This is a genomic window from Synechococcus sp. BIOS-E4-1, assembly GCF_014279995.1.
Lineage (GTDB): Bacteria > Cyanobacteriota > Cyanobacteriia > PCC-6307 > Cyanobiaceae > Synechococcus_C.
In genome coordinates this window covers 2,139,513-2,356,774 of sequence record NZ_CP047935.1, presented here as the reverse complement: position 1 = coordinate 2,356,774, position 217,262 = coordinate 2,139,513, and the positions used below count along the sequence as shown (strand labels likewise).

The following is a 217,262-nucleotide window of genomic DNA, read 5'->3' as shown; positions in this document are numbered from 1 at the left end:
TTCGCGAGCTACAACCTGTGGCTGCCTTGGAGGGACAGCGGTCTGCACCTCGCCCGTCAGTTTGTGGATTACGAACCGGGAATTCACTGGAGTCAATGCCAGATGCAGTCGGGCAGCACCTCCATCAACACGATCCGGGTCTACAACCCGATCAAGCAGGGTCGTGACCATGATCAGGACGGGGTGTTCATCCGCCGCTGGTGTCCTGAATTGGCTGATGTTCCCACGGTGCATCTTCACGAACCCTGGGCGTTCAACGGTGTCATGCCGATTGTGAATTGTGCTGATTCGGCCAGGCAGGCCAAGGAGCGGATCTTCGCGATCAGGCGTTCAGCTGGATTTGATCGTCATGCTGATGCCATTCAGCGGCGACATGGCTCCAGGCGGGCTGGTCTGCCGGCATCCTCCCGACGACGCGCACGTCGTCGCCTGAGTGATCCATCCGTTCAGCAACTGGCCTTCGATCTCTAGCTGCGCTGCAGCAGCAGCCGGCGAATGACTCGCTGGGCGATATCGCCATATCCCATCTCTCCAGAGAGGATCTGGGCGATTCGTCGGGGAGCCGTCGGCCGTTTGATCCCCAGCTGATAGCCCACACCGGGGAAGCGGTAAAACACCTGCGCGATTCGACGACCCCAGGCCATGGAGTCGCCCCAGCGCTGTCGCATCGCCCTGGAGTAGCCCCGTAGGGATTGCTCTTCGCCGTTCAGCCAGAGGTCCAGGTGCTTCGCGGCTTCACAGCCGCTCATCAGAGCTGGTCGTAATCCTTCAGCAAGGAAGGGGTCGCAGAGCGATGCGGCATCGCCCACGGCCACCACTCCGTCGGCATGAAGCGTGCTGTGCCCGTTCCAGACCCTCAGGCTGGCCTGCTGCCGAAGACCTGCATCGGCAGAAAAGCCGAGATCAGGCAGTAGTGCATTCAGGATCGTCTCCGAATCGGTGACGTCACGACCGATGAAGGTGCCAACTCCCACATTGATCCCGTCTGCCAGTGGGAAAGCCCAGGCAAAACCGTGGTGCACCAGGCCGAATTCAAAGCGCGCCGTACCAGGAGCGAGTGTTCCGAGACCTTCCAGGCGAACTGAAAGCGTGCTCGCCATATGCAGGGAGCTTGGGCCGATGCCGACCTTTTGCGGCCAGGGGGACCCTGATCCATCGGCGATCACCACCGCTCTGGCTCGAACAGGTTCTCTCTGTTCCCCTGTCAGCGTCCAGCACTCTCCGGTGCGTTCGAGTGCCATCACGCGAAACGGCCGCTGAACGCTGGCACCGGCACCCACAGCCTGCTCAAGCAGTAGGGAATCAAGATGCTCACGTCTGACGATCCAGAACGGTGCTTCCCCAGGTAGTTCGGCCACAACCGGATCCTCGAGACACCAGCTGAAGTCGACCTGGCGGATCACATCATCAACCGCTGGGCTGAGGTCGAAAGGGAACCAGCTCTGTACAGAGGAGGCCATGCCTCCACCGCAGGGCTTGATCTGAGCCACGGTCTCCGCTTCGAGAATGGTGACTGAATGTCCTGCGTGAGCGAGGTGAAAAGCAGCTGATGTGCCGGCAGCTCCGGCCCCGATCACGGCAACGTCGGTTTCAATCACACCTTGAGGATGTCGGCCTCCTTGTCGGCCAGGTGCTTCTCCAGTTGCGCGATGAACTTCTCGAGCGTTTTCTGGATGCTCTCCTGTTCGTCACGGCTTTGATCCTCGGAAAATTCACCCTCCTTTTCCTGTTTCTTGATCTTGTCGATGGCATCGCGGCGGATGTTGCGCAGGGCCACCTTGCCTTCCTCGGCGTATTTGGAGGCGAGCTTGCAGAACTCCTTGCGCCGCTCCTCAGTGAGGGGTGGCACGTTGATGCGGATGATCTTGCCGTCGTTGTTTGGGGTGAAGCCCAGTTCACTCATCGCGATTGCCTTCTCGATCCCCGCCAGTGAGCTGATGTCGAACGGCTGGATCTGGATGGTCTGTGAGTCAGGTGTTGTCAGCGTGGCCAACGATTTCAGGGGTGTTTCAGCGCCGTAGTACTCCACTGAGATGCGATCCAGCAGAGACGAGTTGGCCCGCCCTGTTCGGATGGTGTTGAACATGCGCTGGGTGGATTCCACCGACTTCTGCATGCTCGCTTCGAGGTCTTGCTTCGACATAACGCTTGTCAGTTGTTGATCCGGGAACCGATCGGCTCTCCAGCCACGGCTTTGCCGATGTTGCCAGGTTCGAACAGATTGAAAACAACAATCGGAATGTTGTTGTCTTTGCAAAGGGCGATGGCCGTGCTGTCCATCACGGCCAGTTCACCGCTCAGAACCTGTTGGTAGGTGAGGTGTTCCTGCTTCACGGCATCGGCGTGCACGGCGGGATCCTTGTCGTAGACCCCATCCACCTTGGTGGCCTTGAACACCACATCCGCATTGATTTCGGCGGCCCGTAGGGCTGCCGTGGTGTCGGTGGTGAAGAAGGGGTTACCGCAACCGGCTCCGAAGACCACGACACGGCCTTTTTCGAGATGGCGGATGGCTTTGCGGCGGATGTAGGGCTCGGCCACTTCCTGCATGCCGATGGCGGTTTGTACTCGGGTTGGTACACCTGCTCTTTCCAGTCCGTCCTGGAGTGTGATCGCATTCATCACAGTGGCCAGCATGCCGACGTAGTCGGCGGTGGCTCGATCCATTCCAGCGGCTGATCCTTTCAGGCCTCGAAAGATGTTCCCGCCGCCCACAACAATTGCCAGCTGTGTGCCGCCCTCAATCACTTTGGCGACGTCTTCAGCGATGGACTGCACGATGGCGGGATCGATTCCATAGCCCTGATCTCCCATCAGTGCCTCTCCACTGAGTTTCAGGAGTGCACGCGCGTAGGCCATTCATCCACCTGATCCAGCTGACAGTAGCAAGCAGGATCAGACGGTCCTGCTACTGGCGCACACGCGCTGGAACCGCTTGGATGGGCCAACGTCAATGCCCCCATGCCTGATGAGATCGGTGGACGCAGTTCGGTGATGGCACGCCTCACCCTCTCCGCACTGCACCGTGCCAGTCAGGATCCATCCTGCTGGCGGGATCCCGTGGTTCATCGTGCTCTGCTGGTCAGCGGTCTGTCGGTGCTGACCGCTGCATCGGGCTTGATCAGACGCGATCTGGCCCAGGACTGAGGTTCAGTATTCGATGCCTGCCTGAGCCTTGACACCCTGCTCTCTGAACGGGTGTTTGCTCAGGGTCATTTCCGTGACCAAATCAGCCGCTTCGATCAATGCTGCCGGTGCTCCTCGACCGGTGACGGCCACATGGCCAAGTTCAGGCCGCTCTCTGAGACCAGCGATCACCGTTTCCGGATCGATGTAGCCCAGTTTCATCGCCACGTTGAGTTCATCGAGCAGAACCAGCTTGATCTGTTCGTCACGCAGATGGCCTAGAGCGGTTTGCCAGGCCTCTGTGACCAGTTGCTGATCACGTTTGCGGTCCTGGGTTTCCCACGTGAATCCCTCCCCCAGGGCGTGCCAGCAGATCTGGTCGCCGAAGGCCTTTAACGCTCTGGCTTCACCCGGCTCCCAACCACCTTTGATGAATTGCACAACAGCCACCCGTTCACCGTGGCCGAGGGTGCGAAGCACCAGTCCTAGGCCTGCCGTGGTCTTGCCTTTGCCGTGTCCGGTGAACACCAGGATCAGTCCCTTTTCCTTGTTGCGCTCCTCGACCCGCTGGCGTTGCACCTGCTGGCGTCGTTCCATGCGCTTTCGGTAACCGGCATCGTCCCGCTCCGGTGCAAGGTTGCCACCCATTCCCAGTTCAGCGGCCGTCTGATCGAGATTGTTGTTGCTCATAAAGAAGTTGCGTCGAGGCTGGGGCGAGCAGCGGTGATCCGTTGCAGGGCCTGCCCTGCCAGCAACTCCTGCTTCACCGCCGTGAAACCGAGTTGCTGCAGCTGAGAGGGCAGGTCGTCCTCCAGCATGGACATGGCCGTATCGGTTTCAAACAAGGCGCAGAACAGTTGTTGCGGCAGTCGCAGCCAAGGTCCGGCGGGGTGCAGGTCCACAATCACCAACCAGCCACCCGGTTTCAGCAGGCGCAAACTCTGACGCAGCACCAGCTCTCGCTCGCGGCGAGGAAATTCATGCAGCGCCACACTCAGCTGAATGGCAAGAAAGCTTTCGTCCTGTAGCGGTGGTTCCTCCGCTAATCCCTCCACCCGTTTGAGGCCTGGGTGTCTTCGGGCGGCCAGCGCCAGGGCGAGCGGAGAGAGATCAAGCCCTGAGACACGGAAGCCCGCGGCCAGCCAGGGTGCTGCAGCTTCGCCGCTGCCGCAGCAGAGATCCAGCACAGCTGCACCGGGCTCAATCCTGGGTTGCAGGGCTTCCAGCCCCAGGCTGCGGAGTTTCTCTACTCCACCCACGCTCAGCGATGAGATCGCCGTGACCGTGTCGTAAATCCAGCGGTAGCGGTAGGCCAGGGGCCGCAGAAACGAGGTCATCAGGATCAGGGAAGGATGCGAGGGACGTCATCCAGCCTGTTTATCCTGCCGCTGATAGACAGCGGTCTGAGGAACCGAAAGCCGGCAGTCAGCTGAGGGAGCGATCCGCTTCGTTGAACACAACGCAACCGCTGTGATCAGCTGCATAACCATTGGATTCACTGGTGTCTCACGACGCATGTTGTCGGGCCAGGGCCGCATCCACCGCTTGCTGTTGATCGCGTCGGGTAATCCAGTGGTGATAAGTGCGGGTGTGAATCGCCACGGAGTGACCCATCATTCTTGCAGAAACCGTGTCAGGCAGACCGATGTGGATGGTTCTCACCGCCCAGGCATGACGAAGGTCATAAGGGGTGAGCGGAAGGTCGTAGCGGCGAAACTGCTCGGTGACGCGTCGTCCCACCTGCTGCAGGGTGGTTCTGCTCAGATCGGTGTTGATCATCGGCAGAGCATGCGGCTCTCGCCCAAGTTTCAACAGGTCAAACCGCTCGACCCATTCCGGACTGAAAGGCCACACCTGATGTTCACCCGTTTTGGTGGTGGGCAGTACCCGGATCACACGATCTCCTTCAGCGCACAGAGCGGAGAGGTCGCTGAAGAACACTTCATGGTTGCGAAGGCCATAGGTGGCCATCAGGCCATAGGCCAGTCGCCAGCGTGGATTGGGAATCTGCAGAATGCTCTCGAGAATCTGTTGGTCGCTGGGGAGCTGGCGGAACCTCGCTCGATGTAAGCCATAGCCCGCTGCCTCTGCTCGCCAGTGCTCAGGCAGTTCCAGTTCCAGATGCCTGGCCAGGCCGCCCAGGGCGGTGCTGCATTGCTGGCGACTGCGGCTTCCATCGGGGTAGCTGTGCAGGGTCTGAAGCAGCAGTTCTGCAGCGATTGGGCCCTTGTCCTGGCCGGCAAGTGTGCGCAGTCGACGTAGGTAGGGGTTGTAGGCCCCTGTCCATGTGGTTCGACTGCCGGAAGGGGATCGGCGACGCCGTGGATCGGCAAAAAAGGCTTGCTCGAAGCCCATGAGTTGTTGGTCCAGTAGAGCCCGTGCTCGACCCGATGAGCCGGATGTGGTCGTCTTCTGCGCTGGTGCCTCGATCCATTGCTCCCATCGAAACTGGTCGCGTTTGAGCTGAGCATCGATGACCCGTGCGATCTGCTCGGCTTCGCGCAGGCCATCCCTGTCATTCTCAAGGCCAAGGCTGAGACGTTGCACTGATCGCTGGCCTGGTTGCTGACGCCCAGGCAACAAGCCACGCAGGTTTAACCGACGACCGCGACATTCGATACGTAGGCCGATGCCGATCGAGGCCAGCGCTGCATTCGAATTTCGCCTGATCTCTTCAAGCGGCTCGCTACGAGTCATCCTTTCCTTCAGGACATCGTCAAGATGCCGTTAACGGGGGTTACTCTCAACCCCTGCAATCCTTTCCAGACATGGCTCGGGTCGGTGTCGTACTGCTCAATCTGGGTGGCCCTGAGCGGATTCAGGACGTAGGTCCTTTCCTTTTCAATCTCTTCGCTGACCCGGAGATCATCCGGCTGCCGATTCCCGCTCTGCAGAAACCTTTGGCCTGGCTGATCAGCACCTTGCGCAGCGGCAAGTCACAGAGCGCCTACCGCTCCATCGGTGGAGGCTCTCCACTGCGGCGGATTACCGAGCAGCAGGCCAGAGAGTTGCAGAGCCTGCTGCGTCAACGGGGTATCGAGGCCACCAGCTACGTGGCCATGCGCTACTGGCATCCCTTCACGGAGTCCGCCGTTGCAGACATCAAGGCTGACGGCATGGATCAGGTGGTTGTGCTGCCGCTCTACCCGCACTTCTCCATCAGCACCAGTGGGTCGAGTTTCCGTGAGCTGCAGCGGCTGCGTCAGGGAGACGGTGTCTTCGAGAAACTGCCGATCCGCTGCATCCGCAGCTGGTTTGATCACCCTAGCTACGTCACAGCGATGGCTGAGCTGATCGCTGAGGAAGTTCGTAACAGTGATGACCCTCACCAGGCTCATGTGTTCTTCAGCGCCCACGGTGTCCCGAAGAGTTACGTCGAAGAAGCCGGTGATCCTTATCAACAGGAAATCGAGGCTTGCACCGCTCTGATCATGAAGAAGCTTCAAGAGCTTCTGGGCCATGACAATCCCCATACCCTCGCTTATCAAAGCCGAGTGGGTCCTGTTGAGTGGCTGAAGCCCTACACCGAAGAGGCTCTGGAAGAGCTGGGCAAAGCCAAGACCAATGATCTGGTTGTGGTGCCGATCAGTTTTGTCAGTGAGCACATCGAAACGCTTGAGGAAATTGACATCGAGTACCGAGAACTCGCCACCGAGTCAGGTGTGGTGAATTTCCGGCGCGTTCGGGCCCTCGACACCTACCCCCCCTTCATCGAGGGACTGGCTGATCTTGTGGTGACCAGCCTTGAAGGGCCTGAAGTCAGCCTTGATGCGGCAGCTGAACTGCCAACCAAGGTGAAGCTCTACCCCCAGGAGAAATGGGAGTGGGGTTGGAACAACAGTTCCGAAGTCTGGAACGGGCGACTGGCCATGCTGGGCTTCTCCGCGTTTCTTCTCGAAATCATCAGTGGCCAGGGTCCACTGCATGCACTGGGACTGCTCTGAGCGCCGGCAAACCGGCAGGTCGGCCCTTAATCTTGAGGTTCAGTTCCCCGTGAAGACACAGTGACGCTGATCTCCGCTCCCACGGCCGACACAGCGTCCAGCCGAGATGGAAGCCGCCGGATGAGCGGAGCTCAGGCCTTGATGGATGCGCTGCGTCGTCACGGAGTGGACACGATCTTTGGCTATCCGGGCGGCGCCATTCTTCCGATCTATGACGCCCTGCACATTGCGGAGAGCGAGGGTTGGTTGCGCCACTTCCTCGTTCGTCATGAACAAGGCGGAACCCACGCAGCCGATGCCTATGCCCGAGCCACCGGCCGTGTGGGGGTGTGCTTCGGCACGTCCGGCCCTGGAGCCACCAACCTCGTCACGGGTATTGCGACCGCCCAGATGGATTCCGTGCCGATGGTGGTCATCACCGGCCAGGTTCCGAGGACGGCGATTGGGACCGATGCCTTCCAGGAGACCGACATCTTCGGCATCACCTTGCCGATCGTGAAACATTCATGGGTTGTGCGAAACCCAGCAGATCTCGCCTCAGTGGTTGCGCAGGCTTTTCACATCGCTGCCTCAGGTCGCCCCGGTCCCGTTCTGATTGACATCCCCAAGGATGTTGGCCAGGAGGAGTTTGATTACATCCCGGTTGAGCCGGGATCCGTTGTCCCTGCAGGGTTCGGCTCCACTCCTCCGCCTGATCCCCAGTCGATTGAGGCAGCGCTTGATCTGATCTCCGAAGCCCAGCGCCCTCTTCTGTACGTGGGGGGCGGTGCGATCGCATCATCCGCTCACGACAGCGTCGCCGTGCTCGCTGAGCGTTATCAGATCCCTGTCACCACAACGCTGATGGGGAAGGGCGCCTTTGATGAGAACCATCCACTGGCGCTGGGCATGCTGGGCATGCATGGCACCGCCTACGCCAACTTTGCAGTGACCGATTGTGATCTGCTGATTGCAGTCGGGGCTCGATTTGATGATCGGGTGACCGGCAAGCTCGATACCTTTGCCCCGAGTGCACGGGTGATTCATTTCGAGATCGATCCGGCTGAGATCGGCAAGAACAGGCGCCCTGATGTCGCCGTTCTTGGTGATGTCGGCACCAGCCTTGCCGCGCTGGTGGATCTGAGCCTGCGCCGTTCTCCCGAGCCGCAGACCAGCGTTTGGTTGGAGAGGATTCGCGACTGGAAAGAGCGTTATCCCCTTTCCATTCCGCCTCAGGAAGGGCCCATTTATCCTCAGGAAGTTCTGATGGCTGTCCGTGACCTGGCCCCTGGAGCCATCGTCACGACAGATGTGGGACAGCATCAGATGTGGGCTGCTCAGTATCTGCGCAATGGCCCACGTGGCTGGATCAGCAGCGCCGGACTGGGGACGATGGGTTTTGGGATGCCTGCCGCCCTGGGTGCCCAGGTCGCCTGTCCTGATCGTCAGGTGGTGTGCATCGCAGGTGACGCCAGTGTGCTGATGAATATCCAGGAGCTGGGCACCCTCGCTCAATACAGGCTCCCAGTGAAGGTGGTGATTGTGAACAATCACTGGCAGGGCATGGTTCGTCAATGGCAGGAGAGTTTTTACTCAGAGCGTTATTCCGCCTCTGACATGCTTGGTGGCATGCCGGATTTCGAAGCGCTGGCCAAGGCCTTTGGCCTGGAAGGCATGAAGATTGTTGAGCGCGCCGATCTTCACAACAGTCTGGCGGAAGCCTTTGCCTCACCGAATCCAATCCTGGTGGATGTGCATGTTCGCCGTGGTGAGAATTGCTATCCGATGGTTCCCCCCGGTTGCAGCAATGCCCAGATGGTGGGGCTGCCGTCCCATCCAGAGCTGGCTTTCCAGGATTCCGGAAGTTCTTCCTCCAACCCCGGAGGCCAGTGAGAACCGGCATTCTGATCGCAGCGGCTCTCAGTCTGATGCTGTTGTTTGTGATGCCTCCTCAGGCTTTTGCCGCAGAGGTTCTGCAGGTGCGTTCGGCAACGCTGCTTCAGGTCGGTGACCGCAATCGCAATTACAGTGTGCAACTGGCCTGTGTGCAGGTTGAGCCTGAAAATGAGCAGCAAGCGCAGGATTGGATGCGTAGTGCGCTTCCCCGTCGGAGAAGGGTGAATCTGCGGCCGGAGGGCAGTGCAGATGGAGTTCTGCTGGCAAGGGTCACTCCGATCGGAGATGATCTCGATCTGGGCGCAGCGCTGGTGAGTGAAGGCCTGGCTCAGGTCACTTGCCCCGGAGCCTGAGATGGCACGCAACCGCATTGCCTCAGGAATTGTGATGGTGCCCTGTGTGCTTCTCGGCTCAGCTTTTCTGAGTACGGCCATCTGGGGTGACGTCGCGTCTGAAAACCGCTCTCTTGCCATCGGCATCGGCAGTCTGCTGCTGATCGCCGGACTGCTTTCACTGGCGATTCCCGGGGGGAGTCCCGAAGCTGAGTCCAGGGACGACACAACAGAGCAGTCCCCTTAGGGGTGCGAGCAATCCTTCCGATCTCCGCTCGGTAGTGTTTGAACAGGGGTCAGGAAAGGAGAGAGCTCGTGCTGCGCCTGAGCGAGCTTCGACTGGGGTTGGACCATTCCGAGGATGACCTTGAGCAGGCTGTTCTGCGTTGCCTGCGAGTCCCTCGGGAGCAACTGATCTCCTGCCAACTGGTGAAGCAAAGCATCGATGCCCGTCGTCGGGATCGAATCCGGATCATCTACAGCGTGGATGTTCAGGTACGGGGGGAGAAAGCGTTGCTGCGTCGACGCTCGACCGACCGGCGCATTCGTCGCAGTCCAGATGAGTCCTACCGATTCGTTGCGCGTGCTCCATCCGATCTGGTCGATGCGTCCTGGCAGCGCCCAGTGGTGATTGGGGCAGGACCCTGTGGTTACTTTGCAGCATTGCTGCTTGCACAGATGGGATTACGCCCACTGTTGCTTGAGCGCGGGCAGGCGGTGAAGCAACGAAGCCGCGACACGTTTGGATTCTGGCGTCGTCAATCGACGTTCAAGCCCGAATCCAACGTGCAGTTCGGCGAAGGGGGGGCTGGAACCTTTTCCGATGGCAAGCTTTACAGCCAGGTGAGTGATCCCGTTCATTACGGGCGCAAAGTGCTGGAAGAGCTGGTGAAATGCGGTGCCAACCGCGACATCCTCACTCGTCATCGTCCCCATATCGGCACGTTCAAGCTGGCGACAGTGGTCAGGGGGTTGCGTGCTCAGATTGAGGCTCTTGGCGGTGAGGTGCGCTTTGGTTCCCGCGTGGAACAACTCCTGCTGGAGCCTGCCAGCTCCAAACAGGCCAAGCCGATGCGCATCACTGGTCTGCAACTGGCCGATGGCAGTCGTCTTGACTGCAGTCAGGTGGTTCTGGCGCCTGGACATTCGGCAAGGGACACCTTTGCGATGTTGGATCGGACAGGTGTTGCCTTGGAGCGGAAGCCCTTCGCGATTGGTCTTCGCATCGAGCATCCGCAGTCGCTGATCGACAACGCACGCTGGGGAGATGCCGCTGGCCATCCGTTGCTTGGTGCCGCTGAATACAAGCTGGTGCATCACGCTGCCAATGGTCGCTGCGTTTACAGCTTCTGTATGTGCCCGGGTGGGTTTGTGGTGGGTGCGACCTCAGAACCAGGCCGTGTTGTCACCAATGGCATGAGCCAGCACTCACGCAACGAACGCAACGCCAACAGCGGGTTGGTGATCCCTGTGTCGGATGCAGACCTGGAGGCCCATGAGCGCTGGCCAGGGGATCCACTCGCGGGTCTGGTGTTCCAGCGTGAACTCGAATCCCTCGCTTTTCAGCTCGGCGGTCAGGACTACAGCGCTCCGGTGCAGCGACAGGAGGATTTCGTGGCAGGAAGGCCATCCACATGTCTCGGATCAATCAGTCCCTCTTATCAACCAGGTGTCCAACCCTCTGACCTTGCAGAGCTTCTGCCGGAACCGATGGTGGAGGCTCTGAGGGAAGCTCTGCCGGCATTCAGTCAGAAGATCTGCGGGTATGACCATCCCGATGCCGTGCTGACCGGGGTCGAGACCCGCACCTCTTCGCCGTTGCGCATCCCTCGGGATGATCGGCTGGAATCAATCAATGTGATCGGTCTGACGCCAGCTGGCGAGGGTGCCGGTTACGCGGGCGGAATTCTTTCGGCTGCGATCGACGGCATCCGTGCTGCTGAGGCGGTTGCCTTGCGTCTGCTTCCACAGACATCGAATTGAAAACTGTGATATTCAAATCGCAGCCTGCCCCACGATTCCACTCCACTGAACCGCCTTTACCTGATCGCGTCGCCAGGAGTGAAACAGGCTGGGCTCAGCGACTGTGCAGAGCGGACATGTCCTGATCCTGGTGCTGTCAATCGCTTCCGCTTCCAGTTGCTGCACGGCAGCTTGTCGAATATCGAGACGGCAGCGCCCCTGCTCTGGATCGGGATCAAGCACGGCTTGCCTCTGCAGCTCCTCCAGTGATCTCGGTTCGGCTGCCAACGCCTCACCCACCTGAAGGGCCACTGATTGCTCCACTTGATAGCGCTCACCACTGACCGCTGGTCCAAGGGCGACGATCAGCCGTTCCCTTCGGGCGCCTCGTTGTTCGAGCCTGGCGATGGCCGCGGGCAGGATGCGGCTGGCCACGCCACGCCAGCCGGCATGGCATGCGGCAACATGCCCACTGTCGGGATCCGCCATCAGAACAGGGGTGCAGTCGGCTCCACAGACCCAGAGGCTCTGTCCTCCGCGATCGCTCACCAGGCCGTCGGCATCGGGCCATGGTGCTGCCGCGGCAGCGGAGGCCTCAAGCACGACGTTCCCATGCACCTGTTGCGGGCGATGAACGGAGACACCGCATGAGAGATAGGCAGCCAGCTCGTCTGGCCCACGACCGTGCCAGCGACGGGTGAAGAATCCATGCTCAAAGCCCGCGTGAGTCAGGTGGTCCGCTGTGAGGTAATAACCGCCATAACAACCCACCCAGGTCCACCCCGGCAGGGTGTTGAAGCGGCTGTCGGGCTGAGAGAGAGGATCCTCACTCTCAGAGGCAACAACTGGGTCTGCTCCCTGAGTGGAGCTCATGGTTGCGGTTGATCCCTCAGCATCCAGAAGCCTTCGAAATGCTCACGATCCGGAGAGCTCTGCACAGAGATGAACTGAAGCCCATGCAGGTTCAGGCGCGAAGCGTCCAGAGCTGCTGAGATCTGTTCGGCTTCCTGTTGGCTCAGATCACTGACCAGCCAGGAGTCGTCCTGACCAGCATCAAGAATCAGCTGGAGGGAGCTCACTCGCAGCCGCACTGGTTCCAGCCCACCCAGCCAACCAGCGAGGGCCAGGGCTCTGGTGCGACTGAACAGACGCAGGCCAGGCACTTCAAGATCCGTCTCGAGAGAGGGTGGAACCGGCAGCAGGCCGTTGAAGCCAAGAGGCCACTCACTTGCATCCTTGAGGCTGCCGACCGGAAGACCTGCCCAGGTCCAGGCGTCGCCCCGGACGGCTTCGGGCAAGGGCAAAGGCGGGGTCTCGACCGGTGAAGGCGGCAGGGCCAGGGGGCCTGCCATGAAGCCCTCCTCCTGCGGGTACAGCGTCCGCTCGCGTTCATCAAGCCAGTCGAGCAGCGCATAGGTGCGTCTGCTCGACACCACTTCCAGAAGCAGCTCTGCGGCAGCACGCTGCACCATCGTTCTCATGGCACTTCGCCAGGCGCGCAGCCTCTGCGGTGGCTTCCAACCCTGATCTTCAGCCTCAGCCAATGCTTCTCGCAGGGCCGCGGCCAACCAGGTGGAATTCACCTCGCTAGCCGGACAGAGCTTTGCAAAACGGAAGCACTCGCTGCCGTTGATGTCGGGGGTGCTGATGATCAGCAGCTCCCAGCGCTTCTTCCCATCCTTCTCCAGGATGGGCCTTGAATAGAAATCCAGCTCCCAGTCGGCCTGACGATGGGTCCGGGACTGGGGGCCGGCGTCACCGGCAGACATGGAAGCTGTGATCATCCAGCTGACTGTTCCTGCTGCCTGAGGACGTTACGGGCTCTGTTGGCTCGATCGGCAGCCTCAGCCATGACGGTGTCCTTATCCACGAGAAGCTCTCCTGGCTGTCCTTCCAGCAGCGCAGTGTTGAGTCCGATCCGGCCTCGGCCGGGATCAAGTTCGGTGATCAGCGCCCGCACGGTGTCGCCCTGTCCGAAGACTTCGCGCAGCGATCGCAGACTGCCACCGGTGATCACTGACTGATGGAGGAGTCCACTGACGCCTCCCAGATCGATGAACAGTCCATAGGGCTTGATGGAGGCCACCTGGCCTTCCACCAATTGCCCCACTTCAAGCTCTGAGAAACGGGCGGCCGTTGCGGCGCGCTTCTCGGAAAGCACCAGTTTGCGGGTCTCGGAGTTGACTTCCAGGAAAGCGACGCCAAGTGTCTTTCCGACCAGTGCTTCGTGATTTTCGCCCTCCTGAAGCTGGGATCTGGGGATGAAACCCCTCAGCCCTTCGAGGTCGCAGGTGACACCCCCACGATTGAAACCGGTGATCTTGACCTGAACCACCTTGCCGTCCTTGGCGAGCTGCTTGACCTTGTCCCAGCTCTTGCGAAGTGCCAGGGCACGACAGCTGATGGTGACCATCCCATCGGCGTTCTGTTCACGGGTGACCAGCACCTCAACCTCGAGTCCCTTGGGGAAACGTTCCTTCAGGTTGGTGATCACTCCCAGCCCGCATTCGCTTTTGGGCATGAAGCCTGGAGCCTTGCCGCCGATGTCGACATAGACACCATCGCTTTCCATACCGATCACGGTGCCGGTGACCACCTCACCGGTTGTGCCTACAGGCTCATTGGCATCAAGCGCTGCGAGGAAGGCATCCTCATCGAAATCAAAATCATCAACGCTGCGGCTCGCTGCAATTGCCGCTTCGGCGGGTGCCTTGTTCAGCCGGCGTCCTGTATCTGAGGCGCCGAGCAGGTCGGCCATGGTCATTCCGGCCAGATCGTCATCGTCGGGATCCCGCGATGCAGTGGAAGACACCTGTGGCCCTCTTGGAGGTGCAGGAGGGCTGGGCGCAACAGATTGACCACCTTCTGCGGCGAGTGCGGCCTGCTCGAGCTGTGCGGCACGCTCTGCCGCTGCATCTGCAGCTGCGCGGGCTTGTTCCGCTTCCTTGCGTAGACGGTCCTGCTCTTCCCGCTTGCTGATGTGCATCACCTGAAGCGGTTTTCGTGGTGGCTGCGCCGAAGCTGCAGCTCCTCTGCCACCATCCAGTCGTGAATTCTGACGTTCTGTTCCGGCCATGGGACCCATCGTCCTTGGCAGGTCAGTCTGACAGCAGGAGGTGGATTCAGGATGGGCGGCGATGGTGGACAAAAGTCCAGGCGGCTTGAGTGCATGCACTGGCCGGAGGCTGCGCTGGCGTTTGAACGCAGCGGTTCAACTCTGGTTTGGCCATTCGGCGCTTTCGAGCAGCACGGTCCGCAGCTTCCCCTGCTCACGGATGCGCTGTTCGCGGAACGCATCCTTGATCATGTGCTGGAAGGTCTTCCCGAGGAGCTGCCGATCTGGGCTCTGCCGACCCAGATAATCGGTCTTTCACCTGAACATCGCGGCTTTCCGGGAACACTCAGCCTCAGTGCCGAACTGCTGATTCGCCTTGTCAAGGAAGTTGGAAAGCAGCTTGCGGACCAGGATGTGAAGCGCTTGGTGTTGTTCAACGCCCACGGTGGTCAGATTGGTCTTCTGCAAACAGCAGCCCGAGAACTGGCTGCGGAAACACCTTCAATGGCCGTTCTTCCCTGTTTCCTGTGGAGCGGAGTTTCAGGACTCAAGTCCCTCGTGCCGGCTGCTGAGCTTGCAAATGGATTGCATGCGGGGCTGGCTGAGACGAGCCTGATGCTGGCGCTTGAGCCTTCTCTGGTCGGCGAACAGAGACCTCTCGATGGTGACCACGTCAGCGAGAAGGCGGCAGCCACTCCTCCCGAAGGCTGGAGCCTTGAAGGTCCCGCCCCCCTCGCCTGGTTCACCGCTGACCTCAGTCGTTCCGGTGTTGTCGGGGACAGTCGAGGTGCGGATGCGAGGCTTGGAAGTCAGTTGGAGAATGCGCTTGTGGCCCATTGGCATCGACTCTTCACAAGCCTGATGGCATCCAGCTGGCCACCTCGTGGAGACCAGCGACGTATCTGAACACCATCAATCGAACATCCAATTTCGGCAACACTGGTTACAGTCATCTGCGTTGAACGTTACGGAAAGATTCATGCCGACCCCCGTCAGCCCCGAGGTCGCCGTCCTTGACGAGCGGGATGCATCGGCTCAACAACTACCTGACTTCTCCGCTGAGGCCTACAAGGATGCCTACAGCCGGATCAATGCCATCGTGATCGAGGGCGAGCAGGAGGCCTATGACAATTACATGGCCCTGGGAACCTTGATCCCGGAAAACAAAGACGAACTCGCCAAACTGGCGAAGATGGAGATGAAGCACATGAAGGGCTTCACTTCATGTGGTCGCAACTTGGGTGTGACTGCAGACATGCCGTTCGCCAAGGAGTTCTTTGGGCCTCTGCATCAGAATTTTCAGAAAGCGCTCAAGGAAGACAAAGTCGTTACCTGCCTGCTGATTCAGGCACTGCTGATTGAAGCTTTTGCTATTTCCGCATATCACATCTACATCCCTGTTGCTGACCCCTTTGCTCGCAAGATCACTGAGGGTGTCGTCAAGGATGAATATCTTCATCTCAACTATGGCGAACTGTGGTTGAAGAACAATTTTGAGGCCAGTAAGGAGGAGCTTTTTGCTGCCAACAAGGAGAATCTTCCGCTGATTCGATCCATGCTCGACCAGGTTGCGTCCGATGCCGCAACGCTGCATATGGAGAAGGAAGATCTGATCGAGGATTTTCTGATCGGTTATCAGGAAGCCCTCAGCGAGATCGGTTTCAATATGCGTGAAATTGCTCGAATGGCAGCGGCAGCTCTTTGAACCTTGGCTGGATTGCGCCTTCCATGCCCCAGTCGAAAGATTCAGGTCCGCTTCAAGTACAGGCACGTTTTCATTGAACGTGCCTTCGTGAGATCATGAGAGATAAGCTCCCCACCAGGGTGAGGTTTAGTTCAATGCGTACACGTACGACCGTCGGCAGTACATGTTTGGTCTGATCGGGCACTCCACTAGTTTTGAGGCGGCGAGGCGCAAGGCTTCAGATCTCGGGTTCGATCACATTGCCGGGGGTGATCTCGACGTTTGGTGCAGTGCTCCACCCCAGCTGGTGGAGCACGTTGAGGTCACCAGTGCCACTGGCAAGACCATCACCGGTGCCTATATCGATTCCTGTTTTGTGCCAGAGATGCTGAGCCGCTTCAAGACGGCGAGGCGCAAGGTGCTCAACGCTATGGAGCTTGCTCAGAAAAAGGGCATCAACATCACAGCTCTCGGCGGATTCACGTCGATCATTTTTGAGAACTTCAACCTTCTGCAGCATCAGCATGTGCGCAGTACAACCTTGGATTGGGAGCGATTCACGACGGGCAACACCCATACGGCCTGGGTGATCAGTCGCCAGGTAGAGAACAACGCTCCTCTCCTGGGCATCGATCTGGCAAAGGCCAAAGTTGCTGTGGTGGGTGCCACCGGAGACATTGGCAGTGCTGTCTGCCGGTGGCTGTCCAATCGGACGGGAGTCGCTGAGTTGCTGCTGGTCGCTCGCCAGCAGCAGCCCCTCAAGGATCTCCAGTCTGAACTTGGTGGAGGAAGGGTTCTAACCCTTGATGAGGCACTTCCAGAGGCTGATGTGGTGGTCTGGGTCGCGAGTATGCCGCGAACGCTTGAGATTGATTCGGCCTCGCTGCGGAAACCCTGTCTGATGATTGATGGGGGATACCCGAAGAATCTCGATGCCAAGGTCGCCTGTGAGGGTGTTCATGTGCTGAAGGGAGGCATCGTTGAATTCGGCAGTGACATCGGCTGGACGATGATGGAAATAGCTGAGATGGACAAACCTCAGCGCCAGATGTTTGCCTGCTTCGCTGAAGCGATGCTGCTTGAATTCGAGGAGTGTCACACCAATTTCAGCTGGGGGCGTAACAACATCACGCTGGAGAAGATGGATTTCATCGGCGCCGCATCGGTCCGCCACGGTTTTTCCACTCTCAACCTTCAAGGACAGCCTCAGGCTGTCGTTGTCTGAAGTCGTTTCCACCTCCCTTTATGGCCCGCCGCCCGCTGCTTGATTTCGAGAAACCTCTGGTGGAGCTCGAACAGCAGATCGAGCAGATCCGTCAGCTGGCAAGAGATTCGGAAGTGGACGTCAGCCAGCAACTGCTGCAGTTGGAAACGCTCGCAGCACGACGTCGCGATGAGATTTTTCGTTCCCTGAGCCCGGCTCAGAAAATTCAGGTCGCTCGTCATCCCCATCGGCCTAGCACCCTCGATTTCATCCAGATGTTCTGTGATGACTGGGTTGAGTTGCATGGGGATCGCCGTGGCAGTGATGACCAGGCACTGATTGGTGGGATCGGACGGCTGGGGGAACGATCGGTTCTGCTGATCGGGCATCAGAAGGGACGCGACACCAAGGAGAACGTTGCAAGGAATTTCGGTATGGCCACCCCAGGTGGCTACCGCAAGGCTCTGCGCCTGATGGAGCATGCCGACCGCTTCGGTCTGCCGATCCTGGCTTTCATCGACACTCCCGGGGCTTATGCAGGTCTGCTGGCGGAGGAGCAGGGGCAGGGTGAGGCCATTGCCGTGAACCTGCGCGAGATGTTCAGCTTGCGGGTTCCCATCATCGCCACGGTGATTGGGGAGGGTGGCTCCGGCGGTGCTCTCGGTATCGGAGTCGCCGACAGGTTGATCATGTTTGAGCACAGCGTCTACACCGTCGCCAGCCCTGAAGCCTGCGCCTCCATTCTTTGGCGTGATGCGGCGAAGGCTTCCGAGGCTGCAGCTGCGCTGCGGATCACCGGTAAGGATCTGCTCAGTCTTGGTGTGGTGGACGAAGTTTTGCCTGAACCGGCTGGTGGTAACAATTGGGCCCCCCTCGAAGCCGGTGAAACGCTGAGGGCAGCACTGAATCGCCATCTCGACGATCTGCTGGCTTTGTCCGTCGCCGATCTGAGAGATCAGCGCTACATGAAATTCAGGGCCATGGGGCGTTTCCTGGATGCCACCTCGCCGGAAGGCGGTTTTGCTGCCTAGGGTGCTTCGGATTGCACGGATTTCTTGCCTTCCGTTCTGATCACCGGCGCATCACGTGGAATCGGTCATGCTGCTGCCAAGGCATTTGCTGAGGCGGGGTGGGATTTGCTCCTCGTTTCCCGCAGTGAGGCTGCTTTGCAGTCTCTTGAGTCGGAACTGAGTGCAGGTGGTGTTCGTGTCGCTTATCAGGCGATCGATCTCACCGACTCATCCGCCATCGCTCCTGGCATGGATGCATTGCTGAATCAGGGGCTTCGCCCCTCAGTTCTCATCAATAACGCTGGAGCTGCCTGGACAGGGGAATTGCTGGAGATGCCTCTGGATCGCTGGAACTGGTTGATTCAACTCAACCTCACCAGCGTTTTTCAGGTCTGTTCCGCAGTTGTCCCTGCCATGAGGCCAGCGGGTGGATTGGTGATCAACGTGAGTAGCCATGCGGCCAGAAACGCTTTCCCCGGTTGGGGGGCGTACTGCACCGTCAAAGCTGCTCTGGCGAGTTTCACTCGCTGCCTGGGTGAGGAAGAACGTGCTCATGGCATCCGTGCCTGCACTCTCACGCTTGGTGCGGTCGATACCTCCCTCTGGGACTCTCCGACCGTCGACAGTGACTTTGACCGACGTGCCATGCTGCCCGTCAATCAGGCCGCTGCCGCTCTTCTTCACTTGGCCCAGCAACCTGCCACTCAGGTTGTTGAGGATTTAACCCTCATGCCAGCTACAGGCGCTTTCTGACTTCTGAAAGAGATGACTTCTACACTCCCTACTTCCACTAACGAAACCAGTGCCGCAGCACTCAGTGAACTGAGTTCGCATGCGTCACTCAGTCATGGCCGTGGTCAGTTCGCCATCACTGACGCCAAGATCTCCGACGTGATTCGTGAGCGTCTGCGCGAGCGTGGTGCTTCATTCCTCGCCAATGACAACATTGCCGATCACATTCTGCCGGGAGAGTTAGAAGAACTTCAGATGGAAGTCGCTGATCGTTTTCGCGATCTTCTGCACAGTTTGGTGATTGATATCGAGAACGACCACAACACCGAAGAGACAGCGGAACGGGTCGCCAAGATGTACTTACAGGAGGTGTTCAAAGGGCGTTACCACCAACAACCCAAGGTGGCGAGCTTCCCGAACGTGAAGCAGCTCGACGAGATTTATACAGTTGGCCCACTCACTGTTCGCTCGGCCTGCTCTCACCACTTTGTGCCGATCATGGGCAACTGCTGGGTCGGCATTAAGCCAGGTGCGCGAGTGATCGGTCTCTCCAAATTCACTCGCGTCGCGGACTGGGTGTTCTCGCGGCCTCATATCCAGGAGGAGGCCGTGATGATCCTTGCCGACGAAATCGAGAAACTCTGCGAGCCCAAGGGCCTCGGGATCATCATCAAGGCTCAGCACTACTGCATGAAATGGCGTGGTGTGAAAGAGCCTCAAACCAGCATGGTCAACTCCGTTGTCCGGGGTGACTTCCGTCATGATCCCAGTCTCAAGCAGGAGTTCTTTGAGCTGGTGCGCCAGCAGGAAGCTCTGCTGAGTAACTGATTGGATCCGTTCGCTCGCCGCGCTGGACGTGGGGTGCATCAAGCAGCACCCCACTTGTTCAATTGCTGATCGGACCGATCACATTGCTGCTGATGCGTTGAATTTTGCCGTCACGGCTGCGCACCACCAGAACTGCCATGAGCCTGTCCTGTTGATCTTCGGGGCCTACCCGGTAGCTGTGCCCCGAGCCGGATTTCACCAGCTTCCAGTTCCCCTGGGCACTTCGGCGGTACCAGTGGACATCGAGTTCATCCACGTCAGCTCCCTGCAGTGTCAGCTCCGCCTTCAGTAACGCACCTTCCCTGGCTTCTCCGACCAGGACGAACCGTTGCAGTCCTTGGATGGCCTGCTGGAGATGTCCTTCCTGCTGAAGTCCCTGATCGATCTGTCCGTCAAGCACCTGAATCTGCTCCTCAGGGCTGGCTGTCAGACCTGGCACACATTGAAGACTGCCGTTCTCCAGCCGGCATCCCGGCAACATTCCCTGAGCTGAGACCCCAAGAGGGACTGCCGCCATCAAGGTGAGGCAAATTGACGTAGCCCGGCGCATGGAAGCTGTTGAGGGGAGATTCAACCTATCCCTGCTTGCCCGATTTGACCCTGACCGCCTTGACCAGCGCTTCGACACGACGGAGATCCTTCACCCCAGGACTGTGCTCCAGGCGGCTGGAAGCATCCAGACCAAAGGGGGTGACCTGATCCAACAGTGTTGGGATCCACTCAGCGCTGATCCCTCCAGCCAGCCACCAGGGCAGATCGCTGCAGAGCCTTGTCTGCAGTCGCTCAATCCAGGCAGGATCGAGACGATGACCAGTCCCTCCCAGCTGATTCGGGCTCCAGGCATCCAGAAGCAGGGCATCCACGCTGGTGAAATAGCCGTCGATGCCGTTGAGATCCGCTTCTTCACGCAGGCGTAGCGCTTTCCACCAGTCGACCCCGGGGTGAAGCCGACGCAGATCAGCGCATCGCTGCGGTGACTCTTCCCCGTGCAACTGCACCACGGTGGGCTTTCCCTCGCCAGACAGTGCCGATGCAAGCTGTGCATCGCTGGGGTCTGCCACGACCCAGACCCGCTTCAGCACAGGATGCTCCTGGGTCAGGCTCTGGAAGATTGCCCTGCGCTGATTCGGCTCCACGAAACGAGGAGTGTCCGGCACTCCGATCACGCCGATCGCATCCACCCCCATGGCAGCGATCTCACAGGCCTGGTCGCAGTCGGTCAGGCCGCAGATCTTGAGAGACAGGCCCTGATCGACCATCGGAGAGCAGCATTGGACGTCCTTTCTAGGATTGAGCCAACACTGCCGGCCAGCCCGCCGGAAAAGCTTTTGGGTGATGGCTGGCAACTGATGCGAATCGGCGGGATCCCTCTGAGGGTCCATCCCAGTTGGTTCATTGTTCTGGTGTTGTTCACCATGGCCTTTCAGCAGCAGGTCTCCAAACTCCCAGCCGCGGCGGGTGCCGACTGGATCAGCTGGTCGATGGGGCTGCTCACTGCGCTGCTGCTGTTCGTGTCTGTGCTGTTGCATGAGCTTGGCCATTCCCTTGTAGCCCTGCGCGAGGGTGTGAAGGTGAGCAGCATCACGTTGTTTCTGATGGGCGGAGTCGCCCGGGTGGAACGGGAATGCTCCACAGCGATGGGCTCGCTGAGGGTGGCTGCCGCAGGCCCGGCGGTGAGTCTGATTCTTGGAGCTCTGTTGCTCTTCAGTGTTCACGCCGCTGAACACGTCAGCCCACTGCTGGGAAACCTTGTGGCTCAGCTGGGAGCTCTCAATCTGGTGCTGGCGCTGTTCAATCTGCTGCCTGGATTGCCTCTGGATGGCGGCTTGATTCTTAAATCCATCGTCTGGCAATGGACGGGCAGTCAACGTCGGGGAATTCAGGTGGCGACCGCCAGTGGTCGGTTCTTGTCACTCCTCGCCGTGATGATCGGGTTCTGGATTGTGCTCAGGGGCGGCGGATTTGCCGGTCTCTGGCTGGTGCTTCTCGGCTGGTTCGGAATGAGCGCTTCACGCAGTCAGATCCAGACCTTGGCGCTGCAGCAGGTGCTCAAAAGGGAAACCGTTGGACCGGCGACGTCCCGTCGATTCCGCGTGGTGGAGGCCGATCAGAGTCTGCGCACGCTTAGCAAGCTGCGTCTGGGAGCCGTGGACAGCGGCGATCCTTGCCTTCAGGATTGGGTGCTCGTCTGTCGAGGTGGTCGATGGATTGGCTTCATCACTGATCAACCACTCAAGGACCTCCCTGTTCAGCAATGGGATCGCCAGACCATTGCCGATCATCTTCAGTCGCTCGAGCTCCTGCCATCGATCAAGCAGACCGCACCGCTCTGGGAGGCGGTCCTTGCCCTGGAGGACACTGAGCAGGGGCGAATGCTGGTTCTAGGACCTGCCGGTCTACCCGACGGAACCCTTGATCGCTGTGACCTGGGCGAAGCCGTTCTGAAGGGTTTATCTGTGAAACTGCCCGAGGCCATGCTCACGGCCGCCCGTCGTTCCAACACCTATCCGTTCGGGATGCCTTTGGCGCAGGTGGTGCAAAGCATGCAGGCCTCAGGTCTTCTGGATGATCAAAGCGCTGAAACGCCTAGCCGATAACGCTCGCCCCCTTGCTGCATGAGGCTTCGTTCCTCAGGGCTGAGTGGTTGATCAGTCCAGTCGTGAGTCGACAGCCCTTTGCTGAAGCTGGAGATCAGTGCGCTTTGCACGGCTGAGGCATCAGGTGACGCCGGCGTCCACCGCGGTGGATCGTTCCCGAACACGACTTGCCAGAGATCAGTAGGAGGGGTCAGTGGAATTTCGCCATGCTGTAGAAGATGACCGTGCTGCCAGTACTGAGCACTGCCAATGCGTTTGGTCCCATGTCCATCCACAAGGTCGGCTGTTGTTGAACGGGCAAAGCAATTGATGGCGCCGGCCTCTGCAGGGGAGTCGCCGGGATGGAGGCTCACGCCCAGCTGTGCGAAACCTGCAGTGATCCATCGGTTCACCTGCAGGTAAGCCTCACGCTTCTGTCGAGGCGCTTCGGGCCACACCAGTGCGTAGGTCAGCCCACCGGCGTGGAGCACGGCGCCGCCGCCACTGGGGCGTCGCAGGAGATCCAGCTGCCCTGTTCTTGCCAGGCTGAGCCATGGATCTGGAATGTCCCGTTGATGTCTGCCCAGGGAGAGAGATGGCCTCTTCCAGTTATAGAAGCGCAAGATCGGTTGGTTCTGCCCCTTGGTCCAACACTGCTCAAGCAGGAGGGCATCCAAGGCCATCTGCTCGGCACCGTTGAGCGTGAGGTTGGGCAGTAGGCGACCGTGGCGAGAAGGCTCGGAGCTGCAAAATGCTGGCAGCATCATGGCGGCAATGACCATGTTTCCTTTTTAGAACTGATCACCACAGGTTTTTTACCTTGTCATCGTTGTAAAACTCGTGAAACGGCAGTCATGGGAAGTCCACGAAAACCAATTCAGCAACGTTTCAACGGTATCTGCGTTGTGTAGATCTTGCTCGATGGCTAGCACCGCGTGAAGAGCTTTAAGACCAGGGATCCGGTCAAAACAGCCGCAAGGGCACGCCAGGCCATCCTGAAAGTCAAAGTGGAGGCGACCGCCAAGTTTTTTGACTAAGCAAACTCTCAGCGAATATCCCCCAAAAGCGGGAGGCGTTGAGAAGCAGAAGCAAGCCAATCTAAAAAGTGAGCATGAAAGCCAAAAGAATGAAAACTGTTTTACTACTGCTTGTTGCGGGATTGCTTGCTGTCAATGAGGTGGCTCATGCCCAGACTGGTGCTCTGAAATATGGAAATATTGCTGCAGGTAAGTACTGTGAGGCAAGAAAGCAGGGAAGATCACACACCAATGCTCTGCAGCTAGCAATGATGGATGGAACTGCTAGCTCGAGAAAATACTCAGCACCACAAGGCTCAGTCGAGAACCAAAATGCTGAGGTTAATTTTAAAAGGTCTATTAGAAGCAATTGCCCTCAGTACATGGATGACTTCGGAGAAGAAGGAATCCAAAGCATGAATATAAAGACAGACTCAAGCTGCCTTTCAAGCGTGGATATATACAATGGAGTGAAGACAGGAATCGTTTCAAAAAGCTGCACAAATGGGTCGATTTATATCAAAGTGCATAACTGACTAGCGCTTTTGATTGGCAGCAGTTGCTGCAGGACGACGAAGCCAGACTTCCTAGGCCTTTAACGAAATCCTCTCTTGGAGTCAGGGTTGAGAAGCGGCCAGCTGTGCTGCAACAGCAGGCTGGTGAGTTGGGAGATGGTCGACATCGGGTTGGTCAGAGGGCAGTCAAGGAGGTCAGTGATCAAGTCGATCCGCGCCTCAAGGCAATGAACCTGCTTCTCTCTCAGCAGGTCACAAACGAGCAGAACCATCACATCTCAAATAAGTCACTCCTGCATGGCTTGGGTGGTGACCATGAGGTACCCAGCGAAAAGCTTGGACGCCCTTAGGCAACCGTGCTCAAGATTGCTAAGTATCAGTTCCGTGAAATGGAAGCTGTTGAGGAGGAGTGAAAGGAGCAAGCAGAGTTCTGCAAAGAGGTCAAAGCCTTCATGGACGAGTTCCGATGACGCTTACCGGAAAGACGGATTATTGGACGTCAGAAGCTCTCGCAGAAACCGTGGTAAAACCCGTCTTATGAATTACGAGAGTCATTGATACCACTCAGTTACCTGACAAGGCGGCGATGACATTGGCTGATGTGCTTCTTGCCGTGCCATTAGGGCTCCTGGCAGGAGCTCTGGCCGGTCTGCTGGGAATCGGTGGTGGTCTGATTTTCGCGCCTCTTCTGCTTTGGATGGGCCTCAGTCCCCACCAAGCTCTGGCAACAAGCACATTTGCGATTGTGCCTACGGCGATCGGCGGCAGTTACACCCATTGGCGCGCGCGCACGCTTCAGCTCAGGCCAGGCTTGGCCATTGGTCTCTCAGCCTTTGCCACCGCGCTGGTGTTCAGCCGTCTTGGTCGACTCGCCGCAGGCTGGCAGTTGCTAACACTTCAGGCATTGCTTTATCTGCTGCTGGCGCTCACGATTCGTGGTGATCGTCGTGATCTGGGTCCTGAATCTGATCAGCCTCTGCCTTTGAAAGGTCTCACGGCCGTTGGCTCTGTTGCTGGGCTGGCGGGCGGGATGCTCGGGCTCGGCGGCGGGCTTCTGATGGTTCCATTGATGGTGAGCGGCCTGTCGGTGCCGATTCGGCAGGCGATTCGTCTCAGTACGCTGGCTGTGGCCTGCTCGGCCAGTGCCGCTTCATTGCAATTTCTCCACGAAGGACGTGGTCAGTGGATGCTGGGCCTTGTGCTCGGAGCCGTTGCTGCCTTCGCCGCCCAGTGGACGGCCGCCCGGTTGGATCGGGTGAATACCGGAACACTCGCTTGGCTGCTCAAGCTGCTGTCGCTGTTGCTGGCGGTCGACAGCGGCAGAAGGGCTGTTCAGCTGGCGTTACAGGGGGTGTGACTGTGTGGGATCAGTTCAACACCCTGAGCTGTTTGAGCTCGACCTCCTGCATCCAGGCCTTGAGAGCCAGCAGCGAAGAACGATCCGGCAGGCAGAGACAGCCGCTGCCTGGATTGCAGTGGTGAATCCCCAGTCCGCTGCGGCTGGTGTCAAAACGGGGGGCGAGCGTGATCCAGATGTCCTCGCCCCAGGGTTCCGCGGGACCCAGGCTGTAGTCACCCTGCGGCAAGGGAGCTCCGTTGCCAGGAGACCAGCGCCGATCAAGGCCCTGGCTGCTTGGGGTTCCGCTCACAGCAGGCCAGCTGGCCAGCACGGTTTGGCCATGGTGCAGTTCCAGCAGCCACTGGCGTTGTCCATCCGTTCGTCGAATGTCAGTGCGTTGAGCTTTGAGTTCAAGTTCCTGTCCTTGCAGGCGGGCCAGCAACGCATGGTTTGGCCCAGCCTGGCCAGGTGGTGTTGGCTTTGGAGCGGCTTGTTGGGGTGCTGGCTCGGAGCGCTGAACAGGTAAAACGAGTTCCGCTTCGGATCCGCAGCTCCCCGAGCAGAGGGTCAATAGCAGCAGGGGCAATCCGGCCCAGTTCCGTATGGGTTGATTCATGGTGACTGATCGAGCAGCTCCCAGAAACCACCATCCAGCTCGAAGCCAAGACTGGCGGCCATCAGGCTGAGGTTGCCGCGCTGACCTCCTGACACCTCCGAGGAGCTGCCCAGCTGGTTCAGCAGCATCAGGCGATGGGTGATCCACAGCTCAAGAGCCTGAGGATCGAAGCGGATGCCTTCACTGGAGCTGAAATCGTGGGGAACCAACATCGCCACATGCTGCGCCAGGCTTCCGCCGCTGCGATCCAGCAACAACGGGAGCCAGGGGTAGCGAGCGTCTGCACGCAGGGCCCAAAGCCGAGGCTCCGGACATTCGCTCAGTTCTCTGGGGTCATCGACTTCTCGCGGCCATTCGTAGCGCAGTTCCAGAACAGCACCGCCATCGAGCAGGACCTGAAGAGGGCGTTCCATCCAGACTGAAAGAGCCTGCAGGTTCAGTGTCCTGATCGCTTTTGCGTCGATGGTCACCAGGGAATCAGGACTCAAGGCTTCCATGCGGGTGTGACAGGCCTTTGCGAATGATGGCGCCCTGAGGCCTGTACAGGAAAGAATGCAAAGGTTTCAAGCTTCCGTCATGGTCAGCACCCTTACCCAGGCCGAAATCTTCATCGCTCTCGTGGTGGCTGCACACGCCGGTATCCTCGCGATACGTCTCTGCGTGAGCCTCTATCGCGCCTGAGCTGCCCTGGGCCTCTTGGCACGAACGGTGCGCCGCGTTACAAGCGGGCATGCAGAAAGCCGTTTCTTCAGCACCTGATGCCGCCTCTCTGGCGGCCTTGCTTCAGCAGCAGAATGATCGGAGAGAACTGTTGTGCAGTTCCCTGGCGCTTGCAGTGAAGGGTGGCCTGATTTTTCTGGGCGTGGTCAGTGTCGTGCGGTTGTCGATGGCATATCAGGAGCGGCTCGACCGACATGGAGAGCTGGCGGCAGTGGTGGATGTGGAAGCCACCAAGTTGCAGGGACTGCAACAACGCTTTGACACCCTGTTCACCCTTGGGGGCGACGAGCGCCTGATGGATGAGCAGGAGCAATGGATTGCTCCGAACCGTTTACGGGTGATCTGGCGCTGACGATCTGGTGTCTGTGCTGCCAACTGCCCGCTGAGATTCGTGACCGGAGGTCGTTGTGCACGTGGTCTGAGCGGCAGACTGAGCCATCTTCACAGCCCTCCCGATGCCCGTTCCAGGCACTGTTCTGATCACCGGAACCACATCCGGGGTCGGCCTGAATGCCACACGAGCTCTCGTGCAACAGGGCTGGACTGTGATCACTGCTAACCGTTCTCCTCAGCGTGCCGCCGCCGCTGCCGATGAGCTGGGCCTGCCCGCACAGCGGTTGAAGCACGTGCTGATGGATCTTGGTGATCTGGACAGTGTCCGCCAGGCGGTGGAGGGACTGCCTGACCAGATCGATGCATTGGTCTGCAACGCTGCCGTCTACAAACCCAAGCTGAAACAACCAGAGCGCTCCCCTCAGGGTTACGAGATCTCGATGGCCACGAATCACTTCGGCCATTTCCTGCTGGTTCAGTTGCTGATGGGGCGTCTTAGGGCTTCCACACACCCCTCTCGCCGCGTGGTGATTCTTGGCACGGTCACTGCGAATTCCAAGGAGCTCGGAGGCAAGATTCCAATACCTGCTCCTGCTGATCTCGGTGATCTCTCCGGATTCGAGGCCGGTTTCAAGCAGCCTGTTTCGATGGCCAGCGGCAAGCGCTTCAAGCCCGGGAAGGCCTACAAGGACAGCAAGCTCTGCAACATGATCACCACGCAGGAACTGCACCGGCGCCTTCACCGCGAAACCGGCATCAGCTTCACCTCCCTCTACCCAGGGTGTGTTGCCGACACTCCTCTCTTCCGAAACGCTCCGAGGCTTTTCAGAAAAATCTTTCCTTGGTTTCAGAAGAACATCACCGGTGGTTATGTCTCCCAACTGCTGGCGGGTGAGCGTGTTGCCCAGGTGGTTGCTGATCCGGATTTTGCAGAATCCGGGGTGCATTGGAGCTGGGGCAACCGTCAGAAGAAAAACGGACAGCAGTTCAGTCAGGACTTGTCCGATAAGGTCACCGACTCCCAGACCGCCAGAAGGGTCTGGGAGCTGTCATTGGGGTTAGTGGGGCTGAACGAGAAAAGTTAAGGCTCAGTCGAACCCAAGCAGGTCGAAGATTTCCCGATCCTTCAATGAGACGGCCTCGAGGGGTTCGACCTTGTCGAGCATGTTCTGCGCAAGGTTGAGATATTCCTGGCGACAGGCTCGTACTGCGTCGTCGTCGTCGTCCATTTCAAAGATGGTGCACTTCTTCAGGCGGGAGCGGCGAATGGCATCCACATCCTTGAAGTGAGCCATTGTTCTCAGGCCCGTGCGCTTGTTGAACTTATCGATCTGATCGGTATCGGCGGATCGGTTGGCGACAACGCCTCCGAGTCGCACCTTGTAGTTCTTGGCCTTGGCCTGGATCGCCTGGACGATCCGGTTCATCGCAAAGATCGAATCGAAATCATTGGCGGTCACAATCAGGCAGTAGTTCGCATGCTGCAGCGGCGCAGCAAATCCTCCGCAAACCACATCCCCGAGCACATCGAAAATCACCACATCGGTGTCTTCCAGCAGATGGTGCTCCTTGAGCAGCTTCACGGTTTGCCCCGTGACATAGCCCCCGCAGCCAGTGCCTGCGGGGGGACCGCCGCTCTCAACGCATTGCACGCCATTGAAGCCGGTGAACACGAAATCCTCGGGTCGGAGCTCTTCACTGTGGAAGTCCACTTCCTCAAGGATGTCAATCACCGTCGGCACCATCTTGTGCGTGAGCGTGAAGGTGCTGTCGTGTTTCGGGTCGCAGCCGATCTGCAGCACCCGTTTGCCCAGCTTTGAGAAGGCGGCTGAAAGATTCGAGGAGGTGGTCGATTTGCCGATTCCGCCCTTGCCGTAGACGGCAATCACCAGGGTCTCCTCCTGGATGTTCAGCGACGGGTCCTGAAGGACCTGCACACTGCCTTCTCCGTCAGCTGGTCGCGTCAGGGTCGTGGTCATGCAGGACCTTTGCAAAAGGGATCAATCTCATTCAACAGCAACACATGCACCCCAGCTGATATTCACCAACAAATAAAAGATCCTTCGTTTCAGAAATGCTTGCACCTCGTATTTTCTTTGGATTGATTAAAAGAAATGAGTGAATTTGCTCATGCCTTGTAGTGGGCTTTTGCGTCATAGAGCGTTTCGCTGCTGATCTCCATACGCCCCTCCTGGCGTGCATAGGTTTCGGTGTTTCGGCGCACCTTGCCACGCACAAAGAAGGGGATTTTTTTCAGTTCCGCCTCGCCATCGGCAGTCCACACCGGTCCCTGCTCTTCAGGGTTCATGACCACGGTGGATGGGCGGAGGTCTTCGGCGGATGGATCTGCCCCGCCGCGATGACCCAGGTGGCTTTGATGGCCGTCCACAAACTCAAAGTCGTGGCGGAACATGCCGATCAGATGTTCCTCAAGTCCCATCATCAGCGGATGCACCCAGGCGTCGAAAATCACATTGGCGCCTTCCCATCCCATCTGAGGGCTGTTGCGAGCCGGAACGTCCTGCACATGCATCGGTGTGCTGATCACGGCGCACGGGATCCCCAGGCGCTTGGCGCTGTGTCGTTCCATCTGCGTTCCAAGCACCAGCTCGGGAGCGGCGTCGGCCATGGCCGCCTCGACCTCCAGATAGTCATCGCTGATCAGTGCTTCAAGGCCGAGCTCCTTGGCGGCCGTTCGGACCGATCGGGCCATCTCGCGGCTGTAGGTGCCAAGGCCAACCACTTTGAATCCGAGCTCCTCACTGCAGATGCGAGCTGCCGCCAGGGCGTGACTGCCGTCGCCAAAAATGAACACCCGCTTACCTGTGAGATAGGTGGAATCCACGGATTCCGAATACCAGGGCAGCCTTGAACTGCGATAGCCCTCCTCCGCCGTGGGCGGATCCATGCCCAGCAGCGTGTGCAATTCCACCAGGAAGTCGTGGGTGGCGCTGACGCCGATCGGAACCGTGCGTGTGAATGGCATTCCGAAGTTCCGCTGAAGCCAGCTGCAGCTCGATTCGGCGATCTCCGGATAGAGGCAAACATTCAGATCTGCCTGCGGGATTCGCTCGATATCACTGACCTGCGCTCCCAGCGGAGCGACCACCCCGACATCGATGCCGTGCACGGTCAGCAGTCTCTGGATTTCGAGTACGTCATCACGGCATCGAAATCCCAGCAGGGAGGGACCGATCAGATTGACCCGAGGTCGACGGCCGACGGCCATCCAGGCCTTGGGATCATGCTGCGGCTGCTCAGGCACCTGGGGCTTCAGCAGATTGCGCACAAGCTGGTAAAGCGTTTCCGCTGCTCCCCAGTTCTCCTTCTTGCTGTACGCGGGCAGTTCCAGGGTCACAACGGGCATGCTCAGTCCCATGCCCTGGGCCAGGGCTCCCGGTTGATCCTGAATCAGTTCAGCGGTGCAGCTTTCACCCACCAGCAGTGCATCCGGACGGAAACGTTCCGCCGCTTCACGCACAGTCCGCTTCACCAGTTCGGCGGTGTCGCCTCCCAGGTCGCGTGCCTGAAAGGTGGTGTAAGTCACCGGTGGGCGCTGCCCGCGCCGTTCGATCATCGTGAACAGAAGGTCGGCATAGGTGTCACCCTGAGGCGCATGCAGCACGTAGTGCACGCCACGCATCGAGGCGGCGATGCGCATCGCCCCAACATGCGGCGGTCCTTCGTATGTCCAGAGCGTCAGTTGCATGGGAATCAGGCGTGAATGGAAGGTGTCGATGTCTGCGGATGCAGTGCTGGATGAATGAGCTGCCTCCTGCGCAGTGGGCGTGAGAACAATTCGGCCAGATCTCCGGCCTGGTCGATGCCGTGGATGGGGCTGAACACGAGTTCGATCGACCATTTGGTGGTGATGCCTTCCGCTTCCAGGGGGTTGGCCAGTCCCATCCCGCACACCACAAGATCCGGATGCTGGTCGCGAACACGGTCCAGCTGCTGCTCCACGTGCTGACCCTCCGTCACGTCGGTGCCCTCAGGCAGCAGTTCCAGTTCCGGCGCCATCTGTTCGCGGTTCAGATAAGGGGTGCCAACTTCCACCAGTTCCATACCGCACTCGCGCTGCAGAAAGCGTGCAAGCGGAATTTCCAGCTGCGATTCCGGCAGCAGCACAATGCGTTTTCCAGACAGTTCCGCCCTGTGGGGCTCAAGAGCTATGCGCGCTCTCTCTTCCAGAGGGTCCAGCACTGCAGCAACCCGATCTCCTGGCAGGTTGAAATCTCTGCAGGCTGTCTCCATCCATCGGCGGCTGCCCTCCGCCCCGAGCGGAAACGGTGAACTCAGCACCTTGGCGCCCCGTTCCTTGAGCAAGCGTGCGGTGTTGCTCAGAAAGGGCTGGGTGAGCAGCACGGTGGTACCCGGCCCAACACCCGGCAATTCCGTGGACTGCCTTGGCGGAAGGCTGCATACAGTCTCGATTCCCAGACGGGCGAACAGGTGAACCAGGCGGTCCTCAACCGCATCAGCCAGGGTTCCGGCAAGCAGAAGCTGTCGCTTTTCGGTGCTCGGTAAGAAGGGCACCAGAGCAGACAGAGCTCCGTCCTCCCCCTCTGTGAACGTGGTTTCGATTCCGCTTCCGGAATAGTTCAACACACGAACCCTGCCCTGCAATTCCTCGTTGAGACGTTCAGCGGCGCGGGCAAGATCAAGCTTGATCACTTCGCTCGGGCATGAACCCACCAGGAACAGCGTGCGGATCTCGGGACGTCGCGCCAGTAACTCACGGGCCACACGGTCCAGCTCATCATGGGCATCGGCCAGGCCTGCCAGGTCTCGTTCGTTGAGAATCGCCGTGCCGAATCTGGGCTCAGCAAAGATCATCACGCCCGCTGCGCTCTGGATGAGATGGGCGCAGGTGCGCGACCCCACAACCAGAAAAAAGGCATCGGGCATGCGTCGATGCAGCCAGACGATCGATGTCAGGCCACAGAACACCTCTCGGGGTCCAGATTCCTTACGCAGATTGGCGCCCATCGGGATTCCTGAGCTGTCCTTCCCTTCACCATGACTCCGGATTGGCTCAACGGGGCAAGTGTCTGAAACTCTTCGGGATCATTGCGGTCGAAAATGGTGAATCTCGGTACATTTCGGCGATCGACTCAGATCCATTCATGCCCTCCCTGCGTGTTTTCCCTGCCGCTCTCGCGTTGAGCCTGGCACTCGTGGCCTGCCAGTCGGCTGACAAGAAGGCTGACAAGGATGAGGTGAAGGTTGTCAAAGGCGTTGAAGCCGTATGCGCCGCCCAGGCTGACGTTGACGCGGCCGTGGGCCAGGTCAATGGACTCACTCCGGACTCCACCGTGGCGGACGCTCAAAAGGCGGGCGACAAGCTCAAGGATGCGCTTTCGGCTCTCAACAAAGCTGAAGGGCAGCTTGAAAAGGCTGAAGTGAAGGAGTACCGCGATCAGGTGGAAATCTTCCGCAAGGCGGTTGATGAAGTCAGCAAGAAGAAGGACCTGACCTTGGCAGCCGCCGCCGAGCAACTGAAGGGCAAGGCTGCTCCACTGATCGCGGCACGTGAACAACTGGCTTCAACAACGGTGTGCATCGATGTTGTTGATGACAGCTCAGATGACAAGTCGGACGCCAAGTCTGATGACAAGTCGGACGCGAAGTCTGATGACAAGTCGGGGTCCTGATCAGGACTCTGACGATCAGGTCAGTGTTTGAACAAGCTTCTTCAGAGGCGGCGGCGGAAGCGATCATCCGCGAAGCTGCTGCCTCGCCCTGATGAGTCGTCCATGCGGCTCAGTCGCCAGACATTGCGGCTGACACGACGGGCTGTAAGGCCCCCCCTCTCAACGGATTCAGTTCCGGGTCGAGCTCCGAGCAGATAGGTCACTTCCGTTGTCGTCAGTGGTGCGCCGCTGTCAACGGCTAGGGAGGTGAGTTCAAGTCTCTGGCGAAGCTGCCGCACCATGCCGGCATGGCTGCTGTCATCAGTTTCGAGCCAAGGCATCTCGGTCTGGCCTTCACGGGCAAGACGCTGCATCAGGCTGTAGCTGACCAGTCCCAGGGCCTGTTCGGCATTGAGTTCGGTGGAGAGCTGGCCAGGTTCCTCTGACTTTCTAGGGGCGGAAGCCATGGCTCACGGGCGATTGGGCTGAAGTTATCGGCTGTTTCGGGCAGTGCAAGCGCTTGCGCACTGTTTCCCGATCGGCTTCCGGTAAGATCCGCGCCATGAATCGTTTCGCCGGCTTCGACGCCAGGGAGCGGCGGGTTGGCGGAAGCGCTCTCGTCACCGGTACGGAGGTGAACTCTTCCGCGAGTGGTGCAAGCTGCGTGGTCACCACCGATTCAGAATCGATACGGCTGAAGCGGCGTAACAGCCATGTGCAGTCGATCGAGCTGCGCACCCATGTTTTCATCGATTCCCTGCAGCCACAGCTCGCCGCATACATGGGATCGGTGAGTCAGGGATTTCTGCCGATCCCCGGCGATGCCTGCCTCTGGATGGAGGTTTCACCAGGCATGGCCGTGCATCGTGTCACCGACATTGCCCTCAAAGCCAGCAATGTCCGTCTCGGTCAGATGGTGGTGGAGCGGGCCTTTGGTTCCATGGCTCTATACCACAGGGATCAGAGCACGGTGCTTCACTCCGGCGATGTGGTGCTGGAGGCCATCGGCAGTTCCATCGAGCAGCGGAATCCCGCCGAAGTGAGCTGGACGGAAGTGATCAGGGCGATCACCCCTGATCATGCCGTGCTGATCAATCGCCAGAACCGCCGTGGCTCGATGATCGAGGCGGGCATGAGCATGTTCATCCTGGAGACCGAACCCGCCGGCTATGTGCTGATTGCCGCGAATGAAGCGGAAAAGGCCTCAAATATCACGCTTGTCGACGTGAAGGCGGTCGGAGCCTTTGGACGTCTCACCCTGGCGGGACGTGAAGGTGATGTGGAGGAGGCTGCGGCCGCTGCCATGCGTGCAATTGAAATCGTGAACCGCAGCGCTGCACTGCGCTGAGCGTTCAATCCAGCTGCAGCCTCCTGCGCAGCCCGGGTGCCAGGGCACGCGCGGCTTTGCCTCGGCTGCCCAGCTTCGACAGCTGAGAAGGGTTCAGCTCTCCGTAACTACATCCGGCCTCTCGCACCCAGAATAGGGATTCGATGCCAGCTCCCGCATAGGCGGGTTGGCTGAGAAGTTCACCCCAGCAGATTCCCTCTGACTGCTCATCGCACTCACCATCAGGTGAGCAGAGCACCATGGCACTTCGGAAACGAGCACTCCGATAGGGAACGTCTGCCATTGCATGCATCAGCTTCGACAGCTTCTCCGCATCGCTGGCGGCGAGTCGCGCTGTGTAAAGACCCGGAGCTCCGTCGAGAGCATCAACTTCAAGGCCGGAGTCGTCGGCAAGAGCCCAGCATCCTGTTCTCGCCGCTGCGGCGCTGGCCTTGAGACGAGCGTTCTCAAAGTATGTGCTCCCTGTCTCCTCGACATCGAGATCGGCGGGTTGTCGCTGAACATCCAGGTCAATCGGCCCGAGCATCGACTCAATCTCAGCCACCTTGTAAGGATTGCCGCTGGCGATGATCAGCGTGCGCAAAGCGCGGCTCCGGATGGGGAGCACCATTGTGTGTGATCAGGTGTAAGTCTTCTGAACTTCTGTCCTCAGCCGAGACCTGAACAGGTTGAACATCCCACCCGGAAAGCCCGGATTTTCAGTTATACAAATGCAATGCTATGAACCTTTCCCGGTTCTGCCATCGCTTGTGTGGGCCCGCTGACGCTGAGATGCACAGCGTTTTAGATCAGTCCCTGACAGGGTGATCAGCAGCGCTTATCAGGTTCACTACGGACAGTGATCCTGAGAAAGCGTATTAGGTCTTGACGGGTCGCCCTCTGGCAGAGCAGTCTCATCGGCGAACATCCCCCCCCTATTCCCGGTAGGTAATGGCAAACGAAACCATGGGCATCGCTCTCGGCATGATCGAGACACGCGGCCTCGTTCCAGCGATCGAAGCGGCTGACGCCATGACCAAGGCTGCCGAAGTGCGTCTGATCGGTCGTGAGTTCGTCGGTGGCGGTTATGTCACCGTTCTGGTGCGCGGCGAAACCGGCGCTGTGAACGCTGCTGTGCGTGCTGGCGCCGATGCCTGTGAGCGCGTTGGCGACGGCCTCGTTGCCGCTCACATCATTGCCCGCCCCCACCGCGAAGTGGAGCCTGCACTGGGCAACGGCAACTTCCTTGGTCAGAAGGACTGAGACGGGCTGAGCCTCTGAAATTCGAGGTTCCATCAACTCACGCGCCTTCAACGACTTAACGGAGTTTTCTTATGAGCAAGAAGTACGACGCCGGGGTAAAGGAGTACAGAGACACTTACTGGACTCCTGATTACGTCCCCCTAGACACCGACCTGCTGGCCTGCTTCAAGTGCACCGGCCAGGAAGGTGTGCCCAAGGAAGAGGTCGCCGCTGCTGTGGCTGCCGAATCCTCCACCGGCACCTGGTCCACCGTGTGGTCCGAGCTCCTCACCGATCTCGAGTTCTACAAGGGCCGCTGCTATCGCATCGAAGATGTTCCTGGTGACAAGGAATCCTTCTATGCCTTCATCGCCTATCCCCTCGACCTGTTCGAGGAAGGCTCCATCACCAACGTTCTGACCTCTCTGGTCGGCAACGTGTTCGGTTTCAAGGCTCTTCGCCACCTGCGTCTGGAGGACATCCGCTTCCCGATCGCCTTCATCAAGAGCTGCTACGGCCCCCCGAACGGTATCTGCGTCGAGCGCGACCGGATGAACAAGTACGGGCGTCCTCTGCTGGGCTGCACGATCAAGCCGAAACTCGGCCTGAGCGGCAAGAACTATGGCCGTGTTGTCTACGAGTGCCTGCGCGGTGGTCTGGACTTCACCAAGGACGACGAAAACATCAACTCCCAGCCCTTCCAGCGCTGGCAGAACCGCTTCGAATTCGTTGCGGAAGCCATCAAGCTGTCCGAGCAGGAGACCGGTGAGCGCAAGGGTCACTATCTGAACGTGACCGCCAACACTCCCGAGGAGATGTACGAGCGCGCCGAGTTCGCCAAGGAACTCGGAATGCCGATCATCATGCACGACTTCATCACCGGTGGCTTCACTGCCAACACCGGTCTGTCGAAGTGGTGCCGCAAGAACGGCATGCTGCTTCACATCCACCGCGCCATGCACGCGGTGATTGACCGTCATCCCAAGCACGGCATCCACTTCCGCGTTCTCGCCAAGTGTCTGCGTCTGTCCGGTGGTGACCAGCTCCACACCGGCACTGTTGTCGGAAAGCTGGAAGGTGATCGTCAGACCACCCTCGGCTACATCGACCAGCTGCGCGAATCCTTCGTGCCTGAAGACCGCAGCCGCGGCAATTTCTTCGACCAGGACTGGGGCTCAATGCCCGGCGTGTTCGCCGTTGCTTCCGGTGGCATCCACGTGTGGCACATGCCCGCACTCGTGGCGATCTTCGGTGACGACTCTGTTCTGCAGTTCGGTGGTGGTACTCACGGACACCCCTGGGGCTCCGCTGCAGGTGCAGCTGCCAACCGCGTGGCTCTCGAAGCCTGCGTCAAGGCACGCAATGCCGGTCGCGAGATCGAGAAGGAAAGCCGCGACATCCTCCTGGAAGCAGGCAAGCACAGCCCTGAGCTGGCCATCGCCCTCGAGACCTGGAAGGAGATCAAGTTCGAGTTCGACACCGTCGACAAGCTCGACGTTCAGAGCTGATCACAACCCCGGCCGGTTTCAGCGACCGGCCACACCTTTTACTTACACCCAGGATCCCCATGCCTTTCCAGAGCACCGTGGGTGACTACAAAACAGTCGCCACCCTGGAGACCTTCGGCTTTCTTCCGCCGATGACCCAGGACGAGATCTACGACCAGATCGCTTACATCATCGCCCAGGGCTGGAGCCCGCTCATCGAGCATGTCCATCCCAGCAACTCCATGGCCACCTACTGGTCCTATTGGAAGCTTCCCTTCTTTGGCGAGAAGGATCTCAATGTTGTCGTGAGTGAGCTCGAGGCCTGCCATCGCGCCTACCCCGACCACCACGTGCGCATCGTCGGTTACGACGCCTACACCCAGAGCCAGGGTGCCTGCTTCGTGGTTTTCGAAGGACGCTGATCCTTCGAACCCTTGGTTCCGAGCCCTGATTTCTGTTCAGGGCTCCAGTTTTTAACGGGGGCAGCGCCCCCAGCTCTTTGACGACTTCACCGGGCGGACATGGCAAGACTTTCCAGTCGAGAACTCGCACTTGAGCGCCGCAGAGCGCTGACCACCTCGGGGAAGAAAGCGTCCGCTGCCCTCGGTGGAAATAATCGGATCAGGTCGGCCAGTGATGCCCGTCCAACTCGCACCGATGCCACAAACGCGGTTCAGCCTGCGACCTCAGCTCCTGTGGCCAGCGTTGCGCAATCCCCGGTCTCGCTGACCCGAACCGCGGCTCCCTCTCGCAGCCCCCAGGGGAAAGCGCAGCGTCATCCCAGCCGCGAACTGGTGCTCTCCCGCCGTGAAGCCCTCTCCCGTCGAGGCAAGTCTGCGTCTTCCAGTCGGGATCGCAACCGTGCTGATGTAGCTCGAGAAGCTCCCGTCGCTGCACCGGTTGCTGCTCCTGAAAAAGTCGAACGTCCCGCCGTCACTGTTGAGCTGACTCCTCGCTCCGGTGCAGGCCGATCTGGTCTCGAGCGACGCAAAACCGCTCCCAAGAGGCGCTCGATCGAAAATCCCAGCCGGGCCCTGGTGCTGGCGCGTCGTGAAGCCATGTCGAAACATGGCAAAACCGCAGGCAAGCAGCCCACCAGTGCTGCTGCGGTTGCGCGTCAGGCCAACCCCGATCTCTCCAGCCGGGAGATTGCTCAACAGGTGCGCGAGCTGCGGGCCAAAGCCGGTGCCATCAGCAAGCAGAACGCCGGTGTCACCCGCCCTTGCGGCCCCAATCGCCATGGCGCAAAGCAGGCCGCTGCTGCTGATGCGCACTGGAAAGTTGGTGAAAGCAACACAACCACCGGTCAGACCGTGACCGGCACCCAGGCCAACCGCTCGGTCAAGACCACCGGCAACGAAGCCAGCACCTGCCGCTCGATCACCGGCACCGAGTACCTCGGAGCTGAGGTCTTCCAGACCTTCTGCCAACAGGCTCCGGAGCCCACCACCCCAGCCAAGGTTCGTGTCACCTCCACCAGTCACGGCAACCGGGTGACCGGCAACGAAGTCGGTCGGTCGGGCAAGGTCACCGGTGATGAGCCTGGTACCTGCAAGAGCGTGACCGGCACGGAATACATTTCCGCCAATCAGGCTGCAGCCTATTGCGGCGGCTCCAACCCATCACCGCGCAAGGTCGGCCACAGCCTCACTCTTGAAGGCCGCCCGGTGAGTGGTGTGATGGTGGGTCGTTCCGCCAGTGTCACCGGCGACGAAGCAGGTGCCAGTCGCAGTCTCACCGGTGATCAGTATCTCGGTTCCGACCCTCTTCCCGATGGTCGGCCTGCGACCAAGGTCGGCCTGTCCGCCACCCTCTCAGGGACCGGTGTCACCGGCACCCTGGTTGGTCGCTCCTCCCAGGTGACCGGCGACGAGTTCGGGTCCTGTCATCGCGTCACCGGTGACCAGTACATCAGCACCGAGCAGGTCAACGGCTTCTGCGGCACGAATCCTGATCCTGAAGCGGCCAAGGTCGGCTTCAGCATCACCAATCGCAACCAGGTCGTCAGTGGCACCCGAACCGGTCGCTCCGAGCGTGTGACCGGAGATGAGCCCGGCAGCTGTCAGGCCGTGACCGGCACGCCCTATGCAGGTCTCGAACAGGCCGGTCAGCATTGTGGAACCCCAGCTGTTCAGGCGATCCGCGAGCGCACGCCTGTGCGTCCCGGTACTCCCTCCGCAGCCATGACCGGCATCCAGCCCGGTGTCGGTGGTGTGATGACTGGTGACAAGCGTGGTGCCTGCGAAGCGGTCACCGGAACTCCTTATGTGGGCGCCGATCAGCTCGCAGCGGCCTGTGGTGCCGATGCCCCTGCCGGAACCGATACCCACGGACAATCCCCAGACGGTGCCGCATGGACCCGTTTCAGCGTGATGTCACCGGCGCGTGCCGCTCAGCAGCAGCGTGATGCCCAGGGTTCCGTCACCGGAACCTCCTATGAACAGGGCAACCGCATCACCGGGCCCTTCGACATGGCCGGCGGCAAGGTGACAGGAACGGAGCAGTTCCTGTTCGATAACCGTGACTTCCAGCGTCGCCAGTTCCAGCCCACCGTGGCTGTTGTCAGTGAACCGGCTGATCAACCCTCCTCCCGCGTCACCGGTGAGGGTTCCTCCACCAAGGTCACCGGTGATGACTGGGACCGTGGTGAGCATGTCACCGGAACCGAAGGTGCTTCAGCCCGCCGTCGCAATCCCAGCCGTCCCGGTCCCATGGGTGCCATGGCTCCGTTCGAGCGCAAGCGCAACGAGCAGGCCGAGTGGCCGGTCTGCCGGGTGACCGGTTCCCACGGCAACACCGAAAAAGGCTCATTGATCACCGTCTCCGGCGGCGCAAGGGGCTGATTCGCGAATGGTTCGCTCCATGCCTCCCCGTGGCGGGCGACCTCTTGCGCCCACTGCTCCAACCCGGCGCCAGCTCCAGGAATCGCTTGCTCAGCGGGCCCCCGCTCCTGAAGTCAGCAATCCAGCGGAATCCAGCTCACTGCTCGGCAGCACAACGCGGCAAACCACTTTGCAGCGTCGCCAGGCATTGGCTGCATCAGGAAAGGCGGCTCTTCCAAACGCTGGAGCCGTTTCCGGAAGTCGCATCCGCTCTCAGGCGGATCGCCGTCGCCCCAAACCCCTGAAGCAAGCCAGGCTCAAGCGTGGAGAGTCCGGAAACGCTGTTGCCGTCAACCTCAGCAGAACCTCACTTCCCTGGTCGGTGGACACCCATCCACTGACCGATCAGGCGGCCAACGACCGGCTCAGGGATTACGAGCTTGACGTCAAAGGTCGCTTCGACCGGATCGTGCCCCTGCTGAAGCGGGTGTCGGCTCTTCAGCATGAACCTGACTTTCTGGCACAGGCTCAGCGCCTTGCCCGCTCCGAGCTTGGGTTTGACCTTCCCGATCACATCCTGGAGAAGTCCTGGGTGAGACCCCTGGACATGAGAGCCCTGTTCGCCTGGTGTGTGTTTCAGTCGCATCAGCTGTTCAGTGAGCGTTTTTTCCAGGACGATCCCCTGGAGGCGGCATCAGGCAGTCAGGCCTCGGAGGAGTTCAATGCGTTCCTTCTCGACTGCGGATTCCATCTGCTTGATGTGACTCCCTGCGCTGACGGCCGGCTGGCGCACACCATCGCCTACGCCCTGCGCATTCCCTTCAGCGCCGTGCGCCGTCGCTCGCATGCCGGCGCCATGTTCGATGTTGAGAACACCGTCAATCGCTGGATCAAGACCGAGCATCGCCGTTTCCGCGAGCAGGTTCCCAATGAAGCGCATGCTCCGACGCGCTATCTGAAGGTGGTGGCGTACCACTTCAGTTCCCTCGATCCGACGCATCAGGGCTGTGCTGCGCACGGAAGTGATGACTCACTGGCGGCTGCTTCGGGTCTGCAGCGTCTGCATGACTTCCGTGAAGCGGTTGAGAACAGCTTCTGTTGTGGCGCTTCGGTTGACCTGCTCCTGGTCGGCCTGGACACCGACACCGATGCCATCCGGGTTCATGTTCCCGATCACAACGGTGAGATCCTTCTGGATCAGTGGCTCTGTGCCCGGGCGCTGTACGAAAGCACCTCCCCGCTGACGGTGCAGCAGGCGAGGGATGCCGTCCAGGCCGCTGTGCAGACCCATGTGTCTTCTGCTCCCGATGAGGGCATGGTCAGGTTCATCACACGGCTGCTTGTCAGCAACATCTCCCAGCAGGATTATGTCCGCTCGCTGCATCACGGTCCCTACCCGGATGCCGGGCATGCGGAGCGTTTCATCGGGGTCGGCATCGGCTTCAAGGAGGTGCACCTTCGCAACCTCACCTATTTCGCCCATCTCGACACCGTTGAGCAGGGAGCGCCGGATCTTGATGTGGGTGTGAAAATCTTCAAGGGCCTCAATGTGGCTCGCGATCTGCCGATTCCGGTTGTCGTGCGCTTTGACTACTCGGGCAAGGTTCCCGGTGCCAGGGATCGCGCCATCGCCGATTGTCAGCGAATCCAGAAGGCCATCGATGAGCGTTATTCGACGCTCGTCAATGACGGTCTTCTTCACACCCTTCTGACCATTCGCGACCGTGACCAGCCACACCCGGCGTTGGCAGTAGGTTCCACACTCGATCCCGTCCAGCAGGAGGCTCACTGACCATGCTGATTGTCAAGGTCCTGAAGCCGCTCGTCTCAACCAACCGGATTCCGGATTTCGAGCACAAGCATCTCCAGGTGGTGCTGGACGGCAGCACCAAGAAAGTGGCGGTGGATGCAGTCGGGGCCAAGCCCGGCGACTGGGTGATCGTTGTGGGCAGCTCCGCTGCGCGCGAGGCGGCGGGCAGTAAGTCCTACCCCAGTGATCTCACCATCGTGGGAATCATTGACCACTGGGAAGTCGATCCACCCAAGGCGTCGTCATCAGTGCCCTCCGCTCCTGCGACCTCCAATCCCTCCCCAACCCCCAAACCTGGAGAGGCCTCCTGATGGAGATCATGCAGGTCATGGGAACCCTTGTCTGCTCCTATCGCGTCGCGGGGCTGGATCACATGCATCTGCGTGTTCTCAGGAACAACAAAGGCAAAAAGCTCGTTGCCGTTGATCCTGTCGGAGCAAGGGAGGGCAACTGGGTGTTCACCGCCAGTGGCTCGGCAGCGCGATTTGCCTGTCCCAACAGCACTGTTCTCACGGATCTGACGATCGGTGGAATCATCGACCACTGGATGCCGGATGGGTAACTGACCGCTTTCCGTCCTTCACCCCATCCTTCTCATCTCTTCCCATGGCCAGCCCAGCTCCCCGTCGTCGCTCCTCCGCATCCGCCGCTGCAGCATCAACGACATCAGCGCCTGCAAAGGCCTCCGGCCAGGTGTCCACGGGGGCGAAGAAAAGCACTGGCACTGCATCCGAAACCGTCGCGGCCAGCTCTGATTCCGCAGCCTCTTCGGCAACGGTGGATGTGACTCCCGTCGCCAGCCGCCGCTCCACAACCACCCGTCGCAGCACCCCAGCACGGTCCGGGGCCAGCCGATCTTTGGCCGCAAGGGGCGGCAGCAGCCGTCGCGCCTCATCCTCTTCAGGCTCGTCAGGGTCCGGTCGCGCCTCCAAGTCCCTCACGTCTGCTCCTGAACCTTCCGTGAAGGGAATCGCCCTCGGCATGATCGAAACCCGTGGCATGGTGCCGGCCATCGAGGCTGCTGACGCCATGACCAAGGCCGCCGAAGTGCAACTGGTCAGCCGTGAATATGTCGGTGGTGGCTACGTCACTGTGATGGTTCGCGGTGAGACCGGTGCTGTGAACGCTGCTGTGCGTGCCGGCGCCGATGCCTGTGAGCGGGTCGGTGACGGCCTTGTTGCGGCGCATATCATTGCCCGGCCCCACCAGGAGGTTGAGCCTGCACTCGTGCCTACCAATGTGCGACGGCGCAGTTGATCAATAACGTCCGCGTGCATCATTTCGGACTAGATTCCGCGGCCAACACGCACCACAACGGCCCTTCAGGTCTCGTTGCTTTTGACTACAGCTCTTTCGCTGCCACTTCAGACCGCCTGGTTGATTCCGCTCTATGGATTCGCCGGGATGCTGGTTTCCCTGCCATGGGCCTTCGGCTGGTTCCGTAGGGATGCCCATCGTCCTCCGGCGTATCTGAACATCCTGCTGACGCTGCTGGCCGTGGTTCACGGCAGTCTTGTGCTCAGGGATGTCATGGCCAATGGTCCTGCCGTGATCGGCATGCCCTGGCTCACTGTGGGTGATCTCAATCTTGAGATCAGCTTCAGCCTTTCGCTCACCAATGTTTCCGCTCTTGAGCTGATCACTGGCCTGAGCCTTCTCTCCCAGATCTATTCGCTGGGGTACCTCGATAAGGAATGGGCCCTGGCTCGTTTCTTTGCCCTGCTCGGCTTCTTTGAAGGCGCCATGTCGGGAGTTGTGCTGAGCGATTCCCTGTTTCAGAGCTATTTCCTTCTGGAGATGCTCACCCTGTCTACCTATCTGCTGGTGGGCTTCTGGTATGCCCAGCCGCTGGTGGTCACCGCCGCCCGCGACGCCTTTCTGACCAAACGCGTCGGTGACGTAATGCTGTTGATGAGTGTGGTGGCTCTCACCGCCTGGTCAGGAGTCACGGGCTTTGATGACCTTTACAGCTGGTCGGCCCAGGACACTCTTACGCCGTTGGCTGCGACGCTTCTGGGTCTGGGACTGGTCGCTGGTCCAACCGGTAAATGTGCCCAGTTCCCCATGCACCTCTGGCTAGACGAGGCCATGGAAGGCCCCAACCCTGCATCGATTCTGCGCAATTCCGTTGTTGTGACCTGTGGTGCAATCGTGCTGCTGAAGGTCATGCCCTTGCTGCAGCACGCGCCGGTCACCCTGGTGGTGCTTCAGGTGATCGGCACCATCAGTGCCATCGGCGGGTCCTTGGTCTCGATCGCCCAGGTTGATATCAAGCGCACGCTGTCGTACTCCACGACGGCTTATCTCGGTCTGGTGTTCATCGCCATTTCTCTGCAGGTGCCCGTGCTGGCACTGCTGCTGCTCTATGCCCATGCCGTTTCGAAGGCTCTTCTGTCGATGAGTGTGGGGGGGGTGATCGCCTCGACCAACTGTCAGGACATCACCGAGCTCGGCGGACTGGGCAGTCGCATGCCAGCCACCACAGGCTCTTTTCTGGTCGGTGGAGCCGGGCTGGTCGGGTTGCTTCCACTTGGAGGATTCCTCTGCCTGGCACAGGCTGTCGAGCTGGTCGGGGCAAGAGCGGTGGTGTTCGTGCCGGTGTTCCTGATCACCAATGCCCTCACAGCGTTGAATCTCACCAGGGTGTTCCGCCTGGTGTTCCTTGGTCCGTCGCTCGCCAAGACCCGCCGGGCGGCGGAGGTCAACTGGCAGATGGCACTGCCGATGGTGGCGCTCACCGTGATCGTGGTGCTGACTCCGTTCCTGCTGATCCGTCTGGAATCGCTCGATGGTCTGCTGGCCTTCCCTTTCTGGGCCGCTGCTCTGGTGGTCTCCAGTGGTGTTGCCGGTTTGCTTGCTGGGGCTCTTGTTCCACTCAACAAAGCCTGGTCACGCTCACTCAATCCGATTCTTCGCTGGTTTCAGGATCTGCTCGCCTACGACTTCTACACCGAGCGTTTCTACAGAGTCACAATCGTCAATGTGGTGGCCACCTTCTCTCAGCTCGCCGGCTGGTTTGACCGCAATGTCGTTGATGGCGTGCTGCATGGTCTGGCACGCTTCTCCCTGTCGAGTGCCGAAGGCCTGAAGCTGAGCATCAGTGGTCAGACCCAGTCGTATGTGCTCACTGTGATCGGCGCCATCGTGCTGCTGCTCATGTCTTTGAGCTGGGTTCTGCAGTGAGGTCATCATGCTGACGATTCTTCTCCTGATCCCCTTTCTCGGTGCACTCCTCATCTGTGTTCTGCCAGGTGCAGATAACTCCGACAATTCCGAGAGTATCGGTCGCAGTCGCACCTTCACCCTGGTCACTCTCGCGATCCAGTGCCTGCTCAGTTTTGCTCTGCTGATCCCCTTTTCGGCTGTCGAGCCGGGCCAGCAACTGGTGGAGATTCTTCCCTGGCTTCCGCAGATGGGCCTTGAATTCAGCCTCGGAGTTGATGGTCTGTCGCTCCCGCTTGTTCTGATGAATGGGGTGCTCTGCCTCGTGGCAGCCGCTGCTTCGCGCTCCGTTGAGAATCGCCCCCGCGTCTATTTCGCCCTTCTGCTGGTGATCAGTGGAGCGGTGAATGGAGCCTTTCTTGCTCAGAACCTTCTGCTCTTCTTCCTGTTCTATGAACTGGAACTGATCCCTCTCTGGCTGCTCATCGCTATCTGGGGTGGCGCCAACAGGGCTTATGCCTCCACCAAGTTTCTGATCGTCACCGCCGTGTCTGGCGTGCTGATTCTGGCGGCCTTCCTGGGGATCGCCTTGGTCACTGGGAGCGTTGATTTCGGAATCCGGCCGATCCTCACGGCTCAGATGGGACTGGCCAGTCAGCTGGTGCTGATGACCTGTCTGCTGATCGGCTTCGGGATCAAAATTCCTCTCTTTCCATTCCATACCTGGCTTCCCGACGCACATACCGAGGCTTCCACGCCTGTTTCCGTCTTGCTGGCCGGGGTGTTGCTCAAGCTGGGCACCTACGGCCTGCTGCGGTTCTGTCTCGGTCTCTTTCCGGAGGCGTGGTCCGTGGCTGCTCCTTGGCTGGCCGGCTGGGCTGCCGTTTCGGTGTTGTATGGATCCCTGGCAGCCATCGCCCAGACCGACATGAAGCGGATGGTGGCCTACAGCTCCGTGGGCCATATGGGCTATGTGCTGCTGGCCGCCGCTGCGGCCACACCCCTTGCATTAATCGGCGCGCTGTTCCAGATGGTCAGTCACGGTTTGATCTCTGCGGTTCTTTTCCTTGCAGTTGGAGTCGTGTATGAGCGCACCGGTACTCGTGATTTGAATGTGCTGAGGGGGCTGCTGAATCCTCAGCGTGGCCTCCCACTCACCGGCACACTGATGATCATCGGCGTGATGGCCAGCGCAGGCATCCCCGGCATGGCCGGTTTCATTTCAGAGTTCCTGGTGTTCAAGGGCAGTTTCGAGATGTTCCCTGTGGCCACCCTGCTGTCCATGGTCGGTTCAGGTCTCACGGCTGTGTATTTCCTGCTGCTGGTCAACCGTGCCTTCTTCGGTCGTCTTGCCGTGGCTCCAGGCGCCAATCAGAATCCCAAAATTCTGAATCAGGTGCCCTTCGCTCAGCAGATCCCCGCACTTTCGATGTCTTTGCTGATCCTTCTGCTTGGTGTCGTGCCCAATCTGCTTGTGGGCCTGAGCCAGCCAGCGACCGCTCAGCTCAGTGAACTCGCCACATTGGTTCAGCCTGGAGGACTTTCATGACCACCACCTCCCGACCTCAAGCCACCGAACCCACGCTTCCCGATCAGGAGGAGTTGATAAGGCGTCTGCTCTCGGATACCCCGCTGCTTGCTGACACACCGGATCATCTTTTGCAGGTGGTCAATGTGCTTGAGAGCTACGGGCTCGTGCTCGATGCTTACAGCTGCAATCTTGTTTATCAGGGCAAGACACAGCTTCTCAACCCGTTTCCGGTGTTTCGCTTCTTTCATGAAGGATTCACCCCCAAACGACTTTGGGAACACCTGATGGGTGATCGCATCAATTTTGAATATGCCGAGTACTGCCAGAAGGCGATGTTCTGGCATGGCACCGGTGGGATGGATGCCTATTTCGATTCAGAGCCTTTTCAGGATGTATGCCGCCGTGTGATCGCCCTGCGCTCCAAGCGGGATCCGCTTCTGCGTTTGGTCAACACCCTTTATCCGGGATTTGCACCGGAGGCGATCAGGTCGATGACGACGATCTATGCCCTCGGCCTGTTCTGGCGAGTGATGAGTGACATTTTCATCGATCTTGCACGCCGCTATCGCATCGGGGAAGTGGCCTGCGTTCTGGATGTGGTTCACCACATCCGTGATGGTCTGGTGACGGCCGCAGGTAATCCCATCACCTACGAGGTCATGGTGGGCGGAGAGTCCGTCTGGGTTCTCCCTCCGGAAGCCGGCCTCACCTTCCTTGTTGATGTTGCCGTCCCCTATGTGGAGGCCGTGTTCTTTCGGGGCATGCCATTTCTGGGAACGGTGTCCTACAACGCTCAGGCCCGTCAGATCGCTGCCGACCAGAGTCTGTTCAAATACGGCGCTCTTTACGCAGATCCTGTGCCGAGCATGGGAGCTGGAATTCCTCCCAGTCTGTGCATGTCGGACATGTACCGGAATCTTCCCGAGGAGCTCAGCCGCTGGTACGACCGTCATGGTCGGGCCCAGGCGGATGCCCATGTTCAGATCTGCATCAGCTTTCAGAAGTCGATGTTCTGTGTCACCAACGCGGCGATTGCCGGAACGATGCCCAATCCTCTCGATACCCAGGACCCAGAGCAGCAGGCGGCTAACCACGCTTATGCGTCATCCTGGTCCGAGCGCCTGATGGGCTGTCAGAGGGGGGCTCTCCTTTAGGTTTCGGAGAGGTCTCGAGGTTGTCGATGGAACCTTGGAATGAACGCAAGCGACCGGTCTGTCTTGAGAAGCGATTCGAGTTCGACAGCTACAGCTCCACCCGTGATTTTCTTGATCGTCTCGGTGAGTTCAGTGAAGTACGCAAGCGCTATCCCGACATCAGCTTTGGGAAAAACTATGTGAACATCACCTTGCGCCCGGATGAGGACGCGGAGGATTCGATCCTCACCGATTCAGACCATGCCTTCGCCGCGGCGATTGATGGACTCATCGATTGATCTTGAAGCCAGCTTTGTTGCTTCGGGAGTCGGAGAGGTTCTCAAGAACCTGGACACAGAGCTGATCGGTTTACGCCCAGTCAAAACCAGAATCCGTGAGATCGCCGCTTTGCTGCTGGTGGATCAGGCCCGGCAGTCCCTGGATTTGGTGAGCAAAGCTCCCAGTCTGCATATGTCGTTCACCGGTCAGCCAGGAACTGGGAAAACAACTGTTGCGCAGAAGATTTCGCAGATTCTTCATCGCCTCGGCTATCTGCGTAAAGGTCAAGTGATCACCGTCACCAGGGATGACCTTGTTGGTCAATATGTGGGGCATACGGCCCCGAAAACCAAAGAGATGATCAAACGCGCCCAGGGAGGCGTGCTGTTCATAGATGAGGCTTATTACCTCTACAAACCGGGAAACGAGCGAGATTATGGAGCTGAAGCGATTGAGATCCTTCTTCAGGAGATGGAGAGTCAGCGCAATGATCTTGTGGTGATCTTTGCTGGTTACAAGGATCGGATGACAGCTTTTTATCAATCCAATCCTGGACTGTCCTCAAGGGTTGCTCATCACATCGATTTCCCTGATTACAGCCAGAGTGAATTGATGGCGATCGCCGAACTGTTGCTGGAACAACAGCAGTATCGATTCAGTGACGCAGCGGTTGCAGCGTTTGAGAGCTACATCAGCAGGCGGCGTCAATTGCCTTTCTTCGCCAATGCACGCTCCATTCGCAACGCCCTCGATCGTCTGCGTCTGCGCCATGCCAACCGCTTGTTCTCAAGTCGCGGTCAACCTCTCAGTCGTGAAGCTCTGATCACCATCGAAGCAGCAGATGTATTCGCCAGCCGTGTCTTCCAGGGGGAAGTGGAGGAAACCGATCCTTCTAAGCCGCTGACCGACTGAGCCAAAGAAGCGCTGCTCTGCACGGCTTGCCGAAGCAAGGCCTACCCGGGGCTGGGCTGCTCCAGGTCGCGTCGGATCAGCGCCATCAGGTAAGAGGGCGCCTTGTAGCGACCAGGCAGGCAGCGGTTCAGGGTCTCCAGATGGCCCCAGCAAACTGTTTTTTCAATGTCCTTCACCTCACGCCCCTCCTTGAGAAGCCGTCGTAATGCCTTGCAATACAAGGGATAGCCCGCTTCCAGTTCGCCGATGGTCAGCTTGGCCTGGGCCATGAAGGTCGCTCGGTGCATCTCTTAACCTATGAAACCGTGGGATCGCTTCATCCCAACCAGGCAATGCAGTCGATCTCCACCTTCGAGCCCTTGGGCAGAGCAGCCACCTGAACGCAGGCCCTGGCAGGGCTCACTCCGCTGCCGAACATTTCGGCATAAATCGCATTGACCGCCAGAAAGTCGGCGAGATCAACCAGGTACACCGTTGTGCGAACCACTTTGGCGGCCTCAGTTCCGGCAGCGCTGAGCACGGCTTGCAGATTGCGCAGCACCTGCCTGGTTTCTGCTTCCACATCGCCGCCGCCCACCATCTCACCCGTGGCGGGGTCCAGTGGTATCTGGCCTGAACAATAAAGCCATCCTCCAGCCTGGACAGCCTGGTTGTAAGGCCCCACCGGAGCCGGAGCCTCAGCGGTGGTGACCGCCTGATGGGTGGTGGTCGTCATGAAAGGGCATCACAATGGGGCTGCATTTTCGCGCTTCGTGTCGATGGAGTCCCTTCCGGTCGAGATCGACGGTCTGTGGCACAGCTATGTGACTTCAGGTGCTAACTGGACTCTCCAGGACATCAACCTCGGACTGCAGAGTGGAGAACTGGTGGGTTTGCTGGGGCCCTCCGGTTGCGGCAAGACAACACTGCTGAGGCTGATCGCCGGTTTCGAGCGCCCCACCCGAGGCAGCATCCGCCTTCATGGCTGCGAGGTGGCCAGCCCCCAGCTCTCGGTGGCAGCTGAACGCCGGGGAGTGGGCATGGTATTCCAGGACTATGCCCTGTTCCCCCATCTGAATGCCTGGGACAACACCTGTTTCGGTCTTCGCCGCGGGCAGGACAGTTCTCGGGCGGCCTGGCTGCTGGAGCTGCTGGGCCTGGAGGAGTTGAGGGCGCGCTATCCCCACGAACTTTCAGGGGGACAGCGTCAACGTCTGGCTCTGGCAAGAGCCCTCGCGCCGGCACCGTCAGTGGTGCTGCTTGATGAACCCTTCTCCAACCTTGATGTGGAGGTGCGTCTGCGCCTGCGCAGTGAACTTCCATCCGTTCTCAGTGCCTGCAACGCCAGCGGTGTTCTGGTCACCCATGACCCTGAGGAGGCCCTGGCGATCTGCAGTCGGGTGGCTGTGCTGCGCGATGGGCTTCTGCATCAGTGCGCCAGTCCGAAGGAGCTGGTGGAGTCACCTGCGACGCCCTTCGTGGGCAGCTTCGTGCTGCAGCGCAACGTTCTGCCCGTCTGGAACGATGCCGCCGGTGGCTGCCTGCGCTGTCCCCTGGGTGACCTTGAGAGACCCGGTGATCTCCAGGCCGATTCCCTGCCCGAGGAGGCAACGATTCTGGTCGCGCCCGAAGCGATCACACTTCACGAGGATTCCGAGGGGAAAGATGAAGTGGTGGGTCGGGAGTTCCTTGGTCACAGCTGGATGTACCGGGTGAGGAGCGGTGACCGTCAGTTGCGACTGCTGAGACCTCTTACCGAGGACTACCAGCGTGGTCAGACCTGCCGTCTGCGTTTGCAGCCCGGGTCGTCCGTTCTGCTGCATCCGCAGCGTCGTGCACTGCTGAGCCGTGCCAGCTGAGCGCTGATCAGCCTCTCCAGCTGTCCTTGTGCAGCCTCAGGTCCCGCAGCTCCTGCACCGAGCAGGCTTTCAGGAAAAGGTTGGTGCGGCGCTCCTCTCCCATGGTGCTGGGCAGGGAGAGGCCACCACGTCTGCGCAGTTCACTGACGCTGTTCAGGCGTTCAGCAATGGCCTGGTCATCCGGTCTGAGGGCGTGGGCCCAGCGCAGGTTCGCCTCGGTGTATTCGTGAGCGCAGTGCACGAGGGTCTCGTCAGGAAGATCCTCAAAACGCTGCAGGGCCAGATGCATGTCCTCGGGTGATCCTTCCATCAGACGCCCACAGCCTGCGCCGAAGAGGGTGTCTCCGCAGAACAGCACAGGTGTGGGATGGTCCGTGGAGCTGCCCTGAGGCAGTACAAAAGCCAGATGTGCCCTGGTGTGCGCTTTCACATCGATCACCGTGACAGGTTGTCCCAGCAGTTCCAGCTGCATGTCCGGCTCAATCGAAACCGTCTGGAAGGGAATCCTTGTCCGGTCGGCGGCGGCCGCGATCACCGCGGCTGTCGGCCACTGACGCAACAGATCGGGAGTGCCGCCGATGTGGTCCGCATGGTGATGGGTCTGAAGAACGGCCCTGAGGGTCAGCTGTCGCTCCACCAGCCACTCGGCCACGGGTTCGGCTACGGAGGGATCGACCACCACAGCGTCCTGGCCCCTTGCCCAGATCCAGACGATGTTGTCCTCCAGGACCGGAAGCGGCTCGATTCCGTCGCTCTGACAGGCGTGACCCATCGTTAAAGTTTTGAGCGATGCAAGCTTCCATGATCACCGTTGCACTGGCCAAGGGCGCTCTGCTGCGGGACTCCGTGGAACGGTTCAGGCTTGCCGGTCTCGATTTTTCGGCCGTGCTCGATCCCGACAACCGTCAGCTGATGGTTCCTTCGGTATGCGGCCGCGCCAGAGCTCTACTGGTCCGAAACGGAGATGTGCCGGTTTACGTCGCTTACGGACAGGCCCAGCTTGGAGTGGTCGGGTACGACGTGTTGCGTGAGCACCAGATGCCTGTTGCGCATCTGGTCGATCTCGGTTTCGGCGGCTGCCGCATGTCCGTCGCCGTGAAGTCCAGCAGCGGTTATCGAAGGGCCACCGACCTTCCTCCCCATTGCCGGGTGGCCAGCAAATTCACCCGCTGTGCCCGACAGTATTTCGATTCGATCGATCTTCCCGTTGAGCTGGTGCATCTCACCGGATCCGTGGAGCTCGGTCCGATCACGGGGATCGCCGAAGCGATTGTGGATCTGGTCGCCACAGGGCGAACCCTCAAAGACAACGGTCTGGTGGCGATTGAGGACCTCTTCCACACCACCGCCCGACTTGTGGGCCATCCGCTTTCGCTGCGTTTGGATCAGGGAGAGCTGCAACAGGTCATCGAAGCGATGGATGCTCCCAGGAGGGAGCTCGTGAGCACGACCTGATGGCCGGTTCCGATTTTCAGCGCATCAGTCGGCTGGGGCGTTACCTCGGACGCGACCGTCGTCGTCTCTTGCTCACCCTGGTTCTGCTGATTCCGGTTGCGCTCGCCGGCGCGATCCAGCCGCTGCTTGTCGGTCAGGCCATCTCGATTCTGCGCACCATGTCGGGAGTCACCAATGAGGCCGTCGCTCCAATTCTTCAGCCGCTGGACAGCACGTTGGCGATCCGGCTGATCATTGCGGCATTACTGGTTTCCGTGCTGGTGCGTCTGGCTCTGACAGGAGTGCAGACCTACAACATCCAATCGGTGGGACAGCGACTCACGGCCAGAATTCGTCGTGATCTCTTCGCCCATGCGATGGATCTCTCCCTGCGGTTCCATGACCGCATGCCTGTGGGCAAGTTGCTCACGCGTCTCACCAGTGATGTCGATGCATTGGCTGAGGTGTTCGGCAGCGGGGCTGTTGGTGTGTTGAGCGATCTGGTCACGCTCACCGTGATCGCGGTGGCCATGTTGCTGATCGAATGGCGACTCGGGCTTCTGCTGCTCGTGTCCCAGGTTCCTGTGACCCTGGTTGTGCTCTGGCTGCAGGCGCGCTACCGCAAAGCGAACTACCGGGTGCGTGAGGAACTTTCACAGCTGAACGCAGATTTTCAGGAAAATCTGCAGGGTCTGGACGTGGTTCAGATGTTCCGTCGTGAGGCCCTCAACGGAGCCCGTTTCCAACGAACCGGCCTGGCTTATCGCGAGGCGGTGAATGGAACGATTTTGTTTGACAGCAGCATCTCCGCATTTCTGGAGTGGGTTTCCCTTGGTGCGGTGGCGATTGTGCTCGCTCTGGGGGGCTGGATGGTCACCTCCGGGGCAATGGGGCTGGGCATCCTCACAACGTTCATTCTTTTTTCGCAAAGACTGTTTGATCCACTGCGGCAGATGGCCGAGCGTTTCACTCAGATTCAGGGTGGTTTGACCGCTGTTGAGCGCATCGGAGAACTGCTCGAGGAGCCACTGGAAATCCGGGATCACACTCTTGCGGGCCCTGCCAAAACGCAGGAATCCGAAGCTGAGGGGTTGTCCGCTTCGCTTCAGGTGATGCCCTCGTCGCGCGGTGAAGTGGTGTTTGAAGGCGTTCACTTCGCCTATCGAGCTGATGAGCCGATTCTTCAGGATCTGAGCTTCAGGCTTGCTCCCGGTGAACATGTGGCTCTGGTGGGCCCCACCGGTTCAGGAAAGACCACCGTGATCCGGTTGCTTTGCAGGCTCTATGAACCTCAGCAGGGACGCATTCTTCTCGATGGACGCGACATCCGCAGCCTCTCTCTGCCAGATCTCCGTCGCCAGCTAGGGGTGGTTCTGCAGGACACCTTTCTGTTCAGTGGCAGCGTCGGCGACAACCTTCGTCTCGATCAGGAAATCGATGACAAGCAGCTCAAGGAGGTTTGTAGGAATCTCGGCCTCAACTCCTTGCTTGGGAGGCTTCCTCAGGGGCTGGACACAGAACTGCGAGAGCGTGGGGGCAACCTCAGCTCCGGTGAACGCCAGCTGCTCGCGGTTGCCCGCGTGGCGATCCGCAATCCCAATGTCCTCGTGATGGACGAGGCCACCGCCTTCATGGATCCTTCCACTGAAGCAACCCTGCAGAGTGATCTCGACCGCTTGTTGGAACGACGAACCGCCGTGGTGATTGCTCACCGTCTAGCCACCGTTGAAGCAGCGGATCGGATTCTCGTTTTGCGACGTGGTCGTTTGATTGAGCAGGGAACCCACCTGCAATTGCGTGCGCAAGGCGGTCTCTACGCCGAACTCGCCGAGCTTCAGGAACGGGGCCTTGCCAAGCTCTGATCCTCAACCCAGCTGGAGAGGATGTCGCTCAGAACCTCGGGCTTTTCTCGCATGGGCAGATGGCCACACCCATTGATTTGGCGGTAGTCGTGACCAGGGCTGTACGCCGCAAGATGGCGCACGTAGCCAGGCTCCATCACCTGATCGTTGTCTCCACTGATCCAGAGGCTTTCGACTCCCAGATTCGCCACCAATCCAGGCAGATCCCGAACCGCGCCCCGGCTGGTGCTGTTGACCAGCAGTCCGCGGGCCGCCCGCCGCTCGGCCTTGAACGGTCCCAGCGCTCCTATGGGAGCCGGTAGCTGGGCAAGGGCATCGGGACGCAGCTCCAGAATCAGCTTCCCGAAGCTGCGCAGTCGACGAAACGGTCGCGGCTGATAGATCCCTCCTCCAGCTGCCAGCAGAACAACGCCCATCAATCCTGGCTGTTGCTGTTGTCGCAGATGTGCTTCGGCATGCAGGACCACACTGCCGCCAAGGGAGTGGCCCAACAGCACGAACGGTCGCCCCTCTGCCCTGTAAACGGCTTCCTCCGCCAGCCAGCGGCCGTAGGCCGACAGGTTGGGAAGCAGTCCTGAGGGGCGCTCCGCATCCCCGAAGCCGGGCAGATCAGGGCACCACAGCTCGATCTCTGGGTGTCGCTCTTTCCAGCATGCGGCGAAAGGCGACCAGACCTGCTTGCTCAAAAGCCACCCATGTACAGCAATCAGCAGTTGATTCGCAGGCATCGGCGCAGAACTTGCCCATCCACCTTGCCGTCCTCTGCGCCTTCCGTGCGCCAGGATCGTGACACTGCAGCATCGTCAGTGATCGACGACCCTTCCCTAACGCCAGAGACACTGCAAGTGATGTACGGCGATCAGGCGAAGCTGTGTGCGACCCCTGCCAGCCAGCTCACTCTGGTGTTCAGCCAGCATCGTCCGTTTGATTTGGTGGAGCTGGAGCAGCTGCTCGAGGCGGTGGGCTGGAGCCGGCGACCTGTACGACGGGTTCGCAAGGCTCTCGATAACAGCCTGATTCGAGTCGGTCTCTGGCGTCACGATGCCAGGATCCCACGCCTTGTGGGCTTCGCACGCTGTACAGGCGATGGGGTGCTCGAGGCGACCATCTGGGATGTTGCTGTTCACCCCCTGTATCAGGGCTCGGGGCTCGGCAGTCAGCTGATGGATTACATCCTCGATGCTCTGCGAGCACTCGGGACTGAACGCGCCACGTTGTTCGCCGATCCAGGGGTCCTGCCCTTCTACAAACGCCTGGGTTGGGACCTTGAGCCCAACGGTCACCGCTGTGGCTTCTGGTACGCCAACTGAGTTCCGTAGTAAGCCTCGGCTAGCCGCTCCGCGGACTCGCCCTGTTTCCAGCGCCTGCGCAGTCGTGCATTGCGCCAGCTGCGACGCAACACACCGTCGCTCTGCCAGCGACGGCCATCGGTGGTCAGAGGCAGGCCGATGCGCCTGAGATCAGCGATGCAGCTCAGGCGCTCCACGAGATCCAGATCCTCCATCAGCGGCAGCTCGGCAAAGCCGCCGCAACGGTCATAAAGCTCGCGATGCAGCAACAGTCCCTGATCGCCGTAGGGACGCTGCAGCCAGCGGCTGCGCAAAGCCACGGCTTGCTCGAGCAGACGTCGCGCCGCAGTGGAGGGGTTGATTTGAAAATCGAAATACCAGGCTGCAGCGGCTGCAGCAGAGGTTTGCAGCAGCGGGCTGACCGAACTGAACCATTGAAGGGGCAGACGACTGTCCGCATGCAGGAACAGCAACCATTCGCCACCTGCCTGAGCCGCTGCGGCACGCAATTGACGGCCACGGCCACAGGGATGAACCGTGATCAGCTGAGCACCTGTCAGGCTCGCAATCTCCGGCGTGGCATCGCTGCTGCCCCCATCGGCCAGCAGGATCTCCAGTTCGCTCCCACAGCGCTGCAGGTCGGCCAGCAGCAATGGCAGCCGTGCTGCCTCATTGAGGCAGGGAATCACCACACTCAGCGTCGCTGATCTGTTCATGCCAACCATGCCTCCAGATCCTCGAGTTGGTCGATGTCATTGCGCGCGTCGAGCTGTGCGGGTGCCAGACCGCGCTCGCAGGCTCGCTGCCAGGTGAGGAGGAAGACCTGGTCGCCACCCCACGGGATCGAATGAAAGGGCCAGCGCGGTGCTCCCGGTGCCGTTGCTCCAAGACCGAACAGCCAGTAGCCACCATCCCGTGACGGTCCGATCACCAGTGGTGAGTGGCGCAGGAGCTCGAGTGCCCTGATCAGATCTCTTGCAGCCAGGTCGGGGAGATCCGTGCCGATCAGGATGACCGGAGCAGTGCGATCAACCGAACGTGCCCGCAGCACCTCCCTGCGCATGCGGTTGCCAAGGTCTCCTCGCCCCTGTGTGCTGATGCTGGCTTCAGGAACTGAGGCCAGCCAGCGGCGCCTGGCTCGAGGTCCAGCACCGCTGACGGCGATGTGCAGCCGCAGCGTGCCATCCCTGGCGAGATCTTGGGCCACCGCCAGGGTGTGACTGATCAGCCGAGCCTGTATCCCTGCCGCTTGCGCGCAACCAAGCGTGCTTGCAAGGCGACGTTTGCAGCGCCCGCTGGCAGGCCAGCGGGTCATCACCACCAGAATGGGCTTGCTCATCGGATCAGCCCGCAAAGGATCACTGCTGTCGGGGAAGTTCCTCGGGTTTCACAGTTAGCTCGATGCTGTCACCATCGCGCTCCACAAGGATGGGCATGGCCTGGCCGACGCGCCCCCGGTCGACGGCCAACTGCACCTGGGAAGGGTCCTGCACTTTGGTGCCGTTCACTTCTCGGATCAGGTCACAGGGGCGGATCCCGCCCGCCGCTGCAGGGCTGTTCTCCACCACTTCGATCACCACCACACCATTCAATTCAGGCACTTTGCACAGATTGCTGTTGGCAGCGGCGTTGATCTCCTTGGCGAGCTGGGGTGTCAGGCTCTGGAGCCGCACACCGATGAAGGGGTGAGACGCCTGGCCGGTGCTGATGATCTGCTGGGCGATCCGCTTGGCCAGATTGATCGGGATGGCAAAACTCAGGCCGGCTCCGGGGGCCTTTTTGATAGCGGTGTTAATCCCGATCACCTGGCCAGCGGCATTGATCAGCGGCCCGCCGCTGTTGCCTGGATTCACGGCGGCATCCGTCTGGATGTAAGGCACTCTCTGCCCCTCTCCGATGGCGTTGGTTCGATCCACGGCGCTGATGATCCCAGCAGTCACCGTGTTGTTGAGGCCGAGGGGATTGCCGATGGCGATGGCCCATTCCCCGGGGTTGAGATTGTTGGAATTACCGAGGGGAGCGACCGGCAGTTTGTCGGCAACCACACGCACCACAGCGATGTCCGTGAGTGGGTCGCTGCCGAGAACGCGACCGCTGAAGCTGCGACCGTCCGGCAGCGTCACCGAGACCTGATCCGCACCCTCCACAACGTGTGCGTTCGTGAAGATCAGGCCATCGGAACGGGTGATGAATCCGGATCCCTGGCCTGCCTGCTGCTGGATCGGTGCTCTGCCGCCGAACAAATTGCCAAGCGGATTGACCACGCGCTTCACCGTGTCGATCCGCACCACTGAGGGACCAACCCGATCCACAGCTTCAACAATGATGTTTTTCCCCGGTTGAAGGGGCGCTGAGCGGGGCCCATCGCTCACCTCCGGCAATGGGTCGCTGGCAGGGGCCTGCTCCAGTCCGATCCGCTGTTTCCAGGCGGTTCCGCAGCCGCTGAGACTTGAGCCGATGAGGCCGACGCCGATGAGCATGAGTGCTCGCTGCAGGGGGCGCTGGATGGCGGAGGCCATGAAGATGTGTGATGTCGTCAGCACCTCATTAAAGACGGACTGATCGGCCTGAGGTGCGTAGATTCAGCCACCGTGAACCGGAGGATGCAGTGCTGACGGGCAGTGAGCTTTGGAGCAAGGTTCAGCAGGCCCTTCAGAGCAACCTCAGCAAGCCGACCTTCGAGACCTGGATCCGCCCTGCCCAGTGCAGCGGATTCAGGGAGGGGACTCTCACATTGCTGGCGCCCAACAGCTTTGCCAGCAACTGGTTGCGCAAGAACTACGCGAGCACCATTGCTGAGGTGGCCGGTGAAATCATCGGTCAACCAGTGACGGTGGCAGTTCTGGCGCGTGATGCTGAGGACCTCCAGGCAGGCTCGGTGCCTGCAGCTGTCACGGCGGCAGCTTCAGCAGCAGCGGTGCCGGCTCCGCTGGCGCCGCCAACCCCAGCGAAGAAGGCGCCTCGTCGTCTGCCCGGGCTGAACATGCGATACGTGTTCAACCGATTTGTCGTGGGGCCCAACAGCCGCATGGCCCATGCCGCTGCCCTCGCTGTTGCCGAGGCCCCTGGTCGCGAATTCAATCCGCTGTTCATCTGTGGAGGGGTCGGCCTCGGCAAGACCCACCTCATGCAGGCCATCGGCCATTACCGCCTCGAGATCGATCCTGAGGCCAAGGTGTTTTACGTCTCCACCGAGACCTTCACCAACGACCTGATCGTGGCGATCCGTAAAGACGGCATGCAGGCCTTTCGCGATCGTTACCGGGCCGCTGATCTCATCCTTGTTGACGATATTCAGTTCATCGAGGGAAAGGAATACACCCAGGAAGAGTTCTTCCATACCTTCAACGCGCTGCATGAGGCAGGTCGACAGATTGTGATTGCCAGCGATCGTCCCCCAAGCCAGATCCCCCGACTGCAGGAACGTCTGATCTCGCGCTTCTCCATGGGTTTGATCGCTGACATCCAGGCCCCGGACCTGGAAACGCGCATGGCGATTCTTCAGAAAAAGGCGGAACAGGAACGTGTTTCCCTGCCAAGGGATCTGATCCAGTACATCTCCGGTCGTTTCACCTCCAACATCCGCGAACTGGAGGGTGCGCTGACCAGGGCAGTCGCTTTCTCCTCGATCACCGGAATGCCGATGACGGTTGAATCGGTCGCGCCCATGCTGGATCCCAGCGGTCAGGGTGTCGACGTCACACCTCAGCAGGTGATCGACAAGGTGTCGGAGGTCTTCGGTGTCACTGCGGATGACATGCGCAGCAGCAGTCGTCGACGAGCGGTCAGTCAGGCACGGCAGGTGGGCATGTTCCTGATGCGGCAGGGCACCGGGCTCAGTTTGCCGCGGATTGGTGAAACCTTCGGTGGAAAGGATCACACCACGGTGATGTATGCCATCCAGCAGGTGGAGAAGAAGCTCGGCACTGATCCACAGCTGGCCAGTCAGGTGCAGAGGGTGCGTGATCTGCTGCAGATCGATTCACGCCGCAAACGCTGAGTTTTCTTATTGCCTCAAACTTTGTTATTGGATTCAAAAATTTCAATATGAGATCAAATGCCTTGCTCAAATTGCCCCACAACTCAATTGCCTCTTTCTGCAACGTTAGAGAACCCCTTAATTTGTAATTGGTAGAAAGTAGATTCTTTGATCGGACTTGGATGGCTTTTGAAGTTATTACGGTTAAGGCTAGGCCTGCTTATAATGATAATTTCTTGGTCCTGATGGCTTGATTGGGATTAAAGTAGTTTTGCTGTGTATAGATTGTTTTGATATGGAAATGTTTCACTATCCCTCTTCTCTGTCCGTATTGGGTTGAGCCCTAAGCCCTTAAGGGTGAGTCCTTTGGGAGCCCTAGAGAGTGTTGAAGGTATGTTTTTAGTTGCGAAGCTCCAATTAAATGTCTGAACCGAAAGTTTTGATATTATGTTAAGCTAAAAACTTATATTTCAAGGGTGGCTGCCAATGAAAACAATATACGATTTTGGGAGTAATAATGGTGATGATATACCTTATTATCTCCTTAAGTCTGACAAGGTAATTTCAATCGAAGCCAATCCGGCCTTGTGTGAATTTATCAGGGGTCGTTTTAAAGAAGAGATTTTGAAGGAAAGGCTTATTGTTGAAAACTGCGCAATAACCGAAAGTTCTGACGGCAATATTGATTTTTATTTGCATGACAAGTATCATGTGCGTAGTACTTTGGTGGCCCCAGGCAAGGCGCCGGATGAGGGTGGATTTACTGAAAAAGACTTCACAAGGATAGACGTTAAAGCGATCAGTGTTGGTAGCTTGATCAAGCGATACGGCATGCCTTACTATGCAAAAATAGATGTTGAAGGTTATGATGAAAATCTTTTAAATGCTTTTGTTTTGAATCAAATCATTCCGCCTTATATTTCAGTCGAGTCTCACACGATCGGGGTTTTTGCCTTGCTCTCGGAGAAGCTGGGTTACAAAAGTTTTAAGCTTGTTGATGGCCGATCAGTTGGTAGTATTTATAACCGATCTATATTTTATTCTCCAGTTCTTGATAAGCAGGTTTTGTATTCATTCCCTCACCATTCGGCGGGCCCTTTTGGAAATGATATTTATGGTGAATGGATGGATAAAAAAACTTTATTGAAGGTTCTTGCTATTCAGGGCCTGGGCTGGAAAGATATTCACGCTTCAGCGGCGGATCAGCCAACATTAAGTTTCTAAGAGTAGTCCAAATTAACTTCTTTTGATAGAGCTTATTTTTGGACTCTGTTTATGTAGCAAGCGTCGTGGTTTGTTGATCAGTAGCCTCCAGCCTCAGTAAACGGGTTCAAAGATCTCCATCTGCACCACACCCACCATCTGAGGGATCGGATTCGGCCCTGCCGGAATAGCCGTCAGCGAAAAGGTGTAGATGTCACCCGGTGGGTTCACGCCTGCCTCAAAGGCGATCGTGACGGTATCTCCAGGGAGCACCGCTGATGCGAATCTGACGTTGACCGAACGTGCGTCATCACTGAATTCCGCCTTGACGTCAAGAGAGTTCCCTTGACGACGCGGAGTGCCGATGAAGGCTTTGACTGGCACGGCTCCGTAATAGAAAGCGGCCTGGGCGCCACGGATCTGTTCCAGATTGATCCCTCCCAGATCGGCACCAGCGCCCTCTGGAAAGTCCAGCGTCACGTAGTAAGTGGCGCAACACTCGAACGCGTACCACCGGTAGTTGGTGAGTTTCGCCTTCGTCGGCACTCCCACAAAACTGGTTTGGTCATTGATCTCAACAGCCTTTGCCGTTGAGGTTGTGATCAGTGCTGCTGCGGCCAGGGCTGAAGTCAGGAGACGCATGGGCGGGGTTTGGTTCGTGGATCTTCGTCGGACAGCGCAGTGGTGTGGACAACACCTCTTACGTGTTCAGCTCTGACCGGTCCAGCCGGCCAGATGAGCTGCAGCTCTGGACTGAGCCAGTCTTCGGGATGCCGGCAGAGCCGGTTCCAGCTGGGATGAACTGAACGGAGGCAGAGGGCGGGTGCGCAGCCATGCCCCCCAGCGAAACTCGTGATAAGGGATCAGGCGCTGTGGCTTGATCAGACCCTCCTTCTTGAGTTTCCAGACGAGGCTTCGGTAGGGATCGTCCTCGAGGCCAAGCAATGACTGAGGCAGTTCGCAGGGTTCCCAGGGACCGTTGCCGCGCCCGTCATGGAGATAGAGCCAGCCCCGATCCTGCAGGGCCAGCAGGGCTGCATCGCTGCTGGCGCTGTCAAGCTCAGCGATCACGTAGCCATAGGTGGTGACGTCGGGGTCCATCTCCAGCAAGGCTCTCAGGCGGTGGTGTCGATCCACCATCCAGAGCTGCCCCAGGCGGTTGCGCACCAGGGGCACAGGCTTGCCCCGCAGATACTCGAGCCGTTCCTTGCTGCTTTCCTGACGGAAGTCCTTCTGACGGCTGCGCACTTCCGCAAGCCCAACGCACATCTGTGTGGGCTGAAGATCACTCACCCTGACTTTGATCAGATGGTGACCACCGTCATGATCAGGAATCCGGTCGTAGTGAGGCAGATGCACACCGGACTCCAGGTCTCGACGAATCCAACCCTATGCGGATCTCACAGATTGGTTGGTTTGCTGATCCTGATCGCACCCTGAGAAGAGCCGGAAACCAGACCCATCAGAATGGGTGGTAATTGAGCGTTAGTTGCGGTGGACCAGTCGTTTGATCTTGTGGTGATCGGAGCCGGATCCGGTGGCCTGGCGGCCGCCAAGCGGGCAGCGCGTCACGGTGCTCGCGTGGCCATCGTGGAAGGGGACCGCGTGGGCGGCACCTGCGTGATCAGGGGGTGCGTCCCCAAGAAACTGCTGGTCTACGGATCCCAGATGGCGGAGCAGATGGAGGAGGCCTCCAGTTACGGCGTCCATCCGTCTGAGGTCCGGATTGATTCAGCACAGTTGTTGGCGAATGTGCGTGCTGAGGTGGATCGCCTCAATGCCATGCACATTGATTTTTTGGCGAAGGCCGATGTCACTCTGATCAAAGGCTGGGCACGGTTTGAGGACGAACATCACATTGTTGTCTCCGCTGATTCCGGTGGTGCACCAGAGCAACGTCTGCATGCTGAGAGGGTGCTGATCGGTGTCGGCGGCCGCCCCCAGCGGCCTGATATCCCAGGAGTTGAGCTGGGCTGGGTCAGCGACGACATGTTCCTGCTGGAGCGTTTCCCGGAGCGAATGGTTGTGGTGGGTGCCGGCTTCATCGCCTGCGAATTCGCCGGCATTCTCAGCGGCCTTGGTGTCGAAGTGACACAGCTGGTGCGACGCGAGCATCTATTGCGCGGATTTGATGCCGAACTTGCAGCTGTTGTGCAGGAGGGTATGGCTGAGAATGGCGTCAATGTGCAGTTCTCCACAGGCCCTGAAGCCATTGAGGGAAATCCGGGAGATCTGGTCGTTCGAACCAATCGCGGTGATCAAATCGCCTGTGGTGGTGTGCTGCTGGCTACTGGAAGACGACCTTTTCTGCAAGGTCTCAACCTCGAAGCTGCAGGAGTGACGATCCAGGGCAATCGCATACCCGTTGATGCTGATCAACGCACCAATGTCCCCCATGTGTTCGCTGTTGGTGATGTGACCGATCGCATCTGCCTCACTCCTGTGGCGATTGATGAGGGTCGCGCCTTCGCAGACAGCGTCTACGGAGATCGTCCGCGACAGGTGGACCATGAATTGGTGGCCAGTGCCGTGTTCAGTCAGCCAGAGCTGGCGACGGTGGGATTGTCGGAAGAAGACGCCATCGCCCAATACGGCGCCGATGGGGTGGTGGTTTATCGGGCCCGCTTCCGCTCCATGGCACAGGCCTTACCCAAGCGTGGCCCGCGCTGCCTGCTCAAGCTGGTGCTCGAGGTTGAAACCGAGCGCGTGCTGGGGTGCCACATGGTCGGTGAACATGCTGCAGAGATCATTCAGATGGCGGCAATCGCCGTTGGTATGGGTGCGACCAAATCCGACTTCGATCGCACCATGGCTCTGCATCCCACGGTGTCGGAAGAATTCGTGACCATGGGCTGATCACATCAGAACTGATTCTGGATGAGCTGATCAGCTCATATTGGGAGTCGTCCCTGGATCAGTTCTGAAGTCTCTTGTGGAGAGTGTCTGCCATTCGCAGGGCGAGGGCGATGGTGGTGAGACCAGGCCCCACGCTTGGGCAACTTGGGAACACGCTGCTGTCGGCGATGTAGACGTTGTCGAGTTCATGGCACTTTCCTGTTGCATCCACCACCGATGCGACTGGATCCTCTCCCATGCGGCAGGTGCCGCATGCAAAACCCACCACACTGAGAGGAGCTTCTCCGCGAGGATGAACCGGCTCTGAGGTCACCACCTTGGTTCCCGGATCGGCTTCCACGGCTTTGAGCGTATCGATCCATCGATAAACCAGTCGGTCATGGGCTTCGCGATTGTTGTGCAGATAATTGATGCGGATCTGTTCCTTGTTAAGCCAGACCTTGTTCTCCTGATCGGGAAGCACTTCTGTCATGGCCCACCAGGCCACTGTGCGGGAAGCAAGCCGCTTGATCCCGAAATTGGGGATCAGTTTGCTGACCAGAGAGAGGACAGGTGGTGACTCAGCAAACAGTGCATCCTGAAGCACACCTCCAGCTGCCTGAATGTGTCCCAATGGGAAGCTCACATTTTTGTCTCCCCAGTAGTAGTCGTTCACTCCGTAAGACCGTGCATAGAGACCGCTGTTGGGTGCCGCGGAACGCTGCAGGATCGAGGTGATCTGAACGTTCATCAGGTTTCTGCCTACCTGGTCCGACTTGTTACTCAGACCGCGGGGGTGACGTTCATTGCCGGATCGCAGCAGGATGGCCGGTGTGTTGATCGCACCGGCAGCCAGCACGAACAGATTGGCGGAAAACAACCAGATCTCGCCGTTTACATCCGCCTCAACCTTCTTCACCTCCCGTCCGCTGGGACTCACATGCAGCCTGAGAGCTTTTGCTTTGTAGCGGATCTCCAGATTGCCGGTGTCGGCAGTCGCTAGTCCACAGAGCTCCGCATCACCAACCGGACTTTCTTCATTGTCTGACCAACTGAGAGGGAGGTCATAGGGTTGACAACCCTGGCGCAGCAGCCCTTCCCGCAGCTCTTCCAGGAATGGCATCACCGGGCGCGGTGATTGGTCAAAGCCTCTGCTGCGTGTTGGTTCTGTGGGATCGACGCCAGCTTTGCCATGAACCCGATAAACCGCCTCAGCCTGGTCGTAGTAAGGCGCCAGATGGCTGTAATCGAAGGGCCATGCGGGCGAAACTCCCTCCTGCAAAGGCAGGTCGGTGAAATCCTTTTCGCGCATGCGCTCGAGCACGGCGCCCCAGATTTTGGTGTTTCCGCCAAGGGCGTAAAAAGTCTGAGGTGAAAAGGGATCCCCATCGGGCCCAAACCAAAGTTCATCCTTGACACGCGGACGCTTCTGCCACCCGGCTTCCACGGCTTCTCCCCGCTCGAGCAGAAGCACACTGCGGCCTTCGCGGCTGAGGTACCCCGCCAGAGTGCCTCCCCCCGCACCACTCCCGATGATGATGATGTCGTAATGGCTGTCGTCGATGATCATGGGTGGCTGATGTCGTTGAGAACTGAGTGATTCAGACGGCGATCAGCTGGTTCGCTGCCACACATAAATCAGGAGATAAAGGATGATCCAGATCACATCCACAAAATGCCAGAACAGGCTCACTGCTGTGACACCCATCTCTCCCTTGGCGTAGTTATTGGGGCGGAAGGAACGCGCCAGCATCAGCCCCATCAGTAGGATTCCCGTGATCACATGAAGGCCATGAAAGCCGGTCAGCAAATAGAACGTTCCCCCGAAAACTCCACTGCTCAAGCTGAATGCGAGCTCCGACCATTCGACATATTGCCCGTAGACGAAGTAGCTGCCCATGGCCATTGTGAGCAGCCACATGGCCCGGAAACCCCAGAGATTCTCCTTGTGCAGATAGCGCTCTGCGAAATAGGCAACAAAGCTGGAGCTCACAAGAATGACTGTATTAATCAGAGGCATCCGTGTCTCAAGGCCTTCGACACCCTCAGGAAGCCATTCAGGACTGGTGATTTTCAGAAGTGAATACCCAACAAAAAATGCCAGGAAGATAATGCTTTCTGAGCAGAGGAAAATGATGAAGCCCGTGAGATTGTGCCCGTCGTGCTTGATGTGTCCGGGTACATGCTTCAGCGGTAGATCAGCATTGGTGCTTGTCATGGATCAGGCCTCCATGGAACGTCGGACGTAGAACTCCTCGTCTTCGACAAGGGGTTTGCCCAGGCCGTAGCCATAGGGCTCACTGATCACAGTGGGAATATCGTCCTCGAAATTCTCTGCAGGAGGGGGTGAGGGAAGCAACCATTCCAGGCCAATGGCTCTCCAGGGATTGGCGGGGGCCTTCGCTCCCCTCGCCCAGGAGCTGACGATATTGAGAATGAAGGGAATGGAGGCCACCCCCAGCATGAACGCCCCGATGCTGGCAATCACATTCCAGAGGGCGAATTCCGGGTCATAGGAGGCCACGCGACGTGGCATGCCATAAAGGCCGGCCCAGTGCAGCGGAAGCCAGTTGAGGGTTGCGCCAATGAATGTAAGGGTGAAGTGGATTTTGCCCAGCCCTTCGTAGTACATCCGGCCAGTGAATTTGGGGAACCAGTGATAGATACCGGCGAAGATTCCGAATCCAATGGTGTTGAAGATGATGTAGTGGAAATGGGCGACAACGAAATAGGTGTTGCCGACATGGATGTCGATCGGAACCGTGCCCAGCATGACGCCGGTGATGCCTCCGAAGATGAAATTCACCAGTCCACCCAGAACGAACAACATGGGAGTGGTGAGACGGATCTTCGCTCCCCAGAGTGTTCCTAGCCAGGCGAACACCTTCACGCCGGTGGGAACGGCGATCAGCATGGTCGTGATCATCACCAGATTGCGCATCCACTGTGGAGTTCCCGTATAGAACATGTGATGCACCCAGACAATCAGTCCCAGGAAGGTGATGATGAACGAGGCCAATGCCACGAACTTGTAGCCGAACAGAGGTTTGCGTGAATAAACCGTGATCAGCTCAGAAAAGATGCCGAACACCGGCAGAACCATCACGTAGACCGCAGGATGTGAGTAGAACCAGAAAAAGTGCTGGTAAAGCACTGGATCTCCTCCACCTTCAGGCCGGAAGAAGCTGGTTCCGAAACTGAGATCAAACAGCAGCATGATGGCGCCTCCCGTCAGCGCCGGGAGACCGATGAGCTGAAGGGTCTGTGCGGCCCAGGCTGTCCACACGAACACGGGCATCTTGAAAAAGCCCATGCCTGGTGCCCGCATGCGGATGATCGTGGTGACGAAGTTGATGGCACCCATAATCGATGACACGCCGGAGATCGCAACGGCCAGGATCCAGAGGAATTCGCCGTTGATCAGGTGACCGAGTGGGTTCTGAATGCTCACCGGTGGATAGGACCACCAACCCGACGAAGCTGGTCCTCCAGGGACGAAGAAACTGCTCAGCAGCACGAAAGCAAACACTGGCACCAGCCAGAAGGCAGCGGCGTTCAGCTTGGGGAAGGCCATGTCTGGGGCACCGATCATGGTGGGGATCAACAGATTGTTGAATCCGTTCAGGACCGGGAACAGAAACAGGAACAGCATCACCGTTCCGTGCATCGTGTAGAGCCCGTTGTAGACACTGGGGTCGACCAGATCCGCTGGCGGAGTGATCAATTCACCGCGCATGACCATCGCCAGCAGGCCTCCCACGAGCAGGAAGAAAAGTGCCAGCCCGATGTACTGAATCCCGATCACTTTCGCGTCGGTGTTGAAGCTGAAGAAGCGCTTCCAGTTGTCGGGAGCGCCTGGGACTGGGTGGGGCGCCTTGAGCACCCTGGGGTCGTATTTGGTGGTGGTCATCGGGGTCAGGCGTCGTGGGGCGCTTCGGGGTTGCCGGGGTCGTTGACCATCGGTGGAGGGGCGGGGGGAACGGTGGCCCATCCACGGTCGCCGTCCTTGAGACGTTTTTCGTAAAGAGAGGTGCCTGGGCTGAGGCCCTGGACCAGCGGACGCTTGGCCGTCTTGGTCAGCCAGGAGTCGTACGCCTCTTCCGACTCGACAATCACGTCTGTCTGGTTCTTGGAGAAGTAAGCGCCGCTGAACATGGCGTCGCGCAGCCTGAAGCGACCTTCACGGGTGGGCGTGATGCTGTAGGAGATCACGCTTCCTGGAATGATGTCCTGCTTCAGGCGAAACGCTGGGATGTAGAAGCTGTGAAGAACATCTTCGGAGATCAACAGGAAGTTGGCGCGCTGATTGAGTGGTAGATGCAGTTCCGAACTGCGCACACCATCGGGGTAGACGAATTCCCAGGACCATTGCCTGGCAATCACCTCGATCGGTCCGATGTCGCGACGAGCGTCCAGGGTTGCGACAGCATCGGGAGACTGATTGAGAGCCACGTCGTACTTCTGCTTGGGCCCGAGCGAGGCCAGCTTTTCGTTCACGTGGATGGAATAGAAGGCCAGGGCCATGACGATGACAAAAGGGATCACCGTCCAGGTGACTTCAAGTTTGGTGTTGCCTTCAATCGGAAGACCATCACTCTCGTCGTACTTCTCAGCCCGACTGAATAACAACGACCAGATAATGAAACCCACACAGCCGACAAAGACGAAGCAGCCGATGCCGACCTCGAGGCTGAAGAGATTGTCGACATAGGGCGCAGCCGTGGATGCTGGAACCGGAAGCCAGCCATAGGCCCAGCGCGACACCTGGAAGCTCACCGCCGCATCCAGCGCGGTCGAGACCAGGATCACGGCCAGCAGCCTGAGCGGTAGGCCTTTCTTTGGGCTCTGGCGAGTCGATGTCATGGCAGAGCCTCCTTGAGATCGGCTCCGGCTGCCAGTAGTTGATCCGCCGTGATGTGCACACCGAACTCACTGGCGAGCCAGGCACCGAGACTTCCATGAACGCCCATCACCAAAAGGATGACTGCCCCACAGGCCAGATAAAGCCAGGTCACCTGACGACCAAGGTCTTTGCGCCAGACGAAACGCAGGTATCCGCGCCAGATGGTCATCGCCACGATGATCAGCAGCAGTGCCACCCCTCCGATGGCATGCCAGAGCATGGTGTCGATGGCGTTCTGGCCAATGACGCTGTGAATGCCTGGCAGCGGCACGGCCAGAAGCATTTCAAAGAAGCCAGCGGCCACCGTAAAAAAGGTGATCACGCTGCAGGCCAGCACGTTGTACCAACCAACGTCGTGGAACCCGGTCCGTGTCACCGGCAGTGCCAGGAACCGGAACACGCGTTTTTCCAGTGGATAGAACGCACCCGCGAAATCGAAAGCGATTCCGATCGCAAACAAGCCGATCGTGAAATGCACCAGGTTCGGGTGAATCGGAATCGTGTAGGGGAGATCGTTGGCGCCGAGCTGATCGACGATCTCGTTGATGGGAGACGGAATCGCCATCATTGGCAACGCGCTCGTGGCGTTCATGACACCGCTCCACTGCGGATGGCGTCGACCACCGGCACGGTGTGAAGCCCGTAGACCCAAACGAGCATGTCGCCCAGGTAAACCTGGCAGAACACCAGCGTCGCGAGCACGCCATCAATGACCAGAAAGCCTGCCGGCAGACGAGTGGGATCCTTCTGTCGGACGACATAGCGACATCCAGTGAACAGACCGAGCACACCTGCGAGTGACCACCCAATCGTGCTGTGGTAGTTGAGAATGTCGCGTGCTGCTCCGTAGGGACTGGCCAGACCTGCTTCGATCTGACCGAAGATGATGGCCACGAAGATGGAAACTGTGGCCACCACCAGATTCCAAAAGCTCACCTCGAAGAGGTTGCGCTTACGTGTAATCACACCAAATAAATCGAACACAACTGTGATCAGCGCCATCGCGATCACGAAGTGCACGACGATTGGATGGATGACATCCAGCCAGGGCAGATTTTTATCGTTGAGAGGTGGAAGCAGCTCGAGCATCGGCAAGCCGCGCAACGCTCTCTAAGGATGTACAGCTTTCAGGGTGGAGTCATCCTTTCGTGAACGAATTCTCCTGATGCTGTGACATGTCTCTCAATCCGAGCACTTTCAGCTGAGCTCAGCTCAACTCAAATCAACTGAACTCATTGGGCTCTTTGAGTCGCTTGCGTTGTAGTTCTCGCCAGTACAGCCCAGCCTGAACAACAATCACGACAATCACTGCCGGAACCACAACGCAGAGCATCACCAGTCGGAATTCGTCCTGCCAGCTGGGCAGCGTGCGTGGCAACACCTGATCCACCACATAGAACACGTAAAGGGCCAGCAGGATTCCACCCTCCAGTCGGGTGATCTGCCCTTTGGTCCAGAAGATGGGCAGGCAGGCCAGTGCGGTCAGCACCATCACGGGCATGTCGCGTTGAATCAGCAGGGGACTCACCTGCAGACCTCCGGCTCCAGCGGCTGCCAGTGCACTGGCACCCAGTACGAGCAGCTGGTTGAGCAGGTTGCTTCCCACAACATTGCCAATCGCCAGATCGGTTCGGCCCTTGATGGCAGCCACAAGCGAGGTGATCAGTTCCGGCATCGAGGTACCGGCGGACACGATCGTGAGTCCGATCACCGCTTCACTTACGCCCAGGTAAGCAGCCGTTCCGCTGGCTCCGCTGACAAGAACCCGCGATCCCACAACCAGAAGCAATACGCCGAGCAGCAGTGACATCACTGCTTTCAAAATGCCTCGCTTGCCCTGGTCGGGATTCACGTCGGGTTCGGCCCCTTCGACACCAGCTGGCTCTTCACGGGCTGTGCGAATTTCCCAGATTGAATTGATCAGCAGGGCGAGCAGCAGTGCCACACCCGACTGCCAGGTCACCCTCCCAGCCGAGGCCATGCCCCAGACCGCCGCAGAGACCGCGATCATCACTGGAACGTCCCTGCGAACGAGGCGGCTCTCGACGCGCAGTGGCATCACCACAGCACTGCTGCCAAGCACCACCATCACATTGAAGATGTTGCTGCCCACCACGTTGCTCACGGCCAGGGAATCCAAGCCACGCAGAACGGAACTGATGCTGACGAACAGCTCCGGAGCACTGGTTCCGAACGAGACCACGGTCAGTCCGATCACCAGTTGGGGGATTCCGAAGATCAGCGACAGCGTCACCGACCCCTGCACGAAGACTTCGCCCCCTGCAAACAACAGGCCGATCCCGATGAGGACCTCCAGGGCGGATGTCAGAAAGTCAGGCATCGTTAGCAGCGGCCTGGCTTCATTGTGCGATGCCAACCAATGCCCATCAGGGCGCAAGGCTGAGCGGATTCAGTCCATTGCGCTGACTGGGAATTAGCATTCCGCCACATTCGTAACGGTCTGGCATGTTTCTGAATCACATCAGCACACGCAATGTCCGCGGGGATGTTTTCGGTGGTGTGACAGCAGCCGTCGTGGCCCTGCCGATGGCTCTTGCGTTTGGTGTGGCCTCCGGTGCCGGAGCCGCTGCAGGGCTGTGGGGTGCAGTGATCATCGGCCTGGTGGCATCACTCTTCGGTGGCACCCCCACACTGATCTCCGAGCCGACCGGTCCGATGACGGTGGTGTTCACCGCCGTCATTCTCAGTTTCACAAGCCAGATTCCCGACAAGGGCACTGCACTGGCGATGGCCTTCACCGTGGTGGTGCTGGCGGGCGTGTTCCAGATTCTGTTCGGGTTCTTCCGACTGGGCCGTTACATCACGATGATGCCTTACACAGTGATCTCGGGCTTCATGTCCGGGATCGGTGTGATTCTGGTCATCCTGCAGCTGGCGCCCTTCCTGGGACAAAGCAGTCCTCCCGGTGGTGTGATCGGGACTCTGAGTGCTCTGCCGCAACTGATCTCGGGTATTCAGCCGCTTGAGCTGGGACTGGCGGTGATCACCTTGCTGATCCTTTGGTTCACACCTGAGCAGTTGAAGCGGTTCTGTCCTCCACAATTGCTGGCTCTCGTTGTGGGGACCGTGTTGTCGCTCACCCTCTTCGGTGACGTTGAACTGCGCAGGATTCCCGAATTCACAGCCGAATTCCCCAGTTTCAATCCCCCGACCTTTTCAGGTGAGCAAATCCGCTTGATGGTGGTGAACGGTGCCGTCCTCGGCATGCTCGGTTGCATCGATGCCCTGCTCACGTCGGTGGTGGCTGACAGCCTGACTCGCACCGAGCACGATTCCAACAAGGAACTGATCGGCCAAGGCCTCGGCAATGTGATGTCAGGTCTGTTCGGTGGGTTGCCGGGAGCGGGAGCCACCATGGGCACCGTGGTCAATATTCAGGCTGGTGGTCGCTCGGCCCTGTCCGGCATCGTCCGTGCCCTGATTCTGATGCTGGTGATTCTGCTGGCAGCACCGCTGGCATCACAGATTCCCTTGGCGGTGCTGGCCGGAATCGCTCTAAAAGTGGGTTTCGACATCATCGACTGGAGCTTCCTTCAGCGCGCGCATCACCTGTCGATCAAAGCGGCATGCATCACCTATGGCGTGATTGCGCTCACAGTGCTGGTTGACCTGATCTGGGCGGTGTTTATTGGTGTGTTCGTGGCCAACGTGCTCACCATCGAGCGGATGACCGCCCTGCAGTCCAGGGGTGTGAAAACCATCAGCACCACAGACGATGATGTTGAACTTCCTCAGGATCAGCAAGCACTGCTGGATCAGGCGGCGGGACGTCTGCTGCTGTTCCAGCTCACCGGTCCGATGATCTTCGGCGTGGCCAAGACCATCAGCCGCGAACACAACGCCATCGAAGACTGTGAAGCTGTTCTGTTCGACCTCACAGAGGTTTCCCATCTTGGAGTCACTGCATCACTGGCACTGGAAAATGCCATCAAGGAAGCGGTTGAAGTGGGCCGGTCTGTCTACCTGGTGGTGATGAACGGTTCCACCCGCAATCGCCTGGAGAAGCTCAAGCTGCTTGAGCTTCTTCCCGAGAATCATGTGAGCGAGAATCGGGAGGAGATTCTGCGCCGTGCGGTGGGGGAGCTCCCCGTCCTTCAGGAGGTCTGACTTGGCGGAGGTTCCAACGTCCCTGGTGCTGCGCCGTCCGGATGACTGGCATGTGCACATCAGGGATGGAGCCATGCTTCGCGCTGTTCTGCCCGCCACAGCCAGAACCTTTGCCCGTGCCATCGTGATGCCCAATCTGCGCCCACCGGTCACGTCGGTGGATGCAGCCAAGGCCTATCGGCGCAGGATTCTTGAGGCCCTGCCTGAGGGCGTCAGCTTCGAGCCGCTGATGACGGCCTACCTCACCGATGATCTTGACCCCGATGAGCTGGCCAGGGGGTTTGCTCAGCACGTGTTCCGCGCGGCCAAGCTCTATCCCGCCAATGCAACCACCAATTCAGCAGCGGGTGTCAGTGATCTGTCCAGGATCTCCGCTGTGCTGGCCTGTATGGAGGCCATCGACATGCCCCTGCTGATCCATGGTGAGGTCACGGATCCGGATGTGGATGTCTTCGACCGTGAAGCCCTGTTCATCGAACGGCATCTGAAACCACTGCGCCAGCGCCATCCTCGCTTGCGCATCGTGCTGGAGCACATCACCACCGAGGAGTCGGCGATCTACATCCGAGATGCTTTTCAGGCTGGCGATGATCGCATTGCTGCCACAATCACGCCGCACCATCTGCACCTCAACCGCAACGCCATGTTCATGGGCGGGCTGCGCAGCGACTTCTACTGTCTACCGGTTGTGAAGCGGGAATGCCACCGAAGGGCATTGGTGAAGGCCGCGACCAGTGGTCTGCCCTGCTTCTTCCTCGGCACGGATTCCGCCCCCCACCCTCGCTCCTGCAAAGAGTCAGCCTGCGGTTGTGCAGGCATCTTCAATGCGCTTCATGCTTTGGAGAGTTACGCCGCTGTCTTTGAACAGGAAGGTGCTCTCGATCATCTTGAAGGTTTTGCCAGCGAGCATGGTCCGCACTTCTACGGCCTGCCTCTCAACACTGAAACCATCAGGCTCGTCCGGCGTGAGCAGCAGGTCCCCTCACGCTTGATTCCTCCACCATCTGCTTGTCTCGGGGAGGATCCTCTCCCGGACCGCGAATGGCCGCTGCTGTTCCATGCCGGAGAAAGACTTGCATGGTCGATTGATCTGATGGGGCATCCTGTCGGGATCTGAATAGGGTTTATCGAGACGATCCTCGAGGTCATGAGCGACTCTCAGGCACCCGCCTCTGAAAACTATTGGCATCTCTGTACGGGTGCCGATGGAATCAGCCGGCAAAAGCGTTGCACGATCAGTCAGTTCACTCTCGGTCGTCTGGGAGAACGCAATTCACCTCAGTTTTCAAGAGGTCTGATGCAGGATGGCAATGCCTTCGTCACCTATCTCCCTGTCGGCTGGGTGGGCCCTTGGCATGAGAATCCTGAACCGAAATGGATTCATGTGCTGCGTGGGGCCTGGTCAGTGACAAGCATGGATGGGCAGACTGCAGTGATGAAAGCTGGCGAATATTCCTACGGTGGTGATCAGGGGTGCATCATCACGCCGGATGGACTGACGGGATATCTCTCTGCTCAGGTTGTTGATGAGCCCTGCATGCAACTGATCATTCAACGGAATGATCAGGGCTGGAGAAATCTGCCTCCCGGATCATTTGATTGAGATGGAAATCGCTTGCTGATCGTTTTATGACATCTGCTCCACGATCGATTTGTGTTTTGAACCGGTGATGCTGATGATCCCACCACTGCATACTAGGAGTGTTCCGATGATTGTTTCGAGCTGAATTATTTCGTTGAAAAGGGCAATTCCATAAAGAGCAGCAAAGACAACAGAGATATATTGAAAGGCCCCGATCTCGTGAGGTTTTGCGTATTGATAGGCTTTGATTAAAAGGAACTGGAAGGCCAGTAGGCAGCAGCCTGTTCCCACCATCATCCAGTACGCCCATTGAGGCGCTGAGTGTAATTTTCCAATAGAGATCAAGCCAAGAACGATCACACCAAATAGCAGGAAATAAAAGAGCTGGGTTAATGGCGATTCAGTGTCGTTCAGATGATTCACCGCTAAAAACTCAATGGCTGTTACGAACCCTGCGCCAAGTGCAACCAGATTGCCTGGGTTGGAAAAAATGCTGGCATCGGGCCTCACGATGATGACGACACCAACGAAACCGATAATGATTGCGATCCATACAGCCGTTGGCACACGTTGGCGGAGAAAGGCTAATGCCAGGATTGGAATGAAAATCGGAGTGGTATTCATTAAGACGTTGGTGTCCACCAGTGTGGTGAGCTGTGCTGCTGCAATGAACATCAAGAAGCCTGCGATGCCGGTGATGGCTCTCAGTAGGTGGAAGTGCCCTTGATGTGTGGGAATATCCTTTAATTTTCGAAAGAAGATAATTGGTAAAAGAAGGATGAAGGCGACCAGAAATGTGCCAAATGAAAACATCTCAACAGAAAGACTCTTGTCGACATATTTGCCGAAAACGCTCTGGGTAGTGTTTGCAAGAAAAGCCAGAATGATGTAAATAGACCCGATGAAAAGAGACTTCTTCATGATGTTGTCAATGAATGTCTTGTTTGCTTGGGTTGGCTTGATCGGGTAATTGAGGGTGTGATGATCATTTCCTGCTCGACTTGGCAATGTCTATCCTTTGGAGCCTCTACTCATCAGTTGAAGGATGCACCTTCTTGTTGCCCTCGAACACTGACTGAGCCTGAACATCAACCGGGAATGTGATGGTCAGGCTCAGTGAGTCATGCTCTGAAGTGGCTTCGTTATTCGTCAGAGCCCAGGGCTGCTCATCATGATTCCGCCGTCTGCGAACACACTGGTTGCCGTCATGTAGCTGGCACCATCACTCGCGAGAAAGGCCACCACAGAAGCGATCTCTTTCGGGTCCGCCATGCGACCAATGGGAATGGCCGCATCGAGCTTGGCGAGCAATTCGGGGTTGTTCATGGTGGAGTCGTTGATCGGCGTGGCCACGGCGCCAGGGCCCACATTCACAATCGATACGCCTTTGCTGGCTAATTCAACCCCTGCTGTTCGGGTCAGCATGCGGACACCTCCCTTTGCCACGCAATAGGGCGTGTTATCCGGCATTGGCCAGTCCTCATGCACTGAGGAGATATTGATGATGCGCCCACCACTTCCCTGCGCGATCATCTGTTTCGCGGCATACTGCGTTGCAAAAAATACGCCACGCAGATTCACATTCAGCACTTTGTCGAAGTCATCGGGAGTGGTGCTGAGGATTGAGGTGCGGGTCTCGATGCCTGCGTTGTTCACCATCACATCAACCTTGCCGAAGGTCTTCACCGCCGTGTCGACCAGTCGCTGTAGATCCTCCAGTTTTCCAACATCAGCCTGCACGCCAATCGCCTTGCCGCCCAGCTCACCGATTTCCTCAATCAGATCTTCAGTGCGATCAGGGTGAGAGCGGTAATCGATCACCACTTTGGCGCCCAGGGAGCCCAGAGCTTCCACGATTGCCTTGCCGATACCGGAATTACCTCCGGTGACGATGATCACCTTGTCACGCAGACAGAGGGATGTCATCGCCTGGGGGACCTGAGTGGTCATGACAGTCAGGACAGAACAGCCCTTCAATAGCCGTTTTCTCTGCGCCCGTCAGTGTTCCGTGGGCAAACGGCGCTAAGACTTCTTCAGATGTGTTGATTGATCCTTGGCTGACATTCATCACGAAGCACCTTCCATCGAAGGAGTGGCTTTCTCTCTGCCGAAGCCCGGCAGTCTTGATCCACTCCTGGAGGCACTGGGTGTGACGGATGAAGGTCAGACTCAGTTGGCTGGAGACACTCTGCATCGCCGTTTCGGGCTTGCCGAGGGCGGAGCTGTGATTCGGCATTACAGACTGGGTTGCGAAAAGCTCGACTATGTCTCCTTCGAGTCAGTCGATTGTCGCCCTCAAGTTGATCCGGGACCGTCCAATTCCCTCTGGTTTCAGCATGTGGCCATTGTGGTCAGCGACATGAATCGTGCTGCGGAGCGATTGATGCCCCATGTCGTTCCGATTTCTGAGTCACCGCAGTGGTTGCCCAATGGTGTTGCAGCGTGGAAGTTCCGCAATGCTGCCGGCCATGCCATGGAGCTGTTGTGGTTCCCGCCGGATCAGGGACACCCTCGTTGGCATCAGCCGAAGCCGAGCTTGTTTCAGGGGCTTGATCACAGTGCCATCGCGATCAGCGACAGTGATCGGAGCCTGGCTTTCTATGGTGTCGATCTCGGTTTGCAACTGCGCTATGCCACGCTGAACCAGGGTGTTGAGCAGGGACGCCTGGATGCTCTGAGCGATGCGAAGGTCGCCATTCACGGTTTGAGTGGATCATCTCCCTGTGGCGTTGAGTTTCTGCGATATCTCAATCCGCCACCTCAACAACCAACAGCAGCTGCATTGCAACCGCAGGATGCGCTTTATGCGCAGATCCTTCTGCATGCTCCAGGAGCCGGTTCCGGTCGTCTTCAATGCGATCCAGATGGCCACAGGATCTGGATCCACTCTTAAGCCAATCCACAAATTTCACCAGCCTCAGAGTTTCTAGCGTTCGGAAAATGCTCGCTCAGCGGTGGATCTCGTTTCCCTGATTGTTCCCCCGTCACCGGACGGATTGGCAGCTGGAGGGCTGGTGATCCTCAGGCTGTTCACCGGTGTTGTGTTCATTCGCCATGGCTGGCCCAAGTTGACCAACCTCGGGATCTGGGCCAATGCGATGAAAACACCGGCCTGGCTTTGTTTCCTCTCCGCTTTTTCGATGTGGGCGGGGGGAATCGCTTTGATTTTCGGCGTGCTGACGCCATTCGCTGCAGCGGCCATTGCCGTGTCAATGCTCTATGCCATGGTGCTGGAGATCAGCAATGGCTTCCCCTTCATTGCCCCGGATCCGTTCCAGATTCCCGAGGGTGATTATGCCGGCCCGATGGGAACCGGCGACCCCCCGAGCTGGGAGAAAGCTGCCATGTACGTAGTGATGTCTCTGGTGCTCATGAGCGCTGGTGGCGGACCTTACAGCCTGGATCTGATCTTGATTGCTCCTCGACTGCAGACACTGCTGGGCTGATTAGCCCAGCCGCTCCTTGAGGTGATCCGCGACCCGGATGGCATTGGCAATGGCGGTGAGTGAGGGATTCACAGCTGAGCTGCTGGGAAAGAAGCTGGTGTCAACGACGTAGAGGTTGTCGACATCGTGCGTACGGCAGTTGGTGTCCAGCACCGATGTCGCAGGATCTTTTCCAAAACGGCAGGTTCCTGACTGGTGTCCAACTGCAGCAATGTCCATGGAAGACGCGAAGTAAACCTGTCGTTCGGCCAGGTGGTTCTTCAGATAAAGCTTGTCGAGCAGCCCTTCCAGTCGATTGACGAGTTCCTGGGAGGCTTTGTTGTTGGTGGGTGTGTAGCTGAGTTTGATCTGACCGTCCTGATTCACTGTGACGCGGTTGTCAGGTCGTGGCAGATCTTCGGTCTGAAGCCAGAAATCAATGGAGTGTTCCGCGATTCGGTCCATGCCCCAGGTGGGTGCAGGTGCTGTGAGTCGGGGTTTGTAACCCTTCATCATTGCCCCATTGGTTTTGCCAGTCATTTGCACATTGCCCATGGGGAAGTCGAAGTCGTTGTCTCCGAAATACCAGTCGTGAACTGCAACCGTCTTCTGGAAGACCGTGGTGTTGGGCTCATGGGCAAGAGCCACCACTGCCTTGCAGTTGTGATACATGTAATTGCGGCCCACCTGGTCGGAACTGTTGGCCAGCCCCCTGGGATGGGAGTCGTTGGCCGACATCAGCAGCAATCGTGCTGAATTGGCGGCGCCTGCTGAGACCACCACAATGTCACCTTTGAATCGCCGTTGCTCACCCTGGTGGTTCACCACCACTTCGGTTACCTGTCTGCCGCTGCTATCAGTGTTGAGCCGGAGCACTTCAGCTTCTGTGAGCAGCATGACGTTGTCATGGTCGAGGGCAGGCCGCACCCCCATCACTTCAGCATCACCCTTGGCATGCACCAGACAAGGGAAGCCATCGCAGCGGTTGCAGCGCACACAGTCGCTAAAGGCTGGGTTGACCTCGTTGAGAGCGACTCCTGTCGGGGCGTGAAATGGATGCAAGCCTGCGGAGCGCAGGTCATTCACCAGTTTCTGCATGCGCGGTTCATGGCTGATTGGCGCATAGGGGTAGGGAGAGGAGGCCGGTGGCTCGGTCGGATCCTCGCCACGCAGTCCATGCACGTGGTACCACTCCTCAGCTTTGCGGTAATACGGCTCAAAAACGTCGTACTTGACTGGCCATTCCGGTGATTCACCATCCACATGAATCACCGACTCGAAGTCGCGTTCTCTCAGGCGAAAGTGGGCAGCTCCGTACATCTTTGAAGCGCCGCCAACAAAATAGTGACTCCCTGGTTGGAAGCTCTTGCCGTGTTTATCAAGCCAATGATCAGTGGAGACATACCGGTCTTTCTGGAAGACCTCCACCGGGTCCCAGTTCTGTGGCTCCCGCGGCAGCCAGTCCCCGCGCTCCAGGATCAAAATCGAGTACCCAGAACTGGCAAGTGCACGGGCCAGTGAACCGCCTCCGGCCCCACTGCCGATGATCACCACATTGAAGTGGTCTGCGTTCGGTTCAATCGGTGTGTGGCGATTGGCGGCGTGGGTGACGTGATCCATCAACGGGGCCTAACGCACTAATCGCAAGCTAGGTAGACCAAACCGTCCCGTCACCGCCAACGTTGAAGTTGAGTAATCATTTTGGCGATAACGGCTGTCCAACCTGTCTGGTGACTGGCTCCTACGCCAGCACCTGTGCAGCCGTTGAAGTATTCATTGAACTGAAAAAGATCGCGCCAGGCATTGTCGTTCTGGAACAGGTCCACATCTCCGTTGAAGGCGCGACGACCCGATTCATCCCGCCTGAAGATTCCGACCAGTCGTTGTTCAAGTTCAAGCGAGATCTGCCAGAGGTTCAGTTCACGCCCTGAACCGGTTGGAAACTCCATCTTGAATTCATCACCGAGAACGTGGCCGAACTTCTGCAGAGCCTCAATCAGCAGATAGTTGATCGGCATCCATACAGGACCTCGCCAGTTGGAGTTGCCACCGAACATGGCAACTGGACTATCGGCGGGGCTATAGCTGATCGTGGCGTAGTCGTCACCCTGTTGATAGGAATACGGCGTCTTCTCGTACACCTTGGAAAGACTGCGGATACCGTAAGGGGAGAGAAACTCCTCTTCGTCGAAAACCCGGGTGAGAATCCGGCGCAGTCGATGGGGAGGCACGATTGAGTAGAGAACGCGATCGTGATGCCATGTTCCAAGATGGCTGATCGCATCAAAAGGCGCCCCACGATCCTCGCCCAGTTCATTGAGATAACTGCGCACATCGAGTGATGGGATCTCTCCCACTGTCGCGGCATCAAACGTGGCGACTGCAAGCAGCGGAATCAGCCCGCTCAGAGATCGTGTGCGGAGGTAATCCGTGCTTCCGTCCGGCCGCTTGAGCACGTCGTAATAGAACCCATCCTCTTCGTCCCAGTTGACATAGCCACGCCCTGTAGGACTGTTCAAGGCGTATGTGAGACGACTGAAGTCAGCCACGAAGCGTTCGCACAGGCTTCTGTATTCCTCTCTGTCTTCGGAAAGCAGTACGCACGCCTCCAGCATGTTTAGGCTCAGCAGGCCCATCCAGGCCGTACCGTCTGACTGTTCGATGCGACTTCCGTCCTTCAGCGGATAGCGGCGATCGAAGATCGCGATGTTGTCGAGACCGAGGAAGCCACCTTCGAAGAGGCTGTCGCCATTGCGGTCGGTGCGGTTGGCCCACCAGCCGTATTCCAGCAGCAGTTCGCGAAGGCTTGCACGCAGAAAGGGAAAATCCTTGTGGCCGTAGCAGCGCTTGGAGATCTGGAAGATGCGCAGTGCTGCCCAGGCTCCGATGGGAGGATTGGCGTCGGAGAGTGCCCATTCATAGGCCGGTGACTGGCCGTTGTTGGCGGTGTAGGAGGCCTGACGCAGCATGCGTGACTGACGTTTGGCTTCACCCGGGTCAAGCTCTGCAAAAGCCACGGCATGGAACATCAGATCCCACTGGCAGAAGTAGGGATACTCCCAGCAGTCGGGCATGGAGATGATGTTGCGAGCCCGCATGTTGCGCCAATAGGCGTTCTGTGTATGCCAGCGCTCTTCCGGTGGTTTGGCTGAATTGCTGTCGCCGCGTAGCCAGCGGGCCACATACCAGTCGTAGAACTTGCGACACCAAAACAGACCAGCCGCCGCAGCGGCATGAATGGCTTTGTCTTCATCGTTCAGGCCTGGGGCCACCCAGTTGAGGTGGTCTTGCCAGTCCTGACGTCGCTGCTCCACAAGGGCGTTTGTTGCGGCGGATTCGATGCTGCCCTGCGCCTTCTTCCCGTTTGAGTCACGTCGACAGAGTCTGAGATCCACTCGCCAGACTTCGCCGGGCTCGAGGGTGCGCTGCAGGTGGAGAGCTGCCTTGCTTCCTGTCTGATCTGGATTCACAGCATCGACCTTTCCCTCGATCAGATACCGGTGAAAGGCATCTTTCACATAGGGCTGCTTCAGAGGCTGGTTGTAAAGACGCTGGGTGTTGGTCTCGTTCTCGGTGAACAGCCAGGCTCCTTGTTCGCTGCAACTCAGGCCATAGGAGCCGAGCCCCTCAACAGCACTGCTAACGAGCAGATCGTCCTTCAGGCGTAGCAAGGGTGTGCTGCCGTCGTTCTCCCTGTTCTCGCCCCAGCTCCATGTGTTGCGAAACCAAAGGGTGGGAAGCAGGTGGAGCTCAGCATTGTCCGGTCCACGGTTGGTGAGAGTCAAACGGATGACCAGATCCTCCGGCGAGGCCTTGGCGTACTCCACCTCCAGATCGAAGAAACGATTGTCATCAAAAATGCCGGTGTGAACCAGCTCGAATTCGTTCTGGTTTCGGCCGCGGCGACGGTTTTCGTCTCTCAGTTGCTTGTAAGGGAAGCTCTTCTGGGGATACCGATACAACGCCTTGGCGTAACTACCTGTGGGTGTTCCGGCCAGGTGATACATCATGTCCTTGATGTCTTCACCGTGATTGCCCTCCGGATTGCCGAGACCGAAGAGACGTTCCTTTAAAACGGGATCCTTACCGTTCCAGAGTGCCGGAGCGAAGCAGAGCAGACCCTGCTCATCACTAATGCCGAGCAGGCCGTCCTCGCCCCAGCGGTAAGTTCGCAGATGGCTGTGGTCGAAAGGGAACGATTCCCAGGCGTTTCCATCTGACGAGTAGTCCTCTCGAACAGTGCCCCACTGTCTGCCGCTGAGATAGGTGCCCCATCTATCCCAAGGTTGATGTCCGTCGTCGCGCTCGCGGCAGCGGACGAGTTCTGCGGGTTCCTCGCCCAGCTGTGCGTTGGAGATCACCGTAGTTGACATGAACGAAACACCCTCATGTTTCTGAAGTTAATGAGAGTGATCTGGAATGCCCATGATGAAACGGCTTTTATCACTGCCGGTGGTGGGGGCGGGGGGACTTGAACCCCCACAGGATTTTCATCCCAAACGATTTTAAGTCGCGTGCGTCTACCGATTCCGCCACGCCCCCAGGAGCCACCGGCACCGTGATGGCATTCTAGATTCCACCCTGATGGCCCATTTCGCAGACCATGGAGACTCTCCTCAACGCGGTTTCCCTGGACACCTTGCTCGTGATCGGTGCCTATGTGGTTCTGGGTGGTGCCTATCTGGTGGTGGTCCCTCTCCTCCTCTACGCCTGGATGACCCGTCGCTGGACCGTGATGGGTAAATACGAGCGTCTGGGGATTTATGCCCTGGTGTTCCTGTTCTTTCCAGGTTTGATTGTGTTCGCTCCATTCCTCAATCTCCGCTTCAGCGGTCAGGGTGAGGTCTGAACGTTGACGCGTGCCGGAGTCCTGAAACTTGGCCTTGGCCTTCTGCTGACTGGTGGTTTGGGCTACTGGCTGTTTGAAGCGCTAGGGCTTGAAGGGTTTTCTGCGGGGATTGCCGCCGAAGCCCTGCTGGTGGTGATTGTGGTGGTCTGGACCAGCTCCTATCTGTTGAGAGTGGTGACCGGACGCATGACCTACATGCAGCAACGCCGTCGCTACCGCAGTGGTTATGACGAGCTCACCGCTCAGGAGCTTCAGGAGCGGTTCGATGCCATGACTCCGGAACAGCAGCAGGCACTGATGGCTTCCATTGCCGAGGAAGAGACCACGCAGGCTTCTGAGTGATTTCAGTCGACCTTTAGGCTCGCCTGCATCACAGTTTCAGAATCAGTGGCAGAGCCGTCTTCACGCATTGCAGAGGTCTTTGTGAAGACCGCCCGTGAGCAGCGTCTGGCACTGATGCCTTTTGTGATGGCCGGTGATCCTGATCTTCAGAGCACGGCTGATGTGTTGCTCAGTCTTCAGAATCATGGGGCTGATGTCGTGGAGCTTGGAATTCCCTACAGCGATCCTCTGGCGGATGGGCCAGTGATCCAGGCTGCGGCTCAGCGAGCTCTTGAACAACTCACCACCCCGGCAAAAGTGCTGGAAATGTTGAGTGGGTTGCGTGAACAACTCACCATGCCGGTTGTGCTGTTCACCTACAGCAACCCATTGCTTAATCGAGGACCGGAACGCTTTTTTTCGGAAGCTGCCGCCGCTGGTGTTTCCGGTTTGGTTGTGCCTGATCTTCCCCTTGAGGAAGCGGAACGTTTGTCTCCACTTGCAGCACAACATGGTCTTGATCTTGTTCTGCTTGTTGCTCCCACCACTCCTGAACAGCGCATGCAGCGAATCGCTGCTTCCAGTCGTGGTTTCACCTATCTGGTCTCTGTAACCGGTGTCACCGGAGAACGCTCAAGTCTTCAAGAACGTGTCGGCCAATTGGTTACTTCTCTAAAGCGATGTGAAGCAGGTCCTGTTGCTGTGGGATTTGGAATCTCCGGTCCGGAGCAGGTCCGTCAAGTGCGGGCATGGGGTGCAGACGGAGCCATTGTTGGCAGTGCTCTAGTCAAAAGAATCGCCGCTGCACAACAAGGATGCGCAGCGGCGGAAGCAGGTGAATTTTGCCGAGAACTGCGTGCTGCAGCCGGCTGAAAATCACTCTTCCTCTTCGTCAGCGCCACCAACGGGAACGAGTCGGATCTGTTTACGACCAAGCTTGATCTCGAATTCATCGCCAGGCTTGAGATCCAACATGGCGGTGTATGCCTTGCCGATCAACAGGTTGCCGTTTCCTTGGACTGTTGCCACATAGGAAAGCTTGCGACCACCCTTGCCAATTCCAGCGGAACCACCACCAAGTTCAATGCCCTTCGCATTGAGAAGAGCTTCATAGAAAGCAGTGAAGTTAACGCGATCAGAACCATCCTTCTTTTTAGAGACATAACCACAGGCAGTGGCCAGGTCTGTCTTGGAGACGTCACCTAAATCCTTGACCTTTGCAAGGAGTTCAGCACCAGTGAGCATCATCATAAAAATAATCTACTATCCGAACATAGCGCTTAATGTGCAGTATGCGCCAACCTTTCGGCGCGGATTTTTTTAACCGGAGGTGAAACTATGGCCCGCTTCGTTCTCTGGGGGACTTATTGCGACAATGCTTTGGAAAAAAGAGCTCCGTTTCGCGATGAGCATCTCGAGCGGCTTAAAGCCCTCAAGGAAAGTGGGACATTGATCACCCTTGGTCCGACTGTTGGCAGTACACACGTTTTCGCAGTCTTTGAGTCCGACAGTGAATCAACAGTGCGTGCTCTGCTTGAAGCAGATGTCTATTGGCGAGAAGGAATCTGGACTCGCCTGGATGTTTATCCCTGGATCCAGGCATTCTGAGCCTGCTGCCAGATCCAGTCGGCAACCACGATGTCATTCCCTGCTCCGAGTGCATCGGCATAACCGCTCATTTGACCGATTCCATCGCGGGCAATCTGCGCGATCGCTTGCGCATTGTTGAGCTCTCGTTTCTCGAGTGCCTTGAGTTTCAATGTCCGTCCTCGACGAATGATGTTGCCACCGTTGGGGTGACATCCAGCGCAATGCAGATCAAACAGTTGCGCTCCTGATCCGCTCAGGCTCCAGGCGCTTGAACTCTGCCAGAACAGTGTGATCAGCATCAGTACCCCTGCCAGAAGCGTCTTCATCACCAATCAACAGGTGATTTCAGTCTGCCTTGGTTCAAGCCACTGGCTGAATCTGAATCTGTGGGTTGTCAGGATCACAACAGTTGTTCCTGAACTGATGGCGGAAGAGGATCTGCAGCGTTTCCTGTTGAAGGTTCAACAGCTCAATGCATTGGTCAGCAGTCTTGATGCAGACCCTGAGCGCCGTCGACAGTTGGCCGCATGCTCTGATCACCATGCCGTTGTGCAACTGGCCCAGCAATGGGGGTACAGCATCGGCCGACGCTGGGGTGAGCCGAGTGTTGAGCCAGCAGATTTATTCAATCTGCTGGCTGAAGCGCCTTCAGCTTCTGGGCAGGAAACCGAAGAGGAGTTGTGTTCAGGCAAGGATTGGAGACTGATGAGAATCAGCTCCAATGGATCGTGTAGCCCGGATGGTTTCTGGTACCAACAGAAAGAGCAGGAGTGGCTCACCCTGTTGAAAGGGAGCGCAATCGTGCGACTTCAAGATCCAGAGCAATGGGTCGAACTCAGTGTGGGGGATCAGCTGATGCTGCCAGCCGGTCGACGTCATCGGGTTGAGAGGACGGATGCTGATCCTGGAACGGTATGGCTCGCTCTCTACTGGAATGAGAGTCCAGGCGACCATCCGGCTCAGCCGATCGTTTAACCAGCCAGTAAGCCCCTGCCAAAGCGATGGCGGAGACGCCGAGACCGATCAAAAGCTGAGGTTTGTCTTCGGCACCCTTAGGGAGAACAATCACCTTCCTGGCTACGGCTGTGAGTGCGGTGACCAGCACCAGTTCGATCTGGACGACGTGACGACGCAGGTAACTGGTGATGTTCTGCAGGACTTCAAGGGCGATCAACACTGTCAGCAGATCGCCAAGGATGCGAATCAGACCATCACCCAGCCAGTAGGAATCCTGCTCATTGGTGATCAAGGACAGAGCCACGCGGATTGTGAGCTGCACAATCGATGCGGCGATCACAACGGCGGTGATTGCGGTGAGCAGGATGGCGACCTGCTTTTCACCCGCATCAACCCATTGCAGGAAACTTCGGCGTTTGCGGCGGGACGGAATCACTGTGCTCAGTTGGTGCTGAACGGGTTGAAGAAAGGCTTGGCGGGTGTATCGCCAGGGGGGTTCTCGATCTTGGTGTTGCAGGTGATCGATCCATCCGCCCCTTCAACGCAGTCTGTGGGCACCACGGTGCTCTGTTCGCCGGTACGGCTGTTGGGGCCCAGCAGCCAGACCTCTGATTGAGCCATCGCGCCCTGAGGAAGCATCACGCTGACAGCGGTGAGGAAGCTGACGGCGAGCAGTCTTTGCGGGACGGATGCCATGGTGAATCAGACAGATATCTCCATGTTGCCTGCGATCGCGTTCAGCCGGTGCAGTCGTCCCTAATTTCTCTCAGCAACAGATCCAACTGACCGAAGGGATCGGCACTGTTCTCAGAGGTGCTGGCTCCCGAATCCTGGTGCGCAGTTGCTTCTGGATCGGCTGCCCATTCGGCTTCGATGGAGCAGAGTCTGGCCGCCAGCCGGGGCATGCCCCCAAGCACATGCTCACGCTCCAGGACCTCCATCAGGGCCGGCATGCGGGTGGATGTGGCTCTGAGGCTGCGGCGCAGGTCCGACTGGGTCCGTCCCTGCTGCTTGAGCCAGTCCTTTAGAAGTGCTGCAAGATCATCCTCCAGATCTCGTGACCAGCGGGTCATGAGCATTGGAGCGGGAACCATTGATCCAGTCTGCGTTGCGCCCGTTGCCTGATCTCGGGAGTGATGTGATTCCGGCATAGACCCATGACTGCGGTGAGGGCCACCAGGTCATCACTGAAACCAGCCACAGGCAAAAGGTCAGGGATGAGGTCGGTAGGGACCAGAAGATAGGTGAGCGCTGCCAGCAGGGTGAGCCTTGCCTGAGTAGGCGTTGCCGGATCCAGCATCATCTCCAGCGCTTCGAGGGCTGGACGAGCAATGGATCTTCCAGCTCGCTTGAGCAGTTGTTTGAATGCGGATTCATCAATGACTTCACTGTCGAGCACTTCTGCATCCACCACCTCATCGTTGAACCCCGCGTTGAACTCCGTGGTGCCTGAAGAGGAGCTCGAGGTCATGGTGATGGCTGCACAACATTCAGAAACAACAGTCTCACCCCTCTAAGTGGATCTGCCATGAGGAGAGCCGAATGCCGGGGAGTGGGTTCCCGTTCAGACGCTCATTTCCACCAGGCCGTGTTGGATGCCGGTCTTGCGTAATTTGCGCAAGGCACGTTGCACCACCTGACGACAGTATTCCCGGCTGCAGTTCATATGCCTGGCTACTTCCGCAAGAGTGCGCCATTCATGGCTGCCGTCGAGGCCAAATCGCAACATCACCACCGTCCGCTCTTTGGGAGTGAGATTGGATTTGTCCAGCAGCTTCCAGGCCGAAGCAGTCCTTTCTGCGATTTCTGCCCGTTCCATCGGTGGAATTTCATCGCTGGGGAGAACATCGACCAGTTCTGAAGGATCTGATTTTGATTTCACGACCCCCTGAAGGCTGACCGTCACACTTCGTAATTCACAGCCGAGCAGATCCTCCACCTCGCTGAGGGAGATTTGCATCGACTCAGCAAGTTGTTCCGATGTTGGAGGTAAGCCATTGCTCTGCATCAGTCGAGCTTTGGCAGCGCGGAGTTTGGTGAGTTTTTCATTCACATTCACGGGAATACGAATGGTGCGGCTCTGCGTTGAAAGAGCACGGTTCAGACCTTGCCGAATCCACCAGTAGGCGTAGGTGGAAAAACGGTGGCCGCGAGTTGGGTCGTATTTCTCGACGGCGCGTGTGAGTCCAAGAGTGCCTTCCTGAATCAGGTCCAGCAGGTCAAGCCCCTTGCCCTGGTAGCGCTTTGCAAGATTCACCACCAACCTCAGGTTGGAGGTGATCATCTGATTCTTTGCCCTCTCTCCTCGTTTAATCGTGCGCTTCTCTTCATCGGTGTAAACACATGCGGGTCCACTTCCACCAGCAAGCTGACAGCGCTCGTTAAGAGCAACCATGGCCTGAACTTTGCGCCCCATCGTTAACTCCTGTTCGGGAGTCAATAGTTGATGTCTGCCGATTTCGCCCAGAAATGCACTCAGTGAACTCACCATCACATGTATGCCAGAGTTCTTTGAACCTAGGGCGAATGGCTTTTTATCTGGTGCGTGTAATGAAGACTGCGGAATTCATATTTCAGACGTAATTCTGAATTTGTGCCGAATTCAAGTTTTGTTCATAGTGTGATTCGTTTCGCTTCATATTTGAGTTGTATTGGTTGTCCAGGCCTTCGACATGAAAGCAGCGGAGGTTTCCTCTCAGCCGCTACTGTCGCCAGCAACAAATGATTCGAGCTCATGTTGCTGGCTTCTGCGCTGACTCCGGAGATTGCCAAGAGTGCTGGCGTGGCCTATGTCCACAACCTGAGCTTCATGCTCTGCTTCGCGGCCCTGGTGGTGGAGCGACGTCTGATTCGTCCGGATCCCGATCGCAGGACCGCCACGGCCATGGTGATCACCGACATCATCTACGGAATTGCAGCGCTGGCTCTGCTGGTCAGTGGAATTCTGCGGGTGCTCTACTTCGGTCAGGGCGGCGACTTCTACACGGAAAACCCACTGTTCTGGTGGAAAGTCGGTCTCTATTTGAGCGTCGGAGGGCTTTCGCTCTATCCCACGGTCACCTATGTCCTCTGGGCGATTCCGCTGCGCAAGGGTGAGTTACCCAAAGTGGGTCAAGAACTGGCAACCCGTCTGGGCTGGATCATCAATGTGGAGCTTGTGGGATTTGCCCTGGTTCCGATGCTCGCCACACTGATGGCCAGGGGTGTTGGTCTTTCTGCTGCCTGAGTAACCAGTTCGATGCTTGATGACCCCTGTCCACCGGTTCAGCAGGTTCGCAGGCTGGAGGGTCAGCCCTTCACGGCCGCGGCTGCTCAAACAGCTCCTGGATACGGTGCGCGTTTGGCGACCACGGCTTTCGGAATTCCATCCCTTCCTCGGTGGTGTGTCTGGGTCGAGCCTGCCGCCGCCGCTGAGGCGGATCGATGGGAGCGACGCTGGCTGAATGCCGTCAATGCCGCTTTGCAGGATTGGATGCCTCTGTTGCCGATTACGCGTGTCAGTGATCCCAACCGGGCTCACATCCGGATCGAACGTCGTCGACCGCCTCGGCGTCAGCTGGCGGGGGGTTGGCGAGCCAGTAATGGTCGTGCCGTGCTGCAACTGCTTGAGGTCCGTCGCGCAGACGTCTGGCGACTGGAACCAGGGGTGACCGTTCTTGTATCACCGGAGCTGAGGGCAGAGGCCTTGCAAGCCACCGCGTTGCATGAGCTGGGTCATGCCCTTGGTCTCTGGGGGCACAGCGATGATCCTGCTGATGCCCTTGCGCCGGTGCAAGGAGCCTCGCCGGTGCTCGCTCCATCTGACGGGGATCGGCGCACGCTGAACTGGTTGCGCGCTCAGCCCACTCGCTTTGGTGAGCCGTTGAATCCTGCCGACACCGCAGCTCAGTGATGGCTGTTTTGACGCTCGCTTCAAGCTTCTGACAGGCCGCTGAAAACTCGGCATGCTTCCTCCAGTGAACGATGACTGGCCTTGAGGATTGGAACCTTGCTGCGCTCAGGCAGCCTGATGCGTTCACTGTTCATGGGGGTTGTGCTCGTTGCGCTTGCCGGGTGTGGCCAGTCGGGTCCCCTCTCGCGGGAAGAGCGTGCCTCCAAAGACAGCATCAGCATTCAGCTGGATGCGACAGACCCCTCCGCGAGCACGGGAGAGCTCAATCAGGGGCGTGAATCCCTTCGTTTCAAGGTGGGTTATGGCCGCAACGGCATTGCCTGCGCTGGATCAAGGTTCGAGGAAGGATGGACTCCGCTGGGCACCTTTCGCGTGAATGCAATTCTCAGCGAGGATCGTTTCGTGATGGATCCTGCGCTGGTCAAGGAGTCCGGAAAGACTGAGACCTATCTGCGCGAGAATCTGTTTCGCAACATGAGTTCCATCGATTTCAAGGGCGATGGTGAAACCGGTGAGTACGGCAAGGGTTACATCAGCCTGGCCCCTGTGCCCGCCACGCCACAGCCATTCCGCTTCAACACCTACGACGGCAAATTCCGCTGGTACAGCTTCGCCATTCATGGCACCAACGATCCCAGCCGGGTGGGGCAGTCGATCACCGGTGGCTGCATCAACGTCGATCAGAACGTGATGACTGACCTGCTCAAAACCGTGCAGCTTGGAGATGAAGTGGTCATCAGCTCTGAATCTCCCTGCACTCCCTGATCAGTGTCTGCGCGGAGCTCCTCGGCGTGCTGCCAGGACTGCCTGCACCCGGCGCCAGCTGACACCGTGATGGGCCAAGGCAACCTGCAGATGGAACAGGATGTCGGCCGCTTCTCCAGCGATCTCCTCGGCATTGTCGTCCTTGCACGCCATCACAAACTCCGCACTCTCCTCACCGATTTTCTTGAGGATGCTGTTGTCACCACCCTTGAGCAGTTTGTTGGTGTAACTGCCTTCCTCAGGGTGATCCCGGCGGCTTTCGATCACGCGCATCAGCTCCGTGCAGGCGTCAGCAGGGGGAGCAAGCGACTCCGGGCCCCCCGGGGCGCGTTGATCACTGTCTTCGTAAAAGCAGCTGCGAGCTCCGGTGTGACAGGCCACATCGCCGGTCTGTTCAATCGTGATCAGGATCACATCCGCATCGCAGTCGTAGCGGAGGTTTCTCACTGTCTGGGTGTGGCCGCTGGTGGCGCCCTTGTGCCACAGCTCCTGGCGTGAGCGGCTCCAGTAATGCACCTCTCCTGTGCTCAATGTCAGTTCGATGGAGTGCCTGTTCATCCAGGCCACCATCAGCACAGCACCATCGAGCCAGTCCTGGGCGATTGCCGGGATCAGGCCCGCATCGTTGAAACGGAGTTGATCAATGAAGGCTGAGGTGAGGGGCTGCATCGGGCTGCGCTTGCTGCAGATGGAGTCAGCACAAATCCTGACGCAGTGCCCAGCCGCCCATCGTCTGGCCCGAATTGGCCGAGACGGCTTTCGGTAACTGTTGGTTGACTGAGGTCAGCATCGATACGTTGAACGCAGAGTTCCGAACGTTCGATGCCATCCGGTCTGAAGCGAGCAATGGTCAGCAGTGGCCTTGTGCTGCTGGCCTGTTCATTTGCCGCTCCGACCTCTGCTTCGCAACGGCGCGGTTCAACACCTCTCGATTTCCTGACCATCCGAAAGGCCTCCAGCCCGCAGATCTCGCCTGATGGTGAGACGGTGGTTTTCGTTTTGGAGGAACCGGGACCTCAAAAGGATGGTCAACCCTGGCGTGGTGATCAGGATCTTTGGAGAGTTCCTGCGGACGGCAGCGCTCCTCCCCAACGCTGGATCTCAAGTCCACAGAAGGACTGGTCACCCCGATGGTCTCCGGATGGAGGAACGCTGGCCTTTCTCTCCAAACGTGGCACGGGAGAGTCAAACGGATCCACAACACAGATCTTCCTGAGCGATTCCTCTGGCGCCGGGGTTCGTCAGCTCACGGGTGTGGGCGGAGAGATCTCCGCATTTCGTTGGGCGCCTGATGGCAGCAGTCTCGCTTTTCTTGCATCAGACGATCTGAATCATTCCGACAGCGCACCCCATCCATCGAACCGGCCCCTGCCTCTGACGAAGCTGTATCAGGTGTCTGTTTCAGGAGAGGAGGTGATGCTGATTTCACCGTCTGGACTGAATGTGATCGACTTTGACTGGTCACCGGATGGCTCCCGAATTGCTGCTCTGACCTCTCCAACAGCCAAGGTTCCGGATCTGGTCAGTGCCAGGCAGCTGGTGATCATTGATCCTTCCCTGGCTGAGGTTGAGCGCCGTTTCCCCAATCGCATCGGTTGGGACTCCCCCGTGTTGTGGTCGCCTGACGGAGAGCTCATCCATGTTGATGTCTGGAGATCACCCGGAGATGCATGGTCTCCAGCTTTTATCTCAGTCAGCGATGGTCAGACTCAGGTTTTACTGGATGGCGTTCGGGCCACGATCGGAGATACACGCTGGTCTGCTGACTCCCGCTTTCTGTTCGGCCAGTTGTTGGAGGGAAACCAGACGTCTCTCGCCAGGATTGAACGAGAGACGGGTGCCATTCAGCGGCTGACACCATCTGGCGCCAGATTGTTTGAGAAGGGCACATACACCGCTCATGATTCATCCGGCCGAGTTGTTCTGCTCAAAGCTTCCGCATCGGCTCCGCCGGATCTCTGGTTCGTTGATTCAGGTCAGGCCCCCAAACAGCTCACACGTTTGAATCCGCAGATTGATCAGATCCGATTTGGAGAGGTGCGTGAACTGCAATGGCGCAATCCAGATGATGGTCAAACGGTGCATGGATTTTTTGTGCTTCCCCTTGACTATCAATCGGGTCGTCGTTACCCGATGGTGACGATTCTGCACGGTGGTCCGACATCGGCCTGGCAGATCGGATGGTCGGATGGTTTCACGGATTGGGGCCAGGTCTTGGCTGCCAATGGCTACATCACTTTTTTCCCGAATGTGCGGGGTTCACTCGGAGCTGGAGTTGATTACGCCAATGCCAATACAGGTGATTTAGGCGGAATTGATTATGTGGATGCGATCAGTGGAGTCGACGAAATGGTGTCGCAAGGATTTGCTGATCCCAAGCGGCTGGGTGTTGGGGGTTACAGCTATGGCGGTTATCTGAGCTCCTGGAGCATCACCCAGACAACACGTTTCAAGGCAGCGGTGTCTGGTGGAATCCTGGCTGATCTGATCAGCTTTTATGGCACCACTGATATCCCCCAGTATCTGACCATTCACCTCGGCGAGCCACCTTTCCCTGAACAATCACTGGCATGGCAGCGCTCCCCGCTCAAGCATGCGTCAAAGGTGACAACACCGGTGTTGTTTTATGTGGGTGATAGTGACCAACGCACACCCCCGGGTCAGGTTCATCAGATGCATCGTGCCGTTGAAGATGCTGGAGTAACGGCCTTTAAGGTCATCTATCCAGGAGAGGGTCATGGATTCGTGGACCGAAACAATCAATTGGATCTGATGCAACGGATGCTGGCTTGGTATGGGCGCTACTTGTTACCAGCTGGGGCATCTCAATGAGACTATCGGCCTAGATCAGGCTTCAGATCGCGATTCAAAACACATCGCAGTTGTCTTCAGTTAGCTGCTTGTCGTTGGAGTCACTGTCAGCCTTTGAGTGTCGTGTCTGCGCTTGCTGCAGATGTAGACCTGAAGAGGCCTGCCGCAGTGACGTCTCTCTTTTCCTCGATGCCTTCGCCTCCCGCTGGTCACACCTGCAGCAAGCACTTCGAGGGCTATCCCTGCTGCCATCGGCAGTGGCAGCACCCCGGGCATTGCCGTTTCGTGCACGGTTACAGCCGCAGCTTCACGGTTTGGTTCGCTGCCTTTGAACTGGATGCCTGTGGTTTCGTGGTCGACTTCTCCAGCCTCCGGCCTTTGGAGGAGCAACTCAGACGGCAGTTCGATCACACCTTTCTGGTGAATGCCGATGATCCGTTGATGGATCAGTGGCAGACCCTGCATGAGCAGGGCGCGCTGGATCTGCGCGTGATGGACAACGTGGGCATGGAAGCCACTGCCCAGTTGGTCTGGGGCTGGGCTAACACCCTGTTGCAACAACGTGATGCAGGCCGCAGCTGCTGCTGGAAGGTGGAAGCCCGGGAAAACCGGGCCAATGGAGCCTGCTACGAGGCACTGCCTGAGTGGTTCGATCCTGCGAACCGCTAACTAGACCAGTGATCAGCGCAGCACCAGTTCCCGCTGCTCCCCGCTGCTGCAGGAAGGGCAGCCCCGCTCGAGGGCGGGGCCTTGGGGTGTGAGGGCTTAAACCATCAACGGCAACCACAGCCGAGGCCATCCGCGCATGCTTCACAGCAGAAGGCTTTGCCGTCGCGCATCACAGCTTTTGCAGCTTCTATTTCGCATTGACAAGCGGTGTTGCATTGGCACTTGATGAGATCTGTCGTCATGGTGAATACCGGATTGGGACAGTTCCTTTCTATGCCGGATCAATGAGTCTCAACAGGAGGAGGACCGACCATGGAGGTACGGTTTAACGTGCACTTATGCGTAGCCGAAACAGTCAGAAGCCTCCCCGTTTGGAGCCCGACGGAACATGCAGTGAGGGCTGTCTGCGCCCCGTCGCAAAGCACCACCGGGAACTGACCAGAACGCCCTGGCAGAACGCTGATGGCTGGTGGAAGCTCACCACATCAGGACGGCTCTGGTGGGCGCCTTTGGGGGCTCGGCGCTGGCGTTTGACGCCATGGTTCGTCGCTGACGATCAGCTCTGGCACTCGAGCAACACCACCGGCCCTGAAGAAACGCAATCACTGCTGGAACTGCTGGCCGATGGCCGACAGAAGCAGCTCAATGATCGCCTTGAAAGACGTGCTGCTGATGCTCGTCGTCGTAGGGCCCTCAAGCCAGCCCATCCGCCCAGGCGGTGCTGCTGTTGTGGCTGCACGTTCACGCCGAAGCGTGCGGATGCCAGGTGCTGCTCAGGACGCTGCCGGGCAAAGCTAAGCCGGAATAAGGCGTCAGACGCTTGCTGCGGTACTGCATGCAGCTGACGCTGATGCACAAGGTGGTGAACCGACTCGGTCTCAAGCGATTGAGCGCCGCGGGGCGTTGGTCCATCAAGCATGCACAAACGAAACTGATTCTCAGCAGCAGATTTGCACTGCTGAATGTGATTCTCAAAAGCATATTTGGGGCTCTTGAATGTGATTCTCAAAAGCATATTTTGATCGCTTAATGTTCGGTTTTCACGCATATCTTTCGCTGTTTTGTGATGTAGAACTGATGCATCCCTCCCAGAGGACAACGCAATGACAAATTCCGCCACCCAGGCCACCATCACCATTCCCGTCGGTCCTGCAGGCCGGGCCATGGCCGAACCCATGTCCAGCGAACTGCTCGACCTGATGGAAGCTCATCTCAACCTTGAGCGTCAGTCAGCTGCTGATTACTTCGCTGCTGCTGTCTGGTTTGCTGAACGTGAACTGACCGGCTTTGCCGAGCATCTCCGCGATGAGGCCAAGCAGGAGCAGGAGCACGCCGCCAAGTTTGCTGACTATCTGATCTCCAGAGGTCAGCGCCCTGTGCTCGACACGATCGAACCACCCCGCCAGCAATGGCCTGATGTGGAGCAGGTGATCGCCAATGTCTTCCGCATGGAAGCTGATGTGACCGCCTCGGTGCTGCAGCTTTACGGCACTGCTGAAAAGGACATTGACCGCCGCACCACGGTGTTCCTCGACGCAATCGTTGATGCTCAGCGTCTTTCTGAGCACGAGGCTGCCTATCTGCTGGGCCGCGTCAAGTTCGCTGCCGGCAACCCTGCTGCTGTGATGATCATCGACGCCGAACTGAGGGAAGGCGAAGCCGAGCCCGCCAAACTCGAAGGCTGATCAATCGCTCAGCTCAAAGCCCAACCTGCCAATCCAGTGCACCATCCCTGCAGCCCCGCCCAGTGCGGGGCTTTTGATTGCTGAGTCGGACCATGGCCAGCTGCTGCAGCTACCGACCGGAACCGTGATTCACCTTCCAGATGACCGTGATCAGACTCTGAGAGTTGAATCACACGCAGCCTGATGCAGACGGTCTCAGCAGAGCAATTCGAACTGGCGTTGTCTCTGGGATTGTCGGCACTGGATTGGATTCAGGAGTCGTACGACGAAGAACCAATGAGGTCTGTGGCGACCTTCGCGACTGGTCTTGACGTCTGGACTCAGATGTTGGAACTGCAGTGGACCCAGTAATAAAAAAGACCCCACTGCTAGTGCAGCCGGGCCAGGGTGATGGGGAGACACATCTTGGTATCGCCAATACGTCTAGTCAACGCCACATATGGTGCACCTCATCTGAAATTGATGACAGGGTGTTCCCGAATACCTATTCCAAGAATTTGATCCCTACTCTTGCCCTATCAGGGTCGGGTGATGGGGATTATCCGAGTCAACAATTGAGCCACTGCAAAGCCGGTGGCTTTTTTTGTGCCATGAGATTCAGCTCCAGCTCCTTTCTGCGTTCCCCCTAGCTTCGACGCTTTCAAATGCAGCGGTGACAGGGGGTGATAGGGCATCACAGCAGCCAGCTAGTAAGACGCCCCCAGGGAGGTATTGCACGGAACACCAGGTCATCCGGTGGCGAGCTAGCTGATTGTTAGATGCACCCCTTCGATCTGCTCATGAGCGAGAACATCCAGGGACTGCTCCTCAGCATCAACGAGCTGGCCACAAGTGCCGCAGCAGAGGGCAATGAGATCCGACTAGTCGCGGCCTGCGAGGTGCTCCGAAATAGCGGCGCGGAATCCCTGTGCTGGATTGCTTCGTTTACTGAGCCGGAGGAGGGCTATCCGGAAGCGCTTTTCTCGGGCTGACTTAGCTGCAGCAGACCCAGCCTCTTTCCTTGACGCTGATCAACGGTGCCGAACCATCGGGGGAGTCGCACTGATCTGCTTTGTCAAAATGCATTTCACATTTGATGCTTTGCCTGATAAACCGATCTTCTTTGTTCGGTTTTGAGTAATGACTGGAATGCTCGGTAGGTCTAAAACAAAAAAGCCCCGGGAATTCACGGCATGGTTTCTCGTTCTGAATTAAAAGAGGACTCTCTTGATTTAGCCTTAGGAATTCTTCAGTTAGCCAGGGATCCTGAACATGGATTCAAGCATAGCCGGCACTTCTCCCCAATTTTTAAATGGGATCTGCAAAAAGAATGTCTCAACAGGTTTATAACTCATCCCAAGCTTCAGCCTCTTATCAATGAGCAGTTTGACATTCCTTGGCCATCATTTGATGCGATGCGTGCGATGCCAGTGGGAAGCCTTGGATTCTGCGCTCAGCAAATGTTTAGTAAGCTTGGAATTGAGCCATTAGCACCGGTAAATAAAAATCTTAGAAAGGTTGTCGGGACCAATGAAAAGGAAGATTATTTATCCCGCAGGCTTAGAAAATTTCATGACATTTTCCATTTAGTTCTTGGCGTTGATACTTCAGTGGCTGGGGAAGCGGCTGTACAAACCTATGTTGCTGTTTCACAACAGCTGCCGGCAGTAGTTGCGATTCTCTCCGCTTCAATGACACATAGTTTCTTATACCCCGATGAACATCGCATGATCTGGGAGGCTATTAGCTTTGGCGCTCAAGTCGGTCTCGCTGGAGTTTTCCTGGAAGGGTGTCGTTGGGAAGAGGGATGGGAGCGACCTTTAGCTGAATGGCGATCTGAACTTGGACTTATCACCTTGCTGGAGAACTCTCCTTTTCAGGATGAAATACATCGCTGGGAAACACCTTCTACTTGAAGAATCAACACTAATGATTAGGCAATCAAGCTCTATGCTCTATGCAGATAAGGACCCCATGTGGCAGCCAAGCTCTCTGCTTATGACTGCCACTAGAACGGTGTTTTCCCTGACAGCTTTGATCAGAATGTACCCGGGAGTCATCACACTGAGCCTGCATGAGTCATGCCAGAAAGGTTGCTCTTCAAGGGACAGCTGAGCTGGATTAGTTCGAGTAAGCCTTTCTGGGTGTCTTTGCAGCCAAGGACCCTGAGGCCATTGCCATTGCACTAAGGGCCGTCAGCTGTCATCTCCTTTCATAGAGCCATTCATTCATGTGTGGCGCTGCCCTGGACCTGATGGATGAGAGGGAAGCGATACATGCACTTGAGCTTCGTTTGATCAGTCAGCGCGATTGATCACCAGCCGCCGGGCTCACGTTATGGGATATACCAGAACACGCCCAGGGTGTACTGGCCTTTGCGTTTGAAGGAGATGCCCGATTCTTTGTTGTCGCGTTCGTAGGTCTTGTCCTGCTCGGCAGAGGGGAAGGCGAATTTGTAGTAGTTGAAGTCGTCGACGTAAGCGTTGCCGCCGTATTGGCTGAAGGTGCAAGGGCCTTTGATCGAGTCCTTGCTGCTGTCATCCCACGTCAGCATGCAATAAGCGCTGGTGCTATCGGCTTGAGCTGGTACTGCCAGTGCGGTGATGGCGAGTGCTGCAGCGGTGATTGTGGTGCGGATCATCGTGTCCAGGGGGATTGGTGGGGTATATCCAGTAAATGGAGGTATGACCAGAAGCCACCATCTGTTGTTGGACGTTGGAGCCATTCAGGAATAACTCGCCCACGGTCCTGCCGTAGTGATCACGGGTGATCTGGCGCAATGACGCCTGACGGCCTACAACAAGCCGCCTGAGTTGACTACGGGCAGCCTTGGCAGGCACTGGGTCAGCACGTCGACCCCGCAGTTCTGGGGTATCGATGCAAGCCTGATCTTTTCTCCTGCGCTGGTGGTGCAGGTGTCGCCGTAGCAAGGGGAGTTACACCAGCACAACTTAGGCGAACATAAATAGCAATTTGGTTTTATCTATCTCTGCTCAACTGCGCTCAATCGTGCCAGGTATTGAAGGCTGATTTGTGGGATTAGTTAGGCTATTGAAGCAATAAAAAGCCCCCGTGGCGGCAGGGGCTTTGAATGAGCACAACTGACCGAGTATTAGAAAGCTATAAAATAACTATGATAATTTGCCTCGTCTTATAAATAAACTACCAAAACTAATGCATACAATTCTCCCTCCAGTTGCGCCTTCCAGTTCCTCTTCAGAAATCTCTGCTTGAGCCTTGTTATTTAGATCATCAGTGGAAATGCTAAATCCTGCTTCTTTGGCAATGGAAGCAATAGCATTGGTATCAGCCGCTACTTTGAGCCTTTCCTGCAGGCTGGTGTTGCCTTTGGCGTTAGCGATGAAAGCTATGAGTTGTTCTTGTGTCATGGTTCTAAGGAATGAATTGTCGGGGGTTTAGCCCCCTGGACTCTTTCAAGATCACAGCTCTTCTGGTGAACCCCACTGCACAGCTTTGGTGCAGAGCCCAAGAGGTTCTGGTGAGCTTCTGGTGATTCAGTCACTACCTGGTCGGGCAACGCTTGCATCTGCCTGATTACTGTTCAACTGCGCTCAATCGTGCCAGGTATGGAAGGCTGATTTATGGGATTAGTTAGGCTATTGAAGAAATAAAAACCCCGGCTCCTTGCAACAAATGGGGTTTTGATGAGTATTAACAGTGATCATGCTTCTTCATTTTAGCGCGCATCATGGTTTTAATATGGGTCCTGGCCCTTTCTCGTAAGTCATCAGACAAATAATCATCCCATCCTTAGGTTGATTCAGACTAAAGGTGCAATTGCCTTCAGCAACTGCCTCCAGCTCATCATTTGATAAGTCTGTATATTGCTGAATGTCTTCTGCAGTAATTGCAAAACCTGCAGACAGCAGTTCACTGAGGCTCGGCTGATGAACTTTCTGAAAAGCATTGGGCTGTTTCTGTTGATCCTCGGTTTCTGGTGCGGCAGCGTTCTAGGAGCCCTGTACTTAATCGAACGGCATCGGCTTCAGGATTCAGGCGTCTTAGAGGGAAATGGCCCGAATGGGTGATGTGTCCCCGATCAATCGTGGTGAGGTTTTGATGGTTGTAATTGTCTTAGGGATAAGGCAACCAAAACCTTTGTGATCGGCGCTTGCAGAGTTGTCATTGCTCTGCCGGTGCTGTGGGTCGGTTGGCAGTTCAGGCAGGGATCATCGCTTGGATCTTTGAGGCGTTTTGCCTGCATGGAGGAACGCCAGAATCTGCTCTTCCGCGGCTGCAGCCGCTTCCCCGACAAGAGAGTGCTGCATGACAAAACCATGGGGCATACCGGAGCCGATATGGACTTTCACCCTTGAGCCCTGGCTGTTGGCTTTAGTCGCGAAATCAAGGCCATCGTCCCTGAGTGGATCGTGTTCGCCCACAATCACCAAGGTCGGCGGCAGGGTGCTGAGATCGCCATGGGCTGGACTTGTGAGGGGCTGGCTCCATTGGTCAACCCTGGGGGCATAGAGGGCCCGTTGGTATGCCAGCAGTTCAATGCCGTTGTAGGGATGCCCGATCCCGAATTCGATCATGGACTGATGACGTTCCAGCTCAAGATCGAGCACGCCGCAGATCAGCACCATTCCATCAGGCCTCCTTGCCTGTTGCTGGAGCTGCCATTGATCACAGGCAGCAGCGAGATTGGCACCCGCTGAATCCCCGGCAATGGCCACATTGTTCTGATGGGTCTTGAAAACGTGTTTGAGCACCCCGATGCAGTCCTGGAATGCTGCTGGGTACGGATGCTCTGGTGCCAACCGGTAATCCACTGCGTATACCGTGCGCTCACTCAGCGCGGCTATTCGTTTTGCCCAGCCGAGATGTTTGCCCGACATCGGGGCGATCCATCCTCCTCCATGCAGATAGAGCAGGGCTCCACAAGTGGATGTCGAGGGGGTGAAGACCTGGACCTTCACGGAGACCCCGAATTCCAGTGAAGCCAGTTTCAGTGACCGCTCGTCAACATCCGCAAACAGCGCGAGGCTGGGATGATCGGGCCGCCCCCAGGCTTCCCGGATCTCATGCAGCCAGCCTCTGCTGAGTGGCTGGTCAGGCACTAGTGCCGCATACAGATCACTTGCTGGACCTTCATGCAGTGCCTTTGAAATCAGTGGGTGCATCTTGAAGTGACCTTGCGTGGTGAGCCAGTGTTCTCCTATTAGCGCTGTAGCAGTGCTGGTTTGAACCGGCGTCTTACGCCCTGCGGTAACAGCATCACTTCTGCTCGTAAAGCTTCACTCAATCCAGTGCGTCGTCTCTGCCGCTGAGGAGCTGAATGCATCGCTCAAGGGCTGTTGCGTTCTCTTCAACTGACAGGAACTTTTCGTTTGCTCGCAGCTTGCTCCAGCGGCTACGCACCAGAATTTCCGCTTCTGCTTGAGCTCGAGTATCAAGCGCTGACTGCTCTGGCGTCGTCTCCAGCTCTTCTCAGAGACGACCAAGAGAACGCAGCATTGCTGCTGATCTCAGGCGTGGTTCAGCTTCTAACTGCTCCAGAAAATCGGTTGTGTCGTTGGCGCACTCGGGCTAGCCACTGAACGCATCCCACACCGTTGCCGACTTTGGTCAAAAGTTCAGTCATATTCACTTGCAACGCTGGATCGAAAGAATCAATATGAAAAGTCCTGCTCTTGGCGAGGCGTGATTGGTGTGAGGTTGTTTTGTCAGCAGATTCAGAGCATCAACCCACCAACTCCGCTCAAAGTAGGTACTGCAAATCTTTTGTTGAAGGCAAGTGATTGAAGAACTAGATGATCTTGGCAATAGTTGGAATACGCCTGAGCTGATGGGTGAGTCCAAAGGAGATAATGATCCCGAGAGGTATCGCAGATAGAGCAATCAGCCATGGATTAAGACTGAATAAACTAATCGTCTTAAGCAGCACTACCAGCACAATTGGATGGACTATGTAGGCCCCGAAGCTATCAACTCCAGCTGCGGCAAGCCAATTGCCGCAGCTTTTCTCATTACGCTGGAACCATAGCAAGAGATAGGCGATTACTCCCCAGCCGATGAGGGGATTCAAGAAAGCCGTCAGAAGGTATAGCCTGCCAAACTCATCCGACATGCTGCCGTTGAAGGTCAGCACAAGACAGATCGCTAGAAGGCTGAGCGCTAATACAATGGAGAAACGAAACCACCGTATTACCAGATGGCTGTCAAGGCGTTCCAACCAGCGATGGTTCGAAGCCTTGCATCCCAATAAAAACAAAAAGGCATAGGTAAATACGTGCATTCCCTGAGCACCCAGGCCATCGAGTGGTGAACGTGTCAACGCAGCCCATAGGTCTGTACGTGTTGTCATCATCGCCTCAATGATCGCTAGGACGACGGCACTGATGAGCCAAGATCTTAGTTGCGGGGTGGGAATAGAGGTATCGATAGAAAAGTGATCTCCACGCAGTGCACGCCATGCGCAATAGAGCAAATCAAAGACAAACAGAACTATAAGAAACCACAGTACCCCTACCCGGTTGAAAGGTATCTCATTCCAAGACAATTCTGCCAAGGGGCTTGTTGGCGAGAGCCTCGCGATGAGCACCGACGCGTTGTTAATCAGTAGTAAGCCAGCCATGAAAGGAATGCCAATTCGCAGCATGCGATCTTTGATGTATCTCATCACACCTTTCTTATGTACTGAGGCAGGGACGAAGTAGCCCGAGAGTAGAAATAACATGTACATGAAGAAGGTATTACAGAATAAAAGTAACCAGATAGCTATTCCACCGAAGACAGGGTGCGGAGATTCACTCAAGGGAAAGTGCACTCCCATAAAGCTAAATACAAAAGTGCTTAGAACATGGATGGCAATGACCAGTGCGATCATCAGTGCTTTGATCTGATCAAAGAAGAGCACACGCTTGCCGGATCTGGTTTGTTGGACACCCATCGTTCCAGCCTTATCAGATATTTCTAGATTCTTGTTATCCGAAATTGAGGCACTTTTTTCAGGGCAATAAGACAATGCTGAAAAATTGGTATGAGTTGACAAAGCTATTGTTTCGCTGTATTCAACATGTCCGGAATCAATTGCATTCACATCACCCGATCAGGTGGTTCTCCCGGCGCCTGCCTCCCCCGTTTGGGTGGCTCTCCGATCCTTTCAACGAATGTCATGGTCTTGAACGTCGGTACTTCTCCCACATGCCGACGCGGCTTCTCTTCTTTCACCTACATCAGCGAATGCGGCCCATTCTTCTGTGATGCCTGATTACTGGGCTGGTTTTGATTGGCAGCAGCCAATACATATTTGACGGCATCGGCACTGTGATCAGGTGCAGCTCCACCATTCCTTCTGGATTGCGAGCATCACTGATGCAGTCAGGCAAGGTCGCCCTTCAGCTTTCGCATCGTTCGCATATAAACCATGTTTCTACTGTTTGCCTGCCACAACAAACGTTTCATGAGTGACCAGCCCACTGACCGTGAGCTCTCAGTGCTGCCTTTCAGCTGCTAAGCGTATATCTTGAACTCAGCACTCATCGTCATGGGATCACTTGCTTTGCCAAAGCCCAGCTGTGCGATAACCGCTGAATCCACAATCACCCGACTTCGCGGGATCAGCTCATCAGCGAAGCTGCTGTGCGGATGCGCTTGTTCATCTGCTGCATAAATTGCTTTGCATTCAGCGGATGGTTACCTCTGATGCTTTCCTTGATTTGATTTTAAAATACGAGGCCGATGATGATTTTATACCGACAATTCGTCTGACTGCTTGACTTTTATTCCTAATGTTTTCAAGACTTGTCTTTGCTAGTCTGCTCATATTAACGGCTTTAGTGCGATAACTAGTCTATGGGCCTTGCCGTGAAAAAAATTGGCTTGTTTATTGTATTGTTTTTACTGGCGTCTTGCTCGAGTCGTCAAAATATCTATTCCCCAAGTGCTGGCCCAATGAGAAAGGCACTTACTCAGGACCTCGCCTTTGCAAATCCAATTATTATTATACCTGGTATTGGGGGATCAAAGTTTATTGATTCAAAAAATGGAAAAGTTGTTTGGGGTGCTTTTGGGTACAACTCCTATTGGCCAGCAACAGAGCAGGAGAACAAGTTGCTCGCTCTTCCTCTGAACCAATCAGCTAAAAATATACGATTAGCCGATGAAAATCTTATTACCCAATCTGTTTTAGATACAGTTAAGTTCGAGTTTCTGCCTCCGCCTTTTGTGTCGATTGAATATTCAGTTTATTTGAATATTTTTAAATCTCTCACTACGGCTGGTTTCGTGCCGGCAGAGGAACGTGATGATCACCTGCAAATTCCATCTTTTAAGGGTAAGCCCGTTTTTCAGTTTGCTTATGACTGGAGAAAATCTAATGCTGTCAATGCTAAGCGCTTGGATGCATATATTTCAACTGTCTCAAAACAATTGGTGAATAAAGGAAGTTTAAGCGGAAGCCAAAAGGTTGATATTGTCTGCCACTCGATGGGGTGCCTGATGGCTAGGTATTATCTTCGTTACGGCGGGCAGGATTTAGGCTCCTTTGATAACCCACCAGTTCTTGATTGGAGAGGTGCAAGTAAGATAGAAAATCTAGTGATGGTTGCACCACCAAATAAAGGCTCTATCAATGCATTGAATTATCTTATTCATGGTTTCCATGTTGCTCCATTTAAATATTTCAAATATCCATCTGCTGTCGTCGGAACGATGCCTTCAGTTTATGAGTTGCTTCCGCGAACGGATATTGTTAATGCTGTCAACCAGGATGGTTTGTCTGTTAATCTTTTCGACCCTAATTTGTGGCAACAGATGCAATGGGGTCTTGCTGATCCAAGGCAAAAGGATGTGTTAAAGCAGATTGCCTCTGAATATAATACTGATTATTGTTTATATAATGAGGCGAAAGAGCTTCAAAGGAAATTGTTGCAAAATGCATTCTTATTTCATTCTTTGATTGATGCCACGGCTAGCCCGCCAGAAGGTTTGAAGTTTTGGCTATTCGCAGGTGTAGGGACTCCTACTGTTTCAAAAATTATGCTTAATACATCCAATCGAACATACTTTAAGCTTAAGAGTAATGATGGAGACGGAAGTGTTCTCAGGGAAAGTGCTTATGCCATGAAGAACACTGAGTATCCAAGAGAAGGCTCTTTGATTGATTGGAATAGTGCAATGTTTTTCTATCTTCCCCACATGGAATTGGTCAAGAGTAATGATTTTCTTGTCAACTTTTATTATACTTTGTTCTGGCGCAAGTTCATTCCAGCGGATGGTTAACGTTATGTCAAATGAGTTGCTTGTTTCTCGACAGTGCTTTCTTTGACGCGCGATTGTGTTGCGAGTTAGAGGTGACTGTTCGTCGATTGCGTAGCCTTTATGCGATCAATAACCTGATTTAGTGCGATTTCTCTGACATCATATTGCTTCATCGATGTAGAGGTTTTTGCATCGTAAAGCGTTTTCGCGCTTAATTTGCACACATCACTGGCCTGATTCTCAGAAGCATTCTGCAGAATTTGAAACTTGTTAGTCGTCATCATTTTGCCGGGCTGAAATGTTTCTGGGCTCAAGCCAGCGATAGTCGTCGCCATGGCCTATCCACGGCAGCTGCTTGCCCTCTCCGGGGCGGGCTTGCCTCTAGGGTTCCTTACCGATCCATGCATCGCTGACGCTTGTGTTGCTCAAGGCGGCTCCATAACCCCTAAGTGCTCAGCGACCTCTCATTGATTTACAAGATCTTCGACGTCATGCCCACATCCAATGGGTGGGTACGAAGATAAGCAATGACCAGTGCGATCAAAGACTTTGGTCGTCCAGAAGAACATCAAACTACCAAGTTGATCTTCTACGCCGTGGTTTCCGCTTTGATCGCTCCTTGTATGGTTGGGATTGGTCTTTCCAAAAAATTGAGTCGCTGGCCCAAGGCAGAGGCGCCTTTCAAGCTTTAGTGACGACTCTGCAAGCTCTGTATGTCATGGTTTATGACGTAAAACTGGTGTTCCTTGGAATTCATCTTCCAGCCGTTCGCATTCTTCGCTATGTTGCGATCGATTGATGGGCGCGTCTTATGGAGCGCCTGATCTGGAGTCTTACACGGTTATGACCACCGTTGTGCTCCTTGGATGACCGTCCATCTCAAAGTGGCCAGTGAAGCTGAAATCTCCGTCATAATTGCTGTTGATCTATGGTTGAACATCATCCAAAGCCTTGTTGTTCTGTCTATCAGCATCTCTTTTCTGCTGCTGATGTCTGTTGGCTCCAAGCTCTACGGCCCAGCTGATAATTAATGTCTACGTTCAGATACGAAGTTGATGCATAACGGTTTCTATGCTCAGGTCTTTTCAGGAAGCAGCATCTAAGGAAGTCCTTACAGGTTTAGCCACCAATCAGCTGCATCTTGGAAGATAGGCTGATACGAAAATTCAGTATCCATTTCCCACCCGTTCTAATAGAAGGACTATCGAGAACTACATTTGTTGAGATCAGCTTGGCTACCTCTGGCCTTTCCAGGACTCTTGTTAAGTCTGCAAGTCTTCTCCAGGAATCAATCAAATATTCATGAGTAGTCTTGAAGCTTAGGGAAAGAAGATGAAGGGATCCATATCCATTTCAGCAGACGTCTTGCTAGATGAGCATGCTTGCGCTGCTTATCACCAGAGCGTTCGAAGCTGCAAGACCTTTGATCAAATCGACTTAGGCATTAACTCAGCGACCTTGGGCATCGGGTCTGGCTTTCCATCAGCGATGGCTCTGGCACGTAGATAAAACCAGCTGTTGGTGTTTCCATCAGCCTCCATTTTCTGGGCGATAGCTTTCCAGTTGGTAATTTCGTTTTGATCCATGGAGGTTTTAGATACCAGTCAATGCTGGACACTTGATGATGGTGCTGCGAGCTCTCCAGGTCGTGATGACCGTCACTGCGATCAGATCGGAGCTGGAGCCACCTGAACTTCAGCAGCGATCACAGCAATAGCGAGCAGTTTCAAGTGGACCGCCAACATCTCGTCGCGACATCAGTAGGCGGTTGACTGGGAGACAACGTGTCTGTCTGCCGGCATCCTCCGGGCCAATCGTTGTGGCACATACCCGGATCAGATTGATGGCTGCTTGATCTTTTGATGGCATTCAGGTGTAGCAGTTCGTGTGTTTCTCTCTTTGCCGAATATTTTGCGTCAACCCTATGTTTCTTAGCAGATAGGCGCTTGGATGCGCTCGTTCTGATGCCTTTGGATTTGGCTAGATCAGATTGTTGACCATGTATAACGAGCCCTCTGCAAGGTGCTTGTTTAGGACCGTGCGTAGCTCTGAATGCAGAACCTGGATTAACGCAATCCCCCTTTCGGGTGATGCGCGCCGCTGCCATTCCGAAAGAGGTTGTGATGGGAGGAATGGCTGATGGACAAGTGCACCAAACGTTTTGTGGTCTTCGCGTGTTCTGTCGTGTTCGCGGCAGGGGTAGGTGAGGTGATCAGCCCCATCCTCGGGGGTCTGGCTTATGAGGCAAAGATGGATCGGTGTGTTGAGGCGGCCGAGGCACACGGATTGATGGCCGGTCCAACCCTGCTCCGTAACTGCGAGAGAGGGCTGTACATCGGCAAATTTGACTACTGATGGCATTTCGTTTCCGCAAACGAGCCGATCGAGATAGTCCGTATGAGGTTGATATCCGGATTGGTCCGTTGATGTCCGATCAACACGACTCACAAGAGATGATGCCAACTGCTGCTGCGCTGGCAGTGCTTCCGCCTGCGATCGCCGAGCTCCTGGCGATTCGCTCCCAATCTTTCGCATGAGGTCCACTCGGTTGCTCATGGTGTCATCCAGTTCAGCACTGACATCGATGACATCGGGGTTGCTAGCCGATCAGGGTCCTTCATCGCCAAGCTTTGGAGCTGCAGCCGTGAGCTCTCCAACCCACGAGCAGGAGATGCCGAGAGTATGTGCTGGTTCTGGGCTAGCTAGGAGCAGATAGCAGAAGTGCCAACTCTCCGGTCCCACAGTGACAACCTTCCTGCTCACCGTGGCAGGGCTCCATGCTTGGATGTCCTTTGGCGCAAGCCTCAGAGCAGAAGTGCTGACCACCAATCCTGATCGATAGCGATTCTTCAACGCTGCACTTGCACAGCGAGCAGTCGCATAAAAGCAGAGTTTTAGTCATCTCAAAACTCTCGAAAACGATTGATTCGGTCTACGACATCCACTGCAGCATTTCTCTAGCGGTTATCCGAACTTCCCGACCTGTTGGCTGTTTGGAGTCTGGCGGATGACCGGTGTGAGGTCCCTGTTCGGCCCTGGTGGACTCTGGTCCACAAACAATTGAACGGGTTAACTGACCCTTGCTATAGGTCTGAAAACAAGTCTGACTCAATTGATGACGGACCAAGAACGCAGAGAAGGTGCCCTCGCAAGCCTCAAGCATCGGAGGGGACTAGAGAGACAGCTCAGGATTTATGCCATCACCAACATCACGCTTGTGGTGATCTGGGCGCTGTCGGGTCGTGGTGATTTCTGGCCAATTTGGCCGATCGCTTTTTGGGGTCTGGCGTTGATCTGGCAAGCCATTTCCTATAACTATCGACCAAAGCCGATTACAGAGGATGAGATCCAAAGTGAAATGAGGAGATTGGACTCCTGACCAGCAATCGGGGTTCATCTTGCGGCAAGACCCTATCGGCACCTCGCCAGTTTGGAGAATTCACTCGGACGGGGGATGGCCCGAACCAGCACAAATCCGAGGCTGATGGAAGGCGAACGGGAGAACCCCATGTGCTGCAACCATCCAAACGCTGACCACCACGAGACCGACAAGCCAGTGAAAAAGAAGCATTCAACGGGCTACTCCGATTGTTCGGCTCAGGGCTGATCAACTTCTGAGCCAATGCTGCTGTTGCCTGGCTTTCGGATTGGTCTTGCACTTCTGTTTTCTCATGCTCTGGCATGCCGCACTGGCGTTGTGCCTCACCAGGCAGTGCTGACGCATGGGTTGGCTAACTCAGGGTCACAGCCGATCAGTGCAAAGCGAGCATTCATTGATTGACAAGCTCCTGAAAGCCACCCGCCCCCGCCTGATCAATGGACGTGAACGAATATGGCGCGATGACCAGTGCGATCAAAGCTTTTGGTCCTCGAGAAAGGAATTACGATTCCAAATTGTTCTTGTACAACCGGTTGGTGCTTGGATGATCTTTGACGGTTGGGATTGGCTTTTCTCAAACGTTGAGCATTTGGCCTGAAGGTGAGACTCCTGTCAGTCTTTGATAACGCCTACGCAGGGCAGGAGTGATGCTACGGATCAGCGACTGGACATGAGCTGTCGGTCGGGTACTCATGGCATTTGAAGGTCGTTGCTATGACTTCTGCATAGACCTCGCAACGACAGGAGTTCAATTTGCTCACTCAAATATATGAAATTCAAACACCTGAAGAAGCTGAGGCAATGATAGAGCTTGGCGTTGAACATATCGGCAGTGTGATATTGAGTGCTGATGACTGTCGACAGCCGGAGCTTTTGGATACAGTTAATGCGATTAGGGACAGCAGCTCCAAATCGTCAATCATTCCTTTGTTTGTCGATTTCGAGGTGATTTGTAATGTTATTGACTACTATCGGCCAGACATATTGCATTTTTCTGACTGCTTGTGTGACTCGTCCGGGATTTTGCCTGTGTGTGAAAACCATCTGGAGCTGCAATCCAAAGTTAGAGATAAGTATCCAGGTCTTGCCGTCATGCGTGCTATCCCAGTCGCTCAGGCAGGTCGAGGTCGCTTCTTGCCCAGCCTTGAGGTCGCAAAGCTGTTTGAACCCATTTCCGATTATTTTCTGCTGGATACTTGCATCGTCGCCGACAACGCTGAGGCGCAGAGTGATCAACCATCTGGGGAAGGCTTTATTGGCATTACAGGCCTTGCCAGTGATTGGACGACAGCCCGGTGCGTTGTCCAGCAAAGTCGAATACCAGTGATTCTGGCGGGCGGACTATCTCCTTCGAATGTCCAACGCGCTATTCATGAAGTCATGCCTGCTGGCGTCGACAGCTGCATGCAAACAAACGCTCGAGATGCCAATGACAAACCCATTCGCTTTCAGAAATGCATGGATAGAACCCGTCAGTTTGTCGAAAATGTGCGTCACGCATCAAGGCAGGCTTAATCTCATGCTTTTCATCCAAAAGTAGGTGATTAGATCATTCGCTTGCCCCCTTCCCTCGAATAGATTCCCTCACTAGCTTAACGAGGTTTCCACTAGCTGCTTACGTGGTCTCAAGAGTTTTGAAGTCCTTATTGTGTTGATCCAGCATCAGCTCAAGTTTGTGATTTCTGCGAGAATGATTAACTTTCTCCTCGACTTCTAGAGCAAGATGCACGAGATGTCCATTTAATTTGCGGAGGTTGGCTGCGGATTGGCGAGTCATGGATAAGCCTTTGTTTATATGAAAACTAATTGAAAGACTCCAGTGGTAAGGGCATGCTTAACTCAATTTAAAAAGTGTGCCCTTTATGTATTTTGCCGAACATCTTGTGCAGAGATTTTTGTCGCACTTGATACTAAAATTGCTTGTTGACTGAAGCGATGTATCGGGTTTGGTTGTTGGTTGATGTTTGCTTTTATGCGTTTGATCCCAAAATAAATCCAAATCTTTGTTGATTGATTGGCTTGGTCGGTTGATGCTGCAGGCAGTGCATCGGTATCAAATGGCTACTTTTACTGTCACGATGGTCACGGAGGTGGGTGAGCAAGCTTTCGCTTGTGACGACGATCAATACATCCTCGATGCAGCGGAGGAAGCAGGTCTTGATCTGCCTTACTCCTGCAAAGCAGGCGCATGCTCAACCTGTGCAGGCAGGGTCTCGGAGGGGACACTCGATCAAAGTGATCAGAGCTTTCTTGATGAGGAGCAGATGGAGGCGGGCTTCAGCCTTCTTTGTGTTGCTTACCCCAGAAGCGATTGCAAAATCCAGGCTGAGGCTGAAGAACTTCTCGCATAGCTGAAAGGCAACTGTTGCGTTCGGCGAAGGCCAATGTGGCCAACGATTCAGAGGATGGCCTGGAAGCGATGTCTTCCTAGGTGGTACTGAGCTCTAGCGTGTAGGAATGACCCGAATCCATCACTCTGTTCTGTACTGCTCGCTAGCCGTCTTCACGTTGTATGGGCTGCATGCATCTGCTCAAACCAACGAACGCCTCCTGCAGGAGCGTCTGATCAGTCCGGCCATGTATGAGCTTCTTAATCGTCGTGGTGCCACAACCAGGGCAAAGCGCATTGAGGTGGTGCAAGAAGCTTGTGCAGCGCGCGAATTGCCTCCCAGTGACTGCGAATCGATCAGCGGAACAAGAAGGCTGTATCAAGACTGACGGATCTGGAGGCTCGCTGCTCGTTCAGGACCAGGTCACGATTTTCCACAGCAGGAACACTCTGCAAAGGGTGGAATGACAGGGCTCATGTTCACGCTGAATGATTCAGTCGGACGTCTCAGGGGCGGTGATCAGTGTCTGATCGATCTGCAGCAGCGAGCGTCCGTCTGCACCCACAAGAATCCTTGTCATCACTGAAGGAGAGCCTGCGGACTGTTCCCAGCCAGGAGCACCGCCAGGAATCTTGAATTCAAATCCTTCAGGCCCCGCGTGGACCAGGCAGGGATTATTAGATGCACTTTCATACATGCAGATTCCAGGGCGATAAATTCTCAGGCCGCCATTTCTCCGGGTCGCAGCACCTCGGGCAAGATTCATTGCTCGCCGTGCGGCAAATGGATCATTGCGCACATAGCGATTCACGACTTCTGGATCGGGAGACATTTCGGCGTACGGGCTTGGTCCACTGCTGATTTCCGGATCTGTGAATGGCTGTTCAGCGCCGTCTTCAGGGGCTTGATCAGGCGAGGTGATCGTGGGTTCTGTCAGGGTGATGCGTTCACAACTCACCTCTGGCGTACTGAGATCGATCAAACTTGCTGCCACAGGGCGTCGAGTGTCTCTCTCGAAGCATTGATAGTTCATCACATCGCTCTGCGCGGTTTGCGCTGTCGTGATCAGCAAGGCGGCTGATCCCATACAAAGGCTCAGCCATTGCATTGACATCCTTGAAGTTGTTTTGTTCAAAACGGAGTGAGTTTGAGATGTTCTGGTTAAAGGCGATGCTGATCGGTACCGCACCCGCGAAGATCTTCCCCCATCAGACATGTTGTCAGCCCCATCGCTCTAAGGAAGCAACGGCTGTAAGGAAGCCATGGTGGATGGCAGCAGCTTGTTGATTTCAGAAAAGGGCAGGATCAATCTCAGCTTCAGGATTCAGTTTGAGAACCATCCACAGCAACATCGCTATACAGGCTCTGTCATCGGCTCCGTAGTCGTATTTCCAGTCGTTCACCATTGCGGTCAGCTCATGCTGCCCGCTGGCGATGAATTCATCTGTCCACTCCATGGTCACCTCCCTCGTGATTGGACCTCGCTCTCAAGTCTTGGAGGAGGCCCTCGACACGACTCTGCCTGTCGCAACAGATCTCTGAACATCCAGGTAAGCACTGGTCGGGCATGATCCATCGAGGTGTCTTGTCTGCAAGCAATTGGCGTTCTCTCTGATCCTCTGGTGACTTCTTGCCAGGAGGAAGCTTTGCCGACCTGACTTGATTAGCCCCCATCTGTCGTAGTGCGGATGAACTACAGCAGAGAGGAGTGACGAAGGAGTGGGATTTGATGGACTGGGTGGGAGCCTCGGAACTTGAAAGGAGCCGGATCTGTCTGACTTGCCAGTACTGGGGAACAAAGGCGGCCGGCAACTTCCGTCAGCAGCAGCGCCAGCAGGGTGATCACCTGAAGCGCCCGCTGCCGCCACTGGAGCCCCTTCCTGGCAGAACCGTGCCAGATGGAAGCTGCCTGGACCAGGGTGAGGCATTATGCGCGGACTTCATGCCAGTCCAATGCTCCGTCGCCTCTCCATTGGACTGCTGGTTTCTGCGGTTGCCATCGCTCCGCTCCCTTTGAAATCACAGGACGGCATGCCTGAGGATCGAGGCGATGCGATCAGCATCAACTTCAAGGATGTCGTCAGGTTCAACTGGGGTTTCCAAGGTGCATTGCAGGATGCTGGAGTGACAAATCGAATAGGTGCTGGTTTTTTCTATCCTTTCTATGTCAAACCCAATAAAGTCTGGTTTTTAGACAGTAGATTTGATCTGAATTTAGGCGATTATAATATTAACCCTGAATATCTTAGTTCCAGTATTAATGACGTGCAGGTTCAGGGGGTTTCAATATCAACATCAACTCGGCTCGGATATAGATGGATTGATCGTCATTTGAATCGTGGCTTTGGTGTTTCGGCTGGATACGACAGCAGACCTTTGATCGCTGGTTTTCCCATGGATGAATTCATCAAAGAAGCAACTGCTTTCCGAGGAGGACCGCAGACACAGTTTTTTCAACAGCTTGCACTAAGTGCAGTAACAGCAGGGGAGAAATCGAAAGTTTCAGCGTATGGTTTATTTCCAATTGGTGAATATGGAATTGGATCTAATAAGGTCGCAGCTATTTACGGCTTTTACGGAGCATCACCGCTCATGACGACTGGGATTGATGTCGAATATGAGGTGTTCCCCTCAATCAAGGTTTTAACAGGCTTTTACTATCAATCAAATGAATCAGAGCCGCCACTCTATGTTGACCCCGTCTCGGGTTTTGGGTTCAAGGCACAGCTTACTGGAGACGTCAACGATAATTCTAGTATTTATGCAAGAATGACACGCGACTTGAATTTTAAGACAAGGTATTCAGCAGGATTTATTGTTAGGTTTGGCACAGAGGGCGATCAAAGAAAGGGCAATAGCCTCGCAGAGTTTGTCAATTCTTCTCCTGATTATCGATATGTGAGAGTTAACTGCTCTGAAGCAAATCCAAGTCGTGCAGAAGATGAGCAGTGTGGCGATTAACTGTTCTGTGCATTGAAATCATTGATTACGCAAATAAGTTTATTAATCACTTGGCACGCACGGCGTTTGCATCTTTCACATGGTTTTAAAATTTTCAGGCATGTCTAACAGGTATAGGGTCCATTCAGCAGTGAGCGCACTAAAGCAGAGATAGATAAAAACCATATTGAAATTCAGGCGCGTTTTAAATTGGCGATTGCGGCCAATCAATACTCGGTCAGCGGCAGCGATCAGTTCAGGTTGGCCTGCATCGTTAACGTGATGCGGCACATCGGTCATGCGATTGTTGCCCATGAGCTGGCAGATCTCCCGTTCATTCAGGCTCATGCCATCACCCGGAGCCATCAACTCAGCGCACCGGTGGATGGCATCGACGCCAGCCGACCATTTGCATGTTTTTCCAGGCTTCCACGGCGTTATGCCGGAGCATGCGCCTCTGGCTCTGCGGGACCGGTGGATGGGGTCTCACCCAGCTGTAAGTACTCAGGATGACCCACTGGCCATGAGCAGTTGGGTTGTCATTGCTGAACCTCACCAGTAGCTGTTCATCACCATTTACCAGCCAACCTTCCCCTTCGGGCTTTGGTGGGGATTCGTGAGTGGCGCGATAACGATTCGGCATGTCTGCAGTCTGACGGTCATGAGGATTGATCCGGGACAGAGAAAGTCCTCAGGGGAGGTCGCCCTTGCGGTTAATCAGCAAACGGTCGGCCAGATCGAGTCTGCTCATCTCTTTGAGCAGCTGCGCGTAGTCAATCTCTGGTCTTGGCCGGGACTTGGTGGATGCCATTGGTGTTTCCGAGTGAACCTCACTCGGTCTATGCCCGTTCAATCACCTCTGGAAGGGGGCCAACCGTCCTCTGTCGTTCGGTTTCAGGACCTTTCCTGAAGTGGCCTACAAGGACAGAGTCGCTGGCTTGATGCACCCGAGCAAATGATCAGTATTTCGGACTGAATCGCTCCCGATGGGCTGTTCTCATTGCCTTGACAGATCAATTCGGCGTGTTGGATAAAACTGTGTCAACGCTCACTGCACTAAAGACCATTGCCCCGATTGAGGCTATAACACTGTCTGGTTTAAGTCTTTGACCAATGGCGGTGGAGCGACGAGATCTGAGTTTTGATGGTTCACATTTCTAACAACGATTGTCTCGATCGTGTTATGGGGGATTGGGATTCTCGAACTGAATCTCCTGAATACAAATGTTTTTGATATTTTTTCAATCATCTATTCGATCGCTGAGATCTTCCCGTAGATTTCTTTCTGTATTCGTAGGCTTCGTGATTCAGGAAGGAGTTGGCTATGGATCTTCATTAGCTTTATTTCCTTGATTGGTGGCCTGTGGTGTCTTTGTTTGATGCTTCAACCCAGTGTTTTGGCATGATCCAAGTTATGGGTTTAAATATGAAAAAAATAGATGCATTCTAAGGGTTTCCTTTTGGGCAAAGCGCAGTATGTCATTGCGTTTTGATCAACAACAAGATGTCTGCACTTGTTCGGAGTGCGTCAATTGACAGACTTTCTCAACTGGATCAGGACTCGATACCTTGTTGATATGCACTGCATGACCAACTTCATTGGCGTTTGGGGTCTAAGGAGGGCCTTTCCTCAAGCTGGGGAGGCTCACCTTCAAACTGTCGTAAGGCTTTGAAAAGTGCATTGAAGTAGGGGAAAATCCAGACCACGATTCCAAAAACTGTCCCCCAGGCGAGCCAGGTTCCTAGGAGGGCGGTAAAGCCCATTCCAGGGTTTCCCTCATAGAAATGATTGAGAGCCAGAGGCCAGCCAAAAGCTAGTAGTGCAATTTTAACCAGTGCACTTTTCTCTGATTTTTCCATTGCCTTTAAGCAGCTGCTCATCTTTCTAGCATTGATAGATATCAAGAGCAGCCGGGTTGTCGTCGCTGATACCAAGGACTTCTCTTTTTCCTAACATCTTCCAATGGCTTTCAGCATTGTTATGATTGGGTATAAATCATCCCTCAATTCCCATCTAAGGTTGATGCGAATAGGAGTAGCCAGGCTGGACAATGATGGCTCCGAGAGTTTAGGCGCATTGAGCTGCTAGGTTTCTGATAAATATTAATCCGCGCTTGTTTGCATTGATTTTCTTCTTTGTAGCCCTGATCGCTCATTGCTCTAAAGATTAAATATTTTCCTACAGTCTCGTAAAGTGATGACGCACTGTACATTTTTTGAATGCGTGTCAAAGATCCGATAGGTTTTTCCTGTGGCCATGCATTTTGTGCGAGCACTAACAAATGCTTTGAATTCCGTTTTATATTGGATCTCTGGAATCCATACTTCTTGCTCGGAAGATGCATCCTTCAATCGCTCGATGGTATACATGAAATTATCGCTAGATCATTCATTTTTACAATGAACGAAGCAAATGGGTGAAATTCACAGCTTCTTGTTGGGATCATCGATTTGATAGGCCATGCAGTGCGGGCTAGCTCCGGGAAAGATGTCAGCAAAAGTTTGATGAGCTGCTGCTGGCATTGGAATCCTTATTGATCTGGTCTGAATACATGCTTCGTGTCACCGCCAGCTTGGTAGAGAGCCAGTCGTGATCAAGTGCAGCTTGATCACCCTGTCTAGCTGTTGTCGTGAAGCGATCCTGGACGGCTGTGGTGTACGGCGTGTCGAGGATCATGAGCCGCAAGCACATGTCATGGGCATTTCATGGCAGGTGCTTGCGGTTTGGTCGAGCCATTCACTCTGGTGAGTTTGTGCGGAGCACTGTTTGCTTGTTCGACTGGAGATGAGTGCTTCCCCTGAGATTTCAGTTGGCGCCGTCTTCTTGAGACGGCCTACCCATCTGCATTGACTACAAGCCTTGTGATTGGCGGATTGCCCATGCACTTGCAGCTTGCTGTTGCTGCCATGCCATCAATAGATCTTTGGCAATCGAACGAAGTTGCTGTACATCTTTTGAGCTGTCGATCTCCCTGGAGAATTTTTCAATTTCAAACTTTTGGCCCAGAGTCAAAGCAATTGGTTCCATAACAGCTTTTGGCTTGGCGCACAGAAGTTAACCCAGATGTTCCTGGGGAGCAAATCTCAAACGTAGTCGTTGCAACCATTTCAGCAGATCGATGCTCGAGTGAATACATTGTGTTGATTACAAAGCGTTGCCTGAATGAGCTAATCATTGCCATTCGATCTGCTGACTCGCTTAAAAAGGATTACCCCATCTGACTTCGATGCATTATTCCTGGCAGAAACATCTTGAACTTTCCAGGGTTGTATCGAATGCTGCAGACAAAGATAGTGGCATTGGTCTCGCTCTTATGGGAATTGCGCTCACGATTCTTGCTAAGGATCTCTTGATGTACGAGATGCGGTCGTCAGTAAGCAGTACTTGGCGGGAAATCGGCCTCAGTTAAACGTCAATGCAGTCTCATTTGTGGAGTGTTGTCCATGACGTCTGGTATTGAGGCTCCGGCTTGAACAGCAAAGATCAGTTTCTGGATCAATCAGGCCATGCTTGTAGTCATTGTTGTCTTGAGTAGATAGTAGTCAGTTATATCGATCAGTTCGCAAGCCTTTGGCCCTCAGCGGCTGGCTCCGTCAGACCTGATAGCCAAGACTAACGGACCTGATTTTCTCCTCACTTCTGCGACCAGATGTTGAGCTCCTGCACACCAGCTGATGTTCAGTTATACGACCAAAGTAGCGGGATCGATGGATGTCAATGAATGTTTCGCTGTTTCAGCGAGTGGAGATGAAGTGTGGCTTCAACGTTAATAAAGCTGAGGGTTCTCAGTCTAAGCGCAGGGGATTTTTAAATTCTCGCTGCGTAAGTCAGTGCTCAGTAATGCTTAGAAATCCCAGGATGAAAACCGAAATGATCATCTAGATAAATGATATCTTATAAGGAACTCTCATCTATCCTGAATGATGAGATGAGACGACCTGGCAAAAAGAACTATTGCTTACGCGAAACTATGTATAGCTTCTTTTGTGTGACAACTGATTGTCTTGTATAGAATAAAGTTGCTTAATGGAAACTGATGAAAAACAGACATTCCTGGCACTTCTGGTTGTGGATCTCAGCCTCCTTTGGTCTTGGCGCCATCTCGATACTTGTTTTTGCTGTGTTGGCTTACTTCGGTGCAGGCGCATTTAATACCGAGAATCGGTTGGCAAAGCGAGTCAACATCGCTCAGGCTGAACTTATTCAGCGGCGGCAGCAGGAGATGACCGAACTTCTGGAACGTAAGCGAAGATCGGCAGAGAACTTGGTTGATCGAATGTACAACAGATATTTAGATAATCCAAATGCAACGATGGATTTTTTGGTGATATCTGGAGGGGGAGAAAACGGAGCCTTCGGATCAGGGTTCCTTGTTGGCTGGTCAAAAGTTACGGATAAACCTGGATTAATGCCGGGATTTGATGGTGTGACCGGAGTTAGTGCTGGTTCTCTTATTGCACCCTTTGCTTATATTGGTACAAAAGAAAGTCTTGAAAATATTAATCATTTTTTCGGAACACTACGGAGGACTTTGTTGTCTTAAGAAAGCCGATTTACTTATTGCCAAGCAACATGAGTTTGGCGCGAGTTCCAGGCTTGGAAAGGGCGGTCAGCGAAGCATTTGACCAATCAACCGCTCAGCAAATTGTCGACAAAACCAGCCCAGGTCGGCTCCTGCTCATTCAGTCAACAAACTTAGACTTGGCATTTCCAGCTGTTTTTAATTTTGTAACAGCGGCTAAGAAGTCTTTGGCTGAAAACAACATGGAGTCAATGACTGATATTGTTCTGGCTTCAGCCGCCATCCCAGGGATGTTTCCCCCTCGCGAAATGAACGGCTTTCTATATGTGGATGGAGGAGTGGAAGGTAATTTTTATTATGGAGGTCATCCCTCAAAACCTGTGAATACTTTTGGCGGTATTTGGAAACGAAAGCATCCTGATATTCCAATTCCTAAGACCCGTTACTGGGTGATCATCAACGGTAACCTTAGGGAGTCGCCTAAAACCAGTGAAACTGGATGGGCAAGTATTGCTTCGCGAAGTCTTGAAGTTTCTGTTGGCTCAGACCAGGTTGTAGCGCTGAGACAACTTTACTCAATTGCAGATCTCACCCAACTTTGTGGTCTTGGTCAAGTCGAGGTGCGTTGGATAGCGATCAATGAACCCCTTAAAGATGGTGTTTTCCCGAAAATATTTGACAATAAGGAGATGCAGCGATTGTCTGATCTAGGGGAACGCTTGGGTCGCGATCCGAATTCCTGGAACTTAAGCTCACCTTGACGTCTTGACAATGCGATCATTTTTTTTTGTGATGATTTTAAGTGCTATGAGCGGACTCCTCTCGTTCAACAATCGTATGAGCAATAAGCTGCTGATGAATCCCTAAAACGGTAGGAATCGTTACGACATGGCCAGCTTCGCCAGTGCCATGACAAAAATGTCATCGCTAGATCTCAATGGACTCCCAAACCCTTCTTGCAAGAACTGCCAGGGGAACTGCACTGCACAAATACAATGATGGTTTTTTGGTTTGTGATCCTGACGGGCAATGCAATTTTTGTGTTGATTTATACAGGGCTGAAGAGTTGGTTCGTGAATTAGATGATGGATTTGATTATCCATATTCTTCGGGTTTTCATGAGATCATGCATTAAGAGCAGCAAACTGGTTGACCCAGTGATTTGGGCTATGTCAAGGCGAGGGTTCGCCAGGATCTGAGTTTCTGGCGGCTCTCATTTTGGTAAAAAACAAAGACCTCCTGGTCAATTGAGTTCTGGTGCATTCCCGAACAGCCGCTGTTGAAAGACCAGGCTCTCCCTTTTTCTCCTGGGCCGATATCATCAGGTAATACAGCGTGGTAGGTGAGATTCGCTATAAAATCTCTCGATTCCAGTAAGCTGTTGCTGATTCAAGATTCGTCCGATTGCCATTCTTCCAACTTAAAATAAGACAAACAAAAGCTGTCGCTGACTCGCGGCGATCACCTTCCTTAGGGGACAGGTAGTCGTTATGTGGTGTATTGATTAATCCAAAGCTTGTATAAATCATTTGCTTTCATATCCTTGTTGTCGTGGCTTAGCTAGCAGTTCATTGATAAGCCTGTTGCAATGTCCGCCATCACACGAATTCCACGCTCTCAGCGGGCTTGCTGGCACGCTGTCAATTAATCTAAAATCTGCGATTAAACAGTCTTGTCATGATCGAACATAAGTCATCAATTGATCTGCTTCTCAGTGCAATTCAATTAATAATCTTTTGTTGATAGGTAGAATGCAGCGAATAGGATCGCAAGCAGGACAAGAGGTTCCATAGAGCTTTGTCTGAACTTGTTTATGGTGCAGCCGCATTGATTTTTAATCCGTCACCGATGAGACTTTTTACACATGATCCAGAATGAAAGCAAAGCAAAAGGCCGGATTTCTCCGGCCTTCATCACTCTATTGACAAGAACGACTCTCGTTGACCTCTGTCTTGGATCAGGTCGATGGGTTAGTGCTCAGCCATCGGACAAGCTGGTTCTTGTTGTTGGCTCGTTAGAGGTATTGATAGGAGCTGGTCTCAACCTTTGAAACGCAACAGGAAGATCTTTGAATACGTAGAAATTCTGCTTTGTCCATGATGGAGAGCGTTTGCTTATTCAGCATTGGCCGCCGCTTGGACCCCTGGCCACATTGCTGCAAACTCAGAGTCAGAGACAACCGGTGTTATCTCAAATTTGATACCGAAGCCTTTGATCCAAGGGGAGAGATGAGCCCAGACTTTGCCAATATCGCTTGCCACAGCAATGGCCATTCCTCTGCCAGCAATGGGATCACATACGCGATACTTCAGTTCAAAGCCTTCAAATTTGTCGCCTGGACCACCTGCATTGATGTATTCGGCAAAAGGAGGGCAAGCTTCCCAGGAGCCTGCAACGGTCGGGAAGTTCCAGACAATCAGATAGTGCTGCACGAGGTTCTGTTAAAGGCAGTCCTTCGTAGCAGAAACCATCATCATACAGAGTTGCGGTTGATTCATTCTTGTGTGATCCGCATCAGGCTATTGACATTCGCGCAACCCTCAAGGTCAGGTTTAACACTTTAAATCTCATCTATTGACTTAATCTGCTTGGCATGAGATCATTGATTGTTAAATGTTTATCTTGACACGGTGATTGCTCTTTGGATGGGTCGGTGAAAAATTAAACGCTTGCATTGTTGTTTTATTGCCATTCTTGCTTTCTGGATATTGAGTATTGGATCCATTCAAGTGTAAACTGAATAGCTACGGCTGCTATTCCCAGGATCAAAATGATGTCAATATTTTGTTTTGCAAGGCTTGCTGTCGCAGACGAGAAAATGATGAAGCCTAATGCACCTATTGATGTGGCAGTCGACCACGATCGACGTTGATCGTCTTCGTTGCAGAGTTGTCCAAGTCGATCAAATGTGAGTGTACCTGTCATCATGTCCCAGACTCCGATCAGGAAAATGGAGGCGGAGAGTATGAAGACATTCTCTGAAGCTCCGAAAAGGATGACTCCCAGCAGCCCAATAATTGAGATCAAAGCCAGGAATAGTCTTGTTGTTAATTTTGAGGGGGCTATTGACGGAATTAATCCGCCAATGATTAAGCCGATTCCGAATAGACTGTCTACACTGCTTGACATCATGGGTGTCAGGCCGACTTGCTTGATCGCCACCAATGGCTCATAAAGAATTGCAGGTACCTGGCCAACCTGCATCATTGCAAAGCCCAGGATGATCACCAGAATGAGTGGTTTTGATCCCATTTTGCTGATCTTTTTTTGCTCGTTTTGGCTTAATTCTGAACTGGTTGCACTAACAGATGCTGGCTGTCTTCTGTTTCTTGTAACCAGCTTAAATGTTGGCAGACTGAGAATAATCGTTAATATGGCAAGAACATTCCAGGATGAGGGCGCAGATGTTGGAGAAAATAAGCCGATTGCAATAGCTCCTAGTAATGATCCGACACCACCTCCACACATGATCAGGCCCGTCGACTTTCTTCTCCACTGATCTGGGACACGCTCCAATGCCAGCGTTGGAAGACCAGAGACAACATGGGCAGCGCCCCAGCCGCAAGTCAGTCTGAGGATAGATTGACTGGTGAAATTAATCAATCTTCCTTCCAGAATAATTGAAGCGATAATTGTAATTATCGCTGTTAATACATATCTGATTGATGCTTCCCGACTTTTTACATACGACTGTTGAATGCATCCTGCCAGATAGCCGAACATATTGATGGCTGCAAGCTTGCCGATGTCTTCGACAGTGATCCATTTTGCGTCTGCCATCAGACTTCCAATGATGCCAAAGTCAAATCGAACCAGACCAAGCGCGATTGCAATTCCGAAGCATCCTCCAAGCAGATCAAACCACCAATGCTCCCAATTGAGTTTCATTTGTTGATGCTCGTAGTTGCACTGATGTGAATCCTGAATCATTCATTGCTGCTGATCAGAATCCCAAGCCTGATTTGTTTGACTTGGTTTGTGAATGTCAACAGCAGCTGCTGTATTGGCGACTCTTTGTGCAGCAATTTTTGATTTTGTGCAGCAAAGAGGTTCATGTTCGATTCGCTTTGTCCACCTTCGCCTCATGAGACTGATTGATGTGGTGTGTCATCAGCTGGAAGCAGGATCGGATCCAGTGTTTGAAGCCTGATTCATTGATGTTTTGTCTCTGGTGTCGGTTAGGTGTAAGCCCGTGCTGTCTTGAAGTTGGCGCAGTAAGGTGGCGATCGAGAGGTTCATTTGTCCATCACGCTCTCCTATCAAGGAAACCTCTTCCACTTCGATGGGCTGGACCGTATCGCTCAGCATCGTGAGTAGTGGCTCCAGCTTCTGCAACAGGAACAGACGTTTGGCATCAGAGCCGGACCGTTTGAGTGAGGTCACGAGTTCCTGAAGGCCCTCTGCTTGCGATCTCCCCTGCTCAATAATGGAAGCTGCTGAACCCTTTGCATCCGCCATCATTGTTTCGCATTCGGATTCTGCTGGTGCAATCACATCGGCTTCGAGCTGCTGCATCACCTGCTTGATCCGTTCTTCTTGGACGGGTAATTCAGCTTCAGCGCGAGCTAGTTCAGCGCCCACCTTTGCATCGACCTCGGCTACCAGAGCATCTCGGCGAGTGAGTGCATCCTTGATGCGCTTCTGAGCATTAGCAGTCGCTACAGCGAGCTCTTTGTCGAGGCGACGCAGCGAAGTGATGCGTTCATTCTCAGCTTGCTTCACCGCTGATTGAGAGGTGGCTTCCGCTTCTGCGATCCGAGAGTCCCGCTTCAGCTCGACCAGTTGTTTGCGACCGATTGAATCCAGGTAGCGCACATCATCTGAGATGTTCTGGATCTGGAGAGTGTCGAGGACCAGTCCTAGCTTCTGGAGATCATCCTCCGCCTCCTCCAATAAGGTTCTGGCAAATGTGATCTTGTCTTCATTGAGTTGTTCCGGAGTCAGGCTTGCCATCACACCTCGCAGATTCCCTTCCAGTGTTTCTTTGGCAATGTGACGAATTTCATCCTGAGTTTTGCCAATCAGGCGTTCGATCGCGTTGTGGATTCCAGGTTCATCACCCGAAATCTTGATGTTGGCGACTCCGGCGACATTTAATGGGATGCCTCCTTTGGAGTAGGCGTTCTCCACGCGCAACTCGATGATCATGTTGCTGAGGTCGAGTCGCATCACCTCTTCCAGAACGGGGATGCGTAGAGCACTGCCTCCCCTCACGGTGCGATAGCCCACTTTGCGCCCATCTCCGGTTGTTTTGCCCAAGCCAGCAAAAATCAGTACTTCGCTGGGCTGACAGATGTAATAGAGCTGACGCAAAAGCACGACAAACGCCCAAACTCCTGCGGCTCCAGTGAGACCAACTGCAAAAAACATCACTTCACTCCAGTTGAGGACAAGGTTCCAATCAGATCAACGCCAAGGATCTCCTTGACCTGCTCGAAGAATTGACGAACCACTTTGTGGTTCAAGGCCACCAGGCTGGCCAGGCTCGACGCGTCATTGCCATCGAGCGCCGTGATGCGTTTGAGCTGCAACTGGGCGGGCAGTCGTGTTGCTTGCTGAAGCACCATCTCAATCTGTTGCAGCAGGAAGACAAGCTCAGCTGTGTTGCCGGCGTCTTCCCAGACCTGAGTGAGCATGTCGTTGACCAGGGCGCTGGCTTTGACATCCTCTGCAGTGGCAGCCGCCTGACCACGAGCCCGCAGCTCCTGTGCTTTTTGCTGAGCCTTCGATGGAAGAACTGCTTCAGCTTTCAGACGCAGACGCTCCAGCTCAGCGCGCACCTTCTGTAGTTGTTGCTCAGCACGAGCTCTGGCCTCCAATTCGGCGGCTTCAGTCCGCTCCTCCTCCGAGCGGGCCTGTTTCTCCATCTTGGCGACTTTGGTGCGAACGTCGTTGTCTTTTTCAAGCACCACAGTGTCAGCTTCTGTACGGACCACCTCAGCCACCTCCTCCATCTCGGCTTCAATCCGTTCGGCTTGACCGATGGCTTCTGCTTCAGCGATTTCAGCGTCTCGCACGATCTGGGCTACTCGCCTTCGGCTGATCGAATTGAGATAGTCGACATCGTCGTAGACACTCTGAATCTTCAGGGTGTCGAGCTGCAGCCCCAGCCTGCGCAGATCCTCGCCGACTTCATCGGCGATCTGCTCAGCAAAACGCAGGCGGTCTTCATTGACCTGCTCAGGGGTCAGCTGCGCCAGAACACTGCGAAGGTTGCCCTCCAGGTTTTCCTTGGCGACCTGCACGATCTCCTTGTTATCACGGCCCAGAAACCGTTCGATCGCGTTGTTGCGGACCTCCGGGTCAGTGCTGACTTTGACATTGGCGATCGCCTGAATATTGAGAGGAGTACCGCCCTTGGAATAGGCGTTATTCACCTCCACCAGTACTGGCAGCAAGGTGACGTCCATGCGACGTGCTGTTTCAAGAATCGGTTTCACAAAGGTGCAGCCGCCATTGGCTACGACGCGGTAGCCCTTGACCCCCTGATTGCCCTGATTGGATTTGGAGCCGGTCACTACCAGCATTTCATTGGGCCTGCAGATGCGGATCATCCAGCGGCTGATCAGGGTGAGTGCGACGATCACCACAAAAACGCTGGAACCGATCGTTACCACTGCCGCGGCAGGGTTACTGCTGGGTTGTCGTTGGGCAAGAACCGGCACCGGTTCGATTGCCAGGCTGTTGTGCATGCCTGGGAAGGCGACTGACCTTCCCTAGCCAGGCTCCAATCAGCTGACCATGTCCATGGCATCCACAATCAATGTGTTGCCCTCACAACGCAAAATCACAACGTTCTGGCCTCGCTCCAAAGGACCACAGGCACTGCGAGCTGCTCGTCGCACCAGACTGCCACGCACCGATGTCTCCACAAACCCACGCTGACGTTCATTCAGCGGCAGGGTCACTTTGGCTTCCAGTCCGATCAGGTCTCCGGAAAGCACGACCGTATTGGCATCACGCCGAGCCAGAACGCGCAGCGTAAGCGAAGCACACAACCCCAGGCTGACTCCAAGCAGCAGTGCGATGGGCAGATTGAAGCGGGAAGCTGTTGTTTCTTCGAACAACTGCAGCAATAACCCACAGAGCCCAAACCCGGCCAGTGAAAAAGACCAGAACGATGTGCTGAAAACAACAGCAGGATTGCCACCTTCAGCGATTCCGGTCGCAGCATCGCCATCCATGATGCTGTCCGATTCACCAGCGATCGAAAGTGTGATCAACACTCCGCCTGCGATAAGGCAAAAGAGATAGGTCCAGGTCATCGGCGTCGACTGGAAGAAGTTTCATCATGGGCATGATTGCTGTTCGGTAACAGCAGCCTGTTGTTCATTTCAGGGTTGTTGAAACATCTTGCCAGTGCAAAACAAAAGCCCCGCACTTGGCGGGGCTGCAGGGATGGTGAATTGGATTGCCAGGTTGGGCTTGATGTTGATGAGGCTGTTGTTGATCAGCCTTCGAGTTTGGCGGGCTCGGCTTCGCCTTCCCTCAGTTCTGCGTCGATGATCATCACGGCAGCAGGGTTGCCGGCAGCGAACTTGACGCGACCCAGCAGGTAAGCGGCTTCGTGCTCAGAAAGACGCTGAGCATCAACGATTGCGTCGAGGAACACAGTGGTGCGGCGGTCAATGTCCTTTTCAGCAGTGCCGTAAAGCTGCAGCACCGAGGCGGTGACATCAGCTTCCATGCGGAAGACATTGGCGATCACCTGCTCCACATCAGGCCATTGCTGGCGGGGTGGTTCGATCGTGTCGAGCACAGGGCGCTGACCTCTGGAGATCAGATAGTCAGCAAACTTGGCGGCGTGCTCCTGCTCCTGCTTGGCCTCATCGCGGAGATGCTCGGCAAAGCCGGTCAGTTCACGTTCAGCAAACCAGATCGCAGCAGCCAAGTAATCAGCAGCTGACTGACGCTCAAGGTTGAGATGGGCTTCCATCAGGTCGAGCAGTTCGCTGGACATGGGTTCGGCCATGGCACGGCCTGCAGGGCCGACGGGAATGGTGATGGTGGCCTGGGTGGCGGAATTTGTCATTGCGTTGTCCTCTGGAAGGGATGCATCAGTTCTACATCACAAAACAGCGAAAGATATGCGTGAAAACCGAACATTAAGCGATCAAAATATGCTTTTGAGAATCACATTCAAGAGCCCCAAATATGCTTTTGAGAATCACATTCAGCAGTGCAAATCTGCTGCTGAGAATCAGTTTCGTTTGTGCATGCTTGATGGACCAACGCCCCGCGGCGCTCAATCGCTTGAGACCGAGTCGGTTCACCACCTTCTGCATCAGCGTCAGCTGCTGCTGCAGTGAATTCCGGATTCGACTGTTCATCTCCGCAAAGAAGGGTCGTCAGAGTGCGTTCATCGATGTTTCAGCCCGTCAGTCGGGCCTGTGCTGCCCGCTTGGAGCAGATGGTCAGAGCCCTGGGGGGTTGTACGGGCTTTCGCTTCGGTTATGGGTAAAGATGCTCATGGTTCCTCTCCTGCTGAATCATTTCCGCTTGGCAGGGGTTCAGTCGCTACATGTTCGGCTCCAATAGTAAAAGCCTGGGTATCTTTTGTGCTTGATGAGTAACTCGAATGCGTGGCGTAATCACGAAAAGCCTGCTGATATTTATTGATGTTGTATTAAGTGATAGGGAACACATGATTGAGAGGATTCAAAATGGTATCGCCAATCGAGGCAAGTCATTTCTTGCTTCGATCGTTTTGGCTCTGTTTGTGTTCGGCGTTGTTCAGATGCTCACTAGCGCCTGACCACTAGTTGTCTTCTCTGATCTCCAAGCCTGCATGGACGTTGCTGTGAGTCGGCCCATTGCTCAGGGTGACCTGTCGTCGGTGTTGTGAAGCTCTGGGGTGATCATGTCCTTGTCAACACTGCCTTGATCGCTCATAAGGGCAATCCTTGCAAGGTTTATTCCCAATCCAGGAGAGCTTCCGCGCTGCAATGCAGATCACTCAGTTCAACGCGTGTCAGCGTGTTGAGCTATTGAATGAAAGTCTGCTGGTTGAGCCGATCTGCTGCAGAGTTGGTCGATCAACAACTCCCACAAGTCGTGTACGAAGTTTTGCTGATTGCTCAGCTGATTGCCTCGGATGATTCAACTTTTCAAGCTTGGGTTGACAGCCGTACACCTGAGGAGCTCTGTGAAATTTACAGAGACGGCTTGATCCCCGCCAACATGTTGCCAGGAGGCCGTGCCGAAACACCTTGCAGTTTCGGTAATGTTGATGATCCTATGGACTACATTCCGCGATGATTCATCGCCTGAATTTTTTTAGCATACTGGTGCAGCGCATAGACGCCATCCAACTTTAATCATGTGCTTCCAGATTTCACTGGCGTTCTGGTTTGACAGCTTTCGTCTGGACTGAGGCACAGGCGGTTGGGGACGGCTCCAAACGTATGTTCTCAACTCCACCCAATGCCCATGGGTCATCGAAGAGTCAGGTTTGAAGTGAACAATCAGTAGTTGGTCGCCATTCACAAGCCAGACTTCTCCACGAGGCATCTCGTGTGGTTCAACGGGGCCTGAGCTGCAATTCAACATGAAGCAGAGTATGCCCTCGACTGCTTCTCAGCAGTTGTTGTATGTCATCAGGTCAGCACGCGTGGGACCATTGGTCGTAACCGACGATCTTGGCTTGTGCTTCTGTTTCATCGATCGGATCAGCTGCTATTTCCAGCTATCAAGTGTGTAATTGCCATGAAGAGATGGAAACCCTTCTGCTGATTACCCTTTTGATGGTTGCTGTTGATGGGCCTGTTACTCCTTCAGAACTCAGTCAAGACATCCAGAATGGAAAACCAGCTGAAGACCCCAGTCCGAGTGCATCCGCGTGGACCGGTGGTCCAGAGGTCAACATGTGGACTGGTGGTGGGAATCAGGCTGCCGATGACCTGTTGGATCAGCGTCAGCCTGAGCTCAGGTGACCGATGCGGTGAGGATCAGTGGGTTAAGGAAGATCTGTTTGCTGCTTTAAGCTCGACTTGTAGGATCTGATCAAATAACAAGAAGCCGTCAATGATTTAATTTGTTGACTGAACGAAAGTTGTTGAATCGCATAAAGATTATGGTGATGAGTCTTGCTCAGAATCTTTGTATCTTATATCAAGCGGGTCTGGGATATGAAGGGTGCGCTGGGGAAATGGTATTTCGATCGAGTTTTCTTTCAGTTTTTTCCAAATCCTTAAATTGATCTCGCTTGTAACGCGAATGCCTCCCTTCACATCCTGAATAAAGAATTTTACATAAAAATCCAGGCTTGAATCGCCATAGGCAACAAACACCGTTGATGGTGCTGGATTTGCAAGAACTTCTGGGTGTGATGTCACAACCTCTGTAATCAACTCGATCACTTGATTTGGGTCACTCCCATAGCTCACACCAAAATAAGATTTTCTGGCAATAATGTTGTGGTTTTTGGTATACGTAGTGATTTGATTTGTGAAAAATAGGTTGTTAGGAATGATTCTCTCGCAATGATCACTTTGATTTGTCACAGTGACTGCCCTTAAGCCGCAATCTGTGACTTCAGCGATTTGAAACGCTTCCCCTGAGCTATCCAGAAGGTTCAGATTAATCACATCCCCTGGTTTGGTCGAACCTTCCATGAGTAACCAAATGCCACTAACGAAGTTACTAATAATCTCCTTGAGTCCAAGACCAATACCCACAGAGAGACCGCCAGTAATTAAGCCAAATACTGTTGGACTAATGCCAATTGTCCCAATGATGACAAATATACCGAAGCCAACTAGGCCATAACGAATTAAGATGAAAATGGCTTTCGATACCTCCCTGTTTTCTGTTTTATTCGACCCCAAAAACCATTCAAGTATTTGCGTCATGAATGACGATAGGTTAACCCATAAATATAGACCAATTGTTATTGATAATCCATCGCCAATATTAAAAGGGGTACCAAAGAGTTGGATGATCGGCGCGCCAAGCAATGATGATGGATCTCCAAATGTTTGAATTACGATAAAGAGAAGATATCCAATCAAAGCAGGCATGAAAAGCCTCGTTTTGTACTGATTTAATTTTTCGGCTTTATCTTTACTGACCGAATGAGTTAGCGATTGAAATAAAATATTGAGTATTGTATAAGCCAGTAATATTGCCCATGCATGTTGAATGAGTCCATTAGGCCGTCGTGTTATTTCCATTATTGCGTAGATTATTGTTAATACAATAAGTGCTATTGAGGCTGCTGTGGCCCTCGGCTTGATCGGGGCTTTTAGGCGTTTAATATTGATTCTCACTTTTGATGCAACAATGAAACCAATTGATATGCTGATGATAATAATTAGAATCTGGATGCTTACAGCTGGCCGACTCACAGCATGCCAAAGCTCGTTACTGAATTGAGTAATGGGTTCTAAATTGATTTGACTTGCTGTGGTCATTGCGGACTCTCAAATAGTTCAATGATTTCATTACTGGCCTTAACTGGGTCGATTAATCCCGCTGTTGCATCTTGATAGATCTCCTGAATGGCGTTGTAGTTCAAGATCATTGTTTCTAGTTCTCTGTCTGTCAACTCCGATGATTTAGCGAAAGCCTTTTCTGATATAGTTCGAACAGGAAGAAGCTCTTGATTAAAGTCACTATTTTTGTTGACTGGTAAAAGTGAGTTCCAATTGATTGCAATTTGTTGTTGCTGGTCAACGCTGATTGCGTAATTGCTGAATCGCAAGGCAAGTTTTGTTTGGCTCTTGCTTGCGAATGGATTCAATACAAAGGATGCTCCAGTCAGTCTTGGCTCGGAGTTTTTACCATTAATACTTGGCAGTTCACTGATTCCAAGATTTTCGCTACCAAGCTTATTCCTTAGGAATGGCAGGTCAATTGATTCACAATTAATGATACTAATTTTTCCTTCTGCAAAATATTTTGTCATTAATGACGAGTTTTTGAATAGGGCTACATTGGGCTCCTCGTCACTTTTTCTGAGTGTCTTGATCCAATTATTCAGACCCTCTTTGAGGTCCTGAGCAGAGCTCTTGTTGGCTCCAAATAATTTCGCGTTAAATCCTGGCAGTCCCCATATTGTTTCAAGGAAATTTCCCCCTATTGCGATCGAAATCCCTGATCTGGAAAGTTCAAGCAGCTCATTAAATGTTTTAGGTGTACTTCTTGCTTTTTGCTTGTTGATGCAAAGTAATTGAAGATTAATGATGAATGGTATGGCATAGAGTGTGCCATTAGCCCCCGCGGTTTTTAAAAGTTTTGGACGTAATTCTCCAAACCTTACGCTGTTGGCTGGTATGGCCTCAATTTCATTCTTTTTGCGGAGCGCTGGGATCATGAAATTATGAGCTAATAATAAGTCTGGACCTAATCCTTCTTTGACTTTTTCTGAATACTTCTTGTAGATATTTGAGTCTGAATATTTTCTCCAGATCACATTGACCATGTTGTATCTTTCTTGAAATCGTTGAATTAGATTTTTTAGGGTCTGATCTATTCTTGTCTGGACCATTGGGTTCATCCCCTCATAGTCCGGAGTCCAGATCAAGATTGTGCCTGCCGGAGGCTTTTGATTGTTCTTTCCTCTGGAGACCAATTCAAGCCATGGCCCTCCCCTGACCTGGCTTCCATAGGCGGAAATGTTGGGAGTTGTTGTTGATTTTTCTTGAATGCAACCCTGCAGCAGTAAGCCAGCGGCCAGTAGCGTTGTTGTCGCTAGAGCTGAGTTTCGAAGCACGGTACTTCAGATCTCCACCTAAAGTTTGCTGGGTTATAGCGCGACAGCCATGAATCACTTAATTATTTTCGGTTGTGATGCAGCAGATCACAGCGTAAATGAGTTCTCTTCTTGCTTTTTCCACTGAGTTTAAACCTCATTCAACTTCTTAAGCTTTTGATTTAACCATCGATTTGATTTGTTTGCCCATGCTCGAATACTTTCATAATTTTCATTCAATGTGTCATTTGGTGCTGACAGTTTTGAAATTGATGGCTACATAGAATATAGAGATTTAGCTGACCAGTGACAAGTGACGAACTCGATGGTCTTGAAAATCAATCTGTCGGTGATGCAGTCAGTCAACAGTCCGTGGAGACTTCATTAGTCTGGACGCCTCAGACGATTGCTTTATCGATCCTCCTGTTCATTGCTGCTGGGCTTCTTGAAGTCGGAGGCGGTTGGCTCGTTTGGCAAACAGTCAGAGAAGACAAAAATTGGACTTATGCCGCTGCCGGAGTCATTGCACTGATTGGCTATGGATTCGTACCTTGCTTACAGCCTACTTCGGATTTCGGCAGAGTTTATGCTATTTATGGTGGTTTTTTCATTGTTTTAGCCTTTGCCTGGGCTAAACAATTTGATGGATACTTGCCTGATCTGGGTGATTTGATAGGAGCTGGTATTGCTCTCTGTGGAGTTCTTGTTATTATGCTTTGGCCACGTTGATCGCGTCAATATTCTGCTTATTGAACAACCTTTTAATTGGACAATTGTCCTGATAATTTTCTTTATTTGAATTATTTGTAAGTGTAATTTTTATGGTTGATATGAATTCTGGCTCTACGGCTCGTTCAGATCCTGGTTCAGAAATGATTTTGTCTATCCCTGGAATGGATTGTACCAATGAGCAGCTTGAAATTGAGGCTGCTCTTGATGGGATGGAAGGCATCAGCAACCCACTCTTCAACCTTTCCAAGCGCACCTTGGTTCTATCGGGTAAGCCTCAAGCTCTGACAACAGCACGAGTTTTGATTCAAAAAATAGGCTATAGGGTTGAGGTGATTGCTGATGTTGATCAGGCTAGAAGTGTTCAAAAGATTTCTTGGAATCGTTTGTTATTTTCACTCTTTTTTGCTGTTCTTGCTGAAATCCTAGAACTTTTATCCTCTGGAGCAACAGTTCAGCGAGCGCTGGTCGTTTTAAGCTCTTTAATCGCCATTTTTTTGGCTGGTTTGCCTGTATACCTTCAGGGCATTTCAGCTTTGCGAAGGATCAAACTGAATATGAACGCTTTGATGTCAGTTGCAGTGACTGGTGCATGTCTTATTGGGTATTGGCCTGAGGCGGCAATGGTCATGTCCTTATTCTCAATTGCTGAGGAGTTGGAATCTCAGGCCTCTAATCGAGCAAGAAATGCTATCTCCAGGCTTGGCGAACTAGCTCCTGATTTTGCTCATGTGCAAATGAGTGACCGCAGTTGGAAGAGTGTTGCTGTGAAGAACATCAGGGTTGCCAATCTGGTCAGAGTCGATGCTGGTGACAGGATTCCACTTGATGGTGTTATACAAGCAGGTCAAAGTTCCGTTGATCAGTCATCCGTTACCGGAGAAAGCTTGCCTGTAGAAAAGCTTGTTGGTGATCAAGTATTTGCTGGAACTCTTAATACAACCGGCTCTTTTATTTTCCGTGTTTCATCGCTTGAGTCTGAAAGTACCATTGCTCGAATCATTCGTGGAGTTGAGGAAGCACAGGCTTCTCGGGCTCCGATGCAACGTCTTGTTGATCGATTTGCGGCCAAATATACACCTGCTGTTTTTTGTTTGGCCATTGCTGTTGCTGTTTTGTCTCCTGTTTTTTTCGATATTACTGTTCTCAATGCTATCTACAGGTCATTGGTTTTGCTTGTGATTGCATGTCCATGTGCACTTGTTATCGCCACACCTGTCACGCTTGTCAGTGGTTTGACGGCTGCAGCGAGAAGAGGAATTGTAATCAAAGGTGGACTTTTCCTTGAACAAGTTCCAAGACTTAAAACTATTGCATTCGACAAGACTGGAACCCTTACTATTGGATATCCTGTATTGGTTGAGTTGCAATCATTGATTGACGATGATCAATTAGTTTGGCTCAAGCAGTGTTGTGTATCACTGGCTCTGCAATCAAAACATCCTGTATCGCGTGCAATCGCTGCAGGTATCGATGCGGAGCAACTCCAGGTGGAAGAATTTGAGGCTCTGATTGGTAAGGGTTTAACAGCTCTGATCAATAACCAACGGATCTACCTTGGTAATCGTCGCTGGCTTAACGAGATCGTTCCCATGGATGCGCATATTCAATCGTTGATTATGAGTCACGAGAGCGCAGGTCGAAGTGTGTCTCTACTTGCCGACAGTGAGCATATTCTGGCTTTGTTGGCTGTTGCTGATCAGCCTCGCCCAACATCAGCACGAGCAATTGATCTCCTCCATCGAATGAAGATCAGAACAGTTATGCTTAGCGGGGACAATAAAATTAGTGCCAATTTAATTGCAACTCAGATTGGCATTGATCAAGTTCTAAGCGATCTTCTCCCTGAACAGAAATTGCTCGCCTTAAAAGATTTGCAGGCTGAATCTCCAACGGGAATGGTAGGAGACGGCATCAACGACGCTCCTGCTTTGGCAGGAGCACAGATTGGCTTTGCGATGGGTGCAGCGGGTAGCGATGCGGCGATGGAGGCTGCTGATGTTGTGATCATGGATGACGACCCAAGGCGGCTCGTGGATGTCATTCAGATTTCTCGTCAGACTTTGCATGTTCTTTGGCAAAATATCGCGATAATTGTGCTTATCAAAGGTTCGTTTCTTTTGTTGGCTCTGCTTGGCTACGCAACAATGTGGCAAGCCGTTTTCGCCGATATGGGCACCAGCTTGATTGTAGTGTTTAATAGTTTGCGTCTTCTTGCTACTTCGTCTTCTGCTATTTCCCCTTCTTTTTCCTGACAGTTCACTCATTCTGCTAATCGTTTAAGGATCTACCTGATGGCGTCGTGATCCCATCTGAGCTCTCCATAAATCAACCATTTCTCTTGCACGTGCGTGTGCAGACAGATCATTTGTGCTCACACCATTGCGATATTTTTGGTCGAGAAGCTGATCCAGCCAATCGAGAGCAGCCTCATCGAGATGCCATTCTGTGGGGTATTGACTCATTACTCTTTGTGCCTACAGAGTTTTGAATGATTCAGGGTCTTTGCATTTAGATGCGTTGCATGCATCGGATGTCCTCATCAGCCACCGATTTGTTTGCGCTGTTGCCTTATCAGGCCGTTAACGCTATCAGATACAAGGATTCCAAGGGGGTGGCTCAGAGACCTGGAATTAATAACAACTCTACCGGTGTGTCCCCGATGGCCCATGAGCGGTGACCTTGACGTCCTCGTGTTCCTTGATCTCCACCGAAACTGATGTCTCCTGGTCCCATTTCAACAACCATTCCATCCATTGTTTCCACGCCCCACCTACCCTTCAAGGGAATGATCCATTGAGGCTTGGGATTTTCGTGCCAATTCTTGACCTCTTTCGGCATTAACAGGAGCGTGATGATTGTGGCAGCGCCGCTGTAGTGCACCGCACTCCATATTGGACTTGTTCCCATAGCAAAGATAGTTTTCTCGTGGTTTTTGAATAAATTCCTGGTTTGACAACTTTCACCCTCTTCATTCACCCAAACTCGCCAGAAGTAGTGAAGAGTTGAATCTTTCATTGGTGCGATACCTGTGGTTCGGTTTTTCTGTTTTGTGCTCTCAGATGGCGTTAATGAATTTATTTAAATGAATGCATGCTGTTTTTGGCTTTTTTCATTGGTTGCATCCCAAATCGTTTGTTTCATTTTCACTGCATTCCGCTAGTGAACACAGTGACATGAAAATAAAGATAGCTGACGCTATGAGGCAGAGCAATATGGAATTTTTTTCCGATGACAACCCGAATGGTAGGTTGATCGCAGTGTCATAACCATGCAGTGCTGACAGGCAGTACAGCGCTGACCCAACCAAAAAGCTGAAGCATACCCACCAACCTAAGTGATTTTTTTCGACAAATACTAATCTTCCATGGCCAATTTCTGCGTAGTGTGCAATTCCCGAAATCAGAAACATAAATGATCCTGCCATGTATGCATCTGGACCCAAAAGTTTTCGCGTCCTTGTGGCCAGATTCAGATTCAGCCAATCGCTGATGCTGTCTGCATTAAAAAAGAGTGTTCCAGCTTTGGCTCCAATCACTCCGACCAGGGCCAAGCTGAGCGAAATCAGAATATACTTTTTTTGGCGTCGCCATGCTCTAAAGGTTTGCCAAAGCTGAGTTAGGCTTCCTGTTAAGAACAGGACTGAACCAAGCATAAATAATGTTTTAAATATCCACTGGTTTTGTAACTGAGTGATCGAGCCAGTGACAAATAAAATTGAACCGAGTAAAAAAGCCATTGAACTTTGAACCTCCAGTCTATTCCATTTTTTAGGCAGCATGAGCGCCTTAGCCATCTGGTGGTAAGTCAGAAAAATGTAGTGATTGCCTTGTATGGGCCCCAGGTCTTTTCTAAGTCTTCGACTTGTATAAAAGTAACTTTGATCGTCGCCATTGACTGTGGTCAGACCAGGTCTGTCCTTTGAGATTTTGTGGATGGTGCTTTTTCTGTTCAAGTATTGATCTTGAGTTTCACGACTTTAGCTGTAGCGATTCATTTTGACCATCGATTGGAGATCCGTTTTCAGTTGGCCAACGTTGTGAAGCCTTTGATGGTTGTTAGATCACGCTATCTATTTTGATATTCCTGAATTAACTCTTGTACGCTTTCTTCTGATTGTCTTTTTTTGAAGTCTTCAAGGTTATTGATCTTCATGGCTTGCAGATCAAAAAGAAGTTCTATAACGGCACCTCCATTGCATTCTTCGCTGGAATACTCCTGAGTAGAGTGTAATAGTTTTGCAAGATGATTGCTTAAACTGTTTTCCATTTTTGTTGTAAGAGTTAGACCATCTTGTTGTCTTCGCGTGGAACTGGCTCTTGAATGGTTACATTCGTTTACGATGGTCTGGACTGATTGGTGTTTGACCTTTCGAGGACGATCAAGCTGTTTTTACAACTCCTTATTCAGAAACTTGATTTCAGCTCACTTGCGTCAATGATTTGATTGCTTGACGACCGCTCAGTGTAGGTAAACCAGGCTTCTGCAATACAAAAAACAAAACCCCTGGTTGTGAGCCAGGGTTTTGTCAGTTGAGTTTCTTGTTTCGTCCTGAGTCGGCGTTGCGCTTAAAGGGTCAGGACGCCTGGATCTGGTCAACGTTTGTCGTCACCAGACTTTTGGCAGCAGTGACTGTCCTGCAGCCACCTCAATGGCAATCGCCACCACAAAGCCGAGCATCGCTAGTCGGCCATTCCAGGTTTCGCCGTCTACCCAGGTTTCCATCCCGAAGGTTTCTTCCATAGCGCTTTTGGGTTCAGCCTGCTGATCTGTCATGGTCTTTACGTAACTTCATCTATTTTTGCAAACATGTTCGCGTGAGGTTGCGGCAAAAAGCACAAGGGCATGCTTCGTCTGGCAGCCGCAGCGTGTCTTTGTGTTTCAGGTGTTTCTGTCCGCGGCGTTCGCCTCTGAGATCAGCTTTTCGGCTCAGATCACCGGTTGTGCAGTTGGCCAAGAAGCCTTGCAGCTAGTCCCCTGGAGATCCGCCGTTGCACCAGCAGATCGCAGATCCAGTCGAACAGTGGGACTGAATCAGTGCTGGCCTGTCGTTGTTCGAGCGTCTTTAGTTTAGCAACGCTTTTGCACCCCCGCAGGGCATCGATCAAGGTGTCTTCCTCGGGTTGTTGGATCAGCACCTGTGTTGAGTTCAATCCATGGCTCGCCAGCTGTACATGTCATGGCATCACTTGGGTGCTGTTGTCACTTCTTGTATGTCAGCGCTCACCTCGTGACCCACTGTCTGGAGTGTTCAGCAGGCCTAGGGCCTGCATGACCTGCAGGCGAATGCCGCCGAGTCGACTCCAGGCCTGCAGCGCTTCCTCTTTTGATTTGTAGGGGCGCCAGTCATCTTCCGCGATGCGTCTGCGAAGGTGGCCCGCCACTCTTTCGGCGACTCTGGCATCGCTCGCCGCCTTCAGATGCAGTGTCTTGCCGTCCAGGAAACCTTCAGATGGCATTGTTCAATCCAATGGCATCCATTGTGTTCGACAGAGCATGGATTTGAGCCAGGCATCGGTGTGCTGGCTTCATTTAATCTTGCTTCCAACGTTCCTTTGCCCTCCCATGGAAACGTTAGATCCCCTGCTGCTCAGCATGTTCGCGGTTGGAGTGGCTTTCACAACGACCGTGTTTGTCGTGTCATTTCGCCAGATTGACCGCAATGAGAAGGAACGTGCACAGCTCAATCGGATGAGGGGCAGGCTCAATAGGCTTTTGCAGCAACGTTTCTGATCGACATCGCGTGCTGCTCCTGCTTGTCGCTGGTGGCTTTCTGGCTTTTCTTGCGATCACTCAATATCTTGTTCGTCGCACGATGGACGGTGGGCAGGACCGCTGACCGTCAACGTCTGGCGATGCCTCTGCCATTGCCGATCAGCCCCGCATCGATCACAAGGCTGATCAGAACAATCAGCAATCCACTGAACGATTGCACTCCTCCGAATGAAACGGTTGCCCAGCAGATGCCCAGAGTCGTTGTGGGCAGAAACAGAAGGCCCAGAATCGGAATGATTGGATTGGGTATCGCCAGGTCAGCAAAGGGCCCAAGCACAACTTCAGGACTGAACAGCCAAAGCAGAATCAGGATCAGGCGTGGCGCAATCAGTCCAAGCCCCGCAAGAAGACACATCAACCTGCACCCACAACTTCGAAGCTTCCCGAGCTGGTGACAGAGAGGATCAACCAGAGCATCACAACACTCGCTGCAATCAGCACGACAGGCCAGATTTCCCCTTCTGGATTCATGGCAGCTGAACGGCTTCTGCCCTCTTGTAGCAAGCTCCTATCAGGCTGTCTCAGTCGACAGCGGACGAAATGCGGTTTCGCGTGTGAATGCGCATGCCGTGATGAGCGTGCACAGTCCGCTGAAGGCGACCCATGCCCCCGGTAACAGAGGATTCCCGGTTTGAGCAATCAACCAGGTTGCAATCAGTGGGGTGGTTCCGCCGAAATAACCTTCTGCAACATTGAATGCCACGGCCAGGCCGGTGCAGCGAACCGCGGCAGGCATGAGTTCCACGTTGGCGGGATTTTTGCCACCTGCAAGCAGAGCCACAGCCAACGTCAGCCCCAGTTCTCCCCAAAGCACTCGCTGAGGATCACCGCTGTGCATGAGCCTGAACAATGGCAGGGCTCCAAAACAGAGCAGTGATGCTCCGCTGATCAGCATGGGTTTGCGTCCGATGCGGTCGGAGAGCCACGCTGAAACCGGATACAGCATCAGCAGTACAGCCAGGACGCCGGTGTTCAGGCTCAGGGATGTTGCGGTGCTGAGGTGATCGACCTCTTCCATGTAGCTCACCGAGTAGACGAACACGGCGTAATACCCGACGCTGCTAGCGATGTTCAGAGCCATGACGCGCAGCACCTGCAGGCGGTAGCGACCAAAGGTTTCCCGAATCGGCGAGTTGGTTCGCGGTGCGTCCAACTCAGCACCAATGCCTTTGCGGATCACAACCCCGCTTGTGGCCACCAGTGCTCCAAGCAGGAAAGGCAGCCGCCATCCCCAGTTTGCCAGCTGGGCTGGGTTGAGTGTGTGGGACAGCAGATCACCGAAGCCGGAGCCGAGCAACATTCCCAGCACGGATCCCCAGAGCCCCCAGATCGCATAGAAACCACGTTGACGGGATGGGGCGTTTTCGCTGAGAAAAACAACGGAGCTGGTGTACTCGCCCCCCACCGACAACCCCTGAACAATGCGAAGCAGGACAACCGCAATCGGAGCAGCGATGCCGATCTGCTGATGCGTCGGCAGCAGACCCAGCAGCACGGTGGGTATGGCCATCACCATCACCGACAGTTGCAGAGCACGCTGCCTTCCAGCCAGATCGCCGATTCGACCGAACACCATCCCCCCAAGCGGTCGCACCAGAAATCCGGCAGCAAAGGCCCCGAAGGCGCCGATCAGTGAGGCGGCTGGATCACTGGAGGGGAAGAATTCCCTGCCGATGGTGGTCGCGAAGTAGCCGTAGAGGGCGAAGTCGTACCACTCCATCACGTTGCCGATCAGGCCCGCCAGAAGCACTCTGCTGGTGCTCCTGGCGCTGGGTTGAGCGATCATTGCGCTTGATCGGAGATCTCATGCAACCGGTCAATCAGCAGATCCACATCTGTCTCAATCCCACCGTCCTCAGCCCATGCCCCGGGAACGTGGCGCGCTTGAACGACATCATTCAGTCTTTGGCCGTTGCGGCGAGCCAGCAGGGTCGCCGTGGCGTTTCTGCCTGATGCTGAGAGCTGACTTCGAGTGCTTGATGGGTCTGCCATGTTTCCGATCAGATGACAGGCCAGTCGTCTGTGATGCGGGGATGAGCGATGTTCCCAGAGATAGACCGCCTGCCAGGTTCCCAACAGCAGTCGCCCGTTCTCAATGCTGAGGCTCATGGTCTGGGTGGTGAGCGCTGTGCGGATATGGGCTGGCATGTCGTCATCACCTTCGTCGTCGTGCAAGTAACGGCGACGTCTGCCATCAGGTCCGCAAGGCCCAGCTCCGTCCTGAGGCACCATTGCATTCATCCAGGCCGCCAGATCTTCGAGAACCCGTGGGTCCGCGTTTTCATTGATGGTGAGGCTGCAACTGGTGTGCAGGCAGGTGAGATGCATCACGCCGTTGATCAGTCCGGATTGGCTCACGCATTGATTCAGTTGTTGGTTCAGGGGAGTGAAGCCCGTTCCGTGTGTGTTGATCTCCAGGTGCGTCAGCCGTTGATCCAACGCCATGCCATGGCCTTCGCTGCTTTCTCTTTAGCGCGACTCTGACGGCAATGGGATCGCCCGCCCCACTGTGGGTGTGATCAGTGTGCAGTCTTCGGGGAGATCGCCACAATCTGCCGAAGCGTCAGCAGCGTTCAGAAGGCTGCTGATCATCCCGCTGAACTTCACATCGCCACCTGTGGTGCTGGCCAGCACGGTCTTGGGTTGGAAGCGGCTGATCAGATCAGGCATCACGCTTGCGCCTGTGATGAATGCTCCCAGCATCGGCAAGCCAAGATCCACCACCGGGGTGATCAGGGTGTCGACGCTGCGCTGATCGATCGCAGGATCCAAAACACCATGTGGTTCGAGATACAGGGACCCCTCGGGCCAATCGAGCAGGTAGCCATTTTCCACCGCCGGGACTGCTGCACCTGCGGTGGCGCGGATCTTCAGACCAGCGATGGTGGAGGTTTCACCGGGTTGCAGCTCGGTGATGGCCTCAAATCCCAAACGCTTGACCACACGAGCGGCAGCTGCTGATGCCACCACGGGGATCCGCTTCGACAGCGCCTGAAGCGTTTCCGGATGGGCATGATCCGGAAGCCCTTGCGTGAGCAAAAGCAGATCCAGTTGATCCGGTATTGGCATCAGTTTCGGCATCTCACCTTTCAGCAACCAGGCACCCGGTGGAAACACCAGCGCACCACTGAGCCATGGGTCCAGCAGCACCCTTAGTCCAGCGATCTCCAGCAGCCAACCATTGGCCCCGAGATAAGTGGCTGCGTCTGTCATCTTCGAACGCTCCAAGCGGAGTGACGCTAGTCAATGTGCTGGTTCAGCCGAGCGCTTGACCACTCAGCTCAGCACTGCAAGACCAACGCCTGTCACGGCGAGGGTCGAGGCCAAGAGCACCGACGGTTTCAGCTGATCCCCCTCGGCACGGGCCACCAGCAGGGCCATCACCGGTGCCGTGCTCAGCACTGTGATGCCAATGCCAAGAGGCAACCTCTGCAGCACCACCTGTTGCAGCAGGATCCCCAGAACGGTTCCCAGCACTGTTGCAGCCAGCACCCGCGGCCAGCGCACACTGCGCGGTCGTGGCCGCGGAAATCTGGCTGCCAGCCGCAGCCAGGGAAGCAGCAGCAGCAGTCCTCCCAGCAGACGGCAGGCAGCACTTTGCAGAGGTGTTAGCTCACTGTTGATCAGGACAGTGCGCGAGACGGCGGCGCCTGCCACACCGCAGACCACGGCCAGCAAGCCAAGCACCAAGCCCTGCGCCTGAACACGGCGGCTTCGGTCGAGCAGTCGTGTGGCGTCAGGAGGTTGCTGCAGGGCAACCAACACCACGGAGATCGTGACCAGCAATGCACCAGCCCAGCCCTGAACAGAGAGCTGCTCTCCCATGGCGAACCAACCTCCCGCAGCTGCTGCGACGGGGGCGAGCGACTCCAGGGTGAGTGTTCTGCGGGTGCCTAGACGCCGCAGTGCAGCGAGATAAAAGCTGTCTCCCAGTGAGATTCCCAATCCACCACTGATCAGCAGCAGCATCAGGCTCTTCACCTCTCCGTTCCAGGGGAGTGTGACCAGCACCGGCAGCAATGCTGCGCAGGCGATCAGATTCTTCAGCCCGTTGAGTTGAATCGCGCTGAGGGAGGTGGATAGACCTCGCCAAAGACTGCTCGCCAGAGTCCAGGCCAGTGCTGCAACCAATCCGGCCAGGATTCCCACTCAGTGCCTCCGCTGCAGGCTCAGCCCCACCAGCAGGCCGATCACCAGCGCTCCTGCTCCATGGCCCTGCAACAGAGTGAGGCCGAGCAACAGTCCGAGCAGTGGCGAGGGGAGCAGCACCGCAAGGCACCCCCCGACAACACCAGCACTCCAGCTGTCGATGCTGCCGATCCATGGCATCCATTGGTGTAGCCCCATCCCCAGCGCGCTGCTGGCCAGGATCACCGGAAAAAACTGGCCGCCTCTCCATCCGGTCTCCAGACAAAGGCCGACCATCAGTAACTTGGCCAGGGCCGACAACATCAGCACGTTTGTATCCAGCCTCCATTCGTTCATCACGAGGGGTCTCAACTGGTTTTCCCCGGAAAAGCCCGCCAGTGGTAAACCCCACAGGCAGAGTCCGATCAGCAGACCTGTGCCGATCGGTATCCACCAGAAGCGTTCCAGAAGCTCTAACTGTTGAAGCCACTGCCGCCAGCGTTTGATCAACTGGCCCGCCAACCAACCCGCGAGCCCGGCGAGTAGGGATGCCAGCAAGGCGCTCAATCGTTGTGAGGGATCAGAGGGCCAGGCGTAGGACACGCCACGCATCCCAGCGCCCAGGTCACTCAAACCGTTGAAGGCCACGAAACCGGCCAATCCCCCGATGGTTCCTGGCAGCCATCGCCAGATCAGCTGCCACTGACGTCCAGCCAAGGCTGCGCTGCCCACCAGAGGTGAACGGAACAATCCCAGGGATCCAGCCATCGCAGCAGCCACAAGGTCACGATCCGCGCCTTTCCAGACCGTGTGGCTCGCGACCGCGACGAGGCGTGTCATCAACGCCTCCGGTCCCAGTGTTCCTCCGCCGGCGAGGGCCAGTATTCCTCCGATGATTTGCCTGAGGCCGTGACGCGTGTTCAATCCTTCCGGTTTTCTCAGTTCAGCGAGCGTCTCCGACATTTCAGGCAGCGCACTGCCTGAACGTCGCCGCTGCAGCAGGCTGAGAGCCACGCCGATCGTTCCCGACCAGGCCAGACACCACAGCAATGAACGATCGCTGGGCAACCCTCGCTCCACCGATGCACCCCAGACCCATCTCTGCAGCATGAGTGTGCTGCTCACCACCAACGCTGCGAGCCCTCCACCTGCTGCTCCAGCCAGCAGGGCGCGAGCAGTGCCCTGCAGAAGACTCTTTGGCATGGTTGGTGGCGGATTGATCACCAGTAGGGGTCAGTGGCCAATTCCACCTTGAGCCTCCCTGACGCTGAGGTGGGCACGGTGCTGATACAGGCCCTCACGGTGGTCCCATCAACGTCGATCTCGCAGGCACCGCAGCTGCCTCCCATGCAGCCAGTGGGCACATGCACGCCAGCCTGCCGCGCCGCAGACAACCAGTCTTCTCCGTTGTGGCTGAAGCTTCGCTGGCCATCCGGCCACAAGATTTCCACCCTTTTGTGCCCAGAGGTCACGTGGATGTTTCCAGCAGTGGTTCCAGATTCACATGTTGCTCAAAGGCATCGGCCAAGCGGTCGAGCAGCGCGTCCCTCTGCCGACTGTGGTGGGGTTGTTGCTCACTGAGCTCCGGTAGGCCCCGTCTGTGTCGAAGGCGATTCAGCCACCGTCGTCGCCAGGGTCCGTTCTCGAAGATTCCATGGAGATAGGTTCCTGAAGTGGTCCCACGCACCCAACCCAGGTCTTGATCCGCACTGAATGGATTGCAGTCCTCGATGGCTTCGCTGATTCCCCGATGCAGTTCAAACCCCTCCACCTCCAGTCTCGGTTGTTGATCCGGCCACAGCACGAGGGCTTGCCTCTGATGCAGAGCTTTTGCACCGCTGAACACCGTTCGCAGTGGGAGAAGACCAAGGCCGGCAACGTAATCATCAGATTGCCCTGGAGGATCGTTGCCCTCTAGTCCTTGCGGGTCATGCAGTTCCACCCCGAGCATCTGCATGCCGCCACAGATGCCGAACAGCTCACCGCCGTTTTTGGCGTAGCTGATCAGATCAGCAGCCAGGCCGGTGCTGCGCAGTGAGGCAAGATCCCGAAGGGTTTGTTTGCTTCCTGGGATCACCACGGCATCGGGAATCCCGAGTCGTTCACCCGGTGCGATCCAGCGCAGCTCAACCGTGGGCTCCGCCTCCAGGGGGTCAAGATCGGAGAAGTTGCTTAATGAGGGTAGTTTCAACACGGCGATCTCCAGCTCGGCACTGCGCTTGCGTCCACGCCTTTCCAGCAGGTCCAGTGAGTCTTCAGGAGGGAAGAGTTCGTCAAGCCATGGCATTACTCCCAGAACCGGAATCCCTGTGTTGGTGTCGAGCCAGCGTCGACCTTCGTCGAAAAGTTCTCTTCTGCCTCGGAACCGGTTGATCAGCAGCCCATGGATGAGTCGCCGTTCGTCGGGTTTCATCAATTGGAGAGTGCCCACGATCTGGGCAAAGACGCCTCCCCGTTCAATATCGGCAACCAACAGGCAATTGGCTCGCAAATATTTGGCTAAACGCAGGTTGGTGAGATCGCGCGATTGCAGGTTCACCTCCACCGGGCTGCCTGCTCCCTCAAGCACCAGTCTTCCGCCGGGATGGCTGGCCTGCAGATCTTCAAGCCCCCTGCGGATTGCAGCCCAGCCGGAGTCGAACCAATCTCTGTAGTAATGCTCTGCCTTGCAAGTCCCTGCGGAGTCCCCGAGGTGAATGACCTCGCTGGTTGAGTCGCCCTGGGGTTTGAGCAATACAGGGTTCATGGCATGCACTGGTTCGAGACCGGCTGCCCAGGCCTGCAATGCCTGGGAGTAAGCCATTTCGCCTCCGCCCTGATCAACCCAGGCGTTGTTGCTCATGTTTTGGCCCTTGAAAGGCAGTGGCGTTTCCCCTCGTCGTTTCAGCACTCTGCAGAGCGCGGCAGTCATCAGCGACTTACCTGCGCCACTGCTGGTGCCTAGCACCATCAGCGGAGTTGGGCGGGACGTGCTGCTCACTGCGCTTCGACCTGGTCCAGAAGATGCACCATTGCAATGTGGCGTTCATAACGTCAGGGAAATTCTGTAGGCCTGTGACGCTTCTGCTTCAGATCTTGGTGGACAAATCAAAAATTTGTGATTTGATAACGGTGCTTTATGAGGTGATCGTTGCTCCGAACCAGGCAATACAAGAGCTTATTCGGAGTCGCTGTCGGTGTGTTCTCAATCGGTTACCCATTTTCATCGGTAGATGCGCAAGCCGCAGAGCTTGTGCCTACTGTTCAAGCCAATCCTGGGACATCAGTCGGTCAAGTGTCCGGGCAACATTCTCTCTCCGCTGAGCAGCAGGCTGATCAGCTTCTGGCAAGACTGAATGCCATGCGAGACAAAATTGATAAGTCTGCGCGTAAAATATCTCTTGATGAAGCGATTGCGCTGGGTATTCGCAATAACCCCGAGCTGGTTTCAGCTTTTCGATCCATTCAAGATTATGAATGGCAATTGATTGCCGCTCAGCGTCAATGGTATCCCACTTTTGCAATCAGTAACGGATCGCCTACTCTCGGCTTAGATGTTGGTACTTACATAACTAAGTTTTACAATGATCCCTTTAGAACGTCCGTCAGTACAACTCCAGGTAGTGCCATAGGTACTGAGCCTACCTCAATATCTCAGTATACAAACACTTTGAACTTTCAGCCAAATGCTTCCATTTCATGGAATTTTATTGATCCTACTCGTCAGCCTGATATCAATGCAGCGTCCGAAGCCCTTCGCCAACAAAAGTTGCTTTTCGAGGTCAGTGCTCGCGATTTAATTCTCAATATCCAGACGTCGTATTTTGCTCTGCAAAGTACTCGACAGCTGATTGAAGAGTTTTACAATATTTATGACATTAATCGTCAGCTCCTTGAAGTCAATAGAGCGCGTTACGAAATTCGCTTGGTATCCATGCTGGCTCTGGCGCAGACACAAACTCAGCTGTATAATCAGCTGAACCAGTTGCTGGGATACACCAAGCAATTTATTGAGGAATCAGCAACTCTTGCGATGCGTCTTGGCTTGCCAGTTGACAAGCTTGTCTTGCCTGACGAGAAGGCCAACCTTTATCGTGACTGGTCCAAGACGTTGCCTCAAACAATTGATCGAGCTGTCGAATCACGAGAGGAGATTCTTGCCAGTCTTGCTGCCGCAGAAGAAGCGCGTTGGGATGGGATCAGCAAGATAAACAGTTATTTGCCCATTGTTTTGTTGTATGGAGAGGGTGGTCTTTCGATGGCAAGCGGCGTGATTAATGGCTCCCCAGGTCTTGATAATGCTAGAAGTGAACAGCTTCAAACCCAGTGGAATGCCGCCGTCGGTCTCGGATTTGAATGGACTTGGGATGGAGGAGTTGATGCAGCAGCTGCTCGCTCTGATTACGCCCAGGAAGAGATGGAGCGTTCCAAGGCCGAGATGAATCGTCTCCAGGCGGTTCAGCAGGTTCGCTCCAGCTTTGGGCAATATGAAACCTCGCGAGTTGCCGTCGACAGTGCGCGTTTGGCGTATCAGTCAGCTCAAGTGGCCCAGGAAGCAGCCAGAGCTCGTTACGAAATTGGCCTTGGAGACATCACGTCCATTGTGCAGACCATTGAGCAGCTGGGGACTGCTTCCATCTCACTGTCTGACTCCATTCTTAATTACAATAGATCGGTGGCTCAGCTTTACCGCTACTCGGCAACCTGGCCGGGTGAAAGTGATCAATTAGTGCGCCAGCAGGAGAAAAGTCTGAGATGAGAGAAATCTTCGAAAAACGTGCCCTGCGCAAGCGTCATCAGGCCGGAGATAAAAGTTCTCCAATTGTTGTTCTCTCCCCGCCTCTGCGCATTACTCTGGGTCTTGGGGTTGCATTGGCTGCTGTTGGTGTTTTATGGGCGTTTCTGGCAAAAATACCCATTGAGGTCAAAGGCACCGGGGTTCTGTTGCCTGTAGGCGAGATCAACAGAAAACGTGCTCAAGTGGATGGTATTGCCCGTTGGATGTTTGCTGAAAAGCAAAATAACTGGGTTGCTGATGTTCAGAAATTCCAGCGTCAGCCCGATCAGCTATCAGATGCAGCTGTACTGGATCTCTCCCGTCGCATCCTTCGTACGTACTCAACGTCAGAGTTTTCTGCACCTTCTCAATCCAATGGTGTACTTAAAGATAAAAGGATCTACCCCGAGGGGACTCTACTGATCTGGTTGCAGTCGCTTCAGGAGCAGGAATCGTTGCAGGCCCAGGTTGACACGCTTGCCTCGATTGGTCGTCTTAATCGTATTCAGCAAAAAACGCTGATTCAAAAACAATCAATTCTTGAACAAGAGCTTAAGAGTCGGCAGACTTTTCTCAATTCGATGCTCGAACTGACGAAAAAGGGCTTCGTTAGTAAGCCAACAATTCTTCAAAATCAAGCTGAAGTTGACAATCTTAAATCCAAAGTTTTTTCTAACCGTGACTCTTTGGTCCATCTGCAAACAGAATTGCAGCAGTCATTCATCAAGCTGCGCAAGTCACTGGCTCAGATGATTTCGAAAGGCTTTGTTTTTGCCGATTACGACCTTTATATCCGTCAGGTTATTCCCAATAATGGCGAGGGCGTTTCTCAGGGTGATCTTCTCTTGCTGCTTAGTCGTGAATCGTTAAGCAATCCAGTGCAGGTGCCTGTTTTTCTTTCCGAGCGTGAATCTGCTCAGGTCAATGTTGGCATGTCGGTGCTTGTTACCCCTGTCGGAATGCGTCGTTCTGAGGTGGGTGGAATTCTTGGACGCGTTGTACAGATGTCTGAATTGCCCAGCGGCGATAAGGATCTGGAGGCACGTATTGGTTCCAGTAGCCTGGCGAAGGTGATTCAACAGCGGGAACCCAGTCCCACGCTTGCGATTGTTGAACTGCAACGCTCCGCGCAAGATCGGGGAGGCAACCGTGGCGGTTATGTCTGGAATTCCAAGAGTAATTTGCCCTTCCCGCCTAAAACCGCTGATCAGCTCAATGTCTCGATCACAACCCGTCGTGTAGCGCCCATTTCCTTGGTGATTCCACGACTGAGACTATTGCTGGGGCTGACTCCACCTGAACCTAAACAAAAGCAAGATCGTCAATCGGATCAATCATCGTCCTTGCCAAGCGGCAGTCCAAAGGTGTTTGGCTGATGGCTTCCTCCGCTTCACGTCGGGTCAAGGCCATGACGGTTTTGCAGTACGAAGCGACCGAGTGTGGTGCAGCATCACTGGCCACAATCCTCCGTTATTACGGTCGGATCGTGCCTCTGCCTCAATTACGTCGTGAATGTGGTGTCAATCGCGATGGTTCCAACGCCCAGCGCGTGCTTTTGGCTGCTCGAAGTTTCGGCCTTGAGACCAAGGCCTTTCGCTGTTCCGGCGAGCAGCTTGTTGTGCAGGGACAGTTCCCCTGTGTCGTTTTCTGGGGATTCAATCATTTCCTTGTACTTGAGGGATTTGATCAGAAATACGCCTATGTGAGCGACCCCGCTGAAGGTCGGGGTCGCATGTTGAAAGAGGAGTTCTTCGATCAGTTCACCGGTGTCGTGATGGAGTTCTCACCAGGCCCGGAATTTAAACGTGGAGGCCATGACGAATCTCCGCTCTGGATGCTGCCTGGATTGCTGATGCCTTATCGGAGGCAGGTGCTGAGTCTGCTCCTCGTAGCCTCGATTCTGCTCATTCCGAATATTTTAGTTGCAGGACTGACCTCCTCTTTCATCTCTGATTTCTTACAGGAAGAAAGGCTTTATTTCGGTATTCCCATCGTCTGGTTGTTGGGATTCAGCTGCGTGCTTTGGCTCATTCTTTTGGTCGTTCAGTTTGTCTTGTTGCGTCGGCTTGAACTGTTGCTTTCCAAGAAGCTGACCGTTGATTTGTTCGAAAAGCTCTTCTCGGTGCCATGGGCGTTTTTTCAGGTTCGCATGGCAGGAGAACTGGCGTCCAGGATGTTGCTGGGGATGAGAATCACTCAGGTGGTTGTTGCACAGTTGCTGCGTTTTGTCGTGACCATCTGGGCGGCGCTTCTATTGATGGTCGTGACCTGCCTGATTTCGTTCTGGCTGACCGCACTTGTCGCAGCTCTGCTTGTCTTCAATCTTTTGTTCAATTGGTGGCTCACGGCTCGCCGTTATGACGCCAACCGTAAACTTGCCATTGAGCAGGGAAAGGCGCAGGGCCGTGCCCTTCAAGGTATCAACTCCATCGAAACACTTAAAGCCTCCGGACTTGAGTTTGATTTTCTGAGTCAGTGGCAGGGAAATTTCGGATCCGTCGTTGAACAGAACCAGTTGCTTGGCGCCCAGCTCGCCTGGTCCAGCATCAGTGCCAGCAGTGCAACCTTGTTGCTTCAAGCTCTGGTGATCACTGTCGGTGGTCTGTTGATCATTGATGGAAGGATCTCTCTGGGTCTGCTTGTTTCGTTTCAGTTCCTTCAAGCCCAGTTGGTGGCCCCAATTTCCACGCTTCCTCAGTTGAGTTCCACCCTTCAGCGTCTGATCGGCAATCTGGGCCGATTGATGGACCTCACGACCACGGCGGATGATCCCCATGTGCGCAGTTTTCAGGATGCCAGGGATGGAATCGATACGGAAGATCGTCTCCAGGGACGGATCACATTCGAAGGTGTTGCCTATGGATTCAACGCCGTTGATCCTCCCTTCATCCCGGCCATTGATCTGGATGTTCCTGCTGGGTCAAGGCTGGCGCTGGTGGGTGCGAGTGGATCTGGCAAGACCACTTTGATCCGGATTCTTGCAGGTCTGGTGGACCCACTTCAAGGTCAGATTCTGTTCGACGGTAAGAACTGGGATCAACTGGATGATCAGGTCGTGCGCGGGAGTATCGCTTATGTGCCGCAGCAGGTGTTTGTTTTCAACGCCAGCATTCGAGACAACATCACTCTCTGGAATCCTGATTTCACTGAAGAAGACCTACAGGCTGCAGCGGCTGATGCTCAGTTGCTGGAAATGATCAACTCGCAACCAGAAGCTTTTCATAGACAACTGCGAGATAACGGTAGTGATCTCAGTGGGGGAGAACGCCAGCGTCTTGAAATCTGCCGTGCTTTGATTCGTCGGCCTTCGATTCTGCTTCTCGACGAAGCAACAAGCAACCTCGATAACCTGACTCAGCGTCGTGTGATTGATGCCGTCCAAAAGCGTGGCATTACTGTCGTCAGTAGTGCTCATCGCCTGGATGCAGCGCTGAGCAGTCAACAGGTGCTTGTTCTCGCTCAGGGCAAGGTTGTTGAGCGTGGGCATCCTGATGACTTGCTAGCTAATCCGGATGGAGCGTTCACGAAACTCGTGGCCGCTGAACGGCGCGATCAGGTAGAGGTTTGATGGCATGACTGACTCTCGCAAACGCGCTCTTCAGCAGGTTGATCAACTAGAGAAAAACCTCATCTTTGAGGTTGTGGAAGAGACCGATCCTCAGCGTGATCTTCGATTGATCGGCTTCTGTCTTCGGCGTCTGAAAGCACCAGCGCGATCGTTGATTGCCATGCCCGATGCTGATATCAGTCTTCAGCTCGATCACAACGATATTCATCACCGCCGCGTGGACGCCCCGCGTGAGCCATGGAAATCTGAATTTCCCATGCTGATCGTCAAAGATCAGGCGACTGGTGAACCTTTGGCGTTGTACCGCGATCGCGGCCGGAACTGGTTCTATTCCGCAGCTCAGGGACGACACTGGCTCGTGCCGGAGGATGTCCGCCTGGACAGTGATGGGTACGAGATCTACCCCTCATTACCGGCCAAGATTGTTGGTCCATTAGCGGTGATCAATTTTGCATTCAATACAGAGTTAAATGCGATCTGGGCTCTGGTTATTGCTTCTGCAGTAGTGATGACGTTTCATCTTTCCATACCGATCTTCACCAATGTTCTGGTGAATCGGATTCTGCCTGAAAACGATAGTGCACTACTGATTGAGGGTCTGGCGATTGTGATCGTAGTGGTGGTGGGTGTTGCTGCTGCCCAGTATCTGCAGACCATAATGATGCTGCGGATTGAAAGTGTTACGGACCTGCGATTACAGACCGCAGTTTTTGATCGCGTAATGCGTCTTCCAATGCGCTTCATTTCCAAGTACACCACAGGTGATCTTGCGTCACGTATTGAATCGATCAATCAATTGCGTCAGTTGCTAGGAAGTGGTGTCCTATCGACATTGCTCTCTTCAGTCTTCAGTCTTGGATACTTCATTCTGATGGTGATCTATGACCGCTCGCTAGCTATCTGGGCTGCTTTGTTCACAATTGTTTCTCTTGCATCTCTGGTTTATCTCACGATTCGTGATATTCAACTACAAAAACCTTTGTTGGAGACTGGCGCAGAGATTACAAACTTCTCACTGCAATCGGTCATGGGACTGGCGCAGATTCGCAGTTCCGCAACAGAACCCTTTGTGATGCTTCGCTGGCTGCGCGAGATCAATCGATATGCGTTGCTGCAATTGCGCAGCAACTTTTATAACGATGCGATCGAAATGTTCGGAACGCTGGTGAGTCCATTGGCTTCCTTAATGATGTTCGCGGTGGTGACTCACAAACTGCTGTCCAGTGCCAGCACCTCAGCGGAGTTTGAGCTGATTCTGGTGAGCTTCATCTCCTTCAATGCCGCATTCACAGGATTCAACTCATCCCTCTCTCAGGCCGCCAATCTTGCGGCCAATACCTTAGGTCGAGCCAGCGTTCTCTGGCAGCGTGCCGAACCGGTGATTTATGCCGAAGTTGAGAAGGGTTATGAACCTGATGCGGTGCATCATGACCTGGAAGGACATTTCCTGTTCAGAGATGTTGTTTACCAGTTTCCTGACGCTAGTGAACCGCTTTATCGCAACCTCAATTTCGAAATTAAACCTGGTCAGCACACGGTGATCACAGGACCAAGCGGCTGTGGAAAATCCACAATTATGAATATGTTCCTGGGTTTTATTGAACCTCAGGGGGGTGATTTATTGATCGACGGGCTTGCCCTGCCTCAGCTCGCCATCCGCCATTACCGCCGTCAGCTTGGTGTTGTTCTTCAAACTGCCCATCTCAACGCCGGCTCGATTTACGACATTGTTTCAGGAGGCCTTGTAACCGAAGAAGATCGAATCTGGGCAGCGCTTGAATCTGCTTCTGTTGCTGATGAGGTGGCAGCCATGCCGATGAAGCTGGAGACGATTGTGATGGAAGGGGCCGGCAACATGTCTGGTGGCCAGGCACAGCGAATCGCTATCGCCAGAGCTTTGATCCATCAACCTCGAGTGCTGCTGATGGATGAAGCCACCAGTGCTCTGGATCCACCGTCACAACAGCGCATCAATGAGACGGTGCAGTCTCTGGGGATTACAAGAATCAGCGTTGCGCACCGTCTTGCCACCATCCGAGATGCGGACAAGATCGTTGTGATTCGCGATGGTGTTACTGCTGAAAATGGAACTTGGGACGAACTCAAGCATCACGGCTACCTTGCAGAAATTCTGTCGAAGGGACACTGAAGGACGATGCCTGCGCCCAAGAAACTCTCTTCCTTGCATCAGCTGATGGACGCCGAAAAGGTTTCCCCTTCTGAATCATCGACTGGTCCATCCATTACTCGCGACGATCTCGAAGACCGGCAGCCTGGGCTGGGCGAAGCATGGCTGGAAGCGATCGCGCCTCAGGAACGTGAAAAGCTTGAGCGTCGCTTTGCATGGGCTGGACTTGATCGTCCTGCTCTGTACAGAGTGCTCGATCAGCTTGAGCAGCCCAACGAATCCTCGAGCACGGAGACCTGGTTTCAGGAATTGACTTTTCTGCAGTCAGCACTGCGCAGTGATGCTGAACGTGAGCTTGAGCCTTATGTCGCGGAAGTCTCGGAGGCGAATCCTGATCAGCTCCCTTTCCGCGACCTGTGGATTCCCGCGGTTGATGCTTTCGTCGCGCGCCTGCGCAGCAGCTTGGACGATCTCCAAGATCGCAGCATCAACGAACAGGTTTACCGCTCCTTAGGTCAGTCACTGCTCACCAGGTTGAGCAATATTTCTGAACAGGCCCTGTTCGAGCAATTCAATTTGCAGCGGCCTCCCGGAGCGATGTTGCTGGCCCATCTCGGTTCAGGTGGTGATGGCCAGGGTCCTCCTGTCAGGGAGTATTACGAGCGGTTCATCAGGGAGCACCGATGCGATGGATTGGCATCGTTTCTGGAGACGTTCCCAGTGCTGGGACGATATCTGGGGCAGGTCTGTGGTGATTGGCACCATTCCAATGAAATGCTGCTTCGGCGGGTTGATGCTGACACGATTCCCCTGCAGCAGCTCTTTGGCGTCGCGCCTGAGATGGAGCTGTCCGGAGTCCATCAGGGCCTGAGTGATCCCCACAACCATGGTCAGGTTGTGAGCATTCTGAAGTTTGCTCAAGCTGATAGAAGTTCTTCCGTGCAAGTGGTCTACAAGCCCAAAGACATGGGTGTGGACTTTGCTTACCAGCAGGCACTTGAACATCTCAACAGCGTCAGCACACTGACGCCGCTGCGCAATTTGCGGATTTACTGCGGTAACGACTACGGATACATGGAGCATGTCGAGCATCGTCTCTGTGCAGGAGATGATGAACTGGAGCGCTTCTATCGCAATGCCGGACGATTGACAGCCGTGCTTCATCTCTTCGGCTGCACTGATTGCCACTACGAGAACTTAATCGCCTGCGGGGATCAGCTGCTGTTAATCGATACCGAAACTCTGCTTGAAGCTGATTTGCCTGATCATGTTTCTGATGCCTCTGATCAACAGACAACTCTGTCTCAGTCGGATCTTCAGAAGAGTTTTCAGAATTCAGTGCTTCGATCAGGTCTGATGCCGAACTGGCTGTTTGTCGGTCAGGCCAAGATCGCTGTCGATATCAGCGCTCTAGGCATTGCCCCCCCCTCCAGTCCCCAGACGAAGGGGCCGGGTTGGCTGGGGCTGAACAGTGACGGCATGATGGCCGCCCAGATCAGTCGTCCATCACTGTTGCCCACCAGTCTTCCAGTGGGGGTTGGTGCAACCAATGGTCTCAATGCCCATCTTGAGACCTTCTGCCAGGGATTCCGTGAGCAGTGCGCTGAATTTGAGAAGACGCGTGAGGATTGGATCAAACCTGGTGGGGTCCTCGATCAATTCCGTGGGCTTCCGCGTCGCATTGTGCTGCGGGCCACCCGTGTTTATTTCGCATTGCAGCGTCAGCAACTTGAGCCAGCGGCTCTGCGTTCGTCCCTCCGCCAGGGACTGGTGCTCGAGCAGCTCACCCGCAGTTTTCTGATGGCCAGCGAACAACCGCTGCACTGGCCTGTGTTTGAAGCTGAACTGCGTCAGATGGAGCGTCTGGATATTCCATTTTTCGTGCATTCCATCGATGGGCAGGATCTTCCCTTAGTTGACGGCATGAAGCCCGTTGAAGGGTTTATGGAAACCAGTGGTCTGGAGTCGAGTCGTCAGCGTATTGCTGAATTGGATTCAGCAGCCGTTGCTTTCCAGGAGCAATTAATCCGCGGTACCAGCCGTGCGCGCATCTCCACTGAAGATGGCCGAAGTTCCCGAAATGGTGTCGCGCCCGATGTTGACGTCGTGACGCTCACGCCTGAGCAGCTCCACGAGCAGAGCCGTCTTCAGCTCAAGTTGCTCGAAGAGATTGCCATTCGCGATACAGATGGCCTCATCGACTGGTTAGGAATGGATCTTGGCAGTGATGGTGAGAGTTTCTGCTTCGGCCCTGTTGGTACCTCGCTTTACGGTGGATCCATCGGTGTTGCTCTACTGGCAGCCCATTTCGCCGATGAGCCTGGTCCAGCCGAACTGGTCGAGACTTGTTTGAAACCTATGCTCCAGATGGGTGAAAAGGACCGCGATGGTCTGCGCCTGCGCTGGTGGCGTGACCAGGCACTTGGCTTGAGTGGTTGCGGCGGTTCATTGCTCTCGATTCAGGAATTGTCGACCTGGGGACCGGAATCACAACAGCCAATGCTCCGGGAGCTGCAGACCAGACTCATCGAGGCATTGCTTCCGGAACATATTCGCGCCGACCTCGGTCTCGACGTGATCGCTGGTGTGACCGGTCTGATTGGGCCTCTGCTCAGGGATGGTTCGATACGAGCTCTGGACTTGGCTCTCGTTGCCGGAGATCATCTTCTGGGTCTCCAAAACGAACAGGGAGCTTGGACTAGTCGTGGCAAGGAGCCCTTGCTCGGCTTTTCGCATGGAACCGCTGGATATCTGGCTGCGCTTGTCAAGCTGGGGCAGCAGCTGGGTGAGCAGCGTTTCCTCGATGCGGCGGCCAAGGCTCTCAGCTATGAACGTGAGCGTTTTGATGCGGAACACCTCAACTGGCCCGATTACCGGGAGTACCAACCCGATCAGCCGAACAAGTTCATGACCTCTTGGTGCCATGGTGCACCCGGAATCGCCTTGAGCCGGGCTTGTCTGTTTGGCTCTCCGCTCTGGGATGAGCATTGCGTTGATGAAATGTCTAATGCTCTGCAGACACTTACTGCGCTGAAGATGCCCTGGTGTGACCATCTCTGCTGCGGCACCTTCGGAAATGCCGGAATTCTTCGCGTTGTGGCTGAGGGGCCATGGGCGAAATCCGTTGCAGAGTCCGTCCGTGCGACTGCGATCGAAAGATCGTCTGAACTTGTTGCTCAGGCGGTCTCCATTGCCAATAAAAATGGCGGAGCTTTCCGCGGTTTCGGCACGGCCGACGGCAACCTGCTGCTGCCGGGTTGTTTTACAGGAATCTCCGGGATGGGTCTGGCTTTGCGTGATCAGCTGAATCGCGATGATCGGCTCGGCACGCTTCTGACCATTGGCTTGCTTTCACCCGCGGGGGAGATTGCGACGACACCAATGCATCAGACGGCTTCCAAGGCCTGCTGAAGGGATCGCGATTCCGGCCGGCCAGGTGATGAGATGAGCACATCTCTGGCCAGCGGGATCAAGCGAACACGCTCTGTGAACGCCTAACACTTTCATCGACTTCGCGTCATTCGGCGACCAACCCAATCTTTGATGCCGCTATTGACAATGCACAGAAGTGATGATTGATCCCATCAGCTGGCATGTTTTCAGCGATGAAATTGAACAAGCGAAAAAGTTCCGTTTAACTTGAAATGTCAACCAGGAGGTTCGAAATTTTTACTACCGTACATATTTCGATGACTTGGAAACAGATCATGGCAATGCTCACGCATGTTTGTTGAAAGCAATTAGCAGAGAGCAGTCACTCCGTAGTGAGTTGCTTCGGAGTTACTGGTCATTTTTTTGTTTTCAATGAGATTGGAATGCTGCGGTTCTTTCCGATATGTGAAAAGTTCTCTGTCTGAAAATTTTTCTGTCTGAATAGTCCAGCTAATGTCTTGCCCGCATGCTGCTGGTTTTTCCAGGAGCCCCGGCTTGGCTTGCTGAGGCAAACCTTCTTTCAGTAAAAGAGTCACCCGTTATTGTTACGCAGTTTGAGATGTTGTCTTCGATAAAATCGCAAACAGTCGAAATAAGGGATGTTCGGGTGGTTGAAGGCCACGCCTGCATGTTAACCATTCAGCCTCTGATTGATCAGAGATGGCGGAAAGGCAGGGGTGAACTGGGTGCTGGCTATTGGTCAGATCAGCGAGGACATGCGTAACGGACCAGCTGGATATCGAAGGGTGCTGACCGACCGCTTTCCAAACAGAGAGCTCACAATCGCTTTGTTTGATCGTTCAGTCGTTGTGATCATTTCTGTTTGGCCCAATGCGACCTGTCAAGATTAATATCGTGAATGTTTGTACATGACGTTTTTGATCAGATTTGCCACTTTAAATTAGGTTTTTTAAATCAATTTCTAAAGAGCAGCTCGATGCCTTCATGGCTAAGGTCAAGACCAATGCAGATCTTCAAGCCAAGTTAAAGGATTCAAATTCACTGGATGACGTTAGTGGCATCGCCAAGGAGCATGGTCATGAAATCGATGCCAGTGCGAAGCTGAGCCCTCTCAGCAGCGAGGAGCTTGAAGAGGTTGCCGTGGGGTGGTGCGGAAACCTTTGCACAAACTGGAAAGCGACCAATGGCGCTGGAACTGGCTGCTGAATCATCACGCTGCTGAAGTTCTTCCTTCACCCACCCCCCTTCTCATACAGGGGGGTGTTCTTATTGAAAGGCTTATGGATCATCTCTTGTTCGGGAATCAGCGAATTTTGTAACTGGCTTAATCAGGTCACTATGTACACTCCAGTGAATTGATTTCTTTTAAAGCATGTAGATGAGTTTATTCACCTTTTGCTTTTTGTCATTTTTAGATGCTGTGTTTGCAGGCTTTATTGATGCTGATTAGGTGTCAGGTCACTGATGGCATAGAAATAGCCTTTTACACTCGTGTGGCCATGTTGGAATGACAGCTTCAAGTGGGATGGCAGGGCCAGATAGGTGATCTCTTCTTGTGCGAAAATCCCAGCCTCAACCATCCAGCTAGGATGCGATTCGCACGCTCCGATGGGCAGACCGGCACAGAACTGCTCGATAATTACGCGTTGATCTGGACTCAGCTTGCATAGCCAATCAAGCATTGGTAATGCATTGCACTGGCCACCTCTAGGCCATACAGATGGAAAGATTTCAATGGACAACCGAGGCAGGAAAGCCTGTTGTTCAATGTCGTAATCAAGGCTGTAACTCAGAGGCTGAATTCCTTCGGGGTGTATATTCTGATTCGCAAGACGTGTTATCACTCCTGATGAGTGTTCGACCACCTTGCTGAAATATTTTTCCAGGAAATCCTTTTTGGCTTTCGCTTGAGTCGTTTGTCCAATCACTTTGATCGTATGCCCCCTTGCCCACATGATTCCAATCTGACTTGGTAATCCTGTGACACTCAGAAAATCTCGCAAAGGTTGGTGCTCCTGGTATTTAAAATCGGGATAGGCTCTGCTCTTGATCAGCAATTCAGTGATGATTTCATAGGCATTGATGACCATTGATATTTTGTCCAGAGCTTGGAAGATTCCCGCTAGTCGGAGTTTGTTTGAATGATGGTCAAACTCAGTAAAATACTGATCAACAAGGAAGTTTCTGAGTGATTCGTTGTCTAGGAGTGCACCTAGGGATTGAGCAAAACCGGGAATGCCGGAGTCTTTGATGTCCAGGATCTCTCTATTACCATAAAATGACAAATCAACTTTGTCCGCGCATAATTGATTGAGCGGACACTCAAGGATCACTCCTGTTTGTCTCTGGTTTGAATGATTTCGCGGTTTCTGTGGAGCTTTGATGAGTGGCAGATCATTGTCTCTGATGAGCTTTGAAGGCAGAAACTTGTATTGTTGGCCTTCCAGCCATTTCAGTGCCTTAGCTAGATTTCCTGCCTGATCGTGCACTCGCTTGGTGGCCGTCAGCCATCATTTAGTGTTGCTGAAACATAGATGATTCAGCTTGTCAAGGCAACATCTTTCTGTGGTTCGAATATGTCTCTATGTCGCAAAGGATCATAGCTATGCATTTCAATCAGATGGCTAATCCTCTTTAGTTGTTGTGTGTAGCTTCGTCTTAAGTTCGTTTTGGTCATCGATTGTTGTCGTTATCGGCTTCTTTTGTTGATTGTCTTCCGCAGTAAAATCTTTATTCAAAGGCTTGGTTCATTTTGATTTCCAGGCATATTGTCTTTGATTGATCTCAGAGTTGCTCAATTATTGTTCCATCGAAGCCTGAGAGATCTTCTCCAGCGCAGTGTTGTTTCAGATTGCGTTTCAGCGCTCTTTAGAGCACTGAAGTCATTGGCAACTGTCCTCCGCCATTGCTGGTCCCCAGCAGCATCAGCAAAGTCAGTCAGGGTGTTCTGTTACTTGCCTTTCACGTAAGTTTCTGCATCAGCATTGCACGACCCAGCCGGCGACTTCGTCTGGACTCTGGTGACTTGTCAGTGATGCGTTTTTCACCTGTTGGCTACAACAAAGTTTTTTGATAAACGTCTTGCTGTCATTGGGATATCGCTTACCAGCGGGGGCGATTGCGACGACACCAATGCATCAAACGGCTTCCAAGGCCGGCTGAAGGGATCGTTTCCTGCCAGGGGATCAGTACCTCCCTGCCAAGAGGGGTTAAACGCACCCGTTCCGTCAGCCCCTGACCGTCAACCTCCCGACGCAGAACTCCCAGTTGAATCAGCCAGATCAGCAGATCCTCCGTCTCCCTTGCATTCAGCCGCCTTCTTGTCTGTGACGACCAGTCAGATTGAGCGACCAGTTCACTGCTGCTCAGAGCTGCCTCTTCAACGTTGCGGTAAAAGCTGCGTTGGAAAGGAAGGCAACGCACGGCTTGGCGCGCCCTCCCCAGAGCATGCCTTGTGAGTTCTCTTGGGTCCTGAAGAGTCACGCCTGACCTGCTGTCAGTGCCATTCTCGTTCTCAATGCCGCAAACCGAGAAACCAATGTTGTTGCTGGCTTCAGCGTCCCCGGCTAGACGTCGTCTTCTGGAACAGGCGGCCATTCCCCACCGCGTTCAGATCAGCGGAGTCGACGAAGAGGCCATCCAGGATTCCGATCCGACCGAATTAGTGAGGCGTCTGGCGCAGGCCAAGGCGAGCGCCGTCCGCAGCCAGCTCAATAACGCTGGAATCACAGCTGTGCTCGGCTGTGATTCGTTGTTTGTTTTTGCTGGTCAGGTGTACGGAAAGCCTGCTGATTCGGCTCAAGCGTTGGAACGCTGGCAACAAATGCGTGGATCCTGGGGTGATCTGCATACGGGCCACTGCCTGATGACAGGCCCTGGTGCGACGTCGCAGCAGCCGCTGCTTGCGTGCGTAACCACACGGGTGTTGTTTGCTGATCTCAGCAATCACGAGATTGAAGCCTATGTCGCCAGTGGCGAACCTCTTCGCTGTGCGGGAGGCTTTGCCCTGGAAGGCCTTGGAGGCTCATTTGTCGAGCGTCTCGACGGTTGTTATTCAAACGTGATCGGGCTCAGCTTGCCGTTGCTGCGCCGTTGGTTACCGCAGGTTTGATACATCGCAAGCCATGACGTTGCCATTTTTCGTTTGCCGTAGCTAATCCAAAGTCAGGCCCTCTTCACACCTCTGGCCATGCTTCGTTTTCTCCTCCCTGGAATCGGCACCGCTCTGTTTTCAGCAACTCTTGCTCTCAGCGCATCGGCCATGGAGCCTTTGTCGGTGAGTGCCACCGATCAAGGCAATTCCTCATTAAGCCTCCAGGCAGAGCAGGCTTATTTCACGCAATCCACGGATGACTGGAGTCGTTCGGTTCGAGGGGTTCAGCTTCCAGAAGCAGGCCAAGAAAGGCATCAACCACCCAAAGGCCATACCTTGCTCGATCTGGACTTCTGACCTCGTTGTCATGTTGGACGCGAATGTTGTGATCAATCACTGAAGTCATCCCATAGAAAAGCCCCACTCTGCAGTGGGGCTGAATGACGATCGGAACTTTTGAACTCGAGTGCGTCTGATCGCAGAGATCAGTCGAGGTCGGGCATGGCCAGTGAAGGCTCTGCCGAACGGTCGATTCCCTTTTCGAAACCGGCAGCGGCAGCGCGGGCGCGGCCTGCATGCCAGAGGTGACCCACCAGGAAGAAGAAGGCGAGCACGAACTGTGTCGCAGACAACCACTGGCGAATGTTCACGAAGTTCACTGAGTTGGGCTCAGTGATGATGCCGCCAACGGAATTCAGTGAAGCGTTGGGAGCGTGGGTCATGTACTCGGCAGCACGACGAACCTGCCATGGCTGGATGTCGTTCTGAAGCTTGTCGAGACTCAGACCATTGGGACCTCGCAGAGGCTCAAGCCAGGGACCACGGAAATCCCAGAAACGCATCGTTTCACCACCGAAGATGATTTCACCGGTGGGTGAACGCATCAGGTACTTACCAAGACCGGTAGGACCCATGGCGGAGCCGATATTGGCGCCGAGACGCTGGTCTCTCACCAGGAAGGTGAAGCTCTGCGCCTGGGAGGATTCGGCGTTGGTGGGGCCGTAGAACTCCGAGGGATAGGCGGTGTTGTTGAACCAGATGTAGGCCGATGCGATGAAGCTCATGAAGCTCAGAGCGCCAAGGCTGTAGCTGAGGTAAGCCTCACCGTTCCAGATGAAGGCGCGACGCACCCAGCCGAATGGCTTGGTTGTGACGTGCCAGATGCCACCGAAAATGCAGGTCAGGCCAAGCCAGATGTGGCCGCCGATGATGTCCTCCATCGAGTTCACACCGATGATCCAGCCTTCTCCACCGAAGGGAGCGCGGAACAGATAACCAAAGATCACTCCCGGGTCGAGAGTCGGGTTGGTGATCAGACGAACGTCTCCGCCACCCGGAGCCCAGGTGTCGTAAACGCCGCCGAAGAACATGGCCTTGAAGACCAGGAGCAGACAGCCGACCCCAAGAAGAATCAGGTGATAACCAATGATGTTGGTCATCTGATTCTTGTCGCGCCAATCCTGAGAGAAGAACGTGGAATAGTTCTCCAGAATTTCAGGGCCGCGCAGGGCGTGATACAGACCGCCGAGGCCGAGCACAGCGGAACTGATCAGGTGCAGAACACCAACCACAAAGAAGGGATACAGATCGGTGACTTCACCACCGGGACCCACGCCATAGCCAAGGGTGGCCACGTGGGGGAACAGGATCAAGCCCTGCTCGTACATGGGCTTGTCAAAGGTGAAATGACTCACCTCGAACAGCATCATGGCGCCTGCCCAGAACACCATCAGACCTGCGTGAGCCACGTGGGCACCCAACAGACGGCCTGAGAGATTGATCAGACGAGCATTGCCAGCCCACCAGGCGTAGCCGGTGGAGTCAAGGTCTTTACCGCCAGTGGCGATAAGACCGGAATTAAAGGGCGTTTCCACGGGGCAGAACCTCTTCAGGGAAGACGAAGTTTTCGTGTGGCTGGTCAGCCGGTGCCATCCAGGCACGCAGACCTTCATTCAGAAGGATGTTCTTGGTGTAGAAGGTCTCGAATTCGGGATCTTCTGCAGCGCGGATTTCCTGTGACACGAAGTCATAGGCGCGCAGGTTGAGGGCCAGGCCGATGATGCCGATGGAGCTGGTCCAAAGGCCCATCACAGGCACGAACAACATGAAGAAGTGCAGCCAGCGCTTGTTGGAGAAGGCGATACCGAAGATCTGACTCCAGAAGCGGTTGGCGGTGACCATGGAATAGGTCTCTTCTTCCTGGGTTGGTTCGAACGCCTTGAAGGTGTTGGCCTGTTCACCATCCTCAAACAAGGTGTTTTCCACGGTGGCGCCGTGGATGGCGCAGAGCAGTGCACCGCCGAGGATGCCGGCGACGCCCATCATGTGGAAGGGATTGAGAGTCCAGTTATGGAAGCCCTGCAGGAAGAGCAGGAAACGGAAGATCGCTGCCACACCAAAGGAGGGCGCGAAGAACCAGCTGCTCTGGCCGAGGGGGTACATCAGGAAGACACTGACGAACACCGCGATCGGACCGGAGAAGGCGATGGCGTTGTAAGGACGGATGCCGACCAGACGGGCGATCTCAAACTGACGCAGCATGAAGCCGATCAGGGAGAAGGCACCGTGCAGGGCCACGAAGGCCCAGAGGCCGCCGAGCTGACACCAGCGAACAAAGTCGCCCTGGGCTTCAGGGCCCCAGAGCAGCAGCAGGCTGTGACCCATCGCATCAGCGGGGGTGGACACAGCAGCTGTGAGGAAGTTGCAACCTTCCAGGTACGAGGAGGCGATGCCGTGGGTGTACCAGGAGGTGACAAAGGTGGTGCCTGTGAGCCAGCCACCGATGGCCAGATAGGCCGTTGGGAAGAGAAGAATGCCGGACCAGCCGACAAAAACGAAGCGGTCGCGCTTGAGCCAGTCATCGAGGACGTCAAACCATCCCCGCTGTGGCGCGCGTCCTACAGCGATCGTCATGAGTGAGAACGGGTGCGGATATCCGCAGGCTGTGGGATACCCGGCGACCTTAACAATTTCGGCGAAGGTTGCGGGGGTAAATCCATTCACCTGAAACCCCTTGTATCGGAACATTTCTTCGGGGTTTCTTCCGCTTTGATCGCAGCCTTTGTGGCAGTGCCGCAGAACGTCGCCACCCGTGCCGCAGAACGTCGCCACCCGTGCCGCTTCAGAGGTCACAATGGGCGCTGCTTCCGGGCTGTGATGGGCGCTGATCTGCTTGAACAACCTGTCGTCGGTTCACGGCGGCTGTCCAATGTCCTGGTCGCCGGCATGGTCACCATCGGCGGTGTCGGCTTTCTGTTCGCTTCACTCTCTAGTTACCTCGGGCGTGATCTGCTCCCTCTCGGTCACCCGGCAGGACTTGTTTTCATCCCTCAGGGACTGGTGATGGGGCTCTACAGCATTGCTGCGGCGCTTCTGGCCACCTATCTCTGGACGGTTATCGCCATTGATGTGGGTGCCGGCATTAATCGTTTTGACAAATCATCAGGGGTCGTCACCATTTCCCGGAGAGGCTTTCGCAAGCCCATCAGTGTCGAGATTCCGATCAAGGACATCAAAGCTGTCAAGGTTGAGGTTCGTGATGGCTTCAACACCCGACGTCGTGTCTCTCTGCGTGTTCAGGGTCGACGTGACATGCCACTTACCAGAGTGGGTGAGCCTCTTCCTCTTGCTCAGCTCGAGCAGGACGGGGCTGAGCTTGCACGCTTTCTGAATGTGAATCTCGAAGGCCTCTGAATGAACATGATTCGTCAATCGCTTCAATCGCTTCTGACAATTGCCTTATGTCTGCCTCTACTGGTCAGCTGTGCGTCCAGCACGACGGCCTCAATACCGGTTGGTTGCGAGCAGGCCAGCAGCCCTTGCCTTCAGGGCAAGGCCAGCGTTGAGCTCACCACCAGCAAGGGTTCGATCACCCTGGAACTCGATGGAGACGCCGCCCCTGTGACGGCTGGAAATTTCCTGGATCTGGTTAAGAGAGGTGCTTACAACGGCACCGTTTTTCATCGAGTGGTGCGAGACCCTGTTCCATTCGTGGTACAGGGCGGCGATCCCTCCTCCAGTGATCCCGCGACTCCGAAGGCGCAGTACGGAAAAGGCAGCTTCGTGGATCCGAGCACTGGCCAGGCACGTTTTGTGCCTCTTGAGCTGTCCTTTGACGGCGAAGACCAGCCCCGTTATGGCCGCGTTGTGAGTAACCCCACTGAGCTTCTGCAGCTCAAACTCAGCCATGCACGCGGCGCCCTGGCAATGGCTCGCTCCCAGGCCCCAGATTCAGCCAGTGCCCAGTTTTACATTGCACTCAAGCCACTTCCAGAGCTGGATGGTCGCTACGCCGTCTTCGGTCGTGTGACCGAAGGTCTCGATGTTGTGGATGCCATCCGTCAGGACGACACCATCGAAAAGGCCACGGTGTTGACACCAGGTCTCTGATCAACGAGACGCTCAGGCGGGCACGCGCCCGCCATTGTTTGAAGCCTTGAGCATTTCTGTGTTCACTCCAGAAGCCCTTTCCAGTGCGACCTTGCCGGTTCGGGCGATTTCCTCGATGCCGTAGGGCGCCATCAGCCGTTCCAGAGCTACCAACTTGCCTGGATCGCCGACAACCTCAAGGGTCAGGGCATCGTCTGCGACGTCGACCACCTTGGCTCTGAAGACCTGAACCAGTTCAAGGATTGCGCTGCGTTGGGCCGCTGGTGCGGAAACTTTCATCAACATCAACTCCCGTTCCACGGCAGGACGCTGGGAGAGGTCGAGAACCTGCAGCACGTTGACAAGCTTGTCGAGCTGTTTGCTCATCTGTTGAAGGGTGTGCTCGTCGCCTTCGACCACCATGGTCAGTCGTGAGCGACCAACAGCCTCAGCAGGACCAACCGCAAGGCTGTCGATGTTGAAGCCGCGGCGAGCGAACAGGCCGGCGATACGGCTGAGGGCGCCGGATTCGTCCTCCACCAGAACCGACAGAGTGTGCTTCATGCGGGGTGACCGATCCCTGGTGCGCTTGTGCCTCCCAAATTACGGTCCAGCCAGTGCAGCAACTCCAGGTGAAAGCGCTCGGGTGTTTCGTCATGGGGGCAATGGCCGGCGTTTTCGATCACCTTGAGCTCGACCCATGGGTGCTGAGATTGGACTAATTCGCCGATCATCAACGGTACGAATCGGTCCTGGCGCCCCCACAGCAACAACACCGGAGGAGCGTTGCGCATGGTCTTCAGCTGTTGCAAAAGCTCTGGAGCGGTTGCGTATCGGGGGCGGAGAGCCATGCCCACGCTCATGGCACGAAGGCTTCTGGCAGCTGTCACCCTGAGGGCAGGTTGGGCGATCAGGGCCTGCAGCTCCCGGTCGCTTCGGATGGATCGTTGATAAGCACCCTGCAGCCCAGCCCTCAGCAAAGGAGTTCGCGCGATCAGCTGCACGATCAATTCCAGGGGGAGCAGGCGGCAGATGGCTGTCACTGCGATGCGTCGTAACCGCTTGAGCCATCGGGACTGCTGTTTTGGCAGAGGGCGCAGCAGAGTGGGGTCAGGCAGAGGTGCTGCAATGGCGGCTTTCACCAGTTCCGGTCTCAGCGCAGCGGTGGTCAGAACCGTGAGGCCCCCTAGTGAGTTGCCCACAAGCACCGCCGGTTGCTGCACAACCTCTTCGAGAAAGGCGGCCAGTTGCCTGGACCACAATCTGTTGTCGAGTGAGAAGTGCCGATTCAGTCCTGGCTGGTGGGAGCGCCCGAATCCGATCAGGTCGAGACTGAACACCCGATAGCCCGCTGCGGCAAGGACTCCGGCGTTATGCCTCCAGTGACTGCTGCTGGCGCCGAAGCCGTGAATCAGCACGATGGGCGGAGCCGAGGGCTGCCCCAGAACCCGCCAGTGACAGCTCAGATCCATCCAGTGCCATGTGCTGGCTTCTCCCCAGTCGGCACCGGTGGAGGCAGGCTGGAGAGCGGTTGCGTGCACGCACCTGGAAGCGCCGGTTTCTCACTATCGCGAAGGAGCTGTCTGTCTGCAGACGGGATCAGGTTTTTTTCGCAAGGATTCGCGACCCTCGAGGGATCTTTCGGTTCTGCTGGCGGCCCACCAGGCGTCAGTGGCGCAACGGCCACTGCGCTGGCTTGACCTGATGGCCGGTTGTGGCATCCGCGGTCTGCGCTGGGGACTCGAAGCCTGTCCCGAATCCAGACCTGATCTGGAGCTTTGGTTGAATGATGCCGATCCAGATCGCAGTTCGCTGCTGGCATCGAACCTTCAGGGTCTGCAGGGTGCTCGTGATGTGTCTTGGACAACCAGCAGTTGGGCGGCGGAGCGTCTGCTGCGCCAGGCCTACCTCGATCAGATCTTCTTCGATCTGATTGATCTGGATGCCTTCGGTTGTCCGAATGCCCTGCTTCAGTCGGCCTTGGCGGTGCTGCGCTTCGACGGCCTACTTGTTCTCGCCAGCACTGACGGACGTTCGCCCACCGGCCATGACCGCCCTGCGGCGGTGCGTCATTTCGGTGCGGCGGCGCGAGTACATCCCGCCAGTTGGGAGCTGGCTCTGCGACTTCAGCTGGCCGTGCTGGCCAGAGAAGCCTGGCAATTAGGACGAGGGCTTGAACCCGTTGCCAGCTTCAGTGAGGGACGCACATTCCGGCTTGTGGTGCGGTTGCGCCAGCGCCTGGCCGATGATGAGGAATCGCAGCTGGGCCTGCTGGCACGTTGTGAGCGCTGTGGTGATCAAGCGGTTCAACCACTTTTGAAGCTCTCGGGCTGGAGATCCTGTCGCTGCACGGATGGTCAAGGCCGATGGGCGGTGACAGGGCCGCTCTGGCTCGGCCCTTTGCAGATGCCTGCTGTTCTGGGTCAGTTGCTCGAGCTTGCCGACTCACAGCCGGACACTCTGTCAACTGCTGGGCGGCGCCTGCTGCAACGCCTGCAGAGGGACTGCGGATTGCCAGTCTGCTGCTGGTCCACCGCTGAGCTTGCAAGCCGCCTCTCTCTTGCTGGACCACCGCCGCTGGAGGAGCTGGTGCAGTCGCTGCTGAGCGCAGGGCACCAGGCATGCGCCAGCGCAGTCATGACCGGCCAGTTGCGCACCGATGCGCCGATGGCTGAGTTATTACAACAATGCGGTCAACACATGACTGGAGATCGTTAAATAGGAGCTGATTCAGAGCGCTGTTCGATGGCTTCGGAGATTTTCGGGATTGCAGCTGTGTTTTGGGTGCTGATCCCAGTGGGCCTGGCAGGTGGAGCTTTGCTGCTGAAGCTTCAGAAGGACTGATCTCCGCAGTGCGAGAGAACGCCAACTAAGCTCCTCGCTGGACTTTGAAAGCCATATGCAGGTTCTTGTGGTCGGTGGAACAGGAACCTTGGGCAGGCAGATCGCCCGCAGGGCTCTTGATCAAGGTCATGACGTTCGCTGCATGGTGCGAATCCCAAGGAAAGCGTCCTTCCTTCAGGAATGGGGTTGTGAGCTCACTCGAGGTGATCTTCTCAATCCAGCCAGTCTCGATTACGCCCTCGACGGAGTTGATGCCGTGATCGATGCGGCCACCAGCCGCCCCGACGATCCCAAGAGCATCTATCAAACAGACTGGGACGGCAAGCTCAATCTCCTCCGAGCCTGTGAACGCGCCGGTGTGAACCGTTTCGTGTTCCTTTCGCTTCTTAATGCGGAACAGCACAGAGATGTGCCGTTGATGGACATCAAATTCTGCACTGAAAAACTTCTGAAGGAATCAGATCTCGACTACACCATCCTTCAGGGTGTGGCGTTCATGCAGGGTGTGATCAGCCAGTTCGCCATTCCTGTTCTGGAGAGCCAGACCGTTTGGGTGAGTGGAAGTCCCACATCCATTGCGTATATGAACACGCAGGACATGGCTCGTTTCGCCGTGGCTGCGCTCGACCATGAGGAGACGGTGCGCAAGACATTTCCTGTCGTTGGGCCCAAGGCCTGGAACAGCGGTGAGGTTGTTCAGCTCTGCGAACGTGTCGCTGATAAGTCAGCGAGGGTGTTTCGAGTGCCCTCCTTCATCATGCAATTCACTGAAGGGATGTGCTCCTTCTTTGAGCCTGCCGTGAACGTGGCCGAGCGTCTGGCATTTGCTGAGGTGTCAGGAGGTGGTGTCTCGATGGATGCACCGATGGAGGAGACCTATCAGAGCTTCGGCATCGATCCCAGCGAGATCACTCACCTTGAGGCCTACGTCAAGGAGTACTACGACTCAATCCTCAAGCGACTCAGGGAGATGGAAGCCGATCTGGATAAGGATGCCAAGAAGAAACTGCCGTTCTGATCGAAACCGAGCTTCACCCGACTAGTTGATGCGTACTAGTTTTTCGATACATTGAATTCACCTGCCTTTCCTGAAGATGTCTGCCGCTCAAGTCAAGAATCTGCAGCGACGTCTCGACAATCTTGCTCGTGAAGCCGAGACGGAGCTTGACCGCGCCTGTGGCCATGATCTTTGGCGCAATGTTGGGTTCGATGCCTTCGACAGCCTTGAGGACAGCGACCGCCGAGCGAGCGCGAATTACTACTACGGTCAGTGGTCGACTGTGCGCGAATTGCTGGAGGCCCTCGGCTGATGAGCGAAGGATGTTGTGGACCGGCTCTGGATCAGACCCAGGCCGTTGATAAGCGCTATGGAGCTGCAGCACTGGAGCAGGAGACCTGTCTGTGTACACCTGTCGCCTTTGACGCGTCCTTGCTCAAGGTCATCCCCGAGGAGGTGGTGCAGCGTGATTACGGCTGCGGTGACCCGACGCGCTGGGTTCGTTCGGGTGACACTGTGCTGGATCTGGGCAGTGGCAGCGGCAAAAATGCCTTCATCTGTGCCCAGGTCGTGGGTGGCCATGGCGCTGTGATTGGCGTGGACCGCAATGCCTACATGTTGGAGCTTGCCCGCGTTGCAGCACCAGTGGTGGCCGAGAGAATCGGTTACAGCAATGTTCGCTTTCTGGAGGGGGCGATCGAAGCCCTGGATGCGCCAACCCCGACGGGTGAGTTGCTGATTCCCTCAGCCAGCGTGGATGTGGTGCTGAGCAATTGTGTGCTCAATCTGGTGAATCCTTCAGCACGTTCGGCTTTGCTCGCCAACATCCGCAGAGTGCTGCGACCCTCAGGCCGCGTCGCCATCAGCGACATTGTGTGTGATCGCCCCGTTCCGCAACATCTTCAACAAGATCCAGAGCTCTGGAGCGGTTGCATCAGTGGTGCATGGGAGGAGGACGCCTTCCTGGCCGATTTCCGTGCACTCGGCTTTGAGGACGTGAGCTATGCCGACCGCTACGAGCAGCCCTGGCGTGTTGTGGAAGGCATCGAATTCCGTGCTGTCACGCTCACCGGCGTTTTGGCTGCCGGTTGAGTAGTGCTCCAAGACGTTGATGCTCGTCCGACGTGATTTCACGCCATTGACCTGACGCGAGGCCGCTGAGGTTGAGAGGTGGTCCTCCATCCATCAGATCAATGCTGCGGCGGATCAGTCGCAATGTTGGAAGCCCCACGGCCGCAGTCATGCGACGCACCTGGCGATTGCGTCCTTCCCTCAGGCTGAGTTGCAACCAGGTGGTGGGAATGCTGAGCCTGGTGCGGATTGGCGGGTTGCGTTCCGTAAGTGTTTGCTGGTGTTCAGCAGCAAGAGGTTCGACCCTCGCAGGCCTGGTGAGCTGCTGTTTGACCATCACCCCGTCGCAAAGGGCATCCAGCTGGCGTTGATCAGGGCTGCCCTCCACCTGCACCCAGTAAGTGCGCCAATGGCCGAAGCGTGGGTCTGTCAGTCGTTGCTGCAGGCGACCGTCGGCGGTGAGGAGCAGCAGCCCTTCGCTGTCTGCGTCAAGACGACCTGCCGCGTAGACATCAGGGACATTCACCCAGTCGGCAAGGCAGCCCCATCGGCTGACCGGTTCCGGTGTGAACTGGCTGAGGACTCCGTATGGCTTGTGAAGCAGAAGTGTCAGGAGTGTTCGCCGAAGCAGATCAACAGTGCTTCACCCCAGCTGGAGGCATCGTTGATGTGATCATCGTGCAGCTGCTTCATTTTTTCGGCCTGCATTTTCATCATGGTGGCCTGGGTGAAGACGTGACCCTTTTCCTTGGCCAGGTTCACCACATGCATGGGAGTCGCTGCCTGACGCACCTGATCACGGACCTGGGAATCAGACCGAGTCAGGTTGACGAAAGAGGCGAGAGCGGACTCGGACACGGCGTTTTGGCGTTTTCAGAAGGTTAGGAGGATTTCTGGCGGGCACGCCACAGGTTCACAGCACCGATGGAAATCATCAGCAGCCCCAGATCCAGGGAGAGGGGAGGGAGAATCATCGGCTCATTTCAGGATCAGCCGACCTTAGGGAGACGCCATCTTTCTTGGGGCTGCTCAGACAGCAGGCGGCCTCCTAAAATGCAGAAACGTTTTGCGGGTCAATGCCGGCGCATGATTGAAACCTCGGGTGTGATCGAGAAGGAACAGGGCAACGGGTTTTACCTGGTGACCCTGGAACAGCCCGCAGGTCATCAGTGCCTCTGCCGCGCAGCAGGCAAGCTCACCAAGTTCCGAATCAAACTGCTGGCCGGAGACAAAGTGCTGGTGGAGATCAGCCCTTATGACCTGACCCGTGGCCGGATCACCTACAGGGAACGCAACGCTGGTGCCCCCGGAGGTCGTCCCGGTGGTAACCGTCCGGGTGGACCTCGTCGCCGTTGAGGCTCAGGCTTTGCTGAGCACCGAGCGGATCGAGTCCGTGAACTCACTGCGCTGCTTCACCCCACGCCACTGCTGCTTAAGTTGCTTGTCGAAAAACAGCTGAACCGTCGGGGTGCCATTGACTCCGGCCTGTTGTGCGATCGCCTGGTCGGCTTCGATATCGATTTCGATTCCCTGGGCTTCTCCTTGCAGCTCATCAAGTACTCGCTTCAGCTGGGGTTTCAGCACGTGGCAGGGACCGCAGCTTGGCGATGTATAGACCACAAGCAGGGGCCGAGTGCTGTCGTGATAAAGCTTCCGTAAGGCATAGCTGCCTTTCTGCCACAGGGCGTTTGAGTCGTAGGTGGCTTCAGTGGTCTCAGCAGTGGTCTTTGGTGTTTCTGCTTGGGCTGGCTCGGCCTGTTCCCTTTTCACCAGTGTTGCCAGATTGTGATGACTGAGCCAGCGTTCGGCGGCGAGGGCGGCCTGACAGCCGCTGCCAGCGGCGGTGACGCCCTGACGCCACTCACCATCGGCGACATCACCTGCTGCGAACACACCTTCCATTGAGGTCTCCGGTCGACCCGGTTGGGTGACCAGGTAACCGATTGGATCGCAGTCGAGCTGGTCGCGAACCAGTTCTGTGTTGGGAGTGTGTCCGATGGCGTAAAACATGCCTCGGACAGCCAGCTCTTCATCGAGACCGCTGTCACGTCGATGCAGGTTGAGGCTGCTCAGCCAGTCATCACCTTGAACGTCGCTCACCTGGGTGTTCCAGTGCACGCGGATCAGGGGATTGGCCTGAACGCGGTCACTCATTGCCGCACTGGCGCGCAGACGGTCTGAACGCACCAGCAGATGGACATGGCTGCCGTATTTGGTGAGATAGACCGCTTCCTCACACGCTGAATCGCCCCCGCCGACCACAGCTAATTCTTCGTTGCGAAACTGAGGTGTGGCGCCATCGCAGATGGCACAGGCGCTGATGCCCTTGCTCCAGAAGCGCTCCTCATTCGGCAGTCCAAGCCGATTAGCGCTGGCCCCTGTGGCGATGATCAGCGATTGCGATTCAACGATCTGCCCTTCGACTTCAATCCGATAAGGACGCTGGCTGAGATCAATGCGGTCGGCATCAGCTTCAATCAGCCTTGTTCCCCAGCGGGTGGCCTGGGCTTTCATCAAGTCCATCAGGTCTGGACCGAGAACACCATCAGGAAAACCGGGGAAGTTTTCAACATGGGTAGTGGTCATCAGCTGGCCACCGGGGATGCCACCCCTCTGAAACCCTGTGATGAGAAGGGGATTGAGATTGGCACGGGCGGCATAGATGGCGGCTGTGTAGCCGGCTGGGCCGGACCCCACGATCACCAGATTTTCAACCGCCATGCTTATCCGGAATGACTATGAGTTGACTTTAATCTCCGCAACGTCATGCCAGCGGGAGCACCAGTACCTCTCAGACGAACAGTCTGGGTGAAATTTGTTCTCTCCAGATGTACAAATTGGACAGAAAAGACTCAAGAATTCATTACAAATTTAAGTCTTTCTTCAGATTTCAATTGCTCCGTCGGTTGCTTCGTCAAGTTCCAGGTGGTGGTGCTTGCCATGTGATCGCTGAACGCTCAACACAGAGTCTTCAAGTAGTTCAGGGTGCTCTCCCAAGCAGGTGATCCATTCTCTGAATTCCTGCGTCAGTGCGTAGCTGTCTTCATAGCGCTCTGCGCTGTCCAGAACTGCAATCCGGGTTGTTGCCCAGCAGGTGGCAACGCTGACTCGACGTTCAATTGCTGCGTCCATGTCTGTCTCCCAGATGGCGACCAGGCTGATGGTTGATGGGTCCAAATCAGGCCGGATTTCGCAGAATGTCGCATTTTTTCTTGGGAAAGAATGTTTTCAACGCTGCAAAAATCCGGGTAACTGCGGAGTGCGCATCCTGATCAAAGCGCCTGCACCGTCCTCAATCGCTTCCATCGGCAGCGACGGGCCTCGCCAGTTACCTCCCAAATTGCTGTCGTTGTCGTCTGCGCTTTGCGGAGCTGCAATGCGGTAGGGCTCAGACAGAGACCAACTGCGGGCGTATTGCATCAGCAATGGATCCGCAGGAGCAAACACGTAGGACGGCTCTCGTGGCACCGCTTCCAGTGAGGCCCTATCCCCGCACATGCGCACGGCTCTCGTGATGCCCTGAACGAAACGACTGCGAGTCACAACCGTGGTCAGATAAGCGACCACCCTGAGTCGTGAGGCGTCGAATCCTTCCGCACACATATCAATGCTCACCAGCCAGTCGGCATCACCGCTCTGAAATCCATTGAGGCGTTCTGATGCTCCTGGATCCTGGGAATGCACCAGATCCACCCGGTCGCCTTCCTCCTCAAGCAGCAGGGTGATGCTGCGTGCGTGCTCAATATCGCGGGCGATCACCAGCCCGCCGGCACGTGGGTGACGTTTGCGAACGCTGGTGAGCTTGGTTCGGGCTCTTAGCAGCAGCAATTGGGCAATGCTGCTGCTGTCGGAAAGCCGAATCGCACGGCGCAGATTCCGAGCTCTCCAGCTTTCCCTCTGTTCCGCTGACAGTGGGGAAATCTCCCGGTCAGGCAGTCCTTCCTGGCCGTGTTCCACCCAGCCGTCCTGGAAACGAAATTCCAGCGGACGAACATCGCCAGCTTCGATCAGTTCTCTCGGTTCCACCGAGAGATCCGGATGGATCTGCTCCACGAGCTGGCCTGCTTCCTCCACCCGCACCCGTCTGGCGGCACAGAACGCGAGGTTGTCGGCGCGGAACGGTGTTCCTGTTAAGCCGAGTCGCAGACGGGCATGGCTACTGAGCTCAAGAAACGTTCGCCCCCACACAGGTCCGTCGGGTTCATCGGGGTCAACTCCCAGGTGATGCGCTTCGTCGGCGATGGCCAGCAGCAGTTCCTGGTTCCAGTGCTCGAGTTCGGCTTTCAGAGACTCCTGCTGACGCCCTGCACCCTGATAGCTGAGCAGCCAACCGTCGGCGGCTTCTGAGGCGCTCTTAGGCCCGTTCCAGAGCTCAAGCTGCAGGCCCAGCAGGGCTGCAGCACCCTGCCACTGGCTGAGAATCGAGGTGCGATGACAGAAAATCAGAGCGCGTTGAAGCCTGCCCTCCGACTGCATCACTTGGAAGGACAGCAAGGCGCCAAGAGTCTTGCCAGCGCCTGGACCGGCATGAATCAGAACATCACGTGCAGCGGCCGTGCCTGGATCCAGCCGTCTGCGCAGCAGCTGAATCAGCTGCTGCTGCCATTGCCTGGGCCGAATCGCCCGGGATGGAAGCGAGGCACCAAGAGCGAAGGACGGTGTGTTGATGGTGGCAGGGAAAGATAGGTCTTTCTAACCATTCCAATCGGTTGCGCCACCCTTAACTTCCGACCATCAGCCCCTGGGGTTCGGCCCCCTGCCGCCATGGCCAGAAGCCTTCTCCGCTACTCGTCCAGTCCTGATTCCCGCCGCTGTCTTGAGCGTTGCTGGTCCCTGGAGTGCGACCTTGACCCGCTGATTCTTCAGGCGCGCCTGCTCCATGGTCAGGGCCTTCGTCCGCAGGCACTGGCTGTCGAAGAGGAGCTTCAGCCGATTTTCTGAAGCTCCTTGCCCAGATCTGAACGAAGCCCTCAGAGTGATTCGGTGTGATTGCAGAGCAACCGCTCCACTTCTATCAAGCCCTCTGAAGCGGCCTTCTGAGCCCGATCAACCTGACCGCCTGCTGGTTCGATGATTCTGGCTGTCAGGCGATCCATCAGTTCAGCTCTGTTGTTCTCCAGAAGTGTCAGGATCTCCTTCTCGATCAAGTGCCGCACGGCTTCCGCACGCAGATGGTCGTCTGAGGCTTCATCGAACGTCCCCTGGACGAGCTCCTGGATGAACAGGCGATGCACCTCACTGCTGCGCAGAAAGCTTTCGGTGGCGTTGATGATTCCGTCCACCAGGGTGCGATCGGGCTCCGAATCCAGTTCCCTGAGCTTGAACTCCCAGTCGAGATGACGTCGCTGCCAGCCCGCTGCATGCAGGCTTGGCATCACGGTCTGGGAGAACGTGTCCACCGACATTTCATAGATGCGTTCCGCCAGGCGCTCGCACCATTCACGGCCGTGTTCAGCCAGGAGGTGTTCCATTGTGATGCGGTCCACGGCATGACCGCCGTGGTGGCTGTGGCAGACGCCATCAGGGCATTCGATTGCGGTGAGTCCCATGCTCTTGCAGACAGGACCCTCTCCCTAGCTACAGGCTTGAAGCTCAAACCGCTTCTTCAGGAAAGATGCAGGCCCCTCAACCCGTGACCTCGTAATCTCGACTGGGTCGGCGGCATCACGATCTTGCCCATACTGTTGATCCCGGTGGAGACCGCAGCGGGCGAAACCCGCGTTGCGGCCTCACCGGAAACCGTCAAGAAATTCACTGCACTCGGCTGCAGGGTCATCCTTGAGAAGGGTGCTGGACAGACATCCGGCTATCTGGATCAGGCCTATGCCGAGGCTGGAGCAGAACTGGTGCCCAACGGGGACAGCACGGCCTGGTCTCAGGCTGATGTTTTGCTCTGTGTTCAGCCACCCGCTGAGAATGCCCTCACTCAGCTCCGTCATGGAGCTCTGGTGGTGGGTCTTCTTGCTCCCTACGCGAACGCTGAGCTGGCGGCGGCTCTGCAGAAGTCGGGTCTTTCGGCCATGGCCCTTGAACTGCTTCCTCGCATCAGCCGTGCTCAGTCCGCCGATGCGTTGTCGTCGCAGGCCAACATCGCCGGCTACAAGTCGGTGCTCCTTGCTTCGGCAGCACTGGACCGTTATTTCCCGATGCTGATGACGGCTGCCGGCACCGTGCAGCCGGCTCGTGTTGTGATTCTTGGGGCCGGAGTAGCCGGCCTGCAGGCGGTTGCCACGGCAAGGAGGCTTGGTGCTGTCGTTTATGTCAGCGACATCCGCCCGGCTGTAAAGGAACAGGTGGAATCGCTTGGAGCCCGTTTCATCGATCCCCCTGAGATGGAGGACAAGCCTGCGGAATCCGGAGGCTATGCGAAGCAGGCCTCCGACGCTTTTCTCGCGGCGCAACGCCAGCAGCTCTCCGACCAGCTGGCGGAGGCGGATGTGGCCATCTGCACAGCTCAGGTTCCAGGTCGTCGTGCTCCACGGCTGATCAGTGAGGACATGCTGGATCGCATGCGTCCAGGAGCCGTCGTTGTGGATTTGGCGGTTGCCCAGGGAGGTAATTGCGCCGACACTGTTCCCGCTGAGACCATTGATCGCAATGGCGTGAAGCTGATCGGTGCCAACGATCTGCCCTGCACGGTTCCCAATCACGCCAGTGCGATGTACGCCCGCAATTTGCTGGCTTTGCTTCAACCGACCCTGAAGGATGGTCAGCTCACTCTCGACAGCGAGGACGAGCTGATCGCCGGATGCCTGATCAGTCAGGACGGCACCATCCGCCGCGGAGACGTTCTCACCCCTGGAGCCAACTGATGGATTCCCTTGTTCTCATGGGTGCGGCCACTGCCTCCCAAACCCCACCTCTGGTGAATGCCCTCTGGGTCCTGCTGCTCGGAAGCCTGCTCGGCTTCGAATTGATCGGCAAGGTCCCCCCAACGCTGCACACACCCTTGATGAGCGGAGCCAATGCCATCTCCGGCATCACGATGCTGGCCGCACTCACCGCGATCATCAAGGCGGATGGGAGCACCCCACTCCTGGTTCTCGGCTCGGTCTCGCTTGGCTTCGCCCTCTTCAACGTGATCGGTGGCTTCCTGGTCACTGACCGCATGCTCGCCATGTTCAGCCGCAAGCCAGCCCGCAAGGAGAACAGCTGATGGAGTTCCTGAACTACGCCATCGATCTCGTTGCCGTTCTGCTGCTGGCACTCGGCATCAAAGGTCTTTCCAAGGTGCGCTCTGCGCGGAGTGCCAATCAGCTCGCCGCGGTTGCCATGGCACTCGCTGTCATTGGCCTTCTGATCAGTTATCTGGGCACCCCAAGCTTCGATGGACAGGCCTGGTCCTGGATCATCGTCGGCTCACTTGTCGGTGGAGTGCTGGGTGCGATCACAGCCCAGCGGGTGCCCATGACCTCCATGCCCGAAACCGTGGCGCTGTTCAACGGCTGTGGCGGCATGTCATCGCTGTTGGTGGCTCTGGCCGCGGCACTGTTCCCCGGAACACTCGATGACGGCACGCTCGTGGCGGTTGTGTCGATTGTGATCTCCGTCTTTGTTGGCTCCATCACCTTCACAGGCTCGATCGTGGCGATGGCCAAGCTGCAGGGCTGGCTCTCAACGCCTCCCTGGATGCAAAGCAAGATCCGCCATCTGGTGAACATCGCTCTGGCCGTTGTTTGTCTTGTGGCTGCGATCAAGCTGATCGCTTCCGATGGCAGCAGTCAGGCCGGGTTGTGGTTGTTGATGATCGCCTCAGGCTTGCTCGGTATCGGCGTCACCCTGCCGATCGGCGGCGCAGACATGCCTGTTGTGATCTCTCTGCTGAACAGCTATTCAGGTGTGGCCGCAGCCGCAGCCGGTTTTGTTGTGGGAAGCCAGCTTCTGATCGTGGCGGGTGCCATGGTCGGCGCCGCTGGTCTGATCCTCACCCAGGTGATGTGCAACGGCATGAATCGCTCACTGGTCTCGGTGCTGTTTGGTGGAGCTCTGGGAGCCGGGTCCTCCTCGGGCGGTGGCGGTGGTGAATACACCAACATCACCAGCTGCAGCGTTGAGGAGTGTGCGCTCACCCTTGAAGCGGCTGAGCGGGTGGTGATTGTGCCCGGCTACGGGCTGGCGGTGGCCCAGGCTCAGCACACGCTCAGGGAGGTCACCCGTTCCTTGGAAGGCGCTGGGATTCAGGTTGATTACGCCATTCATCCCGTGGCTGGGCGGATGCCGGGTCATATGAATGTGTTGCTCGCGGAAGCTGATGTGCCCTACGAGCAGCTCAAGGAAATGGACATCATCAATCCTGATTTCCCTGCCACGGATGTGGTTCTGGTGCTGGGGGCGAATGATGTCGTCAATCCCCAGGCCAAGAACGACCCAGACTCACCTCTCTATGGCATGCCGGTGCTTGATGTGCAGCAGGCCCGCACGGTCTTTGTCGTGAAACGCGGCATGAGCGCTGGTTATTCCGGGATCAAGAACGATCTCTTTGAGCTGGCCAACACGTCGATGGTGTTTGGTGATGCCAAGAAAGTTCTTGGTGATCTGCTCGGTGAGCTGAAGGAGCTCGGTGTTGGTAAGAAGTGATCAGATCGGTCTGAACGGCCTTTGATGGGTTTCCATTCCCGCCTTCAGCACAACCCCCAGTTGCTCGGGCAGCTGGGGGTTGTCACGTATCAACAGCGCTGGCCATGGGTCGGCGGCGACCTGCAAACCCTGCGCGACACGATTAGGCCGGTACCTTTGCCCGAGGACCAGGGAGAGCCGATTCGGATTGCTGTGCCTGCCCTGACCAGTGGCGCAGCAGCAGCCGGGGAGTTGCTGGCCTTTCTGGATCGTCCCCTGCCCACATCTGCGGGTGATCCCGTCACCCCAAGAGCGCTTGTTCTGGCCCTTCATGGTCTAGGGGGTTCCAGCCGTCGGGAGGGCCTACGCCGTCTGGGCCTCACCCTGCAGAGGCAGGGGTTTGCGGTGCTGAGGCTCAATCTGCGGGGAGCGGACCCCGGTAGAGATCTGGCCGGTGGCACCTACGCCGCTGCCTGCAACAGCGATCTGCTGCCAGCAGTCGCGCGTGCCCGTGAGCTTTGCCGGCAGCTGGCCCCATCCACTTCTGTCTTGCCCCTGTTCGGTGCTGGGGTTTCTCTAGGCGGCACGATGCTGCTCAATGGTTGCCTGGCCAGCCCTGAGCAGAGGGCTAAAGCCGGCCTTCCCTCTGACCAGTTGGTGCTCGATGGATTGTTCTGTGCCAGCAGCCCCCTGGATCTGGCGGCCTGCAGTGCCTCGATCGAACGACCGCGCAACCGTGTGTACCAGCGATGGCTGCTGCAACGCCTGGTAAGACAAACACTGGCAGACCCCTTCGGCGTGAGCCCGCAGGAGGATGAATCGCTGACCCAAACCCCTCCGCGGTCGATCCGCGCCTTTGATGCAGCGGTCACGGCTCCCCGCTGGGGGTTCGATTCTGTGGATGCCTACTACTCACGGGCATCTCCTTTGCCGTTTCTGATCGATGACCGCCGTTCGTTGCCGCCCACCCTGCTGCTTCAGGCTCTCGATGATCCCTGGGTGCCAGCTGATGCAGCCGGGCGTTTGCTTTCAGCCCTCACCTCGCAGCCGGCTGCTCAGCGTGAGCCTGTATCTGTCCTTCTCACTGAGAGAGGCGGACATAACGGCTTCCACGCTCCCGGCGACAGCCTGGAGAGCGGATGCTGGTCCGATCGTGTGGCTTCAGCCTGGCTGAGCCAACTCAGCGCTGATGTCGATCGCTGAATGGGCTCCGGCGGATCACCCAGTCTTCACAGGGACGGCCACCGATCACATGCTCTTCGAGGATGCGTCTGATCCGTTCGGGTGTGACACCGCCGTACCAAATTCCATCAGGCCAGATCAGCAGCACAGGACCCTGTTGATCACAGGATCTCAGGCAGTCAGCCTTGCTGCGCAGAACAACGCCCTCCGGCCTGTCCGGTTTCTCCAGTGCCAGTTCTCGCACGCCAAGTTTCAATGCCTCCCAGCTGGCTGCGCCCAGCGTCGGATCACAGCATTTGGCCTTGGTGGCCGTTGCACAGAGCAGCAGGTGGTGACTGATCACGCCGCCATGGCAGTGAGCGGTAGACGGCGTGTGCCCCGATCAACCTGTTCGCGCACGGCGATACGGGCCCACTGATCCACAGCCAGCACATCATCCAGTTGCGGCTGGTCGGTCCGGTCGGATTGGTGGCGCTCGCAGACTGTTTCGATCAGGTCGGGAATGTCGAGGAAATGAATCCGCTCTTCCAGAAACTGGGCCACCGCTTCTTCATTCGCGGCATTGAGCACAGCCGGCATGGTTCCGCCGGCCCTGCCGGCGGCGTAGGCCAGTTGCATGCAGGGGTATTTAGCGGGATCAGGTTCGTTGAAGGTGAGTTGCCCGACTTCGGTGAGATTGAGGCGACGCCAGGGGGTCTCCAGCCGTGAAGGCCAACTCATGCAGTAGAGGATCGGCAGCTTCATGTCGGGCCATCCCAGCTGCGCCAGGACCGAGGAGTCAGCCAGCTCGATCATCGAGTGAATGATGCTCTGCGGGTGAATGACGATTTCGATGTGGTCGTAGTCGAGCCCGAACAGATAGTGGGCTTCGATCACCTCAAGCCCTTTGTTCATCAGCGAAGCTGAGTCAACGGTGATCTTTCTGCCCATGCTCCAGTTGGGATGGGAGGTGGCATCGGCTACTGAGGCTTTCTCCAGATCGGCGGCGGCCCAGTCCCGGAAGGCACCACCTGAGGCCGTGAGCTGGATCCTGCGTAGGCCCGGAGTCGGAACACCCGTGGAAAGACGGGCATTGTCGGCCCAGGGTGTGCCCTGCAGGCACTGGAAGATGGCGGAGTGTTCCGAATCAGCTGGCAGGAGCCGGCTGCCGCTTTTCTTGAGTTCCGGCAGCACAACAGGCCCTGCCGCGATCAGGGTTTCCTTGTTGGCCAGTGCCAGGTCCTTGCCGGCCCGGATGGCCGCCAGGGTTGGAAGCAGGCCTGCACAGCCGACAATGCCTGTCACCACCAGGTCTGCCGTGTCCCAGGAGGCCGCAACGTTCAGACCTCCGGGACCTCCCACCAGTTCCGGTTGCCGCTGAGGCTGTTGATCTGCGGGGAGCGAGTTCAGCCGTTCCTCCAGTCCCTTGAGCAGAGAGTCATCAGCAAGGGCCACCACCTCGGGGCTGTGTCGCTGGATCTGCTCCACGAGCAGGGGCAGGTTGCGACCGGCTGTCAGCGCTACCACACGGAACTGGTCCGGGAAGTCCTGAACGATTTCGAGAGTTTGAGTACCAATTGAGCCGGTGGAGCCCAGCACGCTGATGGCTTTCACGCGGATCCTGGCAGTTGCAACCATCCTCCCACTTCAATTCCAGGCCCTGGCAAACTTCGGCCAACGCACTGTGTTCACGGTCATGGCGGCAGCGCAGAAGGAGCACTGGGGGTCGGGGCTGGGATTTGTCCTGGCGGCAGCGGGCAGTGCAGTGGGCCTGGGCAATCTCTGGGGATTCGCCTACAGGGCCTCCCAGGGAGGAGGAGGCAGTTTTGTTCTTCTCTACGTATTGATCGTTGCGGTCATCTGTTTACCGGTGCTTGTGGCTGAGATGGTGCTGGGTCGCAACACCGGTCGCAGCCCCCTGCTGGCTCCGGCCCAGGCGGCTGGCCGCGACTGGCAACCGATGGGTTGGTTGTTCGTGGTCGCCTCCTGCGGAATCCTGGCCTTCTATGCCGTGCTGATGGGCTGGACCGCTCAGACCCTGATCCATGCCCTCAATGTGGGGCTTCCCCAGAACATGGAGGGCGCCCAGCTGTTTTTCGACGGCATCAGTGGCGGCAACAGTGCGTTGGCTGGGCAGGCCGTCAGCCTGCTGCTGACTGCTCTCGTGGTGTCGGCAGGGGTGCAGGCCGGTATCGAACGACTGTCGCGCTGGGCACTACCGCTTCTCTTTCTGCTGTTGGTGGCCCTTGCGATCTGGGCCAGCACGCTGCCTGGAGCCATGGATGGTTACAGGACCTTCCTGCTGCGCTGGGATGGCAGGGAACTGATGAACATCACCACCATCCGCAATGCCTTCAGTCAGGCCTTCTTCTCGATTGGCACCGGCATCGGTTCGATCATGGCGTATTCGGCTTATCTCAACCGCAAGGCTCCCGTTCCTCAGGAAGCTGTCTCAGTGGTGGGGCTGGACACCGCGGTGGGTCTTCTGGCGGGCATGCTCACATTCCCAGTGGTGATCAGCTTCGGGCTGGGGGATGCCGTCAGTGAGTCCACAATCGGCACGATTTTTCTCGCTCTGCCAACAGGACTGGCATCCATCGGTGCGACTGGCCGAATCGTGGCTGTGGCTTTTTTCTTCCTGGCCTACCTCGCTGCGATCACGTCGTCGGTGTCGCTGCTGGAGGTCCCGGTGGCGTCGCTGATGGATCGCTGCAACTGGAGCCGGAGCAAGGCGACCTGGATCAGCTCTGCTGTGATTTTTGTGCTGGGTCTTCCTGCCGCCACGAATCTCCAGGTGCTTGGGGCGATGGATGCTCTGTTCGGTGGTGTGCTGCTCATCGCCGGTGGATTGCTGATTGCTGTGTTGATGGGATGGGTTGTGCCCCAGACCTTCCTCGATGACCTCAAAGACAGCTCAGTCACTCAATCATCCACCAGCGGTCTGATCCTGTTTTTTCTGCGCTGGATTTCACCGGTTGTGATCGCTGTCGGTCTTTTGATCAGCGTGGTGGATCTGATCCGCAACTGGACTGGTTAAGGCTGAGCACCAGGCTTTGATTCGTTCCAGCCTTTTCAGAACAGTCGATTGATGTGGACGGAGGCCATGCGCACCTCTCGCAGAAAACAGATCGAAGCCGACATCACCAACAGCATCGCCGAGATGAACAGGGGAACCACCACAAGTGTGAGGTTGATGCGGCTGATCACGCTGAAGAACATCACAACAACCACAGCTGAGATCAGCAGGGTTGCAGCAGTGAGCAGTTCGATTGCACGGATCGTGAGCTGCATGCGCCTGCGGTAAGTCCACTGCTCTCGTTCATCGATCGTCTCGCCGGCATCGAGGCTTGTTTTGGTTTTGCGCGCATTGTCAACAATCCTCGCGAGGCGACCGGAGATCACATTCATCAATGCACCGATGCCTGCCAGCAGAAACACCGGAGCGACTGAAAGCTGAATCGCTTTGGACAGGCTCTCGGGTTCCAGTTCCATGGGCATCACACCTGTCCTGGCGAACCCTAGGGCTCATGCCACAGAAATCCGGTAGACAGGTGCCTGAATGCACTCCATCACGATGCTCTGGCTCAAGCGCTGGAATTTCATCGAAAGGGCCAGGCTTGAACGGGAGCTCTGGGATGCCTTTGAGGCCAAGCAGGACCCTGAGGCGAAGCTTGAACAACTCAAGAGCTGGGTCGATGCTGCTGACCCTGCTGAACCCACCCTGGCCGAACAGCGCTTCAGGCTTGAGGTCTGGACCACCACTCTGGCGCGAATCCGCAAGATCGAAGCGATGATGGCTTCAAAAGAGCGCTGATCAACAGCGACGCCACTCGGTGATGCCTCCAGGCTTGTCGATCAATTCAATCCCCTGACCAGTGAGTTCTGCTCGGATTCGGTCGGCTTCAGCAAAATCCTTGGCCTGTTTAGCCGCTTTGCGGGCAGCGATCGCCGCTTCGACGGCGGCGCTGTCGTTTGATGCCGCATCGGATCCCTCCATGGCTTTCAGCGGCTCGTAGAGCAGTCCCAGCACTGCTGCGAGCTCACGCAGCAACAGCCAGCGCTGATGCATGGTCTTCAGCTCATCGCGCTCGCTCACTGGTTCTCCACGTTCCAGTCGGTTGGCCAGCGACTTCAGCGGTTTGGCCAGCTCAAACAGCACCGCGAGACCTCCTGAGCTGTTGAGGTCCTGATCCATGGCCTCGGTGAAGCGGTCGCGCGCAGCACTTAAGACCTCATCCACTGCCAAGTTCTGTGCATGCATGGCACCGGATGGAAGCGCTTCTGCTCCGGGCCAGCCCAGCTGATCCGAGCATTGACTGCCAAGGCCAAGAGCAGCATTAAGGCCTTTCCATCCCGTGCTTGCCGCCTCCAGAGCTTCCGCAGTGAAATCGAGTGGCTTGCGATAGTGCGCCTGGAGCACAAAGAGTCTCAGAGTCATCGCTGAAACGCCGCTGTCGAGCAGCGCGCGGATGGTTGTGAAGTTGCCGAGCGACTTCGACATTTTCGTGCCGCCGACATTCACCATGCCGTTGTGCATCCAAACCCGGGCTAGCTGAGCTTCATTGGCTGTTTCTGACTGTGCAATTTCATTTTCATGGTGCGGAAAGACAAGATCACCTCCGCCGAGATGGATATCAATTGTGGTGCCGAATTCTTCGCGAACCATGGCGGAGCATTCGATGTGCCAGCCGGGTCGTCCTCGTCCCCAGGGTGATTCCCAGCCTGGTTCTCCGTCTTTGGTTTTTTTCCAGAGAGCGAAATCAAAGGGATGTCGCTTGCGTTCTTCTTCTCCTTCCTTCATGCGGCCACTGGCACCCTGTTGCTGCTCGTTGGGATCCCTTCCACTGAGTTGCCCATAATTCTTTGCTTTGGAAATATCGAAATACACGTCACCGTCAGAACTGTAGGCCGCTCCTTTGGTTTCAAGTTCGCCAATCAGAGTTTGAATGCCCGGGATGCAACATGTTGCCCGTGGCATTTTGTCTGCAGGCAGAATGTTTAGTCGAGCCATGTCGATTTCAAAGGCTTTAATATTTTTTTTGCTAACCTCCTCCATTGTTGATCCTTCGGAGTTGGCTTTATTTAATATTTTGTCGTCGATATCTGTGTAGTTCTGCACGAAGGTAACGGCGTAATCACGCCAGATGAGATAACGCCGTAATACATCCCAGTTGATGTAACTGCGCGCATGCCCAAGATGGCAGAGGTCGTAAACGGTGACTCCACAGCAGTAGATCGTCGCTTTGCCGGCCTCCAGCGGTTCGAAGTTTTCGGTGCGATTGCTCAGGCTGTTAGTGAGGCGCAGTGGCAAAGGTCTGATCAGGCTCTCCAAGGAGGTTACGGCCCGCCCACTCCTGGATCAGCCATGAATTGCCTGGTTTCTGACCTGTTGTTACCGATCTGTTGTCTTCGCTGCCCCTGATCGGTTCTAGCGGAAGTTGATGGCCTGCTGGTTGCCCTCCTGTGTGACTTGCGGCTTGAACGGCCGCATCACTTCTCACTGAAGGTTGTTGTTGCTTCTGATCCCTACGTTGGTTTGAAACCATTCCACGATTTTCGATGCACTATTTTCAGCAGCCTTTCCAGAACTGAACGTTTTGGCTCATTCTCTGTAAGGCCACTGATTTGCATCAGGTATTCGTGCTGGCTCCCATTCCCTCGTTGTCTTGAGCAGATCACTGTCACGTCGTCGTACCCAATGGGGAACTCATTGTTGAGTGGAACGTTGAGGATCCATTCGGCAACAAACAGCAGGAAGTCGCAGATGACCGGATTGATGTATTCCTCTCCTTCAGCCAGGTCCCCACAGGCAACCATCTGTTCTTTGCTTTGAGGCGTATACGTGACGAATGAGAAAAAGGAAGGTGCACCGGTTGGCTGAAGGTGCAGCCCGTAAAAAGCTCTACGGCTCATGACACTCCGCTGGATCGTGAGTTCGGCTCATCGCTCGCTCGATGATGAGTTTTGGCGTGCGGATCGGCACAGGCGTCAGCACAAAGGGATTTCGGCTTCCAGTCGGTATGAAGTCTGTTGGTGAATGGTTTCATTGGTTTGTTCATCGCTCGCTATCAAAAAGGACTATTGCTGCCGTGGTTATTTTTGTTTTTCTGGAGCGATGTCGAATGTAAAAAAGGTTTCATCACAACCCTTGTGCCAATCGCCTGACTGTCTCTAGAGTGACTTTGTTGGACCCTCGGCTCAGGTGGATGATGCATCCAGACTGGATGGGCGTAATTGCTCTATCAACAATCATTATCTCTGTCACTGTGATTGGATATCGCGAGGGTCATTCGATACTGAAGCGCCGCGCTTGAGCATCCCTTCCCCTTTGCGGGTGATTCGCTCACTGTTATTTCGCGTCCATCCAGTTGGTGCCGATGCCGGTTTCAGCAACTAGTGGCACGCTCAGGCTGACAGCGTTTTCCATGGTGTTGACGACAAGTTTTTGAATCGGTTCCAGAGCATCTGGATCCACTTCAAGCACCAGTTCATCGTGCACCTGCAGAAGCAGTCGTGCCGGCAGTGCCTGCTGCTCGATGGCTGCCTGAAGCTGGATCATGGCCAGTTTGATGATGTCGGCACTGGATCCCTGAATCGGTGCGTTTGCGGCGGCGCGCAACTGCTGAGCCTCCATTCCGCCCCGACGAGCGACATCCAGATCGATGTCCATGGGCTCCTTGCCAAGTAAGCGCCCCAGGCCGTTGCGATCAAAGTGGAAGGGACGACGTCGACCCATGATCGTTTCCACGTAACCGCGACTGAGGGCCAGCCGCTCCTGCAATTCCAAAAAGGAAAAGACCTTGGGATATCGCTCCCGGTAACGCAGCAGGAACTCCTTGGCCTCCGCTTGGTTGACCCCGGTTTCCCGAGCGAAGCGCTGGGCACCCATTCCGTAGATCACACCGAAATTGATCGTCTTGCCCAGGCGCCGTTCATCGCTGTCAACCTCCTCCTTGTCGAGCAGAAGTCGTGCTGTCAGGGCATGCACGTCATCTCCCTCCCGGTAGGCCTTTTGCAGCACGTCCTCGCCGGAGAGGTGGGTGAGGATGCGCAACTCAATCTGGGAATAATCCGCGCTGAGCAGCGTCCAGTTCTCCTGCGGCAGGAATGCCTTGCGGATGCGGCGGCTGTAGTCCGTGCGGATGGGAATGTTTTGCAGGTTGGGATTACTGCTGCTCAGTCGACCGGTGGCCGTCACCGCTTGATTGAAATCGGTGTGCACCCTGCCTGTTTCCGCTTCCACCAGCTGAGGCAGAGCATCCACATAGGTGCTCTTGAGCTTGCTCAGCACGCGGTGCTCCAGAACCAACGGCACCACAGGGTGATCAGCCTCGAGTTTTTCCAGCACAGTGGCATCCGTGCTGTAGCCGGTTTTTGTCCTGCGGGATTTCTTGCGGTCGAGCCCCAGGGTGTTGAACAGCAGTTCGCCGAGTTGCTTGGGAGAGGCGAGGTTCAAGTCGGTTCCTGCAGCCTCTTTGGCTTGCTTTTCCAGGCGCTGCAGGATGTCCCCCATCTCTGTTGACAGTGCATTGAGGTAGGGCAGGTCAATGCGGATGCCGGTGGCTTCCATCAGAGCCAGCACCGGTTCCAGCGGCAGTTCCACATTGTCCAAAAGGCTGGGGAGCTTCTCTCCTGCTGCTTGCAGTTGCTCACGAAGATCGATGGCCAGTCGGCGCGTGAGATGAACGTCCATGCCGCAATACAACGCGGCCTGGTTAAGGTCCACTTCTGCGAAGCAGCTCGCTTTTCCTTCCTTCGGCTTGCCCACCAGATCACTGAACAGGGTGGGAGTGATTCCATACATGCGTGTTGCCATGGCGTCCAGGCCGTGCTTGCCGGCTGCATCTCTGAGGTAATCGGCCAGCAGGGTGTCCATGGCAACTCCTGACAACGGCAAGCCATGGCGCAACAGAATCAGGCGGTCATATTTCGCGTTCTGCAAAGCCTTGGGGTGCTCTGGGCTTGCCAGCCAGGGAGCCATCTGTTCCAGCACTGTCTCGAGTGGGAGCTGCACCAGTGGCTGCTCGGGTTTCAGCGTTGGTTCCGCCGTGGCACGATGCCCAACAGGGATGTAGGCAAGATCGGCATCACCGGGCCCCCAGCACACACCGATGCCCACCAGCTGCGCCTTGAAGGGATTGAGGTCACTGGTCTCCGTGTCGAGCGCGACCGGAGCAGTGGGATCGGTGCAGGACTGCAAGCGTTGCATCAGGTCTTGCAGACCCTTGTCGCTGTTGATCAGATTTGGCTTTAAGTCAGGTTGGGTGGAGGCGGCATTCCGGTCTGGAGCGTCAGTGGAATCAAGCTCCGTTGCTGCTGAAATCTTCGACGTTTCGGGTTGCCCGGAGTCATCTGAAACCTTGGTCTCGAGTAGGTGGGCATTGGCCGTTAGACCGCCTGGAGAGAAGGTGGCGATGAAACCCGGAACCTGGCGCACCAGACTGTTGAGCTCAAGATCTTTGAGCTGTGCTTCCAGACCTTCACCGTCCACAGGGCCAAGTTCGAGTGCGGGTTCTTCAGGCAGTGGGATGTCGACCAGGATTTCGGCCAATCGCCTTGAGAGATAAGCGTTGTCACGGTCGGAGCTGAGTTTGCCCTTCAGAGCCCCTTTGACAGCACCTCTGCTGGCCTTGGGGCCTTCCGCCTCGACTTCGGCAAGAACCTTGTAAACACCATCAAGGTCCAAGTTTTCTTTCAGCAGATTGATGGCGGTTTTCGGGCCGACGCCTTTCACTCCAGGAATGTTGTCTGAGCTGTCTCCGGTGAGGGCCTTCAGGTCCACCACCTTGTCGGGCATCACCCCGAGCTTTCCCTCAACACCGGCCTCATCAATCAGCGTGGGGCCGCTGCTCTTGGCGTAGGGACCGCCGCCCATGTACATCACGGCAATGTCTCGCTTGTCGTCCACCAGCTGGAACAGATCGCGGTCCCCGCTCAGGATTCTCACCCGCCATCCAGACGACGCGGCTCTGTTGGCCAGGGTGCCGAGCACGTCGTCGGCTTCGTAACCCGGGGCCAGGCACAGCGGCAGCTGCAGTTGATTGCGCAGGATCAGCTGCAGCTGATCCAGGTCCTGAAAAAACACGTCCGGTGCCACATCCCGGTGCGCCTTGTAATTGGGATCGGCCTTATGGCGGAAAGTGGGTTCCGCGGTGTCAAAGGCGATCGCCACACCCTCGGGTTTCAGTCCCTTGCAGTTGTCCAGTAGTGCCTTGAGAAATCCATAGGTCACGCTCGTGGGACGGCCATCCTTCGTGGCCAGTCCCCCCTCACCGCCCTTGCTGAAGGCGTAGAAACTGCGGAAAGCCAAAGAATGGCCATCCACCAGCAGCAGCAGGGGTTTCTCCTTTGTTTCGGGCATGGATGAAGGGAGGTCCTGGCTCGGTCAGTCGCGCTGTTTCGCCCAGGGCGGCATGTCAATGAACACGCGTGTGCCGGGCTTCACACCGGAGAGAATGGCACTCTTGTCGCCGCTGCTGGCACCGAGCTGCACAGGCTGGAAGGTGGGCTCATCGTTTTTTCCAACCAGCAGAACGCCTGACTGCCCTTGTTCAGTCACGATTGCCACTGTTGGCACCAGTGTGTTTGCGGTGGTGCGTCCGGTCTGGAAATTCACATCCGCGGTCATGCCGAAACGCAGGGTCGGTGGCGGATCAATCAGCGTGAGTTCCACTTCAAATGAGGTCACGTTGTCGGTTTTGAGTGCACGCGGAGCGATGTCGCGCACCCTCGCAGGGAAGAGCTGATCAGGGAAGGCATCCACGCGAACAGTGGCATCCTGACCAATACGAATGCGGCCGATGTCGCTCTCAGGCACCTTGGCCGCAGCTTCCAGGCCTTCGGAAAGCTCAACAAGTGAAGAGCTTGTGGCGCCGGCATTGGTTGAAGCCGCTGTGGTGGGAGTGACAAAGGATCCAGGTTCGGCGAAGCGTTCCGTAATGACCCCGCTGAAAGGAGCCCGGATCAGCAGGTCACTGCCTTCAACGTTGCGTTGTTCAATGCGCTCTCGAGCTGCGGTCAGAGCTTCCTTGCTGCTGATGAAGGCTGCTCGGAAGCTATCCAGGTCTGATTCGCTGATGGCTCCCACATCCACCAGCTGCCGGTTGCGCAAATATTCGGCCCGCTTGGCTTCATAGTCCGCCTTGGCCTGTCGCTCGAGTGCGGCAAGTTCATCCATTCGGTCCTTGAGGTCACCGGCCCTCATACGGGCCAGGACCTGACCTTTGGTCACGACATCGCCTTCGTCGACGTACAGCGCTTTCACCAAACCACTATTCGTTGGGCTCACGTTCACCCGTCGGATGGCTTCCAGAGCGCCGCTGGCCGTGATCACGCCGGGCAGAGACCCCCGTTCCGCCGCCACGGTGTACTCACTCAACTGTCGCGAACGATCAGACCCTGGACCTTGGCTCCAGATAACTCCACCTGCCGCTGCCAGGACGGTGGCAACACCAGCACCGATCAAGCGACGCCGCCTGCGTTTCAGACCACTCAGGCGGGTGAGCGCACGCAGGGCTTCGGGTGTTGCCCCTGCAGGGGACTGGCTTTTTTGGCTGCCCATGGCCCCTTCAACATTATTCATAACCATTGTCGCCCGTGAACGTTCAAATCGTGTTTCGACCATCCGATGCCGAGACGCGCCTGCCGATAGATTTCCCGCCATGCTCAAAGCCGGAATCGTTGGTTTACCCAATGTGGGTAAGTCCACTCTCTTCAATGCCCTTGTGGCCAATGCCCAGGCCCAGGCAGCCAATTTCCCCTTCTGCACCATCGAACCGAATGTCGGGACGGTGTCTGTTCCGGACGCTCGGCTGGAGCAGCTGACTGATCTGAGCAGCAGCGCCGAAACCATTCCCACAAGGATGGAATTCGTTGATATCGCCGGTCTGGTGAAGGGAGCCAGTCAGGGTGAAGGGCTGGGCAACAAGTTTCTGGCCAACATCCGTGAAGTGGACGCCATTGTTCATGTGGTTCGTTGCTTCGAGGATGACGACGTCATTCACGTCTCCGGTTCCGTTGGCCCCGTTCGCGATGCTGAGGTGATCAACCTTGAACTCGGGCTTTCAGATCTCACTCAGATTGAAAAGCGTCGCGAACGGCTGAAGAAGCAGATGCGGACAAGCAAGGAGGCCCAGACAGAGGATGCGGCGCTTGAACGGGTTCAGGCTGTGCTCGAGCAAGGCGGCGCTGCGAGCAGTGTTGAGCTGAGCGACGAAGAAGCTTTGATGGTCAAACCACTTGGGCTCTTAACGGCCAAGCCAATCATTTACGCCACCAATGTGAGTGAAGACGACCTCGCTGCAGGCAATCGATTCTGCGAGGATGTGGTTGCTCTGGCGGCAAAGGAGGGCGCTGAAACCGTGCGCATCTCTGCTCAGGTGGAAGCGGAACTGGTTGAGCTCGGAGCTGATGAGTGCAAGGACTATCTCGATGGACTGGGTGTCAGCGAAGGTGGCCTGAAAAGTCTGATTCGTGCCACTTACCGTTTACTGGGGTTGCGCACCTATTTCACGACTGGTGAAAAGGAAACACGAGCCTGGACATTCAGGGCTGGGATGACTGCTCCTCAGGCGGCAGGGGTGATCCATACTGATTTCGAGCGAGGATTCATTCGTGCTCAGACCATCGGTTGCGAGAAATTGCTTGAAGCAGGATCGCTGGTAGAAGCTCGTAATAAAGGATGGCTACGCAGTGAGGGCAAAGAGTATGAAGTAGAGGAAGGCGACGTGATGGAGTTTTTGTTTAATGTGTAACTATTCAGTCAGGAAGGCTGATCACACTGTCTACTGAATTGGTGGAATCAATTCTGATTACTAGTCTAAGAAATTTCTAAGAGAATATAAAGGCAATTTGAAGAAAGAAACACAAAGCCCTTGGCAAGATAAAAACATGATATTTAATTAATAACAAATTCAATTTATTATTGCTATAGCAGGTATTGTTTTTGTTGGAGAATCTCGAAAGCAAAAGTATGCGATGGCAATTCTCGATTTTGGTGGCCAGTAGCTGGTGCGACATGCGGAATTATTGGAATAATGCTTGCTTGGATTTACGCTGGTAAGAACAAGGTAATATTCCGTGGCAATTTAGTACTCAAGTCGGTTGGAGTGGTATTTGCTTTCGTCCTCGCTTTTGGGAATTTAATAGTTGATGAAACAGCTCCGAAAGTAGCCAAGAGTAGTCGAAGCGTAACCAGAAAAAGATCATTAGATGGATTTGAATTTAAGACAGGCTGGGGAAGTGAAGGAGATAATCTTGGCAGGTGTGTGTCTAGAGCAAAAAGGAGACTAAAAGAACCTGATTCCTTTAAGTATGACAGCCACTATTTATCAAGCGCCAGCATCACTGTAAAATACAGGGCAAAAAATTCATTTGGCGCTTACGTGCCAGAAACACATATTTGCGGTGGGTAAGATATCAATCTAACTAAATATATAACTAATGCGTGGCTTTGTTATTGGTTGTGGTATCACGACACTAACTACAAACAGCTGACACGCTGGCAATATAGGAAGCAGGTTCAAGTTTGATTTAGTTATGCGTTGCCCTAAGGCTTTCACCTCTGATATATATCAGAACTTGGATAATTTCATGTCAACGTATTCACTGCTATTTTAAATGTATTTTTCCAAGCTGCTCTTGAAGTATTCTCAGAATATTCTTTTCGAGCTTCTTTTTGATTAATCCAATACTGAATTTCCTTCTTCTTGTGATATGCACTCAAATCATCACTATCTACGTTTTCGCAATATTCTTTATACCGCTCAATAGCCTTGTCAAGCTCTTCTTGCGTGAAACGGACAATTCCGGGATCTCATTCGCGAGCATCAAGAATATTTTAAAATATCTCAATTACGTCAAAGGCATTATCGCCTTTGTTCATGTTCCCTAGACAGTCAACTTCATGTGTAATCGCAAATAGCCCATGAAGCTTTCGTTCGGATTCATATTCATATCGCTTCCCGCTATTTAATTGACATAGATACCAATCAGACCTTGCTAAAGTTTTTCGCTGATTACTGTATAAGCGCATTGGAATAAGAACGCATGCCCCAAAGCAGCTAATCCTGATGCAATGGGTTATTGCCTCGTAACCTCTGTTACTCCTTGACAACCCTCATATCCAATTACTGTAGTGGTATTCTGCTTCCACATTCGATTATAGAGTTCAGAGATTTATGTCAAAATTTCTAGAGGCGTCCAAGAAGTTTTGGTTCTTCTACTTTGACATAATCCTACTAATTATCTTCCCCTGGCTGTTTCCCTACGCTTTAACTGCAGCCGTTGTTGGGTTGGTGATTTGCCTGTGGAATGAGGGTAAAAAGAGGAAAGAGAAGAAATAGTTATTGCCAGATTAATTCCGATATAAAGATAATCATTGCAAATCACGAACACGCTGCAAGCTGAAGAATAAGGGTTGTTGCTGTAGACATTGCCGATCTGCCTGCGCCTTCTTAGGATTGGAAATATTGCAAAATAATCGTGAGATTCTTAGGAATTCAGGCTTTGAAATCCGAATTATCTGAGGGTTCGCTTAAGCAGTCTGATGTGTTTGGGTATTGGCTTGCGTCAACGATTCTGCTTCATCTATTTATTTTGCCCACGTCTATGCAGCCGACTGTCTGGGATTACCTGTTTTGGGCTCTGACTTTTGTGGCGACTGTCGTGCTATTGCGAAATTGTTATATAGCCAATGGTGGTGAGTCTGGTGTCAAATTTTCGGACAAGTTGGTTTCTATCTCCTGGGTGATGTTGATCAGGGGATTTCTTTTCGTGTTTCTCCCTTTGTTCATTATTGGTTCAATGGTTGCGACTTTTGTTGGCATATCTCTTGGTTATAACGATGAAGTTACATCTAAGCTTGTTGAAAATTGTGTGTTAGGAGAAGCACTCATTTTTGAGATTTGGGTTTGGTTGCGGATTGCAGCTCATATCCGAGATGTTCGCGAGTCACGCAAGATGATTGCATCGTAACTTGCGTCGGTCCTGCGTACGCATTGTTTTACTTCATCAACGGAGTCCAGCGTGATGATCTGTATTGTTTCGATCATCCATCAACAATTCTTCCGCCAACGCATTGGCTGGAAATTGACCAGATCCCCCCAGCGGACTTCAGTAAATCAATATTCCCACGAAAAATACTTCGCTGTTCAGTTGAATCCCAGTTCCAAAGCGCAGCTGCCAGCCCAGCAAAAAACACTCGGTTGCTGTCTTGCGGTCGTGGTAACCGTCGATAGGGGTTCCAGATTTCTGTGCCTTTGAAAAAAACTGAGAGGCCTTTGGAACTGTTGTTGTCTTTTTGAAAAGACCACCAGGGATCTTTGCCTCGCTTTGGTTTTCCCGATTGAAAAACACCAAGTGCACTGCCGTTCTGAATCAATTCACCTTTGAGCGATCCTGTTGTTCGTTCAGTGAGTTGAATCTTGATTGAAGGAGACTCTTCGCTGGTTAACTCGCAGACCAGAGGTAATGGGATGGCTGCTGCCGGTGCAACTGCCCAGACAAAGTAGGTGATCAGAAGAATCCTGCCGATGTCTCCTCTCTTCATGGCTTGTCTTGACGCCCTTGGGTTTGTTCAATCAATCAGACTGAGGTAACCAAGACCTGTCTTTGATCAACAGGCCTTGGTCTTGAACGCAGCTCAGGATGAGGGTGATGGGCCTTTCAATCAGCCGATGAAAGCATGTGGCTTGGCGATCCCTGATGATGTGCTTCCTTTCAGAAATGCCATCATCGTGTCAGCGTCAGAGGATTGGAAAGGATCTGTTGGGCAGTTGTCTGCAAAATCAGGCTCAACAAACATTTTTTCAATGACCATGTCATTGACAAGCATTGAATAGCGCCATGAGCGCATTCCAAACCCGAGGTTTTCTTTCTCAACAAGCATTCCCATCTTTCGGGTGAATTCACCATTGCCATCTGGCAGCATAAAAATGTTCTTGGTTCCCAGATGCTTACTCCACTGGAACATGACAAATGCGTCGTTCACTGACAGACAGATGATCTGATCAACGCCTTGACTTTTGAATTCTTCAAAGAGTTCGTCATACCGGGGAAGGTGATTGGACGAGCATGTTGGTGTGAAAGCACCAGGAAGTGCAAAAAGTACAGTTTTTTTGCCACTAAAAATGTCCTTGCTGCTTAGCTCTTGCCACCGGAATGGGTTATCGCCAGGTACACTTTCATCACGGACGCGAGTCTGAAACGTAACCAATGGAACTTGATTGTTGAGAGGCATGATCTGGATGAATGCAGGATTGTGGCTATGTTGACATTATCTTTTTAACCATTCCTTTAGAACAACGGATGAGTATTTTTGCTTATAAGGTTGTTTTTGATGTCCTGTGTGCGTCAAGGAGATTGGTATGGCTGTCGAGGTGGGTTCGGATTACAGGACTTTAATGTTGATTGTGGAGTCCTGAAAAAAGAAGACTTTTTGTGCCTTATGCTTTGTTATTGTGCTTGAATTCATGAGTCTTTTTCGGCAGATTGCATATTGATGACATCTTCAAGGCATTTATTGAGAGTATCAATTTCAAAGGGCTTTTGCAGTACGGCATAAAATCCTATTTGTTTGTAATTGGATAACGTGTTGTCATGGCTATATCCACTCGCGGCAATAGCTCTTGCCGACGGATTCAGTTTGAGAATTTGTTCGATCGTCCAGATGCCCCCTTTGCCTCCTGATATCGTTAGATCAAGAATGACAATGTCAAAATATTGTTTCTCTTCCAACCCTTTTGAATAGGCCTGCAGGCACTCCTCGCCGTGCTTCACGGAAGTCACGTGATGACCACAATCTTCGAGCATGAGCTGCATTGACTTTCGAACGATTTCTTCGTCATCCATGATTAATATGCTCATGGATGTTGTTTGTTTATTCTTTCTGCTCTGTGATTGATCTGAGGCTTCTGATCTGTGTAGGGCAGGCAAGGAAATCTGAACTGTCGTGCCTTTTCCGTATTCACTGTTGATTTGTAAGTTGCCATTGTGTTTCTTGATGATCCAGTACGCACTCGTTAAGCCAAGACCGTTTCCTGTTTTTTTAGTTGTAAAATATGGATCATATATTTTCCCTAGGTTTGTTGCTTCAATGCCAATCCCTTTGTCTTGAATTTCCACGACAACCATTTCTTTTGGGTTGGGATTGCTATCTGTCTGTAATGCTCTTCGTATTGTAATGTCGAGTTGTCCGCCTTCGGCCGTTGCTTGTTCTGCGTTGAGGATGACGTTATGAAGGACCTGATGAATTTGTCCATAATCCATATTCACCTGTGGTATGTCTGGTTCAAGCTTGATGGATGCTTTGAGTTTTGACCCGTGCAGGCTCATGTCTACAGCCTCTTTGACAACCTTTTCCAGGGATCCAGGCTTTTGAACTGGTTCACCTCCCTTGCTGAATGTCAGCATCTGTTTCGATAGCCCAGCTGCACGTAGGCAAGCCTGTTTTGCGGTCTCCAGATAATTAGAATCAATTCCTTTTTTATTGATGAGTCGTTGGGTTAAGTTGATATATCCCATGATTACTTGCAGAAGATTATTGAAATCATGGGCCAAGCCTCCAGCAAGATGGCCAATGCTTTCAAGTCGTTGGGCTTGAATTAACTCAGCATCAAGGCGACGTCTTTCCGTGAAATCCTCCATCAAAGCAATGACCTCACCGTTTTTACGCTGATCGAGTTTGATTCGAAGCCAGCGAATTTGCTCTTTGGAATCTTTGAAGCGGATTTGACTGTCCAGGTCTGATGATTTTTCCTTGTCATTGTGGCTCTGTTCCAGTAATTCGTTCCATCTTTGTAGATCCTCTGCCAGTACAAAGGAATTGATTTCCATTCCTATGCAAGAGTCAATCTTGAATCCAAGTATTCTGCTCCAGGCCATATTCAGAAATTGAATTTCTCCCTTGTTGTGCTTGTTAAAGCGTGCGACAATGACGGGAAGGTTGACTAAAATATCCCGCATCGTGCGTTCTGATTCCGCCAATCGTTCAATCAGTCTTGATTGTGCAATCGCTGCTGCGTCAGGTACTTGATAACGGTCCATGGCTGGCGATCAACAGGAATTGCTTCTTATTGCATTAATGAAATCATCGTGAGTTATCACGTCCGCAAATAGTGGGAAAATTTCATCGCAAAACATCTCTTGTTCAATAGGCGTTCGGCTTGAGGTGCAGTCCGAGAGAATGGTTACTTCATAGCCTTGATCTCTCGCGTAAAGAGCCGTGGCATTGATGCATAGTGATGAAACACATCCAGCAATCACAATCTGTTCGATCTGATGATCGGCAAAAAGCTTCTCTAGATCGGTATTGGAGAAAGCGTTAAATCCTTTTTTGCCGGGCACTGTTTTAATGCGATCTCCATACTTTTTGATTTCGGCTATCACCTCTGCTCCTGCTGTGCCCACTTTAAAGGCTTCAATTTCTTTAATGGCTTTGAGGATTCCGGTTGGGTTCTCAATCTCCTTGTAGGTCTCGCTGAACACGATAGGTGTGTTCACGATGGTGATTGGAGATTCAGCAATGTTGTCGATTGTCTCGATGGTGTGTTCGAGGGTGCCTGAAACACGATGTGATTCTTCTACAACAGAATAGAGGGCTCCTTGCGGGTCAAAGTAGTCTTTCTGAAAGCCGATCAGTACAAGTGCTGTTTGGCTGGGTCTGAAGCGAATCACTCTGATGGCTCAAGAAAATCCTTATCCAGCTTATTCCTGAATCAGTGTCTGCATGGTTGGTTGACAGCATCTGCTGAATTCTGAAATGAGATTCACTGGTCTTTTGAGTGAATCCTGCATTTCATAATTGATCAATCGCTTCCATTGCAGGTATGAATTGAGAACTGTTCTGATCAAAGCCATTGCAGCTTTTGTTCATCGCTTCACTGGTGAGAGCTACAACGCGAATGGCCTGGGGTGATTGCAGCCATTCAGCTTGTTTCTCCAGCCCCTTGTTTTCGATCCAGGTGTTCAGGATGGTTCTGGCCCTGTCGCGGCTGTATCCGGCGTTCAGGACCTTGCATTCGGCAAACGCAGCCATGGCTGCCATGGCATGACGTGTTTCTGTTTCGCTCGCCTGAAGCGGTGTCTGCAGCACTCCCAGAAGCGCGCAGGCCGTCCAGGCTGAGCACCAGCAGCGTTGCCAGCCGTGTGAATGGCCCTGCAGGCCCTCAAGGCTGACGCTGAGACCAATTGCCATGACTGCAGCAAGACTGGCGGCAGTTTATGGAGTGATGCCGCTCCAGTGAATTTCGCAATGGATGTGGATTCAATTGGCTACGTGGCCGCGGTGCTGACCACCATGAGTTTCTTTCCGCAGGCCATCAAAACGTTGCGCACCGATGACACGCGCTCTATTTCACTGTCGATGTACTTCCTGTTCACCATTGGGGTCGCCATCTGGGCGGTGTTTGGTCTGCTCAGTGGGAATGGACCGGTGATCCTCGCCAACGGCTTCACACTGATTCCAGCATCGTTCGTTCTGCAGAAGAAGATTCGCCATCGCCTGCTGGGTGGCGAGCATTAGTACTCAGCTCCAAACGCTTCTCCCACCGCAGGCTTGACCCCCAGCTCTTGGCGCCACTGATCAAGTGGCTTGTCCCAGCCTTCCTCCCAGCGCTGCAGCACAAGAGGAGTCGCTTCCAGCCCGATGCGGCTGCCCACAGCGATCGCGCGACTGATTTTCTCAAACTCATTCGGCTGGAAGCGAAATGCGCGGAAGCCCGCCAGTGTGTTCAGCAAAACGTAGGCAGGAAAACCGATCTGGGTTGCTGTGATCGACAGCACTCCCGATTCACCAGCGGTTTCGGTGTTGAATCCGCCGATCACGTGATGCAGATCATGGGTTGAAGCGATTCGCTGCGTCAGCCAGAGCGCTTCGCTGCTGGTATCTCTTGGTCGGAAAAAATCAGCGTCGTAGTTCAGTCGGCGGATCATGCACGCATAAGCCCGACCCAGTGTTCCTTCAGGCAGCTTCTCTAAGGCTGGGATATCGGGCTGGAAGGGTGGGTAACGCTGTTCCACCATTTCCTTGCCACCGGGCAGAGCTTTGAAACGTTGGAGGCAAACCACCATGGCCTCACTGTCGATGAAGTTATCAACCAAATCCCCGACACTGTCGAGGCCGCCATTGGTTTTGGCCAGCTCCTGCAGGACTGAAAGATTTTTAATGGAGCGAAGCAATTCGCGGGCTCGGGACATCCTCGTCGTTCTCCAGGGGGGTTGCTTGCAGACCTGCTGTATAGCGAGGTCGAACTGTTTTGAGCAGTGGCATCACGGCCAGGCAGATCACTGCCATCAGCAACCAGAGCTGTACGCCATGACCCTGCTGGTCAAGCAAGGCTCCGGCCAGAAGAGGAGCGCCGGTGGCGCTGATGGCGAAGCATTGGGAGAACAGCGCCATGGATAGACCTCTGTGTTTCAGAGGGGTCTCTTCCACCATGGCTTCGGCTGCACTGGGAAGGAAAGCAGCTTCTCCAAACGCCAGTGGCACCATGGCCAGTGAGATCAGCACCATGCCACCGCTCCAGAGCGCCGAGCTCGCCAGCAGCAGGCAGCCGGCCACGAAGCCGGCCAGTCCCATTCCCAACCCGAAGCGCAGGCTGCGCTTGGCGACCCAGTTACCGACAGGCCATTGCAGAACCAGCAGGAGAGCCAGCTGCAGCGCAATCAGTGCTCCGCTTCCGGCTTCGCTTACGGCTGGACGCGACAGGCCTCCACGCACCAGGTCCAGAGGCAGGGCGCTTTGCCTGAGCGCAATCATCCCCGTGGCGATGATGCTGATGGCCAGCACCGGTAGAAGTGGCATCAGCCAGCGCCATCCATCTGCTGCAGGGTCCCTGGCGTTGGATTGCTTGTCCCCGCTGTCGTCGAGATGCAACAGGGCTGCCCGCCCATCGGGAAGGGGGCGCCAGCTCAGCACAAGCAACATCACAGCAACGGCCGCCGCCTCCACCAGATAAACCGCGCGAATCAGGCCGAGAGCTGTGACGATTGCACCGATCAGTGCGCCCATGGCGACACCAAGCGCATCAGCGCTACGAGCCAGCGCATAGCCGCGGCTGGATTTGAAGCCAGCACAGCTGAGTGGCACAGCCAGCTCAATGGCGGGGAAGTAAAGCCCTGCTGCCAGACCAATCAGTAGTTGTCCTGTGAGGTAGCCCGTAAAACCTTGCGCTTGCAACAAGACGAAATCGGCGATGAAGGCCAGCACTGCCGCGGCACGCACCGGCCAGGAGCAGCAAAGGCCCCGATCGAGCAAGACGCCGCTCAGCAGCCGGGCAGCTGTTCCAATCAGGGCGGCGGCTGCCAGGCCCTGCCCCACCTGAGTCGCCGTAAAGCTGGCTTGGTGGAACACGATCGGCGTCATGTAAATGACTCCGCCCGCACCCAGCGAGGCCAGGAGCCTGATTGAAGCCACTTCCTGCAAAGGTGCGGGAAACTGGTTCCACCAATGAACTGGCCTAGGCCTTGCGAAGACGCTCAACAGGACAACGGTTTGCCGTAGGACTGGTTTGCAGTCTGATGCTCGCTGCCCTATCACCGCGACCAGCTCGTACAGCCGCCGAGTTGGTTGTCCGTCTGGATGGCATGGATCTGCCCTTGTCGATCAACGATCTGGGTGGATGGCTCCGTGGTGAAGAACGCGGCTCTTCCGAGCTGAGCGTTTGGCTGAATTTGCTTGAGGAGGAGAGCCGTCAGGGAGTGATTGATCTGCTCAAGGCTCCGCTGATCAACGACCGCAGCATGGCCCGCCAGATTCTCAACAGCTGGGCAGGCCGGCGTTTGCTTGACCAGGTCAGTGATCTGGTTCTGGTTGACGACGATGCCACAGGACAAACCGTTCAGGTGACCCTGGAGTCGCTACTCGACAAGCGCGCGCAGGTCACGACCCTCGATTTGCTGGAGGCTCTTCCGGCGAAACGTGTACGCCTCGATCTCGATGCCCTGCTTCCCGTTGCCAGCAGCTGGCGGCGTCAGCTGCAACGGCAGCAGGCTCTGGTCAAAACCCTCAATCAACTCCCGGTCTCATCCCTTACTCGCAGGGTGGATCCGGCTTCTAAGGCAGAGAGCGCCTCCGATCGCGCCCTTCAGCGATTGAATCTGCCGGTGGAGCACAGAGATCAGCCGCTGCAGATCCAGCTGTGGCGCCCGCTGAGTGCAGAAGGTCTCGAGCGCAGTCATTGGCTGGTGCTCATGCCTGGCCTTGGGGGTAGTCCGGATCATTTCCGCTGGCTTGGAAGAGCCCTCAGTCGTCAGGGCTGGCCGGTTCTAGTGCTTGAGCATCCAGGCAGTGATGCGCTGGCCGTGCAGGCTCTGTTGGAAGGACGCCGTCCGCCGCCGGGTGCTGAGGTGTTGCCCGATCGGCTCAGGGATCTGGATGCGGTGCTGGCTGCACGTCAGAGAGGGGTTTTCGAGCTTCCTGGGACACGTCTTGTGCTCGGTGGGCATTCCCTGGGAGCCCTCACAGCTCTGCTCGCCGCAGGTGCCGGGCCAGAAATAGGTCTCGGACGACGTTGCGGCCAGGATCTTGATGACCTTCCGATCAGCAACCTGTCGCGACTTCTCCAGTGTCAGATCGAAGAGGTGCCCCTGCCCGCAGTGCGTCCACCCAGGCAGCTGGCCGCTGTGGTGGGTCTAAACAGTTTCGGCAGCCTGCTCTGGCCTCGCAGGATTCCCCTGCCGAGTGATGTTGCTGTATTTCTGAGCGGCGGAACTCTTGACCTGATCACCCCCCCGTTGAGTGAGCAGTTGGGCCTGCTCAGGTCGTTGCCCGCCAATCCCGCAACCCGCGCTGTTTTGGTGGAAGGGGCCAGCCATTTCTCTCCTGTGCGCGTGGAGGGACAGAGCGGTGGCGGTCAAGGTGAGGATGTGTTCCAACTCGGTGAGGAGCTGGTTGGGGTTCAGCCTCTGCGGGTTCAGGCCCAGTTGGAGAGAGAAATCGTGCGCTTTCTTTCTGATCTGGAGCTTGGTCGTGTGTCCGGGTCGATGCAGGACGGTGTTGAACACCTGCAGGTGGGGGATCTTCATGTGCACCGTCTGAATCAGAACGGTGCAGAGCGTTTCCTGGATTGAAGTCCCCTGAAATGCTCTTAACGCTGCAGTTCAGTACCGGACCCTTGGATCGAGAAGGGCGACGAGCAGATCCACAGCCACACTGACGAGCACCACCAAAGCGGCTATCACCACCACAATGCCCTGCACCACTGGGTAGTCGCGCTGATTGATGCTTTCCTGCAGTCGCAGTGCAATGCCCGGCCAGGAAAAGGTCACTTCAATCAACAGTGCACCGCCAATCAGCGAGGCGACGGTGATTCCGGCAATGGTCAGCACTGGCAGAAGTGCATTGGGCAGTGCATGCCGAAGAATCACCTGGGTTTCGCTGAGTCCCCTGCTTCGGGCCGCCTCCACATAATCCGAGCGAAGACTGCGATTCAGATTCAGGCGCAGGGCATTGGTGAAGACACCGCTTAGGAGCAGTCCGAGTGTGCATGCCGGCAGCACAAGATGGCGCAGAGCACCCTGCAGTGCCGCCCAGTTACCACTGATCACACTGTCGGCAATCAGAAAGCCGCTGCCATTAGGCGCAATCATGCCTGGGGGAAAGCGCCCTCCAACAGGCAGCCAGCCCAGGGTGACGGCAAACAGCAGCTGCGCCAGCATGGCCACCCAGAAGGGCGGCAAGGCGTAGGTGCCGATGCCGTAAAAGCGTCCGGCCAGATCAATCTTTCCCTCGGATCGGGCAATCGCTGTGAAACCAACAGCCAGTCCGGTCACCGCTGCCACCAGCAGGGCGGTCACGCTCAATTCCAGGCTGGCCGGAAGCGCCTCTCGGATGATTTGACTGACCGGCTCCTGATTGATCAGCGCCTGGCCGAGGTCGCCATGCAGCAGCCCGCCGAGGAAATCCAGGTATTGCTGCGCCAGTGATTGATCCAACCCCAAACGCGCTCTGAGTGCCGCTTTGGCTGCTTCCGGAGCGCGGCTCCCGAGCACGGCATCCACCGGGTCGCCAGGAGCCACCCGCAGCAAAAGAAACACCAGGGTCGCGATCAGCCACAGCATCACTGGAGCTAGGGCAAGCCGTGTCCCCGCATAGCGGAGCAGCTCTCGACTGCGTCCCATCAGCGCTGATCCTGCAGTCGGGCCAGCACCACCTGACCATTGCCATCGAACTCCGGAGTGGCCAGGGAGGTACTGCTCCAGGCCCTCGGCTTCACGAGCCAGACCGGAATGTAGGCGGCGCCTTGAGCAGCCATCTGCTCAACCCTCTCCAGATCACGCTGTCGTGCATCACCGCGGCTGCGATCCGACTTGAGCAATGTGGTCTCCAGGCCTGGCGCTGTCCAGAAACTACCGCTGATGGCGGCCTCCCCTCGCTTGCAAATGGATCCCTGCGATTCCTTGCAGCTGAGCAGAGGTGCCAGATAGGCCTCTGGGTCGGGATAGGCGCCTCGCCAGTCGAGCATCACGGCCTGGAAAGCCCCTTCGCCCAGCTGTCGATACACAGTCGTTGATTCCACGCCGTCGAGTTTGAGAGAAAGACAATCGGCCAGGTCGCGTTGAATTTGGGCTTGCCATGTGAGGGCCATCAGACGGTCTGCGGGCACATTCGACCGGTAGGTGAATGGCAGATTGAAGACCTTCCCATTGCAGTACCCCGCCTCAATGAACAGGTTTCTGGCCCGGGCGGCATCGTGTCGTGGCCAGGGCTTGAGATCTCCTCCTGGCAGTCCCGGCGGAACCAACGAAAAAAGCGGAGGCCGCAAGCCGTGGCTGACTCTCTTGTTAATCAGGTCTCGATCGAGGCTCAGTGCCAGGGCCTGACGCAGAACTGGATTCTGAAGTGGTGGTGTGTTGCTCAGCAGCGTGATGTAACCGATCACCAGGGAAGGACCCTGCCCTTCTCGCAAACGCCCCTCAGCGGCCATGCGATTCAGAGCCAGTCGCTGATCCTCATCGATGGAGTCAGAGAGAAGAACATCCACTTCGCCGCTGCGCATCGCACCGAACAGGGCGGTGGAATTGCTGAGATAAATCAGATCCAGCCCTGCGTTGCTGGGCGAGGGGCCCCAGTACTGCTTGAAGGGCTCCAGTCGCTGCTGAACAGCTCGGAAGCTGGTCAACTTGTAGGCACCCGTTCCGATAAAGCGGTCGTTGAGAAATCGATCCTGATGATCCTGGTAAGCCCTCGGTGATACAGGAGTCAGGTTGGTGGCGGTGAGCAGATTCTCAAGCGAGCTGGAGGGGCGGCTCAAGCGCAGTCGCAATTGGTAAGTCTCCGGAGCTTCAACCGCAGTGATGCGATCACCGATCACATAACTGAGAGTGCCGATCTCCAGAAAACGGCGCAGACTGAAGGCCATCGCCTCCGCATCAAAGCGAGTGCCGTCATGGAAGAGCACATCCTCACGCAGGGGGATTGTGACCGTGAGGCCGCCATCGCTGATCTCCGGCAGTGCTGAAGCCAGGGCAGGCGTCAGTTTCCCTTCCGCAGTTCTCTTGTAGAGCGTGTCTCCTAGAGCACTGAGCAGCTGCAGAGCTCCGAAGGTGCTGGCCTGAGCCGGGTCCAAAGAGGTGATGCGACCGGCGCTGGCCACCGTGATCCGATCACTGCGTCTGCCCGGCTGACAGGCGCTCTGAGTGACGCAGAGCGCCAAGGCTGTGCTGAGTGCCATGGCTCTCCATGGCAGCACTTGTTTGCAGTGCCTTTTCAAGGAGGCCAGGCGTGACTGTCTGGATTGATCGAACACGCCACTGAAGTCAGACGCAGCCATTCAAAGGCCCCGCGTCTTAATCAGGACCCGACGGCGGCGTGATCTGGTCGAGAGGGACCTCGAAGACCGGGGAGCCCTGGGGCTTCAGTGGCCACTGGCGAACCCAGCAACGATCGTGGTCGCCATCGATGCCGATGACCTGAAACAGGCCGGCATCACTGCGCAATGTGATGCAGTCACCCTGATGGAGCCTCATGACGGACCGGGATTCCGACTGATTGCAGCGTTGCCCCTGGAGAACAGAGAGATCGTTCGGCATGAACGTTATGCAGCATGAATCCGCGAATGCGAACCAGAGCTGTGATTGTTCTTACAACTCTGCCTCATCCCGGGGGGTGTTCGCCAGGGGCTGCGAACACACTCTGATCTGCGAATGGCCCATGATCTGCGAACGGCCTCCGGGTGGGTTCAGAAACAGCCGAAATGAGCAGCCAGAGAAAGGACTCCAGGCAGAGAGGCAATGGCCTGAAGGGCGTTCTGCATCGCTTCGTTACCGACTTCGTGAGTGATCACAACGATCTCAGCTCCCTCGTCGCAGGCGTCAAATTGAACGATGGATTGGATGGAGACACCCTGTTCTCCAAAGCAGCTGCCAATCCTGCCGATGACTCCGGGAGCATCTTCCGTGTTGAAACGCACGTAGTTGCGCTGTCGGATGCGTCCAGCATCCACGAGGTGGCAGGAGCGCCAGCTGCTTGCTGCCAGCAGCGGATCAAGGCCGCCATCACTGCTGTTGAGCTGACGGATGCCGGCAATATTGAGAATGTCAGCAACCACTGCGGAGGCTGTTGGTCCTGACCCGGCGCCAGGGCCGTAAAACATCACCCGACCAATCGGGTCGCCTTCCACAAGGATTGCGTTGTTGACACCATTGACTCCGGCGAGTGGGTGGTCCTTGGGCACCAGTGTGGGTTGGACACGGACGCCCAGAGGCAGGGATCCCATCGGATCGCCATCGCTTTCCAGGCGTTCAGCAACAGCAAGCAGTTTCACGCCATATCCCAGTTGAGTGGCGTAGTCCACATCACGCCCCTGCAGATTGCTGATTCCCGTTGTCGGAACGGCGCTGCGTTCGATCGGGCCGCCAAAGGCCAGTCCGGCAAGGATCGCGATCTTGTCCGCAGCGTCGTGACCATCAACATCGGCTGCTGGATCCGCTTCCGCGTAGCCCAGTTCCTGGGCTTCCTTCAGAACGGCGTGATAATCGGCACCCTCGTCGGCCATCCGACTGAGGATGTAGTTGGTGGTGCCGTTGATGATGCCGCTCACCCGCTCGATGCGATTGCTCCCGAGCGACTGTTTGAGCGGTTCGATGATTGGAATGCCCCCCCCGACGGCTGCTTCGATCAACACGTAGACACCGGCTGCTGCCGCTGCCGCTGCGATTTCCTCACCGTGTCTTGCGATCACGGCCTTGTTGGCGGTGACCACTGATTTTCCGGCCGTGATGGCTCGCATGATCAGCGTGCGAGCCGGTTCAATGCCGCCGATCACCTCCACAATCACATGCACATTGGGGTCATCAACCACCTCATTGGGATCCGTGGTCAGGCGCTCGGAGGGGATTGAGACGGGGCGGCTGCGCTGCGGATCACGCACAGCCACTCGAACAAGCTCAAGGTCGGCAATCAGTGGATGGCGACCTTCCGGACTGTTCAGGATGCTTGCCACACCTGCGCCGACGGTGCCGAGGCCAAGCAGGCCGATGCCGATCCTTGTCGCCATGGAGCGGGTCCGTTAGTTGCGCTGAGGGGTCGACTTTAGGCAGCGGTCGGTCCGCTGGTTCTGCTCAATCCGATTCATTGAGAACAGTCGCCTGCTGCTGCATCATCCGCAAGATGTTGAGGAAGCCATTGGCGCGTGAGGGAGTGAGGCTGGCTTGAAGGCCTGTGGCGGCGATGAAACCAGGGTCAACAGACATCACCTGTGCTGGGGTGAGGTCTCCCAGTCCTTTGATCAGCAGGGCCAGCAGCCCCTTGGTGATCAGGGCATCTGAATCTCCATGCCACTGAAGACGCCCGTCGATCAATTCTGATGCAATAAAGACCTGGGAAACACACCCTTTGACCTTGCGCTCTTCGGTTTGCAGCTCTCGGGGCATGGAAGGCAGCTTTTTGGCGAGCCAGAGCACATACTCGTAGCGCTTGCGCGGATCTGATGTGCTGTTCAGTCGTTCGGCGAGCTGATCAAGAGCCTGGCTGCCGTAGCGAGTTGTGGAGCTGCCTGGTTCAGCCATGGCTGGGTCAGCGTTGTCGGGGGCTTCGCACCTTAACCATCAGTCCCACCAAGCCGACCAGGGCTGGTGCCATGGCCCAGTCCAGAGCATTTCTGCTGCCCGGGCGCATCACAACTTCGTCCAGGTTGACTCGCCCCTGCTGAAGAGGAAGGGTGAGGTAGTCGCGGTGGCCAGGTCCGCCATCCACCTGCAGGTCCACCAGACCATCCTTCAGTGCTGGAAGGGTCATCTGCAGCCTGCCTTCCGCATCCATTCGCCCGAGTTCCTGGCCGGGTGTTCCATCCGCCTTCAGGATCCTCACCACGGCTCCTTCCACTGGTTCTCCCGTGGAAAAGCTGCTGCTGAGTTCGAGTTGTCCGTCGAGATAGCGAAGGCTGCTTTCCACCCCATGGGCTTCAGCCTGCATTGGCTGCGCCAGAGCCAAGCCCAGTGCTGTGGCGGCCATCAGTGCAAAACGGGATGGAATGGCCATGGTGTGCCAGTTGTCGGTACACCCATCCTGCGGGAGATTGCCCTCCTCAACCAGTCCTGATTCGTGCGGATCTGAATCTGTTCTGAAGACCAGCTTGGGCTTGATCGGCGATCCATTGAAACCCTTCTGGCCAGGTTGCCTTGGACTCAAGGCAACTTCTGTTGGAAACCCTTTTCGCTCAACCATCCCTGGAAAGGTCTGTCCCAGGGGTCTGTTGGCAGAGATTGAACACTCACGCAGTCTTCGGGAAGTACAACCAGAGCAGGTACTTCGCTCCAGCCCTCCTGGCAGCGAAGACGGTCGTAGTAGCCGCCGCCGTAGCCGAGTCGGATGCCCATCCGATCCACAGCCAGAGCAGGAACGAGCAAGAGAGACAGCTTCTCAGCACTCAGGTCTTTTTGATCCAAAGGAGCCGGAATCCCGCAGCCGTCGCTGGCTAAGGGGGCCGCAGTCCAGGGGCGAAAGGTCATGTTGCCTTGTCCATCAGCGACAGGAAGCGCTGTGCTCAACCCGAGTTCTTGGACCAGCTCAAGCCGCAGGGGGCTCAGGTCCACTTCTCCAGGCAATGGCCAGTAGATCCCTACGGACTGCTGCAATTCACCCTCTCGGTGGCGTTGCCTGATTTCCTGCCTGACCTGATTGCGGATCCTGTCCTGCAAGCTGGGTTCAGCCTCAAAGGCCAGGCGCCTTCGTGTTCTGAAGATCCTTCGCAGAGTGGGTTTACTGGCTTCCTCAAAGGCCTGCATCAGGGGAATACCCCCCAGCGCCCCATCAGCGGCAATTGCAGTGTCAGTTGTGCTGAATCCTGAGGCCAGATCTCATTCAGCTCTTCGGAGAGGTTGGTGATCAGTGAGCGGCTCTGATCATTGCTATCAACTTGCTGGCTGGCCTGTCGGAGTGCTGACCAGGTGCTGATAAAGCCCAGAAGGTCGTTCTGCGTCCAGTGCTCGGTGATCCTCAATCCTTTTGGCAGCGGTTGATTGCAGACTGGGAAGGGCAAATTGGCGTAGCAGGTGTCCACGTGGGTGCGTTCAGGTGGCCAGAACCGGTTGAGTCGCTCGTGATAGAGGCTGTTGAGCCACGTCTGTAAATCCTCAGGTGCACCTTGGATGGGTTCATAGCCCAGCCAGACCAACAGGCCCCCCGGTCGCAGCACCCGTCGGACTTCCTGGTTGAAGCGCTCCACATCCAGCCAGTGAATTGCTGCAGCAATCAGCACCGCATCCATGCTGTCGCTGCTCAGATCGGATTGTTCCGCAGCTCCTTGCCGGTAGTGAATGCGGGGGTGTTGTTCTGCTGCCGCGATCTGCTGAACACTCAGGTCTGTCGCTTCAACACGGTTGAACCAGCGGCTCAGTCCAATGGATGCCTGACCATTGCCGCAGGCTGCATCCCAACAACAATTCAGTGCTGGCGACTGGTCTGCCATCCAGGCGAAGAAGGCATCCGGGTAATGGGGCCTGCAACGCGCATAGTCGATCGCCACAGAATCAAACCAGCCTTTATCAGTTGCCGGCATCAGTCACCAAACGGCATCGATGAAGCCTGCAGAGGAAACCAAAACTGTCTGCTCATTTTCAGGAACGTTTGAACGCCTGGCTTTTGTGAATCCTTTCGCAGTGGAGCTGCTTTAAATCCGATCTTCAGTTGTCCTGAAAGGTGCATTCCAGCAGTGCAGCCGTTAGCAGTGTCTTCATGTCCTGCAGATTGTTCTGCTCGACAGGATCCCCGCCCGACCATCGATCGAGCTGATGACTCACGGCACCTAGCAGCAGGCGCAGCCCTGCGGCATTGAGAGTGAGATCGATCGTGCTTTCGGTTCGGTCCATCACAGCCCCATCAGGCGTTGCACCATTGTGATTCTGCACCCTGCCCGCCCATGCTTTCTCTGGTCATCGCAGAGCTCTCTCACTGAGGGGCTCCGTGATTGCTGCATTTTTATTGTGCCCAAGCGTTGCTCAACGATTTGGTTCAGCCGTTGAAGGGAGCTAAATCCGTGACAAGCGCAGGATGGGAAAAGTGACACATTGCTGTTCAGAAAAGATTGGTGATGCTCGTTTCTTTGCTTTTCAACAACATTGAAACCGTCAAAAATGCTCTGGTCTGTCAAATAAATTCAGGGTTGATGAGTCATCGTGTTCTCATGGCTGTTCAAGCACTGCATCTGTTGACGGATTCCGTTTGTCAGTGAATCGATGCCGGAAAGTTAAGCCAGCTTCGCCAGGAAGGTCTGCTGTGAACAGATTGAGGCCAGTTCTTCTCGCAGTCTGGGTCTCACCGTCAAAAGCCTTCGGCTTTTATGTCGCCTCTGTTTCAATGCCTGATGTGCGGGCAGTCAATCGAACGCTCCAAACGCTCGTACTGGAAGCGAAAAGGGCACCTTCTCTGCTCCACTTGCCGAGATCGGATTGACCGCGGTGAAGACAATCCGCTTGACGATCCAACAGCGCATCGAAATCATCGGCAATGATCGGAGAGCGTGGTGCCCCTGCACTGAGTCAGAAGACAGCCGCCCGTGTCATTTGCATGACGGTCTTGAAAACATTGCTGCCAAGGCTGGCGGCCTGGTTTCACTAATGTTGCACCACGCATCTGTAAGCCAGTGTTCTCAGCTATTAACGCGCTTGCCTACACAGCATTTCTTGCTTTTGTGGTTGTTCAGGCGATTCGATTAATGCGTCTATCCTTTAAAACAAAGGACCGAACTGGGCTCAAAACCACTCATCCAGAACTTTTTGATCAAAATGGCAGCGTGACTAAGGAAAAACTGCTTGTGGTTCGTTTTGACAGACCAAAGCCAGTCCTCCCCTCATAGCCGCAGTGACCAACTGCGCCGCGTAAGAGTCATTGTGATTTTCACTGCTTTCTAGACAAAACCTTCCGTTAACGACCTGCCCCTGTTGTGATGGCCTGATAGGGCTGCTCTTGTTGGTGCATAATGAAGCCATGATCAAGATTATCTGGCTGATTGCAACGGTCTATTTCATGAGCCGATTGGTGAAAAAGCTCATGTCCTCGATGAAAGAGATGCAAAGTGAAGAAGATCTCGATGCCGGCGATGCCATTGTGGATGTGGAGGCAGAGTGAAGTGCCAGGCATCAAAACCGCATGATGTCTTGCTCTGAACTTTTGGAATAGTTTCCGCTCCAGGAAACATGAATGGCATCAATTGTCATTCGCTGACTGGGATCCTGGTCAGAGCATGCTTGGTTTGAAGGCTATCGACCCGTTGAAGGCATCCATTCACTGCCAGGTGATAGTGCATCGATAGCGGACATTGAAACCAGCGGTTCCAATGTCCGCGCAGGATGTGTTTGTCACTGTTGCACCCTGGGGAACCTTGGACATCAGTCGATTGACTGTCACCTCTTTGTCAACACCTTCTGCAGTGGCTGATTGAGTATTGGCGAAGACATTCGTTGCCATAAGCATTGAAATGGCATAAACAGGAATCAATGCCTTCATGCGTTTCTCCGCTGGTTCATTGAAAGTTGGCAGGTGTTTCCATTGAACAACATCAGAGCTGTTCTCAGGAATGAATGCTGCTGCTTCTCTCGGTGATCGCTTCCTTCCTTTTGTGCCCATCGCGAAACCTCTTATGACATGGGCCAATGTTTCTCAACCTTCGTATCCCTGCCACATGTTGCTGGGTGGAACAAAACCACCCGTTTTGATGACAATAACCTTTCCCTGAGATTGTGATCTTTTGCGCGCATTTCAAGGGCCCTTCCAATTTTTGGTTTTTCTTCGGGCGCAGCTTCCACAGCTGAGGGGTTGCACTCGCCAGATTCGCCTGAGCTGAATGGCATGGTTGCCGTGTCAACGTCCGAGATTCCCCTGACCATCGAACAGCAGTTCCGCGTCGAACGTGCCTGCCGCAAAATCGATGAATGCGATGACGTGGAAACTCTGAAGCAACTCTCAAAAGCGCTGATTGTCACCGCTGCCAAGGAGCGAGCTTTTTCCCGGGTCGTGATGGATCGGCTCAAGCAATGACCAGCGACCTCTTGGGCTTTGCAGCCGACTGTTCGAGTCGGTCGGATCTTGTGCCGTTACTCGGTGCAGATGATTCAGATCCAGCTGATGATCAGGATCTGGCCCCATCCAGTCAAGCCATACCTTTCAGGCTGATGGCATGAAGCTTCCTTGTTTCGTTAACGACCTTTTCGCTGGTTAACGAACTTCATCCTTTCAACTGGCTTTGGCTCCCAGCGTGGAAGTGATTACGTAGTTTTTGGTCCACCAGCAACTCGGACCATGCGTCAGATCAATTTCACCCTGATCTTCGTGTTCGGCCTGAGCATGGTGTTCTTCACGCTGGAAAATACGGCTGCTACAACCGTTCATGTGCTACCCGGCCTGAAGTACACCACGCCTCTTGCAGCATTGCTGCTGCTGTCTGCCGGGATTGGTGCAACTTCAGCCTGGCTGTTCGCTGCATGGAGCGGGATGCTGAACAACGTGGAACGCATCCATCAATCCAGTAATCTCGACGCCCAGCAAGTGCGCATCCAGGAATTGGAAACCGATCTGAATCGGTACCGGGCAACCGTTGAAACGCAACTGGGCTTGCTCCCTTCTGCAAGCGCTGAAGAAGAAGAAGCAATGGAAGATGCTCAAGAGGTTCAGGTGTCGAGCTCAGACTGAGCTTGTGATCCAGTGTCCACAAGGCAGGCCAATTCCAGGTCCAGTCCGCACTGCTGAGAGATGAATCACATGATTTCAGATCAACAGTTGTCCTGACCTCTAGAAGGACTTGTCCTGATCTCATGATTGTCAGCAGGTCTGTCTTCGCTGGGGACTTGGTTGAAAAAGCGTTTGCTGCCCGTCTACGGGATCAGCTGACACGTTCAAGTGAAAAATAATGCCCAATCACCAATACCTCATTGGCTTGGCATCAGAGTTATGCCTATGTGTTAGCCATTCCAGGCTGTGTAAGCCATGAAGTCTTGAATCCCATGTTCCACTCTGAGCGAGTGGCTGAGGTCTAATCGTCAGGGCATTGCTCTTCTCATCCAAATCTCCAGAATTCGGCAGGTTTCTCAACAGAGATTTGTGGAAAAGTGCTCATCTTTTAGCTTTCTTTAATTGAGGTTTATTGGGGTGCTAGCTGATGTTCAGAGCGTGATGATATTGGTGTTTCGTTAATAAGCTCAATCATTCAATCCCACGCTTAACAGCGGCTTTTGCTTGCGTGTTCTCTGCCTTGAAAACTTCAATGGTGAGGGATCTCCGTTTGTGTTGTTGTTCTTACTGCTGAAACCAGCCCGTCAGTGCAACGGCTAGTGCATCAGCGGCGTCGTCCGGTCTGGGCGGAGACTCAAGGTTGAGCTCGCGCATCACGGCTTCAAGAACCTCATCCTTGTCAGCATGGCCATGGCCGGTTAGAGCTTGCTTGATCTGCATCGGCGGAAACTCGACGATTGGCAATCCAAATCTGCTGAGGGTCATGATCACCACGCCCCGAGCCTGAACAACGGCGATGGTGTTGCTGGATCTGTAGAAGAAAAACTTTTCGACGGATGCCAATTCCGGGCGCCAGGCCCTGATCAGCTGCCGCAAGTCTCTGGCGATCTCCACCATTCGCTTGCCTTCTGAATGCCCAGGATCGGTGCGAATGATGCCGCAATCGAGCATGGTCTGCTGACCAGCAGAGGTGTCAATCACCCCGTAACCAACCCGGGCGAGACCGGGGTCGATGCCGAGAATGCGCACGGCTCGGCTACTCCTGTGGGCTCATCAGGCGGCCAGGGCCAGTTCGAATTCGGCTCTATCGCTGCTCTCGCTGCGCTCGAACACCTTGCAGAACACCTTCACGACTCGATCACCGGAATCGATCTGCTCGAGTGGATCTTTGCGCAGGCGGTGACGAAGACAGCATGACGCCACGCGGGCAACATCCTCTTCCGTGACTTCAGTGCGGCCTTCAAAGGCCGCCAGTGCTCGTGCAGCCCTGTTGGTGACGATGTCTCCCCTCAGGCCGTCGACATCCAGCTCGCCGCACACTGCGGAAATGCGCAATCTCAGATCATCGTCGATTTCAACCTGGTCCAGTCGCTGCTGGGCTTCGACCACCCTTTCCTGAAGTGCTTTCTGTCCAGCTTCAACCGAGGAGGTGAAGGCATCAGGGTCGGTGTCAAAGGCTGTGCGCTGGTCCACCACCTGGACGCGAAGCTCAGGGTCTCTGACTGTTCGCACCTCAACACTCATGCCGAAGCGGTCGAGGAGCTGAGGGCGCAGCTCGCCTTCCTCAGGGTTGCCGGAACCTATCAGCACAAAGCGGGCGGGATGTCGCACGGACACGCCTTCACGTTCAACCGTGTTCCAGCCTGAAGCGGCAGAATCGAGCAGGACGTCGACCAGATGATCGTCCAGCAGATTCACTTCGTCGACGTAAAGCAGGCCCCGGTTTGCCTTGGCCAGCAATCCTGGTTCAAAAGCCCGCACGCCCTCGCTGAGAGCCTTCTCAATGTCGATGGTGCCGCAAAGGCGGTCTTCCGTCGCGCCAAGTGGAAGATCCACCATGGGCACCTGTCGCTCCTCTGTCGCGAGGGTTTCCCCATGCTCGAGGCGCTGACGCACGTCGCTGCTCTGCAGATCAGGATCGGTTGGTGAGCTGTTGTAGGGGTCTCCTGCGACCACCTCAATACCAGGGAGCAGATCCGCCAGTGCCCTGATCGTGGTGGATTTGCCTGTGCCCCTGTCGCCCATGATCATCACACCGCCGATGCGGGGATCGATCACGTTGAGCAGCAGAGCAAGTTTCATTTCCTCCTGACCGATCACGGCGGTGAAGGGGAAAACTCTGCGCTTGCGCGGTGAACTCACGGACGATCGACTGGTGCTTCTGTGGATTGTTTCACAGGTCGGAGAGACAGGACCTGGGGAGGTGTGGCATCCGCCGGGTAAACAAGGCGTACTCGTACCGAACGAGTTTCTCCAGGAGCGAGTGTGATTTGCCCAAGTTGGGGGCCCTCCTGCCCCCGTCGCAACACCAGGTGAAAGCGTCGTCGACCGCTGGGTCTCCCCCCTTGTGCATCCAGTCCGCTCACTTCGATCGGTCCACGGAACATCACCGGACCGCTGTCACTGCCGTTGAACACCAGTTGGCCGTTACCGCTGCTGTTTTTATCAGGAGAGTCCAGGGTGATCGCCACTGTTCGCTGCTGCGATCCCTGATTGCGCAGTGGAAGCGTCAGGTCGTATTCAACGCCGTAGTTCCCATGTGCTGCCCAGGCGGTGCCTGCATCAAAGGCCTTCAGCTCCGCTGTCTGGATCTGTCCTGTCTGCAGCTCACCGCGTTCCAGGCTGCTGATCGGCCAGGAGACGGGCGCATCTTCAATGTTCAGGTGGCTGGATCCGGGATCGGTCAGGGTTGCTCTCCAGGTACTGCCGATCTGAACACCGCTGACGCGTGAGTAGACCATCCTGCCGCTAGCGCCACGCGGAGTCGGTTGGTGCTCCTTGGGACTCTGCCGTCCCTGATTCAGCAGCCTGATCCACCGCTCTGGGTCTGGAACCTTGTCACCATTTCCATAGGCGGCCAGGGTGGCGATATGCACCGGACCTGAGCTCTGAAGCCGCAGCTGCAGGTTGCGCCCGTTGAGAAGTGGATCGAGTCCGGCGACCGGGATTGGAAGCACCACCAGGGGGCTGATGTTTCCGGGTGCAATCAGCCATTCCTGTTGCAGTTCGTTCGCGATGTCTCCGCGCAGCAGGTCGCCGGCAACCTTGCTGCCCGGACCAGAGGCAACCGCTGTGCCTGATTCAGCCATCAGGGTTGGCAACGGCAGAAATGGTGAAGCGGTTTGGCCCTTCAGAGTCGCCTGTGAGAGGGAGGTGCTGCCACCCAGAAGTCTCAGAGTTACTGGAGCATCTCCTGCTGGCTGAGCCACAACAGCGAGCCAGAGAGTCGAGTCAAGCTGATCGGGCTGACCGGCGTAAACGTGATGGCTGAACAGGTCGAAGCGACCATTCAGCGCGATATTCAGGCCCGGCGCCTGCGGAAAGGTCGAAACAAGGATGCCTTCCCCGGTAATCAGTTCCGGGTTGTTGTCATTGACCATCAGCACGTCATCCAGCTGGCCTGGAAGGGCTCGTACATCGCTGCGGCGAGTCAGTGTTTGGTCAGCCGGTTTCTGCTGTTCCGCTGCAAGCTGTGGCGGTGAAAACATCGTCGCGATGGATGCTGTGGCCACGGTCAGAGCGGCCAGTGCCTGCAGACTGTTGAGACGTGTCATGGATCGATGCTGGCGGCACTTGCGCTTGAACGGGCAACGGCGGGTTTGGGTTTGAGAACCGGCGCCATCGCCGCTGCCAGCTTGCGGATCAGTTCCGTTGAGCGCGGATCGTTGAACGGTCCCTTCACCAGGAAGGCTGCAACCGCTCTGCTGCCATCAGGCAACTCAATCAAGCCTGCATCGGCGTAGGCGATACCGATATCGCCGGTTTTATTGAGCACTCTGTAGCCTTTCACCATCAGGCTGTCGTCCGGCTCTCCCTGACGTCCGCCGAGACCCCGCATCAGTCCTCGCGGCAGAAGGGTATTGGTGATCGATGTGCCCATGACCTCCCGGAACAGATCCCGGCTGCGGATCGAGAGGGCTTCACCGGTGTCAACCAGCGCGATCGATCGAGCCAGATCTCTGGCGCTGGTGCTGTTGGTGCCCTTGAGATCGGGTAGCCAGTCGTTCACCTTGGTGGCGCTCAGGCCCAGAGCGTTGAAACGGGCATTCAGTGTCTCCTGACCTCCCAGCCGTTCGATCAGAAGGTTGGTGGCGGTGTTGTCGCTGACCCGGATCATTTCAGTGGCGACTTCATGCGTTGGGAAACGGGTGCCGAGCGGTTTGGACGCCATCCAACCGGCACCGCCACCCACCACGGTTTTGCTGAGTTGCAAAGGCTCGTTCCAGCTCAAGCGACCTGCGTCAAGCTCCTCAAGGGTGACGAGCAGGATCGGGGTTTTGATGGAGCTGGCCGCCGGCAGCGCAGTGTCAGGCTCCAGCTGTGCATAGCGACCGTCGTCCAGCACGAGCATGAAGGCGCTCACTTTCAGGTCGGGCTGTTCTGCTGCCAGTGTCTGCCAGCGCTCACTCAGCGGCTTGAGTTCATTGCGGGTCTCGAAGCGACCCAGGGATTCGGTGCGATTGAGGGATGTGGTTCCGTTGTCGTTGGCAGTCGCTTCAGGCTGGGCTTTGCCCTCTGGGCTCTGCTCGTTTAACGGCAGCCACCCAGGAAGTGCGAGATCTCCTTTTTCAACGGCAGGGCCAGCCAGTTTCAGCAAGGAGCCCGTAATGACGCCAAGTCCCACGCCCATCAGAACAAGTCGCAGCACAAGCCGCAGAGGACGTCCCCAGCCAGGGTTTTGGCGTCTCGATCGACTGGAGGCCAAGGAACTGCGCGAGAAAGCCAGAGATTACGGGCGGTGGCAACGAATCGCCCAACGAAGTTGTCGGACCATGCCGCGCAGCATGGCCAATTCTTCAGGACGTACCAGGGATCGTTGCAGCAGACCTTTGACCTTGGCCATGCGTGCCCTGGCGGTGTGCTCCAACAGGAAACCCGCCTCCAGAAGCAGATCTTCCGCGTCATTGAGGCAGTCGATCAGCTGGGTTGGTTCGGCTGTTTCTGCATCCTGAAGTACTTCTTTCAGCTGACCTGAGAATTGCCGGCGAACCCTCTCCAGTTCATGCAACATCACAGCAACCGCATGGGACAAATTCAGCGATGGATAGGCGTCCGAGGAATGAAGCCGTACAACGCGTTGACTGAGCAGCAGCTCCTCATTGCTCAGGCCGCGATCCTCTCTGCCGAAGACCAGTGCAACCTGTGCAGCCGATTCAAGACCCTGTTGCACCCAGGGCATGATCTGTTCGGGAGGCTGAACAGCAATCTCTCCATGGTCAATGCGTCCGCAGCTGGCCACGACGCGCTGGCAATCGGCCAGTGCCTCGAACAGTGTCGGGAAGCAACGAGCTCGGCTTAGAACCTGCCCTCCATGCACGGCCATGCGTTGTGCGTCGGGGTCATTGGGTTCACATCGCGGAGCGACCAGCCTCAGATCATCAATTCCGAAATTGGCGCAGAGCCGAGCCACGCTTCCAACGTTGAGCGGACCGGACGGCTCCACCAACACCACGGAGAGGCTCACGATGGCATCAGTTCAAGGTGTGTAGGTAGCTCAGAAGGTCCGCCATGCCTTCCGGTTCGATTTCAAAGCGTGGCATCGGCGGGGTCTCTCCGCTCACGATCTGGTGGATCAGCGATCGGTCCGGTCGTCGTTCGCTTACGGCCTGAAGGCTCGGGCCCACCAGTCCCTGACCCGAGATGCCGTGACAGCCAGCGCAGTTGATGCGGAACAGCTGCGCACCATGCTGCACATCGCCGTTCAATGCCAGTGCCGCCTTGCTGTAAGGATCCAGACGGGTGCTGACATAGAACCAGGCCCCGAGAGCCAGCGCTGTGATCACAGCCATGGCTACCAGCGCCGTCACCAAACCACGGCGTCGTTCCAACGTTGCAGCAGTTGATGACGGTGTCGTCACAGTTGCGTCATATGCATGGAACAATTGTGGTCAATCCTTCCACTCGGCGTGACGCCATGATCGAACCTCTTCTGTGCGGCATCGTTCTTGGTCTGATTCCGGTCACCCTTCTCGGCCTGTTTGTCGCAGCTTGGAATCAGTATCGCCGCGGCAGTGCTCTTGGGGGTTGAGGATCAGCAGGCTGCTCTTCCCGTATTGACGTCTGTCTGTTTCCTTCCAGCCTGACGGCACTTCAAATTTCTCTCTGCTGGCGAACTCGCAGATCACCAGTCCCTGAGGCTGAACCCAGCCGCCACTGTGAAGCATGGAGAGTGCCGGGCGGTAAAGCCCGGATCCATAAGGCGGGTCGAAATAAACGATTGAGAACCGCTGATTGCCGTCAAGGCACCCCTGTTTTAACCAGCTGAGCAGATCTTTCCTGATCACGTTCACCGTTGCATCACAGGCATCGTTGGCGGCCACCAGTTCGAGATTCTCTCGACAGATTGCCGCAGTGCGCGCATCCTTCTCCACCGCAACCACATGGGAGGCTCCTCGGATCAACGCTTCACAGCCCATGACTCCGCTGCCGCTGCAGAGGTCCAGCCAGTAACAGCCTCTGATCTCGGAACTCAACAAGTTCATCAGGGCTTCACGCACGCGCGCGGTGGTTGGCCGAGTTCCCTGGCCTTGAGGGCTGCGCAGGCGACGCCCACCGATCAAGCGCAGCTGCCCACCTTTCACTGGGGCAGCTGCGCGCCGGACTGCAGCCATCCGATCCATTGCTTCAGCAACCGAGCGCCGGCTTTTGCTGACTTTTCAGGGTGGAACTGACAGGCACCCGTGCGATCGCTCCAAACCATCGCCGTAGCTTCCCCCTGCCCGAAGCTCACGGTCGCGGCCAGATCTGCGGTCTTGTTGGGGACCGCTGCATAGGAATGCACGAAATACACCCAGGGTTGCGCTTCGCCTTCCACAAGAAGCGGGCAGGGCTGTTGGGGTCTCAGCTGCCCCCAGCCCATGTGTGGAATCCGCTCACCCTGTTGATCGGGTAGCCGTTGAACTTCGCCTTCGAAAAGTCCCAGACCTTCGATACTGCCTTCATCGCTGCGTTCGAACAGCAACTGAAGGCCCAGACAAATCCCGAGCAGAGGGCGTTTGTTGTCATGCCAGCTGCGTAGATGCTGCACGAGTCCAGTCGAATGAAGCTTTTCCATTGCCGGATCAAAAGCTCCGACTCCCGGGAGAATCAGCGCATCACAGGCTTCTAGATCCCGAGGATGCCGAACCTGGATTAAAGGCTGCCCCAAGCGTTTGAAACTGGTCTGAACGGAATGGAGATTGCCCATTCCGTAATCGATCAGGCCGATCGTCTGGATCGGCTTGGATGAGCCCTCAGGAGTTTGGTCTGCTGACGAAGTCAGTTGAGGCCTCAGAGGTATTTGGCAATCGTGCCAGAGAGAGTTGCCTTGGGGACGGCTCCAACGACAGTGTCGACTTTCTGTCCACCTTTGAAAACCATCAGAGTTGGAATGCTGCGAATGCCGAATTGGCTGGCCACGTTGGGATTTTCATCGGTGTTGAGCTTGAACACCTTGATTTTTCCTTCGAATTCCTTGGCAATTTCATCAACGATGGGCGCAACCATGCGACATGGGCCACACCAGGGGGCCCAGAAATCGACCAGCACGGGAACGTCGCTCTGAAGGACGTCCTGTTCGAAGGAGGCGTCGGTGACAGCGGCAGCGCTGGACATTCAGGATCGGTCGAATTGGGCGAAATTTAGCAACCGTTTCCGAGGTTGCTGCTCAATCACCCAGCTCTTCGCCTGAACTGTGATGGATGACCTAAAGACAGAAAGCCCGAACGCGTCGGGCCAGGGGGTGTGAGGAGTGTGTGGGCCAAAGCCCGCACATGTCGATTTTACCCGCGTCTCGGTGGGTTCATCCTTGTCTCGATGCAAGAACTGTGCTCACTTGCCCATGCCGAGATGCTGGGCTTTCTGATAAACCTTGCCCTCGGTGAGCAGCGATGGAGCCACAACCACCTCCACCTGCTGCATCTCCTTGATGGTGCGTGCTCCCAGGGTTCCCATGGAGGTTTTTAGGCAGCCCAGAAGGTTATGGGTTCCGTCATCAAGCTTGGCTGGTCCACGCAGAATGCTCTCCAGGCTTCCCGTACTGCCGACGCTGATGCGGGTGCCGCGGGGCAGGACAGGGCTTGGGGTGGCCATGCCCCAGTGAAAGCCACGACCAGGTGCTTCCTCTGCCCGGGCAATCGGTGATCCGATCATCACGGCATCAGCTCCACAGGCGATGCATTTGCAGATGTCGCCGCCGGTCACAATGCCGCCGTCGGCAACGATGGGAACGTATCGGTTGCTTTCCTTCTGGTAATCCTCTCGG

242 protein-coding genes, 1 tRNA gene and 2 pseudogenes (2 of these 245 cut by a window edge) are annotated in these 217,262 nt (G+C 55.6%); 113 read left to right on the top strand and 132 right to left on the bottom strand.

What is annotated here, in order from left to right:
* Positions 1–471, top strand: partial view of an FAD-binding domain-containing protein gene (locus SynBIOSE41_RS12775; RefSeq protein ID WP_186538175.1) — the final stretch only. 996 nt of this gene lie to the left of the window's left edge; only the last 471 of its 1,467 coding nucleotides appear in the window; the start codon falls outside the window, past its left edge; its stop codon occupies positions 469–471.
* On the opposite strand, the gene SynBIOSE41_RS12770 is transcribed toward SynBIOSE41_RS12775, so the two are convergent.
* The 3 genes from SynBIOSE41_RS12770 to pyrH are packed head-to-tail and all read right to left on the bottom strand — an operon-like array spanning position 468 to position 2,859.
* Positions 468–1,598: an NAD(P)/FAD-dependent oxidoreductase gene (locus tag SynBIOSE41_RS12770; RefSeq protein ID WP_186538174.1), complete on the bottom strand. Its 1,131-nt coding sequence runs from the start codon at positions 1,596–1,598 to the stop codon at positions 468–470. The two genes, SynBIOSE41_RS12775 and SynBIOSE41_RS12770, sit on opposite strands and share 4 nt — an antisense overlap.
* Complete coding sequence (frr, locus tag SynBIOSE41_RS12765) at positions 1,595–2,143, bottom strand: ribosome recycling factor (protein WP_066905808.1); 549 nt, start codon at positions 2,141–2,143, stop codon at positions 1,595–1,597. Before frr ends, SynBIOSE41_RS12770 begins: the two co-directional genes overlap by 4 nt.
* Positions 2,144–2,151: 8 nt before the next feature.
* Positions 2,152–2,859, bottom strand: coding sequence for a UMP kinase (pyrH, locus tag SynBIOSE41_RS12760; protein ID WP_066905806.1), 708 nt, complete (start codon positions 2,857–2,859; stop codon positions 2,152–2,154).
* A gap of 102 nt (positions 2,860–2,961) precedes the next feature.
* Between pyrH and SynBIOSE41_RS12755 the strand changes: the two genes are divergently transcribed.
* The gene (locus SynBIOSE41_RS12755) at positions 2,962–3,147 is read left to right on the top strand and encodes a hypothetical protein (RefSeq protein ID WP_186538173.1); all 186 of its coding nucleotides are present in this window, start codon (positions 2,962–2,964) and stop codon (positions 3,145–3,147) included.
* Positions 3,148–3,150: 3 nt separating this feature from the next.
* On the opposite strand, the gene cobO is transcribed toward SynBIOSE41_RS12755, so the two are convergent.
* From cobO to SynBIOSE41_RS12740, 3 genes are all read right to left on the bottom strand, one after another.
* Positions 3,151–3,816, bottom strand: a complete 666-nt coding sequence (cobO, locus tag SynBIOSE41_RS12750) for a cob(I)yrinic acid a,c-diamide adenosyltransferase (RefSeq protein WP_066905802.1) — start codon at positions 3,814–3,816, stop codon at positions 3,151–3,153.
* Positions 3,813–4,463 (bottom strand): class I SAM-dependent methyltransferase, encoded by a 651-nt coding sequence (locus SynBIOSE41_RS12745; protein WP_186538172.1) that lies wholly within the window; start codon positions 4,461–4,463, stop codon positions 3,813–3,815. Before SynBIOSE41_RS12745 ends, cobO begins: the two co-directional genes overlap by 4 nt.
* A 169-nt stretch (positions 4,464–4,632) precedes the next feature.
* The gene (locus SynBIOSE41_RS12740; protein WP_186538171.1) at positions 4,633–5,823 is read right to left on the bottom strand and encodes a site-specific integrase; all 1,191 of its coding nucleotides are present in this window, start codon (positions 5,821–5,823) and stop codon (positions 4,633–4,635) included.
* 71 nt (positions 5,824–5,894) lie between these two features.
* On the opposite strand from SynBIOSE41_RS12740, the gene hemH reads away from it, so the two are divergent.
* The 5 genes from hemH (at position 5,895) to SynBIOSE41_RS12715 (ending at position 11,260) form a co-directional block, all read left to right on the top strand.
* Complete coding sequence (gene hemH / locus SynBIOSE41_RS12735) at positions 5,895–7,070, top strand: ferrochelatase (RefSeq protein ID WP_186538170.1); 1,176 nt, start codon at positions 5,895–5,897, stop codon at positions 7,068–7,070.
* 60 nt (positions 7,071–7,130) lie between these two features.
* Positions 7,131–8,942 carry a biosynthetic-type acetolactate synthase large subunit gene (gene ilvB / locus SynBIOSE41_RS12730; RefSeq protein ID WP_186538169.1) on the top strand — a complete coding sequence of 604 codons (1,812 nt, stop codon included), beginning with the start codon at positions 7,131–7,133 and terminating at the stop codon, positions 8,940–8,942.
* A 35-nt stretch (positions 8,943–8,977) separates the two neighbouring features.
* Complete coding sequence (locus SynBIOSE41_RS12725) at positions 8,978–9,298, top strand: nuclease (RefSeq protein ID WP_186541203.1); 321 nt, start codon at positions 8,978–8,980, stop codon at positions 9,296–9,298.
* 1 nt (position 9,299) lies between these two features.
* Positions 9,300–9,524, top strand: a complete 225-nt coding sequence (locus SynBIOSE41_RS12720) for a GIVxVP protein (protein WP_066905794.1) — start codon at positions 9,300–9,302, stop codon at positions 9,522–9,524.
* Positions 9,525–9,592: 68 nt separating this feature from the next.
* Positions 9,593–11,260, top strand: a complete 1,668-nt coding sequence (locus SynBIOSE41_RS12715) for an NAD(P)/FAD-dependent oxidoreductase (protein ID WP_186538168.1) — start codon at positions 9,593–9,595, stop codon at positions 11,258–11,260.
* Positions 11,261–11,272: 12 nt separating this feature from the next.
* Here the strand turns inward: SynBIOSE41_RS12715 and pgeF are convergent, their stop codons facing one another.
* Genes pgeF through SynBIOSE41_RS12700 form a run of 3 tightly spaced genes read right to left on the bottom strand, consistent with a single transcriptional unit; the run spans position 11,273 to position 14,315 of the window.
* Positions 11,273–12,112, bottom strand: a complete 840-nt coding sequence (gene pgeF / locus SynBIOSE41_RS12710; RefSeq protein WP_186538167.1) for a peptidoglycan editing factor PgeF — start codon at positions 12,110–12,112, stop codon at positions 11,273–11,275.
* Entirely contained in the window at positions 12,109–13,008 is a 900-nt protein-coding gene (locus SynBIOSE41_RS12705) for a Tab2/Atab2 family RNA-binding protein (RefSeq protein WP_255475760.1), read from the bottom strand. Before SynBIOSE41_RS12705 ends, pgeF begins: the two co-directional genes overlap by 4 nt.
* Positions 13,009–13,019: 11 nt before the next feature.
* On the bottom strand, positions 13,020–14,315 hold the full coding sequence (locus tag SynBIOSE41_RS12700) for a S1 RNA-binding domain-containing protein (RefSeq protein WP_186541201.1): 1,296 nt from the start codon (positions 14,313–14,315) through the stop codon (positions 13,020–13,022).
* A 93-nt stretch (positions 14,316–14,408) separates the two neighbouring features.
* Between SynBIOSE41_RS12700 and SynBIOSE41_RS12695 the strand changes: the two genes are divergently transcribed.
* The 6 genes from SynBIOSE41_RS12695 to folE all read left to right on the top strand — a co-directional run bounded on the left by SynBIOSE41_RS12695 (position 14,409) and on the right by folE (position 19,752).
* A complete protein-coding gene (locus SynBIOSE41_RS12695) occupies positions 14,409–15,200 on the top strand; it encodes a creatininase family protein (RefSeq protein WP_255475759.1) in 792 nt (263 codons plus the stop codon).
* Between the two features lie 73 nt (positions 15,201–15,273).
* Positions 15,274–15,999: an aldehyde oxygenase (deformylating) gene (locus tag SynBIOSE41_RS12690; protein WP_066905788.1), complete on the top strand. Its 726-nt coding sequence runs from the start codon at positions 15,274–15,276 to the stop codon at positions 15,997–15,999.
* A gap of 163 nt (positions 16,000–16,162) precedes the next feature.
* Positions 16,163–17,203: a long-chain acyl-[acyl-carrier-protein] reductase gene (locus tag SynBIOSE41_RS12685; RefSeq protein WP_186538164.1), complete on the top strand. Its 1,041-nt coding sequence runs from the start codon at positions 16,163–16,165 to the stop codon at positions 17,201–17,203.
* Between the two features lie 20 nt (positions 17,204–17,223).
* Positions 17,224–18,213: an acetyl-CoA carboxylase carboxyltransferase subunit alpha gene (locus SynBIOSE41_RS12680; RefSeq protein ID WP_066905784.1), complete on the top strand. Its 990-nt coding sequence runs from the start codon at positions 17,224–17,226 to the stop codon at positions 18,211–18,213.
* Between the two features lie 24 nt (positions 18,214–18,237).
* Positions 18,238–18,945 carry an SDR family oxidoreductase gene (locus SynBIOSE41_RS12675; protein WP_186538163.1) on the top strand — a complete coding sequence of 236 codons (708 nt, stop codon included), beginning with the start codon at positions 18,238–18,240 and terminating at the stop codon, positions 18,943–18,945.
* 12 nt (positions 18,946–18,957) lie between these two features.
* Positions 18,958–19,752, top strand: a complete 795-nt coding sequence (gene folE, locus SynBIOSE41_RS12670) for a GTP cyclohydrolase I (RefSeq protein ID WP_186538162.1) — start codon at positions 18,958–18,960, stop codon at positions 19,750–19,752.
* A 58-nt stretch (positions 19,753–19,810) separates the two neighbouring features.
* On the opposite strand, the gene SynBIOSE41_RS12665 is transcribed toward folE, so the two are convergent.
* A complete protein-coding gene (locus tag SynBIOSE41_RS12665) occupies positions 19,811–20,302 on the bottom strand; it encodes a hypothetical protein (RefSeq protein ID WP_186538161.1) in 492 nt (163 codons plus the stop codon).
* Between the two features lie 25 nt (positions 20,303–20,327).
* A complete protein-coding gene (locus tag SynBIOSE41_RS12660) occupies positions 20,328–21,011 on the bottom strand; it encodes a phosphoribosylanthranilate isomerase (protein WP_186538160.1) in 684 nt (227 codons plus the stop codon).
* A 69-nt stretch (positions 21,012–21,080) separates the two neighbouring features.
* On the opposite strand from SynBIOSE41_RS12660, the gene SynBIOSE41_RS12655 reads away from it, so the two are divergent.
* On the top strand, positions 21,081–22,349 hold the full coding sequence (locus tag SynBIOSE41_RS12655; RefSeq protein WP_186541197.1) for a site-2 protease family protein: 1,269 nt from the start codon (positions 21,081–21,083) through the stop codon (positions 22,347–22,349).
* On the opposite strand, the gene SynBIOSE41_RS12650 is transcribed toward SynBIOSE41_RS12655, so the two are convergent.
* Positions 22,322–23,110 carry a lipoate--protein ligase family protein gene (locus SynBIOSE41_RS12650; protein ID WP_255475758.1) on the bottom strand — a complete coding sequence of 263 codons (789 nt, stop codon included), beginning with the start codon at positions 23,108–23,110 and terminating at the stop codon, positions 22,322–22,324. The genes SynBIOSE41_RS12655 and SynBIOSE41_RS12650 overlap by 28 nt on opposite strands.
* 329 nt (positions 23,111–23,439) lie before the next feature.
* On the opposite strand from SynBIOSE41_RS12650, the gene SynBIOSE41_RS12645 reads away from it, so the two are divergent.
* A complete protein-coding gene (locus SynBIOSE41_RS12645) occupies positions 23,440–23,880 on the top strand; it encodes a hypothetical protein (RefSeq protein ID WP_186538159.1) in 441 nt (146 codons plus the stop codon).
* Between the two features lie 59 nt (positions 23,881–23,939).
* On the opposite strand, the gene SynBIOSE41_RS12640 is transcribed toward SynBIOSE41_RS12645, so the two are convergent.
* Entirely contained in the window at positions 23,940–24,131 is a 192-nt protein-coding gene (locus SynBIOSE41_RS12640; protein WP_186538158.1) for a hypothetical protein, read from the bottom strand.
* Positions 24,132–24,445: 314 nt separating this feature from the next.
* Here SynBIOSE41_RS12640 and SynBIOSE41_RS12635 point away from each other — a divergent pair, with 314 nt between their 5' ends.
* A complete protein-coding gene (locus SynBIOSE41_RS12635) occupies positions 24,446–25,216 on the top strand; it encodes a sulfite exporter TauE/SafE family protein (RefSeq protein WP_186538157.1) in 771 nt (256 codons plus the stop codon).
* Positions 25,217–25,226: 10 nt separating this feature from the next.
* Here the strand turns inward: SynBIOSE41_RS12635 and SynBIOSE41_RS12630 are convergent, their stop codons facing one another.
* A complete protein-coding gene (locus SynBIOSE41_RS12630; RefSeq protein ID WP_255475756.1) occupies positions 25,227–25,814 on the bottom strand; it encodes a hypothetical protein in 588 nt (195 codons plus the stop codon).
* Positions 25,811–26,311, bottom strand: coding sequence for a CRR6 family NdhI maturation factor (locus SynBIOSE41_RS12625; protein ID WP_066905764.1), 501 nt, complete (start codon positions 26,309–26,311; stop codon positions 25,811–25,813). The genes SynBIOSE41_RS12630 and SynBIOSE41_RS12625 overlap by 4 nt, the downstream gene beginning before the upstream one ends.
* Before the next feature lie 79 nt (positions 26,312–26,390).
* Here SynBIOSE41_RS12625 and psaM point away from each other — a divergent pair, with 79 nt between their 5' ends.
* The 3 genes from psaM to SynBIOSE41_RS12610 all read left to right on the top strand — a co-directional run bounded on the left by psaM (position 26,391) and on the right by SynBIOSE41_RS12610 (position 27,952).
* On the top strand, positions 26,391–26,495 hold the full coding sequence (gene psaM / locus SynBIOSE41_RS12620) for a photosystem I reaction center subunit XII (RefSeq protein WP_067092922.1): 105 nt from the start codon (positions 26,391–26,393) through the stop codon (positions 26,493–26,495).
* Between the two features lie 49 nt (positions 26,496–26,544).
* Positions 26,545–26,886, top strand: a complete 342-nt coding sequence (locus SynBIOSE41_RS12615; protein ID WP_186538156.1) for a hypothetical protein — start codon at positions 26,545–26,547, stop codon at positions 26,884–26,886.
* Between the two features lie 103 nt (positions 26,887–26,989).
* Positions 26,990–27,952 (top strand): protochlorophyllide reductase, encoded by a 963-nt coding sequence (locus SynBIOSE41_RS12610; RefSeq protein WP_186538155.1) that lies wholly within the window; start codon positions 26,990–26,992, stop codon positions 27,950–27,952.
* A gap of 3 nt (positions 27,953–27,955) precedes the next feature.
* Here the strand turns inward: SynBIOSE41_RS12610 and bchL are convergent, their stop codons facing one another.
* From bchL to SynBIOSE41_RS12595, 3 genes are all read right to left on the bottom strand, one after another.
* Positions 27,956–28,846 (bottom strand): ferredoxin:protochlorophyllide reductase (ATP-dependent) iron-sulfur ATP-binding protein, encoded by an 891-nt coding sequence (bchL, locus tag SynBIOSE41_RS12605; protein ID WP_186538154.1) that lies wholly within the window; start codon positions 28,844–28,846, stop codon positions 27,956–27,958.
* A 149-nt stretch (positions 28,847–28,995) separates the two neighbouring features.
* A complete protein-coding gene (locus SynBIOSE41_RS12600) occupies positions 28,996–30,576 on the bottom strand; it encodes a ferredoxin:protochlorophyllide reductase (ATP-dependent) subunit B (RefSeq protein ID WP_186541193.1) in 1,581 nt (526 codons plus the stop codon).
* Between the two features lie 5 nt (positions 30,577–30,581).
* The gene (locus SynBIOSE41_RS12595) at positions 30,582–31,856 is read right to left on the bottom strand and encodes a ferredoxin:protochlorophyllide reductase (ATP-dependent) subunit N (RefSeq protein ID WP_186538153.1); all 1,275 of its coding nucleotides are present in this window, start codon (positions 31,854–31,856) and stop codon (positions 30,582–30,584) included.
* Positions 31,857–31,993: 137 nt separating this feature from the next.
* On the opposite strand from SynBIOSE41_RS12595, the gene SynBIOSE41_RS12590 reads away from it, so the two are divergent.
* Complete coding sequence (locus SynBIOSE41_RS12590; protein ID WP_186538152.1) at positions 31,994–32,521, top strand: hypothetical protein; 528 nt, start codon at positions 31,994–31,996, stop codon at positions 32,519–32,521.
* A 41-nt stretch (positions 32,522–32,562) separates the two neighbouring features.
* Here SynBIOSE41_RS12590 and SynBIOSE41_RS12585 read toward each other — a convergent pair whose 3' ends face one another.
* Positions 32,563–32,967 (bottom strand): hypothetical protein, encoded by a 405-nt coding sequence (locus SynBIOSE41_RS12585; protein ID WP_186538151.1) that lies wholly within the window; start codon positions 32,965–32,967, stop codon positions 32,563–32,565.
* Positions 32,968–33,062: 95 nt separating this feature from the next.
* Between SynBIOSE41_RS12585 and SynBIOSE41_RS12580 the strand changes: the two genes are divergently transcribed.
* Entirely contained in the window at positions 33,063–33,848 is a 786-nt protein-coding gene (locus SynBIOSE41_RS12580; protein WP_186538150.1) for a BMC domain-containing protein, read from the top strand.
* Between the two features lie 4 nt (positions 33,849–33,852).
* Here the strand turns inward: SynBIOSE41_RS12580 and SynBIOSE41_RS12575 are convergent, their stop codons facing one another.
* Positions 33,853–34,458: a non-canonical purine NTP pyrophosphatase gene (locus SynBIOSE41_RS12575; RefSeq protein ID WP_186538149.1), complete on the bottom strand. Its 606-nt coding sequence runs from the start codon at positions 34,456–34,458 to the stop codon at positions 33,853–33,855.
* Between the two features lie 320 nt (positions 34,459–34,778).
* On the opposite strand from SynBIOSE41_RS12575, the gene SynBIOSE41_RS12570 reads away from it, so the two are divergent.
* The 13 genes from SynBIOSE41_RS12570 (at position 34,779) to cbbX (ending at position 48,205) form a co-directional block, all read left to right on the top strand.
* Positions 34,779–35,090 (top strand): BMC domain-containing protein, encoded by a 312-nt coding sequence (locus tag SynBIOSE41_RS12570; protein WP_006169870.1) that lies wholly within the window; start codon positions 34,779–34,781, stop codon positions 35,088–35,090.
* A gap of 71 nt (positions 35,091–35,161) precedes the next feature.
* Positions 35,162–36,577: a form I ribulose bisphosphate carboxylase large subunit gene (locus SynBIOSE41_RS12565; protein WP_066905748.1), complete on the top strand. Its 1,416-nt coding sequence runs from the start codon at positions 35,162–35,164 to the stop codon at positions 36,575–36,577.
* A 59-nt stretch (positions 36,578–36,636) separates the two neighbouring features.
* Positions 36,637–36,978, top strand: a complete 342-nt coding sequence (locus tag SynBIOSE41_RS12560; RefSeq protein ID WP_066905746.1) for a ribulose bisphosphate carboxylase small subunit — start codon at positions 36,637–36,639, stop codon at positions 36,976–36,978.
* A 99-nt stretch (positions 36,979–37,077) separates the two neighbouring features.
* Positions 37,078–39,399, top strand: coding sequence for a CsoS2 family carboxysome shell protein (locus SynBIOSE41_RS12555; protein WP_186538148.1), 2,322 nt, complete (start codon positions 37,078–37,080; stop codon positions 39,397–39,399).
* A 7-nt stretch (positions 39,400–39,406) separates the two neighbouring features.
* Positions 39,407–41,170: a carboxysome shell carbonic anhydrase gene (locus SynBIOSE41_RS12550; RefSeq protein WP_186538147.1), complete on the top strand. Its 1,764-nt coding sequence runs from the start codon at positions 39,407–39,409 to the stop codon at positions 41,168–41,170.
* A 2-nt stretch (positions 41,171–41,172) separates the two neighbouring features.
* A complete protein-coding gene (locus SynBIOSE41_RS12545; protein ID WP_066905741.1) occupies positions 41,173–41,499 on the top strand; it encodes a carboxysome peptide A in 327 nt (108 codons plus the stop codon).
* Positions 41,499–41,750, top strand: a complete 252-nt coding sequence (locus SynBIOSE41_RS12540) for a carboxysome peptide B (protein WP_066905739.1) — start codon at positions 41,499–41,501, stop codon at positions 41,748–41,750. The genes SynBIOSE41_RS12545 and SynBIOSE41_RS12540 overlap by 1 nt, the downstream gene beginning before the upstream one ends.
* A gap of 44 nt (positions 41,751–41,794) precedes the next feature.
* Entirely contained in the window at positions 41,795–42,445 is a 651-nt protein-coding gene (locus tag SynBIOSE41_RS18265) for a BMC domain-containing protein (RefSeq protein ID WP_304623146.1), read from the top strand.
* A gap of 81 nt (positions 42,446–42,526) precedes the next feature.
* Complete coding sequence (locus SynBIOSE41_RS12525) at positions 42,527–44,371, top strand: NAD(P)H-quinone oxidoreductase subunit F (protein WP_186538145.1); 1,845 nt, start codon at positions 42,527–42,529, stop codon at positions 44,369–44,371.
* Between the two features lie 4 nt (positions 44,372–44,375).
* A complete protein-coding gene (locus SynBIOSE41_RS12520; protein WP_186541191.1) occupies positions 44,376–45,899 on the top strand; it encodes an NADH-quinone oxidoreductase subunit M in 1,524 nt (507 codons plus the stop codon).
* Entirely contained in the window at positions 45,896–47,035 is a 1,140-nt protein-coding gene (locus SynBIOSE41_RS12515; RefSeq protein WP_066905731.1) for a CO2 hydration protein, read from the top strand. The genes SynBIOSE41_RS12520 and SynBIOSE41_RS12515 overlap by 4 nt, the downstream gene beginning before the upstream one ends.
* Positions 47,036–47,061: 26 nt before the next feature.
* A complete protein-coding gene (locus SynBIOSE41_RS12510) occupies positions 47,062–47,313 on the top strand; it encodes a 4a-hydroxytetrahydrobiopterin dehydratase (protein WP_186541189.1) in 252 nt (83 codons plus the stop codon).
* A complete protein-coding gene (gene cbbX / locus SynBIOSE41_RS12505) occupies positions 47,297–48,205 on the top strand; it encodes a CbbX protein (protein WP_186538144.1) in 909 nt (302 codons plus the stop codon). Before SynBIOSE41_RS12510 ends, cbbX begins: the two co-directional genes overlap by 17 nt.
* 41 nt (positions 48,206–48,246) lie before the next feature.
* Here the strand turns inward: cbbX and SynBIOSE41_RS12500 are convergent, their stop codons facing one another.
* The gene (locus tag SynBIOSE41_RS12500) at positions 48,247–48,474 is read right to left on the bottom strand and encodes a DUF3136 domain-containing protein (protein ID WP_066906102.1); all 228 of its coding nucleotides are present in this window, start codon (positions 48,472–48,474) and stop codon (positions 48,247–48,249) included.
* Positions 48,475–48,521: 47 nt separating this feature from the next.
* Entirely contained in the window at positions 48,522–48,920 is a 399-nt protein-coding gene (locus tag SynBIOSE41_RS12495; RefSeq protein ID WP_186538143.1) for a Rid family detoxifying hydrolase, read from the bottom strand.
* Between the two features lie 43 nt (positions 48,921–48,963).
* Between SynBIOSE41_RS12495 and SynBIOSE41_RS12490 the strand changes: the two genes are divergently transcribed.
* A complete protein-coding gene (locus SynBIOSE41_RS12490) occupies positions 48,964–50,043 on the top strand; it encodes an ABC transporter ATP-binding protein (protein WP_255475755.1) in 1,080 nt (359 codons plus the stop codon).
* 7 nt (positions 50,044–50,050) lie between these two features.
* Here SynBIOSE41_RS12490 and gloB read toward each other — a convergent pair whose 3' ends face one another.
* On the bottom strand, positions 50,051–50,815 hold the full coding sequence (gloB, locus tag SynBIOSE41_RS12485; RefSeq protein WP_186538141.1) for a hydroxyacylglutathione hydrolase: 765 nt from the start codon (positions 50,813–50,815) through the stop codon (positions 50,051–50,053).
* A 29-nt stretch (positions 50,816–50,844) separates the two neighbouring features.
* Between gloB and hisG the strand changes: the two genes are divergently transcribed.
* Positions 50,845–51,498, top strand: coding sequence for an ATP phosphoribosyltransferase (hisG, locus tag SynBIOSE41_RS12480; protein ID WP_066905720.1), 654 nt, complete (start codon positions 50,845–50,847; stop codon positions 51,496–51,498).
* On the top strand, positions 51,498–53,339 hold the full coding sequence (locus SynBIOSE41_RS12475; RefSeq protein WP_186538140.1) for an ABC transporter ATP-binding protein: 1,842 nt from the start codon (positions 51,498–51,500) through the stop codon (positions 53,337–53,339). The genes hisG and SynBIOSE41_RS12475 overlap by 1 nt, the downstream gene beginning before the upstream one ends.
* On the opposite strand, the gene SynBIOSE41_RS12470 is transcribed toward SynBIOSE41_RS12475, so the two are convergent.
* Positions 53,312–54,067, bottom strand: a complete 756-nt coding sequence (locus SynBIOSE41_RS12470) for an alpha/beta fold hydrolase (RefSeq protein WP_186538139.1) — start codon at positions 54,065–54,067, stop codon at positions 53,312–53,314. The two genes, SynBIOSE41_RS12475 and SynBIOSE41_RS12470, sit on opposite strands and share 28 nt — an antisense overlap.
* A 120-nt stretch (positions 54,068–54,187) precedes the next feature.
* Here SynBIOSE41_RS12470 and SynBIOSE41_RS12465 point away from each other — a divergent pair, with 120 nt between their 5' ends.
* Positions 54,188–54,649, top strand: coding sequence for a GNAT family N-acetyltransferase (locus tag SynBIOSE41_RS12465; RefSeq protein WP_074159282.1), 462 nt, complete (start codon positions 54,188–54,190; stop codon positions 54,647–54,649).
* Here the strand turns inward: SynBIOSE41_RS12465 and SynBIOSE41_RS12460 are convergent.
* Genes SynBIOSE41_RS12460 through SynBIOSE41_RS12450 form a run of 3 tightly spaced genes read right to left on the bottom strand, consistent with a single transcriptional unit; the run spans position 54,619 to position 57,147 of the window.
* Positions 54,619–55,344, bottom strand: coding sequence for a TIGR04283 family arsenosugar biosynthesis glycosyltransferase (locus SynBIOSE41_RS12460; RefSeq protein WP_186538138.1), 726 nt, complete (start codon positions 55,342–55,344; stop codon positions 54,619–54,621). The two genes, SynBIOSE41_RS12465 and SynBIOSE41_RS12460, sit on opposite strands and share 31 nt — an antisense overlap.
* Positions 55,341–55,967, bottom strand: a complete 627-nt coding sequence (locus tag SynBIOSE41_RS12455; protein ID WP_066905714.1) for a TIGR04282 family arsenosugar biosynthesis glycosyltransferase — start codon at positions 55,965–55,967, stop codon at positions 55,341–55,343. The genes SynBIOSE41_RS12460 and SynBIOSE41_RS12455 overlap by 4 nt, the downstream gene beginning before the upstream one ends.
* A gap of 19 nt (positions 55,968–55,986) precedes the next feature.
* On the bottom strand, positions 55,987–57,147 hold the full coding sequence (locus SynBIOSE41_RS12450; RefSeq protein ID WP_186538137.1) for a trypsin-like peptidase domain-containing protein: 1,161 nt from the start codon (positions 57,145–57,147) through the stop codon (positions 55,987–55,989).
* Between the two features lie 53 nt (positions 57,148–57,200).
* Between SynBIOSE41_RS12450 and dnaA the strand changes: the two genes are divergently transcribed.
* Both dnaA and SynBIOSE41_RS12440 read left to right on the top strand, forming a co-directional pair.
* Complete coding sequence (dnaA, locus tag SynBIOSE41_RS12445; protein ID WP_255475754.1) at positions 57,201–58,628, top strand: chromosomal replication initiator protein DnaA; 1,428 nt, start codon at positions 57,201–57,203, stop codon at positions 58,626–58,628.
* Positions 58,629–59,093: 465 nt separating this feature from the next.
* A complete protein-coding gene (locus SynBIOSE41_RS12440) occupies positions 59,094–59,831 on the top strand; it encodes an FkbM family methyltransferase (protein WP_186538136.1) in 738 nt (245 codons plus the stop codon).
* Positions 59,832–59,924: 93 nt separating this feature from the next.
* On the opposite strand, the gene SynBIOSE41_RS12435 is transcribed toward SynBIOSE41_RS12440, so the two are convergent.
* Both SynBIOSE41_RS12435 and SynBIOSE41_RS12430 read right to left on the bottom strand, forming a co-directional pair.
* On the bottom strand, positions 59,925–60,452 hold the full coding sequence (locus SynBIOSE41_RS12435) for a DUF2808 domain-containing protein (protein WP_186538135.1): 528 nt from the start codon (positions 60,450–60,452) through the stop codon (positions 59,925–59,927).
* Between the two features lie 66 nt (positions 60,453–60,518).
* The gene (locus SynBIOSE41_RS12430; protein WP_255475753.1) at positions 60,519–61,169 is read right to left on the bottom strand and encodes a ParB-like protein; all 651 of its coding nucleotides are present in this window, start codon (positions 61,167–61,169) and stop codon (positions 60,519–60,521) included.
* 135 nt (positions 61,170–61,304) lie between these two features.
* Between SynBIOSE41_RS12430 and gorA the strand changes: the two genes are divergently transcribed.
* Positions 61,305–62,666, top strand: a complete 1,362-nt coding sequence (gene gorA, locus SynBIOSE41_RS12425) for a glutathione-disulfide reductase (RefSeq protein ID WP_186538134.1) — start codon at positions 61,305–61,307, stop codon at positions 62,664–62,666.
* Positions 62,667–62,724: 58 nt separating this feature from the next.
* On the opposite strand, the gene SynBIOSE41_RS12420 is transcribed toward gorA, so the two are convergent.
* From SynBIOSE41_RS12420 to SynBIOSE41_RS12390, 7 genes are all read right to left on the bottom strand, one after another.
* Complete coding sequence (locus SynBIOSE41_RS12420; RefSeq protein ID WP_186538133.1) at positions 62,725–64,215, bottom strand: GMC oxidoreductase; 1,491 nt, start codon at positions 64,213–64,215, stop codon at positions 62,725–62,727.
* 42 nt (positions 64,216–64,257) lie between these two features.
* Positions 64,258–64,863, bottom strand: coding sequence for a heme-copper oxidase subunit III (locus SynBIOSE41_RS12415; protein WP_186538132.1), 606 nt, complete (start codon positions 64,861–64,863; stop codon positions 64,258–64,260).
* Positions 64,864–64,866: 3 nt separating this feature from the next.
* Entirely contained in the window at positions 64,867–66,555 is a 1,689-nt protein-coding gene (locus tag SynBIOSE41_RS12410) for a cbb3-type cytochrome c oxidase subunit I (RefSeq protein ID WP_186538131.1), read from the bottom strand.
* 5 nt (positions 66,556–66,560) lie between these two features.
* Positions 66,561–67,508: a cytochrome c oxidase subunit II gene (locus SynBIOSE41_RS12405; RefSeq protein WP_186538130.1), complete on the bottom strand. Its 948-nt coding sequence runs from the start codon at positions 67,506–67,508 to the stop codon at positions 66,561–66,563.
* Complete coding sequence (locus SynBIOSE41_RS12400) at positions 67,505–68,140, bottom strand: DUF2231 domain-containing protein (RefSeq protein ID WP_255475752.1); 636 nt, start codon at positions 68,138–68,140, stop codon at positions 67,505–67,507. The genes SynBIOSE41_RS12405 and SynBIOSE41_RS12400 overlap by 4 nt, the downstream gene beginning before the upstream one ends.
* Complete coding sequence (locus tag SynBIOSE41_RS12395; protein WP_066906092.1) at positions 68,137–68,637, bottom strand: DUF2231 domain-containing protein; 501 nt, start codon at positions 68,635–68,637, stop codon at positions 68,137–68,139. The genes SynBIOSE41_RS12400 and SynBIOSE41_RS12395 overlap by 4 nt, the downstream gene beginning before the upstream one ends.
* A 133-nt stretch (positions 68,638–68,770) precedes the next feature.
* Positions 68,771–69,889 (bottom strand): calcium/sodium antiporter, encoded by a 1,119-nt coding sequence (locus SynBIOSE41_RS12390; protein WP_186538129.1) that lies wholly within the window; start codon positions 69,887–69,889, stop codon positions 68,771–68,773.
* A 125-nt stretch (positions 69,890–70,014) separates the two neighbouring features.
* Here SynBIOSE41_RS12390 and SynBIOSE41_RS12385 point away from each other — a divergent pair, with 125 nt between their 5' ends.
* Genes SynBIOSE41_RS12385 through SynBIOSE41_RS12375 form a run of 3 tightly spaced genes read left to right on the top strand, consistent with a single transcriptional unit; the run spans position 70,015 to position 73,279 of the window.
* The gene (locus SynBIOSE41_RS12385) at positions 70,015–71,676 is read left to right on the top strand and encodes a SulP family inorganic anion transporter (protein ID WP_186538128.1); all 1,662 of its coding nucleotides are present in this window, start codon (positions 70,015–70,017) and stop codon (positions 71,674–71,676) included.
* Between the two features lies 1 nt (position 71,677).
* Complete coding sequence (gene pyrC / locus SynBIOSE41_RS12380) at positions 71,678–72,793, top strand: dihydroorotase (RefSeq protein ID WP_186538127.1); 1,116 nt, start codon at positions 71,678–71,680, stop codon at positions 72,791–72,793.
* A 30-nt stretch (positions 72,794–72,823) separates the two neighbouring features.
* Positions 72,824–73,279: a cupin domain-containing protein gene (locus tag SynBIOSE41_RS12375; protein ID WP_186538126.1), complete on the top strand. Its 456-nt coding sequence runs from the start codon at positions 72,824–72,826 to the stop codon at positions 73,277–73,279.
* 24 nt (positions 73,280–73,303) lie between these two features.
* Here SynBIOSE41_RS12375 and SynBIOSE41_RS12370 read toward each other — a convergent pair whose 3' ends face one another.
* Together SynBIOSE41_RS12370 and SynBIOSE41_RS12365 are read right to left on the bottom strand one after the other, a co-directional pair.
* Positions 73,304–74,179 (bottom strand): DMT family transporter, encoded by an 876-nt coding sequence (locus SynBIOSE41_RS12370; RefSeq protein WP_186538125.1) that lies wholly within the window; start codon positions 74,177–74,179, stop codon positions 73,304–73,306.
* Between the two features lie 228 nt (positions 74,180–74,407).
* A complete protein-coding gene (locus SynBIOSE41_RS12365) occupies positions 74,408–75,184 on the bottom strand; it encodes an SDR family NAD(P)-dependent oxidoreductase (RefSeq protein ID WP_066906087.1) in 777 nt (258 codons plus the stop codon).
* Between the two features lie 127 nt (positions 75,185–75,311).
* Here SynBIOSE41_RS12365 and SynBIOSE41_RS12360 point away from each other — a divergent pair, with 127 nt between their 5' ends.
* Positions 75,312–76,151 carry a VOC family protein gene (locus tag SynBIOSE41_RS12360; protein WP_255475751.1) on the top strand — a complete coding sequence of 280 codons (840 nt, stop codon included), beginning with the start codon at positions 75,312–75,314 and terminating at the stop codon, positions 76,149–76,151.
* A 61-nt stretch (positions 76,152–76,212) separates the two neighbouring features.
* Positions 76,213–76,704: a DoxX family protein gene (locus SynBIOSE41_RS12355; RefSeq protein ID WP_186538124.1), complete on the top strand. Its 492-nt coding sequence runs from the start codon at positions 76,213–76,215 to the stop codon at positions 76,702–76,704.
* On the opposite strand, the gene SynBIOSE41_RS12350 is transcribed toward SynBIOSE41_RS12355, so the two are convergent.
* From SynBIOSE41_RS12350 to SynBIOSE41_RS12340, 3 genes are all read right to left on the bottom strand, one after another.
* Positions 76,705–78,303, bottom strand: a complete 1,599-nt coding sequence (locus SynBIOSE41_RS12350; RefSeq protein WP_186538123.1) for a GMC oxidoreductase — start codon at positions 78,301–78,303, stop codon at positions 76,705–76,707.
* A gap of 50 nt (positions 78,304–78,353) precedes the next feature.
* Positions 78,354–81,056, bottom strand: coding sequence for a glucosidase (locus tag SynBIOSE41_RS12345; RefSeq protein ID WP_186538122.1), 2,703 nt, complete (start codon positions 81,054–81,056; stop codon positions 78,354–78,356).
* Between the two features lie 80 nt (positions 81,057–81,136).
* Positions 81,137–81,225: transfer RNA gene (locus SynBIOSE41_RS12340), tRNA-Leu, on the bottom strand.
* Positions 81,226–81,286: 61 nt separating this feature from the next.
* Between SynBIOSE41_RS12340 and SynBIOSE41_RS12335 the strand changes: the two genes are divergently transcribed.
* Genes SynBIOSE41_RS12335 through trpA form a run of 3 tightly spaced genes read left to right on the top strand, consistent with a single transcriptional unit; the run spans position 81,287 to position 82,726 of the window.
* Positions 81,287–81,532: an NAD(P)H-quinone oxidoreductase subunit L gene (locus SynBIOSE41_RS12335; protein WP_066905681.1), complete on the top strand. Its 246-nt coding sequence runs from the start codon at positions 81,287–81,289 to the stop codon at positions 81,530–81,532.
* A gap of 3 nt (positions 81,533–81,535) precedes the next feature.
* Positions 81,536–81,874, top strand: coding sequence for a DUF3007 family protein (locus SynBIOSE41_RS12330; protein ID WP_066905679.1), 339 nt, complete (start codon positions 81,536–81,538; stop codon positions 81,872–81,874).
* A 45-nt stretch (positions 81,875–81,919) separates the two neighbouring features.
* Positions 81,920–82,726 carry a tryptophan synthase subunit alpha gene (gene trpA, locus SynBIOSE41_RS12325; protein ID WP_186538121.1) on the top strand — a complete coding sequence of 269 codons (807 nt, stop codon included), beginning with the start codon at positions 81,920–81,922 and terminating at the stop codon, positions 82,724–82,726.
* Positions 82,727–82,729: 3 nt separating this feature from the next.
* On the opposite strand, the gene SynBIOSE41_RS12320 is transcribed toward trpA, so the two are convergent.
* Positions 82,730–83,098 (bottom strand): AbrB family transcriptional regulator, encoded by a 369-nt coding sequence (locus SynBIOSE41_RS12320; RefSeq protein WP_066906083.1) that lies wholly within the window; start codon positions 83,096–83,098, stop codon positions 82,730–82,732.
* Positions 83,099–83,191: 93 nt separating this feature from the next.
* Here SynBIOSE41_RS12320 and SynBIOSE41_RS12315 point away from each other — a divergent pair, with 93 nt between their 5' ends.
* Entirely contained in the window at positions 83,192–83,461 is a 270-nt protein-coding gene (locus SynBIOSE41_RS12315; protein WP_066905674.1) for a YciI family protein, read from the top strand.
* Here SynBIOSE41_RS12315 and SynBIOSE41_RS12310 read toward each other — a convergent pair.
* Positions 83,437–83,769 carry a c-type cytochrome gene (locus tag SynBIOSE41_RS12310; RefSeq protein ID WP_186538120.1) on the bottom strand — a complete coding sequence of 111 codons (333 nt, stop codon included), beginning with the start codon at positions 83,767–83,769 and terminating at the stop codon, positions 83,437–83,439. The two genes, SynBIOSE41_RS12315 and SynBIOSE41_RS12310, sit on opposite strands and share 25 nt — an antisense overlap.
* A gap of 97 nt (positions 83,770–83,866) precedes the next feature.
* On the opposite strand from SynBIOSE41_RS12310, the pseudogene SynBIOSE41_RS12305 reads away from it, so the two are divergent.
* A pseudogene (locus tag SynBIOSE41_RS12305) lies at positions 83,867–84,385 on the top strand (Nif11 domain/cupin domain-containing protein); the annotation flags it as partial.
* Here SynBIOSE41_RS12305 and SynBIOSE41_RS12300 read toward each other — a convergent pair.
* The 5 genes from SynBIOSE41_RS12300 to SynBIOSE41_RS12280 form a co-directional block, all read right to left on the bottom strand.
* Positions 84,279–84,836, bottom strand: a complete 558-nt coding sequence (locus SynBIOSE41_RS12300) for a phosphate-starvation-inducible PsiE family protein (RefSeq protein ID WP_231856993.1) — start codon at positions 84,834–84,836, stop codon at positions 84,279–84,281. The pseudogene SynBIOSE41_RS12305 and the gene SynBIOSE41_RS12300 sit on opposite strands and share 107 nt — an antisense overlap.
* Positions 84,837–84,841: 5 nt before the next feature.
* Positions 84,842–85,039 (bottom strand): hypothetical protein, encoded by a 198-nt coding sequence (locus SynBIOSE41_RS12295; protein WP_231857012.1) that lies wholly within the window; start codon positions 85,037–85,039, stop codon positions 84,842–84,844.
* Between the two features lie 98 nt (positions 85,040–85,137).
* On the bottom strand, positions 85,138–85,473 hold the full coding sequence (locus SynBIOSE41_RS12290; RefSeq protein WP_186541181.1) for a hypothetical protein: 336 nt from the start codon (positions 85,471–85,473) through the stop codon (positions 85,138–85,140).
* On the bottom strand, positions 85,470–85,871 hold the full coding sequence (locus SynBIOSE41_RS12285; protein ID WP_186538119.1) for a YkvA family protein: 402 nt from the start codon (positions 85,869–85,871) through the stop codon (positions 85,470–85,472). Before SynBIOSE41_RS12285 ends, SynBIOSE41_RS12290 begins: the two co-directional genes overlap by 4 nt.
* A gap of 93 nt (positions 85,872–85,964) precedes the next feature.
* Positions 85,965–86,891, bottom strand: a complete 927-nt coding sequence (locus SynBIOSE41_RS12280) for a sigma-70 family RNA polymerase sigma factor (protein ID WP_066905664.1) — start codon at positions 86,889–86,891, stop codon at positions 85,965–85,967.
* A gap of 243 nt (positions 86,892–87,134) precedes the next feature.
* Here SynBIOSE41_RS12280 and SynBIOSE41_RS12275 point away from each other — a divergent pair, with 243 nt between their 5' ends.
* The 3 genes from SynBIOSE41_RS12275 (at position 87,135) to SynBIOSE41_RS12265 (ending at position 89,057) form a co-directional block, all read left to right on the top strand.
* The gene (locus SynBIOSE41_RS12275; protein ID WP_186538118.1) at positions 87,135–87,626 is read left to right on the top strand and encodes a DUF2214 family protein; all 492 of its coding nucleotides are present in this window, start codon (positions 87,135–87,137) and stop codon (positions 87,624–87,626) included.
* Between the two features lie 12 nt (positions 87,627–87,638).
* Positions 87,639–88,292, top strand: coding sequence for a peptidase (locus SynBIOSE41_RS12270; protein ID WP_066905660.1), 654 nt, complete (start codon positions 87,639–87,641; stop codon positions 88,290–88,292).
* A gap of 117 nt (positions 88,293–88,409) precedes the next feature.
* A complete protein-coding gene (locus SynBIOSE41_RS12265) occupies positions 88,410–89,057 on the top strand; it encodes a lipoprotein (protein WP_066906078.1) in 648 nt (215 codons plus the stop codon).
* On the opposite strand, the gene hisIE is transcribed toward SynBIOSE41_RS12265, so the two are convergent.
* A complete protein-coding gene (gene hisIE, locus SynBIOSE41_RS12260; RefSeq protein WP_186538117.1) occupies positions 89,058–89,726 on the bottom strand; it encodes a bifunctional phosphoribosyl-AMP cyclohydrolase/phosphoribosyl-ATP diphosphatase HisIE in 669 nt (222 codons plus the stop codon).
* A 153-nt stretch (positions 89,727–89,879) separates the two neighbouring features.
* Between hisIE and SynBIOSE41_RS12255 the strand changes: the two genes are divergently transcribed.
* The 8 genes from SynBIOSE41_RS12255 to SynBIOSE41_RS12220 all read left to right on the top strand — a co-directional run bounded on the left by SynBIOSE41_RS12255 (position 89,880) and on the right by SynBIOSE41_RS12220 (position 96,117).
* Positions 89,880–91,889, top strand: coding sequence for a S9 family peptidase (locus SynBIOSE41_RS12255; RefSeq protein ID WP_186538116.1), 2,010 nt, complete (start codon positions 89,880–89,882; stop codon positions 91,887–91,889).
* Positions 91,890–92,057: 168 nt separating this feature from the next.
* On the top strand, positions 92,058–92,537 hold the full coding sequence (locus SynBIOSE41_RS12250) for a 6-carboxytetrahydropterin synthase (protein WP_186538115.1): 480 nt from the start codon (positions 92,058–92,060) through the stop codon (positions 92,535–92,537).
* A 338-nt stretch (positions 92,538–92,875) separates the two neighbouring features.
* On the top strand, positions 92,876–93,382 hold the full coding sequence (locus SynBIOSE41_RS12240) for a hypothetical protein (RefSeq protein WP_186538113.1): 507 nt from the start codon (positions 92,876–92,878) through the stop codon (positions 93,380–93,382).
* The gene (locus tag SynBIOSE41_RS17860; RefSeq protein WP_222930542.1) at positions 93,373–93,567 is read left to right on the top strand and encodes a hypothetical protein; all 195 of its coding nucleotides are present in this window, start codon (positions 93,373–93,375) and stop codon (positions 93,565–93,567) included. The genes SynBIOSE41_RS12240 and SynBIOSE41_RS17860 overlap by 10 nt, the downstream gene beginning before the upstream one ends.
* A gap of 73 nt (positions 93,568–93,640) precedes the next feature.
* On the top strand, positions 93,641–94,222 hold the full coding sequence (locus SynBIOSE41_RS12235) for a ferritin (RefSeq protein WP_186538112.1): 582 nt from the start codon (positions 93,641–93,643) through the stop codon (positions 94,220–94,222).
* 183 nt (positions 94,223–94,405) lie between these two features.
* Positions 94,406–94,573: a hypothetical protein gene (locus SynBIOSE41_RS12230; protein ID WP_186538111.1), complete on the top strand. Its 168-nt coding sequence runs from the start codon at positions 94,406–94,408 to the stop codon at positions 94,571–94,573.
* A gap of 407 nt (positions 94,574–94,980) precedes the next feature.
* Positions 94,981–95,193, top strand: a complete 213-nt coding sequence (locus SynBIOSE41_RS12225; RefSeq protein ID WP_186538110.1) for a hypothetical protein — start codon at positions 94,981–94,983, stop codon at positions 95,191–95,193.
* Positions 95,194–95,394: 201 nt separating this feature from the next.
* Entirely contained in the window at positions 95,395–96,117 is a 723-nt protein-coding gene (locus SynBIOSE41_RS12220; protein ID WP_186538109.1) for a Coq4 family protein, read from the top strand.
* Positions 96,118–96,536: 419 nt separating this feature from the next.
* Here SynBIOSE41_RS12220 and SynBIOSE41_RS12215 read toward each other — a convergent pair whose 3' ends face one another.
* From SynBIOSE41_RS12215 to SynBIOSE41_RS12205, 3 genes are all read right to left on the bottom strand, one after another.
* The gene (locus tag SynBIOSE41_RS12215) at positions 96,537–96,755 is read right to left on the bottom strand and encodes a hypothetical protein (protein WP_186538108.1); all 219 of its coding nucleotides are present in this window, start codon (positions 96,753–96,755) and stop codon (positions 96,537–96,539) included.
* Between the two features lie 16 nt (positions 96,756–96,771).
* On the bottom strand, positions 96,772–97,041 hold the full coding sequence (locus SynBIOSE41_RS12210; RefSeq protein WP_255475748.1) for a thermonuclease family protein: 270 nt from the start codon (positions 97,039–97,041) through the stop codon (positions 96,772–96,774).
* 291 nt (positions 97,042–97,332) lie between these two features.
* Positions 97,333–97,590, bottom strand: coding sequence for a Nif11-like leader peptide family natural product precursor (locus SynBIOSE41_RS12205; protein WP_186538107.1), 258 nt, complete (start codon positions 97,588–97,590; stop codon positions 97,333–97,335).
* A gap of 519 nt (positions 97,591–98,109) precedes the next feature.
* On the opposite strand from SynBIOSE41_RS12205, the gene SynBIOSE41_RS17855 reads away from it, so the two are divergent.
* A complete protein-coding gene (locus SynBIOSE41_RS17855; protein ID WP_156486782.1) occupies positions 98,110–98,250 on the top strand; it encodes a hypothetical protein in 141 nt (46 codons plus the stop codon).
* Between the two features lie 141 nt (positions 98,251–98,391).
* Here the strand turns inward: SynBIOSE41_RS17855 and SynBIOSE41_RS12200 are convergent, their stop codons facing one another.
* From SynBIOSE41_RS12200 to SynBIOSE41_RS18140, 3 genes are all read right to left on the bottom strand, one after another.
* Positions 98,392–99,345, bottom strand: a complete 954-nt coding sequence (locus SynBIOSE41_RS12200) for an alpha/beta hydrolase (RefSeq protein WP_186538106.1) — start codon at positions 99,343–99,345, stop codon at positions 98,392–98,394.
* A 626-nt stretch (positions 99,346–99,971) separates the two neighbouring features.
* Positions 99,972–101,264: an acyltransferase gene (locus tag SynBIOSE41_RS12195; RefSeq protein WP_255475747.1), complete on the bottom strand. Its 1,293-nt coding sequence runs from the start codon at positions 101,262–101,264 to the stop codon at positions 99,972–99,974.
* Positions 101,261–101,395 (bottom strand): hypothetical protein, encoded by a 135-nt coding sequence (locus tag SynBIOSE41_RS18140; protein WP_255475746.1) that lies wholly within the window; start codon positions 101,393–101,395, stop codon positions 101,261–101,263. The genes SynBIOSE41_RS12195 and SynBIOSE41_RS18140 overlap by 4 nt, the downstream gene beginning before the upstream one ends.
* A 624-nt stretch (positions 101,396–102,019) precedes the next feature.
* Between SynBIOSE41_RS18140 and SynBIOSE41_RS12190 the strand changes: the two genes are divergently transcribed.
* Positions 102,020–103,447 carry a triacylglycerol lipase gene (locus SynBIOSE41_RS12190; protein ID WP_186538105.1) on the top strand — a complete coding sequence of 476 codons (1,428 nt, stop codon included), beginning with the start codon at positions 102,020–102,022 and terminating at the stop codon, positions 103,445–103,447.
* 65 nt (positions 103,448–103,512) lie between these two features.
* On the opposite strand, the gene SynBIOSE41_RS12185 is transcribed toward SynBIOSE41_RS12190, so the two are convergent.
* Positions 103,513–103,761, bottom strand: coding sequence for a hypothetical protein (locus SynBIOSE41_RS12185; protein WP_186538104.1), 249 nt, complete (start codon positions 103,759–103,761; stop codon positions 103,513–103,515).
* Positions 103,762–103,934: 173 nt separating this feature from the next.
* Here SynBIOSE41_RS12185 and SynBIOSE41_RS12180 point away from each other — a divergent pair, with 173 nt between their 5' ends.
* Entirely contained in the window at positions 103,935–104,225 is a 291-nt protein-coding gene (locus SynBIOSE41_RS12180; RefSeq protein ID WP_186538103.1) for a hypothetical protein, read from the top strand.
* 67 nt (positions 104,226–104,292) lie between these two features.
* Positions 104,293–104,457 (top strand): hypothetical protein, encoded by a 165-nt coding sequence (locus SynBIOSE41_RS12175; protein WP_186538102.1) that lies wholly within the window; start codon positions 104,293–104,295, stop codon positions 104,455–104,457.
* 396 nt (positions 104,458–104,853) lie between these two features.
* Here the strand turns inward: SynBIOSE41_RS12175 and SynBIOSE41_RS12170 are convergent, their stop codons facing one another.
* Positions 104,854–105,012: a hypothetical protein gene (locus SynBIOSE41_RS12170; protein ID WP_186538101.1), complete on the bottom strand. Its 159-nt coding sequence runs from the start codon at positions 105,010–105,012 to the stop codon at positions 104,854–104,856.
* 553 nt (positions 105,013–105,565) lie between these two features.
* On the opposite strand from SynBIOSE41_RS12170, the gene SynBIOSE41_RS12165 reads away from it, so the two are divergent.
* Entirely contained in the window at positions 105,566–105,781 is a 216-nt protein-coding gene (locus tag SynBIOSE41_RS12165) for a hypothetical protein (protein ID WP_186538100.1), read from the top strand.
* Positions 105,782–106,124: 343 nt separating this feature from the next.
* Here the strand turns inward: SynBIOSE41_RS12165 and SynBIOSE41_RS12160 are convergent, their stop codons facing one another.
* Positions 106,125–106,328 carry a conjugal transfer protein TrbI gene (locus SynBIOSE41_RS12160; RefSeq protein WP_186538099.1) on the bottom strand — a complete coding sequence of 68 codons (204 nt, stop codon included), beginning with the start codon at positions 106,326–106,328 and terminating at the stop codon, positions 106,125–106,127.
* Between the two features lie 213 nt (positions 106,329–106,541).
* On the opposite strand from SynBIOSE41_RS12160, the gene SynBIOSE41_RS12155 reads away from it, so the two are divergent.
* The 4 genes from SynBIOSE41_RS12155 to SynBIOSE41_RS12140 all read left to right on the top strand — a co-directional run bounded on the left by SynBIOSE41_RS12155 (position 106,542) and on the right by SynBIOSE41_RS12140 (position 109,523).
* The gene (locus tag SynBIOSE41_RS12155) at positions 106,542–106,805 is read left to right on the top strand and encodes a 2TM domain-containing protein (RefSeq protein ID WP_255475745.1); all 264 of its coding nucleotides are present in this window, start codon (positions 106,542–106,544) and stop codon (positions 106,803–106,805) included.
* A 753-nt stretch (positions 106,806–107,558) separates the two neighbouring features.
* Positions 107,559–108,320: a hypothetical protein gene (locus tag SynBIOSE41_RS12150; RefSeq protein WP_186538097.1), complete on the top strand. Its 762-nt coding sequence runs from the start codon at positions 107,559–107,561 to the stop codon at positions 108,318–108,320.
* Between the two features lie 542 nt (positions 108,321–108,862).
* Positions 108,863–109,156 carry a 2Fe-2S iron-sulfur cluster-binding protein gene (locus SynBIOSE41_RS12145; RefSeq protein WP_186538096.1) on the top strand — a complete coding sequence of 98 codons (294 nt, stop codon included), beginning with the start codon at positions 108,863–108,865 and terminating at the stop codon, positions 109,154–109,156.
* Positions 109,157–109,262: 106 nt separating this feature from the next.
* Positions 109,263–109,523, top strand: a complete 261-nt coding sequence (locus tag SynBIOSE41_RS12140) for a hypothetical protein (protein WP_186538095.1) — start codon at positions 109,263–109,265, stop codon at positions 109,521–109,523.
* A 105-nt stretch (positions 109,524–109,628) separates the two neighbouring features.
* On the opposite strand, the gene SynBIOSE41_RS12135 is transcribed toward SynBIOSE41_RS12140, so the two are convergent.
* Both SynBIOSE41_RS12135 and SynBIOSE41_RS12130 read right to left on the bottom strand, forming a co-directional pair.
* Positions 109,629–110,222 (bottom strand): hypothetical protein, encoded by a 594-nt coding sequence (locus SynBIOSE41_RS12135; RefSeq protein ID WP_186538094.1) that lies wholly within the window; start codon positions 110,220–110,222, stop codon positions 109,629–109,631.
* A 202-nt stretch (positions 110,223–110,424) separates the two neighbouring features.
* Positions 110,425–110,592 (bottom strand): hypothetical protein, encoded by a 168-nt coding sequence (locus SynBIOSE41_RS12130; protein WP_186538093.1) that lies wholly within the window; start codon positions 110,590–110,592, stop codon positions 110,425–110,427.
* 496 nt (positions 110,593–111,088) lie between these two features.
* Between SynBIOSE41_RS12130 and SynBIOSE41_RS12125 the strand changes: the two genes are divergently transcribed.
* Entirely contained in the window at positions 111,089–112,096 is a 1,008-nt protein-coding gene (locus SynBIOSE41_RS12125; RefSeq protein WP_186538092.1) for a carbamoyl-phosphate synthase subunit L, read from the top strand.
* Positions 112,097–112,171: 75 nt separating this feature from the next.
* Here the strand turns inward: SynBIOSE41_RS12125 and SynBIOSE41_RS12120 are convergent, their stop codons facing one another.
* Positions 112,172–112,441 (bottom strand): hypothetical protein, encoded by a 270-nt coding sequence (locus tag SynBIOSE41_RS12120; protein ID WP_186538091.1) that lies wholly within the window; start codon positions 112,439–112,441, stop codon positions 112,172–112,174.
* 4 nt (positions 112,442–112,445) lie between these two features.
* Entirely contained in the window at positions 112,446–112,718 is a 273-nt protein-coding gene (locus SynBIOSE41_RS12115) for a DUF1651 domain-containing protein (protein ID WP_186538090.1), read from the bottom strand.
* Between the two features lie 634 nt (positions 112,719–113,352).
* On the opposite strand from SynBIOSE41_RS12115, the gene SynBIOSE41_RS18415 reads away from it, so the two are divergent.
* On the top strand, positions 113,353–113,481 hold the full coding sequence (locus SynBIOSE41_RS18415; protein ID WP_370594239.1) for a DUF805 domain-containing protein: 129 nt from the start codon (positions 113,353–113,355) through the stop codon (positions 113,479–113,481).
* A 190-nt stretch (positions 113,482–113,671) separates the two neighbouring features.
* Here SynBIOSE41_RS18415 and SynBIOSE41_RS12110 read toward each other — a convergent pair whose 3' ends face one another.
* The gene (locus SynBIOSE41_RS12110) at positions 113,672–113,935 is read right to left on the bottom strand and encodes a hypothetical protein (RefSeq protein WP_186538089.1); all 264 of its coding nucleotides are present in this window, start codon (positions 113,933–113,935) and stop codon (positions 113,672–113,674) included.
* A 991-nt stretch (positions 113,936–114,926) separates the two neighbouring features.
* Positions 114,927–115,103 carry a hypothetical protein gene (locus tag SynBIOSE41_RS12105; protein ID WP_186538088.1) on the bottom strand — a complete coding sequence of 59 codons (177 nt, stop codon included), beginning with the start codon at positions 115,101–115,103 and terminating at the stop codon, positions 114,927–114,929.
* Positions 115,104–116,112: 1,009 nt separating this feature from the next.
* Between SynBIOSE41_RS12105 and SynBIOSE41_RS17850 the strand changes: the two genes are divergently transcribed.
* From SynBIOSE41_RS17850 to SynBIOSE41_RS12090, 3 genes are all read left to right on the top strand, one after another.
* Complete coding sequence (locus tag SynBIOSE41_RS17850) at positions 116,113–116,619, top strand: patatin-like phospholipase family protein (protein WP_222930541.1); 507 nt, start codon at positions 116,113–116,115, stop codon at positions 116,617–116,619.
* A 53-nt stretch (positions 116,620–116,672) separates the two neighbouring features.
* Positions 116,673–117,359, top strand: a complete 687-nt coding sequence (locus tag SynBIOSE41_RS12095) for a patatin-like phospholipase family protein (protein ID WP_222930540.1) — start codon at positions 116,673–116,675, stop codon at positions 117,357–117,359.
* Between the two features lie 176 nt (positions 117,360–117,535).
* Positions 117,536–117,733 (top strand): hypothetical protein, encoded by a 198-nt coding sequence (locus SynBIOSE41_RS12090; RefSeq protein ID WP_186538086.1) that lies wholly within the window; start codon positions 117,536–117,538, stop codon positions 117,731–117,733.
* A gap of 979 nt (positions 117,734–118,712) precedes the next feature.
* On the opposite strand, the gene SynBIOSE41_RS12085 is transcribed toward SynBIOSE41_RS12090, so the two are convergent.
* The 6 genes from SynBIOSE41_RS12085 to SynBIOSE41_RS12060 all read right to left on the bottom strand — a co-directional run bounded on the left by SynBIOSE41_RS12085 (position 118,713) and on the right by SynBIOSE41_RS12060 (position 124,630).
* Positions 118,713–119,030, bottom strand: coding sequence for a DUF3303 domain-containing protein (locus SynBIOSE41_RS12085; protein WP_186538085.1), 318 nt, complete (start codon positions 119,028–119,030; stop codon positions 118,713–118,715).
* A 250-nt stretch (positions 119,031–119,280) separates the two neighbouring features.
* A complete protein-coding gene (locus SynBIOSE41_RS12080; RefSeq protein ID WP_186538084.1) occupies positions 119,281–120,528 on the bottom strand; it encodes an MFS transporter in 1,248 nt (415 codons plus the stop codon).
* Positions 120,529–120,708: 180 nt separating this feature from the next.
* On the bottom strand, positions 120,709–121,968 hold the full coding sequence (locus SynBIOSE41_RS12075) for a flotillin family protein (RefSeq protein ID WP_186538083.1): 1,260 nt from the start codon (positions 121,966–121,968) through the stop codon (positions 120,709–120,711).
* Positions 121,968–123,290, bottom strand: coding sequence for a flotillin family protein (locus SynBIOSE41_RS12070; protein ID WP_186538082.1), 1,323 nt, complete (start codon positions 123,288–123,290; stop codon positions 121,968–121,970). The genes SynBIOSE41_RS12075 and SynBIOSE41_RS12070 overlap by 1 nt, the downstream gene beginning before the upstream one ends.
* A 39-nt stretch (positions 123,291–123,329) precedes the next feature.
* Complete coding sequence (locus SynBIOSE41_RS12065) at positions 123,330–123,863, bottom strand: NfeD family protein (protein WP_186538081.1); 534 nt, start codon at positions 123,861–123,863, stop codon at positions 123,330–123,332.
* A gap of 185 nt (positions 123,864–124,048) precedes the next feature.
* On the bottom strand, positions 124,049–124,630 hold the full coding sequence (locus SynBIOSE41_RS12060; protein ID WP_186538080.1) for a ferritin: 582 nt from the start codon (positions 124,628–124,630) through the stop codon (positions 124,049–124,051).
* Between the two features lie 995 nt (positions 124,631–125,625).
* Between SynBIOSE41_RS12060 and SynBIOSE41_RS12055 the strand changes: the two genes are divergently transcribed.
* A complete protein-coding gene (locus SynBIOSE41_RS12055) occupies positions 125,626–125,856 on the top strand; it encodes a hypothetical protein (RefSeq protein WP_186538079.1) in 231 nt (76 codons plus the stop codon).
* Positions 125,857–125,874: 18 nt separating this feature from the next.
* Here SynBIOSE41_RS12055 and SynBIOSE41_RS12050 read toward each other — a convergent pair whose 3' ends face one another.
* Positions 125,875–126,108: a DUF1651 domain-containing protein gene (locus SynBIOSE41_RS12050; RefSeq protein ID WP_255475744.1), complete on the bottom strand. Its 234-nt coding sequence runs from the start codon at positions 126,106–126,108 to the stop codon at positions 125,875–125,877.
* Between the two features lie 203 nt (positions 126,109–126,311).
* On the opposite strand from SynBIOSE41_RS12050, the gene SynBIOSE41_RS12045 reads away from it, so the two are divergent.
* Positions 126,312–126,530, top strand: coding sequence for a hypothetical protein (locus SynBIOSE41_RS12045; protein ID WP_186538077.1), 219 nt, complete (start codon positions 126,312–126,314; stop codon positions 126,528–126,530).
* A gap of 138 nt (positions 126,531–126,668) precedes the next feature.
* Here SynBIOSE41_RS12045 and SynBIOSE41_RS12040 read toward each other — a convergent pair whose 3' ends face one another.
* Both SynBIOSE41_RS12040 and SynBIOSE41_RS12035 read right to left on the bottom strand, forming a co-directional pair.
* Positions 126,669–128,009, bottom strand: a complete 1,341-nt coding sequence (locus tag SynBIOSE41_RS12040; protein WP_186538076.1) for a mechanosensitive ion channel family protein — start codon at positions 128,007–128,009, stop codon at positions 126,669–126,671.
* Positions 128,006–129,310 carry an extracellular solute-binding protein gene (locus SynBIOSE41_RS12035; protein WP_186538075.1) on the bottom strand — a complete coding sequence of 435 codons (1,305 nt, stop codon included), beginning with the start codon at positions 129,308–129,310 and terminating at the stop codon, positions 128,006–128,008. Before SynBIOSE41_RS12035 ends, SynBIOSE41_RS12040 begins: the two co-directional genes overlap by 4 nt.
* Positions 129,311–129,595: 285 nt before the next feature.
* On the opposite strand from SynBIOSE41_RS12035, the gene SynBIOSE41_RS12030 reads away from it, so the two are divergent.
* Both SynBIOSE41_RS12030 and SynBIOSE41_RS12025 read left to right on the top strand, forming a co-directional pair.
* Positions 129,596–130,018 carry a YnfA family protein gene (locus tag SynBIOSE41_RS12030; RefSeq protein ID WP_255475743.1) on the top strand — a complete coding sequence of 141 codons (423 nt, stop codon included), beginning with the start codon at positions 129,596–129,598 and terminating at the stop codon, positions 130,016–130,018.
* 101 nt (positions 130,019–130,119) lie between these two features.
* Positions 130,120–132,273 (top strand): cation-translocating P-type ATPase, encoded by a 2,154-nt coding sequence (locus SynBIOSE41_RS12025; protein WP_255475742.1) that lies wholly within the window; start codon positions 130,120–130,122, stop codon positions 132,271–132,273.
* Positions 132,274–132,637: 364 nt separating this feature from the next.
* Here the strand turns inward: SynBIOSE41_RS12025 and SynBIOSE41_RS12020 are convergent, their stop codons facing one another.
* From SynBIOSE41_RS12020 to SynBIOSE41_RS11960, 13 genes are all read right to left on the bottom strand, one after another.
* Positions 132,638–133,036, bottom strand: a complete 399-nt coding sequence (locus tag SynBIOSE41_RS12020) for a cupin domain-containing protein (RefSeq protein ID WP_255475741.1) — start codon at positions 133,034–133,036, stop codon at positions 132,638–132,640.
* A 94-nt stretch (positions 133,037–133,130) separates the two neighbouring features.
* Positions 133,131–133,814, bottom strand: a complete 684-nt coding sequence (locus tag SynBIOSE41_RS12015; protein ID WP_186538074.1) for a hypothetical protein — start codon at positions 133,812–133,814, stop codon at positions 133,131–133,133.
* 812 nt (positions 133,815–134,626) lie between these two features.
* A complete protein-coding gene (locus SynBIOSE41_RS12010) occupies positions 134,627–134,794 on the bottom strand; it encodes a chlorophyll a/b-binding protein (protein ID WP_231857180.1) in 168 nt (55 codons plus the stop codon).
* 158 nt (positions 134,795–134,952) lie between these two features.
* Complete coding sequence (locus SynBIOSE41_RS12005; protein WP_186538073.1) at positions 134,953–135,171, bottom strand: hypothetical protein; 219 nt, start codon at positions 135,169–135,171, stop codon at positions 134,953–134,955.
* A gap of 63 nt (positions 135,172–135,234) precedes the next feature.
* On the bottom strand, positions 135,235–135,477 hold the full coding sequence (locus SynBIOSE41_RS12000) for a hypothetical protein (protein ID WP_186538072.1): 243 nt from the start codon (positions 135,475–135,477) through the stop codon (positions 135,235–135,237).
* A gap of 383 nt (positions 135,478–135,860) precedes the next feature.
* On the bottom strand, positions 135,861–136,148 hold the full coding sequence (locus SynBIOSE41_RS11995) for a hypothetical protein (RefSeq protein WP_186538071.1): 288 nt from the start codon (positions 136,146–136,148) through the stop codon (positions 135,861–135,863).
* A gap of 156 nt (positions 136,149–136,304) precedes the next feature.
* Complete coding sequence (locus tag SynBIOSE41_RS11990) at positions 136,305–137,579, bottom strand: MFS transporter (RefSeq protein WP_186538070.1); 1,275 nt, start codon at positions 137,577–137,579, stop codon at positions 136,305–136,307.
* Positions 137,576–138,238, bottom strand: a complete 663-nt coding sequence (locus tag SynBIOSE41_RS11985; protein ID WP_186538069.1) for a secondary thiamine-phosphate synthase enzyme YjbQ — start codon at positions 138,236–138,238, stop codon at positions 137,576–137,578. The genes SynBIOSE41_RS11990 and SynBIOSE41_RS11985 overlap by 4 nt, the downstream gene beginning before the upstream one ends.
* Positions 138,239–138,262: 24 nt before the next feature.
* Positions 138,263–139,006: an MBL fold metallo-hydrolase gene (locus SynBIOSE41_RS11980; protein ID WP_186538068.1), complete on the bottom strand. Its 744-nt coding sequence runs from the start codon at positions 139,004–139,006 to the stop codon at positions 138,263–138,265.
* Positions 139,007–139,069: 63 nt separating this feature from the next.
* Positions 139,070–139,942 (bottom strand): DMT family transporter, encoded by an 873-nt coding sequence (locus SynBIOSE41_RS11975; RefSeq protein WP_186538067.1) that lies wholly within the window; start codon positions 139,940–139,942, stop codon positions 139,070–139,072.
* On the bottom strand, positions 139,943–141,124 hold the full coding sequence (locus SynBIOSE41_RS11970) for a chloride channel protein (RefSeq protein ID WP_186538066.1): 1,182 nt from the start codon (positions 141,122–141,124) through the stop codon (positions 139,943–139,945).
* 17 nt (positions 141,125–141,141) lie between these two features.
* Positions 141,142–141,393 carry a 2Fe-2S iron-sulfur cluster binding domain-containing protein gene (locus SynBIOSE41_RS11965; RefSeq protein ID WP_255475740.1) on the bottom strand — a complete coding sequence of 84 codons (252 nt, stop codon included), beginning with the start codon at positions 141,391–141,393 and terminating at the stop codon, positions 141,142–141,144.
* Positions 141,390–142,871 (bottom strand): cobyric acid synthase, encoded by a 1,482-nt coding sequence (locus tag SynBIOSE41_RS11960; protein WP_186541173.1) that lies wholly within the window; start codon positions 142,869–142,871, stop codon positions 141,390–141,392. The genes SynBIOSE41_RS11965 and SynBIOSE41_RS11960 overlap by 4 nt, the downstream gene beginning before the upstream one ends.
* A gap of 228 nt (positions 142,872–143,099) precedes the next feature.
* On the opposite strand from SynBIOSE41_RS11960, the gene SynBIOSE41_RS11955 reads away from it, so the two are divergent.
* The 6 genes from SynBIOSE41_RS11955 to SynBIOSE41_RS11930 all read left to right on the top strand — a co-directional run bounded on the left by SynBIOSE41_RS11955 (position 143,100) and on the right by SynBIOSE41_RS11930 (position 154,972).
* Complete coding sequence (locus SynBIOSE41_RS11955; protein WP_186538065.1) at positions 143,100–144,659, top strand: TolC family protein; 1,560 nt, start codon at positions 143,100–143,102, stop codon at positions 144,657–144,659.
* On the top strand, positions 144,656–146,053 hold the full coding sequence (locus SynBIOSE41_RS11950; RefSeq protein ID WP_186538064.1) for a hypothetical protein: 1,398 nt from the start codon (positions 144,656–144,658) through the stop codon (positions 146,051–146,053). The genes SynBIOSE41_RS11955 and SynBIOSE41_RS11950 overlap by 4 nt, the downstream gene beginning before the upstream one ends.
* Complete coding sequence (locus SynBIOSE41_RS11945; RefSeq protein ID WP_186538063.1) at positions 146,053–148,245, top strand: ATP-binding cassette domain-containing protein; 2,193 nt, start codon at positions 146,053–146,055, stop codon at positions 148,243–148,245. The genes SynBIOSE41_RS11950 and SynBIOSE41_RS11945 overlap by 1 nt, the downstream gene beginning before the upstream one ends.
* A gap of 4 nt (positions 148,246–148,249) precedes the next feature.
* Positions 148,250–150,394: an ATP-binding cassette domain-containing protein gene (locus SynBIOSE41_RS11940; RefSeq protein ID WP_186538062.1), complete on the top strand. Its 2,145-nt coding sequence runs from the start codon at positions 148,250–148,252 to the stop codon at positions 150,392–150,394.
* Positions 150,395–150,439: 45 nt separating this feature from the next.
* The gene (locus SynBIOSE41_RS11935; protein WP_186538061.1) at positions 150,440–153,784 is read left to right on the top strand and encodes a type 2 lanthipeptide synthetase LanM family protein; all 3,345 of its coding nucleotides are present in this window, start codon (positions 150,440–150,442) and stop codon (positions 153,782–153,784) included.
* A gap of 921 nt (positions 153,785–154,705) precedes the next feature.
* Positions 154,706–154,972 (top strand): Nif11-like leader peptide family natural product precursor, encoded by a 267-nt coding sequence (locus SynBIOSE41_RS11930; RefSeq protein ID WP_370594238.1) that lies wholly within the window; start codon positions 154,706–154,708, stop codon positions 154,970–154,972.
* A 227-nt stretch (positions 154,973–155,199) separates the two neighbouring features.
* Here the strand turns inward: SynBIOSE41_RS11930 and SynBIOSE41_RS11925 are convergent, their stop codons facing one another.
* On the bottom strand, positions 155,200–156,255 hold the full coding sequence (locus tag SynBIOSE41_RS11925; protein ID WP_186538060.1) for a hypothetical protein: 1,056 nt from the start codon (positions 156,253–156,255) through the stop codon (positions 155,200–155,202).
* 613 nt (positions 156,256–156,868) lie between these two features.
* Complete coding sequence (locus SynBIOSE41_RS11920; protein ID WP_186538059.1) at positions 156,869–157,249, bottom strand: Npun_F0494 family protein; 381 nt, start codon at positions 157,247–157,249, stop codon at positions 156,869–156,871.
* Positions 157,250–157,304: 55 nt separating this feature from the next.
* Between SynBIOSE41_RS11920 and SynBIOSE41_RS11915 the strand changes: the two genes are divergently transcribed.
* On the top strand, positions 157,305–157,877 hold the full coding sequence (locus SynBIOSE41_RS11915; protein WP_186541167.1) for a nucleoside triphosphate pyrophosphatase: 573 nt from the start codon (positions 157,305–157,307) through the stop codon (positions 157,875–157,877).
* A 78-nt stretch (positions 157,878–157,955) separates the two neighbouring features.
* Positions 157,956–158,216 carry a hypothetical protein gene (locus SynBIOSE41_RS11910; protein WP_186538058.1) on the top strand — a complete coding sequence of 87 codons (261 nt, stop codon included), beginning with the start codon at positions 157,956–157,958 and terminating at the stop codon, positions 158,214–158,216.
* Between the two features lie 128 nt (positions 158,217–158,344).
* On the opposite strand, the gene psbC is transcribed toward SynBIOSE41_RS11910, so the two are convergent.
* Together psbC and psbD are read right to left on the bottom strand one after the other, a co-directional pair.
* Positions 158,345–159,733: a photosystem II reaction center protein CP43 gene (gene psbC, locus SynBIOSE41_RS11905; RefSeq protein ID WP_066911539.1), complete on the bottom strand. Its 1,389-nt coding sequence runs from the start codon at positions 159,731–159,733 to the stop codon at positions 158,345–158,347.
* Complete coding sequence (gene psbD / locus SynBIOSE41_RS11900) at positions 159,717–160,772, bottom strand: photosystem II D2 protein (photosystem q(a) protein) (protein ID WP_186538906.1); 1,056 nt, start codon at positions 160,770–160,772, stop codon at positions 159,717–159,719. Before psbD ends, psbC begins: the two co-directional genes overlap by 17 nt.
* 243 nt (positions 160,773–161,015) lie before the next feature.
* Between psbD and SynBIOSE41_RS11895 the strand changes: the two genes are divergently transcribed.
* A complete protein-coding gene (locus SynBIOSE41_RS11895; RefSeq protein ID WP_186538057.1) occupies positions 161,016–161,552 on the top strand; it encodes a photosystem I assembly protein Ycf4 in 537 nt (178 codons plus the stop codon).
* The gene (locus tag SynBIOSE41_RS11890) at positions 161,553–162,248 is read left to right on the top strand and encodes a peptidylprolyl isomerase (RefSeq protein WP_370594126.1); all 696 of its coding nucleotides are present in this window, start codon (positions 161,553–161,555) and stop codon (positions 162,246–162,248) included.
* Positions 162,249–162,260: 12 nt separating this feature from the next.
* Here SynBIOSE41_RS11890 and ilvN read toward each other — a convergent pair whose 3' ends face one another.
* Together ilvN and SynBIOSE41_RS11880 are read right to left on the bottom strand one after the other, a co-directional pair.
* Positions 162,261–162,791, bottom strand: coding sequence for an acetolactate synthase small subunit (gene ilvN / locus SynBIOSE41_RS11885; RefSeq protein ID WP_186538056.1), 531 nt, complete (start codon positions 162,789–162,791; stop codon positions 162,261–162,263).
* On the bottom strand, positions 162,788–163,768 hold the full coding sequence (locus tag SynBIOSE41_RS11880) for an alpha/beta fold hydrolase (RefSeq protein ID WP_255475738.1): 981 nt from the start codon (positions 163,766–163,768) through the stop codon (positions 162,788–162,790). The genes ilvN and SynBIOSE41_RS11880 overlap by 4 nt, the downstream gene beginning before the upstream one ends.
* Here SynBIOSE41_RS11880 and SynBIOSE41_RS11875 point away from each other — a divergent pair.
* The 5 genes from SynBIOSE41_RS11875 to SynBIOSE41_RS11855 all read left to right on the top strand — a co-directional run bounded on the left by SynBIOSE41_RS11875 (position 163,710) and on the right by SynBIOSE41_RS11855 (position 167,160).
* Positions 163,710–164,945, top strand: a complete 1,236-nt coding sequence (locus SynBIOSE41_RS11875) for a N2,N2-dimethylguanosine tRNA methyltransferase (RefSeq protein ID WP_370594125.1) — start codon at positions 163,710–163,712, stop codon at positions 164,943–164,945. The two genes, SynBIOSE41_RS11880 and SynBIOSE41_RS11875, sit on opposite strands and share 59 nt — an antisense overlap.
* 27 nt (positions 164,946–164,972) lie before the next feature.
* Positions 164,973–165,071, top strand: a complete 99-nt coding sequence (gene petM, locus SynBIOSE41_RS11870; protein ID WP_011933540.1) for a cytochrome b6-f complex subunit PetM — start codon at positions 164,973–164,975, stop codon at positions 165,069–165,071.
* Between the two features lie 55 nt (positions 165,072–165,126).
* On the top strand, positions 165,127–166,089 hold the full coding sequence (locus SynBIOSE41_RS11865) for an NAD(P)H-binding protein (protein WP_186538055.1): 963 nt from the start codon (positions 165,127–165,129) through the stop codon (positions 166,087–166,089).
* Between the two features lie 76 nt (positions 166,090–166,165).
* A complete protein-coding gene (locus SynBIOSE41_RS11860) occupies positions 166,166–166,381 on the top strand; it encodes a hypothetical protein (RefSeq protein WP_067097622.1) in 216 nt (71 codons plus the stop codon).
* Entirely contained in the window at positions 166,381–167,160 is a 780-nt protein-coding gene (locus tag SynBIOSE41_RS11855; RefSeq protein WP_186538054.1) for a methyltransferase domain-containing protein, read from the top strand. Before SynBIOSE41_RS11860 ends, SynBIOSE41_RS11855 begins: the two co-directional genes overlap by 1 nt.
* On the opposite strand, the gene SynBIOSE41_RS11850 is transcribed toward SynBIOSE41_RS11855, so the two are convergent.
* Both SynBIOSE41_RS11850 and SynBIOSE41_RS11845 read right to left on the bottom strand, forming a co-directional pair.
* Complete coding sequence (locus tag SynBIOSE41_RS11850; RefSeq protein WP_186541162.1) at positions 167,135–167,770, bottom strand: pseudouridine synthase; 636 nt, start codon at positions 167,768–167,770, stop codon at positions 167,135–167,137. The genes SynBIOSE41_RS11855 and SynBIOSE41_RS11850 overlap by 26 nt on opposite strands.
* Complete coding sequence (locus SynBIOSE41_RS11845) at positions 167,749–167,997, bottom strand: Nif11-like leader peptide family natural product precursor (protein WP_186538053.1); 249 nt, start codon at positions 167,995–167,997, stop codon at positions 167,749–167,751. The genes SynBIOSE41_RS11850 and SynBIOSE41_RS11845 overlap by 22 nt, the downstream gene beginning before the upstream one ends.
* 228 nt (positions 167,998–168,225) lie before the next feature.
* Between SynBIOSE41_RS11845 and infA the strand changes: the two genes are divergently transcribed.
* Positions 168,226–168,495, top strand: a complete 270-nt coding sequence (gene infA, locus SynBIOSE41_RS11840) for a translation initiation factor IF-1 (protein ID WP_006041809.1) — start codon at positions 168,226–168,228, stop codon at positions 168,493–168,495.
* Between the two features lie 3 nt (positions 168,496–168,498).
* Here the strand turns inward: infA and trxB are convergent, their stop codons facing one another.
* From trxB to SynBIOSE41_RS11825, 3 genes are all read right to left on the bottom strand, one after another.
* The gene (gene trxB, locus SynBIOSE41_RS11835; RefSeq protein ID WP_186538052.1) at positions 168,499–169,860 is read right to left on the bottom strand and encodes a thioredoxin-disulfide reductase; all 1,362 of its coding nucleotides are present in this window, start codon (positions 169,858–169,860) and stop codon (positions 168,499–168,501) included.
* 162 nt (positions 169,861–170,022) lie between these two features.
* A complete protein-coding gene (locus tag SynBIOSE41_RS11830; RefSeq protein ID WP_186538051.1) occupies positions 170,023–170,271 on the bottom strand; it encodes a hypothetical protein in 249 nt (82 codons plus the stop codon).
* 96 nt (positions 170,272–170,367) lie between these two features.
* Positions 170,368–171,708, bottom strand: a complete 1,341-nt coding sequence (locus SynBIOSE41_RS11825) for a DEAD/DEAH box helicase (protein ID WP_370594237.1) — start codon at positions 171,706–171,708, stop codon at positions 170,368–170,370.
* Here SynBIOSE41_RS11825 and SynBIOSE41_RS18410 point away from each other — a divergent pair.
* Together SynBIOSE41_RS18410 and SynBIOSE41_RS11820 are read left to right on the top strand one after the other, a co-directional pair.
* The gene (locus SynBIOSE41_RS18410; protein WP_369813444.1) at positions 171,619–171,825 is read left to right on the top strand and encodes a hypothetical protein; all 207 of its coding nucleotides are present in this window, start codon (positions 171,619–171,621) and stop codon (positions 171,823–171,825) included. The two genes, SynBIOSE41_RS11825 and SynBIOSE41_RS18410, sit on opposite strands and share 90 nt — an antisense overlap.
* 78 nt (positions 171,826–171,903) lie before the next feature.
* The gene (locus SynBIOSE41_RS11820; protein WP_186538050.1) at positions 171,904–172,080 is read left to right on the top strand and encodes a hypothetical protein; all 177 of its coding nucleotides are present in this window, start codon (positions 171,904–171,906) and stop codon (positions 172,078–172,080) included.
* Between the two features lie 29 nt (positions 172,081–172,109).
* Here the strand turns inward: SynBIOSE41_RS11820 and SynBIOSE41_RS11815 are convergent, their stop codons facing one another.
* Positions 172,110–172,688 carry an EF-1 guanine nucleotide exchange domain-containing protein gene (locus SynBIOSE41_RS11815; protein WP_186538049.1) on the bottom strand — a complete coding sequence of 193 codons (579 nt, stop codon included), beginning with the start codon at positions 172,686–172,688 and terminating at the stop codon, positions 172,110–172,112.
* Between the two features lie 144 nt (positions 172,689–172,832).
* On the opposite strand from SynBIOSE41_RS11815, the gene SynBIOSE41_RS11810 reads away from it, so the two are divergent.
* From SynBIOSE41_RS11810 to SynBIOSE41_RS11795, 4 genes are read left to right on the top strand one after another with little or no spacing between them, the layout of a single operon-like run.
* Positions 172,833–173,951: a Re/Si-specific NAD(P)(+) transhydrogenase subunit alpha gene (locus tag SynBIOSE41_RS11810; RefSeq protein ID WP_255475737.1), complete on the top strand. Its 1,119-nt coding sequence runs from the start codon at positions 172,833–172,835 to the stop codon at positions 173,949–173,951.
* A complete protein-coding gene (locus SynBIOSE41_RS11805; protein WP_370594124.1) occupies positions 173,951–174,295 on the top strand; it encodes an NAD(P) transhydrogenase subunit alpha in 345 nt (114 codons plus the stop codon). The genes SynBIOSE41_RS11810 and SynBIOSE41_RS11805 overlap by 1 nt, the downstream gene beginning before the upstream one ends.
* A complete protein-coding gene (locus SynBIOSE41_RS11800; RefSeq protein WP_186538047.1) occupies positions 174,295–175,716 on the top strand; it encodes an NAD(P)(+) transhydrogenase (Re/Si-specific) subunit beta in 1,422 nt (473 codons plus the stop codon). Before SynBIOSE41_RS11805 ends, SynBIOSE41_RS11800 begins: the two co-directional genes overlap by 1 nt.
* 24 nt (positions 175,717–175,740) lie before the next feature.
* Positions 175,741–176,898, top strand: coding sequence for a YheT family hydrolase (locus SynBIOSE41_RS11795; RefSeq protein ID WP_186538046.1), 1,158 nt, complete (start codon positions 175,741–175,743; stop codon positions 176,896–176,898).
* Here SynBIOSE41_RS11795 and SynBIOSE41_RS11790 read toward each other — a convergent pair.
* Both SynBIOSE41_RS11790 and SynBIOSE41_RS11785 read right to left on the bottom strand, forming a co-directional pair.
* Positions 176,876–177,220 (bottom strand): ferredoxin, encoded by a 345-nt coding sequence (locus tag SynBIOSE41_RS11790; protein WP_066910025.1) that lies wholly within the window; start codon positions 177,218–177,220, stop codon positions 176,876–176,878. The genes SynBIOSE41_RS11795 and SynBIOSE41_RS11790 overlap by 23 nt on opposite strands.
* A complete protein-coding gene (locus SynBIOSE41_RS11785; RefSeq protein ID WP_186541158.1) occupies positions 177,217–178,470 on the bottom strand; it encodes a 1-deoxy-D-xylulose-5-phosphate reductoisomerase in 1,254 nt (417 codons plus the stop codon). The genes SynBIOSE41_RS11790 and SynBIOSE41_RS11785 overlap by 4 nt, the downstream gene beginning before the upstream one ends.
* An 82-nt stretch (positions 178,471–178,552) precedes the next feature.
* Here SynBIOSE41_RS11785 and SynBIOSE41_RS11780 point away from each other — a divergent pair, with 82 nt between their 5' ends.
* Positions 178,553–179,893, top strand: a complete 1,341-nt coding sequence (locus SynBIOSE41_RS11780; protein WP_186541156.1) for a sodium-dependent transporter — start codon at positions 178,553–178,555, stop codon at positions 179,891–179,893.
* Positions 179,894–179,928: 35 nt separating this feature from the next.
* Here SynBIOSE41_RS11780 and SynBIOSE41_RS11775 read toward each other — a convergent pair whose 3' ends face one another.
* Positions 179,929–180,348 carry a DUF2721 domain-containing protein gene (locus SynBIOSE41_RS11775; RefSeq protein ID WP_066910023.1) on the bottom strand — a complete coding sequence of 140 codons (420 nt, stop codon included), beginning with the start codon at positions 180,346–180,348 and terminating at the stop codon, positions 179,929–179,931.
* Between the two features lie 82 nt (positions 180,349–180,430).
* Between SynBIOSE41_RS11775 and SynBIOSE41_RS11770 the strand changes: the two genes are divergently transcribed.
* A complete protein-coding gene (locus SynBIOSE41_RS11770) occupies positions 180,431–180,670 on the top strand; it encodes a hypothetical protein (protein WP_186541154.1) in 240 nt (79 codons plus the stop codon).
* Here SynBIOSE41_RS11770 and cysS read toward each other — a convergent pair whose 3' ends face one another.
* From cysS to SynBIOSE41_RS11750, 4 genes are all read right to left on the bottom strand, one after another.
* Positions 180,671–182,167 carry a cysteine--tRNA ligase gene (gene cysS, locus SynBIOSE41_RS11765; protein WP_186541152.1) on the bottom strand — a complete coding sequence of 499 codons (1,497 nt, stop codon included), beginning with the start codon at positions 182,165–182,167 and terminating at the stop codon, positions 180,671–180,673.
* Positions 182,168–182,382: 215 nt separating this feature from the next.
* Positions 182,383–182,769: a hypothetical protein gene (locus SynBIOSE41_RS11760; protein ID WP_186538045.1), complete on the bottom strand. Its 387-nt coding sequence runs from the start codon at positions 182,767–182,769 to the stop codon at positions 182,383–182,385.
* 436 nt (positions 182,770–183,205) lie between these two features.
* A complete protein-coding gene (polA, locus tag SynBIOSE41_RS11755; protein WP_186538044.1) occupies positions 183,206–186,217 on the bottom strand; it encodes a DNA polymerase I in 3,012 nt (1,003 codons plus the stop codon).
* Between the two features lie 24 nt (positions 186,218–186,241).
* Complete coding sequence (locus tag SynBIOSE41_RS11750) at positions 186,242–187,417, bottom strand: efflux RND transporter periplasmic adaptor subunit (protein ID WP_186538043.1); 1,176 nt, start codon at positions 187,415–187,417, stop codon at positions 186,242–186,244.
* Positions 187,418–187,517: 100 nt separating this feature from the next.
* Between SynBIOSE41_RS11750 and ychF the strand changes: the two genes are divergently transcribed.
* Positions 187,518–188,609 (top strand): redox-regulated ATPase YchF, encoded by a 1,092-nt coding sequence (ychF, locus tag SynBIOSE41_RS11745; RefSeq protein ID WP_186538042.1) that lies wholly within the window; start codon positions 187,518–187,520, stop codon positions 188,607–188,609.
* Positions 188,610–190,464: 1,855 nt separating this feature from the next.
* A complete protein-coding gene (locus tag SynBIOSE41_RS11735) occupies positions 190,465–190,830 on the top strand; it encodes a hypothetical protein (protein WP_186538040.1) in 366 nt (121 codons plus the stop codon).
* Between the two features lie 73 nt (positions 190,831–190,903).
* On the opposite strand, the gene SynBIOSE41_RS11730 is transcribed toward SynBIOSE41_RS11735, so the two are convergent.
* The 5 genes from SynBIOSE41_RS11730 to SynBIOSE41_RS11710 form a co-directional block, all read right to left on the bottom strand.
* Positions 190,904–191,404 (bottom strand): hypothetical protein, encoded by a 501-nt coding sequence (locus SynBIOSE41_RS11730; RefSeq protein WP_186538039.1) that lies wholly within the window; start codon positions 191,402–191,404, stop codon positions 190,904–190,906.
* A 120-nt stretch (positions 191,405–191,524) separates the two neighbouring features.
* Positions 191,525–192,094, bottom strand: coding sequence for a peroxiredoxin (locus SynBIOSE41_RS11725; RefSeq protein WP_066909998.1), 570 nt, complete (start codon positions 192,092–192,094; stop codon positions 191,525–191,527).
* A 230-nt stretch (positions 192,095–192,324) separates the two neighbouring features.
* Positions 192,325–193,899, bottom strand: coding sequence for a PAS domain-containing sensor histidine kinase (locus tag SynBIOSE41_RS11720; protein ID WP_186538038.1), 1,575 nt, complete (start codon positions 193,897–193,899; stop codon positions 192,325–192,327).
* Between the two features lie 9 nt (positions 193,900–193,908).
* Positions 193,909–194,529: a cysteine hydrolase gene (locus SynBIOSE41_RS11715; RefSeq protein WP_186538037.1), complete on the bottom strand. Its 621-nt coding sequence runs from the start codon at positions 194,527–194,529 to the stop codon at positions 193,909–193,911.
* A gap of 121 nt (positions 194,530–194,650) precedes the next feature.
* Positions 194,651–195,049 carry a hypothetical protein gene (locus SynBIOSE41_RS11710; RefSeq protein ID WP_186538036.1) on the bottom strand — a complete coding sequence of 133 codons (399 nt, stop codon included), beginning with the start codon at positions 195,047–195,049 and terminating at the stop codon, positions 194,651–194,653.
* Positions 195,050–195,106: 57 nt separating this feature from the next.
* Between SynBIOSE41_RS11710 and SynBIOSE41_RS11705 the strand changes: the two genes are divergently transcribed.
* A complete protein-coding gene (locus SynBIOSE41_RS11705) occupies positions 195,107–195,376 on the top strand; it encodes a SemiSWEET transporter (protein ID WP_186541144.1) in 270 nt (89 codons plus the stop codon).
* Here the strand turns inward: SynBIOSE41_RS11705 and SynBIOSE41_RS11700 are convergent.
* Together SynBIOSE41_RS11700 and SynBIOSE41_RS11695 are read right to left on the bottom strand one after the other, a co-directional pair.
* A complete protein-coding gene (locus tag SynBIOSE41_RS11700) occupies positions 195,373–196,050 on the bottom strand; it encodes a Coq4 family protein (RefSeq protein WP_186538035.1) in 678 nt (225 codons plus the stop codon). The two genes, SynBIOSE41_RS11705 and SynBIOSE41_RS11700, sit on opposite strands and share 4 nt — an antisense overlap.
* Positions 196,016–197,218, bottom strand: a complete 1,203-nt coding sequence (locus SynBIOSE41_RS11695) for an MFS transporter (protein WP_186541142.1) — start codon at positions 197,216–197,218, stop codon at positions 196,016–196,018. The genes SynBIOSE41_RS11700 and SynBIOSE41_RS11695 overlap by 35 nt, the downstream gene beginning before the upstream one ends.
* A 155-nt stretch (positions 197,219–197,373) precedes the next feature.
* Between SynBIOSE41_RS11695 and SynBIOSE41_RS11690 the strand changes: the two genes are divergently transcribed.
* Positions 197,374–198,924: an alpha/beta hydrolase gene (locus tag SynBIOSE41_RS11690; protein ID WP_186538034.1), complete on the top strand. Its 1,551-nt coding sequence runs from the start codon at positions 197,374–197,376 to the stop codon at positions 198,922–198,924.
* Positions 198,925–198,954: 30 nt separating this feature from the next.
* On the opposite strand, the gene SynBIOSE41_RS11685 is transcribed toward SynBIOSE41_RS11690, so the two are convergent.
* The 9 genes from SynBIOSE41_RS11685 to SynBIOSE41_RS11645 all read right to left on the bottom strand — a co-directional run bounded on the left by SynBIOSE41_RS11685 (position 198,955) and on the right by SynBIOSE41_RS11645 (position 206,163).
* Positions 198,955–199,974: an ABC transporter permease gene (locus SynBIOSE41_RS11685; protein WP_066909986.1), complete on the bottom strand. Its 1,020-nt coding sequence runs from the start codon at positions 199,972–199,974 to the stop codon at positions 198,955–198,957.
* A complete protein-coding gene (locus SynBIOSE41_RS11680) occupies positions 199,974–201,527 on the bottom strand; it encodes an ABC transporter substrate-binding protein (protein ID WP_186541140.1) in 1,554 nt (517 codons plus the stop codon). Before SynBIOSE41_RS11680 ends, SynBIOSE41_RS11685 begins: the two co-directional genes overlap by 1 nt.
* Before the next feature lie 115 nt (positions 201,528–201,642).
* The gene (locus tag SynBIOSE41_RS11675) at positions 201,643–201,885 is read right to left on the bottom strand and encodes a hypothetical protein (protein WP_186538033.1); all 243 of its coding nucleotides are present in this window, start codon (positions 201,883–201,885) and stop codon (positions 201,643–201,645) included.
* A gap of 149 nt (positions 201,886–202,034) precedes the next feature.
* Positions 202,035–203,351, bottom strand: a complete 1,317-nt coding sequence (locus SynBIOSE41_RS11670) for a homoserine dehydrogenase (protein WP_186538032.1) — start codon at positions 203,349–203,351, stop codon at positions 202,035–202,037.
* 64 nt (positions 203,352–203,415) lie between these two features.
* Complete coding sequence (locus tag SynBIOSE41_RS11665; RefSeq protein ID WP_186538031.1) at positions 203,416–203,862, bottom strand: SufE family protein; 447 nt, start codon at positions 203,860–203,862, stop codon at positions 203,416–203,418.
* A gap of 7 nt (positions 203,863–203,869) precedes the next feature.
* Positions 203,870–204,334 carry a hypothetical protein gene (locus SynBIOSE41_RS11660; RefSeq protein ID WP_186541137.1) on the bottom strand — a complete coding sequence of 155 codons (465 nt, stop codon included), beginning with the start codon at positions 204,332–204,334 and terminating at the stop codon, positions 203,870–203,872.
* Positions 204,335–204,480: 146 nt separating this feature from the next.
* Entirely contained in the window at positions 204,481–205,080 is a 600-nt protein-coding gene (locus SynBIOSE41_RS11655) for a 5-formyltetrahydrofolate cyclo-ligase (RefSeq protein WP_186538030.1), read from the bottom strand.
* Positions 205,080–205,853 (bottom strand): methyltransferase domain-containing protein, encoded by a 774-nt coding sequence (locus SynBIOSE41_RS11650; protein ID WP_186538029.1) that lies wholly within the window; start codon positions 205,851–205,853, stop codon positions 205,080–205,082. The genes SynBIOSE41_RS11655 and SynBIOSE41_RS11650 overlap by 1 nt, the downstream gene beginning before the upstream one ends.
* Before the next feature lie 124 nt (positions 205,854–205,977).
* Positions 205,978–206,163 (bottom strand): hypothetical protein, encoded by a 186-nt coding sequence (locus tag SynBIOSE41_RS11645; protein WP_186538028.1) that lies wholly within the window; start codon positions 206,161–206,163, stop codon positions 205,978–205,980.
* Between the two features lie 845 nt (positions 206,164–207,008).
* Between SynBIOSE41_RS11645 and SynBIOSE41_RS11640 the strand changes: the two genes are divergently transcribed.
* A complete protein-coding gene (locus tag SynBIOSE41_RS11640; protein ID WP_186541135.1) occupies positions 207,009–207,149 on the top strand; it encodes a DUF2973 domain-containing protein in 141 nt (46 codons plus the stop codon).
* A 131-nt stretch (positions 207,150–207,280) separates the two neighbouring features.
* A complete protein-coding gene (locus SynBIOSE41_RS11635) occupies positions 207,281–207,421 on the top strand; it encodes a hypothetical protein (protein WP_186538027.1) in 141 nt (46 codons plus the stop codon).
* A gap of 156 nt (positions 207,422–207,577) precedes the next feature.
* On the opposite strand, the gene SynBIOSE41_RS11630 is transcribed toward SynBIOSE41_RS11635, so the two are convergent.
* Positions 207,578–207,799 carry a hypothetical protein gene (locus SynBIOSE41_RS11630; RefSeq protein WP_186538026.1) on the bottom strand — a complete coding sequence of 74 codons (222 nt, stop codon included), beginning with the start codon at positions 207,797–207,799 and terminating at the stop codon, positions 207,578–207,580.
* A 351-nt stretch (positions 207,800–208,150) separates the two neighbouring features.
* On the opposite strand from SynBIOSE41_RS11630, the gene SynBIOSE41_RS11625 reads away from it, so the two are divergent.
* Together SynBIOSE41_RS11625 and SynBIOSE41_RS11620 are read left to right on the top strand one after the other, a co-directional pair.
* Positions 208,151–208,330: a hypothetical protein gene (locus tag SynBIOSE41_RS11625; protein ID WP_186538025.1), complete on the top strand. Its 180-nt coding sequence runs from the start codon at positions 208,151–208,153 to the stop codon at positions 208,328–208,330.
* A gap of 261 nt (positions 208,331–208,591) precedes the next feature.
* A complete protein-coding gene (locus SynBIOSE41_RS11620; protein WP_186538024.1) occupies positions 208,592–208,981 on the top strand; it encodes a lipopolysaccharide assembly protein LapA domain-containing protein in 390 nt (129 codons plus the stop codon).
* Between the two features lie 603 nt (positions 208,982–209,584).
* Here SynBIOSE41_RS11620 and ruvC read toward each other — a convergent pair.
* From ruvC to SynBIOSE41_RS11590, 6 genes are read right to left on the bottom strand one after another with little or no spacing between them, the layout of a single operon-like run.
* Positions 209,585–210,049 carry a crossover junction endodeoxyribonuclease RuvC gene (ruvC, locus tag SynBIOSE41_RS11615; protein ID WP_186538023.1) on the bottom strand — a complete coding sequence of 155 codons (465 nt, stop codon included), beginning with the start codon at positions 210,047–210,049 and terminating at the stop codon, positions 209,585–209,587.
* A gap of 24 nt (positions 210,050–210,073) precedes the next feature.
* Positions 210,074–211,162: a magnesium chelatase ATPase subunit I gene (gene bchI, locus SynBIOSE41_RS11610; protein WP_066909954.1), complete on the bottom strand. Its 1,089-nt coding sequence runs from the start codon at positions 211,160–211,162 to the stop codon at positions 210,074–210,076.
* Entirely contained in the window at positions 211,159–212,574 is a 1,416-nt protein-coding gene (locus SynBIOSE41_RS11605; RefSeq protein WP_186538022.1) for a DUF3370 domain-containing protein, read from the bottom strand. The genes bchI and SynBIOSE41_RS11605 overlap by 4 nt, the downstream gene beginning before the upstream one ends.
* Entirely contained in the window at positions 212,571–213,725 is a 1,155-nt protein-coding gene (locus SynBIOSE41_RS11600) for a serine hydrolase (protein WP_186538021.1), read from the bottom strand. The genes SynBIOSE41_RS11605 and SynBIOSE41_RS11600 overlap by 4 nt, the downstream gene beginning before the upstream one ends.
* Positions 213,726–213,749: 24 nt before the next feature.
* Complete coding sequence (locus SynBIOSE41_RS11595; RefSeq protein ID WP_186538020.1) at positions 213,750–214,484, bottom strand: RNA methyltransferase; 735 nt, start codon at positions 214,482–214,484, stop codon at positions 213,750–213,752.
* Between the two features lie 7 nt (positions 214,485–214,491).
* Positions 214,492–214,878 carry a cytochrome c gene (locus tag SynBIOSE41_RS11590; RefSeq protein ID WP_186538019.1) on the bottom strand — a complete coding sequence of 129 codons (387 nt, stop codon included), beginning with the start codon at positions 214,876–214,878 and terminating at the stop codon, positions 214,492–214,494.
* A gap of 56 nt (positions 214,879–214,934) precedes the next feature.
* Here SynBIOSE41_RS11590 and petG point away from each other — a divergent pair, with 56 nt between their 5' ends.
* Positions 214,935–215,048, top strand: a complete 114-nt coding sequence (petG, locus tag SynBIOSE41_RS18135) for a cytochrome b6-f complex subunit V (protein ID WP_006041770.1) — start codon at positions 214,935–214,937, stop codon at positions 215,046–215,048.
* Positions 215,049–215,061: 13 nt separating this feature from the next.
* On the opposite strand, the pseudogene rsmD reads toward petG, so the two are convergent.
* The 4 genes and pseudogenes from rsmD to SynBIOSE41_RS11570 form a co-directional block, all read right to left on the bottom strand.
* Positions 215,062–215,631: pseudogene (gene rsmD, locus SynBIOSE41_RS11585) on the bottom strand (16S rRNA (guanine(966)-N(2))-methyltransferase RsmD); the annotation flags it as partial.
* Positions 215,598–216,236, bottom strand: a complete 639-nt coding sequence (hisH, locus tag SynBIOSE41_RS11580; RefSeq protein ID WP_186541133.1) for an imidazole glycerol phosphate synthase subunit HisH — start codon at positions 216,234–216,236, stop codon at positions 215,598–215,600. The pseudogene rsmD and the gene hisH, both read right to left, overlap by 34 nt.
* 53 nt (positions 216,237–216,289) lie before the next feature.
* Complete coding sequence (gene trxA, locus SynBIOSE41_RS11575; RefSeq protein ID WP_066909933.1) at positions 216,290–216,613, bottom strand: thioredoxin; 324 nt, start codon at positions 216,611–216,613, stop codon at positions 216,290–216,292.
* Positions 216,614–216,829: 216 nt separating this feature from the next.
* On the bottom strand, positions 216,830–217,262 hold the 3' portion of the coding sequence (locus SynBIOSE41_RS11570) for a GuaB3 family IMP dehydrogenase-related protein (RefSeq protein ID WP_186538017.1). 731 nt of this gene lie beyond the right edge of the window; the window shows 433 of its 1,164 coding nt (coding positions 732–1,164); the start codon falls outside the window, past its right edge; its stop codon occupies positions 216,830–216,832.

What these genes read in the sequence shown, in the direction of transcription:
- SynBIOSE41_RS11860 (WP_067097622.1), top strand. Translation starts at nt 166,166, where the DNA reads ATGTCTGCCGCTCAAGTCAAGAATCTGCAGCGACGTCTCGACAATCTT.
- SynBIOSE41_RS12315 (WP_066905674.1), top strand. Translation starts at nt 83,192, where the DNA reads ATGGCCCGCTTCGTTCTCTGGGGGACTTATTGCGACAATGCTTTGGAA.
- SynBIOSE41_RS11805 (WP_370594124.1), top strand. Translation starts at nt 173,951, where the DNA reads ATGGATTCCCTTGTTCTCATGGGTGCGGCCACTGCCTCCCAAACCCCA.
- SynBIOSE41_RS11940 (WP_186538062.1), top strand. Translation starts at nt 148,250, where the DNA reads ATGACTGACTCTCGCAAACGCGCTCTTCAGCAGGTTGATCAACTAGAG.
- SynBIOSE41_RS12625 (WP_066905764.1), bottom strand. Translation starts at nt 26,311, where the DNA reads ATGGAAGCCTTGAGTCCTGATTCCCTGGTGACCATCGACGCAAAAGCG.
- SynBIOSE41_RS12050 (WP_255475744.1), bottom strand. Translation starts at nt 126,108, where the DNA reads ATGCCTCGTGGAGAAGTCTGGCTTGTGAATGGCGACCAACTACTGATT.
- SynBIOSE41_RS12410 (WP_186538131.1), bottom strand. Translation starts at nt 66,555, where the DNA reads ATGACCACCACCAAATACGACCCCAGGGTGCTCAAGGCGCCCCACCCA.
- SynBIOSE41_RS12280 (WP_066905664.1), bottom strand. Translation starts at nt 86,891, where the DNA reads ATGGTGAGTTCACTGAGTGCATTTCTGGGCGAAATCGGCAGACATCAA.
- petM (WP_011933540.1), top strand. Translation starts at nt 164,973, where the DNA reads ATGGCTTCGGAGATTTTCGGGATTGCAGCTGTGTTTTGGGTGCTGATC.
- SynBIOSE41_RS12020 (WP_255475741.1), bottom strand. Translation starts at nt 133,036, where the DNA reads ATGAAAGATTCAACTCTTCACTACTTCTGGCGAGTTTGGGTGAATGAA.
- SynBIOSE41_RS12025 (WP_255475742.1), top strand. Translation starts at nt 130,120, where the DNA reads ATGAATTCTGGCTCTACGGCTCGTTCAGATCCTGGTTCAGAAATGATT.
- SynBIOSE41_RS11800 (WP_186538047.1), top strand. Translation starts at nt 174,295, where the DNA reads ATGGAGTTCCTGAACTACGCCATCGATCTCGTTGCCGTTCTGCTGCTG.
- SynBIOSE41_RS12310 (WP_186538120.1), bottom strand. Translation starts at nt 83,769, where the DNA reads ATGAAGACGCTTCTGGCAGGGGTACTGATGCTGATCACACTGTTCTGG.
- SynBIOSE41_RS11780 (WP_186541156.1), top strand. Translation starts at nt 178,553, where the DNA reads ATGGCGGCAGCGCAGAAGGAGCACTGGGGGTCGGGGCTGGGATTTGTC.
- SynBIOSE41_RS12400 (WP_255475752.1), bottom strand. Translation starts at nt 68,140, where the DNA reads ATGAACGCCACGAGCGCGTTGCCAATGATGGCGATTCCGTCTCCCATC.
- SynBIOSE41_RS12695 (WP_255475759.1), top strand. Translation starts at nt 14,409, where the DNA reads ATGCACTGGCCGGAGGCTGCGCTGGCGTTTGAACGCAGCGGTTCAACT.
- SynBIOSE41_RS12460 (WP_186538138.1), bottom strand. Translation starts at nt 55,344, where the DNA reads ATGAACAGATCAGCGACGCTGAGTGTGGTGATTCCCTGCCTCAATGAG.
- SynBIOSE41_RS12635 (WP_186538157.1), top strand. Translation starts at nt 24,446, where the DNA reads ATGACATTGGCTGATGTGCTTCTTGCCGTGCCATTAGGGCTCCTGGCA.
- SynBIOSE41_RS12045 (WP_186538077.1), top strand. Translation starts at nt 126,312, where the DNA reads ATGGAAACCCTTCTGCTGATTACCCTTTTGATGGTTGCTGTTGATGGG.
- SynBIOSE41_RS11865 (WP_186538055.1), top strand. Translation starts at nt 165,127, where the DNA reads ATGCAGGTTCTTGTGGTCGGTGGAACAGGAACCTTGGGCAGGCAGATC.
- SynBIOSE41_RS11655 (WP_186538030.1), bottom strand. Translation starts at nt 205,080, where the DNA reads ATGCAGGCCTTTGAGGAAGCCAGTAAACCCACTCTGCGAAGGATCTTC.
- hemH (WP_186538170.1), top strand. Translation starts at nt 5,895, where the DNA reads ATGGCTCGGGTCGGTGTCGTACTGCTCAATCTGGGTGGCCCTGAGCGG.
- SynBIOSE41_RS12175 (WP_186538102.1), top strand. Translation starts at nt 104,293, where the DNA reads ATGACCGTCCATCTCAAAGTGGCCAGTGAAGCTGAAATCTCCGTCATA.
- SynBIOSE41_RS11670 (WP_186538032.1), bottom strand. Translation starts at nt 203,351, where the DNA reads ATGGCGACAAGGATCGGCATCGGCCTGCTTGGCCTCGGCACCGTCGGC.
- SynBIOSE41_RS12155 (WP_255475745.1), top strand. Translation starts at nt 106,542, where the DNA reads ATGACGGACCAAGAACGCAGAGAAGGTGCCCTCGCAAGCCTCAAGCAT.
- SynBIOSE41_RS12465 (WP_074159282.1), top strand. Translation starts at nt 54,188, where the DNA reads ATGTACGGCGATCAGGCGAAGCTGTGTGCGACCCCTGCCAGCCAGCTC.
- SynBIOSE41_RS11690 (WP_186538034.1), top strand. Translation starts at nt 197,374, where the DNA reads ATGCTCGCTGCCCTATCACCGCGACCAGCTCGTACAGCCGCCGAGTTG.
- SynBIOSE41_RS12275 (WP_186538118.1), top strand. Translation starts at nt 87,135, where the DNA reads ATGTTGCTGGCTTCTGCGCTGACTCCGGAGATTGCCAAGAGTGCTGGC.
- SynBIOSE41_RS12725 (WP_186541203.1), top strand. Translation starts at nt 8,978, where the DNA reads ATGCTGTTGTTTGTGATGCCTCCTCAGGCTTTTGCCGCAGAGGTTCTG.
- SynBIOSE41_RS12580 (WP_186538150.1), top strand. Translation starts at nt 33,063, where the DNA reads ATGAATCGTTTCGCCGGCTTCGACGCCAGGGAGCGGCGGGTTGGCGGA.
- SynBIOSE41_RS12015 (WP_186538074.1), bottom strand. Translation starts at nt 133,814, where the DNA reads ATGGCTAAGGCGCTCATGCTGCCTAAAAAATGGAATAGACTGGAGGTT.
- SynBIOSE41_RS12690 (WP_066905788.1), top strand. Translation starts at nt 15,274, where the DNA reads ATGCCGACCCCCGTCAGCCCCGAGGTCGCCGTCCTTGACGAGCGGGAT.
- SynBIOSE41_RS12000 (WP_186538072.1), bottom strand. Translation starts at nt 135,477, where the DNA reads ATGCCATCTGAAGGTTTCCTGGACGGCAAGACACTGCATCTGAAGGCG.
- SynBIOSE41_RS12660 (WP_186538160.1), bottom strand. Translation starts at nt 21,011, where the DNA reads ATGGTCGATCAGGGCCTGTCTCTCAAGATCTGCGGCCTGACCGACTGC.
- SynBIOSE41_RS12370 (WP_186538125.1), bottom strand. Translation starts at nt 74,179, where the DNA reads ATGAAGAAGTCTCTTTTCATCGGGTCTATTTACATCATTCTGGCTTTT.
- SynBIOSE41_RS12255 (WP_186538116.1), top strand. Translation starts at nt 89,880, where the DNA reads ATGCCATCCGGTCTGAAGCGAGCAATGGTCAGCAGTGGCCTTGTGCTG.
- SynBIOSE41_RS11980 (WP_186538068.1), bottom strand. Translation starts at nt 139,006, where the DNA reads ATGACAGACGCAGCCACTTATCTCGGGGCCAATGGTTGGCTGCTGGAG.
- bchL (WP_186538154.1), bottom strand. Translation starts at nt 28,846, where the DNA reads ATGACCACGACCCTGACGCGACCAGCTGACGGAGAAGGCAGTGTGCAG.
- SynBIOSE41_RS12500 (WP_066906102.1), bottom strand. Translation starts at nt 48,474, where the DNA reads ATGGCCCAGGCCAAGCTGACCATCGGCGAACTGGAAGCGGGCTATCCC.
- SynBIOSE41_RS11630 (WP_186538026.1), bottom strand. Translation starts at nt 207,799, where the DNA reads ATGAAGGCATTGATTCCTGTTTATGCCATTTCAATGCTTATGGCAACG.
- SynBIOSE41_RS12170 (WP_186538101.1), bottom strand. Translation starts at nt 105,012, where the DNA reads ATGGATCAAAACGAAATTACCAACTGGAAAGCTATCGCCCAGAAAATG.
- polA (WP_186538044.1), bottom strand. Translation starts at nt 186,217, where the DNA reads ATGCCCGAAACAAAGGAGAAACCCCTGCTGCTGCTGGTGGATGGCCAT.
- SynBIOSE41_RS12345 (WP_186538122.1), bottom strand. Translation starts at nt 81,056, where the DNA reads ATGTCAACTACGGTGATCTCCAACGCACAGCTGGGCGAGGAACCCGCA.
- SynBIOSE41_RS11700 (WP_186538035.1), bottom strand. Translation starts at nt 196,050, where the DNA reads ATGTCCCGAGCCCGCGAATTGCTTCGCTCCATTAAAAATCTTTCAGTC.
- gloB (WP_186538141.1), bottom strand. Translation starts at nt 50,815, where the DNA reads ATGGGTCACGCCTGTCAGAGCGACGGAATCGAGCCGCTTCCGGTCCTG.
- SynBIOSE41_RS12130 (WP_186538093.1), bottom strand. Translation starts at nt 110,592, where the DNA reads ATGGAGTGGACAGATGAATTCATCGCCAGCGGGCAGCATGAGCTGACC.
- SynBIOSE41_RS12110 (WP_186538089.1), bottom strand. Translation starts at nt 113,935, where the DNA reads ATGGAAAAATCAGAGAAAAGTGCACTGGTTAAAATTGCACTACTAGCT.
- SynBIOSE41_RS12115 (WP_186538090.1), bottom strand. Translation starts at nt 112,718, where the DNA reads ATGCCGAATCGTTATCGCGCCACTCACGAATCCCCACCAAAGCCCGAA.
- SynBIOSE41_RS12665 (WP_186538161.1), bottom strand. Translation starts at nt 20,302, where the DNA reads ATGCGCCGGGCTACGTCAATTTGCCTCACCTTGATGGCGGCAGTCCCT.
- SynBIOSE41_RS12630 (WP_255475756.1), bottom strand. Translation starts at nt 25,814, where the DNA reads ATGAATCAACCCATACGGAACTGGGCCGGATTGCCCCTGCTGCTATTG.
- SynBIOSE41_RS11665 (WP_186538031.1), bottom strand. Translation starts at nt 203,862, where the DNA reads ATGGCTGAACCAGGCAGCTCCACAACTCGCTACGGCAGCCAGGCTCTT.
- SynBIOSE41_RS11645 (WP_186538028.1), bottom strand. Translation starts at nt 206,163, where the DNA reads ATGGACCGAACCGAAAGCACGATCGATCTCACTCTCAATGCCGCAGGG.
- SynBIOSE41_RS12740 (WP_186538171.1), bottom strand. Translation starts at nt 5,823, where the DNA reads ATGACTCGTAGCGAGCCGCTTGAAGAGATCAGGCGAAATTCGAATGCA.
- SynBIOSE41_RS11995 (WP_186538071.1), bottom strand. Translation starts at nt 136,148, where the DNA reads ATGTGTCTTCTTGCGGGGCTTGGACTGATTGCGCCACGCCTGATCCTG.
- SynBIOSE41_RS11650 (WP_186538029.1), bottom strand. Translation starts at nt 205,853, where the DNA reads ATGCCGGCAACTGATAAAGGCTGGTTTGATTCTGTGGCGATCGACTAT.
- SynBIOSE41_RS12595 (WP_186538153.1), bottom strand. Translation starts at nt 31,856, where the DNA reads ATGGGCGCCAATCTGCGTAAGGAATCTGGACCCCGAGAGGTGTTCTGT.
- SynBIOSE41_RS11960 (WP_186541173.1), bottom strand. Translation starts at nt 142,871, where the DNA reads ATGGTGCTAGGCACCAGCAGTGGCGCAGGTAAGTCGCTGATGACTGCC.
- SynBIOSE41_RS12160 (WP_186538099.1), bottom strand. Translation starts at nt 106,328, where the DNA reads ATGACTAAAACTCTGCTTTTATGCGACTGCTCGCTGTGCAAGTGCAGC.
- cbbX (WP_186538144.1), top strand. Translation starts at nt 47,297, where the DNA reads ATGGACTCATCGATTGATCTTGAAGCCAGCTTTGTTGCTTCGGGAGTC.
- SynBIOSE41_RS12610 (WP_186538155.1), top strand. Translation starts at nt 26,990, where the DNA reads ATGCCCGTTCCAGGCACTGTTCTGATCACCGGAACCACATCCGGGGTC.
- SynBIOSE41_RS11890 (WP_370594126.1), top strand. Translation starts at nt 161,553, where the DNA reads ATGAACATGATTCGTCAATCGCTTCAATCGCTTCTGACAATTGCCTTA.
- pgeF (WP_186538167.1), bottom strand. Translation starts at nt 12,112, where the DNA reads ATGAGCTCCACTCAGGGAGCAGACCCAGTTGTTGCCTCTGAGAGTGAG.
- SynBIOSE41_RS12685 (WP_186538164.1), top strand. Translation starts at nt 16,163, where the DNA reads ATGTTTGGTCTGATCGGGCACTCCACTAGTTTTGAGGCGGCGAGGCGC.
- trxA (WP_066909933.1), bottom strand. Translation starts at nt 216,613, where the DNA reads ATGTCCAGCGCTGCCGCTGTCACCGACGCCTCCTTCGAACAGGACGTC.
- ychF (WP_186538042.1), top strand. Translation starts at nt 187,518, where the DNA reads ATGCTCAAAGCCGGAATCGTTGGTTTACCCAATGTGGGTAAGTCCACT.
- SynBIOSE41_RS12560 (WP_066905746.1), top strand. Translation starts at nt 36,637, where the DNA reads ATGCCTTTCCAGAGCACCGTGGGTGACTACAAAACAGTCGCCACCCTG.
- SynBIOSE41_RS11735 (WP_186538040.1), top strand. Translation starts at nt 190,465, where the DNA reads ATGCAGCCGACTGTCTGGGATTACCTGTTTTGGGCTCTGACTTTTGTG.
- SynBIOSE41_RS12475 (WP_186538140.1), top strand. Translation starts at nt 51,498, where the DNA reads ATGGCCGGTTCCGATTTTCAGCGCATCAGTCGGCTGGGGCGTTACCTC.
- SynBIOSE41_RS11710 (WP_186538036.1), bottom strand. Translation starts at nt 195,049, where the DNA reads ATGGCAATTGGTCTCAGCGTCAGCCTTGAGGGCCTGCAGGGCCATTCA.
- hisG (WP_066905720.1), top strand. Translation starts at nt 50,845, where the DNA reads ATGATCACCGTTGCACTGGCCAAGGGCGCTCTGCTGCGGGACTCCGTG.
- SynBIOSE41_RS12235 (WP_186538112.1), top strand. Translation starts at nt 93,641, where the DNA reads ATGACAAATTCCGCCACCCAGGCCACCATCACCATTCCCGTCGGTCCT.
- SynBIOSE41_RS11910 (WP_186538058.1), top strand. Translation starts at nt 157,956, where the DNA reads ATGCTTCGTTTTCTCCTCCCTGGAATCGGCACCGCTCTGTTTTCAGCA.
- SynBIOSE41_RS11675 (WP_186538033.1), bottom strand. Translation starts at nt 201,885, where the DNA reads ATGCCGAACGATCTCTCTGTTCTCCAGGGGCAACGCTGCAATCAGTCG.
- cobO (WP_066905802.1), bottom strand. Translation starts at nt 3,816, where the DNA reads ATGAGCAACAACAATCTCGATCAGACGGCCGCTGAACTGGGAATGGGT.
- SynBIOSE41_RS12065 (WP_186538081.1), bottom strand. Translation starts at nt 123,863, where the DNA reads ATGACCTGGACCTATCTCTTTTGCCTTATCGCAGGCGGAGTGTTGATC.
- psbD (WP_186538906.1), bottom strand. Translation starts at nt 160,772, where the DNA reads ATGACGATCGCTGTAGGACGCGCGCCACAGCGGGGATGGTTTGACGTC.
- SynBIOSE41_RS12565 (WP_066905748.1), top strand. Translation starts at nt 35,162, where the DNA reads ATGAGCAAGAAGTACGACGCCGGGGTAAAGGAGTACAGAGACACTTAC.
- SynBIOSE41_RS12335 (WP_066905681.1), top strand. Translation starts at nt 81,287, where the DNA reads ATGGAGACTCTCCTCAACGCGGTTTCCCTGGACACCTTGCTCGTGATC.
- SynBIOSE41_RS12230 (WP_186538111.1), top strand. Translation starts at nt 94,406, where the DNA reads ATGCAGACGGTCTCAGCAGAGCAATTCGAACTGGCGTTGTCTCTGGGA.
- SynBIOSE41_RS12405 (WP_186538130.1), bottom strand. Translation starts at nt 67,508, where the DNA reads ATGACATCGACTCGCCAGAGCCCAAAGAAAGGCCTACCGCTCAGGCTG.
- SynBIOSE41_RS12415 (WP_186538132.1), bottom strand. Translation starts at nt 64,863, where the DNA reads ATGACAAGCACCAATGCTGATCTACCGCTGAAGCATGTACCCGGACAC.
- SynBIOSE41_RS12270 (WP_066905660.1), top strand. Translation starts at nt 87,639, where the DNA reads ATGCTTGATGACCCCTGTCCACCGGTTCAGCAGGTTCGCAGGCTGGAG.
- SynBIOSE41_RS11985 (WP_186538069.1), bottom strand. Translation starts at nt 138,238, where the DNA reads ATGGCGTTGGATCAACGGCTGACGCACCTGGAGATCAACACACACGGA.
- SynBIOSE41_RS12120 (WP_186538091.1), bottom strand. Translation starts at nt 112,441, where the DNA reads ATGGCTCCGGGTGATGGCATGAGCCTGAATGAACGGGAGATCTGCCAG.
- SynBIOSE41_RS11945 (WP_186538063.1), top strand. Translation starts at nt 146,053, where the DNA reads ATGGCTTCCTCCGCTTCACGTCGGGTCAAGGCCATGACGGTTTTGCAG.
- SynBIOSE41_RS12365 (WP_066906087.1), bottom strand. Translation starts at nt 75,184, where the DNA reads ATGACATCCCTCTGTCTGCGTGACAAGGTGATCATCGTCACCGGAGGT.
- SynBIOSE41_RS12285 (WP_186538119.1), bottom strand. Translation starts at nt 85,871, where the DNA reads ATGACCTCGAGCTCCTCTTCAGGCACCACGGAGTTCAACGCGGGGTTC.
- SynBIOSE41_RS12220 (WP_186538109.1), top strand. Translation starts at nt 95,395, where the DNA reads ATGGTTTCTCGTTCTGAATTAAAAGAGGACTCTCTTGATTTAGCCTTA.
- SynBIOSE41_RS12550 (WP_186538147.1), top strand. Translation starts at nt 39,407, where the DNA reads ATGGTTCGCTCCATGCCTCCCCGTGGCGGGCGACCTCTTGCGCCCACT.
- SynBIOSE41_RS12570 (WP_006169870.1), top strand. Translation starts at nt 34,779, where the DNA reads ATGGCAAACGAAACCATGGGCATCGCTCTCGGCATGATCGAGACACGC.
- SynBIOSE41_RS12060 (WP_186538080.1), bottom strand. Translation starts at nt 124,630, where the DNA reads ATGACAAATTCCGCCACCCAGGCCACCATCACCATTCCCGTCGGCCCT.
- SynBIOSE41_RS11970 (WP_186538066.1), bottom strand. Translation starts at nt 141,124, where the DNA reads ATGCCAAAGAGTCTTCTGCAGGGCACTGCTCGCGCCCTGCTGGCTGGA.
- SynBIOSE41_RS12295 (WP_231857012.1), bottom strand. Translation starts at nt 85,039, where the DNA reads ATGCTTCCTCAGGGCGCGATGGCTCAATCAGAGGTCTGGCTGCTGGGC.
- SynBIOSE41_RS12450 (WP_186538137.1), bottom strand. Translation starts at nt 57,147, where the DNA reads ATGGCCTCCGCCATCCAGCGCCCCCTGCAGCGAGCACTCATGCTCATC.
- SynBIOSE41_RS12105 (WP_186538088.1), bottom strand. Translation starts at nt 115,103, where the DNA reads ATGGAACCAATTGCTTTGACTCTGGGCCAAAAGTTTGAAATTGAAAAA.
- SynBIOSE41_RS12705 (WP_255475760.1), bottom strand. Translation starts at nt 13,008, where the DNA reads ATGTCTGCCGGTGACGCCGGCCCCCAGTCCCGGACCCATCGTCAGGCC.
- psaM (WP_067092922.1), top strand. Translation starts at nt 26,391, where the DNA reads ATGGTCAGCACCCTTACCCAGGCCGAAATCTTCATCGCTCTCGTGGTG.
- SynBIOSE41_RS11635 (WP_186538027.1), top strand. Translation starts at nt 207,281, where the DNA reads ATGATCAAGATTATCTGGCTGATTGCAACGGTCTATTTCATGAGCCGA.
- SynBIOSE41_RS12590 (WP_186538152.1), top strand. Translation starts at nt 31,994, where the DNA reads ATGCCCTCCCTGCGTGTTTTCCCTGCCGCTCTCGCGTTGAGCCTGGCA.
- SynBIOSE41_RS11855 (WP_186538054.1), top strand. Translation starts at nt 166,381, where the DNA reads ATGAGCGAAGGATGTTGTGGACCGGCTCTGGATCAGACCCAGGCCGTT.
- SynBIOSE41_RS12090 (WP_186538086.1), top strand. Translation starts at nt 117,536, where the DNA reads ATGGACTCCCAAACCCTTCTTGCAAGAACTGCCAGGGGAACTGCACTG.
- SynBIOSE41_RS12375 (WP_186538126.1), top strand. Translation starts at nt 72,824, where the DNA reads ATGAGCGACTCTCAGGCACCCGCCTCTGAAAACTATTGGCATCTCTGT.
- SynBIOSE41_RS12680 (WP_066905784.1), top strand. Translation starts at nt 17,224, where the DNA reads ATGGCCCGCCGCCCGCTGCTTGATTTCGAGAAACCTCTGGTGGAGCTC.
- SynBIOSE41_RS11705 (WP_186541144.1), top strand. Translation starts at nt 195,107, where the DNA reads ATGGATGTGGATTCAATTGGCTACGTGGCCGCGGTGCTGACCACCATG.
- SynBIOSE41_RS12650 (WP_255475758.1), bottom strand. Translation starts at nt 23,110, where the DNA reads ATGGTCATTGCCGCCATGATGCTGCCAGCATTTTGCAGCTCCGAGCCT.
- hisIE (WP_186538117.1), bottom strand. Translation starts at nt 89,726, where the DNA reads ATGCAGCCCCTCACCTCAGCCTTCATTGATCAACTCCGTTTCAACGAT.
- SynBIOSE41_RS11680 (WP_186541140.1), bottom strand. Translation starts at nt 201,527, where the DNA reads ATGGCACTCAGCACAGCCTTGGCGCTCTGCGTCACTCAGAGCGCCTGT.
- SynBIOSE41_RS12515 (WP_066905731.1), top strand. Translation starts at nt 45,896, where the DNA reads ATGACCACCACCTCCCGACCTCAAGCCACCGAACCCACGCTTCCCGAT.
- SynBIOSE41_RS17855 (WP_156486782.1), top strand. Translation starts at nt 98,110, where the DNA reads ATGAACTTTCTGAAAAGCATTGGGCTGTTTCTGTTGATCCTCGGTTTC.
- SynBIOSE41_RS12205 (WP_186538107.1), bottom strand. Translation starts at nt 97,590, where the DNA reads ATGACACAAGAACAACTCATAGCTTTCATCGCTAACGCCAAAGGCAAC.
- SynBIOSE41_RS12745 (WP_186538172.1), bottom strand. Translation starts at nt 4,463, where the DNA reads ATGACCTCGTTTCTGCGGCCCCTGGCCTACCGCTACCGCTGGATTTAC.
- SynBIOSE41_RS12395 (WP_066906092.1), bottom strand. Translation starts at nt 68,637, where the DNA reads ATGCTCGAGCTGCTTCCACCTCTCAACGATAAAAATCTGCCCTGGCTG.
- SynBIOSE41_RS12075 (WP_186538083.1), bottom strand. Translation starts at nt 121,968, where the DNA reads ATGTTTTTTGCAGTTGGTCTCACTGGAGCCGCAGGAGTTTGGGCGTTT.
- SynBIOSE41_RS17850 (WP_222930541.1), top strand. Translation starts at nt 116,113, where the DNA reads ATGAAAAACAGACATTCCTGGCACTTCTGGTTGTGGATCTCAGCCTCC.
- SynBIOSE41_RS11820 (WP_186538050.1), top strand. Translation starts at nt 171,904, where the DNA reads ATGGCCAGAAGCCTTCTCCGCTACTCGTCCAGTCCTGATTCCCGCCGC.
- SynBIOSE41_RS12190 (WP_186538105.1), top strand. Translation starts at nt 102,020, where the DNA reads ATGGGCCTTGCCGTGAAAAAAATTGGCTTGTTTATTGTATTGTTTTTA.
- SynBIOSE41_RS11990 (WP_186538070.1), bottom strand. Translation starts at nt 137,579, where the DNA reads ATGATCGCTCAACCCAGCGCCAGGAGCACCAGCAGAGTGCTTCTGGCG.
- SynBIOSE41_RS12385 (WP_186538128.1), top strand. Translation starts at nt 70,015, where the DNA reads ATGTTTCTGAATCACATCAGCACACGCAATGTCCGCGGGGATGTTTTC.
- SynBIOSE41_RS11685 (WP_066909986.1), bottom strand. Translation starts at nt 199,974, where the DNA reads ATGGGACGCAGTCGAGAGCTGCTCCGCTATGCGGGGACACGGCTTGCC.
- SynBIOSE41_RS12080 (WP_186538084.1), bottom strand. Translation starts at nt 120,528, where the DNA reads ATGATTCAGGATTCACATCAGTGCAACTACGAGCATCAACAAATGAAA.
- SynBIOSE41_RS12070 (WP_186538082.1), bottom strand. Translation starts at nt 123,290, where the DNA reads ATGCACAACAGCCTGGCAATCGAACCGGTGCCGGTTCTTGCCCAACGA.
- SynBIOSE41_RS12240 (WP_186538113.1), top strand. Translation starts at nt 92,876, where the DNA reads ATGCGTAGCCGAAACAGTCAGAAGCCTCCCCGTTTGGAGCCCGACGGA.
- SynBIOSE41_RS12265 (WP_066906078.1), top strand. Translation starts at nt 88,410, where the DNA reads ATGCGTTCACTGTTCATGGGGGTTGTGCTCGTTGCGCTTGCCGGGTGT.
- SynBIOSE41_RS11935 (WP_186538061.1), top strand. Translation starts at nt 150,440, where the DNA reads ATGGACGCCGAAAAGGTTTCCCCTTCTGAATCATCGACTGGTCCATCC.
- SynBIOSE41_RS12390 (WP_186538129.1), bottom strand. Translation starts at nt 69,889, where the DNA reads ATGCCTGACTTTCTGACATCCGCCCTGGAGGTCCTCATCGGGATCGGC.
- SynBIOSE41_RS12495 (WP_186538143.1), bottom strand. Translation starts at nt 48,920, where the DNA reads ATGACGACCACCACCCATCAGGCGGTCACCACCGCTGAGGCTCCGGCT.
- SynBIOSE41_RS11830 (WP_186538051.1), bottom strand. Translation starts at nt 170,271, where the DNA reads ATGGACGCAGCAATTGAACGTCGAGTCAGCGTTGCCACCTGCTGGGCA.
- SynBIOSE41_RS12640 (WP_186538158.1), bottom strand. Translation starts at nt 24,131, where the DNA reads ATGGTTCTGCTCGTTTGTGACCTGCTGAGAGAGAAGCAGGTTCATTGC.
- SynBIOSE41_RS17860 (WP_222930542.1), top strand. Translation starts at nt 93,373, where the DNA reads ATGCAGCTGACGCTGATGCACAAGGTGGTGAACCGACTCGGTCTCAAG.
- SynBIOSE41_RS12200 (WP_186538106.1), bottom strand. Translation starts at nt 99,345, where the DNA reads ATGCACCCACTGATTTCAAAGGCACTGCATGAAGGTCCAGCAAGTGAT.
- SynBIOSE41_RS12645 (WP_186538159.1), top strand. Translation starts at nt 23,440, where the DNA reads ATGAAAGCCAAAAGAATGAAAACTGTTTTACTACTGCTTGTTGCGGGA.
- SynBIOSE41_RS12720 (WP_066905794.1), top strand. Translation starts at nt 9,300, where the DNA reads ATGGCACGCAACCGCATTGCCTCAGGAATTGTGATGGTGCCCTGTGTG.
- trxB (WP_186538052.1), bottom strand. Translation starts at nt 169,860, where the DNA reads ATGGCGGTTGAAAATCTGGTGATCGTGGGGTCCGGCCCAGCCGGCTAC.
- SynBIOSE41_RS12010 (WP_231857180.1), bottom strand. Translation starts at nt 134,794, where the DNA reads ATGACAGATCAGCAGGCTGAACCCAAAAGCGCTATGGAAGAAACCTTC.
- SynBIOSE41_RS11725 (WP_066909998.1), bottom strand. Translation starts at nt 192,094, where the DNA reads ATGCCTCTCAACAATCAAGTTCCATTGGTTACGTTTCAGACTCGCGTC.
- SynBIOSE41_RS12455 (WP_066905714.1), bottom strand. Translation starts at nt 55,967, where the DNA reads ATGAGCAAGCCCATTCTGGTGGTGATGACCCGCTGGCCTGCCAGCGGG.
- SynBIOSE41_RS12440 (WP_186538136.1), top strand. Translation starts at nt 59,094, where the DNA reads ATGAAAACAATATACGATTTTGGGAGTAATAATGGTGATGATATACCT.
- SynBIOSE41_RS12165 (WP_186538100.1), top strand. Translation starts at nt 105,566, where the DNA reads ATGGACAAGTGCACCAAACGTTTTGTGGTCTTCGCGTGTTCTGTCGTG.
- SynBIOSE41_RS12250 (WP_186538115.1), top strand. Translation starts at nt 92,058, where the DNA reads ATGCCTTCGCCTCCCGCTGGTCACACCTGCAGCAAGCACTTCGAGGGC.
- folE (WP_186538162.1), top strand. Translation starts at nt 18,958, where the DNA reads ATGACTTCTACACTCCCTACTTCCACTAACGAAACCAGTGCCGCAGCA.
- SynBIOSE41_RS12470 (WP_186538139.1), bottom strand. Translation starts at nt 54,067, where the DNA reads ATGCCTGCGAATCAACTGCTGATTGCTGTACATGGGTGGCTTTTGAGC.
- SynBIOSE41_RS12600 (WP_186541193.1), bottom strand. Translation starts at nt 30,576, where the DNA reads ATGCAACTGACGCTCTGGACATACGAAGGACCGCCGCATGTTGGGGCG.
- pyrH (WP_066905806.1), bottom strand. Translation starts at nt 2,859, where the DNA reads ATGGCCTACGCGCGTGCACTCCTGAAACTCAGTGGAGAGGCACTGATG.
- SynBIOSE41_RS12490 (WP_255475755.1), top strand. Translation starts at nt 48,964, where the DNA reads ATGGAGTCCCTTCCGGTCGAGATCGACGGTCTGTGGCACAGCTATGTG.
- SynBIOSE41_RS12135 (WP_186538094.1), bottom strand. Translation starts at nt 110,222, where the DNA reads ATGGGATCAGCCGCCTTGCTGATCACGACAGCGCAAACCGCGCAGAGC.
- ilvN (WP_186538056.1), bottom strand. Translation starts at nt 162,791, where the DNA reads ATGAAGCACACTCTGTCGGTTCTGGTGGAGGACGAATCCGGCGCCCTC.
- SynBIOSE41_RS11720 (WP_186538038.1), bottom strand. Translation starts at nt 193,899, where the DNA reads ATGGACCGTTATCAAGTACCTGACGCAGCAGCGATTGCACAATCAAGA.
- SynBIOSE41_RS11895 (WP_186538057.1), top strand. Translation starts at nt 161,016, where the DNA reads ATGGGCGCTGATCTGCTTGAACAACCTGTCGTCGGTTCACGGCGGCTG.
- SynBIOSE41_RS12435 (WP_186538135.1), bottom strand. Translation starts at nt 60,452, where the DNA reads ATGCGTCTCCTGACTTCAGCCCTGGCCGCAGCAGCACTGATCACAACC.
- SynBIOSE41_RS11775 (WP_066910023.1), bottom strand. Translation starts at nt 180,348, where the DNA reads ATGGAACTGGAACCCGAGAGCCTGTCCAAAGCGATTCAGCTTTCAGTC.
- SynBIOSE41_RS12575 (WP_186538149.1), bottom strand. Translation starts at nt 34,458, where the DNA reads ATGGTGCTCCCCATCCGGAGCCGCGCTTTGCGCACGCTGATCATCGCC.
- SynBIOSE41_RS11950 (WP_186538064.1), top strand. Translation starts at nt 144,656, where the DNA reads ATGAGAGAAATCTTCGAAAAACGTGCCCTGCGCAAGCGTCATCAGGCC.
- infA (WP_006041809.1), top strand. Translation starts at nt 168,226, where the DNA reads ATGATTGAAACCTCGGGTGTGATCGAGAAGGAACAGGGCAACGGGTTT.
- SynBIOSE41_RS12185 (WP_186538104.1), bottom strand. Translation starts at nt 103,761, where the DNA reads ATGGCGACGACTATCGCTGGCTTGAGCCCAGAAACATTTCAGCCCGGC.
- SynBIOSE41_RS11620 (WP_186538024.1), top strand. Translation starts at nt 208,592, where the DNA reads ATGCGTCAGATCAATTTCACCCTGATCTTCGTGTTCGGCCTGAGCATG.
- SynBIOSE41_RS12615 (WP_186538156.1), top strand. Translation starts at nt 26,545, where the DNA reads ATGCAGAAAGCCGTTTCTTCAGCACCTGATGCCGCCTCTCTGGCGGCC.
- SynBIOSE41_RS12320 (WP_066906083.1), bottom strand. Translation starts at nt 83,098, where the DNA reads ATGCTCACTGGTGCTGAACTCCTTGCAAAGGTCAAGGATTTAGGTGAC.
- SynBIOSE41_RS18265 (WP_304623146.1), top strand. Translation starts at nt 41,795, where the DNA reads ATGGCCAGCCCAGCTCCCCGTCGTCGCTCCTCCGCATCCGCCGCTGCA.
- SynBIOSE41_RS12350 (WP_186538123.1), bottom strand. Translation starts at nt 78,303, where the DNA reads ATGGATCACGTCACCCACGCCGCCAATCGCCACACACCGATTGAACCG.
- SynBIOSE41_RS12215 (WP_186538108.1), bottom strand. Translation starts at nt 96,755, where the DNA reads ATGCTGACGTGGGATGACAGCAGCAAGGACTCGATCAAAGGCCCTTGC.
- SynBIOSE41_RS11795 (WP_186538046.1), top strand. Translation starts at nt 175,741, where the DNA reads ATGGGTTTCCATTCCCGCCTTCAGCACAACCCCCAGTTGCTCGGGCAG.
- SynBIOSE41_RS11730 (WP_186538039.1), bottom strand. Translation starts at nt 191,404, where the DNA reads ATGAAGAGAGGAGACATCGGCAGGATTCTTCTGATCACCTACTTTGTC.
- SynBIOSE41_RS12555 (WP_186538148.1), top strand. Translation starts at nt 37,078, where the DNA reads ATGGCAAGACTTTCCAGTCGAGAACTCGCACTTGAGCGCCGCAGAGCG.
- SynBIOSE41_RS12125 (WP_186538092.1), top strand. Translation starts at nt 111,089, where the DNA reads ATGCTCCGTCGCCTCTCCATTGGACTGCTGGTTTCTGCGGTTGCCATC.
- SynBIOSE41_RS12510 (WP_186541189.1), top strand. Translation starts at nt 47,062, where the DNA reads ATGGAACCTTGGAATGAACGCAAGCGACCGGTCTGTCTTGAGAAGCGA.
- SynBIOSE41_RS11605 (WP_186538022.1), bottom strand. Translation starts at nt 212,574, where the DNA reads ATGACACGTCTCAACAGTCTGCAGGCACTGGCCGCTCTGACCGTGGCC.
- SynBIOSE41_RS11815 (WP_186538049.1), bottom strand. Translation starts at nt 172,688, where the DNA reads ATGGGACTCACCGCAATCGAATGCCCTGATGGCGTCTGCCACAGCCAC.
- SynBIOSE41_RS12540 (WP_066905739.1), top strand. Translation starts at nt 41,499, where the DNA reads ATGGAGATCATGCAGGTCATGGGAACCCTTGTCTGCTCCTATCGCGTC.
- SynBIOSE41_RS12700 (WP_186541201.1), bottom strand. Translation starts at nt 14,315, where the DNA reads ATGGCCGGAACAGAACGTCAGAATTCACGACTGGATGGTGGCAGAGGA.
- SynBIOSE41_RS11770 (WP_186541154.1), top strand. Translation starts at nt 180,431, where the DNA reads ATGCTCTGGCTCAAGCGCTGGAATTTCATCGAAAGGGCCAGGCTTGAA.
- frr (WP_066905808.1), bottom strand. Translation starts at nt 2,143, where the DNA reads ATGTCGAAGCAAGACCTCGAAGCGAGCATGCAGAAGTCGGTGGAATCC.
- SynBIOSE41_RS12290 (WP_186541181.1), bottom strand. Translation starts at nt 85,473, where the DNA reads ATGACCCGCTGGTCACGAGATCTGGAGGATGATCTTGCAGCACTTCTA.
- SynBIOSE41_RS11760 (WP_186538045.1), bottom strand. Translation starts at nt 182,769, where the DNA reads ATGAGCCGTAGAGCTTTTTACGGGCTGCACCTTCAGCCAACCGGTGCA.
- SynBIOSE41_RS11695 (WP_186541142.1), bottom strand. Translation starts at nt 197,218, where the DNA reads ATGACGCCGATCGTGTTCCACCAAGCCAGCTTTACGGCGACTCAGGTG.
- SynBIOSE41_RS11640 (WP_186541135.1), top strand. Translation starts at nt 207,009, where the DNA reads ATGCGTCTATCCTTTAAAACAAAGGACCGAACTGGGCTCAAAACCACT.
- SynBIOSE41_RS11660 (WP_186541137.1), bottom strand. Translation starts at nt 204,334, where the DNA reads ATGGCCATTCCATCCCGTTTTGCACTGATGGCCGCCACAGCACTGGGC.
- SynBIOSE41_RS11750 (WP_186538043.1), bottom strand. Translation starts at nt 187,417, where the DNA reads ATGGGCAGCCAAAAAAGCCAGTCCCCTGCAGGGGCAACACCCGAAGCC.
- SynBIOSE41_RS11915 (WP_186541167.1), top strand. Translation starts at nt 157,305, where the DNA reads ATGTTGTTGCTGGCTTCAGCGTCCCCGGCTAGACGTCGTCTTCTGGAA.
- SynBIOSE41_RS12140 (WP_186538095.1), top strand. Translation starts at nt 109,263, where the DNA reads ATGACCCGAATCCATCACTCTGTTCTGTACTGCTCGCTAGCCGTCTTC.
- SynBIOSE41_RS12545 (WP_066905741.1), top strand. Translation starts at nt 41,173, where the DNA reads ATGCTGATTGTCAAGGTCCTGAAGCCGCTCGTCTCAACCAACCGGATT.
- SynBIOSE41_RS12585 (WP_186538151.1), bottom strand. Translation starts at nt 32,967, where the DNA reads ATGGCTTCCGCCCCTAGAAAGTCAGAGGAACCTGGCCAGCTCTCCACC.
- SynBIOSE41_RS12040 (WP_186538076.1), bottom strand. Translation starts at nt 128,009, where the DNA reads ATGACCACAGCAAGTCAAATCAATTTAGAACCCATTACTCAATTCAGT.
- SynBIOSE41_RS12755 (WP_186538173.1), top strand. Translation starts at nt 2,962, where the DNA reads ATGCCTGATGAGATCGGTGGACGCAGTTCGGTGATGGCACGCCTCACC.
- SynBIOSE41_RS12225 (WP_186538110.1), top strand. Translation starts at nt 94,981, where the DNA reads ATGCACCCCTTCGATCTGCTCATGAGCGAGAACATCCAGGGACTGCTC.
- petG (WP_006041770.1), top strand. Translation starts at nt 214,935, where the DNA reads ATGATCGAACCTCTTCTGTGCGGCATCGTTCTTGGTCTGATTCCGGTC.
- SynBIOSE41_RS12145 (WP_186538096.1), top strand. Translation starts at nt 108,863, where the DNA reads ATGGCTACTTTTACTGTCACGATGGTCACGGAGGTGGGTGAGCAAGCT.
- SynBIOSE41_RS12420 (WP_186538133.1), bottom strand. Translation starts at nt 64,215, where the DNA reads ATGATCATCGACGACAGCCATTACGACATCATCATCATCGGGAGTGGT.